Annotated in this window: 268 protein-coding genes, 1 other RNA gene, 3 pseudogenes and 1 riboswitch (1 of these 273 running past the window's edge); of the genes and pseudogenes, 109 read left to right on the forward strand and 163 right to left on the reverse strand. The window is 47.0% G+C overall.

Going from position 1 to position 220,629, the window contains the following annotated elements; translation table 11 throughout:
• Positions 1-111 precede the first annotated feature (111 nt).
• The 4 genes from KNP96_RS16690 to KNP96_RS04990 form a co-directional block, all read right to left on the reverse strand.
• Positions 112-351 carry a DUF2268 domain-containing protein gene (locus KNP96_RS16690; protein WP_251135721.1) on the reverse strand — a complete coding sequence of 80 codons (240 nt, stop codon included), beginning with the start codon at positions 349-351 and terminating at the stop codon, positions 112-114.
• 57 nt (positions 352-408) lie between these two features.
• Positions 409-1,080, reverse strand: a complete 672-nt coding sequence (locus KNP96_RS04980) for a DUF2268 domain-containing putative Zn-dependent protease (protein WP_251135722.1) — start codon at positions 1,078-1,080, stop codon at positions 409-411.
• A 536-nt stretch (positions 1,081-1,616) separates the two neighbouring features.
• Positions 1,617-1,865 (reverse strand): hypothetical protein, encoded by a 249-nt coding sequence (locus KNP96_RS04985; protein ID WP_214769198.1) that lies wholly within the window; start codon positions 1,863-1,865, stop codon positions 1,617-1,619.
• A gap of 639 nt (positions 1,866-2,504) precedes the next feature.
• Complete coding sequence (locus tag KNP96_RS04990; protein WP_214769201.1) at positions 2,505-2,693, reverse strand: PspC domain-containing protein; 189 nt, start codon at positions 2,691-2,693, stop codon at positions 2,505-2,507.
• Between the two features lie 136 nt (positions 2,694-2,829).
• On the opposite strand from KNP96_RS04990, the gene KNP96_RS04995 reads away from it, so the two are divergent.
• The gene (locus KNP96_RS04995; RefSeq protein WP_088837091.1) at positions 2,830-3,045 is read left to right on the forward strand and encodes a hypothetical protein; all 216 of its coding nucleotides are present in this window, start codon (positions 2,830-2,832) and stop codon (positions 3,043-3,045) included.
• 71 nt (positions 3,046-3,116) lie between these two features.
• Here the strand turns inward: KNP96_RS04995 and KNP96_RS05000 are convergent, their stop codons facing one another.
• Positions 3,117-4,427 carry a right-handed parallel beta-helix repeat-containing protein gene (locus KNP96_RS05000; protein ID WP_214769205.1) on the reverse strand — a complete coding sequence of 437 codons (1,311 nt, stop codon included), beginning with the start codon at positions 4,425-4,427 and terminating at the stop codon, positions 3,117-3,119.
• Between the two features lie 94 nt (positions 4,428-4,521).
• On the opposite strand from KNP96_RS05000, the gene KNP96_RS05005 reads away from it, so the two are divergent.
• Positions 4,522-5,124, forward strand: a complete 603-nt coding sequence (locus KNP96_RS05005; protein ID WP_214769209.1) for a hypothetical protein — start codon at positions 4,522-4,524, stop codon at positions 5,122-5,124.
• A 43-nt stretch (positions 5,125-5,167) separates the two neighbouring features.
• Here KNP96_RS05005 and KNP96_RS05010 read toward each other — a convergent pair whose 3' ends face one another.
• The 5 genes from KNP96_RS05010 to KNP96_RS05025 form a co-directional block, all read right to left on the reverse strand.
• Positions 5,168-5,671 carry a DUF1572 family protein gene (locus KNP96_RS05010; RefSeq protein WP_214769212.1) on the reverse strand — a complete coding sequence of 168 codons (504 nt, stop codon included), beginning with the start codon at positions 5,669-5,671 and terminating at the stop codon, positions 5,168-5,170.
• Positions 5,672-5,691: 20 nt separating this feature from the next.
• The gene (locus KNP96_RS16695; RefSeq protein ID WP_251135723.1) at positions 5,692-6,300 is read right to left on the reverse strand and encodes a hypothetical protein; all 609 of its coding nucleotides are present in this window, start codon (positions 6,298-6,300) and stop codon (positions 5,692-5,694) included.
• 87 nt (positions 6,301-6,387) lie between these two features.
• Positions 6,388-6,876 carry a hypothetical protein gene (locus KNP96_RS16700; protein ID WP_251135724.1) on the reverse strand — a complete coding sequence of 163 codons (489 nt, stop codon included), beginning with the start codon at positions 6,874-6,876 and terminating at the stop codon, positions 6,388-6,390.
• Positions 6,877-7,022: 146 nt separating this feature from the next.
• Positions 7,023-7,199 (reverse strand): SDR family oxidoreductase, encoded by a 177-nt coding sequence (locus tag KNP96_RS16705; RefSeq protein WP_251135725.1) that lies wholly within the window; start codon positions 7,197-7,199, stop codon positions 7,023-7,025.
• Positions 7,200-7,267: 68 nt separating this feature from the next.
• Positions 7,268-7,657 (reverse strand): DoxX family protein, encoded by a 390-nt coding sequence (locus tag KNP96_RS05025; protein WP_214769214.1) that lies wholly within the window; start codon positions 7,655-7,657, stop codon positions 7,268-7,270.
• A gap of 236 nt (positions 7,658-7,893) precedes the next feature.
• Between KNP96_RS05025 and KNP96_RS05030 the strand changes: the two genes are divergently transcribed.
• Positions 7,894-8,589 (forward strand): ABC transporter ATP-binding protein, encoded by a 696-nt coding sequence (locus KNP96_RS05030; RefSeq protein WP_214769215.1) that lies wholly within the window; start codon positions 7,894-7,896, stop codon positions 8,587-8,589.
• Between the two features lie 87 nt (positions 8,590-8,676).
• Positions 8,677-11,313, forward strand: a complete 2,637-nt coding sequence (locus tag KNP96_RS05035; protein WP_214769217.1) for an ABC transporter permease — start codon at positions 8,677-8,679, stop codon at positions 11,311-11,313.
• A gap of 58 nt (positions 11,314-11,371) precedes the next feature.
• Here the strand turns inward: KNP96_RS05035 and KNP96_RS05040 are convergent, their stop codons facing one another.
• The 3 genes from KNP96_RS05040 to KNP96_RS05050 form a co-directional block, all read right to left on the reverse strand.
• Positions 11,372-11,695, reverse strand: coding sequence for a hypothetical protein (locus tag KNP96_RS05040; protein WP_088837084.1), 324 nt, complete (start codon positions 11,693-11,695; stop codon positions 11,372-11,374).
• Between the two features lie 147 nt (positions 11,696-11,842).
• On the reverse strand, positions 11,843-13,234 hold the full coding sequence (locus KNP96_RS05045) for a DUF1565 domain-containing protein (protein WP_214769219.1): 1,392 nt from the start codon (positions 13,232-13,234) through the stop codon (positions 11,843-11,845).
• A gap of 127 nt (positions 13,235-13,361) precedes the next feature.
• Positions 13,362-14,273, reverse strand: coding sequence for a methyl-accepting chemotaxis protein (locus KNP96_RS05050; protein WP_088837083.1), 912 nt, complete (start codon positions 14,271-14,273; stop codon positions 13,362-13,364).
• A gap of 356 nt (positions 14,274-14,629) precedes the next feature.
• Here KNP96_RS05050 and KNP96_RS05055 point away from each other — a divergent pair, with 356 nt between their 5' ends.
• Positions 14,630-15,133, forward strand: coding sequence for a peroxiredoxin family protein (locus tag KNP96_RS05055; RefSeq protein ID WP_214769222.1), 504 nt, complete (start codon positions 14,630-14,632; stop codon positions 15,131-15,133).
• 293 nt (positions 15,134-15,426) lie between these two features.
• Here the strand turns inward: KNP96_RS05055 and manA are convergent, their stop codons facing one another.
• The 6 genes from manA to KNP96_RS05085 form a co-directional block, all read right to left on the reverse strand.
• Entirely contained in the window at positions 15,427-16,365 is a 939-nt protein-coding gene (manA, locus tag KNP96_RS05060; protein ID WP_214769224.1) for a mannose-6-phosphate isomerase, class I, read from the reverse strand.
• A gap of 16 nt (positions 16,366-16,381) precedes the next feature.
• On the reverse strand, positions 16,382-17,530 hold the full coding sequence (locus KNP96_RS05065) for a glycerate kinase family protein (protein ID WP_214769227.1): 1,149 nt from the start codon (positions 17,528-17,530) through the stop codon (positions 16,382-16,384).
• 58 nt (positions 17,531-17,588) lie between these two features.
• A complete protein-coding gene (gene mngB, locus KNP96_RS05070; RefSeq protein ID WP_214769231.1) occupies positions 17,589-20,207 on the reverse strand; it encodes a mannosylglycerate hydrolase in 2,619 nt (872 codons plus the stop codon).
• 15 nt (positions 20,208-20,222) lie between these two features.
• The gene (gene mngA, locus KNP96_RS05075; protein ID WP_214769234.1) at positions 20,223-22,151 is read right to left on the reverse strand and encodes a PTS 2-O-a-mannosyl-D-glycerate transporter subunit IIABC; all 1,929 of its coding nucleotides are present in this window, start codon (positions 22,149-22,151) and stop codon (positions 20,223-20,225) included.
• Between the two features lie 132 nt (positions 22,152-22,283).
• Positions 22,284-23,009 carry a MurR/RpiR family transcriptional regulator gene (locus KNP96_RS05080; protein ID WP_088837078.1) on the reverse strand — a complete coding sequence of 242 codons (726 nt, stop codon included), beginning with the start codon at positions 23,007-23,009 and terminating at the stop codon, positions 22,284-22,286.
• 137 nt (positions 23,010-23,146) lie between these two features.
• On the reverse strand, positions 23,147-23,998 hold the full coding sequence (locus tag KNP96_RS05085) for a YitT family protein (protein ID WP_214766007.1): 852 nt from the start codon (positions 23,996-23,998) through the stop codon (positions 23,147-23,149).
• A 179-nt stretch (positions 23,999-24,177) separates the two neighbouring features.
• Here KNP96_RS05085 and KNP96_RS05090 point away from each other — a divergent pair, with 179 nt between their 5' ends.
• Positions 24,178-24,855, forward strand: coding sequence for a GntR family transcriptional regulator (locus KNP96_RS05090; RefSeq protein WP_214766005.1), 678 nt, complete (start codon positions 24,178-24,180; stop codon positions 24,853-24,855).
• Between the two features lie 108 nt (positions 24,856-24,963).
• Here the strand turns inward: KNP96_RS05090 and KNP96_RS05095 are convergent, their stop codons facing one another.
• The gene (locus tag KNP96_RS05095) at positions 24,964-25,392 is read right to left on the reverse strand and encodes an OsmC family protein (RefSeq protein ID WP_088837075.1); all 429 of its coding nucleotides are present in this window, start codon (positions 25,390-25,392) and stop codon (positions 24,964-24,966) included.
• Positions 25,393-25,632: 240 nt separating this feature from the next.
• On the opposite strand from KNP96_RS05095, the gene KNP96_RS05100 reads away from it, so the two are divergent.
• Positions 25,633-26,313 carry a Crp/Fnr family transcriptional regulator gene (locus KNP96_RS05100; RefSeq protein WP_214769238.1) on the forward strand — a complete coding sequence of 227 codons (681 nt, stop codon included), beginning with the start codon at positions 25,633-25,635 and terminating at the stop codon, positions 26,311-26,313.
• A gap of 96 nt (positions 26,314-26,409) precedes the next feature.
• On the opposite strand, the gene KNP96_RS05105 is transcribed toward KNP96_RS05100, so the two are convergent.
• From KNP96_RS05105 to KNP96_RS05115, 3 genes are all read right to left on the reverse strand, one after another.
• Complete coding sequence (locus KNP96_RS05105; protein WP_157898478.1) at positions 26,410-26,793, reverse strand: ACT domain-containing protein; 384 nt, start codon at positions 26,791-26,793, stop codon at positions 26,410-26,412.
• A gap of 84 nt (positions 26,794-26,877) precedes the next feature.
• The gene (locus KNP96_RS05110) at positions 26,878-27,273 is read right to left on the reverse strand and encodes an OsmC family protein (protein WP_088838483.1); all 396 of its coding nucleotides are present in this window, start codon (positions 27,271-27,273) and stop codon (positions 26,878-26,880) included.
• Positions 27,274-27,353: 80 nt separating this feature from the next.
• The gene (locus KNP96_RS05115) at positions 27,354-27,974 is read right to left on the reverse strand and encodes a flavodoxin family protein (protein WP_214769242.1); all 621 of its coding nucleotides are present in this window, start codon (positions 27,972-27,974) and stop codon (positions 27,354-27,356) included.
• 208 nt (positions 27,975-28,182) lie between these two features.
• Between KNP96_RS05115 and KNP96_RS05120 the strand changes: the two genes are divergently transcribed.
• From KNP96_RS05120 to KNP96_RS05140, 5 genes are all read left to right on the forward strand, one after another.
• On the forward strand, positions 28,183-29,925 hold the full coding sequence (locus KNP96_RS05120; protein ID WP_214769244.1) for a methyl-accepting chemotaxis protein: 1,743 nt from the start codon (positions 28,183-28,185) through the stop codon (positions 29,923-29,925).
• Between the two features lie 146 nt (positions 29,926-30,071).
• Entirely contained in the window at positions 30,072-30,815 is a 744-nt protein-coding gene (locus KNP96_RS05125) for an alpha/beta hydrolase (protein WP_251135726.1), read from the forward strand.
• Positions 30,816-31,007: 192 nt separating this feature from the next.
• Positions 31,008-31,442: a MarR family winged helix-turn-helix transcriptional regulator gene (locus KNP96_RS05130; RefSeq protein ID WP_214769247.1), complete on the forward strand. Its 435-nt coding sequence runs from the start codon at positions 31,008-31,010 to the stop codon at positions 31,440-31,442.
• A gap of 52 nt (positions 31,443-31,494) precedes the next feature.
• The gene (locus tag KNP96_RS05135) at positions 31,495-32,478 is read left to right on the forward strand and encodes a ring-cleaving dioxygenase (protein WP_214769251.1); all 984 of its coding nucleotides are present in this window, start codon (positions 31,495-31,497) and stop codon (positions 32,476-32,478) included.
• A 34-nt stretch (positions 32,479-32,512) separates the two neighbouring features.
• Positions 32,513-33,055 carry an NADPH-dependent FMN reductase gene (locus tag KNP96_RS05140; RefSeq protein ID WP_088837069.1) on the forward strand — a complete coding sequence of 181 codons (543 nt, stop codon included), beginning with the start codon at positions 32,513-32,515 and terminating at the stop codon, positions 33,053-33,055.
• Positions 33,056-33,199: 144 nt separating this feature from the next.
• Here KNP96_RS05140 and KNP96_RS05145 read toward each other — a convergent pair whose 3' ends face one another.
• Entirely contained in the window at positions 33,200-34,495 is a 1,296-nt protein-coding gene (locus KNP96_RS05145; protein WP_088837068.1) for a globin-coupled sensor protein, read from the reverse strand.
• Positions 34,496-34,723: 228 nt separating this feature from the next.
• Here KNP96_RS05145 and KNP96_RS05150 point away from each other — a divergent pair, with 228 nt between their 5' ends.
• Positions 34,724-35,377: a homing endonuclease associated repeat-containing protein gene (locus tag KNP96_RS05150; RefSeq protein WP_088837067.1), complete on the forward strand. Its 654-nt coding sequence runs from the start codon at positions 34,724-34,726 to the stop codon at positions 35,375-35,377.
• A 51-nt stretch (positions 35,378-35,428) separates the two neighbouring features.
• On the opposite strand, the gene KNP96_RS05155 is transcribed toward KNP96_RS05150, so the two are convergent.
• Together KNP96_RS05155 and KNP96_RS05160 are read right to left on the reverse strand one after the other, a co-directional pair.
• Entirely contained in the window at positions 35,429-35,944 is a 516-nt protein-coding gene (locus tag KNP96_RS05155) for an SRPBCC family protein (protein ID WP_251131962.1), read from the reverse strand.
• Positions 35,937-36,287, reverse strand: a complete 351-nt coding sequence (locus tag KNP96_RS05160; protein ID WP_088837065.1) for an ArsR/SmtB family transcription factor — start codon at positions 36,285-36,287, stop codon at positions 35,937-35,939. Before KNP96_RS05160 ends, KNP96_RS05155 begins: the two co-directional genes overlap by 8 nt.
• 147 nt (positions 36,288-36,434) lie before the next feature.
• Here KNP96_RS05160 and KNP96_RS05165 point away from each other — a divergent pair, with 147 nt between their 5' ends.
• Positions 36,435-37,292 carry a LysR family transcriptional regulator gene (locus KNP96_RS05165; protein ID WP_214769254.1) on the forward strand — a complete coding sequence of 286 codons (858 nt, stop codon included), beginning with the start codon at positions 36,435-36,437 and terminating at the stop codon, positions 37,290-37,292.
• A gap of 102 nt (positions 37,293-37,394) precedes the next feature.
• On the opposite strand, the gene KNP96_RS05170 is transcribed toward KNP96_RS05165, so the two are convergent.
• The 3 genes from KNP96_RS05170 to KNP96_RS05180 all read right to left on the reverse strand — a co-directional run bounded on the left by KNP96_RS05170 (position 37,395) and on the right by KNP96_RS05180 (position 38,960).
• Positions 37,395-37,766 (reverse strand): YciI family protein, encoded by a 372-nt coding sequence (locus KNP96_RS05170; protein ID WP_214765990.1) that lies wholly within the window; start codon positions 37,764-37,766, stop codon positions 37,395-37,397.
• Between the two features lie 272 nt (positions 37,767-38,038).
• Positions 38,039-38,506, reverse strand: coding sequence for a GNAT family N-acetyltransferase (locus tag KNP96_RS05175; RefSeq protein ID WP_214765988.1), 468 nt, complete (start codon positions 38,504-38,506; stop codon positions 38,039-38,041).
• A gap of 16 nt (positions 38,507-38,522) precedes the next feature.
• Entirely contained in the window at positions 38,523-38,960 is a 438-nt protein-coding gene (locus KNP96_RS05180) for an NUDIX domain-containing protein (RefSeq protein ID WP_214769257.1), read from the reverse strand.
• 286 nt (positions 38,961-39,246) lie between these two features.
• Between KNP96_RS05180 and KNP96_RS05185 the strand changes: the two genes are divergently transcribed.
• From KNP96_RS05185 to KNP96_RS16710, 3 genes are read left to right on the forward strand one after another with little or no spacing between them, the layout of a single operon-like run.
• Entirely contained in the window at positions 39,247-39,930 is a 684-nt protein-coding gene (locus tag KNP96_RS05185) for an ABC transporter permease subunit (RefSeq protein WP_088837060.1), read from the forward strand.
• A gap of 2 nt (positions 39,931-39,932) precedes the next feature.
• A complete protein-coding gene (locus KNP96_RS05190; RefSeq protein ID WP_251135727.1) occupies positions 39,933-40,529 on the forward strand; it encodes an ABC transporter ATP-binding protein in 597 nt (198 codons plus the stop codon).
• A gap of 13 nt (positions 40,530-40,542) precedes the next feature.
• Positions 40,543-40,836, forward strand: a complete 294-nt coding sequence (locus KNP96_RS16710; protein ID WP_251135728.1) for an ATP-binding protein DrrA1-3 family domain-containing protein — start codon at positions 40,543-40,545, stop codon at positions 40,834-40,836.
• Positions 40,837-40,957: 121 nt separating this feature from the next.
• Here the strand turns inward: KNP96_RS16710 and KNP96_RS05195 are convergent.
• A pseudogene (locus tag KNP96_RS05195) lies at positions 40,958-41,071 on the reverse strand (helix-turn-helix domain-containing protein); the annotation flags it as partial.
• 270 nt (positions 41,072-41,341) lie between these two features.
• Between KNP96_RS05195 and KNP96_RS05200 the strand changes: the two are divergent.
• The 3 genes from KNP96_RS05200 to KNP96_RS05210 all read left to right on the forward strand — a co-directional run bounded on the left by KNP96_RS05200 (position 41,342) and on the right by KNP96_RS05210 (position 43,068).
• The gene (locus tag KNP96_RS05200) at positions 41,342-41,548 is read left to right on the forward strand and encodes a helix-turn-helix transcriptional regulator (protein ID WP_088838481.1); all 207 of its coding nucleotides are present in this window, start codon (positions 41,342-41,344) and stop codon (positions 41,546-41,548) included.
• A complete protein-coding gene (locus tag KNP96_RS05205; protein ID WP_214769262.1) occupies positions 41,545-42,240 on the forward strand; it encodes a DUF3169 family protein in 696 nt (231 codons plus the stop codon). The genes KNP96_RS05200 and KNP96_RS05205 overlap by 4 nt, the downstream gene beginning before the upstream one ends.
• A gap of 384 nt (positions 42,241-42,624) precedes the next feature.
• Positions 42,625-43,068, forward strand: a complete 444-nt coding sequence (locus KNP96_RS05210; RefSeq protein WP_088837057.1) for a hypothetical protein — start codon at positions 42,625-42,627, stop codon at positions 43,066-43,068.
• A 33-nt stretch (positions 43,069-43,101) separates the two neighbouring features.
• Here KNP96_RS05210 and KNP96_RS05215 read toward each other — a convergent pair whose 3' ends face one another.
• The 3 genes from KNP96_RS05215 to KNP96_RS05225 all read right to left on the reverse strand — a co-directional run bounded on the left by KNP96_RS05215 (position 43,102) and on the right by KNP96_RS05225 (position 44,311).
• A complete protein-coding gene (locus KNP96_RS05215) occupies positions 43,102-43,608 on the reverse strand; it encodes a GNAT family N-acetyltransferase (protein WP_214769265.1) in 507 nt (168 codons plus the stop codon).
• Between the two features lie 12 nt (positions 43,609-43,620).
• Complete coding sequence (locus tag KNP96_RS05220; protein ID WP_214769268.1) at positions 43,621-43,863, reverse strand: hypothetical protein; 243 nt, start codon at positions 43,861-43,863, stop codon at positions 43,621-43,623.
• Positions 43,864-44,131: 268 nt separating this feature from the next.
• Complete coding sequence (locus tag KNP96_RS05225; protein ID WP_214769271.1) at positions 44,132-44,311, reverse strand: hypothetical protein; 180 nt, start codon at positions 44,309-44,311, stop codon at positions 44,132-44,134.
• Positions 44,312-44,387: 76 nt separating this feature from the next.
• Here KNP96_RS05225 and KNP96_RS05230 point away from each other — a divergent pair, with 76 nt between their 5' ends.
• Positions 44,388-44,918, forward strand: a complete 531-nt coding sequence (locus KNP96_RS05230; protein ID WP_251135729.1) for a hypothetical protein — start codon at positions 44,388-44,390, stop codon at positions 44,916-44,918.
• 17 nt (positions 44,919-44,935) lie between these two features.
• Positions 44,936-45,421 (forward strand): NUDIX hydrolase, encoded by a 486-nt coding sequence (locus tag KNP96_RS05235; RefSeq protein WP_214769276.1) that lies wholly within the window; start codon positions 44,936-44,938, stop codon positions 45,419-45,421.
• Positions 45,422-45,425: 4 nt separating this feature from the next.
• Here KNP96_RS05235 and KNP96_RS05240 read toward each other — a convergent pair whose 3' ends face one another.
• Entirely contained in the window at positions 45,426-46,073 is a 648-nt protein-coding gene (locus KNP96_RS05240; RefSeq protein ID WP_214769279.1) for a hypothetical protein, read from the reverse strand.
• Positions 46,074-46,163: 90 nt separating this feature from the next.
• Between KNP96_RS05240 and KNP96_RS05245 the strand changes: the two genes are divergently transcribed.
• Positions 46,164-46,460, forward strand: a complete 297-nt coding sequence (locus tag KNP96_RS05245) for a hypothetical protein (protein WP_251132564.1) — start codon at positions 46,164-46,166, stop codon at positions 46,458-46,460.
• A gap of 22 nt (positions 46,461-46,482) precedes the next feature.
• Positions 46,483-47,349 carry an NAD-dependent epimerase/dehydratase family protein gene (locus KNP96_RS05250; RefSeq protein WP_214769281.1) on the forward strand — a complete coding sequence of 289 codons (867 nt, stop codon included), beginning with the start codon at positions 46,483-46,485 and terminating at the stop codon, positions 47,347-47,349.
• Here KNP96_RS05250 and KNP96_RS05255 read toward each other — a convergent pair.
• From KNP96_RS05255 to KNP96_RS05265, 3 genes are read right to left on the reverse strand one after another with little or no spacing between them, the layout of a single operon-like run.
• Positions 47,292-48,293 carry a hypothetical protein gene (locus tag KNP96_RS05255; RefSeq protein WP_214769283.1) on the reverse strand — a complete coding sequence of 334 codons (1,002 nt, stop codon included), beginning with the start codon at positions 48,291-48,293 and terminating at the stop codon, positions 47,292-47,294. The two genes, KNP96_RS05250 and KNP96_RS05255, sit on opposite strands and share 58 nt — an antisense overlap.
• 18 nt (positions 48,294-48,311) lie before the next feature.
• Positions 48,312-48,659 carry a DUF3147 family protein gene (locus KNP96_RS05260; RefSeq protein WP_088837048.1) on the reverse strand — a complete coding sequence of 116 codons (348 nt, stop codon included), beginning with the start codon at positions 48,657-48,659 and terminating at the stop codon, positions 48,312-48,314.
• Positions 48,640-49,047: a MarR family winged helix-turn-helix transcriptional regulator gene (locus KNP96_RS05265; protein ID WP_251135730.1), complete on the reverse strand. Its 408-nt coding sequence runs from the start codon at positions 49,045-49,047 to the stop codon at positions 48,640-48,642. The genes KNP96_RS05260 and KNP96_RS05265 overlap by 20 nt, the downstream gene beginning before the upstream one ends.
• A gap of 105 nt (positions 49,048-49,152) precedes the next feature.
• Here KNP96_RS05265 and KNP96_RS05270 point away from each other — a divergent pair, with 105 nt between their 5' ends.
• Positions 49,153-49,521, forward strand: a complete 369-nt coding sequence (locus KNP96_RS05270; protein WP_214769284.1) for a hypothetical protein — start codon at positions 49,153-49,155, stop codon at positions 49,519-49,521.
• A 1-nt stretch (position 49,522) separates the two neighbouring features.
• Here KNP96_RS05270 and KNP96_RS05275 read toward each other — a convergent pair whose 3' ends face one another.
• On the reverse strand, positions 49,523-49,954 hold the full coding sequence (locus KNP96_RS05275) for a DUF4362 domain-containing protein (RefSeq protein ID WP_214769285.1): 432 nt from the start codon (positions 49,952-49,954) through the stop codon (positions 49,523-49,525).
• 49 nt (positions 49,955-50,003) lie between these two features.
• Positions 50,004-50,639 (reverse strand): hypothetical protein, encoded by a 636-nt coding sequence (locus KNP96_RS05280; protein ID WP_214769286.1) that lies wholly within the window; start codon positions 50,637-50,639, stop codon positions 50,004-50,006.
• Between the two features lie 122 nt (positions 50,640-50,761).
• Here KNP96_RS05280 and KNP96_RS05285 point away from each other — a divergent pair, with 122 nt between their 5' ends.
• The 4 genes from KNP96_RS05285 to KNP96_RS05300 all read left to right on the forward strand — a co-directional run bounded on the left by KNP96_RS05285 (position 50,762) and on the right by KNP96_RS05300 (position 55,518).
• Positions 50,762-51,529 (forward strand): SDR family NAD(P)-dependent oxidoreductase, encoded by a 768-nt coding sequence (locus KNP96_RS05285; protein ID WP_214769287.1) that lies wholly within the window; start codon positions 50,762-50,764, stop codon positions 51,527-51,529.
• 79 nt (positions 51,530-51,608) lie between these two features.
• Positions 51,609-52,466 (forward strand): SDR family NAD(P)-dependent oxidoreductase, encoded by an 858-nt coding sequence (locus KNP96_RS05290; protein WP_214769289.1) that lies wholly within the window; start codon positions 51,609-51,611, stop codon positions 52,464-52,466.
• Between the two features lie 6 nt (positions 52,467-52,472).
• A complete protein-coding gene (locus KNP96_RS05295; RefSeq protein ID WP_214769291.1) occupies positions 52,473-53,519 on the forward strand; it encodes a phosphotransferase in 1,047 nt (348 codons plus the stop codon).
• A gap of 583 nt (positions 53,520-54,102) precedes the next feature.
• Complete coding sequence (locus tag KNP96_RS05300; protein ID WP_214769294.1) at positions 54,103-55,518, forward strand: NAD-dependent succinate-semialdehyde dehydrogenase; 1,416 nt, start codon at positions 54,103-54,105, stop codon at positions 55,516-55,518.
• A gap of 46 nt (positions 55,519-55,564) precedes the next feature.
• Here KNP96_RS05300 and KNP96_RS05305 read toward each other — a convergent pair whose 3' ends face one another.
• Both KNP96_RS05305 and KNP96_RS05310 read right to left on the reverse strand, forming a co-directional pair.
• Positions 55,565-57,577: a Na+/H+ antiporter gene (locus KNP96_RS05305; protein WP_214769296.1), complete on the reverse strand. Its 2,013-nt coding sequence runs from the start codon at positions 57,575-57,577 to the stop codon at positions 55,565-55,567.
• 83 nt (positions 57,578-57,660) lie between these two features.
• A complete protein-coding gene (locus KNP96_RS05310; RefSeq protein WP_214765960.1) occupies positions 57,661-58,548 on the reverse strand; it encodes a helix-turn-helix transcriptional regulator in 888 nt (295 codons plus the stop codon).
• 85 nt (positions 58,549-58,633) lie between these two features.
• Between KNP96_RS05310 and KNP96_RS05315 the strand changes: the two genes are divergently transcribed.
• Positions 58,634-59,155, forward strand: coding sequence for a dihydrofolate reductase family protein (locus tag KNP96_RS05315; protein WP_214769297.1), 522 nt, complete (start codon positions 58,634-58,636; stop codon positions 59,153-59,155).
• Between the two features lie 109 nt (positions 59,156-59,264).
• Here the strand turns inward: KNP96_RS05315 and KNP96_RS05320 are convergent, their stop codons facing one another.
• Positions 59,265-60,197 carry an NAD(P)-dependent alcohol dehydrogenase gene (locus KNP96_RS05320; protein ID WP_214769298.1) on the reverse strand — a complete coding sequence of 311 codons (933 nt, stop codon included), beginning with the start codon at positions 60,195-60,197 and terminating at the stop codon, positions 59,265-59,267.
• Positions 60,198-60,340: 143 nt separating this feature from the next.
• Here KNP96_RS05320 and KNP96_RS05325 point away from each other — a divergent pair, with 143 nt between their 5' ends.
• Together KNP96_RS05325 and KNP96_RS05330 are read left to right on the forward strand one after the other, a co-directional pair.
• Positions 60,341-61,552: an MFS transporter gene (locus KNP96_RS05325; RefSeq protein WP_214769299.1), complete on the forward strand. Its 1,212-nt coding sequence runs from the start codon at positions 60,341-60,343 to the stop codon at positions 61,550-61,552.
• 103 nt (positions 61,553-61,655) lie between these two features.
• Entirely contained in the window at positions 61,656-62,315 is a 660-nt protein-coding gene (locus KNP96_RS05330; RefSeq protein ID WP_214769300.1) for a hypothetical protein, read from the forward strand.
• 45 nt (positions 62,316-62,360) lie between these two features.
• Here the strand turns inward: KNP96_RS05330 and KNP96_RS05335 are convergent, their stop codons facing one another.
• From KNP96_RS05335 to KNP96_RS05345, 3 genes are all read right to left on the reverse strand, one after another.
• Entirely contained in the window at positions 62,361-62,966 is a 606-nt protein-coding gene (locus KNP96_RS05335; RefSeq protein ID WP_214769303.1) for a GNAT family N-acetyltransferase, read from the reverse strand.
• A 198-nt stretch (positions 62,967-63,164) separates the two neighbouring features.
• Positions 63,165-64,373: an iron-containing alcohol dehydrogenase gene (locus KNP96_RS05340; RefSeq protein ID WP_214765949.1), complete on the reverse strand. Its 1,209-nt coding sequence runs from the start codon at positions 64,371-64,373 to the stop codon at positions 63,165-63,167.
• 219 nt (positions 64,374-64,592) lie between these two features.
• Positions 64,593-65,267, reverse strand: coding sequence for a bifunctional 4-hydroxy-2-oxoglutarate aldolase/2-dehydro-3-deoxy-phosphogluconate aldolase (locus KNP96_RS05345; protein ID WP_214769306.1), 675 nt, complete (start codon positions 65,265-65,267; stop codon positions 64,593-64,595).
• Positions 65,268-65,456: 189 nt separating this feature from the next.
• On the opposite strand from KNP96_RS05345, the gene KNP96_RS05350 reads away from it, so the two are divergent.
• A complete protein-coding gene (locus tag KNP96_RS05350; RefSeq protein ID WP_214769309.1) occupies positions 65,457-66,224 on the forward strand; it encodes an IclR family transcriptional regulator in 768 nt (255 codons plus the stop codon).
• Positions 66,225-66,288: 64 nt separating this feature from the next.
• On the opposite strand, the gene KNP96_RS05355 is transcribed toward KNP96_RS05350, so the two are convergent.
• The 3 genes from KNP96_RS05355 to kduI form a co-directional block, all read right to left on the reverse strand.
• Positions 66,289-67,245, reverse strand: a complete 957-nt coding sequence (locus KNP96_RS05355) for a sugar kinase (RefSeq protein ID WP_088837030.1) — start codon at positions 67,243-67,245, stop codon at positions 66,289-66,291.
• A gap of 41 nt (positions 67,246-67,286) precedes the next feature.
• Positions 67,287-68,303, reverse strand: a complete 1,017-nt coding sequence (kdgT, locus tag KNP96_RS05360; RefSeq protein ID WP_088837029.1) for a 2-keto-3-deoxygluconate transporter — start codon at positions 68,301-68,303, stop codon at positions 67,287-67,289.
• A gap of 449 nt (positions 68,304-68,752) precedes the next feature.
• On the reverse strand, positions 68,753-69,583 hold the full coding sequence (kduI, locus tag KNP96_RS05365; RefSeq protein WP_214765941.1) for a 5-dehydro-4-deoxy-D-glucuronate isomerase: 831 nt from the start codon (positions 69,581-69,583) through the stop codon (positions 68,753-68,755).
• 790 nt (positions 69,584-70,373) lie between these two features.
• On the opposite strand from kduI, the gene KNP96_RS05370 reads away from it, so the two are divergent.
• Both KNP96_RS05370 and KNP96_RS05375 read left to right on the forward strand, forming a co-directional pair.
• Positions 70,374-70,982: a hypothetical protein gene (locus KNP96_RS05370; RefSeq protein WP_157898476.1), complete on the forward strand. Its 609-nt coding sequence runs from the start codon at positions 70,374-70,376 to the stop codon at positions 70,980-70,982.
• A 101-nt stretch (positions 70,983-71,083) separates the two neighbouring features.
• Positions 71,084-74,314 (forward strand): ABC transporter permease, encoded by a 3,231-nt coding sequence (locus KNP96_RS05375; RefSeq protein WP_214769312.1) that lies wholly within the window; start codon positions 71,084-71,086, stop codon positions 74,312-74,314.
• A 48-nt stretch (positions 74,315-74,362) separates the two neighbouring features.
• Here KNP96_RS05375 and KNP96_RS05380 read toward each other — a convergent pair whose 3' ends face one another.
• From KNP96_RS05380 to KNP96_RS05390, 3 genes are all read right to left on the reverse strand, one after another.
• Positions 74,363-74,824, reverse strand: coding sequence for a hypothetical protein (locus KNP96_RS05380; protein ID WP_214769315.1), 462 nt, complete (start codon positions 74,822-74,824; stop codon positions 74,363-74,365).
• A gap of 22 nt (positions 74,825-74,846) precedes the next feature.
• Entirely contained in the window at positions 74,847-75,314 is a 468-nt protein-coding gene (locus KNP96_RS05385; RefSeq protein WP_088837024.1) for a hypothetical protein, read from the reverse strand.
• An 89-nt stretch (positions 75,315-75,403) separates the two neighbouring features.
• Positions 75,404-75,703, reverse strand: a complete 300-nt coding sequence (locus KNP96_RS05390) for a putative quinol monooxygenase (protein WP_214769317.1) — start codon at positions 75,701-75,703, stop codon at positions 75,404-75,406.
• Positions 75,704-75,819: 116 nt separating this feature from the next.
• Here KNP96_RS05390 and KNP96_RS05395 point away from each other — a divergent pair, with 116 nt between their 5' ends.
• The 3 genes from KNP96_RS05395 to KNP96_RS05405 all read left to right on the forward strand — a co-directional run bounded on the left by KNP96_RS05395 (position 75,820) and on the right by KNP96_RS05405 (position 76,690).
• A complete protein-coding gene (locus KNP96_RS05395) occupies positions 75,820-76,212 on the forward strand; it encodes a hypothetical protein (protein WP_214769318.1) in 393 nt (130 codons plus the stop codon).
• Complete coding sequence (locus KNP96_RS05400) at positions 76,205-76,381, forward strand: hypothetical protein (RefSeq protein WP_157898475.1); 177 nt, start codon at positions 76,205-76,207, stop codon at positions 76,379-76,381. The genes KNP96_RS05395 and KNP96_RS05400 overlap by 8 nt, the downstream gene beginning before the upstream one ends.
• A gap of 105 nt (positions 76,382-76,486) precedes the next feature.
• Positions 76,487-76,690 (forward strand): nucleic acid-binding protein, encoded by a 204-nt coding sequence (locus tag KNP96_RS05405; protein ID WP_214769320.1) that lies wholly within the window; start codon positions 76,487-76,489, stop codon positions 76,688-76,690.
• A 174-nt stretch (positions 76,691-76,864) separates the two neighbouring features.
• On the opposite strand, the gene KNP96_RS05410 is transcribed toward KNP96_RS05405, so the two are convergent.
• The 3 genes from KNP96_RS05410 to bglA all read right to left on the reverse strand — a co-directional run bounded on the left by KNP96_RS05410 (position 76,865) and on the right by bglA (position 79,321).
• A complete protein-coding gene (locus KNP96_RS05410; protein WP_214769322.1) occupies positions 76,865-77,029 on the reverse strand; it encodes a hypothetical protein in 165 nt (54 codons plus the stop codon).
• A 20-nt stretch (positions 77,030-77,049) separates the two neighbouring features.
• Positions 77,050-77,721, reverse strand: a complete 672-nt coding sequence (locus KNP96_RS05415) for a 5'-methylthioadenosine/S-adenosylhomocysteine nucleosidase family protein (RefSeq protein WP_214769324.1) — start codon at positions 77,719-77,721, stop codon at positions 77,050-77,052.
• A gap of 139 nt (positions 77,722-77,860) precedes the next feature.
• Positions 77,861-79,321 (reverse strand): 6-phospho-beta-glucosidase BglA, encoded by a 1,461-nt coding sequence (bglA, locus tag KNP96_RS05420; protein WP_214769326.1) that lies wholly within the window; start codon positions 79,319-79,321, stop codon positions 77,861-77,863.
• A 167-nt stretch (positions 79,322-79,488) separates the two neighbouring features.
• Between bglA and KNP96_RS05425 the strand changes: the two genes are divergently transcribed.
• Both KNP96_RS05425 and KNP96_RS05430 read left to right on the forward strand, forming a co-directional pair.
• Entirely contained in the window at positions 79,489-80,199 is a 711-nt protein-coding gene (locus tag KNP96_RS05425; RefSeq protein WP_214769328.1) for a GntR family transcriptional regulator, read from the forward strand.
• Positions 80,200-80,212: 13 nt separating this feature from the next.
• Complete coding sequence (locus KNP96_RS05430) at positions 80,213-80,659, forward strand: hypothetical protein (protein WP_214769330.1); 447 nt, start codon at positions 80,213-80,215, stop codon at positions 80,657-80,659.
• Positions 80,660-80,855: 196 nt separating this feature from the next.
• Here the strand turns inward: KNP96_RS05430 and KNP96_RS05435 are convergent, their stop codons facing one another.
• The 3 genes from KNP96_RS05435 to KNP96_RS05445 form a co-directional block, all read right to left on the reverse strand.
• Entirely contained in the window at positions 80,856-82,058 is a 1,203-nt protein-coding gene (locus KNP96_RS05435; RefSeq protein ID WP_251135731.1) for a cation:proton antiporter, read from the reverse strand.
• Between the two features lie 203 nt (positions 82,059-82,261).
• Positions 82,262-83,350, reverse strand: a complete 1,089-nt coding sequence (locus tag KNP96_RS05440) for a flavin monoamine oxidase family protein (protein WP_214769332.1) — start codon at positions 83,348-83,350, stop codon at positions 82,262-82,264.
• A gap of 75 nt (positions 83,351-83,425) precedes the next feature.
• Positions 83,426-83,713 carry a hypothetical protein gene (locus tag KNP96_RS05445; RefSeq protein WP_214765914.1) on the reverse strand — a complete coding sequence of 96 codons (288 nt, stop codon included), beginning with the start codon at positions 83,711-83,713 and terminating at the stop codon, positions 83,426-83,428.
• A gap of 276 nt (positions 83,714-83,989) precedes the next feature.
• On the opposite strand from KNP96_RS05445, the gene KNP96_RS05450 reads away from it, so the two are divergent.
• Together KNP96_RS05450 and KNP96_RS05455 are read left to right on the forward strand one after the other, a co-directional pair.
• Positions 83,990-84,577 carry a TetR/AcrR family transcriptional regulator gene (locus tag KNP96_RS05450; RefSeq protein ID WP_353048310.1) on the forward strand — a complete coding sequence of 196 codons (588 nt, stop codon included), beginning with the start codon at positions 83,990-83,992 and terminating at the stop codon, positions 84,575-84,577.
• Between the two features lie 30 nt (positions 84,578-84,607).
• Positions 84,608-85,795, forward strand: a complete 1,188-nt coding sequence (locus KNP96_RS05455) for an MFS transporter (protein ID WP_214769333.1) — start codon at positions 84,608-84,610, stop codon at positions 85,793-85,795.
• Between the two features lie 50 nt (positions 85,796-85,845).
• Here KNP96_RS05455 and KNP96_RS05460 read toward each other — a convergent pair whose 3' ends face one another.
• A complete protein-coding gene (locus KNP96_RS05460) occupies positions 85,846-86,025 on the reverse strand; it encodes a DUF2171 domain-containing protein (RefSeq protein WP_214765909.1) in 180 nt (59 codons plus the stop codon).
• A 196-nt stretch (positions 86,026-86,221) separates the two neighbouring features.
• Here KNP96_RS05460 and KNP96_RS05465 point away from each other — a divergent pair, with 196 nt between their 5' ends.
• Positions 86,222-86,431 (forward strand): helix-turn-helix transcriptional regulator, encoded by a 210-nt coding sequence (locus KNP96_RS05465; protein ID WP_214769335.1) that lies wholly within the window; start codon positions 86,222-86,224, stop codon positions 86,429-86,431.
• Positions 86,428-86,904: a DUF2178 domain-containing protein gene (locus KNP96_RS05470; protein WP_088837008.1), complete on the forward strand. Its 477-nt coding sequence runs from the start codon at positions 86,428-86,430 to the stop codon at positions 86,902-86,904. Before KNP96_RS05465 ends, KNP96_RS05470 begins: the two co-directional genes overlap by 4 nt.
• A gap of 12 nt (positions 86,905-86,916) precedes the next feature.
• Here the strand turns inward: KNP96_RS05470 and KNP96_RS05475 are convergent, their stop codons facing one another.
• Positions 86,917-87,333, reverse strand: a complete 417-nt coding sequence (locus KNP96_RS05475) for a GNAT family N-acetyltransferase (RefSeq protein WP_214769337.1) — start codon at positions 87,331-87,333, stop codon at positions 86,917-86,919.
• A 152-nt stretch (positions 87,334-87,485) separates the two neighbouring features.
• On the opposite strand from KNP96_RS05475, the gene KNP96_RS05480 reads away from it, so the two are divergent.
• The 3 genes from KNP96_RS05480 (at position 87,486) to KNP96_RS05490 (ending at position 90,249) form a co-directional block, all read left to right on the forward strand.
• Complete coding sequence (locus tag KNP96_RS05480) at positions 87,486-88,022, forward strand: GNAT family N-acetyltransferase (RefSeq protein ID WP_251135732.1); 537 nt, start codon at positions 87,486-87,488, stop codon at positions 88,020-88,022.
• Positions 88,023-88,231: 209 nt separating this feature from the next.
• Positions 88,232-89,590 carry an alkaline phosphatase gene (locus tag KNP96_RS05485; RefSeq protein ID WP_214769343.1) on the forward strand — a complete coding sequence of 453 codons (1,359 nt, stop codon included), beginning with the start codon at positions 88,232-88,234 and terminating at the stop codon, positions 89,588-89,590.
• An 11-nt stretch (positions 89,591-89,601) separates the two neighbouring features.
• The gene (locus tag KNP96_RS05490) at positions 89,602-90,249 is read left to right on the forward strand and encodes a DUF4352 domain-containing protein (protein WP_214769345.1); all 648 of its coding nucleotides are present in this window, start codon (positions 89,602-89,604) and stop codon (positions 90,247-90,249) included.
• 375 nt (positions 90,250-90,624) lie between these two features.
• Here KNP96_RS05490 and KNP96_RS05495 read toward each other — a convergent pair whose 3' ends face one another.
• From KNP96_RS05495 to KNP96_RS05515, 5 genes are all read right to left on the reverse strand, one after another.
• Complete coding sequence (locus tag KNP96_RS05495; protein ID WP_214769347.1) at positions 90,625-92,289, reverse strand: FAD-dependent oxidoreductase; 1,665 nt, start codon at positions 92,287-92,289, stop codon at positions 90,625-90,627.
• Positions 92,290-92,301: 12 nt separating this feature from the next.
• On the reverse strand, positions 92,302-93,606 hold the full coding sequence (locus KNP96_RS05500; protein WP_088838476.1) for an arsenic transporter: 1,305 nt from the start codon (positions 93,604-93,606) through the stop codon (positions 92,302-92,304).
• A 94-nt stretch (positions 93,607-93,700) separates the two neighbouring features.
• Positions 93,701-94,009 (reverse strand): ArsR/SmtB family transcription factor, encoded by a 309-nt coding sequence (locus tag KNP96_RS05505; protein ID WP_214765897.1) that lies wholly within the window; start codon positions 94,007-94,009, stop codon positions 93,701-93,703.
• A gap of 94 nt (positions 94,010-94,103) precedes the next feature.
• Positions 94,104-94,346: a hypothetical protein gene (locus KNP96_RS05510; RefSeq protein ID WP_214769349.1), complete on the reverse strand. Its 243-nt coding sequence runs from the start codon at positions 94,344-94,346 to the stop codon at positions 94,104-94,106.
• Complete coding sequence (locus tag KNP96_RS05515; protein ID WP_214769351.1) at positions 94,343-94,891, reverse strand: GNAT family N-acetyltransferase; 549 nt, start codon at positions 94,889-94,891, stop codon at positions 94,343-94,345. The genes KNP96_RS05510 and KNP96_RS05515 overlap by 4 nt, the downstream gene beginning before the upstream one ends.
• A gap of 192 nt (positions 94,892-95,083) precedes the next feature.
• On the opposite strand from KNP96_RS05515, the gene KNP96_RS05520 reads away from it, so the two are divergent.
• Positions 95,084-95,263 carry a hypothetical protein gene (locus KNP96_RS05520; RefSeq protein ID WP_214769353.1) on the forward strand — a complete coding sequence of 60 codons (180 nt, stop codon included), beginning with the start codon at positions 95,084-95,086 and terminating at the stop codon, positions 95,261-95,263.
• 33 nt (positions 95,264-95,296) lie between these two features.
• On the forward strand, positions 95,297-95,881 hold the full coding sequence (locus KNP96_RS05525; protein ID WP_214769356.1) for a VanZ family protein: 585 nt from the start codon (positions 95,297-95,299) through the stop codon (positions 95,879-95,881).
• Positions 95,882-95,968: 87 nt separating this feature from the next.
• Here KNP96_RS05525 and KNP96_RS05530 read toward each other — a convergent pair whose 3' ends face one another.
• Positions 95,969-97,675, reverse strand: coding sequence for a methyl-accepting chemotaxis protein (locus tag KNP96_RS05530; RefSeq protein WP_214769359.1), 1,707 nt, complete (start codon positions 97,673-97,675; stop codon positions 95,969-95,971).
• Positions 97,676-97,840: 165 nt separating this feature from the next.
• Between KNP96_RS05530 and KNP96_RS05535 the strand changes: the two genes are divergently transcribed.
• A complete protein-coding gene (locus KNP96_RS05535) occupies positions 97,841-98,893 on the forward strand; it encodes a C45 family autoproteolytic acyltransferase/hydrolase (protein ID WP_214765891.1) in 1,053 nt (350 codons plus the stop codon).
• A gap of 59 nt (positions 98,894-98,952) precedes the next feature.
• Here KNP96_RS05535 and KNP96_RS05540 read toward each other — a convergent pair whose 3' ends face one another.
• Genes KNP96_RS05540 through KNP96_RS05550 form a run of 3 tightly spaced genes read right to left on the reverse strand, consistent with a single transcriptional unit; the run spans position 98,953 to position 100,212 of the window.
• Positions 98,953-99,432, reverse strand: coding sequence for a GNAT family N-acetyltransferase (locus KNP96_RS05540; RefSeq protein ID WP_214765889.1), 480 nt, complete (start codon positions 99,430-99,432; stop codon positions 98,953-98,955).
• Positions 99,429-100,016 (reverse strand): GNAT family N-acetyltransferase, encoded by a 588-nt coding sequence (locus tag KNP96_RS05545; RefSeq protein ID WP_214769361.1) that lies wholly within the window; start codon positions 100,014-100,016, stop codon positions 99,429-99,431. Before KNP96_RS05545 ends, KNP96_RS05540 begins: the two co-directional genes overlap by 4 nt.
• Before the next feature lie 37 nt (positions 100,017-100,053).
• Positions 100,054-100,212 (reverse strand): hypothetical protein, encoded by a 159-nt coding sequence (locus tag KNP96_RS05550; RefSeq protein WP_214769362.1) that lies wholly within the window; start codon positions 100,210-100,212, stop codon positions 100,054-100,056.
• Between the two features lie 241 nt (positions 100,213-100,453).
• Between KNP96_RS05550 and KNP96_RS05555 the strand changes: the two genes are divergently transcribed.
• From KNP96_RS05555 to KNP96_RS05570, 4 genes are read left to right on the forward strand one after another with little or no spacing between them, the layout of a single operon-like run.
• The gene (locus tag KNP96_RS05555) at positions 100,454-101,497 is read left to right on the forward strand and encodes a Fic family protein (protein ID WP_353048311.1); all 1,044 of its coding nucleotides are present in this window, start codon (positions 100,454-100,456) and stop codon (positions 101,495-101,497) included.
• A gap of 54 nt (positions 101,498-101,551) precedes the next feature.
• A complete protein-coding gene (locus KNP96_RS05560) occupies positions 101,552-102,511 on the forward strand; it encodes a DUF4062 domain-containing protein (RefSeq protein ID WP_214769364.1) in 960 nt (319 codons plus the stop codon).
• A 37-nt stretch (positions 102,512-102,548) separates the two neighbouring features.
• Positions 102,549-103,094 (forward strand): HAD-IIIA family hydrolase, encoded by a 546-nt coding sequence (locus tag KNP96_RS05565; protein WP_214769366.1) that lies wholly within the window; start codon positions 102,549-102,551, stop codon positions 103,092-103,094.
• A gap of 54 nt (positions 103,095-103,148) precedes the next feature.
• On the forward strand, positions 103,149-103,553 hold the full coding sequence (locus KNP96_RS05570) for an NUDIX hydrolase (RefSeq protein WP_214769370.1): 405 nt from the start codon (positions 103,149-103,151) through the stop codon (positions 103,551-103,553).
• Between the two features lie 145 nt (positions 103,554-103,698).
• On the opposite strand, the gene KNP96_RS05575 is transcribed toward KNP96_RS05570, so the two are convergent.
• On the reverse strand, positions 103,699-104,157 hold the full coding sequence (locus KNP96_RS05575; RefSeq protein ID WP_214769372.1) for an NUDIX domain-containing protein: 459 nt from the start codon (positions 104,155-104,157) through the stop codon (positions 103,699-103,701).
• 105 nt (positions 104,158-104,262) lie between these two features.
• Here KNP96_RS05575 and KNP96_RS05580 point away from each other — a divergent pair, with 105 nt between their 5' ends.
• From KNP96_RS05580 to KNP96_RS05590, 3 genes are all read left to right on the forward strand, one after another.
• The gene (locus tag KNP96_RS05580; protein WP_214769374.1) at positions 104,263-104,769 is read left to right on the forward strand and encodes a MepB family protein; all 507 of its coding nucleotides are present in this window, start codon (positions 104,263-104,265) and stop codon (positions 104,767-104,769) included.
• Positions 104,770-104,901: 132 nt separating this feature from the next.
• Positions 104,902-105,663 (forward strand): arylamine N-acetyltransferase family protein, encoded by a 762-nt coding sequence (locus tag KNP96_RS05585; protein WP_251135733.1) that lies wholly within the window; start codon positions 104,902-104,904, stop codon positions 105,661-105,663.
• 2 nt (positions 105,664-105,665) lie between these two features.
• A complete protein-coding gene (locus tag KNP96_RS05590) occupies positions 105,666-106,166 on the forward strand; it encodes an NUDIX hydrolase (RefSeq protein ID WP_214769376.1) in 501 nt (166 codons plus the stop codon).
• Positions 106,167-106,226: 60 nt separating this feature from the next.
• Here KNP96_RS05590 and KNP96_RS05595 read toward each other — a convergent pair whose 3' ends face one another.
• From KNP96_RS05595 to KNP96_RS05605, 3 genes are read right to left on the reverse strand one after another with little or no spacing between them, the layout of a single operon-like run.
• Complete coding sequence (locus KNP96_RS05595; RefSeq protein ID WP_088836990.1) at positions 106,227-106,937, reverse strand: DUF554 domain-containing protein; 711 nt, start codon at positions 106,935-106,937, stop codon at positions 106,227-106,229.
• 53 nt (positions 106,938-106,990) lie between these two features.
• A complete protein-coding gene (locus tag KNP96_RS05600; RefSeq protein WP_214769378.1) occupies positions 106,991-107,905 on the reverse strand; it encodes a DMT family transporter in 915 nt (304 codons plus the stop codon).
• A 2-nt stretch (positions 107,906-107,907) separates the two neighbouring features.
• A complete protein-coding gene (locus tag KNP96_RS05605; RefSeq protein ID WP_353048319.1) occupies positions 107,908-108,591 on the reverse strand; it encodes a GntR family transcriptional regulator in 684 nt (227 codons plus the stop codon).
• A 127-nt stretch (positions 108,592-108,718) separates the two neighbouring features.
• Here KNP96_RS05605 and KNP96_RS05610 point away from each other — a divergent pair, with 127 nt between their 5' ends.
• The 6 genes from KNP96_RS05610 (at position 108,719) to KNP96_RS05635 (ending at position 111,555) form a co-directional block, all read left to right on the forward strand.
• A complete protein-coding gene (locus tag KNP96_RS05610) occupies positions 108,719-109,039 on the forward strand; it encodes a PadR family transcriptional regulator (protein WP_214769383.1) in 321 nt (106 codons plus the stop codon).
• Between the two features lie 3 nt (positions 109,040-109,042).
• Positions 109,043-109,801, forward strand: a complete 759-nt coding sequence (locus KNP96_RS05615) for a hypothetical protein (protein ID WP_214769386.1) — start codon at positions 109,043-109,045, stop codon at positions 109,799-109,801.
• Positions 109,802-109,879: 78 nt separating this feature from the next.
• Positions 109,880-110,698, forward strand: a complete 819-nt coding sequence (locus tag KNP96_RS05620) for an SMI1/KNR4 family protein (protein WP_214769388.1) — start codon at positions 109,880-109,882, stop codon at positions 110,696-110,698.
• A gap of 24 nt (positions 110,699-110,722) precedes the next feature.
• Positions 110,723-110,896 carry a hypothetical protein gene (locus tag KNP96_RS05625; protein WP_214769391.1) on the forward strand — a complete coding sequence of 58 codons (174 nt, stop codon included), beginning with the start codon at positions 110,723-110,725 and terminating at the stop codon, positions 110,894-110,896.
• A 26-nt stretch (positions 110,897-110,922) separates the two neighbouring features.
• Positions 110,923-111,156 (forward strand): hypothetical protein, encoded by a 234-nt coding sequence (locus KNP96_RS05630; protein WP_214769393.1) that lies wholly within the window; start codon positions 110,923-110,925, stop codon positions 111,154-111,156.
• Between the two features lie 33 nt (positions 111,157-111,189).
• Positions 111,190-111,555 carry a cupin domain-containing protein gene (locus tag KNP96_RS05635; protein WP_214769395.1) on the forward strand — a complete coding sequence of 122 codons (366 nt, stop codon included), beginning with the start codon at positions 111,190-111,192 and terminating at the stop codon, positions 111,553-111,555.
• A 120-nt stretch (positions 111,556-111,675) separates the two neighbouring features.
• Here the strand turns inward: KNP96_RS05635 and KNP96_RS05640 are convergent, their stop codons facing one another.
• The 3 genes from KNP96_RS05640 to KNP96_RS05650 are packed head-to-tail and all read right to left on the reverse strand — an operon-like array spanning position 111,676 to position 114,135.
• Positions 111,676-112,311: a histidine phosphatase family protein gene (locus KNP96_RS05640; protein ID WP_214769397.1), complete on the reverse strand. Its 636-nt coding sequence runs from the start codon at positions 112,309-112,311 to the stop codon at positions 111,676-111,678.
• The gene (locus tag KNP96_RS05645; RefSeq protein WP_214769399.1) at positions 112,305-112,880 is read right to left on the reverse strand and encodes a GNAT family N-acetyltransferase; all 576 of its coding nucleotides are present in this window, start codon (positions 112,878-112,880) and stop codon (positions 112,305-112,307) included. The genes KNP96_RS05640 and KNP96_RS05645 overlap by 7 nt, the downstream gene beginning before the upstream one ends.
• Before the next feature lie 19 nt (positions 112,881-112,899).
• Entirely contained in the window at positions 112,900-114,135 is a 1,236-nt protein-coding gene (locus KNP96_RS05650; protein WP_214769402.1) for an MDR family MFS transporter, read from the reverse strand.
• Positions 114,136-114,238: 103 nt separating this feature from the next.
• Between KNP96_RS05650 and KNP96_RS05655 the strand changes: the two genes are divergently transcribed.
• The 4 genes from KNP96_RS05655 (at position 114,239) to KNP96_RS05670 (ending at position 118,156) form a co-directional block, all read left to right on the forward strand.
• Positions 114,239-115,864 (forward strand): ABC transporter substrate-binding protein, encoded by a 1,626-nt coding sequence (locus KNP96_RS05655; RefSeq protein ID WP_214769405.1) that lies wholly within the window; start codon positions 114,239-114,241, stop codon positions 115,862-115,864.
• Between the two features lie 159 nt (positions 115,865-116,023).
• On the forward strand, positions 116,024-117,184 hold the full coding sequence (locus KNP96_RS05660) for a globin domain-containing protein (protein WP_214769408.1): 1,161 nt from the start codon (positions 116,024-116,026) through the stop codon (positions 117,182-117,184).
• Positions 117,185-117,357: 173 nt separating this feature from the next.
• Positions 117,358-117,531: a DUF6440 family protein gene (locus tag KNP96_RS05665; protein ID WP_214769410.1), complete on the forward strand. Its 174-nt coding sequence runs from the start codon at positions 117,358-117,360 to the stop codon at positions 117,529-117,531.
• Between the two features lie 61 nt (positions 117,532-117,592).
• Positions 117,593-118,156, forward strand: coding sequence for a GNAT family N-acetyltransferase (locus tag KNP96_RS05670; RefSeq protein ID WP_214769412.1), 564 nt, complete (start codon positions 117,593-117,595; stop codon positions 118,154-118,156).
• Here KNP96_RS05670 and KNP96_RS05675 read toward each other — a convergent pair.
• Positions 118,142-118,645, reverse strand: coding sequence for a DNA topology modulation protein (locus KNP96_RS05675; RefSeq protein WP_214769414.1), 504 nt, complete (start codon positions 118,643-118,645; stop codon positions 118,142-118,144). The two genes, KNP96_RS05670 and KNP96_RS05675, sit on opposite strands and share 15 nt — an antisense overlap.
• A 249-nt stretch (positions 118,646-118,894) precedes the next feature.
• Complete coding sequence (locus KNP96_RS05680) at positions 118,895-120,094, reverse strand: MFS transporter (RefSeq protein ID WP_214769416.1); 1,200 nt, start codon at positions 120,092-120,094, stop codon at positions 118,895-118,897.
• A 209-nt stretch (positions 120,095-120,303) separates the two neighbouring features.
• On the opposite strand from KNP96_RS05680, the gene KNP96_RS05685 reads away from it, so the two are divergent.
• Together KNP96_RS05685 and KNP96_RS05690 are read left to right on the forward strand one after the other, a co-directional pair.
• Entirely contained in the window at positions 120,304-120,606 is a 303-nt protein-coding gene (locus tag KNP96_RS05685) for a hypothetical protein (protein ID WP_088836975.1), read from the forward strand.
• A 337-nt stretch (positions 120,607-120,943) separates the two neighbouring features.
• Positions 120,944-121,465 (forward strand): hypothetical protein, encoded by a 522-nt coding sequence (locus KNP96_RS05690; protein ID WP_214769418.1) that lies wholly within the window; start codon positions 120,944-120,946, stop codon positions 121,463-121,465.
• A 104-nt stretch (positions 121,466-121,569) separates the two neighbouring features.
• Here KNP96_RS05690 and KNP96_RS05695 read toward each other — a convergent pair whose 3' ends face one another.
• Positions 121,570-122,334, reverse strand: coding sequence for an SDR family NAD(P)-dependent oxidoreductase (locus KNP96_RS05695; protein WP_214769420.1), 765 nt, complete (start codon positions 122,332-122,334; stop codon positions 121,570-121,572).
• Between the two features lie 82 nt (positions 122,335-122,416).
• On the opposite strand from KNP96_RS05695, the gene KNP96_RS05700 reads away from it, so the two are divergent.
• Complete coding sequence (locus tag KNP96_RS05700) at positions 122,417-122,812, forward strand: MerR family transcriptional regulator (RefSeq protein ID WP_214769422.1); 396 nt, start codon at positions 122,417-122,419, stop codon at positions 122,810-122,812.
• Here KNP96_RS05700 and KNP96_RS05705 read toward each other — a convergent pair.
• The gene (locus KNP96_RS05705) at positions 122,809-123,885 is read right to left on the reverse strand and encodes a threonine aldolase family protein (protein WP_353048312.1); all 1,077 of its coding nucleotides are present in this window, start codon (positions 123,883-123,885) and stop codon (positions 122,809-122,811) included. The genes KNP96_RS05700 and KNP96_RS05705 overlap by 4 nt on opposite strands.
• A gap of 127 nt (positions 123,886-124,012) precedes the next feature.
• On the opposite strand from KNP96_RS05705, the gene KNP96_RS05710 reads away from it, so the two are divergent.
• Together KNP96_RS05710 and KNP96_RS05715 are read left to right on the forward strand one after the other, a co-directional pair.
• Positions 124,013-124,684, forward strand: coding sequence for a hypothetical protein (locus KNP96_RS05710; protein ID WP_088836970.1), 672 nt, complete (start codon positions 124,013-124,015; stop codon positions 124,682-124,684).
• Between the two features lie 200 nt (positions 124,685-124,884).
• On the forward strand, positions 124,885-125,181 hold the full coding sequence (locus KNP96_RS05715; RefSeq protein WP_088836969.1) for a hypothetical protein: 297 nt from the start codon (positions 124,885-124,887) through the stop codon (positions 125,179-125,181).
• A gap of 63 nt (positions 125,182-125,244) precedes the next feature.
• On the opposite strand, the gene KNP96_RS05720 is transcribed toward KNP96_RS05715, so the two are convergent.
• From KNP96_RS05720 to KNP96_RS05745, 6 genes are all read right to left on the reverse strand, one after another.
• Positions 125,245-126,387, reverse strand: a complete 1,143-nt coding sequence (locus KNP96_RS05720; RefSeq protein ID WP_214769425.1) for a GGDEF domain-containing protein — start codon at positions 126,385-126,387, stop codon at positions 125,245-125,247.
• 109 nt (positions 126,388-126,496) lie between these two features.
• Positions 126,497-126,775: an SPP1 phage holin family protein gene (locus KNP96_RS05725; RefSeq protein WP_251135735.1), complete on the reverse strand. Its 279-nt coding sequence runs from the start codon at positions 126,773-126,775 to the stop codon at positions 126,497-126,499.
• On the reverse strand, positions 126,712-127,404 hold the full coding sequence (locus tag KNP96_RS05730; RefSeq protein WP_214769427.1) for a M15 family metallopeptidase: 693 nt from the start codon (positions 127,402-127,404) through the stop codon (positions 126,712-126,714). The genes KNP96_RS05725 and KNP96_RS05730 overlap by 64 nt, the downstream gene beginning before the upstream one ends.
• Positions 127,405-127,425: 21 nt before the next feature.
• The gene (locus KNP96_RS05735) at positions 127,426-128,229 is read right to left on the reverse strand and encodes a helix-turn-helix domain-containing protein (protein ID WP_214769429.1); all 804 of its coding nucleotides are present in this window, start codon (positions 128,227-128,229) and stop codon (positions 127,426-127,428) included.
• 144 nt (positions 128,230-128,373) lie between these two features.
• Positions 128,374-128,574: a hypothetical protein gene (locus tag KNP96_RS05740; protein ID WP_088836965.1), complete on the reverse strand. Its 201-nt coding sequence runs from the start codon at positions 128,572-128,574 to the stop codon at positions 128,374-128,376.
• Between the two features lie 15 nt (positions 128,575-128,589).
• The gene (locus KNP96_RS05745; protein ID WP_088836964.1) at positions 128,590-128,769 is read right to left on the reverse strand and encodes a hypothetical protein; all 180 of its coding nucleotides are present in this window, start codon (positions 128,767-128,769) and stop codon (positions 128,590-128,592) included.
• A 179-nt stretch (positions 128,770-128,948) separates the two neighbouring features.
• Between KNP96_RS05745 and KNP96_RS05750 the strand changes: the two genes are divergently transcribed.
• The gene (locus KNP96_RS05750) at positions 128,949-130,061 is read left to right on the forward strand and encodes a GGDEF domain-containing protein (protein ID WP_088836963.1); all 1,113 of its coding nucleotides are present in this window, start codon (positions 128,949-128,951) and stop codon (positions 130,059-130,061) included.
• A gap of 13 nt (positions 130,062-130,074) precedes the next feature.
• Positions 130,075-130,332, forward strand: coding sequence for a hypothetical protein (locus KNP96_RS05755; protein WP_088836962.1), 258 nt, complete (start codon positions 130,075-130,077; stop codon positions 130,330-130,332).
• 77 nt (positions 130,333-130,409) lie between these two features.
• Here the strand turns inward: KNP96_RS05755 and KNP96_RS05760 are convergent, their stop codons facing one another.
• The 3 genes from KNP96_RS05760 to KNP96_RS05770 form a co-directional block, all read right to left on the reverse strand.
• A complete protein-coding gene (locus KNP96_RS05760; protein WP_214769431.1) occupies positions 130,410-130,601 on the reverse strand; it encodes a hypothetical protein in 192 nt (63 codons plus the stop codon).
• Between the two features lie 141 nt (positions 130,602-130,742).
• Positions 130,743-131,537 carry a cytochrome c oxidase assembly protein gene (locus KNP96_RS05765; RefSeq protein ID WP_214769815.1) on the reverse strand — a complete coding sequence of 265 codons (795 nt, stop codon included), beginning with the start codon at positions 131,535-131,537 and terminating at the stop codon, positions 130,743-130,745.
• Positions 131,538-131,540: 3 nt separating this feature from the next.
• On the reverse strand, positions 131,541-132,011 hold the full coding sequence (locus tag KNP96_RS05770) for a DUF2243 domain-containing protein (protein ID WP_088836960.1): 471 nt from the start codon (positions 132,009-132,011) through the stop codon (positions 131,541-131,543).
• Between the two features lie 227 nt (positions 132,012-132,238).
• On the opposite strand from KNP96_RS05770, the gene KNP96_RS05775 reads away from it, so the two are divergent.
• From KNP96_RS05775 to KNP96_RS05795, 5 genes are all read left to right on the forward strand, one after another.
• On the forward strand, positions 132,239-132,781 hold the full coding sequence (locus KNP96_RS05775; protein WP_088836959.1) for a hypothetical protein: 543 nt from the start codon (positions 132,239-132,241) through the stop codon (positions 132,779-132,781).
• Positions 132,782-132,830: 49 nt separating this feature from the next.
• Positions 132,831-133,049, forward strand: coding sequence for a PLD nuclease N-terminal domain-containing protein (locus tag KNP96_RS05780; RefSeq protein ID WP_088836958.1), 219 nt, complete (start codon positions 132,831-132,833; stop codon positions 133,047-133,049).
• 153 nt (positions 133,050-133,202) lie between these two features.
• Complete coding sequence (locus KNP96_RS05785; RefSeq protein WP_088836957.1) at positions 133,203-133,646, forward strand: MarR family winged helix-turn-helix transcriptional regulator; 444 nt, start codon at positions 133,203-133,205, stop codon at positions 133,644-133,646.
• Positions 133,643-134,068 (forward strand): MarR family winged helix-turn-helix transcriptional regulator, encoded by a 426-nt coding sequence (locus KNP96_RS05790; RefSeq protein ID WP_088836956.1) that lies wholly within the window; start codon positions 133,643-133,645, stop codon positions 134,066-134,068. Before KNP96_RS05785 ends, KNP96_RS05790 begins: the two co-directional genes overlap by 4 nt.
• 22 nt (positions 134,069-134,090) lie before the next feature.
• Positions 134,091-134,474: a hypothetical protein gene (locus tag KNP96_RS05795; protein ID WP_214769434.1), complete on the forward strand. Its 384-nt coding sequence runs from the start codon at positions 134,091-134,093 to the stop codon at positions 134,472-134,474.
• A 246-nt stretch (positions 134,475-134,720) separates the two neighbouring features.
• Here KNP96_RS05795 and KNP96_RS05800 read toward each other — a convergent pair whose 3' ends face one another.
• The 3 genes from KNP96_RS05800 to KNP96_RS05810 all read right to left on the reverse strand — a co-directional run bounded on the left by KNP96_RS05800 (position 134,721) and on the right by KNP96_RS05810 (position 136,132).
• Complete coding sequence (locus KNP96_RS05800; protein ID WP_214769437.1) at positions 134,721-134,885, reverse strand: hypothetical protein; 165 nt, start codon at positions 134,883-134,885, stop codon at positions 134,721-134,723.
• 145 nt (positions 134,886-135,030) lie between these two features.
• Positions 135,031-135,390, reverse strand: a complete 360-nt coding sequence (locus KNP96_RS05805) for a DUF2178 domain-containing protein (RefSeq protein WP_214769439.1) — start codon at positions 135,388-135,390, stop codon at positions 135,031-135,033.
• A gap of 64 nt (positions 135,391-135,454) precedes the next feature.
• Positions 135,455-136,132 (reverse strand): glyoxalase, encoded by a 678-nt coding sequence (locus KNP96_RS05810; protein ID WP_214769442.1) that lies wholly within the window; start codon positions 136,130-136,132, stop codon positions 135,455-135,457.
• 113 nt (positions 136,133-136,245) lie between these two features.
• Here KNP96_RS05810 and KNP96_RS05815 point away from each other — a divergent pair, with 113 nt between their 5' ends.
• The gene (locus KNP96_RS05815) at positions 136,246-137,112 is read left to right on the forward strand and encodes an alpha/beta fold hydrolase (protein ID WP_214769445.1); all 867 of its coding nucleotides are present in this window, start codon (positions 136,246-136,248) and stop codon (positions 137,110-137,112) included.
• A 115-nt stretch (positions 137,113-137,227) separates the two neighbouring features.
• Here KNP96_RS05815 and KNP96_RS05820 read toward each other — a convergent pair whose 3' ends face one another.
• Positions 137,228-138,277: a DUF871 domain-containing protein gene (locus KNP96_RS05820; protein ID WP_214769448.1), complete on the reverse strand. Its 1,050-nt coding sequence runs from the start codon at positions 138,275-138,277 to the stop codon at positions 137,228-137,230.
• 136 nt (positions 138,278-138,413) lie between these two features.
• Between KNP96_RS05820 and KNP96_RS05825 the strand changes: the two genes are divergently transcribed.
• Positions 138,414-138,902 carry a DUF4825 domain-containing protein gene (locus tag KNP96_RS05825; RefSeq protein WP_214769451.1) on the forward strand — a complete coding sequence of 163 codons (489 nt, stop codon included), beginning with the start codon at positions 138,414-138,416 and terminating at the stop codon, positions 138,900-138,902.
• Positions 138,903-138,993: 91 nt separating this feature from the next.
• On the opposite strand, the gene KNP96_RS05830 is transcribed toward KNP96_RS05825, so the two are convergent.
• The 4 genes from KNP96_RS05830 to KNP96_RS05845 all read right to left on the reverse strand — a co-directional run bounded on the left by KNP96_RS05830 (position 138,994) and on the right by KNP96_RS05845 (position 144,956).
• Complete coding sequence (locus KNP96_RS05830; protein WP_214765770.1) at positions 138,994-140,367, reverse strand: PTS transporter subunit EIIC; 1,374 nt, start codon at positions 140,365-140,367, stop codon at positions 138,994-138,996.
• A 13-nt stretch (positions 140,368-140,380) separates the two neighbouring features.
• Positions 140,381-141,265, reverse strand: coding sequence for an N-acetylmuramic acid 6-phosphate etherase (gene murQ / locus KNP96_RS05835; RefSeq protein WP_214765767.1), 885 nt, complete (start codon positions 141,263-141,265; stop codon positions 140,381-140,383).
• Positions 141,266-141,407: 142 nt separating this feature from the next.
• On the reverse strand, positions 141,408-143,348 hold the full coding sequence (locus tag KNP96_RS05840) for a glycoside hydrolase family 3 protein (RefSeq protein ID WP_214769453.1): 1,941 nt from the start codon (positions 143,346-143,348) through the stop codon (positions 141,408-141,410).
• A gap of 504 nt (positions 143,349-143,852) precedes the next feature.
• On the reverse strand, positions 143,853-144,956 hold the full coding sequence (locus KNP96_RS05845; protein ID WP_214769455.1) for a type I restriction endonuclease: 1,104 nt from the start codon (positions 144,954-144,956) through the stop codon (positions 143,853-143,855).
• A 213-nt stretch (positions 144,957-145,169) separates the two neighbouring features.
• Between KNP96_RS05845 and KNP96_RS16715 the strand changes: the two genes are divergently transcribed.
• Together KNP96_RS16715 and KNP96_RS16720 are read left to right on the forward strand one after the other, a co-directional pair.
• Positions 145,170-145,343, forward strand: coding sequence for a hypothetical protein (locus KNP96_RS16715; RefSeq protein ID WP_251135736.1), 174 nt, complete (start codon positions 145,170-145,172; stop codon positions 145,341-145,343).
• Between the two features lie 15 nt (positions 145,344-145,358).
• Positions 145,359-145,679, forward strand: coding sequence for a hypothetical protein (locus tag KNP96_RS16720; RefSeq protein WP_251135737.1), 321 nt, complete (start codon positions 145,359-145,361; stop codon positions 145,677-145,679).
• A gap of 56 nt (positions 145,680-145,735) precedes the next feature.
• Here KNP96_RS16720 and KNP96_RS05855 read toward each other — a convergent pair whose 3' ends face one another.
• Together KNP96_RS05855 and KNP96_RS05860 are read right to left on the reverse strand one after the other, a co-directional pair.
• A complete protein-coding gene (locus KNP96_RS05855; protein ID WP_214769457.1) occupies positions 145,736-146,020 on the reverse strand; it encodes a hypothetical protein in 285 nt (94 codons plus the stop codon).
• Between the two features lie 158 nt (positions 146,021-146,178).
• Positions 146,179-146,508: a winged helix-turn-helix transcriptional regulator gene (locus KNP96_RS05860; protein ID WP_012370213.1), complete on the reverse strand. Its 330-nt coding sequence runs from the start codon at positions 146,506-146,508 to the stop codon at positions 146,179-146,181.
• A 329-nt stretch (positions 146,509-146,837) separates the two neighbouring features.
• Between KNP96_RS05860 and KNP96_RS05865 the strand changes: the two genes are divergently transcribed.
• From KNP96_RS05865 to KNP96_RS05875, 3 genes are read left to right on the forward strand one after another with little or no spacing between them, the layout of a single operon-like run.
• Complete coding sequence (locus KNP96_RS05865; protein WP_214769459.1) at positions 146,838-148,040, forward strand: MFS transporter; 1,203 nt, start codon at positions 146,838-146,840, stop codon at positions 148,038-148,040.
• Between the two features lie 12 nt (positions 148,041-148,052).
• Positions 148,053-149,003: a TIGR03571 family LLM class oxidoreductase gene (locus tag KNP96_RS05870; RefSeq protein ID WP_214769461.1), complete on the forward strand. Its 951-nt coding sequence runs from the start codon at positions 148,053-148,055 to the stop codon at positions 149,001-149,003.
• 13 nt (positions 149,004-149,016) lie between these two features.
• Positions 149,017-149,295 (forward strand): winged helix-turn-helix transcriptional regulator, encoded by a 279-nt coding sequence (locus tag KNP96_RS05875; protein WP_214769462.1) that lies wholly within the window; start codon positions 149,017-149,019, stop codon positions 149,293-149,295.
• Between the two features lie 14 nt (positions 149,296-149,309).
• Here the strand turns inward: KNP96_RS05875 and KNP96_RS05880 are convergent, their stop codons facing one another.
• The gene (locus KNP96_RS05880) at positions 149,310-150,053 is read right to left on the reverse strand and encodes a class I SAM-dependent methyltransferase (protein WP_214769464.1); all 744 of its coding nucleotides are present in this window, start codon (positions 150,051-150,053) and stop codon (positions 149,310-149,312) included.
• A gap of 145 nt (positions 150,054-150,198) precedes the next feature.
• On the opposite strand from KNP96_RS05880, the gene KNP96_RS05885 reads away from it, so the two are divergent.
• Positions 150,199-151,104, forward strand: a complete 906-nt coding sequence (locus KNP96_RS05885; RefSeq protein WP_214769467.1) for a TerC family protein — start codon at positions 150,199-150,201, stop codon at positions 151,102-151,104.
• 83 nt (positions 151,105-151,187) lie between these two features.
• On the opposite strand, the gene KNP96_RS05890 is transcribed toward KNP96_RS05885, so the two are convergent.
• The 22 genes from KNP96_RS05890 to KNP96_RS05995 all read right to left on the reverse strand — a co-directional run bounded on the left by KNP96_RS05890 (position 151,188) and on the right by KNP96_RS05995 (position 165,970).
• A complete protein-coding gene (locus KNP96_RS05890; RefSeq protein ID WP_214769471.1) occupies positions 151,188-152,042 on the reverse strand; it encodes a hypothetical protein in 855 nt (284 codons plus the stop codon).
• 105 nt (positions 152,043-152,147) lie between these two features.
• Entirely contained in the window at positions 152,148-152,378 is a 231-nt protein-coding gene (locus KNP96_RS05895; protein WP_251135162.1) for a hypothetical protein, read from the reverse strand.
• A gap of 32 nt (positions 152,379-152,410) precedes the next feature.
• Positions 152,411-153,175, reverse strand: coding sequence for an ankyrin repeat domain-containing protein (locus tag KNP96_RS05900; RefSeq protein ID WP_214769474.1), 765 nt, complete (start codon positions 153,173-153,175; stop codon positions 152,411-152,413).
• Positions 153,176-153,216: 41 nt separating this feature from the next.
• Positions 153,217-153,873 (reverse strand): hypothetical protein, encoded by a 657-nt coding sequence (locus KNP96_RS05905; protein WP_214769477.1) that lies wholly within the window; start codon positions 153,871-153,873, stop codon positions 153,217-153,219.
• Between the two features lie 17 nt (positions 153,874-153,890).
• Complete coding sequence (locus tag KNP96_RS05910) at positions 153,891-154,505, reverse strand: hypothetical protein (RefSeq protein ID WP_214769480.1); 615 nt, start codon at positions 154,503-154,505, stop codon at positions 153,891-153,893.
• Positions 154,506-154,571: 66 nt separating this feature from the next.
• The gene (locus tag KNP96_RS05915; RefSeq protein WP_214769483.1) at positions 154,572-154,829 is read right to left on the reverse strand and encodes a hypothetical protein; all 258 of its coding nucleotides are present in this window, start codon (positions 154,827-154,829) and stop codon (positions 154,572-154,574) included.
• Between the two features lie 50 nt (positions 154,830-154,879).
• Positions 154,880-155,314 carry a hypothetical protein gene (locus KNP96_RS05920; RefSeq protein WP_214769486.1) on the reverse strand — a complete coding sequence of 145 codons (435 nt, stop codon included), beginning with the start codon at positions 155,312-155,314 and terminating at the stop codon, positions 154,880-154,882.
• Between the two features lie 55 nt (positions 155,315-155,369).
• Complete coding sequence (locus tag KNP96_RS05925) at positions 155,370-155,588, reverse strand: hypothetical protein (RefSeq protein ID WP_214769488.1); 219 nt, start codon at positions 155,586-155,588, stop codon at positions 155,370-155,372.
• A gap of 198 nt (positions 155,589-155,786) precedes the next feature.
• The gene (locus KNP96_RS05930) at positions 155,787-156,287 is read right to left on the reverse strand and encodes a DUF2691 family protein (protein WP_214769490.1); all 501 of its coding nucleotides are present in this window, start codon (positions 156,285-156,287) and stop codon (positions 155,787-155,789) included.
• Positions 156,288-156,475: 188 nt separating this feature from the next.
• On the reverse strand, positions 156,476-156,760 hold the full coding sequence (locus KNP96_RS05935; RefSeq protein WP_214769492.1) for a hypothetical protein: 285 nt from the start codon (positions 156,758-156,760) through the stop codon (positions 156,476-156,478).
• Positions 156,761-156,775: 15 nt separating this feature from the next.
• Entirely contained in the window at positions 156,776-157,255 is a 480-nt protein-coding gene (locus KNP96_RS05940) for a hypothetical protein (RefSeq protein WP_214769494.1), read from the reverse strand.
• Between the two features lie 116 nt (positions 157,256-157,371).
• On the reverse strand, positions 157,372-157,800 hold the full coding sequence (locus KNP96_RS05945; protein ID WP_214769498.1) for a hypothetical protein: 429 nt from the start codon (positions 157,798-157,800) through the stop codon (positions 157,372-157,374).
• Position 157,801: 1 nt separating this feature from the next.
• Positions 157,802-158,524, reverse strand: coding sequence for a DUF2750 domain-containing protein (locus tag KNP96_RS05950; protein ID WP_214769501.1), 723 nt, complete (start codon positions 158,522-158,524; stop codon positions 157,802-157,804).
• Positions 158,525-158,553: 29 nt separating this feature from the next.
• The gene (locus tag KNP96_RS05955) at positions 158,554-159,210 is read right to left on the reverse strand and encodes a hypothetical protein (protein WP_214769504.1); all 657 of its coding nucleotides are present in this window, start codon (positions 159,208-159,210) and stop codon (positions 158,554-158,556) included.
• 29 nt (positions 159,211-159,239) lie between these two features.
• Positions 159,240-159,779, reverse strand: a complete 540-nt coding sequence (locus KNP96_RS05960; RefSeq protein WP_214769507.1) for a hypothetical protein — start codon at positions 159,777-159,779, stop codon at positions 159,240-159,242.
• A gap of 16 nt (positions 159,780-159,795) precedes the next feature.
• The gene (locus KNP96_RS05965) at positions 159,796-161,097 is read right to left on the reverse strand and encodes a suppressor of fused domain protein (RefSeq protein ID WP_214769510.1); all 1,302 of its coding nucleotides are present in this window, start codon (positions 161,095-161,097) and stop codon (positions 159,796-159,798) included.
• A gap of 343 nt (positions 161,098-161,440) precedes the next feature.
• The gene (sstT, locus tag KNP96_RS05970) at positions 161,441-162,712 is read right to left on the reverse strand and encodes a serine/threonine transporter SstT (RefSeq protein WP_088836909.1); all 1,272 of its coding nucleotides are present in this window, start codon (positions 162,710-162,712) and stop codon (positions 161,441-161,443) included.
• A 327-nt stretch (positions 162,713-163,039) separates the two neighbouring features.
• The gene (locus KNP96_RS05975) at positions 163,040-163,909 is read right to left on the reverse strand and encodes an SMI1/KNR4 family protein (protein ID WP_214769512.1); all 870 of its coding nucleotides are present in this window, start codon (positions 163,907-163,909) and stop codon (positions 163,040-163,042) included.
• Between the two features lie 26 nt (positions 163,910-163,935).
• Positions 163,936-164,211 carry a hypothetical protein gene (locus tag KNP96_RS05980; protein ID WP_214769515.1) on the reverse strand — a complete coding sequence of 92 codons (276 nt, stop codon included), beginning with the start codon at positions 164,209-164,211 and terminating at the stop codon, positions 163,936-163,938.
• Positions 164,212-164,257: 46 nt separating this feature from the next.
• The gene (locus KNP96_RS05985; protein ID WP_214769518.1) at positions 164,258-164,578 is read right to left on the reverse strand and encodes a hypothetical protein; all 321 of its coding nucleotides are present in this window, start codon (positions 164,576-164,578) and stop codon (positions 164,258-164,260) included.
• Between the two features lie 48 nt (positions 164,579-164,626).
• Positions 164,627-165,307 carry a hypothetical protein gene (locus KNP96_RS05990; protein ID WP_214769520.1) on the reverse strand — a complete coding sequence of 227 codons (681 nt, stop codon included), beginning with the start codon at positions 165,305-165,307 and terminating at the stop codon, positions 164,627-164,629.
• A gap of 66 nt (positions 165,308-165,373) precedes the next feature.
• Positions 165,374-165,970: a hypothetical protein gene (locus tag KNP96_RS05995; protein ID WP_214769522.1), complete on the reverse strand. Its 597-nt coding sequence runs from the start codon at positions 165,968-165,970 to the stop codon at positions 165,374-165,376.
• Between the two features lie 231 nt (positions 165,971-166,201).
• Here KNP96_RS05995 and KNP96_RS06000 point away from each other — a divergent pair, with 231 nt between their 5' ends.
• Entirely contained in the window at positions 166,202-166,423 is a 222-nt protein-coding gene (locus KNP96_RS06000) for a hypothetical protein (protein WP_214765713.1), read from the forward strand.
• 189 nt (positions 166,424-166,612) lie between these two features.
• On the opposite strand, the gene KNP96_RS06005 is transcribed toward KNP96_RS06000, so the two are convergent.
• The 3 genes from KNP96_RS06005 to KNP96_RS06015 form a co-directional block, all read right to left on the reverse strand.
• On the reverse strand, positions 166,613-166,972 hold the full coding sequence (locus KNP96_RS06005) for a cupin (RefSeq protein WP_214765710.1): 360 nt from the start codon (positions 166,970-166,972) through the stop codon (positions 166,613-166,615).
• An 87-nt stretch (positions 166,973-167,059) separates the two neighbouring features.
• A complete protein-coding gene (locus tag KNP96_RS06010) occupies positions 167,060-168,031 on the reverse strand; it encodes a LacI family DNA-binding transcriptional regulator (protein WP_214769524.1) in 972 nt (323 codons plus the stop codon).
• Complete coding sequence (locus KNP96_RS06015; protein WP_214769526.1) at positions 168,015-168,908, reverse strand: Cof-type HAD-IIB family hydrolase; 894 nt, start codon at positions 168,906-168,908, stop codon at positions 168,015-168,017. The genes KNP96_RS06010 and KNP96_RS06015 overlap by 17 nt, the downstream gene beginning before the upstream one ends.
• A 231-nt stretch (positions 168,909-169,139) precedes the next feature.
• Here KNP96_RS06015 and KNP96_RS06020 point away from each other — a divergent pair, with 231 nt between their 5' ends.
• On the forward strand, positions 169,140-169,718 hold the full coding sequence (locus KNP96_RS06020; protein ID WP_214769527.1) for a histidine phosphatase family protein: 579 nt from the start codon (positions 169,140-169,142) through the stop codon (positions 169,716-169,718).
• 110 nt (positions 169,719-169,828) lie between these two features.
• Here the strand turns inward: KNP96_RS06020 and KNP96_RS06025 are convergent, their stop codons facing one another.
• From KNP96_RS06025 to KNP96_RS06035, 3 genes are read right to left on the reverse strand one after another with little or no spacing between them, the layout of a single operon-like run.
• Positions 169,829-170,455: a hypothetical protein gene (locus KNP96_RS06025; RefSeq protein WP_214769529.1), complete on the reverse strand. Its 627-nt coding sequence runs from the start codon at positions 170,453-170,455 to the stop codon at positions 169,829-169,831.
• Positions 170,452-171,312, reverse strand: coding sequence for an ATP-binding cassette domain-containing protein (locus KNP96_RS06030; RefSeq protein WP_214765695.1), 861 nt, complete (start codon positions 171,310-171,312; stop codon positions 170,452-170,454). The genes KNP96_RS06025 and KNP96_RS06030 overlap by 4 nt, the downstream gene beginning before the upstream one ends.
• Complete coding sequence (locus tag KNP96_RS06035) at positions 171,305-173,296, reverse strand: hypothetical protein (protein ID WP_214769532.1); 1,992 nt, start codon at positions 173,294-173,296, stop codon at positions 171,305-171,307. The genes KNP96_RS06030 and KNP96_RS06035 overlap by 8 nt, the downstream gene beginning before the upstream one ends.
• 170 nt (positions 173,297-173,466) lie before the next feature.
• Here KNP96_RS06035 and KNP96_RS06040 point away from each other — a divergent pair, with 170 nt between their 5' ends.
• Positions 173,467-173,820 carry a hypothetical protein gene (locus KNP96_RS06040; protein WP_214765689.1) on the forward strand — a complete coding sequence of 118 codons (354 nt, stop codon included), beginning with the start codon at positions 173,467-173,469 and terminating at the stop codon, positions 173,818-173,820.
• Positions 173,821-173,843: 23 nt separating this feature from the next.
• Entirely contained in the window at positions 173,844-174,428 is a 585-nt protein-coding gene (locus tag KNP96_RS06045; protein ID WP_214765686.1) for a GNAT family N-acetyltransferase, read from the forward strand.
• 16 nt (positions 174,429-174,444) lie between these two features.
• On the opposite strand, the gene KNP96_RS06050 is transcribed toward KNP96_RS06045, so the two are convergent.
• Positions 174,445-174,666, reverse strand: a complete 222-nt coding sequence (locus KNP96_RS06050) for a DUF2188 domain-containing protein (RefSeq protein WP_214765683.1) — start codon at positions 174,664-174,666, stop codon at positions 174,445-174,447.
• A 137-nt stretch (positions 174,667-174,803) separates the two neighbouring features.
• Here KNP96_RS06050 and KNP96_RS06055 point away from each other — a divergent pair, with 137 nt between their 5' ends.
• Complete coding sequence (locus tag KNP96_RS06055; RefSeq protein ID WP_214765680.1) at positions 174,804-175,451, forward strand: DUF3885 domain-containing protein; 648 nt, start codon at positions 174,804-174,806, stop codon at positions 175,449-175,451.
• Between the two features lie 49 nt (positions 175,452-175,500).
• Here the strand turns inward: KNP96_RS06055 and KNP96_RS16990 are convergent, their stop codons facing one another.
• The 7 genes and pseudogenes from KNP96_RS16990 to KNP96_RS06085 form a co-directional block, all read right to left on the reverse strand.
• Positions 175,501-175,740 carry a zinc ribbon domain-containing protein gene (locus tag KNP96_RS16990; protein ID WP_034801303.1) on the reverse strand — a complete coding sequence of 80 codons (240 nt, stop codon included), beginning with the start codon at positions 175,738-175,740 and terminating at the stop codon, positions 175,501-175,503.
• Between the two features lie 51 nt (positions 175,741-175,791).
• Positions 175,792-175,944: pseudogene (locus KNP96_RS16995) on the reverse strand (helix-turn-helix domain-containing protein); the annotation flags it as partial.
• Positions 175,945-176,016: 72 nt separating this feature from the next.
• Positions 176,017-176,541: a DUF421 domain-containing protein gene (locus tag KNP96_RS06065; protein ID WP_214769536.1), complete on the reverse strand. Its 525-nt coding sequence runs from the start codon at positions 176,539-176,541 to the stop codon at positions 176,017-176,019.
• 127 nt (positions 176,542-176,668) lie between these two features.
• A pseudogene (locus KNP96_RS06070) lies at positions 176,669-177,236 on the reverse strand (helix-turn-helix domain-containing protein); the annotation flags it as partial.
• Positions 177,237-177,794: 558 nt separating this feature from the next.
• Complete coding sequence (locus tag KNP96_RS06075; RefSeq protein WP_088836900.1) at positions 177,795-178,022, reverse strand: DUF2188 domain-containing protein; 228 nt, start codon at positions 178,020-178,022, stop codon at positions 177,795-177,797.
• A 67-nt stretch (positions 178,023-178,089) separates the two neighbouring features.
• Complete coding sequence (locus tag KNP96_RS06080; RefSeq protein ID WP_214769539.1) at positions 178,090-178,947, reverse strand: SDR family oxidoreductase; 858 nt, start codon at positions 178,945-178,947, stop codon at positions 178,090-178,092.
• A 219-nt stretch (positions 178,948-179,166) separates the two neighbouring features.
• Positions 179,167-179,610, reverse strand: coding sequence for an SMI1/KNR4 family protein (locus tag KNP96_RS06085; RefSeq protein ID WP_214769542.1), 444 nt, complete (start codon positions 179,608-179,610; stop codon positions 179,167-179,169).
• Positions 179,611-179,780: 170 nt separating this feature from the next.
• Between KNP96_RS06085 and KNP96_RS06090 the strand changes: the two genes are divergently transcribed.
• Both KNP96_RS06090 and KNP96_RS06095 read left to right on the forward strand, forming a co-directional pair.
• Entirely contained in the window at positions 179,781-180,686 is a 906-nt protein-coding gene (locus KNP96_RS06090; RefSeq protein ID WP_214769545.1) for an EamA family transporter, read from the forward strand.
• 12 nt (positions 180,687-180,698) lie between these two features.
• Complete coding sequence (locus tag KNP96_RS06095; protein WP_214769548.1) at positions 180,699-181,163, forward strand: hypothetical protein; 465 nt, start codon at positions 180,699-180,701, stop codon at positions 181,161-181,163.
• Between the two features lie 83 nt (positions 181,164-181,246).
• Here the strand turns inward: KNP96_RS06095 and KNP96_RS06100 are convergent, their stop codons facing one another.
• The gene (locus KNP96_RS06100) at positions 181,247-181,723 is read right to left on the reverse strand and encodes a glutathione peroxidase (protein ID WP_214769551.1); all 477 of its coding nucleotides are present in this window, start codon (positions 181,721-181,723) and stop codon (positions 181,247-181,249) included.
• 74 nt (positions 181,724-181,797) lie between these two features.
• Positions 181,798-182,016, reverse strand: coding sequence for a hypothetical protein (locus tag KNP96_RS06105; RefSeq protein WP_214769554.1), 219 nt, complete (start codon positions 182,014-182,016; stop codon positions 181,798-181,800).
• Positions 182,017-182,268: 252 nt separating this feature from the next.
• Here KNP96_RS06105 and KNP96_RS06110 point away from each other — a divergent pair, with 252 nt between their 5' ends.
• The gene (locus KNP96_RS06110) at positions 182,269-183,240 is read left to right on the forward strand and encodes a DUF2268 domain-containing putative Zn-dependent protease (RefSeq protein WP_088836893.1); all 972 of its coding nucleotides are present in this window, start codon (positions 182,269-182,271) and stop codon (positions 183,238-183,240) included.
• A 108-nt stretch (positions 183,241-183,348) separates the two neighbouring features.
• Here KNP96_RS06110 and KNP96_RS06115 read toward each other — a convergent pair whose 3' ends face one another.
• The gene (locus tag KNP96_RS06115) at positions 183,349-183,966 is read right to left on the reverse strand and encodes a hypothetical protein (RefSeq protein WP_088836892.1); all 618 of its coding nucleotides are present in this window, start codon (positions 183,964-183,966) and stop codon (positions 183,349-183,351) included.
• A gap of 887 nt (positions 183,967-184,853) precedes the next feature.
• Between KNP96_RS06115 and relB the strand changes: the two genes are divergently transcribed.
• The 3 genes from relB (at position 184,854) to KNP96_RS06130 (ending at position 185,853) form a co-directional block, all read left to right on the forward strand.
• Positions 184,854-185,078 carry a type II toxin-antitoxin system RelB family antitoxin gene (gene relB / locus KNP96_RS06120; protein WP_214769557.1) on the forward strand — a complete coding sequence of 75 codons (225 nt, stop codon included), beginning with the start codon at positions 184,854-184,856 and terminating at the stop codon, positions 185,076-185,078.
• Positions 185,075-185,344: a type II toxin-antitoxin system RelE family toxin gene (locus tag KNP96_RS06125; protein ID WP_214769560.1), complete on the forward strand. Its 270-nt coding sequence runs from the start codon at positions 185,075-185,077 to the stop codon at positions 185,342-185,344. The genes relB and KNP96_RS06125 overlap by 4 nt, the downstream gene beginning before the upstream one ends.
• 269 nt (positions 185,345-185,613) lie before the next feature.
• A complete protein-coding gene (locus tag KNP96_RS06130; RefSeq protein WP_214769562.1) occupies positions 185,614-185,853 on the forward strand; it encodes a hypothetical protein in 240 nt (79 codons plus the stop codon).
• A gap of 337 nt (positions 185,854-186,190) precedes the next feature.
• On the opposite strand, the gene KNP96_RS06135 is transcribed toward KNP96_RS06130, so the two are convergent.
• From KNP96_RS06135 to KNP96_RS06150, 4 genes are all read right to left on the reverse strand, one after another.
• Positions 186,191-186,592: a cytidine deaminase gene (locus tag KNP96_RS06135; protein WP_214769564.1), complete on the reverse strand. Its 402-nt coding sequence runs from the start codon at positions 186,590-186,592 to the stop codon at positions 186,191-186,193.
• A complete protein-coding gene (locus KNP96_RS06140) occupies positions 186,589-187,062 on the reverse strand; it encodes a GNAT family N-acetyltransferase (protein ID WP_214769567.1) in 474 nt (157 codons plus the stop codon). Before KNP96_RS06140 ends, KNP96_RS06135 begins: the two co-directional genes overlap by 4 nt.
• A gap of 38 nt (positions 187,063-187,100) precedes the next feature.
• Positions 187,101-187,388: a hypothetical protein gene (locus KNP96_RS06145; RefSeq protein WP_214769569.1), complete on the reverse strand. Its 288-nt coding sequence runs from the start codon at positions 187,386-187,388 to the stop codon at positions 187,101-187,103.
• Between the two features lie 66 nt (positions 187,389-187,454).
• On the reverse strand, positions 187,455-188,069 hold the full coding sequence (locus KNP96_RS06150) for an SMI1/KNR4 family protein (protein WP_214769571.1): 615 nt from the start codon (positions 188,067-188,069) through the stop codon (positions 187,455-187,457).
• Positions 188,070-188,236: 167 nt separating this feature from the next.
• Here KNP96_RS06150 and KNP96_RS06155 point away from each other — a divergent pair, with 167 nt between their 5' ends.
• Positions 188,237-188,566 (forward strand): ABC transporter permease, encoded by a 330-nt coding sequence (locus KNP96_RS06155; RefSeq protein WP_214769574.1) that lies wholly within the window; start codon positions 188,237-188,239, stop codon positions 188,564-188,566.
• A gap of 51 nt (positions 188,567-188,617) precedes the next feature.
• Here the strand turns inward: KNP96_RS06155 and KNP96_RS06160 are convergent, their stop codons facing one another.
• Positions 188,618-188,902 carry a hypothetical protein gene (locus KNP96_RS06160; RefSeq protein ID WP_214769576.1) on the reverse strand — a complete coding sequence of 95 codons (285 nt, stop codon included), beginning with the start codon at positions 188,900-188,902 and terminating at the stop codon, positions 188,618-188,620.
• A gap of 367 nt (positions 188,903-189,269) precedes the next feature.
• Here KNP96_RS06160 and KNP96_RS06165 point away from each other — a divergent pair, with 367 nt between their 5' ends.
• The gene (locus tag KNP96_RS06165; RefSeq protein WP_214769578.1) at positions 189,270-189,515 is read left to right on the forward strand and encodes a hypothetical protein; all 246 of its coding nucleotides are present in this window, start codon (positions 189,270-189,272) and stop codon (positions 189,513-189,515) included.
• Positions 189,516-189,868: 353 nt separating this feature from the next.
• On the opposite strand, the gene KNP96_RS06170 is transcribed toward KNP96_RS06165, so the two are convergent.
• Both KNP96_RS06170 and rnpB read right to left on the reverse strand, forming a co-directional pair.
• Positions 189,869-191,014, reverse strand: a complete 1,146-nt coding sequence (locus tag KNP96_RS06170; protein ID WP_088836883.1) for a THUMP domain-containing class I SAM-dependent RNA methyltransferase — start codon at positions 191,012-191,014, stop codon at positions 189,869-189,871.
• 109 nt (positions 191,015-191,123) lie between these two features.
• An RNA gene (rnpB, locus tag KNP96_RS06175) (RNase P RNA component class B) lies at positions 191,124-191,497 on the reverse strand.
• A 135-nt stretch (positions 191,498-191,632) separates the two neighbouring features.
• On the opposite strand from rnpB, the gene KNP96_RS06180 reads away from it, so the two are divergent.
• The gene (locus KNP96_RS06180) at positions 191,633-192,085 is read left to right on the forward strand and encodes a hypothetical protein (protein WP_235195231.1); all 453 of its coding nucleotides are present in this window, start codon (positions 191,633-191,635) and stop codon (positions 192,083-192,085) included.
• A gap of 52 nt (positions 192,086-192,137) precedes the next feature.
• Here KNP96_RS06180 and KNP96_RS06185 read toward each other — a convergent pair whose 3' ends face one another.
• From KNP96_RS06185 to KNP96_RS06200, 4 genes are all read right to left on the reverse strand, one after another.
• Complete coding sequence (locus KNP96_RS06185) at positions 192,138-193,481, reverse strand: S8 family peptidase (RefSeq protein WP_088836882.1); 1,344 nt, start codon at positions 193,479-193,481, stop codon at positions 192,138-192,140.
• A 59-nt stretch (positions 193,482-193,540) separates the two neighbouring features.
• Positions 193,541-193,954: a hypothetical protein gene (locus KNP96_RS06190; protein WP_088836881.1), complete on the reverse strand. Its 414-nt coding sequence runs from the start codon at positions 193,952-193,954 to the stop codon at positions 193,541-193,543.
• Between the two features lie 59 nt (positions 193,955-194,013).
• Positions 194,014-194,706 (reverse strand): hypothetical protein, encoded by a 693-nt coding sequence (locus KNP96_RS06195; protein ID WP_159172631.1) that lies wholly within the window; start codon positions 194,704-194,706, stop codon positions 194,014-194,016.
• Between the two features lie 68 nt (positions 194,707-194,774).
• Positions 194,775-195,770 carry a potassium channel family protein gene (locus KNP96_RS06200; protein ID WP_214765629.1) on the reverse strand — a complete coding sequence of 332 codons (996 nt, stop codon included), beginning with the start codon at positions 195,768-195,770 and terminating at the stop codon, positions 194,775-194,777.
• Positions 195,771-195,839: 69 nt separating this feature from the next.
• Here KNP96_RS06200 and KNP96_RS06205 point away from each other — a divergent pair, with 69 nt between their 5' ends.
• The 3 genes from KNP96_RS06205 to KNP96_RS06215 all read left to right on the forward strand — a co-directional run bounded on the left by KNP96_RS06205 (position 195,840) and on the right by KNP96_RS06215 (position 197,284).
• A complete protein-coding gene (locus KNP96_RS06205; protein ID WP_214769580.1) occupies positions 195,840-196,067 on the forward strand; it encodes a DUF1659 domain-containing protein in 228 nt (75 codons plus the stop codon).
• A gap of 18 nt (positions 196,068-196,085) precedes the next feature.
• The gene (locus KNP96_RS06210) at positions 196,086-196,292 is read left to right on the forward strand and encodes a DUF2922 domain-containing protein (protein WP_029333475.1); all 207 of its coding nucleotides are present in this window, start codon (positions 196,086-196,088) and stop codon (positions 196,290-196,292) included.
• A 92-nt stretch (positions 196,293-196,384) separates the two neighbouring features.
• Positions 196,385-197,284, forward strand: a complete 900-nt coding sequence (locus tag KNP96_RS06215; RefSeq protein ID WP_159172632.1) for a hypothetical protein — start codon at positions 196,385-196,387, stop codon at positions 197,282-197,284.
• 109 nt (positions 197,285-197,393) lie between these two features.
• Here the strand turns inward: KNP96_RS06215 and KNP96_RS06220 are convergent, their stop codons facing one another.
• On the reverse strand, positions 197,394-197,816 hold the full coding sequence (locus KNP96_RS06220) for a hypothetical protein (protein ID WP_088836877.1): 423 nt from the start codon (positions 197,814-197,816) through the stop codon (positions 197,394-197,396).
• Positions 197,817-198,131: 315 nt separating this feature from the next.
• On the opposite strand from KNP96_RS06220, the gene KNP96_RS06225 reads away from it, so the two are divergent.
• Together KNP96_RS06225 and KNP96_RS06230 are read left to right on the forward strand one after the other, a co-directional pair.
• Positions 198,132-198,815 (forward strand): lytic transglycosylase domain-containing protein, encoded by a 684-nt coding sequence (locus tag KNP96_RS06225; protein WP_029333472.1) that lies wholly within the window; start codon positions 198,132-198,134, stop codon positions 198,813-198,815.
• A 13-nt stretch (positions 198,816-198,828) separates the two neighbouring features.
• Positions 198,829-199,410 (forward strand): DUF1643 domain-containing protein, encoded by a 582-nt coding sequence (locus KNP96_RS06230; protein WP_029333471.1) that lies wholly within the window; start codon positions 198,829-198,831, stop codon positions 199,408-199,410.
• A gap of 117 nt (positions 199,411-199,527) precedes the next feature.
• Here KNP96_RS06230 and KNP96_RS06235 read toward each other — a convergent pair whose 3' ends face one another.
• The 13 genes from KNP96_RS06235 to adhE form a co-directional block, all read right to left on the reverse strand.
• Positions 199,528-199,788, reverse strand: coding sequence for a hypothetical protein (locus KNP96_RS06235; protein ID WP_029333470.1), 261 nt, complete (start codon positions 199,786-199,788; stop codon positions 199,528-199,530).
• A gap of 13 nt (positions 199,789-199,801) precedes the next feature.
• A complete protein-coding gene (locus tag KNP96_RS06240) occupies positions 199,802-200,704 on the reverse strand; it encodes an acyl-ACP desaturase (protein ID WP_088836876.1) in 903 nt (300 codons plus the stop codon).
• Positions 200,705-200,981: 277 nt separating this feature from the next.
• A complete protein-coding gene (locus KNP96_RS06245; RefSeq protein WP_251135738.1) occupies positions 200,982-203,318 on the reverse strand; it encodes a glycoside hydrolase family 31 protein in 2,337 nt (778 codons plus the stop codon).
• 213 nt (positions 203,319-203,531) lie between these two features.
• On the reverse strand, positions 203,532-205,055 hold the full coding sequence (locus tag KNP96_RS06250; protein WP_088836874.1) for a cardiolipin synthase: 1,524 nt from the start codon (positions 205,053-205,055) through the stop codon (positions 203,532-203,534).
• A gap of 112 nt (positions 205,056-205,167) precedes the next feature.
• The gene (locus KNP96_RS06255) at positions 205,168-206,286 is read right to left on the reverse strand and encodes a GTP-binding protein (protein ID WP_214765614.1); all 1,119 of its coding nucleotides are present in this window, start codon (positions 206,284-206,286) and stop codon (positions 205,168-205,170) included.
• Between the two features lie 110 nt (positions 206,287-206,396).
• A complete protein-coding gene (locus KNP96_RS06260; protein ID WP_214769584.1) occupies positions 206,397-207,266 on the reverse strand; it encodes an alpha/beta fold hydrolase in 870 nt (289 codons plus the stop codon).
• A gap of 13 nt (positions 207,267-207,279) precedes the next feature.
• Entirely contained in the window at positions 207,280-207,726 is a 447-nt protein-coding gene (locus KNP96_RS06265; protein WP_214769587.1) for a DinB family protein, read from the reverse strand.
• On the reverse strand, positions 207,719-208,234 hold the full coding sequence (locus KNP96_RS06270; RefSeq protein ID WP_214769590.1) for a GrpB family protein: 516 nt from the start codon (positions 208,232-208,234) through the stop codon (positions 207,719-207,721). The genes KNP96_RS06265 and KNP96_RS06270 overlap by 8 nt, the downstream gene beginning before the upstream one ends.
• Positions 208,235-208,319: 85 nt before the next feature.
• The gene (locus KNP96_RS06275) at positions 208,320-211,037 is read right to left on the reverse strand and encodes a bifunctional 2',3'-cyclic-nucleotide 2'-phosphodiesterase/3'-nucleotidase (RefSeq protein ID WP_214769592.1); all 2,718 of its coding nucleotides are present in this window, start codon (positions 211,035-211,037) and stop codon (positions 208,320-208,322) included.
• Between the two features lie 211 nt (positions 211,038-211,248).
• Positions 211,249-212,664 (reverse strand): hypothetical protein, encoded by a 1,416-nt coding sequence (locus KNP96_RS06280; protein ID WP_214769594.1) that lies wholly within the window; start codon positions 212,662-212,664, stop codon positions 211,249-211,251.
• A gap of 148 nt (positions 212,665-212,812) precedes the next feature.
• Positions 212,813-214,150, reverse strand: a complete 1,338-nt coding sequence (locus tag KNP96_RS06285; protein ID WP_214769596.1) for an LLM class flavin-dependent oxidoreductase — start codon at positions 214,148-214,150, stop codon at positions 212,813-212,815.
• 37 nt (positions 214,151-214,187) lie between these two features.
• A complete protein-coding gene (locus KNP96_RS06290) occupies positions 214,188-214,940 on the reverse strand; it encodes a 3-oxoacyl-ACP reductase (RefSeq protein WP_214769598.1) in 753 nt (250 codons plus the stop codon).
• Between the two features lie 137 nt (positions 214,941-215,077).
• Positions 215,078-215,178: riboswitch (TPP riboswitch) on the reverse strand.
• Between the two features lie 149 nt (positions 215,179-215,327).
• Positions 215,328-217,922: a bifunctional acetaldehyde-CoA/alcohol dehydrogenase gene (gene adhE, locus KNP96_RS06295; protein WP_214769600.1), complete on the reverse strand. Its 2,595-nt coding sequence runs from the start codon at positions 217,920-217,922 to the stop codon at positions 215,328-215,330.
• Between the two features lie 332 nt (positions 217,923-218,254).
• Between adhE and KNP96_RS06300 the strand changes: the two genes are divergently transcribed.
• The 3 genes from KNP96_RS06300 to uptA all read left to right on the forward strand — a co-directional run.
• Positions 218,255-218,806 carry a beta-class carbonic anhydrase gene (locus KNP96_RS06300; protein ID WP_088836864.1) on the forward strand — a complete coding sequence of 184 codons (552 nt, stop codon included), beginning with the start codon at positions 218,255-218,257 and terminating at the stop codon, positions 218,804-218,806.
• A 142-nt stretch (positions 218,807-218,948) separates the two neighbouring features.
• Complete coding sequence (locus KNP96_RS06305; RefSeq protein ID WP_088836863.1) at positions 218,949-220,271, forward strand: Na+/H+ antiporter family protein; 1,323 nt, start codon at positions 218,949-218,951, stop codon at positions 220,269-220,271.
• 104 nt (positions 220,272-220,375) lie between these two features.
• Positions 220,376-220,629: the 5' end (the start) of an undecaprenyl phosphate transporter UptA gene (gene uptA, locus KNP96_RS06310; protein ID WP_088836862.1), read on the forward strand. It continues 340 nt past the right edge of the window; 254 of the gene's 594 nt are visible here — the first part of the coding sequence; it begins with the start codon at positions 220,376-220,378; its stop codon lies beyond the right edge, outside the window.

The raw sequence follows: 220,629 nt of genomic DNA on the forward strand, positions 1-220,629 counted from the left end.
CACGAGGCCGTTATGGTTTTTTTGTGTTTTCAGTTAGGTGTTGTACTTAATATTACAATTCGTCCTTTTAATAAGAAAAATCTCTCTTACTCTACTAAAAATGTCTCATTATTATTGCAGAAGCTTTTGATATTCATAGCCGTCTAATATTTCATCGTTTTCTTTAATTGTCCATTCTGCAATTGAAACGCCAGGATTCGATTTTAAGTAGTTATTGAGGATATCGCGTCCTAAAATATAGTTACTCCAGCGAGGAATACCTTTTTGTTCATTACCAATTACAAAATCGTTAAAAGTAGATTCATAATTATTTACAAGGCTCGCTACATGTTCCTTCGTTTTTTCATCCATCGATTCATTCCAAGGAGGTGAGACGTCTTTGACAACTCGATCTGCAAAAGCATCTGCTTAACCTTCAGTAATGACAGACTTTAAAATCGAACTAATTGTAAAGTCGGGTTTATCGTAAAGAATTAAATGATGATATTCATGTGCAGTTGAATAAGCAAGAACTTTCTTGTCGAAATTTTCATCTAGATAAAGAGCGTAGGTATCTTTATACGCTGCTCCAGAAACTCCACCCATTGACTCAGCGACAGATAAAAATTCTGAGTTAACCGGTATAAGGAAAATCGTACTTTTCTTTTTAGGAAGGATCTTATTGGAAGCTATGTAGTTTTTTGTAATAGTTTCTGTAACTTCATCATGTCTTTGAACTAACCCATCGATTCGATCTAGGAGTTCCTCCTCATAAGCTGTCGAGTTTAGCAAAAAGTTACCTTTCAAATCTGCTGTTCCCAAATTCTCCTTTTCTCCAATCGTATCTATGTAGTCAAGAACAAATTTTTTATAATTTTCTTTTTTCTCCTCCATATCATCGGTTGCAAGAGATGCCTTTAAATACTTTTGATACTGAGTGTAAAGTGGCACAATTCGTAGTTCGCTATCAGCGTTAATTTTTACGGTCTCTGGTTGCATGTCAACATTTTCTTTTGTAGTTTCTGCATTTTCCTTTTCACCAATACATGCTGATAAAAGTAACAAAGAAATGCAGAATAAAGTTATAGATAATTTTTTCAAATTATTTACCTCCGTTTTTTGAATATTCTTATTTATAATAGAAATATTTATTCTATTGTAAACAAAGATACTTTTAATAATTTAATGTTAGATTACACCATTTATTTAAGATGGTTAATAACAGTTAACTGATTAATAAAAGGAGTGAACTATATTCAACAACAAGCGATCTTGATTCTCGAACAGAATGAACAACTTAAAGTCATCAGTGATCCGAGGTGGAAATGTATTGAAGTTGCATTAGGCCGTCGCCCGCGGATTCATCCCGGCTGATCATCTCCTAAATCTTGTCGAGACGAAACAAGCGACACGCCAGTCTTACGAGGTGCTAGACCGGGAAAACACGTGACTTGACGACTCCTGACCGCTCGTTCGCACCCCATTCCTCTGACGTAGAGGACTAGGAAAACCTGTCGTTCCAACAAGAACTCCAACTTTCACCCGAACAATTTTTGCCGTTTACGAAACAGTTCCGTGAACTGTTGCAGGACATCGAACAGGATCCGTCATTTCACGCAAACTGATGGTTTTCTGGATCAGATCCAGTACAAGCCAAGAAAAAGAAAAAACAAAATCGCACCTGTCATTAGCCAAATATTTTGGCGACTTGTCCAAAGAAATAGAAGTAACATTCCAAATAAAAAAACGAACGCGGCAATCAAAAGTCCTCTGGCTCTACCAGTACCATCTTCTCGATCAAGGTAAAAAAGAAATAAAAATAGCGAGATGTCGAACAAAATAAAATAGACTGTTTCTCGAAGCCGGACATCCTCAATCCATTTCATGTGACCACCTCTTGTACCGTTTCATTATTTTTGCCTTCTTGCGTAATCTCGCAGCACACTTTCAACCAATTCATACAATTTCACGTCATTCTCGAGCACAATATATATCAAATGTTTCCGCCTGATTGAGATAGCTTACACAATCCGAAAAAAACCGTTTCTTCACCGAGACGAGATATGCCGCCTGTCCGATCCCTAACTTCGGCATTTTTACCAGACTCATAAGCCCCGATTGTTCTTCCGTAAGCGTCGTCTTGTATGTTCCGGACGACCTCATCTCCCCAAGTGTTGTTTATGATTGCCCGTTCGGATTGACATATTGACGCTCGCCCCTACAAACCGGACAGATTTCGTCTGATGTCGTGCTTGCGTCCATCTGAACACCACATGTTGTACATATCAAGTAAGTCGTCATAGTTCCCCCTTAGCTGTTCAAGATTTTCTGACGCGCACGCAAATGATGTTGATCAGAGCGAAAATAGCGGCACCGGCACGAATCCTAGCAGGATACTGACGTCAAAGATTCATTTCGCTTCGTAAACAATAAGTAAGCCGACGATTGCGCCAATCAAAATGCCTAACACACGAAGTGCAATCTTTCCGTTTGTCATCGACATAACCTCCTTTTGTTCATTTGTTTTACAACGTTCTTGGTGCATCCGCCATAGCATTAGCGAGAATCATGTAAATGATTAAATTAATCGGAAGCGGAATGACAATGAAAATCAGGCGGACGGCCAATGATGAAATACAGAAGTGTTCCGCGAGTCCGCCGCACACCCCTTGAATCGATCGATCTGTTGCTGATCTGCGTAATGATTGTGCCAATCGTCTCCCCTTCTTTCTTCGATCCCATTTTGGATTATTAATCCATATGTTACAATAATTAGTATAACGTAACAGAGTCCGATTTTGCAGAGTACAGCCCATTTGAATCGAAATCTGACAGAAAGGACGTGAGACGTTGGATATTTTTTATTTGATCCAGGAACGGACGTTACCGTTCTCGATTTTAGCTTTACTGATGATGGCCAGTGCCGTCGTCGTGTATGTCGTCTGGAAAAGACAGGTCAGCTTACCGTTGCCGTTGCGCATTTTTACGACCGTCATCTGCCTGACCTGTATCACCGGTTCGACCGGTTTGATGCTTTTCACACTATTCGTCGGTTACAATACGTGAAACAAATGTGATTCCGTTAATCAAACAGACGTCATTCTCTCCCTTTAGGGAAAATGACGTCTGTTGTTCATTCATTGAGCGACTGCCCGATCAAAAGCGGACTGAGTGCGGTACTCGTAATCCAACCAAATCCACCGTTTCGCTGTTCCTTTTTTTAATTGATAAGTATTGTGGTCAAACTGATTGCCGGAACTCGTTTTGAAGAAGTTCGCGACAAACAGGTTATCCCGCCCTGTCGTAAATGCATTATGGTCAATCCGATTATCGCGGACATCATGTTGGACGAGCAGCTGACCGCCTTCAAGTCCTTTCGTATCATTACCGGTGACCTGATTGTCCGTAATCCGAACCCGTTTCGTTCCACCGCGCTTTTTATCGTATCCGCCGATCGAAATGCCGGTAAACCGGTTTTGTTGGACGAGATTGCCGCGGACCGTAATGTCTTCTGCATACTTCTTCGCATGTTCACTTGTTACTTCAATCCCGATATCATTTCGCTCGACGGTATTGTGTTCGATTGTCAGCTGTTTCCCGCCGTCGACGTAAATCCCCGCTGCATTGTAGTCCTTGCCGTAGACCGGATTGCCGTAACTCGAACTGTCGGAGACGTGATTCCCGGAAATGACTCCATTACGGACATAATCCTCCGAGTTGTTTGTCGCGACTCCCTCATAACCAATCAAGTCGATGCCGATATTATCGTTACGACGGACGATGTTGTCCGTGACGGAAAACCCGTCGATGTTGCCGTTTAAGACAAGTGCTTCGCTCGCCCCGAGCCGGTTGTCTTCGACACGATTCCCGCGTACGGTGATTTGCTTCAAGCGACCCGTTCCGTAAATCGCGATTCCATGGGCATTGCCGTCTTTCGCATTCGTTTGGATGCGGCGGACCTGATTATCGATCAGTTGAATGTTCCGTCCTGTCCCGGTGATACATATCCCAATCGGTGTCTCATCGTTTCGTGTCGTCTTGATGTCTGCGACAACCAGTCCTTGAATCGTCACGTACTGCAGGTTTTCGATTCGGATGAGCGTCGTCTCCCCGTCCTGTTTCTTCAACGCCTTCCCACTTAAGACGACTTTTTCCGTTTGGTAATTCCGGAAGACGACCGGTGCCTGTTTCGTTCCGCTGTACCGGACTGTCAATGCTTCCGTGTACGTTCCTTGACGGAGATAGACCGTCGTCCCGGCTTTCGCAAGCTGACTGGCCCGTTTCAGTGTTTTGAGCGGTCGTTTCAACGAACCGGAATTCGTATCTTTGCCGGCTGGCGCGACATACATGACTTTTTTGGAAGCGGTCGCCTCTGCCTGTTCCTGGTTCCATGTCGCTAAACAACCGAACAGTCCAAGCGACAGGAAAAGAATAAATCGTTTTTTCACGCAAATCCCCCCTTTCCGTGAACACTTTTCTGATTGTAAATAACATCCAATCCTTTTATACTTACTTTATTTACATACGAAGGACGTGAAGTGGATGTTGAAACAAATGCTCGTCTGTTCATTATCGGCACTTTTACTTACCGGTTGCAGTTCGGAAGAGACCGTGCCGAAAAAAGTCGTCAAACCGATGGAATTACCGTTAACGTTAAAGATGGATGAGTCTAAAGAACATAAGAATCCTAATAAATTTGAATTCACCTATACCATTTCTGGTCAGTCCAATCAGCCCCTTTATCTGACCGGAACTGAATATTTCCATTCTGGTGAACAAAAAATCTGGTTTACGAAAGTAATTCAACCTGGCCAATATGAGGGAAAGAAACTGAAACTAGGAGAACAGTTCGATACCGCGAAAGGTTACCGATCGTTCATGTATGATTTGGATGGTACGATGCAAACGTGGTCTGAGCAATCCGAAGAACTGAAAGACTTTCTGTACAGTAGTGTCTCGTTCCGTGAAAAAACACTCCTTCGCTCTGACTATCAAGTGTTGATGTTAGAACAATCAAGCATTCATCAATCAAAGCGCGGAAATCAAATGGATCAACTCGATGCACCCCAAGACGTTAAACTTAGTAAAGGGGAACGAATCTTTATCATTTCATTATCGACGAAACCAGTCCGCGATATCTCATAAAAACAGACCTGCCCCCTGTGTAAAAGAGGCAGGTCTGTTTTATTCATGTACGTTGATGCGGCAAGGGAATCGTCAACGGCTTGAAGTCCGGTCCGAGCAGGATCTTCATCAAAAAAATCAGCTGTCCGGTGTGATAGGCATAATGCGCGAGTTGCCGTTCGATTGCGTCAACGACAAGATGCGGTTCCTCGCGAATCAAAACGGTCCGTTCCAAATCGTCCGGTGTCAGGGACGCGAGCGTCGCTTCGACAAGCCGCCAGCCGTCATCCCACAGTTTCAGTAACGTCGCTTTGTCATGTCCCTGGTCGATGAACTCAGCGTCCCGGTCGCGGTCCGGCTTTTCGCCGTCCGTCGTCAAAAAATCGGTCCAGCGTGACGTCATGTTGTTCGTCATATGCTGAATCAACAGGGCGACGCTGTTCGTGTCCGGCGCCAGTTTCTGATGAAACTGTTCCTCGTTCAGCCAACCGAGTGCCTGCTCTGCCGGTTCCCGGACCGCGCGGAAGCGTGCTTGAATTGCCGTCAAATACACCTCTTCAAAAGCCATTTCCCTCACTCCTTCTGCTGTTAATCAATCACAAAGTCCACACCTTTTTCTCCATCAATCGGTATCGTCCATAACGTTTTTAACCGGTCGTCCGTGACGATCAACCGATTTTTACCGGAAGAGAACGTGTCCGTTTCCGTGAAGTAGGAAGTCTTATTATACGGATTCCGGTACAAGTAACGGTAATAGTTACCCGGCTTCCAAAAATCAGGTCGGACCGGTTCAACCCGGAACGCTTGTCCGAACGTCCACTTAACGAACCGTTGATCCGTATCGTTTTCACCGGTGCCGATGATTTGATAACCCGTCTGTTTGTTAATCATCCGCATCGGTGTCGTCGACGAGTAACTAGCACCGTCTAATACTGAAAATGACTTTTGCTGCATCGTTCCGTCCGTCTTTAGCTTGATCATCATGCCGTCGGTCGTTGCAAAATACGCTGTGTCCTTAGCGCCGTATAAAGCAGTATAAGCATATGGTTCAACCGCTTTTCGAATGACGTGTGATTTTCCGGTCGTCTGGTCGAGCAGGACCATTCCGGCCGCCCCTTCTTGATCATCCTCGGTACCGTTGTTGGCGTAAGCAATCGCCTGATTCAGTTCAAGGATTGGTGAATCAACGACTGGCATCAACCGGTCTTCAATCGGATACCGTTTGTCCGTCCGGACGTTGATTAATTGAATCTTTTCCGACGGCTTTGCAGCGTTTGATGTGACCTAGGCATCTTTCCCGTAATGGGCAACGGATGTGATCGATGTATTCGGCACCTCGTGTTTCTTGAACGTCCCTCGTTTTAAGTCATACCTAAAAAAGTGGTCCGCTTCGATACCGTCCGGGTGATGGATATAAATATGCCGCGGGTCCGTTCCTTTTTGTGAAAATGCCATCCGATACAAATCTGGATCAGCAATCGCCTCCGTCTTTAATGCTGTTCCCGTTTTTGATAATGTCGTCATCAATGCCGGCTCTTGCGGATCATCCTGTGTTTCTTTAGAACGGTTGATGTCGCTTCCGGACAGCAGGATGATCTGACCGTCGTTCGGCTTAAAGGTCATCGTCGTGACATCTTTTGATATGACCGGGTAAGAACTGGCTTTGGGTTTTTCAGGATGCGCGCCGATATAGAATGCACTCGCACATCCAGCTGCTGCTAGTCCAGCCGTTCCGTAAATCAATCGTTTTTTCCATGATTGAAGCAAAATCATTCACTCATTTCATTTGTCATTTCGTCCTTCCATTATACCGCTTTTTTGTAAAAAAATTCTTTTGATCACAACCTCTATTACTTATTGACCAAATATTTCATAAAAAAAGACACTGTCGCATTAACAGTGCCTTGATGTATCCTCAGTTATCTTGCCGTGACGCCACTGTCGACCGGAAGACCGACGCCTGAGATATGGCTCGCTTCATCCGACGCGAGGAACAGGACAGCATGCGCGATCTCTTCCGCATTCCCGACATGACCAGGCGGAACCACCTGTTGCATCTCGCGAAACACACTGTTGACGTTATTGAACGTCAACATAGTTTCTTGTTATTTCTCACTAAACAAATAGAGAGTGCACGGTGCTAGCCGTGTCACTCTCCTATACTTTATGAAATTTGTTCAGCCGATTGATTCGCCCCGTTATTGACTTTCTTTTGACCGACGAATACAAATGCTGCCAAGACGAGCAAAATCAACGGTGTCATTGCGACTGCCATGCCTTGTCCGGCATTTAAGTGTGTCAAAACGGCGCCTGCCATGACGAGTACGAGTAGCCCGCTGAAGACTGGAATAAGTTTCTTTTTCCAGTAACCAATCAATAAGCCGATGGCTGCTACCACTTCAATTGTTCCAACAAAATACATGAACCCTGTTCCATAGCCGTACACGTTTTCAAACGAGTCGACCATTGTCGGATCTGCACTCAGTTTCATAAATCCAAATAATAAAAAGCCAACTACTAACACTCCTTGAATAATTCGTACACTCCACTTCATTTTTACAACCTCCTGTTTTTTCTGTCTCTTACTCTCTTATCATAAAGTCCTGTTTGTGAACTGAGAAGTAGGCACATTAATGTGGTTAAGTATCAAAAAGGATACTACGCATAATCAGCAGGCACTGACGAGACAACGCTGTCTCAGTTCTTAACCTGATAATAAAAAGAACAATAGACAAAATTTTCAAATAATTTTATAGTTGAGTTACCTTATTTTGTAAAAGGAGCGTTCGAATGGATATTTCCGTTAATCACCTCTCCCATGCGTTTCAATTAGCCGGGAGTCCATCACTCGTCTTAAACGACCTCACGTGCCAGTTCTCAGCCACCGAAGTGACGGCAATCGTCGGTGCCTCGGGTTCCGGCAAGTCGACCTTTCTCAGTATGATCGGTTCACTCGACCGTCCGACGTCCGGACAAATCGAATACGACGGCCAAGACATCAGCCGTTGGAAAAATCGCCGCCTCTCCGCCTTCCGGGCACAGGAAATCGGCTTCGTCTTTCAACAATTTCACCTTCTGCCTGCGTTGACGGTCAAAGAAAACGTGCTCGTCCCGCTCTTAAAACAAAAAACGGACTTCAATAAAGAAGAGCGGATTGCCCAGATCCTCGAGAAAGTCGGCTTACTTGAAAAACAACACGCGTTACCGGCCCAACTGTCCGGGGGTCAACAGCAACGGGTCGCAATCGCACGGGCGCTGATCAGTCGCCCGCGCTGGATCCTTGCCGATGAACCGACCGGAAATCTTGATTCCGTCACCGGCGAGACAATTTTTCAATTGTTGCTTGACCTGCACAGGGAAGAGCAGTGCGGCATTTTGTTCGTCCCCCATAGCGTGGCACTTGCTGAACGGGCGGACCGGATTCTGTTCATGCAGGACGGACAAATCATTGAAGATCGTCGTAAGAAGACCATCCAAAGCGGGTAAACGAGACATCACAGCTCTTCTTATCGGCCTTTACCAAATGCTCCACGGCTCACCTCGCTACTCATTACAACATCAAGGAGGATCCAGATGCTACGTTTCGTTTTGAACCACTGGCGCCGGCAACGCTTTAAATTCATCTTGACGCTTGTCGGTGCCCTGATTATCAGTGCCGGACTCAGTTTGATGTTCAACCTGACCGATTCAAGTCAAGGAACGGTCGAACAGACATTACAGAAAAAATGGTCGTCCGCTTACGACATCGTCGTCCGACCGAAAGGCAGCCAGATGGCGACCGAAGCGAGTGACCTGCTTGAGCCGAACTATTTGAACGGCATCAACGGCGGGATTTCCTTTCAACAGTATGAGGACATCAAACAGATGAAGGAAGTTGATATTGCCGCACCGATTGCTGTGATCGGATATGCCAATACAACCGTAAGTTTTAAGAATGCACTTACTTTTCCGAAAGATTCCGGTATTTATCGTCTAACATCAACTAGCTATATCGAAACAGGATTTGGCAGAGAACGGCAGTTTCAAGAATCTATTCACATTGCTCAAGGCAGTAAAGTTAAAGTCCCTGAAAATATATCGTTTTCAACCCGTTCAACTAAAGATTTTCGTAATGCCAATGCGAGTAACCCCGCTCTTATCGTTGCCATCGATCCGTCGGAGGAAGCACGACTCGTTGGGCTCGATCAAAGTGTCAGCAAAAAAAACCAATCGCGATATTTTTCAAGCCTCGATCACTTCGAGAACGATAAAAATCGCGGGGACGTCATTCCTGTGCTCATCAATCCGAATTCCTATAATCAAGGAAATTATGAATATACAATTGAAAAGTTAGACGTCCCTTATGACACGGAACAAGATCAAAAAAAGCTAATCGATACCTTAATCGAAAAACAACCAGACGGTGATATTGTCCGTTCAATTCTCTCGACCTATCCTGCAAAAGTTGTCAAGCAGTTGGACATTCCAACCTCTAAAGTTGAGGAAACCTATTTACAGACATTGATTGATAAAATAGGAATGATTCCTTCTTCAGATCCTGTTGGAAATGAGGGTGCTCAATTGCTGTATCAATCAGGTCCATTACAATTCGAGGAGACGAAAAGTCCGTATCCAAGCCGATGGACGAATGCCTACGAAATTCATTCGTCTACGATTAAGCTTAAGAACTGGTATTATTCAAAGTCTTCGTACCCCGCAGTTGGATATCGTTCGCTAACTTCGACTGGTAAGAAAAATCCTAATTCAGAACCTGATATGATTCCAATTGTACATCCATATTTAACTTTCAAGGTTGTCGGTTTATACGACCCGAATAAAATCAACGTCTCAAAAGATCCACTCAACGAATTACCGATGGAAACATATCGTCCGTCGTCCGCTGATCTCGTCCTTGACGCCGAAGGAAAACCAATCAATCCGGCTAAACCGATTGATACGTCAGGAAACCCGGTTGGTCTATTGACCAGTTCACCGAATATCCTGACGACGCTTGACAGCGCCTTAGCAGTTAACGGGAAACAAGCGATTTCATCGATTCGACTCAAAGTCAAAGGAGCAGCGACCGTCAGCGAACAGTCTGAACAACTGCTACAAGACGTGAAGAAACAAATTGAACAAGAGACCGGTCTCGTCGCGACGATCACGAAAGGCTCCTCCCCGCAACCGGTCGTGACGAAAGTCGTTGATGACGGGAAGACACTCGGCTGGATTGAACAACCGTGGATCCACATCGGTGCCGCGATGACGATTTTCCGTGAGACGAGCGTCGGCTTCTCCGGTGTCATCTTCGCGATGCTTGCCGTCGCCATCGTGTATGTCCTCGCGACGAGCTACGTCTCGATGCTTGCCCGCCGGAAAGAGTTCGCTGTCTTGCTCGCACTCGGCTGGCGGACGAAGGACCTTTACCGGATCGTCATGATTGAAGCCGTACTGCTCGCAGGTTTCGTCTCGCTCGTCGCCCTGATCGTTGAAAGTATTTTCTCGTATGTCCGCAATGAGACGATGAACGTACTGAGTCTCGTCTTGATCGCCGGATTCAGCTTACTCATCTACTTGACCGGTGCTGCCTGGTCCGCCTGGACGATTCGTCAGATTTCGCCGTACGAAGCAATCAAGACCGGTGAATACGCCGCATCCTCACACATCAAACTGGGTCTGCGTTCGACCTTTACACTGGCGTTAAAGGAAATCTTCGGTAAATGGAAACGCAATGCCCTGTCGATTCTGTCGATTGCGTTACCGACAGCACTGTTGACGTTCTTCCTATTCGTGACGTTCCACTTGCAAGGTGTCCTCTATACGTCCTGGCTCGGTCAGTTCGTTGCGCTTCAAGTCGGTCCGATGCATTACGTGACGATGGGTGTCGCGATCACGATTTCCATCTTGACGACCGGTGAAGTCATGTGGCAAAACGTCACCGACCGCCGCGCCTCCCTCGCCATCCTGAAAGCTGTCGGTTGGACGAATCGTTCGATCCGCCAATTGATTCTGCTCGAAGGGATGCTGATCGGATTCGTCGCAGGGCTGGTCGGTCTCAGCATTTCCTACCTGACGATTTACGTCCTGTATGATTTAGTTCCATGGGACGAACCGCTCTTGATCGGTGTCTCGCTTGCTTTACCAATCCTGTTCGGGACAATCGCTTCACTCTTGCCGGCGCAAATCGCGGCACGGGTCAATCCGTATCAAGAGTTGAAAGATGCAGGCTAACCGCATCCATACACAAAACAGGCATGATGGCTCGCGGCCATCATGCCTGTTTTGTGATTCATTGCTTTGGAATCGGCAACGTCTCTGTCAGTCCGAGTTCAATCACTTTATTTTTCTTTAAGCGGTACAACATGTATTGATCCTGCTTGTATGCCTTCAGCTTGACGGCGATTTGGTGGCGCCGCTCCTTACTTTCGTCCGTATCAGCATATGCCGGACGGACCTCGACGATTTGTGCTTTTCCATATTGTTTTTGGACATATTGCGTCACTTTTGCTTGAACCATTTTTTCATAGGCGACGTCCGGTCCCCGGTTGAGGACGACATAGCCGACGCAACCAATCAGTGTCAGTAAAAAGAATGCTAAGATGGACTTTTTCACAATGTTCCTCCTCGGCCAAGCGATTCGTCTTTCCTGTGAAACGTACTTCTTATCGCAAATAGTTGACCGTTCACTTCTTTCTATTTATACACAATCGCTTCGTTTCCTTCTTCCGCATCGATTTAAGTGATTAAATGATGGATGCGATCATTTACGGAGTTTCAAGACGGGTGAATTTTCTTTTAACCGGAAGTCATAATCCGCGGCATTGACATATAACGGAGCTGTATACAGTGACGTCGCATCACTGACTTGTTTATTAAATGCAGCAAACGACAAGGCGTCCTCTTCCCAAATCCAGTCACTCGTCTTGCCGGGCTCTTTTTCATAGACGTTGCGTGCGAACTGATTCGTCGAACCGCTCGACACGTAATTGGCGATCATGATGCGGGACGGACCCGCCGTCACAGTATTTTCCTCGAAGCGTGTCGTTTCCACATAGTGCTGGACCAATAGTTGTCCGCCGTCTTCGCCCTTCGTATCGTTCCGGTAAAGGACATTTCGTTGAATCACCGTCTGTCGTGTCCCGCCCCGCTTGCTGTCGTAGCCGCCAATCGCGATGCCCGTGTAGTTGTTTTCATACACTGTATTCCCGACGACGTTAATCTGTTCAGCATATTTTCCGCGATGCTCGGATGTCACTTCGATTCCGATATCACTTCGATAGACGGTATTGTTGATGATGTCGATATTTTTCCCGCCGTCGACGTATATCCCGCCGGCAGCATACGCGTCCCCGTAAGCCGGGTTCCCGTAGGACGAGATGTCGTGGACGATATTGCCGGTGACGATTCCGTCCCGAACGTAATCTGTTCCGCTCGTCGCGACGCCCTCGTGCCCGATCAAATCGATTCCGATGTTATCATTTCGGCTGACCCGGTTCTCTTTGACGGTGAAGCGTCGGATGTCCCCGTTTAAGACAATTGATTCACTCGAACCGAGCCGGCAATCTTCGACACGATTTTTCGTAAGCGTGATGTCATGCATTGGTTCCGTCCCGTAGACGGCAATCCCGTGCCCGTTTCCGTCCTTCGACGACGTTTCGATCCGGCGGACGGTGTTTTGCTCGAGCGTCACGTCGTGGCTCGGTCCCGTCAGGTAAATACCGATGATCGTTTCATCGGCACGCTTCGTTTTGATGTCCTCGATGATGAAGCCGCGAATCGTCACGTAGGCCTTCCCGTCCATCGTGATGAGCGCCGTTGTTCCATCTTGCGACTTGAGTTTTTTCCCGCTTAAGATGACTTCATCATTCCGGTACGGTCGAAAGACGACCGGTTTCGCCTTCGTCCCGCTGTTTTTGACGACGAGCGGTTCCGTGTAGACGCCGGCATGGACATATACGGTCGTCCCTGGTTTCGCTAACGCAGCTGCCTGTTTTAGCGTCCGGACCGGGTTTTTCCGGGATCCGTCTTGTACATCGTCACCGTCCAGTGCGACATGAATTTCATTCGCCCTGAGACTCGGATTGATCCAGACGGTATAAAGAAAAGCCCCTCCTAGCAAGAGAAACAAGAGGAGGATGTAACGATTTTTCACAAGCTTCACGTCCTTTAAAAAACGATCTGACGTGCAATCGTTTCGTCTCTTCTTTTCATTATACTTGATTTTCAGAACGGTCTCCTAAAAAAAATCAGAAGCCGCTTCCTCGCTCCTGACGAATCGTTTAGATAACGGTCGTGAATTTTTTCGAAGTTTGATTCAAGGTCTCGGCCGCATGACTGACTGTATCAAACCGGCTTAACGTCTCTTCCATGACGCGGACGCTTGACGAGGCATCTTCGTTCGCCCGGGTAATCCCGGTTTCAATCCGGCTTAATTCCTTGTTCATGTCATCGGTCGTCGTCCGGACGTTGACGACGGCGAGTTCGACGAGTTTCGAAAGATTTCTGACTTCCATCGCAACGACGTTAAATCCACTCCCGTGTTCACCCGCGCGTGCTGCTTCAATCGAGGCGTTCAAAGACAACAAGTTCGTTTGGGCGGCAATCTCTTTAATCGTCCCCGCGATTTTTGTGATTTCCGACGATTGTGCCTGTAAGTTCGCTAACGTCTGCAAATTGTTTTTGGCATCCGTCGCCATTTTTTCAATCGTTCGCTTCAATTCTTCACTTTCCTGCTTTCCTTGAAGCGAACGCTCATCGAGATGTGTCGCAATTTCTTCGAAGGATGTCGCATATTCTGCAATCGTTTCCTGTCGCGCCGTAATGTCTGACGCAATCTTGACGACGCCGACGACCTGATCATTTTCGTAAATCGGCATATACGTCGCTTCGAGCCAAATCGCATTGCCCCGCGAATCAATCCGCTTGATTTTGTCGGCGGCACTGAAACCGCTCAGTAACTTATTCCAAAGTTCCTGGTAAGCAGGGCTGTTGACGAATTCCGGTGGACAAAACAGATGATGGTGCATCCCAATCATTTCGTCGCGTCGGTATTTCATCGTCTTCGCGAACAGATCATTGACGTCGACGACACGGCGTTGTACGTCGAACCGGATCATGGCGACATTTGTTTTTAAGGCTTCCAGGACATGGGTGGATGAGAGTGTTTTTTCGTTTGAAAGAAATGTAGTCAAGTGGGTGGTCTCCTTAGCTTAAATCTTCTCCCGTGTACAACCGTCTGTTTTATACATGGAGAAGTTTTTTAATAATGTAGATAATGGAATGATTGACAATTAATTCTAAATATTAATAGTAAGAATTAAAGATAAATGGTAAAAAAAAGATTTGGGTCATTTTTACGTAAAATTCTTTATCCTCATATACTATACGTATTAAGTAATTATATCCTGATTTATCAGGTTTTAAACTTTTTTCCGAATTAAATCATGATTTAAATTTAAAAGACGTTTTGTAAGCAGAGTTACAGCCTTTCTGCTACAGATGGTGTAAGGTAATAAGTAGATTTAACATTAAGGAGGAATAGAATACAATGAGTACATTTCAACTAGGTACACATATTCCATCATTTACGCTCCCTTCTACAACCGGTGAAGATTATCACTATCCTTCATCGAAAAAACAAGACAACAATTGGCAGCTAATCATCTTCTTTAGAGGGGCATGGTGTCCTGTTTGTGTCGCAGATTTAAAGGAACTTGAAGAAAATAAAGGCTTTTTTGATAAACATGGCGTCGATCTCATTACGATTGCGACGGATCAATTAAAAAATTTGTCGGAAATGACTTCAAAAGAGCAACTGTCCTTCCCTGTGCTCTCCGATGAAGAGCTGAAGGTCCTTAAAGACTTTGACGTCTATTACCACGGTGAAGATTCACCTTATGAGGATCATGGATTACATGGTGAGCCGGCTTATTTCCTTGTTGATGAAACAGGATCTCTTCTTTATCAGCAACGGCAAACTAGCCCGTTTGGTCGTCCTACTGCTACTGAACTTCGTAAAATCATTACGTATATTAAGAAGAACTTAAAATGATAAAAAAATAAATAGGTGAACGCTTATTTCATTCACTCCAATGAAGAATGTATCCAACAAGTTAATCAGGCTGCCCTTACACGGATAAAATACTGTGTAAGGGCAGCCTGATTAACTTGTTGATTTCTAAAACTCCTACTAGCTGGACTCCGAAATTAAACTCACGTTCATCCTCCCCCTAAGGAGTGGACTTTCTCGTTCACAAATCCTGTAATGTGTGAAACTAACCGACATTAAAGTCTGAATATTCAGTCAATTATTCACGTTATTATCTTGAAAGACTCCAGTTATATTCATCGAACTTCCACATCACTCATGATGAATTCAAATGTTCCCATACAATTGCGGGGAGCTTGTCCCTGCGGAATAATGAAATGATCTCCCGCTTGAACCGGTACATTTTCAATCTCTCCGTGCCCGTTTAAAATTGTGATCGTACGGAAACGTTCAAGTGGCTTAAGGACAAACCCGTCTTTTACTTTGACGTGATATACGTTGAATTCCGGAACTTTAATAAGCGTCGTGATCTCTGCGTTTGTCACTTGCTTCGTCTCTGTTCGTCCGTAAAACGTAACATCGGGTGTTGTAATGACATTAAACGCTTGTTCAAGGTGCAAAACTCTTTTTTCTCCAACATCATCAATACGGTCGAAATCATACAGCCGGTAGGTCGTATCAGAAGATTGTTGTGTCTCGAGAACCACAATGCCTTTTCCAATCGCATGAATCGTTCCGCTCGGTACAAAAATAAAATCGCCCGCTTTGACACGTTGTGTCCGCAACAAGGTACTCCACTCAGCTTGTGCGATTGACTCTCGCAACGCTTCTTTCGTTCGGGCAGTATGACCTAAAATGATTTCCGCATCTTTTTCTGCTTCGATGACATACCAGCATTCCGTTTTTCCGTATGCTTCACCCTCCAGCTCAAAAGCTTGTTCATCACTCGGATGGACCTGAACCGACAGATCTTTTTCTGCATCGAGAATCTTTACTAATAGTGGGAATTTTGCTAATGTGTAGTCGCCGAACAATTCCCGTTCCTCAGACCATAACCGTTCTATTGAGTAGCCGGAATAGTGTCCTGTTTCAATGATGCTCATTCCATTGGGATGACCCGAAATCCCCCAACATTCGCCGATTGGACCGTCAGGAATTTCATAGTTAAAACGTGAGGCGAGCTTTCGTCCCCCCCATAGCCGTTCTTGAAATACAGGTGTACATTTTAAAATCATTTTCGGCTTCATCCTTTCATCTCATCGTCATCCATAGTCCATATAGATTGGCCGCCGTGTACTTCAGAGTGTCATATGCTTTTTCAGGCTGCATCATCTCCTCTAGCGCGACCGGTTGTTGTGTGATCGAAAACGCAGCTGTGATCCCTGCTGTCCTTATGTGTTCAATCGATGCGTCGACACTTCCGCCTAATAAAATAACGGGGATGCCGAACCGGTGTCCGAATTGCCCGATTGCTTGCGGCAATTTCCCTTGAAACGTCTGTCCGTCAATTTTTCCTTCACCTGAAAAAATAAACGCATAGTCCGCTACTTGCGCCATGACCCCTGTTTCCTCCAAAATCAGTTCAGCACCGCGTTTTAATTCAGCCTGTAAGAGCGACGAACAAGCACCTCCTAATCCACCGGCGGCACCTGCTCCTTGAATAGATTGAACATCTATTCCAGTATGTTCCGTAATTACTTTTGCTACATGGATGAGACGATCATTCAGCTCGACAACATCACGCTCGGATGCCCCTTTTTGGGGACCGTATACATATGCAGCTCCAGTTGGACCGTAGAAAACATTATCGACATCACAAATGATTGTGAATTGACAATCTTCGAGAGCAGGGTGAACCCGTGTCTCATCGATGGACGCCAAAGAAGTAAGTTCTTGCATCTCTGTAATTTCCGTCCCGTCCTGTGCCAGAAATCGGTACCCCAATGCCTGAAGCATGCCGACCCCTGCATCAGTCGTCGCCGAACCGCCGAGTCCTAAGTAAATTCGCCGTGCTCCTGACGACAGGGCATCTGTAATTAATTGTCCGACCCCGAACGATGTCGCAGTTAGCGGATTCCGTTCTTCCTTTTTCAGTTGTGGTAATCCACAAGCAGATGCGACTTCGATCACGGCACGTTTTGTCTTTTTGTTATGACCATATACGGCTTCAGTCGGACGGCCGTTTGCATCATGCACAGTAACTTTCCGTCTCGTTAAATTAAAGGGGCCAGTCAAGGCAGCGACCGTTCCTTCGCCGCCATCTGCCACCTCGATCGATTGTATGGATTGATTCGGATTGATTTGACGAATTCCTTCCATGACCGCCCCGTTTGCCTGAGCTGAACTTAAACTTCCTTTAAAAGAGTCCATTGCGACTAAAATGGTTTGTCGTTCTTGCATTCGTCAGCCCTCCTGTCGTTTTACAGACCTTCAAATCCGACCATGGTCTGACGGTTAATTATCTTTTAATAAGAATTGTTTTTACCTGGTTCGGTGCGACCTCATAAGATTTGTCTTGTACCGCTGACGTGATTTCAACTGGATGTGCTTCGTTTAAATTGACTTCATGAAACGTTCCCGTTTGGTTTGATTTAAATCGAACAGATCGGCTGGTCGTCGTCGGATTGAAGACACGAAGAATGAGTCCTTCCCCTTGCTCTGCTTTTTTCAACGTACTCATGATAATCCCCGTCGATTCGAGTTCGAATAACGAATACGATACCGGCAAATGGAGTCCGGTCGGATTTAAACGCATCGCATCGTGCGGGATTTTATTGTAAGCAACAGTCGGTGATAAGTGACGCTTAGCGCAAACGGCCAGTTCTTCTTCTTTGCGGAGTGAAACGAGACCGAAATCAAAGCTGTATGTTCCGATCATCTGCGAATCCGGTGTCGCTAATTTGATTCCTGACGGACGACCCGGGCGGCGGACGAGCTCTTCTTTTCCGAGTACACCTACGCTACGGAACAGCGTAACTGCAAGCGTTGGTCGAGCTCCTGCAATGACCTCATATTCCCGTGAGCTGTTCGTGATTAAACCGAGTCCGTTCTCTGTCTCATCATCCTTTAGCCCAACATACGATAACATCGGGAAGATACCGTCTGGTCGTTCATTCCATTGTTCCTCTTCCCACACACGGAGCGCATCATCGACGAAGGGGCGGTTTATTACACCAAACTGATTATCTGAAAATGTTTGCCGGGTGTTTACTTCTGCCGGAATCAACAAACGTAAACGGTGGTCCTTCGCGTTGTTCGTAATCGTCACATTAAAGGCAATAACAGGATCGTCATGCTTTAAGACGATTTCAAGCGCGACCGTCATCTCTTTCGTCCGTTTGCCTTGCTTCCGCTCTTCTAAATCTGCCGGTACAGCGAAGCGGTGATCAATTCGGATCATTACCCGATAATTTGTTTGTGTGACTTCGATTGTCGGGCGATCCGTTTCTGTCGTAATACTCACATCATGAAGCAGGGGCGAATAATCATATTCATCTCCATCGTCCCCACTGTCCTCAAGCAGGAAGAGATCGCGGTACGTCCGATTCGACTGTTTATCCGTCACATCAAGTGTACCGTTCGACTGAATTACTACGTGATACCGCGCTGTGTCACATTCCGTTATACCTGTTTCCGCCTGCGGCAACGCGTCCGGAGTCGCACTCTCTTCAACAACGAAAAGTGTTTCATAACTCAAGGCCGGAAGTGTGATATCAAGTTCAATTGTGTAACGATAAAACGGATCATAGTTTCCATAGTGGACGATTTGGCGGTCAATCAGCCCCGGGTCGATGACTGCTTTTTTCATCAACTGATAAGGAACAGGCTGCCCTGCTTCCGTTTCCAGACGGATATTTTCAAATTTACTGATGATTTCCGTCGTCGTTGTGGTCGTTTCCTGACTCGCATTCAAATTAAAGAAGGTTAACCGGTCTTCCGTTCGCTCCGTCGCAATCGAATCGACAATCTTTCTTTTATAGAATGAAATCAATTGATCGGTTTTTTCGTTTGCAATGAAAAAACGGTTGTAAATTTCTTGATGGACTTTATCGGAGCAGCAACATCCGATGCTATCATGGGCATGATTTTTCATGATTTCTTTCCAAATCAATTCGACTAGCCCGTGATGGTATTCAATCCCAAGTGAATAGGCAAGGCTCATTAACGGTTCTAATGTATTCGTCAGCTTGTTTTCGATTTGAGTATTCATCGCTTTGATGTCCATCCGTGTCGAATAGATGCTACGGTGAACACGCATATATTTCCCATCTAAAAACTCTCCTGAAATGGTCGGCAGATTAAGTTGTTGCTCCAGTTGATCAAATAAATCTTCGTATCGACTCAAGAAAAACTCGCGTTCCGGATACAGACGATGTAGTTGTTCGATGACTTCCGTAATGTTTTGCTGGAGCGGCATTTGATCATGACCATTCGGTAACAGCAGATGATCTCCGGTCGCACCCTTATCGAGGACAGGCAAATATTTATCCATTCGCTTTCTTAGTGCCGTTTCTTCAGTCGGTAAATATTTACCGATCGCATAGCCGAGCGGCATCAGCTGGACGAGTACATTGGAACCGTCCGCTGAATTCCAGTTGAATTCAGTTTTGTTCGTTCCATGCCGTTCCGACGTTCCTCGCCAGAAAATCGAGCGCTCGATATCGAATCCGTTCAAAATCATCGGCATTTGTGCCGACTGCCCGAACGAATCCGGTAAATAACCAATCTTCATATGGGGACCAAATTCACCTGAATCTTTAATGCCGTACAATAAGTTTCTGACAATCGACTCCCCGCCTACAATCATTTCGTCTGTTTGGGTATACCAAGGTCCAATAATCAATTTTCCTGATTGAACTAGCTGTTTTATCCGTGACCGGTTCTCCGGCTTTACCGCAAGATAATCTTCGAGGATTGATGTTTGTCCATCTAAAACGTAATATGGATAATTTTTATCCGTTTCAAGCCTTTCCATGATTTCTTCTAAATTATTGACTAATAAGATGCGTGATTCTTCGGTCGAGAAGTACCATTCCCGATCCCAGTGCATATGTGGTACGACATGAACATTTTTCATTGTTTCCAGCTCCCTTTAAGCAACATTTTTCAGTGCATCCTGATGCTTTTTATTTTTATGTTTTCGAGTGAGAAGGAGAAGGACCATCGAAATGAACGCTCCAACCAATGCCGCACCAAGCCATACTGATGCCGCAAGTACGAGGGGTTGTCCCTGAAGTAATGCCAACGAAAAGATACCTGCTCCCGGTACGTTCAGACCGATTCCGAAATAGGCCACAATCGCTCCCGTCACGGCGGATCCTGCGACTAATGAGGGAATGACACGGAGCGGATCATTAATCATGAAAGGAATCGCCCCTTCCGTAATCCCTGCTAAACCGAGTAACCAGGTTTGTTTTCCAATTTCCCGTTCTTCTTTAGTGAACGCCTCTTTGCCTAGGCGGGTTGCACCGGTTACGGCAAACGCTGATACCATCTTGACTGAAGCAAATGTGGCATACGGGATTAAATTTCCGCTCGCCATCGCTCCGATACAAAATGTATACGCCGCTTTATTGATTGGTCCACCGAGATCAAACGAAACCATCGCACCAATGATTGCCCCGAGTAATAAAGCATTAGCCCCCTCTAATCCATCCAGCCAAGAAATCAGTCCTGTATTTAAATACGCTAACGGACGACCGACGACAAATAACATGATTGACCCGACGACAAGTGTTCCGACGACCGGATAAAACCAAAAACTGATAAACCCGGCAAATGTACCCTTCGGTTTAACTTTTTGCTTTAAGAATTTGAGGAAATATCCGGCAAGTAAGCCTCCGAGCATTCCACCTAAGAAGCCACTACCGATTAAGTTGGCTGCGACTCCGGCAGCAAATCCAGGTCCTAGAGCAGGTTTATCAGCAATCGAATACGCCATGTATGCAGCTAAAATCGGAATCATTAACTGACCGAGCAGGGATCCCCCTAATTGACGCAGTAACCATAACCACGAACCTTCTTCCGCATAGAGCGCCTGTAAATCAAACAGTTGGGAGATGAAGACGGCGACGGCAAGCGTCATCCCTCCGGCAACGATAACCGGAATGATATGCGAGATACCTGTCAGCAATGACGCTTTCACTTCGCTTTTCCAATTCGTCGGCTCCTCATCCGCTTCATCCGCCATCCGGTCAGCATCAGACTTCACATTTTCACTTTTCGTCAAAGCTTTTTCCAGGAGATCCTTTGCACTACGAAGCGGGGCAGCGACTGATGTTTTTATAGACGGAATGCCTTTAAAACGTGCTTCGTCCTTTACCGCGACGTCAACTGCAAAGATGACGGCATCTGCCTGCTGTAAATCTTTGGCTGCATGTCGGTCTTCGATTCCGTTTGCGCCTTGTTTTTCAACCTTCACTTCGATGCCAAGATCGCGACCGGCCTTAATCAATGCTTCGGCTGCCATGTACGTATGCGCAATCCCTGCCGGACATGCTGTAACTGCCAGTACTAACTTTCCAGACGAAGGAACTTCTGCTGTTGAGTCCATCTTTTCATCGACAGAGGCGTCTAAGGCTGCCAGTAAGTCTTCTGCTGAACGCGATTGAAGGAGGCGGTTTTTGTAGTCTTCGTTTGAAAGACGGGTTACAAATTCAGCCAATAGTGTCAAATGGGTTGATCCCGCTTCCGCTGAAGGAATCGCCAGCAGGATGACCAGCTCCACCTTGTTTGCCGGATCAATGCTTTCCCAGTCCGTTATCGGTTTTGTCAACGTCGCAATCGCAAATGATGCTTCTCTGACACTATCTGACTTACCATGGGGAATCGCAAGCCCCCCTTCAAATCCTGTCGGTGACAGTCCCTCCCGAGCGATGACTGCTTCATAAAATGCTTCTTCCGATGAAATTTTACCGGCTTCGGCGAGTTCGTGAATTAAAAAGCGGATCGCTTGATCTTTTGAATCAAATGCCTGTTGAACATGTAAAAGTGAGGTTGATGTATTCGCTTGCAACAACATGTTTGTAACCCCTTTCATTTTTACTTTTAATGAATTACCTGTAGTGTATCAACAAAAAAAGAAGAAGCTTGATTCTTCTTCTTCTTTCACATCCTTTTCTTTTGTAAGGGTTTTCATGTGTATAAATACACATCACTTGTGATTTTTCCAATACTGTTCTAACAGATGACGCAACAAGTAAAAAATCGGAGTCGGGTTTGTAATGTTGTGATGTAATAAGCGTTCAGGGGGCGAATAAAAATAGAGGCGGTAATCGGCATAGTTCACGAGGCTGTTATGCGTAAAGTGGGTGATACTGACAATCGGAATGTTTTTCTCTTTTGCCCGCCCTGCCAGTTCAATGACGGCTTCACTCTCGCCAGAAACGGATATCAAAAGAAGTAAGTCCTTCGGTGTCATCGCTTCTAGTTCCGTGATTGTCGTATGACGGTGAAGATAAAACTCACATTTTTTATTAACGACTCGATACCCTTGCACCAAGTATTCGCAATAGGTGACAGAGTCTCCAATACCGTATACGAGTACGCGACGGGCTTGTTCGAGTAAATGATGAACTTGCTCGACATGTACTTCATCGATGAGTTCTTTCGTCTTTTTTAATACGTCACCCGGCACATCTTCTTCATTTGCTTCAAGTTCATGCTTGATTGCATTTTTCATGTGCGAAAAACCGTCATAGCCTAATTTTTTAGCTAACCGGACGATTGTATTCGGGACTGTAAAAGATTCTTCCGCAATCGCCTGAATCGACATGCGTGTTACGTTCGTAAAATGATCGTTGATATATGAAATAATCTGATCGTCTGTATCGTTCAGGTGATATTCATACTTTTGAATCCGTTCCTTAAAAGTCAACATATACCCCACTCCTGCCGCAACGTTTAACCGTTTAATTGTCTACCAATTAAACAGTATACAAAAGCTCGAGTCAAAACAACAGTCACTTCAAGGACAGACCCTTTAACCGGTTTCAGCGAATTCCTTTTAATGAACGTTCACGCACGCTGGAATGCCTTCTCTTCATGACTTCCGTATATTTCCTTGGTCTGCGTAATCGTTAAATAGGCAGTGGAGTCCGTTGCCAACACAAAACGCTTTAATTTCGTGACATCCGGTGACATCAAATGCACCGTGATTACGTGTTGCTTCGCCTTCGAAGAACTAGTATTAACGACATGAACCGTTGCCGGTGCCTTTAATTCCTGTAGAATAAAGGACTGGATATGTTCAAATTGATGACTGATGATGACAACTTCACTATGCTGCTTTAATTTTTGTAGCAAAGTATCGATCAGGACCCCATTGAGAAATACACCAAATACAGCATACATTCCCTTCTCAATTCCAAATAGCATACTCGACACAAGCGCAATGCTTAAATCAAATAAAAGTACGGCTACTCCGATTCGTACACCACTCCATTTATTCAATATCATCGCTAAAATATCTGTTCCGCCGGTCGAAGCATTATGACTAAAAATCAATGCCATCCCGTATGCATTAATCGAAAAACCAAATACTAGCTGGATGAATAAATCATTTCCTACCGGTTGACGGATTGGTGCATACAAATCGAGCATATACACAAACAAAGATAATACCAGACTTGCATAGACTGTTTTAAAACCGAAAGTAAACCCTAAGAAAGCAAAACCGATACAAAAAATAAAAACGTTCAATCCTATCATGAGCACACCTAACGACAAGTTCGGCAGAAATTCGTGGATGATAACGGAAAGCCCTGAAATCCCGCCGGCCGCGACCGAATTTGGTACTAGGATAAAGTGAATATTAAAGGCCACCATCAAAAGCCCGGCATGTAATTGCAGTACATGTTTTTTTTGCATTTTTTTGCTCTCCTTTGTAGTAGAACTAAATTGTAGTACAATTTAGTTCTACTACATAAAACCTGTTTTGTCTATTGCTTTTTTCAGTTATAAAAACCATTCGATTTTTCAGAAAGAATCGACCGGGAAAAATGCTAAAATAAAATAAGAGACAATTCAATGGACGGAGGAACGTTTTCATGAAAACTGTAAAACCCATCGAAACGATTATTATTGAAAAAATTAAACGAGCTATCCTCAATCGGGAATTTGCTCCCGGTATGCAACTTACTGAATCCGTCATCGCCGAGAAACTTGAGACAAGCAGGACGCCCGTCCGGAACGCTTTTAAGAAACTCGAACTTGATGGATACGTCGTCCTGAAACCGAATCGCGGAGCTTATGTGATTCAACCGACCGTAAATGACATCATTCAGGCGTTTGAACTCCGGATTGAATTAGAAGGTGTCGCCGTAAAATTTGGTCTCGCGAATGTCGAACAGAAGGATCTTGACTATTTAAAGCAACTCATCGAAAAAGAACTGGACGCCTACACTCATGAAGATTTAACTGAATATACGAGCATCAACAAAAAATTTCATATGCTACTCGCCGAAAAAAGTCAGAACCGGTATGTCATTGAATTTTTAAGTCGGATCATTGATCAAATCGATGTCTATTTAATGATGTACAATGTCATTGATTATAAAAGTAAAAGAAATAACAAGAGCCTTAAGGAGCATCTCGAGATCATCACAGCGATTGAATCCCGTCAGGTTGATCTTGTTACCGATGCCCTGCAACGCCATTTACACCAGACATTAGACTCTATTAAGTCAATAACGGAACCTTACCAGTCGCTTGAAGATATGTTCTAAAAAAAAACGCAACGCATCCATTTCCCGACGACTCGGAAGTGAACGCGTTGCGTGTGACAGATTACATATTATATTGATGCTGCAGTTAAGAATAGTTCATTTATTCGTTTACGCTTTTGTCCAGTTTGGCACCATTTCAACATTTGCAGCGACCATAGTCGTGTAGACTGGGCAACGTGAATCCACAATGTGTTGCAGTTCTTGTACACGTTCTTCGGATTCGCTTGTTAAGACTTTTGCATTGACTGTGATGCGTTCGAAATAGGGACGAACTGATGCATCCCCCATCATACCGCGTGGATCCAGCGTGCCTTCCACTTCAAATTCAATTCCTTGCAGATCGAAGTTGATTTCTTTTGCGACGAAGTTAGCAATCGCATTTTCGCAACCTGTCAAAGCAACAAGCAGTGTTGCAAGTGGATTTGCACCTTCATCTGTTCCGCCCATTTTCGCCGGCTCATCGATGATGACTTTATGACCGTGTGAAACGCCTTCTGTATACATACCTTTTGATACTGCTGTAATTTTTTCAACCATTTGTAATCTCTCCTCATACACTTTTTTGTTGGTTTCTTTACCACACGCATACCGTACCACGCAGTCTTTTCTCTCTCCAAGACGAATGCTTACGCGTGTAAGCCAGCTTACACTTTCGGCGATTACCTGTTCATGTTTGCTGCTGATTCGAAACTATCTGTTTAGAAAATCTATGAAAACCAGTTATAGTGAAAAGACAATCCTCATCTTGATGAAGAGATGACCAAAAGGAGTAATAACATGGATAAACTTAAGCTTTTGTCGCAAATCAGCTTGTTTGAAGAACTTCCGACGAACGAATTGCAACTTATTAATGACGCAAGTGAAATGGTCCAGTTGAAACGGGGCGACGTTATCCTCTCGCCGCATCAACGGCAAGACGCACTATTTTTTCTAAAAGAAGGACAAGTTCGTTTGTATCGGATGAATAAACAAGGCAAGCAATTCACAGTTGATGTTTTAGTTGGTGGCAACACGTTCGGAGAAACGGCAACACTATCGTTGACGGACGACGACATGTATGCAGAAGCCATGACAGATACGTGCCTCTGTATCATGCCAACTGATCAGTTCGAAACATTCATCGAAAGTAATCCAAAAATTGCGATGAAATTGATTCAAGTCTTGTCACATCGACTAAAGGATGTCTACTCCTTCAGTGAGCACCTCGCGCTAAATGATGTGAAATACCGAATCGTTTATTTGTTGCTGAAGCTGAGTGAAAAATCGGGCACGCGACACAAACAGTGGCAATCAATCGATTTGAAACTTACCCACACTGACATCGCACAAATGATCGGTTCCACAAGAGAGACAACGAGCCTCATTCTGAATCAGTTAAAAAAAGAGGAAGTGCTCAAAAAAGAGCTCTACTTCGCGATTGATGCCAATCGTGCAAGTGAGCTTCTCAATCAATTTTAATTTTTTAAGTACGGCCTACTAATTACGCCAACTAAAAACGGTCATTGCCCGAATCTTTTTTCGAGAAATGACCGTTTTTTAGGTTTAAGCACAAGTTCAAACAATCTGATGGCCATCTGCCCGGAACAGTTCAACCGTTCGCTCGAGCGTGACATCTTTTACGAGAATATAGTCCGTATCATATGTGGATAAAGCAAAGATACTGATTTCATGTGCTGCAAGTGGACGAATCAGCTTGGATAAAATACCCGTCAATGCAAAATCAAGTGGACCTTCGACCTTGATTGCCCGAAATCCGGACTCGATTTTTAAGTATGTCTCGTCTGTCGGAATACTGGATGTCTCGCAGACGACCGATAGCTCATCACGTGTTTTCATGATGTTCCAAAATGATCCACTCTGAAAGATCCATTCTGGTAGTGTGGCTTCAACCGCATAGCGAACGACCGATAATTCTTCTGGTAAGACTGTTAAGTTCAATTGTTTATCCCCCTCTTATCTTAGATGTCATAAGAATACCCCCGAATCTTAGCCTTGTACAGGTCTAGATTTCGGAGGTGTTTTTTACGCTTTCGTCCAATTCGCGACAAGTGTGACGTCCGCTGCGACGAGTGTCGTCGAAATCGGACAACGGGCATCGACGATTTTTTGCAATTCCTGGACCCGTTCTTCCGTTTCCGATGTCGTGACCTTCGCATGGACCGTGACCCGCTTGAATTGTGTCCGGACAGACGGGTCACCCATCATGCCGCGCGGGTCAATCGAACCTTCGACTTCAAAGTCGATTCCTTGTAAATCAAACTCAATCTCTTTTGCGACGAAATTCGCGACCGCATTTTCACAACCGACGAGGGCGACGAGTAGCGTCGCAAGAGGATTCGCGCCTTGATCTCCACCACCCATGCTTTCGGGTTCATCAATCCGGATCGTATGAATCCCTGCCTGACCTTCCGTGTGCATCCCTTTTGAGACTGCTGTCACTTTTTCGATCACAATCAACCGCTCCTTTTAATCGTTTAGTTTTTCAATATGAAAGTAGATTATTCAACGACGTTGCCTTCAGCCGGAATCGGGTGAGCTTGCAGCAGCTTCGCGAAATGCATCAAGTTGTAGGCCATGACTTTCGCATGCCCTTGCGTGAACGCGTTGTTTTTTCCATTTGCTTCAATGAAGGACGGACCCGGTCCCGCTTCGCCAACCCAGTACGTATCGACGTTCGGCGGAATCGTAAAGCCGATATGTGATAATCCGTAAAGAATCGACGCCGATGCATGCTTCGCCCCGTCCTCGTTCCCCGTGACGATGACTCCCCCGACTTTGTTGTAATACATGTATTGCCCTTTCTCATTTGTTAACCCGCTGCCGCCATACAACCGTTCAATGACTTGCGTCGCGATGCTGCTCTTCTCACCGAGCCAAAGTGGTGTCCCGATGACGACGATGTCAGCAGCCTTTACCTTTTCAAAAATTACCGGCCACTCGTCCCCGTCTCCCTCGTCAGTCGTCACGCCATAGGCGACGTTATAATCGACGACGCGAACGATTTCCGACGCGATGTCAAAGTCTTGATAATAAGCAATCACTTCGTTGATTAAGGCTTCCGTATTCGATAATTCATCTGACGATTTTAATGAACAATTTAAAAATAAAGCTTTTGTCATAAGTCTCAACTCCCTTATTGTCTAGCATTCATGTACTTTTTTATAATTCCTTTGTTTTTGATTTGTCAAACCTGACCGTCCTGCATTTTAAACCGTCACAACTTCTCCATTCAAAAAAATTGAACTTTTATTTTAAAACATCGAAAAAATAATTTTCAGACCGATAGTATATATATCACCAACTAGAAATCCACCAGGAGGTCCATCTATGACTGAAGCAAGAACCCATTCCATTCGTACACGTTTGTTACTGATCATCAGCTCCATCCTCATCATTTTTTTCCTCTTTAGTAGTGCCGCCCTTTATTACAACACGAACCAAACAGCGGTTTCGACGCTTAAAAAAACAGCGGAACAAGACGCTCTTCGCATCGCAAAAACATTCGACACGGCTGCCTACGCTGAATTTTTGAGCAATCCGACCGCTTCCGAGAATTATGAAACGCTTCGTGAATCACTTGATACGTTACGTCAGCAAAACGGTTTACTGTATGCCTATACGGCAACGATCGACCAAAATAAAGTCAATTTGTTGATTGACGGTCTACCGAAAGCAGAAGCCGCAGCCATTAATGACCCGGCGACAGGTGCCGTCGCGCAGGACATGAAACACGTTTTGAACGGTGAGACCCATACGACGGACGTGATTGATGATCCGGAATACGGACAATACGTCAGCGTCTATGTACCGCTGAAAGATGCCTCGAACACAATCATCGGCATATTAGGTGTCGATATCGCTGCAAAAGACGTCGATGCGCTGTCGACAACTTTACTCAAACAAAACTTACCGCTCTTCATCGGTTTATTACTGATTTTACTTGCACTCACCTTAGCTGCCTTGTACTATATGCTCGGACGGAAGCTGAAACCGCTCGAGACGCTCCAAGCCGTCTCGGAAAACATCGCGGCCGGGCAACTTCGGCAGGCGGATACACAACTGACCCAGCTCGAAATCAAATCGCATGATGAGATTTATTCGCTCGCCCACTCGATTAAACAGATGAACGACATGTTACGGACGATGATCACCGACATCTCGCAGACGTCACTTCTCGTCCATGAGACGAGTCAATCGATCGACGACAGTACAACGGAAGTCCTCGACGGTTCAACACAAATCGCACAGACGATGACCGAAATCGCGACCGGGACCGAAAGTCAGACCCACGTCACGTTATCATTGACGGATGAAATGGATGCATTCTCGCGATTAATCGGGGCGACTTCGACGGAAGGTGAACAGGTCCAGATGACGGTAGCTGAGATGCGTGACATGACAGACGCCGGACGTTCCCAAATGGAACGGTCGGTCAGTCGGATGGAAACGATCCATCAACAAGTTCACGCTTCAACAGACCAAATCCAGCACCTGAAACGACAATCGACGGAAGTCCAAGCGCTCGTCACAATCATTCGCGACATCGCCGCGCAGACGAATCTGCTTGCACTGAACGCCGCGATTGAGGCAGCACGTGCCGGAGAACAAGGAAAAGGCTTTGCTGTCGTCGCGTCCGAAGTCAAAAAACTGTCGAACCATGTCGCAAGCAGTGTTAACGAAATCGCGGCAATCGTCCAAAGCGTCCAGGAAAACACGCAGCAGATGGAAAGCAGTTTTGCTTTGACGCTGCAGGAAACAGTGTCCGGACAAACGGATATTAAAGAGACGGATGCTTCGTTCCGCCACCTCGCTGAACATGTCACAAGTGTCGCCTCGTCGATGGCACAAATGACCGATCAGATGACACAAGTCACCCGGTCGGAACAAACCATCCGCAGTGCCTTGCACGAAATCGCGACGGTCGCAGAGGGACATACGGCAAGCAATGAGGAAGTCGCAGCCGCTTCTGAACAAATGATTGCGACGATTACGGGCCTGCATACGCTTGTCGCGACCTTGAACACAACATCCCGTCACCTGGAAGATCAAACGAACAAATTTTCCTTATAATGAAAACCGCGCAGAGCCCAAATGGGATACACTTGAAAAAGTGAACTGTTTGGGTTTTTCTATTGTTAGACGCCACTCGCCGGTACTGCGCAATCATGATTGGATTACCGTAAAATCAAATCGACACCTAGAAAGTGAGGCATCTTATGGTCATCAAACTATCACCGCTCAAACCCGTCTATTATGAAGGAGGTGAACGCGCCGTTCTCCTCTTACACTCGTTTACAAGTAGTCCGAACGACATGAAACTGCTCGGACGTTATTTGCAGCAAAATCAGTATTCGTGTTACACCCCGGTACTTAGTGGTCATAGTCTGCCGGCAGAAGACCTTCTGACCTATGGACCAGCCGACTGGTGGCAGGATGCACTCGACGCTTATCAACTGTTGCAGGACAAAGGATTTGAAAAAATCGCCGTCGTCGGTATTTCACTTGGCGGTGTCCTTGCGTTAAAACTGGGACAGGAATTGCAGGTCAACGGTGTTGTAACACTGTCTGTGCCGATGTACAAGAAAGCCGGTTCCTTGCAAAAACGGCTGCTATATTATGCCCGACGCTATAAACAGATTGAAGGGAAAGAGGAGCAGCAAATCGAGTCAGAAATGGAAGCGCTCCGGCATCTCCCCGTTGATTCATTAGTCGATTTTGAACAGCTCGTCAACCAAACACGGGACAACTTGGTGCAAATCGATTCGCCGATTCGCATCCTGTACGGAGAATTAGACACGCCCCTGTACAAAGAAAGTGCCGAGGAGATTTTTAACCGCGTGGCGTCAGATCAAAAATCAATTAAGGGGTTTGCCCAATCAAAACACTTGATGACGTTAGGTCAGGACAGAAACGACATCAATGAAGAGATTCTTACCTTCTTAAACGAGCTGACGTGGTAGAAGACAGGCACGGAAAAGCAAGTTCAAATTGTTTTAAGGCACCCTGTACGCTACAGGATGCCTCTTTTTATATCGTCAGCATGCAGAGAATCAAACTAATTGACGACGTAATCAATAGATGTTATATTTATCTCGAATTAAAGATATTAGAATTACAGATATTCGAATTAAAGATAAATGGAGGTGAACGACATGGAACAGCCGAATCCGAACTTAAAAGCATTGACCGTCATGGTTCGGGCCGTCGATGCGCTTCATGAAGTCATCAAAAAGGATGTAGCCAAGTCTGGCTTGAATCCGACCGATTTTTCCGTACTCGAGTTGCTGTACCATAAAGGAAGGCAACCGATTCAACTGATCGGTAAAAAAGTCTTGATTACGAGCAGCAGCATCACCTATGTCATCAATAAGCTTGAAAAAAAGAATTACGTCGTCCGACAGGCGTGTCCAACTGATCGGCGCGTGACATTTGTCGAACTGACACCTGAAGGTCAGACATTAATGGCTACGATTTTTCCGGAACATGAAAAAACAATCAATCAGGTGTTCGAAGGAATTGAACCGTCTGACATCGAAGCGTTGATTAACACCGCTAAAAAAGTCGGCTATCAGGCACAAAACCATTAATTTTTTTAATAGATATCTCGAATTCGAGATAATAATCAAAGGAGCGATTTTCATGAATGAATTAAAAGGAATCCACCACGTCACGGCGATCACAAGCAGTGCCGAGAAAAACTATGCGTTCTTCACAAATGTCTTAGGGATGCGTCTCGTCAAGAAGACCGTCAACCAGGATGACATTCAGACCTATCATCTATTTTTTGCTGACGATAAAGGGTCAGCCGGGACGGATATGACATTCTTTGATTTCCCCGGCATTGCAAAAGGAACACACGGTACAAATGAAATCTTTAAAACTGCTTTTCGCGTCCCGACGGATGCAGCGCTTGACTACTGGATTAAACGGTTTGATAAATATGACGTCAAGCATCGCGGCATCAAGGAACAGTTCGGGAAACAGACGCTCTCGTTCGTCGATTTTGATGACCAGCAGTATATGCTGATTTCAGACGAGTTGAACGAAGGCATCGCCTCCGGAACACCTTGGCAAAACGGTCCCGTTCCATTAGAATTCGCGATTACCGGTTTAGGTCCGATTCACATCCGGATCGCGGAATTCGACCGGTTAAAAGACGTCTTGGAAAAAGCGATGCTGATGCGGGAAATCGATCAAGCCGGTTCCCTGCATCTGTTTGAGATGGGTCAAGGCGGAAACGGTGCCCAGGTCATCGTCGAGCATAACCTGCTACTGCCGAGTGGACGTCAAGGGTTCGGCACCGTCCACCACGTCGCGTTCCGCGTCGAAGACACGGCTGCCTTAACTGAATGGATTGAGCGGATGCACCAGTTACAATTCAACACATCGGGCTACGTCGACCGGTTCTTCTTCGAATCGCTTTATGCGCGGGTCGCCCGCGGTGTCTTGTTCGAATGGGCGACAGACGGTCCCGGCTTCCTAGGCGATGAGCCGTACGAAACGGTCGGAGAAAAGTTATCCTTGCCACCATTCCTCGAATCCCAACGGCAACAGATTGAACAAATGGTCCGTCCGATCGATACCGTCCGAAGCACACGGACGATTGAAAAAGAATATCTTTAAGAAGGAAACACTACTTCAAGAGGAGGAAACGATCATGACAAAATTAAACATCGGCATCATCTTAGGCTCAACACGGGAAGGCCGTTTAAGTCCGCAGGTAGGCAGCTGGGTCAAACAACTGGCCGACCAACGCGGCGACGCCAACTATACGATCATCGACATCGCCGAGTACAAATTACCGCTGCTTGGTGAAAAGGACGGCGACGCAACAGGAGCAGCCGCCTGGTCTGAAGCAATTGCGGCGCAGGATGGGTTTGTCTTCATCACCCAGGAGTACAACCACTCAATCTCCGCTTCCTTAAAAAATGCCCTTGATTACCTCCGGGTCGAGTGGCATAACAAAGCGGCAGGGATCGTCTCCTACGGCTCAGTCGGCGGTGCGCGTGCGGCAGAACATTTGCGCGGCATCTTAGGTGAATTGATGGTTGCCGACGTCCGGGTCCACCCGGCTTTATCGTTGTTCACGGATTTTGAAAATGGAGCTGTGTTAAAGGCGGCATCCGTCCAGGAAACTTCCGTGAACCAGATGCTTGACCAGGTCATCCCGTGGGCGACGGCCTTAAAAACGATTCGCTGAGCACCGCATCGTGGTGAAACACCTATGCAAGCGCACTAAAAAAGCGACTCCGGCACGATACCGAAGTCACCTGATTGCTACTCTTTTATAGACGTAAGGCGTAGTTCCGAAGCGGGAGCTACGCCTTTTAGTTCGCAACTTCCGTCATAACGTCGTTGCGACTTCCTGCAGGTCATCCGCCGTCTCGGCAATTGATTCTGCGACGGTCCGCATTCCTTCGATTGTGCCGGCGACATCCTGGGTATCGCTCGACAAGTCGACGAGTTGTTTTGAGACATGGATCGTCTGATTCGAAATCATCGTGAAGGCCGAGACGACACGCGCCATTTCATTCGTCGTCTGCGTGACTGACTGTTCCGTTCCCGCCATCTGACTCGAGACCGTCATCATTTTCGACGTGATTTCCTGCGCGATATCGGACGCTTCCGCGGCTGACCGTTTGCTTTCTTCCGCTAACTTGCGGATTTCCTGGGCAACGACGGTAAAACCGCGCCCCATCTCGCCGGCGCGTGCCGCTTCGATGGAAGCATTCAGACTCAATAAATTCGTCTGATCGGAAATTGCTGTTACCATCGCGGCGATCCGCTCGATTTCTTGCGACAAGAAGGCGAGCTGGGCGACCTGTTCCGTCGTCGCCTTCATGTCTGTGACGACGGCTTCGAAGCGTTGTGTCTCTGCTTCGACCAACTTGACACCATCTTCCGCCTCTTTGACGGCTTCTGCCAACTGACTTGAGATTTTCTCCGTCGTCATCGAAACGTTGTTCGCATGCCGCTCCATCTCCTGGAAACTCGCTGACGATTCTTCACTCATCGCCGCCAGTTCCTCGGTTGATTTTTGGACGGCGGCACCGACACGTTGTTTCGTCTCCAGCACACCTTGACGTTCCTCGTCGACAGTCGCTTCATACATCGTCAAAACGATTTGTTGTTCGAGATTGAATAACTTCCCGACAGAACGCAACATTTTCATCTTTTCGAGCTCCGGCCAAGTACTTCGTTCGACGTGTCCGCTAAAGACGTTTAATACATTCTGAAAAGCGGCGATGTACCACTTATTATGTAGGCCGATCTGAACATGACGCATGGCAATCCGTTGCCGTACCGCAATATAATCTGTCGTCACTTTACCTTCGAACATTTGTAAAATGTGCGTCGCGAGCGTCCCTTTTAACCGCTCAAGTGTCGAGTGCCGTTCAATCAGTTGCTTGAGTTCCGGCACACGGACGAGTTCTGCATAAAAGGCATCGACCATCTGTGGCATCCAGTCTTTAACGTCATCACGGATGACCCGGACGTTTTGTAAATCCTCGACCGTTAAATCAATCAATCGGAGTTGTTTCACTAAATCTGTCCCGAGTTCGAGCTCGACTTCGCTTGCGACCGACGCACGTGCTTTCTCAAAGTCGTTTCCTTGTCGGTTCGCTGACCACCATTTCATCATCCATTCCCCCAGTCATTCGTTCCCTCCCTAGTATCGGTTCATTTTCCAGATATTAAACGCTTTCAACACACTTTTTTCTTTTCTAGAACAAAATCATATGGATGATCGGCTTATCGTAGTCGTTGATTAATTATTTCCTTATCTTACGGTTTTGTTAGTTAACGAACCCGTGACGAACTGCTACACTAGATTTAAGTTTTTCACCACTTTAAGGGAGACTCCGCTATGCGAAAGACCACTCACGCACTTCAACCCGATTTGACGGACTATCAAAAAATTATCCGCTTGATTCAAGGACTCCATCATATTCACCCAGAGCCGATGAGAGCAGCACATTATCAAAAGCTCGCTGCCTATCTTCCCTACCCGCCACTCGAAGAACTCGAACAGCGTTTTGACTCCTGGACGAATTTATTGCAGGAAGCGGGTGTCATCACGGAAGGACAACTGACACCGGCAGAACTGTCGACATTGAACCGACCAAAACCAGGAACAGGACCAAAAAAGCGCTGGACGGTGGAACAAAGCATCGCTCATTACGTCGAGACATACGGGACGCGCGTGACGATTAAACGCTATTCCGACTTACGCGAGACCGAGCGTCGCATGGTCAGCAGCAATACGATCATCCGCCATTACGGGACGTGGAAAAATGCGTTGGAACAGTTTGCCTTGTCCTCAAACGGCTGTTTTACGAACGAAGACTGTCTCAATGGATTACGGCAAGCCGCGGACGAATTAGGTGATCGTTTGACGAGTCAGACGTATGCACGGTGGGCGCGCGAACACCATGCGCCTTCATTAACATTATTGATTGAACGGTTTTCGAGTTGGCGGGAAGCCGTCCGGTATTATGAAGCTCATGATTTCGAAGCGTGACGACCGTAAAAAAAGGACCATCCCGCTCGAGGATCGTCCTTCTTCGACTTATCATGTGTTTACGTTGACAGCTAACCAGTGGTCAAGCCGTTCTAATTGTGACGTGAACCCTTCTTTCATTCCCATCTCAAGAACTTGACGGACGGCTTCCGCTGACCCGAAGTCAGACCGGAAGATGACCCGCGTCTTTCCGTCAAGCGCTTCGAATGTCGTCTCATTTTCGCTTCCTGGTAAGGTTTCAGAAATTGTTCCTGCCTCGTCCGAAAAATAGTCGGCATGGGCATAACGGACCGGGGCGTCGATACTCCGGAAGATTGCTTTCCCCCATGACTCCATCCCGTAAAAGTCTCCTTGTGCCGGATCCAGACACCGCATGCAGTAATGCCAAATGCCGTTCGGGACGAACTCGAACTGTTTGATTTCCGTCTCCCAGCCGGCTGGTCCCCACCATGCCTCGAGGTGATCTTTTTCTGTGAAAGCAGAAAAGACTAGGTCACGCGGTGCATCAAACGTCCACTCCATGATTAAGGTTGATCCGTCAAGCGTCGTTTTCAACTTTTCAGTCATCATCCGTCACTCCTTCAGTTGGTTTTTCCTGCAGCTCTAAAAGATACGATTCAAGGCGTAACATCCGTTCCTCGACTTGTTGTTCGAATGATTGGCTCCACGCCGTCAGCTTAAAAAAAGTTTCCGGACGCAAATGATAGATCCGCCGATTACCGAGCGGTTTTACCTGAACGATCTCAGCATCATGTAGCGTCCGCAAGTGCTTCGAGACTTGCGGTTGATTTAAACTCAATCGCTCCGCAATCTCTCCGACCGTCAACGGTCCCCGTTTCAACAAGTCGACGATCGCAAGACGGTTTGCGTCTGCTAAGGCGACGATGATCTGTAACATCGGTTCTGTCATGGCTGTCACCTCTTCTATATCTTCTATATACCCAAAAAGGAATATTCCAAAAGAGGAATATATAAATTTGAGCGAATTGATTGTCGCCACGAGCGGTTCTGCTGTATCGTCAATCACAGTGAACGACGAAGAAAGCGTGGGATTTCAATGAAAACGGAATGGTTGGAAGCATTTCAGATGACGGCTGAAACAAAAAGTTTGACGAAAGCGAGTGAGCTGTTACATCTGACACAACCGGCACTCAGTAAACAGATTAAGAATTTAGAACACGATCTCGGTACAAACGTCTTTCACCGCTCGGCGACGGGGGTCGCTTTGACGCCAGCCGGCGAAATCGTTTATGCTCAAGCCTTACAGATTTTGTCGCAACTGAGCGACATGCAATGGCAAATCGACCAATTGCAGGGTCAGGTTACGTTCACACTCGGGTCATGGCCGAGTGTCGCGATGTCCTACTTGCCGCAACACTTGGCGCTCCATCCGTCGGCAAACGGTCCGGAACTCAAAATCAAGACGGCCCATACGTATGTCGAATTGATGGCAGGACTCGAGCAACACCATTACGACGGTGTCCTGCTCGACGACCGGAAAATCGACCATCCGTATCCGTCGACGCATCTTTATACGGAACAGTTTTTACTCTATTTCCACCGTGAAGATGAACGGTTTACGGGGTGCGACGACGTCCGGTTCGACCAGATTGAGGCTGCTTCGTTTCTGTCGTTACCGACCGACTGCGACTCGACGAACATCTTAAAGGCGGCGTTCCAGGAGCGCGGTGCCACTTATACGGCTGCTTCCGAAATGGAGTTCGGGTCAAGCGTGCTCGGTTTCATCCGTGCTAAGCTCGGGATTGCCATCTTACCGGAGATTTTCCAGGACGGGCTTCCCCCGGAAATCCGGACATTGCCGATTACAGGGTTCGATGTCAAACGTGAATTATCGCTTCTGACGCGTGACGCGACGCATCACAAGACATTGCTCGGTTTGATTGGTCATGACTAAAACGGATGATCCACTATACGAAAACAAAGCTCGAGTTCCCGTTGTGCTTCGGGAAGTCGAGCTTTGTTTTTACATATAACCCGGCAAGTGGCTAATTTGACCTTAAGCATCCTTGACATCAAGCAGCGGCCGCACTTCCATCCGCCAGCCGTACTGTTCCGCTTCCGCAAGTTGCGTCGTCGGATGGAGCAGCGCCAAGTCGACGGCCTGCTCCAAATCATCCGCTTCAAAAAGGATCAGGCTGCCGATTTGCTCCGCTTTACGCGTATCCGGTCCATCCTGCCGTTCAATCTGTCCATCAAGGAGCCGGGCATGTTTCGTCTCTTCCCCCGGACGCCATTCATACAAGACATTCGTCTTTTCAAAAAAATCTTCAAGTGGTGGATTACAGCGTTCCATGACGGCATCGAGCTCTTCTTGCGAGGACTGATTCATCTTTTCTGCATCGTAATAGCCGATGAATAGAAATATCATCTAACCCCTCCTAGTTCCAAAGCTTTCCTGACACGTCGCTCTTTAAAAAAATACCCTGATTTGAGTTGACTTACTCGCTTAAATCCCCTATTTAACAGAAAAACCCCTTGTCTCCCTGACGAAAACAAAGGGTTTCTTATTTATTTGCAATCTTGCGTAACAGATACAGCGCGTACACCATTGACGGAATCGCCATGACGAGTACCGCAATACGCAACAATCCAAAAATAAAATTCAATTCTATATTATCCGTTCCTAGATCCTTCTTCCTATTAGTAATCAAGCGATTTCGCGACGACCTGCCGCGTTTTTTCAAAACCGATTCGCTCGTAGAAGACCTCGACCCCGTCGTTGCTCATCCAGTAATCCAGTTCAACCTTATGTATTCCCTGCTCACGTGCCCGCCGTTCAATGTCTTCGAGCAACAGGCGACCGTAGCCGTTCTGCTGTTTCGTATCCATGATACAGAGGTGATGGACACGGACTTTCGCCTCAGCAAACTTAAACGCACTCTCAGCACGTCTGACGTACTCAATCCACGCGTAACCGATTGCTTCATCCTCCACTTCAAGGACCAGGAACTGATACAGCGCTTCCCCGGCGATTTTCGTAAAAAAGGCACGGACGGCGTCAACGTCGTACGGCTTAAAATGATGCGGTTGCTGACGCACATGCGGCTCATGGACGTACCGGTTGAGTCGTGCCAGGACGTCGACGTCCGTTGTTTCGATGATTCGCATCGAGTACACTCCCGTCTTAATGTGTAATTTGTCCATTGAAGATATACGGCACCGTTCGTTGTTTCGTCAAGATGTGTTCATACTCCGGCTCGAGTTGCATGTAGCGGACGGCATCCGGAATCGCAACCCATGTGATGTCTTCGATTTCATCCGGGAAGACGGTCCCGATGACACCACCGACGATTTCCGATGTGAAAAAGAAGAACAGGCAGTGTTCGTCGACTTGCGGGAAAAACGCTTCACTGACGTGTAACAGGTCTCCGACTTCGACGTCAAAACCGGTCTCTTCCTTCGCTTCGCGAATCGCTGCTTCCGGTAAGGTTTCACCTGCTTCGACCGTCCCGCCCGGTAGCGTGTAGTACGAATACGACGGGCCGATGTTTTTGACCATCAACAGCTGATCCCGCGTCTCATTGAATAAGACATTATAGACGATATTTTTCCGTACAGTCATTCCTTACTCCCCCCCCCATGGACAGATGGTATTTTTTAACTTACTTACTATAACATATTCCATTTCAAATACAGCAAGGAGTTATCACAAAACGATAAAAGGTAAATTATCCCTAATACATAATGCTTATGGTACACTTATTCCATCTAAAATCAGGGTGTTGCCTTACCTGATAATACACTGGTGCAAACTTCCTGTTTTATTACGGACGACTAATAAGGTGAGCTGATTTTTAATTTTTTATCACATCCTGCACCCACTAACTCTTACTTAGAAGGAGCAAGCTATGATTCCAATCATTCGAAATGAATTTTTCCAGACGTTTAAAAGTTTTAAGTCCGTCGCAATCGTCCTATTTTTTACGTTAACCTCCTTTTTGACTGCCACTTATCTCGCGAACCATCCAGAACTGTTAGGAGATGGAGGCAATGACTCGGCTTATACATCAAGCATCAAGTTTTCAATTTTCTTTTTAGGTTTTCTGTTCGTCTTCGCTGTCTCGCATGACATCGTGAATCGTGAGCTCGATGATCAAACGGTTCGCCTGCTTGTCAGCAAAACGTCCCGTTTCAACATCATCGCCGGTAAGTTTCTAGGATCATTTTTGTTTTGGGTTTGTTCGATTTCCATCAGTTTTTTTGTTGTAACACTCTATGCCAAGTCCACATTTTTTCTTGATTACCTGACTGTCATCACAGTCCTGTTCTTCATCACTTGCTTAAACGTCTTGTTGTCGACAGTTCTTACTCGGCCAGGCATGACGATGTTCGTCGGTATTCTATTGGGTGTTCTCTGTCCCGTCCTCGGGTTTTGGGCCGCTTTTTCGAACACCTGGTATTTGCTGTCCTTCAAGTATCTCTTACCGTATTATTATGTCGTCGCATCCGGCGGGTATCTCGTTGTTCCGTTTTTACTTGGTTTACTGTTTCTCGCAGCGTCATATTTCATGTTTAACAGAAGGGATTTGTAACGATGGTAGCAATTGAAGTGCGTGACTTACATAAGCAGTATGCGACAAAGGATGTCTTGAAAGGAATTCAACTCCGCGTCAAGCAAGGGGAAATCTTTGGTTTTTTAGGACGAAATGGCGCCGGCAAGTCGACGTTCATTCATATCTTGACCGGTATCACCCAGCCGACGCGTGGTTCGTTTACGATTTTAGGGGAAACGAATCACCACATGGATGCGATTAAACAGAAAATCGGTGTCATGCCGGATACGTCCAACCTCTACCAACACATGAAGGCACTTGATTTTTTGAAGTACATGGCGGCACTCAAAGGTGATAGAAGAAATACGACCAAGTTAAAAAAATTACTTGAACAAGTCGGGTTGCAGAATGTTGCCAAACAAAAAATTAAATCGTTTTCATTCGGAATGAAAAAGAAAATCAGCATTGCCCAAGCTCTACTCGGCAACCCGGAACTCCTTTTCCTCGATGAACCGACGTCTGGTCTTGATCCAGAATCCGCCATCGAAATTCAGCAGCTGATTGTCTCGTTAAAGGACCAAGGCAAGACAATTTTTCTGACATCGCATAATTTAACGGAAATCGAAAAGATTTGTTGATACCGTCGCCATCATGACAAATGGTTTGATTGCAAAAATCGGGACAATCGCACAACTAAAACGCGTGGCGAACGAGACGATTCGTGTCCACCTTCGGACCAGTCCGTCACTTGACACGTCGATTTTACAGCATTGCAAAATAAACGACATCCGGTTCATCAAACATGAACAAGATTTTGCCGTTGTAGAAGTGAAAGAGGAAGAAGGTATTCCACTCTTGATTGAACAGTTGACGGCAGCGCGTATTAAAGTCTACGAAGTCAACATCGAAGCTATGTCTTTAGAAGATGTCTTCATGACGGTCTAGGAAACCCTCAACTTCTTACATGAAGGTGAGGGTTTGTTTTTGTAATGATCTGTCTTTCTAATATCCTACGTCTTCATATTTATCCAATCCTTGATAGATTGTTGAACTACCTCCACCTACGCTTCGCTAAGAAGTGGTTGAAGACGAAGCGCGAACAACCGACGGTCTTCGCGATCAGGATTTCCTGCTCTTTTGTCGGGTATGTTCTGAATTTGCAGGCCTTGTGTGTCAACATGATGTTCACATCCTTACAAAGGATATACCCGAAAGAGAGGGTGGCGATTCATCTCCCACTTTCACTAGGGCTTCACCCGGATCGTTTAGAAGTGGGCGTATTCTCGCCTAATTTTGATAAAGATCACGCTTCAAGTAATCATGCATGATGGCTTTTCCAAGCATATAGTTGCTCTAGAAGGAATAAAAAACGACTAATCCCTTTGTCTTTTTGACTAATATCATTGTCATCAAGACGAGTATTGGTTATAATTCAAGTGAGGTGAAGGAAATGAAATCAAGATTAAAGGAACTACGGGCACGCCATGGATGGAATCAAACAGAATTGGCAAAACGCGCCAACATCTCACGTCAGACTGTTAGTTTGATTGAACGGGAGGAATTCATGCCGTCGCTCTTGATCGCTACTAAAATTGCCCTAGTTTTCGAGACGACAATCGAGAATATTTTTCAATTCGACGAGGAGGAATTACTGTGAAAAAAACTCTACAAATGATCGTACGGATACTTGTTGGTGGCACCATTGGATTTTTCGTAATGTATTGGATTATGAATAGTCCGCTTGAAGGACTCGCCTTCTCACACTACAGTTTCATCGTAAACGGTCTACTGCTTGTGATACTGGTAGGATTACTTCTGTTTTCGCTGATTCGTTATCGTCAAATTCAACGTCTTCTCAACCAGTCACTGACGGGTGATGCTGAAGATGTGGCAGACCAACAAATGTATCGCTGGTTCAGCGATGGTACGCTGAGTTTAAACTTAACCCTCCCAATCAGTCTTGCTCTAGTCAGCGTAAATTTAGTACTCCATCAACAACTCCCACTAGTTGTGATTGGAATCACTTTGATTGTTGTCGGATTGGTCGGTTCAATCCATTTTCAAACGCTTGTTCAGCAGATGTATCCGGAACGGAACCTTCCTGACGTCAGTGAAACGGATTACGGAATGAAACTCCTAGCGGCATCTGATGATGGTGAGAAACATATCATGCTCGAAGGACTTTATAAAACACATTCTGTTGTTAACATGATGTTGATTGTCGGAATCATCTTACTGCTCTTTTATTCCTTGTTGACGTCGACCTCTCAGTTATTCAGTATTTTCGTGATCACCTTGATCTTAATCGTCAGCAATACAAAATATTATTTTTCGATTCGAAATCGTTAAAAGGAAAGGAAAATCATCATGCCAAAAAATTATTGCTGTCGTTCTGACATCAATTTTTGTTTCTAGCGTCTTGACATATTGGTCCTATACACCGATGTCGGAACGAGCAGACGATACGTTGTATACATCAGCAAGCGAATTATTCATCTTTCAACGGATTTAAAGGTTTTTCTTCTGTCCGATTTACATTTATCTTACAAATATTTTATATGTACTATCAGGTGCCGTCATCGGAATAATTCTGACTTTACAGTTCACGAAAGGTGATTTTGATATTCCGAGTTCTCTGACGATTGCTGGATCATCAGCTATGCTCTACTTCATCGTATCTTGGATAATCGAACGAACTGGGCGGCGTTCTACATAAGAAAAGGATGTTTTCGTATGTTCAACAAACTGATTGCCGCCGGACTGACGTCAATCGTAACATCGGGTCTGTTGACTCTGATTTTGTCCATCTACGCATTTTTCCAAGATTTCGGCGAAGATGTCTATTTTTCAGCCGTTGATCTTTTTTTAATCTACACCGTTTATTCGTTTCCAATAATTTTAATTTCAGGACTTATGGTTGACTTACTTATGAAACGAATCCTTTTGTTCTTTCCGACTAGTCGGAACACTTTTTTCATATCAGCTGTTCTCTATGGTTTGTCCGGCAGTCTAATTGCCCTAGCCCTCCTGCTGTTCAACCATGAGGGCAACTATGTATTCAGCGACCTCTATTTTTTGTTGCTCGCCATTTTGCTCGCCGGGTCATCGGCTTTCTGTTATTTTTGGACATCTTATCAGTTGCAACGAAAGCGACCGCTTACTCCCCCTAAAAAATGACTCCGCTCAACGGGAAAATTCGCTAAAAACACCTTACCGTCTCCAGCTGTAATGCATCAATTGTATCCGTTGACCGTCTAACACCGCTTCTTCTTTCTTGTCTATCGGCTCAAATCCGTTGTGCGCCAAGATTTTTTGTGAAGCGATGTTTGCATCCGTCGTTTTGGCCTGGACTTCATCAGTGTCGTGTTCCCGACATTGTTCGAGTAGCAAGCGGACGGCTTCTTTGGCGATTCCTTTTCCCGCATGTATTTGTCCGATCCGGTAGCCGAGTTGAGCAGTTTTTTCGATTTGGTTCCGGTCGACCAGATTGATCCGACCGAGAATTGTTCCGGCTTCGTCCTTGATCAGGTAAAAGAACGAACTGCCGTCTTGCTGTTCCTGCAGGAGCGCCGCGTGCCGTTCCTTGAACGTCTCCGGCAAGTAATAGGCGTCGCCCCGTGAAGGAATCGATTGTTCGAAGTAGAGACGGTTTTCGGTTTCAAAGGCATATAGTGCTTCTGTGTCTTTCGCGGTACAGCTCGTCAGTAGTATGTTCATGTTATCCCTTCTTCATCTCAAGAATTGTTGCAACAAAAACACGAGCAGCCATAATAACAGGAGGCCCATTGTATTGACAGCGATGGTTTTAGACAACGGATTTTTCGACGTGTCCCGGAAACTGAACACGTACAGGACGAACATTGTCACGTACAGGACAAAAAACCACTGCGTGACTATAAAAAGGAGCATTCCGGTAATCGTTACGTTTGTCGCCAGGCGATCTTGTTGTTGATTTTTGATTCTCGCAAACATCTGGTGTCCTCCGTTCTGCATCATCTCGCTTTTTCTTTTAGTACATTATCCCTCGTTAAAAAATCCAATTATTCCTTCCTTTTCCTATATTTTATAATTATAATCATATAGAATACCGTTCTGCATCATCACTCAAGTCAGGAACATTCATGTTTATCAAACGAAAAGCAATTGATTTAGCTAGCAATCATGCCGGTTGCTGTTGTGAGATCCGTTCCATGACTGATTGAAACATCCCGTCTGCTAAAAAAAGACACAACGCTAGAAATTACTGTGTCTTCGGTCCCTTTTGCTTTTTTCCGAGAAATAATAGTGCACACAGCAGGAAGAGGGTTCCTAAACCAGTACCGACGAACATCGCGGAGTCAAACAGGTTACTCAGTCCAAGTCCCCCCGTGATGGCGGCAGCATACAGCAGGAGAAACATGACTGTATAATTTTTCTTCAATTTGCATCAACCTCCTATATCGCTAGTATACTCGGACATTCATTCATTTGAATACACATAGCCTCAAGGAATGGACGTGATTCTAGTCTTTTACCGCAAAATCATTGCCGGATCGCTTACAGGCTCACTATATGCAATCGTACTCGGGCTGTTCGTTCCTTATCCGAGTGCTGATATCGGTTATTCAATCCTGCGCTACCTCTCGACCGTGATCATCAGTACTCCTGCCTATTTGATGTACAGCTTTCCGGTCATCTTCCTTTATGGTGGGACGACATCGATTTTGAGTGAGACACTCAGTCGATTCATCTACCGTAATCAAACAAAGAATGCAAAAGAAGTCGTTCTTTCCGGCATACTCCATGTGTCGTTTGGTCTCGTTTTTCTTATCATCAACCCACTTATCGCTTTCCTCAGCGTGATCGCTGCCGTCCTGTTCTTTACGGTTGATTGTTATTTACGAAGAAGACAAGCGACGTACCGATGGACGCAGGCATTGATGAGTCTTGAAATACCGCTTGCCGTCTGGATCCTGTTCTCGGGAACCGACTATCTTATAGGTCTGTTCCAATCCCTAATCACCCTCTTGCAGCACACTATCAACTGAAAAAGGAGTCGTTACATATGTCAATAACCACCTGGCATCGCGCGTTTGGCGTCTATGGCCTGCTCGTAAAAGACCATCAATTATTAGTCATCAACAAAAATGGCGGTCCGTATATCAATCGCTATGACCTCCCGGGAGGCAGCCTCGAAGACGGTGAAGTGTTAGCCGATGCGATGCGCCGCGAGTTCCGCGAAGAAACGGGTCTCGAAATCGAACTCCTCCAAAACATCGGCGTGATTGACTTCAAACTTCCGTGGCTCTGGCGAAATTTCACCGACGTCCACCACATCGCCGTCTACTACACCGTCAAGGCAATCGGCGGTGCCATCACGGTCCCGGAACAGTTCGACGGACAAGATTCGCTCGGGGCTGTCTGGGTCTCGGAACAGGACGTGACGCCTGACAATGCATCACCGCTCGTCCTCAAAGCCTTTGACTGGATCCGGTCGGCACAGTTAGGGATTGAGGCAGAAACGTATGATGCCTGGACTGTTTTGAAGTAACATTTTAAAACACTGCTTTCAATTCTTCCCCGCCTTCAAATACCTCACCATCTTCATCCACATATTCGACTTGAATCGTGCCATGCGGGAGGTGGTTGTTTGACTGCAGTGTTGTACTCAAGTTGTTTAAACGCTTTTTGTCAGTCGTTTGTTGCTTGCGGTGAAGGGTGATACTGATGGTCGGTGAAAGTTTCGTATCACGATAATCCACCTCGGCACCCGGCTGAAGATTTAACGCTATCACGCTTTCTTCAGCAAAATGGACAAGATAATCCGCATCGTTCCCGAACACCTCTCCAACTGACGGCTGGATGACCGCGACCACGTCGGCTGTCCACTGTTCTACGTAATAGGTATCCACAACTTTGTTTGTCGACTGATCGAGATAGACTAAAAACTCAATGCCTGTTTTCCGATCGATGACTTGCGCCGCGTAATCAAATGCTACATGGTTGCCCATGTTATCAAAGTAGACGTCTACAACTTCGGCCTCTTTATAATGTTGTTCCAGATAAGCTTCTGCTTGGCGTTTGACGATTTTTTCTTGCTCCTCGTCTGGTTGCATCGACCGGATGAAGAGGACTCCGAGTATTATAGTAGTTCCGAGAATTAATCCAAAACCGAATAACATACCTTTTACGAATCGACTCATCTGTCTCCTCCTGTAGTGAGCGTCCTATGCATACGGAGCAAAATTTAACGTGATGCCATTTCTTAGCTAAAGATAGTGTAGGTGGAATCCTTGAGATACAAAATCCAGTTCTTGTTGGTTAGTTGCCTGACGTCATTCGTTCTATGTGCCTGTTCGGCAGACGACGCCTACGTCATCGTCGACATACAAGGAGACCAGATCTTTTTAGGACCGGACGAACAGGACCCGGACGCCTCCTATGCGTTGACAGAAGTCACGGTTGACCGGAAAACACGGATTTATGGCAAGCGGGACAACCGATCCGTTTTAAAGAAACATGACGTCATCCGTTTTGACTATCGGACGGATCAGGAGCCGCTTGTCGAAACGATTGAGCACGGCAATTAACGATAGAAAGAAGGTCATCCTTATGGAGATTACAGGAAAACGGATTCTCGTCACCGGGATCAGCGGAACACTTGGCCCACGGGTCGCCCGCCGTTTTATAGAAGAAGCAACCGAAGTCCGGGGGCTCGTCCGGAGCGAAGGACAAGCCGACCGTTGCAAACAACTTGGGATTACGCCCGCGTTCGGTGACTTGACGGACGCCGCGTCGCTTGAAACAGCGATGCAGGACATCGACATCGTCGTCCACTGTGCCGCTTACCTCGGCGACGACATCGAACTTGCCGTAGCAGCGAACGTCACCGGAGTCGAATATCTCGCGGCTGCCACGCTTGACGCGCGCGCCTTATTCCTCCACATCTCGACGACTTCCGTTTACGGCGAACCGGCGGGCGGTCTCATAACGGAAGCGACGCCACTGAGCGACGATCATCCGGCACCGTACATCTTGACGAAAGTGCGGTCCGAACGGATTTTACAGCAGTATGCGGCTGACGGGCTTGACGTCATCATCCTGCGTCCCGGTGCGATCTGCGCCGAAGAAAACTCTTACTGGGGCGACCGTCAAGTCCAACGGATGCAGGAAACAAAAGTTGTCACGTGGGTCCATCCGGATGATGTGGTCAACTGGGTCCACGCCGATAATCTGGCGGAAATGGTTCACCTTGCCGTCCGGCGCGCAACACCGGGAGATATCTTTCATGCGGTTGACGCCAACATCCCGGAGACCGAATTTCGGATGCAACTGATAAAGGCGTCCGGTAAACTCTATCAGATGCCGGACCGACCGGTTGAATGCCCTCTCTACACAACGGATAAAATTAGGACGCTCGGCTACACACCTGTTCGTTCGTTTTCGGAGACGATGCAGCGATTGATTGAGTTGTTTTGAACGTATCTTTGACAGCAATACCGAAAGACGCTATGACGCGAATTAATCAGGCGTGACGGCGCTTGAGTTCCGCTCTTTGCATCTGCACACAGTAACGCCTGCTCGAACTCGACGCGCATGTTGTTGAAGAACAGCAAAACACGCCGACCCGCGACCGTTTTCTTGAAATGACACAGCTCCTGAAAAAACGGCGACTCAATCAAATGAAGAAAATCAGAAATCATCTGCTCTGACGCGTCACAAAGATTGATTTCCATATCGTGATGCTTCAACTTGTATCCTTTTCGAAACCAACGTTTGGTCGGACGCGGAATGAGTGTATAGGACACGCCGTAACTTTGGACGAACTGTTCATACTGACGCTGATTCGCTTTGCTGCACGAGATGACGAATTCCTGCATCGCCAGTTCCTTCACCAATTGCGGTAAGGCGGACGGCACACCATCGACGGAATATGGCAAATCAATCGTCACCCAGTTTGCCTCCGGATCGATTCCGTATGTTTCTTCCACTTGTAAATCAATCGCATCGGGACTCAGGAATTCTGCACCTTGATCGAAATAAAAGTCCCCGGTCACAGTCTTGTTATTTCCCATCGCTTCTTCAAACAGTTCGCCCGCCGGCTCCGTCGTCCAATACGAACGCATGTAAGGATTGTAGAGAAATTGCAGTCCGTCTTCCGTGTAACAGCCGAGTGGCAACATCGACTGATGAAGCGTATGTAAGTCAGGCAACGCATCCGACGTAATTTCCTGTTCAAACGTCGTGTAATCGGTCATGAACACAGAACCGCTGAAGCGGGTAAACAGTTGTGTCCGAAGAATCCGCTCCAGTTGCCGGGCAGTCAGATTTTCAAACGTGACGCGTTTTAACGGCAATTCTTGCATGCGGATGTGACTGAATTTATAGCGCGGGATAAAAAAAGCATCTTCTTTTTGAGACATCGTTCTGCTACGTTTATTTTACAGCCGGCTAATAAAAAGTCCGACTTGCTGCTGAATCGTCCAAAAAATCCACCAACATCCACCAGCCAGTAACACGCTGATGAATATGGACACCCCTTGATTGAGTAATATGTATAAGATCAGCACCAGAAAAAATGTTGCCGGCAATCCATAGAGTACACTTTTAACGAACATCGTCACTTCCGTTTTAGACTGTCCTTGTTGAACCAACCAAATCAGACTGAGCAGGCTGACGAGTGGAAGTGCTGCGATCACACCACCATATGTCACCGAACGGCGTGCCACTTCTGTCACGATCCCGATGACGACTGCGCTTGAAAGCACCTTAATCAGAAAAGCAGTCATCTGCCGTCTCCCGAAGTAACCGAAATGACTGCTGAATCGACTGTTGTTCGTCAGCCGATAACTGACGGAGTACGTGCGCGACACGATCGACGTCGAGTTCTGTATGTGACCGAACTGCGCGTAACCCTTCATTCGTTAGACTCACATGAACCACCCGTTGATCGTCTGAAGCACGATTTTTTTCGATATAACCGAGTTGTTCCAGCTTTTTAATATGTTCCGACGCCGTATTCGGTGAAAGGGCAAATTTTTCAGCGACCTGTTTAACCGTAATCGGTGCCGTCATCTGAATCATCTGCAAAATACGCACGCTTTGATGTGACAAATTTTCTTTCCATTGCGGATGAAGATGGTAATAGAGTCTAGCAAAATCTTCATGAATCGTCATCAATATCCCCCTTATATATATCGCATGAGGCGATTATATCGTAATTAACGACATATATAAAGTATTTTACCAATCACCTACACTAAAGAAACGAGGTATCACTTTATGAAACGTATTCTCTCACTTGCCCTCGCAGTCAGTCTCATCCCGTTAAGCGGCTGTTCCGACGATACGACACGTGTTTCGACGACTGATACAATCGCCGCAGAAGCCCGTCAAAACAAAGATGCCGACTTAATCCGAATCAACGATCGTGTTTACCAGCTATCCGATGCACCCGTGACGCTTACACAGGCAGACGTCAAATCGTTTGCGACCGTCACGAAACAATTGACCGCAAACGAGCCCTTAGCGGAAGGGATGGCGACAGACTGGCCGGCAGGAACGAAACTGTACCGGGGCGACACGACGGGTGTCATCTACATTTTCAAAAAAAATCAAGCGTACTTGTATGAAGCGATTCCGGAAGGCTGATTTACTTTCCGAGTTCTGCTGCCGTCGCTTCGAGTAACGGATGATCTTCTCCTTCCGCACAATCCGTCAACAGATAGACGTGCGTTTCACCTGTTTGGTCTTTTTTCAACGCTTGACAGCTTTCCCCGTCCCGGTCGTCCGCTTGGCTGCCGAACTCATCTCGCGACGAATCGAGTGAATAACTGAACTGTTTTCCGTCATACGTGACGTCTTGAAAAATCGGGTCACCTTCTGTCGTGTAGGAAGTAATTCGGATGCTGTCCTTGCCTTTTTGATCGACTTGGTTCAAAAATGTCTGGAACCGTTCCACATTCTCACGACTTGGCATCGTTACAATATCACCATTTTCGATTGCTTGTTCAATCGGATAACTTTTTCCACATCCGACAAGAACGACTACCAAAACAAGACCTACCCATCGTTGCTTCACCATTTGTCTGCCTCCTACCATAATAAGCTGTCACCATGCACAGTACCGTGCGTTAATTTCCTGGATGACGCCGCAACTGTTGCCGTAGTATATCGACGTCTGCCTGTTTAAATAATGTCTCATCCTGTTCCCCGTACCGTACGAGATGATAGAGCACCGAATCAACTGTCAGCCCGATCCGCTCTAACCATTCCTTCATCGTCTCTTCCGGTCGACGCCTAGATGAAGCGGGAAGGCGCTGGTCAAATATCTGAATCAATCGACGGACTTCAGAGACATTGTTTGATTGGTAAGAATGTGTATCATTACTCGGCGACGTTGACGGTTTTTGTAAGATGTTCAGCTCCTCTTCAAAAGAGGTATCACCACTTTGTTTTACCGTTCGTTTGTTCCGTTTCCTCTTCAACATAGACGCCAGTAAAATCAACAGCCCGATCGTCACGATGGCGCCGACTGAAGCGAGTGCTTTCGGAAATGTCACATCAACAAAATGAGGCATCGGACCAGCGGGAAAAGGTTGCCCCCTCAAATCTGGTGAGCCGAGTGGCTTACGTGGTTTGATGTCGTACTTAAACGCATAGTCAGCCGGTTCATGAATATATGTCGTGTAGAGATACTGCCCGAAGACTTGAAAAGAGGCTGCTAAAAAACAAACGACCAAAATAGCTATCCCTACTTTCCGTTTCATCTCACCCCTCCTTTTTTCCCAAATAATAACATTAAAATTAAGTACTTACAGCATTTTTCTTTCTTTTCAGTCAATTTAGACGTACAGTAAAGACAGACTTTTTTAAGATAGGATGTGGCTAGATGTACTTACCGACGTTTCGACTTGATCAAACAACAGCCCTCGTGACCGGAGCCGGACGCGGCATCGGACGGGCGCTTGCCATCGCGATGGCAGAAGCTGGTGCTGACGTCATTCTCGTCGCCCGGACGGAAGCTGATTTACGGGAGACGGCAAGCCGGATTGAAGCACTCGGACGACAGGCGTTCGTCCTGACGTGTGACGTGACCGACCGGACGCAAGTCGTCGCGACGATCGAAAAAGCCTATACGCTCGTCGACCGGATCGATACGCTCGTCAACAATGCCGGGATGAACATCCGCTCGAAAGCGCTCGACGTCACGGAAGACGAATGGGAGACGATTCAACAGACGAACTTAAAGTCGGCCTTCCTGTTTTCGCAGGAAGTCGGACGCCGGATGCAGGACACGGGTGGCAACATCATTAACATCGCCTCGGTCGCAGGTCACGTCGCTTTGCGGACCGGTGTCGTCTATGCGACGACGAAGGCGGCCTTGATTCAGATGACGAAAGTTCTCGCCCTCGAATGGGGTCCGAAAAATATCCGCGTCAACGCGATTGGTCCGTGGTATTTCAAGACGCCGCTGACGGAGCCGTTACTGGCCGATCCCGCGTACTTAAAAGACATCGTCGACGTGACACCGCTCGGTCGGGTCGGTGAACTGACGGAACTCGTCGGTCCGACGGTCTTCCTCGCGTCCGATGCCGGATCGTACATCACCGGTCAGACACTGTTCGTCGACGGCGGGATGACGATTAAAGGGTTTTAAGTACAACGAAGCAACAGGGACTTCCGAGCGTCATGGAAAGTCCCTGTTTGATGTATTACATATTTGATCGGAGGACTTCATGACAGCATGGATTGGAAAAATCGCAGTCGTCACCGGTGCGTCACGCGGCGCCGGACGCGGGATTGCTTACGAACTCGGGCAAACCGGGGCAACAGTTTATGTGACCGGGCGCAGTACACAGAACGGGACGACCGACAATCGTCCGGAAACGATTGAAGAGACGGCCGCCGGTGTCACGGCTCGCGGTGGCCACGGAATTGCGGTCCGCTGTGACCATACGGATCCGGATGATGTTGCCCGATTGTTTCAACATATCCAAGCGCGACACGGACGGATTGATTTGCTCGTCAACAGTGTGTTCGGCGGTTCGGAAGCTTCGCTTCCTCCCGGAGAGGGCAAACGGTTTTGGGAACGTCCGCCGGAACACTGGGACGCGATGATGGTCGCTGGACCAAAAGCCTATTTGCTGACGACGCGGGCCGCTGTTCCGTTGCTTCAGCAAAGTCCGGCAGCATTGATTGTCAACTTGACGTCGTTCAGTCCGAATCAAGCCGCCGGCAACCTGTATTATGATTTGGCGATGCAGTCGATCAACCGAATGACGTGTGTCATGGGGCAGGAACTTCGGGAGAGTCACATCGCTGCTATTGCACTGTGTCCCGGTTTCATGCGGACGGAACGGGTCGTGGACGCAGGATTCGGCAACGATGCAACCGAGACCACCACGTACGTCGGCCGGGCCGTCGCCGCACTCATGAGTGATTCGACCTTGATGCACCGGACCGAGCAAGCCTTGTTCGTGTCTGACCTCGCCCGTGACTACGGCTTTACGGATCGGGATGGAACGCAACCGGCATCGTTTCAGCTTTCAGATGAACATTCCACATCTGCACCAACTGTCCGCAGAAAGGACTAAGCATGTATGTATCCAAGAAACGATTACCCCTTGATCGAACAAGCAGTCAAAAGTTTCGGTCTCGTTTTTCACTCACTGGAAGTCCACCCTAACACATTAACGACACACGGCAAACATGGCGATAAACACTACAAAATCTTGATTGATGGTCAATCCTATTCGATTCGTCTGTTACCAGAACAGCGTTATGCCGAATCTGCCCTGTCCCACTCTACACCGGATTTACTTACAGAACAGTTGCGATATACCGATTATTTGCGGGCAAATGGCATCCCGTTCATGAAACGCGTGCAACCAATACATGAGGGACTTTTCACGACAATCCGCGATTCAACCGGAAAGGAGTGGACATGTTGCCTATTTCACTGGCTTGACGGTCATCACGTGACTGTCAATACGATGCATTCCGCTGCTCAAATTGGAACATTAGCCCGTCAAGTGCATGATTTGTCACGCAACTATCAAGGGTTTCACTTTCCATTCGTCGACCATACGGTGGCCTATCAGCGTTGGTTCCATGATTTGCAAGAGCTTTCGTTTTCATCGATGCCGGAATCGGTCCGGGATTCGTTTCAGGAGTATCTGAGTCTTGTCCAACAAAAGATCGATACCGCGAGACCTACCAATCATTCTTCTTCTCAATCGGTCATCTCGACCGACTTGAATTCGCTCAACGTCTTATGGGACACCACTCAACAAATCGTCGGAATTGTCGACCATGAACATATCGGCGCAACGGACCGCGTGCAAAATTTGGCCTGGCTGATCAAATGGTATACCCGGACAGAAGGCATCGCGTCGCATGATGTGTCCGGTCATTTAGCGAAAAGTTTACTTTCCCACTACAACTCCCAGACCGTTCTCGTGCCGGAAGATGATCCGCGACTGGCTTCCTTGCTTTGGCTCTCGGGCTGCTTCAATTTACATTTCGTCGAACAGACGACACATTTGTTGCAAGAAGCCGGGCAACATTCAGAACAATATAATCCGCTGCAGCTTCACTTGGAGACATATCTTCTTCGGGGTGAGCGACTGACCGGTCTGCTAAGCTAAAAAGAAACAAGTCACAGGACTTGTTTCTTCAGTGTGTAAACAAACTTTGAACATGCAATATCGAGAGGCAATCCGTTCGCGCTTCCCTATCTCACCTCGTCTTTAAAGCGATGCAAGACAGATTGCGCGCTAAACCGCCTGCATGCCTGGATTTCATTCACGGCATGCCCTAAGGAGCGTCACGTTTCGTTGACTCCTACGGGAAAAAGTGCGTGTTTAGCGCACTTTTCAGAGGCAGGCAAGACCCTGCTCCTTGTACGTGAGGACAAAGGAGCAACGGCTTGCGCCTCGCCCGAGGAAAGCAACGAAAACAGACGCTTGATCTCCCAGGTAGCACGTTGTCTTCAGACCACACGGAACGGGCTGACAATATTGGATTTTTCAGGCGGTATTCGGCAATCGGCTTAAAGTGAATGTTCAGTGTCTTCTCACGAAATCTGACTTGAATCAATCCATTATTGAAAATCGTAGTTTTCCCAGGTCATTCCATTCCGTTATGTCCCCCCTCCAAAGCGGAAGTACACAAATGCGCCTTCCGGGTGTTTAATTAAGGACGTAATGAAAACACATGGAGGTGCAACACATGATTGAAAAAAATGTAGTGAACGGACAATGGTACGAAACAGAACAAACGATTCCGGTCTTTAACCCGGCAACAAAAGAATTACTCGGGCACGTCCCAAGCAGTTCGGCAGATGACGCTCTACGGGCAGTCGACGCGGCGAGCGATGCTTTCGTCACCTGGTCAAGCTTAACGGCGGATGCGCGTGCCGATAAAATCGATGCCTGGTACCGCTTGATCAACGAACACCGTGACGAAGTCGCTGACATCATGACACGCGAACAAGGGAAACCGTTTGTCGAAGCACTCGGTGAAGTCGATTACGGCAATCAATATGTCCGCTGGTATGCAGAAGAAGCACGCCGGATTTACGGGGAAACGATTCCGGCATCGGTTCCGGGTAAACGCCTGTTCGTCGAAAAAGAACCGGTCGGCGTCGTCGCCGCGATCACGCCGTGGAACTTCCCCGCTGCGATGATCACACGAAAACTCGCCCCGGCTCTTGCAGCCGGTTGTACGGTCGTCTTAAAACCGTCGGAAGAAACACCTTTCACAGCCCTTCGCCTCGTCGAACTTGCTGAAGAAGCAGGCATCCCGGCTGGTGTCATCAACGTCTTGACAGGTGACGCCGCAACAATCAGCGGTGTCTGGCAAGCCGAACGCCGTGTTCGCAAAATCACGTTCACCGGCTCTACTGCCGTCGGTAAATTGATCATGCGCCAGGCAGCCGATACGATGAAAAAACTATCACTTGAACTCGGGGGTCATGCACCGTTCATCGTCACGGAAAACGCGGACATCGACAAAGCCGTCACACAAGCAATCCGCTCGAAATTCCGCAACGGTGGCCAAGCCTGCGTCGCAACGAACCGCTTTTACGTCCAATCCTCTGTGCTCGACGCGTTCACGGAGAAGTTCGTCGCGGAAGTGAACAAACTAAAAGTCGGGAACGGTCTTGACGCCGATTCAACGATCGGACCCTTGATTAACGCAAAAGCCGTCGAGAAAGTCAAAGCACACATCGACGACGCGGTTGCGAAAGGTGCAACGATCTTAACAGGCGGTACGATCGACGACTCGGTCGGTTACTTCGTCACACCGACAGTTCTCGCGAACGTCACGGAAGACATGATTTGTATGCAGGAAGAAACGTTTGGTCCGCTCGCACCGATCTCGGTCTTCGAGACACTTGACGAAGTCATCGAACGGGCGAACAACACACCCTACGGTCTTGCGGCGTATGCATTTTCTGAACGAATCGACGAAGCGCTCCTGCTCGGTAAAAAACTCGAGTACGGCATCGTCGGCTTGAACGACGGCGCACCGTCTGCTGCCCAAGCACCATTCGGCGGCTACAAAGAAAGTGGACTCGGCCGCGAAGGCGGCGTCTACGGTATCGAGGATTACCTCGAAGTCAAATACTTGTCACTCGGTTAAACCAAAAAATCCCGCTTCTGAATCATCAGAGGCGGGACTTTTTTAATTAATCGACATATTCATAGAGCACGACGCTTTCGATGTAGTGGATGAAACGGCGCAACTCTTTTTCTTTTTCCGAAGAAAGGTCCCCTTCCTTCGACATTTCGGCAATTTCTTGACGCTGGACTTCGATCGCCCGTAAGCACAGTTCTTCTTTTTGCTGTTCGACGTCGCCCTTACTGCCGACCGGTGACGCCCACTGCGTATGTTTACCGCGGAGGCGGAAGTAATGTCCTTTGACGCTTTGGACGACTTCCGTCGGATACTTGTCACGGCACGTCTCGAGCCGGTCGATGATGTCGCCGATGACATGTTCATAGAGGGCATGTTCCATCTCCGTCAGACGAATCAATTCATCCGGTGACAACGTGAACCGTTTACGTTTTCGCATCAGCTTCCGTAACGGCTGATAGAGCCGGACCGTCGATTCGGAATGAATCGCCCGGCGTCGGTGTTCAATCGAGGCAACCGTTTCTTTTTTCAATAAATCCGGCACGTCATGGTTCTTAAAGAACGCTTTGACGAATTCCGTTTCCCACGCGACGGCTTCAAGGCGCAGTTCCTTCAACTGTTCGTTGTAGACGTTGAGTTCCTGTTCGCTCTTCTCTTCGGCACGCAGCAACCGCAACATGACATGGTATTCGTTCAGCAGGTCAAACGCGACCGGTGAATTATCGGAATTCGTCGCCTGTTTGACTTCCTGAATCGCCCGTAACATCATCCGTTGTTTTTGGGCATTCAATCCGAAGTCCGTTTGACTGACCGTCTCTTTTTGACTCAGCAACGGTAAGGCAATCGTCGCGAGCACTAACGTAAAGATGATGACGCCCGCCGCGAGGAAGATGATCAACGACCGTTCCAGGAACGCAACACCAGCATCCGTCAAAAACGGCAGCGATAACACACCGACCATCGTGATTGTCCCGCGCACGCCGACGAGCGTCGTGATTAAGTCGCGCTTGAACGAAGGTGGCCGTTGCTCCTCTTTACGAAGAAAGCGATGATCAAACCAATTAAAGAACAGTGTCCAGACTAAGCGGATCCCGAGGATGACAAGACCGATTAAGCTGACGTACCCGAGTAAGCGCCAGTTGTTGATGGCGTCATCAATGAAGATGGCCTGCGTCGCTCCGGGCAACGTCAAACCAAGCAATAAGAAAATGACCCCGTTCAAGATATAGGCAATCATCGTCCAAATGTTATCCGTCAAGACTTGTTCCTGGGCAAAGAACGTCTCTGTCCGTTCCTTAATCAAGGCATGAAGTAAGCCACCGGCGACGACGGCGATGACGCCCGACGCATGAAGCAGTTCTTCCGAGACGAAAAAGATGATGAACGGCGTCAAGATTTGCAGGAGGGCATAAAAGACGACGTCATCAATTCCTGACCGGCGGAGCCGAATCTTCAGCCAGTTCATCACGACGATGATGACAAGGCCGACGACGGCACCGACAGCAAACATATAAACGAATTCAAACGAAGCTTCACGTAATGAGAAATAGCCTGTCATGACGGCCGTGACGGCATAACTAAAGGCGACGAGTCCCGACGCATCGTTAATCAACGATTCTCCCCGGACAAGATTTAAAATCGGTTCCGGAAGCCGGACACGTTTTGCGATCCCGTTGACCGCGACCGGGTCAGTCGGTGATAAAATCGCGGCTAACGCAAAGGCGGCAGCGAGCGGAATGACCGGCAACATCCAGTGGATGAAGTATCCGCCGATCACGGTCGTCAATAAGACGAGCACGATGGCGTTGCCGAGGATCGCCCCGCGCATCTTCCACAGTTGTTCCCGCGGAAAATGCGAGCTGTCGTTGTACAGTAAGGGAGCGATGAACAACAGTAAAAACCATTCCGATTCGACTTCAATCGACAGTTCTTTGATTGATAAAGCAACGAGCGTACCGACAATGATTTGAATCAGGGCCGTCGGAATAAAACGGATGTAATGTCCGATGACGTTCGTCAACAAAATTAAGGCCAGTAACAATAAAATCAATGATAACGTTTCCATAGTAAATCACTTCCATTCTTTCACTTTTCTCTAGTTTTATCGTACCATAATTTCTTGCTGGCATAGGAGAATCACTCCTTTTTTCAGGCATCATAGGACGCGAGCAGGTCCCTTGCCTGTTTCAGGATTTCTTCCTTTAGTGTTGACGGTTCAAGGACTTTTACGTTTTCGCCCAGTCCAAACAACTGTCGTCCGAGAAACGGTAACTCGGTAACCGGAACAGACCACGTCCGCTGTGCGTTCAGCGGTAAAATCCCTTCAAGCAACCGTTCCCCGAGTGACGTCATTTCCAGTCGGATCGTCACCTGTTCACCTGACTTCACCTGACATTCTGCCTCCTCGAACGTCAGCTGTTCGGACGAAATGGTCGTCGGTAAGACCTGCTCCATCCGGTCGACCCGGTACTGCCGCAGTCCCCGGTCAGTCTGGGCGAGCAGATACCAGCGATTGCGTTCAAACGTTAAACCGATCGGATCCATCAAAATCGTCCGTCGTCCGCTTGTCGTCCGGTAAGTGATTTCCCCTTTGACTTCCGCTTCCAACAATCGCAACACGTCTCGCGTCAACGGAGACGGCGGCGTATCGGGTCGAGCAAAACGGACCCGTCCTTTCAGGCGGTCCATCTTCGCTTCAAGGTCCGGCGGCAGTTCCTGGAGATACCATTCAGCAAGATCCCCCCGTAACGGACCGAATGGCAGATCGGGAATTTGACCAACCCAGTCGAGCATTAAAAATAAAGTGATCGCTTCCTGTTCCCGTAAAGCAAGTGGCGGCAGCAAACGGTTCGGCAGGACCCGGTATCCGCCCCCTGCTCCCCGCTCGCTGTAAATCGGATATCCGTTTGCTTCAAGTTCGAGTACGTCCCGTTGAATTGTCCGTAACGAGACGCCGCACGCTTCCGCCAGTTCCCGCGCCGTCAACAGCTGTTGCCGATTAAGCAGACGCATCAGTTTCAGATGGCGACCTTTCATACAAAATCCCCTCTCTAATTACGACATCTTTTGTCATAATTATAGCGTAGACTAGAGATAGCTCGAACAAAAGGAGGAGTTATTGATGACTAAAACCGTTTTATATATCGCCTGTAGTCTCGATGGAAAGATTGCCCGATCAAATGATTCGCTCGATTGGCTGTTCGCTGTCGAAGGGGACGGTGATAATGGGTACGCGGCGTTCATGGAAGACGTCGATGCCGTCATCATGGGTCGAAAAACCTTTGACGAAGTCTTGGTCCTCAGTGACGACTATCCGTACAGTGGACTCGAGAACTACGTGTTGACCCGTCAGAACGATCAACAGTCCGAATACGCGATCTACACGAATGAGCCACTCGATGTGTTGATTGACCGGATTAGTCCGACCATCAACGGCAAGATTTGGCTCGTCGGCGGCGGCGAGTTGATTCAAGAAGCCTTACGTTTACAATTGATTGATCAGCTTGAACTGGCGATCGCGCCGGTCGTCCTCGGCAGCGGGATTCCACTGTTTCCGGAAGGGACGCTTGAGACACGGTTCCGGCTGACCAGCTGTCGTCCGTCCGGTCAGTTCATCATGGCGACGTATGATGTCTTGAAGTGACGTTCCACGCAGATAAAAAACACCTTTGAAACGCTGCAGGCAAAGGTGTTTTTTGTTCTACTTTGTTTTTTGCGTCAGTCTGACGGTGTCCGTCCTGACGAAGTGGCATCTAATCCGTTTTACCGGAATCCTCCACGACCGACACGATGACATTGCCGTATTTCCGCCCGGAATCGACGTAACGGTGGGCAGCGACGATCTCTTCGAGCGAATATACCGTATCGATGACCGCTTTGATCTTCCCAGTTTCAAACCACTCATTCAGTAGTATCAAATCTTTTTTCAGCGCCCGCGCCACGCCTTGTCCGGCGACTGAACGAAACGCCCCTTTCGCTCCGACGTGCTTACGTACCGTTCGTTTGTCAATTTTTCCGGACGCGTCAAATACTGCGTCATACGTCGTCAGGTGCGCATCATATCCTTCTGCTGTATAGTCGACGACACCATCCGCGCCAAGACCTTCCACCAACTCAACGTGCCGTCCGCTGCAGACCGCCGTCACATGAAGTCCGTATTGTTTGGCGATTTGGACTGCAAGCGAACCGACGGCGCCCGAGGCTCCGTAAATCAAGATCGTTTTCGCCTGCTTAAGGTTCAGCTTCCGGAAAAAATGGAGGACGGTCGTTCCGCCAAACGGAAGACTGGCTGCTTCCGCGAAGCTTGCATTGCGCGGCATCTGCCCGACACAGCTCGTTTCCTTGATACAGGCATATTCAGCGTAACCACCAAAGCGCATCCCGGTCAGGGCATAGACACGGTCGCCGACTTTAAAATTCTGGACACGATTGCCTGTCGCGACGACTTCGCCGGCTAAGACAAACCCTAAAATTGGCTGTCTCGGTGTTTTAAACCCGATGACGACACGCATCGGAAGTTTCCCTGCTGCCGGTACATCGAGTGCCCGCAGACGACGATCACCTGAATGCACGGCGGAGGCATAGACTTTTATCAGTAGCTCAGATGCTTTCGGGACAGGCTGTTTCACTTCTCGCAGCTTCAGTACATCCGGCGGACCATATGCAGTACAAATGACGGCTCTCATCGTACCCCTCCTCAAGCTTATTTGTTACTTAAGTAATACGACAGATCTGTACAAACAACCTGCACGGTTCAGGCATTGTGAACCCTGGAATCATCCGATATACTATTGGTAATATATGTCTACAGAAAGCGGGTGGATTCCCCTTGTCTCGTGCTACGACGCTCCTGGCTTCATTCGGCATTTCGCAATTCGGCGACTTCATTTACCTTGTTGCAATCAATGTCTATCTCTATCAATTGACCGGCTCCGCCACCGCGGTCGCCGGACTCTGGATCATCGGTCCGTTTGCTGCCCTGTTCACGAAATTTTGGGCCGGCAGTCTGATTGACCGGGTCGATGTACGCAGGTGGTTGATCGGGACGGACTTCATCCGGGCGTTGCTCGTCGCGCTGATTCCGCTCCTGTCGACACTGCCGTTGATTTACCTGACACTGTTTGCGCTCGCCCTTGTCAAAGCGTTTTTTGAACCTGCTGCGACGACCTACCTGACACAACTCGTACCGGACACCGGTCGGAAAACGTTTAATGCCTATCGTGGTCTGATCACGTCGAGTGCTTTTTTGATCGGTCCGGCGTTAGCCGGTCTGCTGTTACTCGTCGCGACAGCCGATGTCGCGATTTGGATCAATGCCGGCTCGTTTGTCGTTTCCGGGATATTACTAGCTTTCCTGCCTTCCGTCCCTCGTCCGCCCGCTGTCGAGAAATTACGATTCTCCGACGTCGCAGCGGACTGGCGCACCGTCGCCCGATTCAGTCGGTCGAACCGGTTTATCATCGCGGTTTATGTCATCGGATTGTTGACGATGAGCCTTGCGCTTGCGATGGACGCCCAGGAAGTCGTCTTTCTGCAGACCGTCGTCGGACTGTCGGCAACCGATTATGGACTGTTGATCAGCTTAACGGGCATCGGTTCCGTGCTCGGCGGACTGACCGTCGCCCGATTCTCGCGTCACCTGTCGCTCAAAACGTTGCTCGTCAGCGGATACCTGTTCGTCGCACTCGGCTACTTGATCTATGCGACGGCCACTTCTTTTTTACTCGTCGCGACCGGCTTCATCTTGCTCGGCTTTTTTAACGCCTTTTCCGGGACCGGCTTTATGACGTTTTATCAAAACAATGTGCCCGATGAATTGATGGGTCGGGTTACGAGCCTTTATGGACTTGGGCAAAGCATGCTCCACATCGTATTGATTTTATTAGTTGGTTTTACGGGTGACCTGTTCCCGCTCCGCTTCACCGTTTTGACGGCCGCCTGTCTGTTGGTCGGACTGAGTCTCCTTCAAAGCATCGCTGTCCTCCTGCCGGGTAAACAACTATATTTTAAAGAAGATCTGCCGGCGAAACACATTTCCTAAATCAGACGGCGTGACGTTCTCCTTTTGAAATTGACAAATTATGCTAAAATCAAGTCAGCTACATAGATTTATTAGACCATGATACGAACGGAGCGAATGCCACATGCACATTTTGATTGGACAACCGAAACAAGAAACAGACTTACAACAGTTACGACGAGACATTACCGCCTACCCTGACATTGACATCGTGTTGTATCCGGAAGGCTACTGCCGGCAGACCGATCTCGCGACGCTCTGTCAACTTGCAAAACAGTACACGACGATGATCGTCACCGGGTACCGGGACGCCGATCGGTTGGATCGGGCCTTGATCATTAACGAACACGGGGAAGTCGTCCTCGACCGGGCAAAAACGCCGGAAGCTGGTCCGCTCTATCAACCGTCGACCGTCGACGATGATGGACAACGGTACGGGTACCTGCTTTGTCGCGAAATCTTCTTAGGACTGGACGGGCTGAAAAACGATACCGTTGAGTTAATTTTCAATCCGATCGGCGTCGGAATGTTCAGTCCGGAACAATATGCCGAGTGGTCAGGCGAAGCAGCACGCATCAGCCGCCAGCAATCCGCCATCGTGATCGGGACGAGTCATGCCGACGGGTCTTACCGCAACTGCGGCTTTTCGATTCCGACGGCGTTTGCGTATGACGCGACCGGCGAAGCGATTTTCCTGTCAAAAGACGATCGACGGACACGGATTCTAGATACGGTCACGAACACGGTTACCGTCATCGATTCGTTGATTGAGAACAGAACATAATCAAAAAGCCCTCGACCGCTCAAAGTGGTCGGGGGCTTCATTCGCTCATTGATGTTGTTTTTCGTTCTGTTCCGCTGCCTGACGTTGCGTCACGTACTCCTCCCGTAAAATGGAGTACATTTTGACATCATGAAACGTCCCTTTGACGAAAATCAAACGGCGTAACGTGCCTTCGTACGTCATCCCGACCTTTTCCATCACCCGTGCTGAACCGACGTTCGGTTCCATGCACCGCGCCTGAATCCGCTCCAGCTGTAACGCCTCAAAACCGAAGTCCAGCACCCGTTCCACGGCTTCTGTGACGATGCCTTTGCCCCAGAATTGCCGCGATAAGGCGTATCCAAGTTCCGCTTGTTTGTTCTCATCAAGCAGCAGATGAATGAAATCGATCGTGCCGATCATCTGTCCCGTCGCCTTCCATTCAATTGCCCACGGTGCCTGTTTTCCCTGTTCGTAGTTCGACAGGACGTGCGTCAGGAACTGCTGCGCCTGACCAATCGTCTGATTTGCATTCCACGTCACGTAACGCGCCGTCTCCTCGTCCTGGGTATAGGCGAACAAATCGTCTACGTCCTCTTGGCGCATCGGCCGCAAGAGCAAGCGGTCCGTCTCAAGTGTTGGTAACGTCTTGTAAAATTGTTCAGTAGTCATCCAGGATTCTCCGTTTCTTTTTTTACATTATATACAAAAAAACGAGACAGTACAATTATTGGATAAAAACCGTTTAATCCTTGCACTGTATGTGTACTTCTACTCGCTTGATCGCCGTCGCGTATAATGAAGACATTCAAAAACCCCCGAATCGGAACTTGTATCAAGTGTCCGTCATTCGGGGGTTCCGTACATTATTCAACTATATGTCAAATGACTATTTTGAGACATCTCGTAAATTTTGATGATTTCCTCTTTCGTAATCGGTCGTGGTCCAGTTGTCGTACTCGGTTCACTTCCCGGGAACATTCGTACTACATCTTCGGCCATTCTTTCGAATTGGTCAGACGGGATGTCAACATCTTCAAGCGTCAGATAAGATTCTGTATCTTTCAACCATTCCACGACTTTAACTGAAAGTAACTTAGCTGCTTTCAAATCATCTTCTTCCGTTACACCGAAACATCTTCTAGCTAATTTTGCCCATCTAGCAGGCATCGCTTCTGCCATCACTTTAAGATATGGTGGAATAATGATTGTCATCCCTCTTGCATGCGGTAAATCATAAACAGCACTTAAAGGCATTTCAATTGAGTGCATCGGAATTGATCCCATTCTCCCTAGCGCCTGGAAACCAGACCATCCAAAGATTGAACATAACGCGATTTGCCCTCTGACATCGATATCGGTCGGATCTTTAATGATTTTATCAAAATTTTCTTTTAGTGTTAAAATCATTCCTTCTGTTGCCCGATCTGCAAATTCCGATTCTGCCTGGCTTGATAAATAATGTTCGATCAGATGAGAGAAAATGTCGACACAGCTGTCTTTAGTGATCGAAAGTGGTACAGACGTCAATAACCCTGGATCTACGATGGCAACTTTCGGGTAACGATATGCTGATCTAGAAAAGCTTTTCTCATTCGTTTCAGCATTTGTTAAAACACCACCAGCATTACACTCTGAACCCGATGCCGACATCGTCGGAATCGCAATGATTGGATAAGCGCCTGTGTACTCACGCGGAACTCTGTCCCCTAAGACAACATAGTCCCATGACTTACCGCCAGAAAAACCTGTAGCAGCGATATATTTTGAACCATCGATTACACTTCCACCGCCTAGTGCAATGACGAAGTCACACTGCTCCGACTTAAATATCTCAATCGCTTTATCGATTGTCTGCGCTCGTGGATTTGGTTCGATTCCAGTAAACGTCACAAATTCAATTCCCGCTTCTCTTAACAGGGATTCCACGTTATCAATGATCGGGTCTAAAAATCCACCTCTTTTATACGTCGCGATCATTGCCTTTTTTCCATACGACTTAGCGATTTTACCGATTTCATTGACTCTACCTTCACCATAAACGATTTCTGTAGGGAAATTCCAATTAAAATTATCCATTTTCAATCTCCTTTATTTAAAAGATTTTTAACGTAACAATTTCTTTTTGTTTCACAATACGGAACGGCGTTCCATAAATTAATTATAACGTTTCTTAAAATAAAAATCTACATAAATCCCTTGTATTTCGCGGAATTTCAAAAGCTTTATTACGATATTTAGTTTAAAAACCGCATCTTTTTCTTATAAACTGCCCTTTACTATTTGACCGGCTTCCCTTTACACTCTTACCTTTTCAACTTCTTCGCCATCCCGTCGCGCACTTCTGACTTTTTCTACATATTGTGCGGCGTATTCACTAATCAGGTTATAATCCCCGCTCTTCGCCGGGGTTATAAGATTCCCCCCCACCCCTACGGCTACACATCCGTTTTTTATCCATTGATCTACATTGTCTAAACTAACACCGCCGGTCGGCATTATATTTACTTGGGGCAGTGGTGCATGGACCCCTTTAATGAATTCCGGTCCAAAATTGTTCCCTGGAAACAGCTTTATAATATCGACTCCTGCCTCTAGGGCCTGTTTCATCTCTGTAATTGTCATGCAACCTGGCATATACGGTACCTGATACAGATTGCACAACTTTGCCGTAGCTTCGTCAAAACAAGGACTTACGACGAACTGTGCACCTGCTAAAATAGCAATCCTTGCCGTAGTAGAATCCAGAACAGTCCCTGCTCCAATCACCACCGAATCATCGCCAGTAAAGAGTGATCTTAATTTTGAAATGACACTATCTGCTCCATCAACTGTAAATGTTATCTCAATGCCTTTAATCCCTCCCTCCACGCAGGCTTCTGAAATTTTAATAGCTTCTTCTTCACTGTCTGCTCTTATTACCGCTACTACACCACAGTTCGTAATGCTGTTTAAAATCTTTAGTTTATTCATTAAGTTCCCTCACTTTTCAATAATTTTTCATACCACTTAAGAATTTTCAAATTTAGTTTCATTTCCTGTTATTTAGTAAGCCAAATTTTCATCAATCTTTGGTATACTTGAGAAACTAAACAAGTCTTGAAGAGACTGATTTTAAACAGTCCCTAAAACAAAAATACTAAAATAAAGAGGTTGAAGATTTTGTCTAACGTTCAATCATTAGAAAGAGCACTTACTATTTTAAACAAACTGTCAGAATATCCTGATGGCCTTAAAATTTCCCAATTAACTGAACAACTGGACTTATCTAAAAGTACTATTCACCGGTTGTTAACTACGCTGGGAAGCATGAATTATATCGCTAAGGATGCCGAAACAAACAAATACAAACTGGGGTTACAAATTCTTTTCCTCTCTAGAAATATTTCGGACAGCAACGAAATAATACGTGCTGCAAAACCTTTCATCGAAAAACTGTCCAAAGACATAAATGAAACGGTTCATTTATGCATAGAAGATCGTGGTGAAATTGTTTATATTGATAAAATCGAAAGTAACCACACAGTCCGAATGTTTTCACGGATTGGTACACGCGGCCAAATGTACTGTACAGCCGTAGGTAAAATCCTGCTTTCCGGAGTAACTCCAAGTTATTTTGAGGAAGTTGTTGAAAAAATTGATTTTGCTCCACGAACTCCAAACACGATTACATCACAAGGAGAATTCCGGCTAGAAATCGAAAAAGTAAAACAGCAGCAATATGCACTGGATAATATTGAAAACGAAGAAGGTATTCGTTGCATCGCTGCCCCGATCTACAACCATAAAGGTGAAATCATTGCTAGCTTTAGCGTATCTGGTCCTAGTAACCGGGTAACGATGGATATGATCGAAGATACTTTGATTGATAAAATGAAAGATACGAGTTTAAACATTTCGCAAACACTTGGTTTTACGAATGTTAACTAGTTTTCAATGATTCATACGATAAAAGTAAAGAAAACCGTTGAACACGGTCATCTTTACTTTTTTTCTACATTGTCAAATCAATTGCATTGCCTGCCATAAATTCTCCTAAACGTCTACGATCAGGCAATCCGTCATTGTCCCCAGGTGACATTACCGCCAACGCACCGATAGCAGTTCCCCGTCTTACTGACTCTTCCAGTGATAATCCTTCCAAGATTCCGCTTATCACACCTACTGCAAAACCATCCCCGGCACCGACAGTGTCCACCACTCGATCAACCGGATAGCCATCTGTATAAAATTGATTTCCTTCCGAGCTAGTGTAGGCTCCATCAGCTCCAAGCTTCATCACGACTGTTTTAACCCCGAGATTATGATAAAATCTTGCAATGGCTTCAATTGACTTTTGTCCTGTCAATATTTCCCCTTCGCCAACACCGGGTAGTACGATATCCGCCAAAGAAGCTAACTCATTGACGACTTCAACCATCTCTTCTTTACTGGACCAAAGACCGGGCCGTAAGTTTGGATCATAAGAAACTTGAATACCTTTCATTCGTGCTTTTTGCATCAAGGTGTAGACCATTTCTCTGCAGTCTTTAGATAACGCAGGTAAAATCCCTGTCACATGAACGTGATCAATTGCTTCCAAATCCAAGTGTCGGATGGTTTCCGCATTCATATGTGATGCTGCAGAGTTTTTTCTCGCTGAGAACACTTCTGGATCAAATTTGCTTACCTTTTGTTTCCACTGCATTCCTGTTTTATAGGTTTCGTCATACGTTATATGACTCGTATCAATTCCATTCTCGAGTAAAAAATTCTCAATCGTTCTTCCGAACGGGTCTTGACCTAGTTTCGTGACGTATGTCATCTCATGTTCAAGACGAGACATCCCGATTGAAAAGTTAACTTCCGCCCCAGCCACAAAGCGGCTAAAGTTTTCAACATTTTCAAGTGGACCTTCTTGTTCGGCAACAAACAATGCCATAGGTTCTCCAATAGTTACAATTCTACTCATCATAATCTCTCCTTATTATTTAAAAGGTTTTTCTCTGAATTTTACGATTGTAAGACTTCTTTCATCTCTTCCGGATGATTTTGAGGGTCTTGGTGATCCTGATTTTTGTTTTTATTTTTCATATACTTGGCCCAATAGGCAGTTAAAATCGGTACTAAAATCGAAGTTACGATAACTGAAGCTGCAACTAATGCTGTAGCAGATTGTGCAATAGGAAGGAACTCCGGCTTCATCGTCGCGATAATCATCGGGTTTGCAACTGCAGCTCCCGCAGTACTAGAAGCTGCCAATCCTGCAGTACCGTTACCTCCCCCAATGAATTTGTCTGCCAGCATCAATGGAATACCAGTCACAATGATGACTAAAACCCCTAATATCACTCCACCCAGTCCTGTCTGCAGAATTACTTTTAAATCGATTGCATTACCTAATGCGAATCCAAAGAAAGGAATCATTACGTGTGATGCTCTACTGAAGAAGTCTCGCACATCACTATCCAGATTCCCCAGTATAAAACCAACCAGGAAAGGCAATACTGCGCCTACAAAAACATGCGGTTCAAAAGCAGCTACTCCTGTAGATCCTAAAATTAGCATGGTCACTAATGGACCCGACTCGATTGACATTAAAACAAATGCACCGGCTTCTTCTTTAGAACCGTATTGTTGCATGATTGATGCGTACAGTCCTCCGTTTGTCATATCCATCGCCGCAATTAAAGCTAAAACCGAAAAACCTGCAAAAATGCCTGTTTGGATACCATCAACTGGAATAAAGGACGATGCAATAACAGCAACTACCCACGCTACGGCAATTTTAGTTAGTACAAGAGTTCCAGATTTTCTTAATACTGTACCGGTCGCTTTAATATTTATTCCTGTTCCCATACAGAAGAACCAAACCGCTAAGATTGGAACGGTCCCCGTCATTAAGCCGTTCGTAAAGGAACCAAAATATTCACCGGATCCCGGGGCAAACGTGTGAATAAGTGCTCCGAGGAACAACGGAACTAACATTAAACCACCGGGAATTTTATTAAGTGTCTTCATAATTTTCATTTTTTACACACCTTTCATAATTGATTTAAATGCTAAATTTCATTGAAAAGATTATTTGGTTACTCCAATGCAGATTACCGCCAATATTGATAACGCTTTCAAAAATATGTTTTTTAAAATTTCAGCCGCGAGTGACCACCCATGATCTATCCGGTGTATGTGACTCCTTCTCTACAACAACGTTTTTAACTTTAAGAACGAAATAACTACCTAGGTATTTTTGATCTGCTTCCAAAAATTCTTCTACATTCATCAATTCAGATTTATTTAAATAGAAAAGCGTATCTTCTTCATCATAACGACCAACTGAATACGGAGAAAAACCTGTTATTTCTAAATCGGCTAAGACTGTTTTTAATTCCTCTTCTAGAATATCCGTACTTTTAAGTTTGTTAATTTCCAGTAATCAAGTTAGCATCGTCTCACATGAACCTTTAGCGTTCAGACACTCATCGCATTTCCTCTAATTTTACTGGAATCGCGTCACTGATTGTTTTATTGTCGCCTGCCATCCCCCAAACAAATGCATAATTACTAGTTGCCGTACCGCAATGAATTGACCATGGAGGTGAAATCACTGCTTGCTCATTTTTCAGAATGACATGTTTTGTATTACGCGATTCCCCCATGAAATGAAATAACCGTGCATCCTCGTCCAAATCAATATACAGATACACCTCAGTTCTCCGATCATGTGTGTGTGTAGGAACGGAATTCCATACACTTCCTTTATCGAGTTGAGTCATGCCCATGACAATCTGGCAACTTTGAATGCCTTCCTCGTGAATAAAGCGACGAATCACACGTTGATTGGCATTATTTACAGTGCCCAACCGATCTCCCTCAATTGAACGAAAAGATACATGTTGAACGGGGTATTCTTTATGCGCCGGTGCTGAAAAAATGTAATACTTTGCTGCGTGTCCAGAAGATTCGCTTGAAAATACTAGTTCTTTTTTTCCTAACCCTACATAAAGGCAGTCCTTGTTTTCCATATCGAAAGTTTCACCATCGACGACAATCTTTCCTTTGCCCCCAACATTAAATATTCCGACTTCTCTCCGATCTAAAAAATATTCTGATTGCATCTGATCCGTACCTTCTAATAAAATCTGAGCATCCTTCGGTGTAATGCCTCCAATGATTATACGATCATCCATTGAATAAACTAGTTTAGTTTCATTTGATACAAATAACTCCTCGATCAAATAATTTTCCCGTAACTCCGCTGTACTAAAATCTTTAACTTGGTTTGGATGAGTCGAATATCTTGTTTCCATAAAAAAATACATCTCCTTTAGTTTCTGAATTTTAAACGCGAAAAGACAAATCTAATTTAAAATGAAGGCGTTTACAAAAAAGATTAAAAAAATAGTTTTTGTTCCGTATTGTGAAACGCCGTTCTACATAATGATTATATAATGCTGTTTTAAAAAAAGCTAGCGAATTAATATTGTCAAAATTATGAATGTAACTTGTGTATTTTTTCACTAATACGTAATTAATTATCCATATATAGGTTTTAAAAGGTGAGCTACGTCCTCATCAAACCTCTCTTGAATGCAAAAAAACAGCAAATCTTTTTTAACGGATGATTGGTCGGTAGGAGATTGTTTTACTTAATCGTTACTTTTTTAAACAAGCATATTTGCTTGCTGTTAATAGTAGAACTATTTCGATGTAAGTAAAAATCCGGTTGGAAGTGATCATATAACTCTTGAGTACATAAAACTATTTTTTACAATGCGTGCTAATTCAAACTAAAATGAACGGGGGCTTCTGTATGTTTTATGTAAATAGAACGCTGTTTTGTTTTTTTTATTGTTAAGCAATAAAAAAATAGGAAATACACATTCAAGTGAACCTCTAGATTAATTATTTTTTAATTTTTTTACCTTTCATGAATAAAAACGTGAATCATAATTTGTACTTTTCTAATTTCTTGTTTTCTTATTTCTCATTTCCCATCTATAAAAAATCCGTTTGCGTTTGGAAATAATAAACAGTATATTTAGACTGAGTATTCTGATAATTATTTCCAAATTAAACAGGAGAAGGAGTGTTTCTATGATGACGACTCAAAAACGCTTGCTTTCACTCGCTACAATCACCGTCCTTACCGGAGGAGCTGTCTTTGCTTTTACGAATACAGATGGATTCAATACGCAGGACGAAACGGTATCCGATGTTGCAACGACTGACACTACCGTCACAAAAGTCAGCACTTCCCGAGTATCGGGTACCCCGTCAATCCAAAAATTAATGAGTGCCGGGATGGTCCAGACGTATCCGGGCGATCCTGCACTAAAGAAAAACTCTTTCCGTGTTGATCCGATCGTTTTATCTGCCCCAAAAGAATTGAAGCTGAAAGAAAAAGACGGGTACCGCTACATTACGGTTCCGCTCATTTTACACAATAAAGAAGGTACGTCAGACGGCTATAGCGTCTATCGTCCGAATGCTTTCTCGATTAACGACGGTCACGGGCATGACTATGCTCCGGTCGACTACATCAGTCATAACAAGAAAGCCTGGAAGTACGAACATCAATACATCGCTCCGAACCGTCTCGTGATGGATGTCGTCTACCACGTCCCGAAAAATGCCAATACGTTCGTTATGTTTGCGTCAAGCGATGCTTTCCCGAAGACGTATACCGTCAAAATCAGCATCGATTAACATGCTGATCTTTTCTACCCTGATCGGTTAAAACGACGGCCGGTTCCTTCATGGAATAGGCCGTCTTTCATATCGCTACACGTAAAAGGAGGTGGACGCCTATGATGTCCTTCATTTGGAACTCATGGTGGCGAAACAAGGAGCGGTTCATCCTGTTACTCGTCGGTGTCCTGATTGTCAGTACAGGACTCAGCTATTTAATCGGGACGACCCAAGCGAACAATGGGACCGTCGTTGACGAACTGCAAAAACGCTGGAACTCGTCATATGATATCGTCGTCCGGCCGCCGGGAAGCCGGAGCGTGACGGAAGACTTACATTTACTCGAGCCGAATTATATGAGCGGTCTCGACGGCGGCATCACGATGAAACAATACAAGACGATCAAAGACATCACGGACGTCGAAGTCGCAGCCCCAATCGCGATGATCGGAAATAACTCGACACGCTCATCCGTCGGGACGCACACGTTTGATGACCCCGGCGTCTATAAGCTGACGATCACCGATTATCAAAATACCGGTCTGCAAGTCGACAAGTCGACGACGGTCCGTTATTTAGCCGCCGGCTGGGACGCGAGCGGCGATACAAGACAATCCGGCGTCTCACCGGTCGGTCTCGGAAAACAACCGCTCGACGAGTATGGCAGTGATACGATGATTGCCGGGATTGATCCGGAAGCGGAAGCACGCCTCGTCGGGCTTGATCAAGCGACGAAAAAGTCGGACCACAGCCGTTATTTCACGGATGAAGACGTCGTGACGGCGCTCGAGAACGTCGATATGATTCCGGTTTTGATGAACGAACGGGATTACATCGATGCGTCCCGGACCTATAAATATGAAAAACTCGATTTACCGCTGATTGATGATTCGATGGTACCGACGATTCAAGAAGTCACGAAAAAGGGCGGCAAAACATACTTAGACAAGCTCCCTAGCGTCGATGAAAAGGCACAGACGTATAAAGTCACGACGGCGCAAGTCCAAAAACAATTCATTCATGATATTTTGAACAATTCATTACCTGAAAAATACAGCGGCTACTCGGAATGGCTGATTCTCAAGCCTTCACCAATCACCTATCAATCCGTCGAGAGTCCCTATCCGTCACGCTGGCCGTTCACCTATCAGGTCGAACCGAAGCTGATCAACCCGGATTCTTTGCTTGCGAAACGCAGCATGTACCGGGCAGCACGCGAGTTCGGGACGTCGAGTGATGACTGGCCGCGGATCAACCCCTATTACATCGGAGTATTTGATCCGAAGAAATTGAATTTATCGAAAGATCCATTGACGGAACTGCCGATGGAAACCTATTTCCCGGCGAAGGCACAGTGGGTCATGGATAAAAATGAGACACCGGTCAACCCGCCGCGTGACGTCAAACCAACAAACGACCCGTACGACTTCATGACGAAACCGCCTTCGATGTTGACGACGCTAGACGCTGCTTTCAAGATTCGCGGCAAAAAAGCCATCTCCGTCATCCGGGTCAATGTCAAAGGCATCGATACGATGAATGAACAAAGCGAGAAAAAATTACAGGCCGTCGCGCAGGAAATCGAAGACAAGACCGGACTGATCACGGATGTGACGCTCGGTTCGTCACCGCAGCTGGCGTTGACGTATCTGCCCGGACTTAAAGACCAGTCAGCACTCGGGTGGGTCCAGCAGCCCTGGATTAAACTCGGTTCCTCGATGGCGATCTTCCAGGAAGCGAAAGTCGGGATGAGCGGGGTCATCGCGAGCGTCATTTTGGTGGCGCTCGTCTATGTCTTCAGCTCAAATATCATCCTGCTTTACGCCCGGAAAAAAGAATTTGCGATTTTACTGGCCCTCGGCTGGCGCCCGCGCCAGCTGTCGAAGATGCTGTTCCTCGAAGCGACGTTACTCGGTTCACTCGTCGCCTTGATTGCCTGGACGATTCTCGGGACGTTTTGGCTGACGACGGACCATCCGATCGCCCTTGCCCGGATCGTTCTGATCGGTCTCGCCGGACTGTTGATTTACTGGGGCGGCACGTTCGTCCCGATGCTGTTGATCCGGAAGATTCAACCGTACGAAAGCATCCAGGCGGGAGAAGTCTCGCGGGGACGTCGTTTCGTCCGTTCGCAGTCCGTCCTCGGCATGAGCGTCAATCAATTGGTGACGTACTGGCAACGGACGCTGCTGTCGCTTGTCGCAATCGCCTTACCGACCAGTTTGTTCATCTTCTTCCTGTTCGTCACGTTCCGGCTCAAGGGGGTCTTGTATGCGTCCTGGCTCGGCGAATTCGTTGCCCTTGAAGTCGGCATGATGCATTATGTCGCGATGGGGGTTGCCCTGCTGATCGCCATCTTGACGACGACGGAAATCATGTGGCAGAACGTCAACGAACGGAAATCACAGCTCGCCGTGCTGAAAGCGACCGGCTGGCGCGACGGGATGATCCGTCAACTCGTCTTGCTTGAGGGGGTCATGACCGGTCTGATTGCCGGATTGATCGGTCTTGCCGTCTCGCTCGGGTTGATTTACAAGATGTACAATCAATTCCCGACGGCCGAGCTCGGATTCCTGAGCCTGACGCTGTTGATTCCGATTACGACCGGGATCATCGGTGCCTTATTACCCGCCTACCGCGCGGTTAAAATTACACCGAATGCAGCCATCGGGAGCGTCGCCGTCAATGCCAAGGCGACGGAACGCCGCTTCAAAGTCGCGCTTGGAACAGTCGGGACCGCACTCGTCGTGGGTGTCGCCGGACTATTCTTCTTTGCGACGACGAGTGAAGTCGAGCAACCGGCGGCCGAGCCGACAAGTCAAACAACTGAAACGACGACAGGGACGAAGCTCGCCGATTTGACCGCCAAAAAATCGACCGCCATACAACCGTCGAAACAGGAAACGGCAAAAATCGAAAAGCTGATGAATCAGGGGCTGCTCAAAACGTATCCCGGTGACCCGAAATTAAAGGATGCCACCTTCCGTGTCGGGAAACTGTTAGACCGCCCGCCGGCTGAACTCAAACTGACACAGCAAGCCGGTAAACGCTACATCACGCTCCCGTTGTTTTTGCATGACCCGGATATTACAGAAGATGTACTCGGCTCCTACAGTCAATATAAACCGGACCGGTTCACGCTTCAGGATGGGAATGGGCATGTCTACGAGACGGTCGATTACGTCAACCGCAATGAGAAGGCCTGGAAAAACAGTTACCAGTACTTTGCTCCTTATCAATCAAGGGTCGATCTCGTCTACGAAGTACCGGAAACGGAAAATGTCTTCGTCATGTTTGCGTCAAGTGACGCGTTCGCAAAACCGACTACTGTCAAAATCGAACTCAACTAAAAAACAGTACTTCTACCCGTTGCTTGATGCGCGAGTAGAAGTACTGTTTTAGTTTGCCATCCGTGTTTTTTTGCGTAGATCGTCGTTCGTCGGGTGACTCGGATCCGTCCGCATGATGCGCAATTCCAGGTATTGCTTTAAAAAGGCAATCAACAGCAGAGCCAGCAGAAGAACGATTAAAACAGATATACCCCAATAATTAGGGATCCATGCCTGAAGCGCAATCAATAAAGGAACGGGAACGAAACCGAACTCGACCGCGTAACGGAAACGAATCAGCCGCCGTGCTGCTTTGATGCTTGATAGGGCACTAATCCGTCTTGCCTCGCCGAGCAGTAACAGTCCATGGATGAGGACGAGGATGACGAGCAGTGGAACAATCCATTCGTCGGCACCTGTTTGAACCAAGCCGTACAAACAAAGTGCGACGACTCCTACCAATGCCAATCGTTTAAAAAGATTCCGCTTGCTTTCCTGCTGCATGATTAGAATTTTCGTTTGTTTTTCCATTTTGTTCATCCCCTACTCAAAGTCATCTGGCTTTCAGGACAGGTGTTTTACTTCGTAATTCTTTTTTCGTCGGATGGGCTGGGTCAAGCACCGTCTGCGTTCGCTCGAGATAGATGTCACCGATAACGAAGGCTGCAAGTCCGATAAAGTAGCCGATAAAACTTGGCAAAGGCGGTAGTTCGAACCGGATTAATAGCGGGAAGAAAAAAGCAATCAGTCCGATTAGAGCAAAATCAACCGCGTAACGGAGTCGGATGATGTTGCGTGCTGGTCGGCTGTCTGAAAATACACTGATTCGTTTCGCTTCAATCCAGTGCAAAACACCGTGTGCCAGGAAGCTCACCCCGACGAGGATTTTCGGCCAAATTGCTGTCTCATATTGAAGAAGTGCAAAGATACTAAAACCAAGCATTACAGCAAAAATAATGCGAACGAACGCGATGCGTTCCTTTTCTTCCCGGATACGTTGAATTCTTCGTCGTTTTTCCATCATACTCACCTCATGTATACTCTACGTCAATCGGCAAAAAAAGTTCTAATTTTTTACAAACTTTCGGCTGGGACATCAAAAATTACCCTTTATAACCCTTTTCCACCTTGCGGGTCGAACGTCAACAAGCGTTCCATTCCCGTGATAAACGGGCGTGCCTGCTCAATCAGGCGCCGCGTCGCCGGAAGTTCGAGTGACGCCTTGTGCGACGCTTGATTCGTCCAAATTTCGTGGACGATGACCGTGTCCGCTTCTTCTGATACGCTGACGATATAATGGAGACATGACGGCTCGTCTTCGAACAAGGCTGCTGCTTCAAGTAACAGCTCCACCAATTTTTCTTGCTGTCCCGCCGTCGTCGTAAATTTCCCAAAAATCCCGTAACTCATCCTGATTCCTCCTCATTGTTTCTTAAGTTCCTTTTGTATGCATTCATAGCTTGAAACATTTTCCTTGCCGTGCCGTAGAACAGAGTAGCATCGACTGACTTTCAGGAGGACTTACTTTGACTACACGTACGAAACGAATCGTATCAGCACTCTACTTACTTTTGTTCGGAATGACTCTGTTTGGTATCTTCTTTGAACAGACAGGCGCTACCTTCTTTTCGGTCGTCCAACTCGGCGTCCTCAGTTATTTTTATTTTGAATTACTGAGTCAAAATACTCACCACTCCAGTCGAACAAAAGAACAGGACATTATTAACCGAAGTACGCAGCTCCGTTTTCGAATCATTCAGATTTTGTTATTTCTGTTGATCGGCATCGATTATTTCTTTTTCGGGCAGACCGATTTGTTGCTCGTTAGCGCTTTTTCGATTTCGATTGCGGTACCAGCCATCATCCGATATGTCCGTTTGCGGAAGAATAACCACTTAAAGGAGGAGAACGATGTCTAACCGCAGTTCGCTCGTCAGCTTGACGACCATTTTGACCATCATCCTGCTCAGTTTGTTTTTATTGGATGCCATAACGACACTATCGTTTTTAGTATTCTTCATACCACTTTCGCTTTGTATGCTGATCCTTGGCGTCAGCGAACTCCGACACGTATTAAAGGACAGTTGAAGAATATTTATCAAAATCAGGCGAGAATACTCCCACCTCTAAGTGTCTCAGGGCGAAGCCCAGCGCAGGTGGAGGTAGTTCAAGCTAAATAGGAGGACAAGTTACATGAACCGAACCTGTACCCAATGCGACACCCGACTAGTCGAAGACTGTGAAGTCCATGTCAAAGGTGCCATGTACGGCTTAAAGATTAAAAAACCGGGTCGTTTTTTCAGCAAGGCATCTGCTGAAGCGAAAGCTGCCGTTTGTCCGAAGTGCGGACTGGTCCAACTTTATGTCGATCAACCAAACGACTTTCTAAAAACATAACAATACATTGAAAGGAAGGAACGTTTTAAGTGAGTACATACCACATATCTAGTATCCGCCTCCTTCTAATCATGATTGTTTTTACGATTTTCTGGTATTATTTTTTAGGATTGCCGCTTGGGTATGGAATTGTCATTCTTCCTGTCACTGTCGGTTATACGATTTATCGCAACTTCAAAGCGGCTCAGTCAGAAAAACATGAGTCTGAACAAAATTAGCAGCCGATGCACTAAGCATAAATAAGACGCAGTTCCGGGATTTCATCCGAGACTGCGTCTTTTGTGTCATTAAGCTTTTAGCGTTGACGGTCAGCAGACAACCAACCACTAATGTTTTCATGCGTTGCCCCTCCTGATGTTCTAAATGAATCGTGCCAGATAGTCACTGAATATTTTGTGCATCACTTTTGGCGTATTCGCTATGTAGACGTTGATTTGTTCCTCGTTCGACTGGACTGGATCGCGGTCCGTTTCGTCCGCCGGAAAATCGGAGATGCCTTTAATGATGATACATTCGACTTTGTTTTTCTGACAGATATAGGCGATTGCGCCGGCTTCCGTATCGGCGACCGTGACGGCATTGTCTTTCAGCTCCAAGTAATCGTTCCACATCACGACGGCCCGGTCTGCCGTACCGATCGTTCCGGTGTGACACTCCGCCTGATAGTCCGCGACGTCGAGTTCAACGATGAAGGACGGCTTGATCAACGGCTCGACTTCTTTCACCGTACAATCATATTGGACCGCGCGGTTTGGCACGATGATGTCGAGTACGGCAAACGACTCGTCGATGCCGGCACAGGTCCCGGCAACGATGATTTTCGTAAGCGGGAACTGCGCCATCATGTACTGGTTGGCCCCGACCCCGTTTACTTTCCGAACACCGGTGCTGTAAAACAACACACGTTTACCGGCAATCGTCCGGAAAAAATATTCACCGTATGGGTACTTAGTACGTTCTGATTCTTCTACATCGAAATACGCGAGTGTCGCTTCGAACTCCCATATCGTCGCAATACTGACACCAATCATTCATTCATCCCCTTAAACGTCCCTCGTCACTTTTGGATAATATATACATTCTCATCATCGCTTGTTTTCCTATTTCAAGCAAGCGTGATTTGACAGACAACAAACAACCTCCACCCGGTATAGGTGGAGGCTTATCGATTTACTGTTGTGTCGCTTTGTCGTACGACAACTCCTGTCCGTTCGTCGCAATGACCTGTTTGTACCAGTCGAATGAGTCTTTTTTCATCCGTTCCATCGAGCCGTTGCCTTCATTGTCGCGGTCGACGTAAATCATCCCGTAGCGTTTTTTCATCTCACCCGTCGTAAACGAGACGATGTCGATGATGCCCCATGGCGTGTAGCCCATCAGTTCGACGCCGTCTTCCGTGACCGCTTCCGTCAACGCTTCGATGTGAGTCTTCAAGTAATCAATCCGCGCTGCATCGTGAATCTTGCCGTCCTCAATCGTATCGACAGCCCCAAAGCCGTTTTCGACGATGAAGAGCGGGAGTTGGTAGCGGTCATACAACCTGTTCAGGACGTAACGGAGTCCGACCGGATCAATCGCCCAGCCCCAGTCGCTCGACTGGATGTACGGATTCTCGACGCCGTTCGCGAGACCGCCGTTGACGATGTTCCCCGTATTGTTGACCGTCGCATCATGCTTGACCGTTGTCGACATGTAATAACTGAAGCCGATGTAGTCGACCGTCCCGTTTTTCAGAATCTCGTCATCGCCGTCGAGGATCGGAATCTGATAGCCTTCCCGTTCGAACTCTTTTAAGGCATAGTTCGGATAATAACCGCGTGCCTGAACATCCGGGAAGAAGTAACGTTGACGCATCGATTTTTCCGCCAGCATGACGTCTTTCGGATGTGAGGAATACGGATAGACCGGGACGTGGGAAATCATCGCTCCGATTTGGAAATCGGGATTGATTGCTTTCCCTTTCGCGACAGCAAGGGCGCTGGCAATCAGTTCGTGGTGACCGGTCTGGTACATGACTTCCATCGCATTTTCGCCCGGTTCGACTTTGACACCGGAGTTCGTCCAGAGGAACAACGGATTCTCGACATCCATCTTGTTGTTGATTTCATTAAACGTCATCCAGTACATGACTTTATCTTTGTAGCGTGTGAAGCAGACTTCAGCAAAGCGTTCGAAGAACTCAGCAACTTTCCGGTTGCGGAACCCGCCGTATTCGCGCGCGAGGTGGAGCGGCATTTCAAAGTGCGATAACGTGATGATCGGCTCGATGCCGTGTTTAATCAACTCGTCAATGACATCATCATAAAACTGCAGTCCCGCTTCGTTCGGTTCCGTTTCGTCCCCGTTCGGGAAAATCCGGCTCCAGCCGATCGATGTCCGGAGACACTTCAATCCCATCTCGGCGAATAAGGCAATGTCTTCTTGATAGCGGTGATAAAAATCGATCGCCTCATGGTTCGGGTAAAACGTCCCCTCTTCAATCGTATCGGTAATTCGGCGGGCGACGCCATGCGCGCCTGCCGTCATGACATCGACGACACTCGGCCCTTTGCCGCCGGCGTTCCAGCCACCTTCAAATTGATGCGCAGCCAGTGCGCCGCCCCATAAAAAGTCGTTTGGTAATGCTTTCATCTTCAAGTCCTCCCTAATAATCGAGATGTATACCTTTATTATCATCATAATTGTACATGCACAATTAATCAATACACATTTAATCTTAAAAAACATGTTTACAAATATCGTCTTTTTATTATGATATAGTTGCGATATAACAATTTTTATGTAAATGAGGGTGAACCATGCTGAAATATGAACAAACGGCGACGGAAATCGAAGCCTACATCGAACAGAATGCGTTACAGCAAGGCGATAAATTACCGGTTCTCGATCAATTGATCCGACAATTTGAGGTCAGTAAAACGACGATGACGAAAGCGCTCGAACTGCTGGAACGAAAAGGAATCATCTTTCAAGTTCGCGGCAGCGGCATTTTTGTCCGCAAAAGTAATCGGAAAGGGTATTTTAATCTCTTCTCGACACAAGGCTTCAAGCAAAACTTAATCGATTATGATATCACGTCGCGTTTACTCGAACTTGAAGTCATTGCCTGTCCGGAGAATCTCGCTCATAACCTTGCCATTACACCTGGGACAGACATCTATTTCGTCAAACGGATCCGCTACATTGACGGACGGCTTCTCTGCCTCGAAGAATCCTATTACGTAAAAGCACTCGTCCCATACTTGAACCGGGAAATCGTCGAACAATCGATTTTCGAGTATCTTGAGACGGCACTCGGACTGAACATCGGCTTTTCCGACATGTACATGCACGTCGGCAAATTGCCGGAGACGATTGCGGAACATTTGGAACTTGAAGCCGGTGATCCGGCATTGACGGTCGAGACGATCTTCCACTTGTCGAACGGTCGTCCGTTCGATTATTCCGTCATCACCTATCATTACGAACACTCGCAATTCGTCGTTCAGGCGAACGGGTTGTATTTATGAGGGTGATGATCGCATGAATGAAGAAGTGCTTTTCTATTACGCGCTTTTCGCAGGTGGTATCGTCTGTATAGTGCTGAGTGTGTTGTTATATTTTTGGCTCCGTGAGGATACCGGCATCGAATTTTCCACGTTCGGCCGACTCGTTTTAATGTGTTTATTCGGTGTGGGACTGGTTTGGTATACGGCTCCAAGCCTGAAGTACGTCTTTTATCATGACTATGCGACAACTAAAGGAATGTGTACGGTGGAATACGATGATCAATCCAGCCCGCGGACGATTGATCTTTATTATGATGAAACAGGTGACTATTTCAGTTTCTTTGATCGGGCCGATCTCGGCGCTTACGGACCGGACGTCCCGTATACCTGCCACGTGACAACGACAAAAGATCATGAATTTGAAATTTTTTACCGGATTTACGATTTCAAAACGGGCAAGTTATTATATTCGTCTGAATGACTGGTCATGTTAGAGAAAACTGCATGATTGCGGATTTGATGATTTCCGTTTTTGGAACAACTTAAGATCATCCGTTTTTCTTGTCTTTATGAACACTCAAAATGTTGAGGCGAACGGCTTGTATCTGTAAACGCAAAAAAGCAGACACGATCCAAGTACTTTTTGGACAGTGTCTGCTTTTTGATTTTCTTTTTTATTATCGTTTATGCCGCTTACTCAAGAAAATCGTCAGCGGATAAATACCGATACTTTGGACAATCAACGACAGGACGATGACAGCAAACGATAAGGAAATCAACACATCATATTGCGCTGAGACCGTTTTTTCGAGCCATAGTAACAACGCGACAGACATCGAACCTTTAATCCCGGCTGCCGTAATGATTGAGATCGTCGAAAAGTCGTCGCGAAATTCACCTTTCCAGGCCGGTACCGCATAAATGAAGCCGCTGACCATGATGAACCGTGCCAACAAGGTCAGACCAAAAATGATCAACGCCAGTCCCCATTGTGAAAAAACTAAGTATCCAGCTGCTTGAATCCCAATCAGTAAGAATAAAATCGATAAAAATGTTGGTTTGATGATGTTCCAAAATCCATCTAATGATGCTTTAATTCCCTTCTCCTCATCCGCTTTTTCGATTTCGTAAGACAAGAAAATCCCCAAAATGACCGTGGTGAGAACACCTGAGACACCAAGCGCTTCCGCAAGATAAAATCCACCGTACGACATGACGATACTCAACATCACTTGATATTCTTTTTGCTTCGTCAAGTGAATGATTTTACTTAAAATCCATCCGAGCAGTAAACCAATCAGAATTCCGCCAAACGAAACAAGCATAAATTGTTCGATGAAGGTCGTGAAATTAAAACGTTCCCCCGTTTGAAACATCGATAATAAGATCGTAAACAAAACGATACTCGTCCCGTCATTGACCATCGATTCTCCTTCCACGATATCGGCGAGTTGTTCATCCCCTGTACTTTTTTTGATGATGGACGTCACCGAGACCGGATCGGTCGGAATCAAGATGGCGGCAAGGAGCAGCGAAGCCGTCAGCGAAAGTGAAATGAACAGATTCGAGATCCAGTAAATTGAGACACCGAGCAATAAGGCCGTCACAATCAACCCAATCGTGCTGAACGCCGTAATGATACCCCAATTATTTTTCAACTGTTTAATCGGAAACTGATACGCTGCCGTAAACAGGAGCGCTGGCAAAAACACTTCAAATACGATTTCCTTTGATAGATGAAGCGAAGAAAAATAGGGGATAAATGAAAGACCCAGTCCAATCACGACGAGCACCATCGGAACAGGAATCATTTTTTGTTTTAAATCGATTGTGTAAATTACGTAGCCGATCAATAAGAGAACTAATATCTGTTGCGTCATCACGTCGCCCTCCCTGCATGCTGAACCCAAAAAATAATATATTTCCCTATACCTTTGCACTAATTAAATAAAACAAGTAACACATCATACCAGTTTGTAATGAAAATCGTGAAATGACTTTTTCTCTACAATAATTACTTAGCAAAAAAACGCCCCCGATTGTCGAGGACGCCCATGACAATATTTAAGAGCATTACAACAAATCACCCATGCCGCATCGTCCATTCAGCGACGACCCGCTTCGCCGACCGGAGCGCCCCTTCGACATGGCCACCAAACGCACTATCCGTTTCCGTTCCGGCAAGATAAAGCCGGCCTTGCCAGTTTGCGTCGACTGCGATGGGCCGATACTGCGGAAATTCCGTTAACGGACGGGCATCTGCAGGCGTCGCCGTATCAAGGTCTTGCGCCCAGTCATAATAGAACACTTCCCGCGGATGACGGGCTGCTTCGCCGTACATCGTGATAAGTTGCTCGAGTATGCAGGCTTTAACCGCTTCCGTCCCGAGTGACTGACGCTCTTCTGCCGTCAGCCGTAGGAAACCGAACAAGGCACCCGGTCCGCGCTGCGGTGATGCATCATGAATTTCCTGCATGGCGCCGACCCAGCTCATCCCAAACCCGGACAGACCCGCTTCGCGCCAAAACGGCGTGTCATAGACGACAAGTGCTTTTGCTTGTCCGGCCATCCAGGTCGGGGTCGTTTGCAGTTTCTCCCGCGTCGTCTCGGAAAACGGCGGTTCGATTGCGACTCGCTCGACAAGACGGGGTGGAAGGGCAACCACGACACTATCATACGTTTCTGAAGTCGTCCGTCCGTCTTTGATTGACGTAACGATTACTTGCTGTCCCGTCCGCTCAAGTTTCGTGACGCGTGTCTGTAAGCGGAGCGATGCCGCCGGGAGTTGTGACGCAATCGCTGTCACGAGTGCTTCCATTCCTCCCGCTAACCGCTTCGACGGGACGATACTGTCCGGTGCCAGCAGATGATGTTCGATGGCTCCTGCTTGCCGTTCGAGTACCATCGCGCCCGTCGTGTGTTGGGCGAATGCCGTCAGGCCGAGTTCGGCGACAAGATCCGTGATGACCGTTTCCGTATCCGGCCAGTACCATGTCGGTCCGAGGTCAAAGCGGTCTGCCTCGTCTCCATGCGTACCCGCCACGCTTACAATACGTCCGCCGATCCGGTCCCGTGCTTCATAGACGGTGACCGCTTGCCCCATCTGTTGTAAAAGCGATGCTGTATAAAGCCCGCTGACGCCTGCTCCGATGATTGCGATGGATTGTGTCATCTTGATTCTCCTTTGCTACGAACGGACGAATTGCTCCTGTCCTTACTTATTGTAGCAAGTGTACCTTGTTCCGACTCAATCCTCCAAACGCTCGAACTCGACTAAACGGACAGGCTTAACATATACTTCCTCGTCGAACGTCGTCAGCGAAACGAATGTCTCGCCTTTGCGATAGAGAATTTTAGCTCCTTCTTGATTCACTTTCTTCCAGCCGTCACGATTCAAGCGTGCTGCATACAGGAGTCCCGGTCCGTCTGTTTCTGAAGCAAGTTGCGTCGCGTAGTGTTGCCCGTTCGCACCCGTTTGCTCCGTCGCAAAGCGCGGAATCGGGAACGAACTGACAGATGTACCTTCTTTGAACAATAGGGATATCACCCCGTAATACGTTCCACCTAGCAAAAAGGCCAGCAAGATGATAGATATTATTCTGTTATTTATACGATCAGCCCCCTGATTGCTCGTTTAACATGACATCCATCATTTCAGATGTCTCTACAAATCAAATCACAAGAATATTCCTAATAATATCCATTGTTGCACCCCCTTTAGTTTTACTCAAGTTATTCTTTGAGGCATTTTCCTGTTCAAGTAGCAAACCAGATGCTACAGTATTTTTATAAACTAACGACCGTTAGGAAGGTGAATGATTTGAAAGCTGCACAATTAATCCCGACCGCTTTGCGCCACTTCGCGAGTCACGGCTACGAAGGGGCCTCCTTAAACGACATCGCCCAGGAAGTCGGTATCAAGAAACCATCCATCTATGCCCACTATTCCGGAAAAGACGATCTCTTTTTGAAGACGATGGCGTACGCGCTCGGTGAACAGAAAAAACACCTCGCGTCCTACTTCGTCGAGACACGGCAGTTGCCGCTCGAAGCATCGCTAAAAGGATTTTTCGACTGGTTCATCGAGGAAAGCAACCAAAACGACCAAATGAAGTTCATCCTTCGCATCGCGTACTTCCCGCCCGTCAAACTGGAGCATGAAGTGACGGCGTTGATCAATCCGTTTTTCGATTCGATCCATCGTCACCTTGCACGCTTATTTCGCGAACGCGACCGGACGGAGCAGATTCTCTACTCCGAAGACTATACGAGCGGCGCACTCGCCTATTTGACGGTTGCGGAAGGAACGATGACAGAACTCGTCTATAACGGGATTGACGCCTACCAACAACGACTCACTGCCGTCTGGCCGATTTTTTGGCGCGGACTCGTCCGTTAAGAAGTCAAATCAGAAACTGAGGTTCAAATCATGCAAAACAACAAACTCATTTTAGGTACACTTTTACTCAATCTGTTCATCGCCTTTTTAGGGATCGGACTCGTCATTCCCGTCACCCCGACGATCATGAATGAATTGAACATCTCCGGCTCGACGGTCGGCTATATGGTGTCGGCGTTCGCCTTTGCCCAACTGATTCTCTCGCCGCTTGCCGGACGCGCCGTCGACAAGTATGGACGAAAGCCGATGATCATCATCGGCTTGTTCATCTTCAGCATGTCGGAACTGTTATTCGGTCTCGGACAGACGGTCGAAGTCCTGTTCGCTTCGCGCATCCTAGGGGGAGTCAGTGCCGCCTTCATCATGCCGGCCGTGACGGCGTTCATCGCCGACATCACGACGAATGAGACGCGTCCGAAGGCGCTCGGCTATATGTCGGCCGCCATTTCGACCGGCTTCATAATCGGACCGGGGATCGGCGGCTTTCTCGCTGACATCGGGACACGGGTTCCGTTTTTCTTTGCCGCGACGTTCGGGATGATTGCGATGATTTTGTCTGTCTTCACGTTACGTGAACCGGAACGTCATTATGCCGATGCGCCGACTGTCAAACAAGCGGCCGGCTTCTCAAAAGTCTTTTCCCCCCTCTATTTCGTCGCTTTTTTGGTCCTGTTGATTTCGTCATTCGGTCTCGCCTCGTTCGAATCGCTGTTCGCCCTGTTCGTCGACCGGAAGTTCGGCTTCACGGCGAAGGACATCGCTCTCGCGATTTCCCTCGGAGCGATTGTCGGTGTCATCGTCCAAGTCGGCCTGTTCGACCGCTTGACGCGGTGGTTCGGTGAAATTCGCCTGATCCGTTACAGCTTAATCGTCTCGACCGCCCTCGTCCTCGTCATGACGTACGTGACGAGTTACTTCGCAATCATCCTTGTGACGATGGTCGTCTTCGTCGGATTCGACTTGATGCGTCCTGCCGTCACGACCTATCTGTCGAAGATTGCCGGCGATGAACAAGGTTTCGTCGGCGGAATGAACTCGATGTTTACGAGTGTCGGGAACATCCTCGGACCGATTGCGGGTGGACTCCTGTTTGATGTCAATCTCAACTACCCGTTTTATTTCGCGACGATCGTCCTGACGGTCGGCATCATCTTGACGTTCTTTTGGCGTCAACCGAAACTGTCGGTCGACTCGGGCGCAACGAAACTGTCATCGTGAACATGAAGAAGCGTTCCCCTGAACTAAGGGAGACGCTTCTTTTTAATGCATTAAGATGATTGCTGATAACTAGTATTCGATAAATTATCTTCGACTGATCTGACCCACTCGACCGGGACATATAATGATTTTGCAATGGCTTCATCCGTTTTTCCAAGCTTCCGTAACGTTTTGACGATGCGCATGCGGCGTGCGAGCTCCCTTTGATCCGGAATACATTCAGGCAACATTTAATTCCCCCCCTTTTTCTGTCCCGATGCCGTCGAAGTGATAAAGTACATATTACCCGAATTTTGTCAGACTATTCTGTTTTAGTCAGACTCCGCGAATTTTCGATAAATGAGACGAAAAAATAAAAAGTATAGTTCACTTTACAAAATGTAAAACGAACTATACAATATGTTCATGAAAGAAAGGAGTGTCCCGATGAAACTTTCGAATCGCGTCAAAGCATTACGGCGCCAAACGGACTGGACGCAAGAACAATTCGCTGACTTGATCGGCGTCACGCGCCAGACCGTCATCTCACTCGAAAAAGGAAGCTATACCCCGTCCTTGTTACTGGCGATGCACATCGCCCGGATCTTTGACCGACCAATCGAAGACATCTTTTATTTGGAGGAGGAATCACTTTGAAACGTGTCATCATTCAATCGAGCTTAAACATTTGTCTGTTCTATCTGTTAGCTGCTTTCGTCAGTTCTGTACACGATCAACTTGAAGTGTTTAACGATGATCCCGTCCGCGGTACCGGATTCAACATCACATTGGAACTTCCGCTTGTTCTTCCGATGATACTCATCGCTGTTTTACTAACCGTTATGGGGTATCTGACTCGGACCAACAAAAAAAGTACGTTTTCCGAATGGTCCGTCGGGATGACTGAATTTTCCGATCAGGACGAGCGCGAGGAAGTCATCACAGGTAAGGCGACACGTGTTGCCTATTCAACATTTTTGTCCACACTCCCTGTCCTGATGATTCCGTTTTTATTTTACGTCCAACTCGTTGAAGGTTTTCCGAACTTTCCCTTCTACGCCATCGCGACCGTCTTATCGCTCGGCACACTGTCCTATCTGATTGCTTGGATTTATTATTACAAGAAATAAGGATCAACTCATTTAAAGTAATTTTTTATAGAAGTATTGTGTCATCCCTTCGACCGGATGATCGTCCAAGCGACCATATTCGACGTACCCGTTTTTTTCGTAAAAGCCGGGTGCCTGAAAGCTGAACGTGTCGAGGATGACTTTGCTGCAGGCACGTTCGTTGGCATAGGCTTCGACCATACTCAATAATTTGCTGCCGTATCCGCCGCCTTTGACGGACTCGTCGAGCCATAAGAAGGAGACGTGAACGTGGTTCCAGCCGTATTCACCTGTCAATCCGCCTTTAATCTCGCCATCTTCTTTTAAAAGAAAGCAGATTTGTTCCGTCTCGTGTTGAACCGACAAAGGGACTTTCGTTTTGTTGAAGCTGATTAATTGTTCGCGAATGTATTCGCGGTCCTCCGTTGAACCCTGTTGTATCTCTAACATCTCTATCCATCCTTTCCAATCTGTTTCTAGTCTATCATGTGTCGATCTAGACAATCTTCGTTTGTCTTAATGGAAATACTTTACATTTTTAAATTATTTATGGCATTCTTAAGAGGGACGATTTTGATTTTACTAGTTTAGAGGCGAATATGATGGATCCAATTGACGCGAACATTCAATCTGTAACGTACACGATTCGTCCGGCCGAACGCACGGATGCACGACAGCTTGCTTTACTGCGCGTAAGACTCGATGCGGAAACGGACCACTTTGACCGATTCCCGGGCGAAGACGTGCTGGATGAAAAGGGATTTCTGCAATTGATTCAGCATGAGACCGGTATTCCCCACTCCCTGCTCGTCGCTGAAGTGGATCGTCAACTCGTCGGTTATGCCCGCTGTGTCGGTTTCTCCTTGCGTCGGTTCGCACATAAAGCCGACTTCGGCGTCGGGGTCGTCCGTGACTGTTGGGGGCAAGGCATCGGGCGGGCTCTCTTACAGACGACACTTGACTGGGCACGGACGGTCGAACTGCAAAAGATTCAATTGACCGTCGTCGAGACGAATCAAGGGGCCGTTCGTTTATATCAGACAACCGGGTTTCAAGTCGAAGGACGACTCAAGCACGACCGACTGCTTGCGGACGGCTTGTATTATGATACGATTTTGATGGGCTTACTCCTCGTTTAACACGCTTCACACTAACTAGCCGGCGACTTCGCTGACTAGTTTTTTCATATTTTTGTTTCGTAAGACATGCCAACTCCTTTTTCATAGCTCCTTGTCATTACTTCTTCATAATTGTTTACATTTTTCTCATATTCCGTTCATATTCCTTCAGTAGGATGATGAATGTAGGCAATACATACTGTTCTTTAAATGACCAAGGAGGAATTATCATGAAACTGAAACGACTGATCCCGATTCTCGCCCTATCGACCTTATCGCTCAGCACGATGGTATCGACACCGGATGCCGATGCCAAAAGCAAATACAAGAAGACGCCGGAAATCCGCAACGTCATCTTTTTAATCGGTGACGGGATGGGTGTTTCCTATACGTCGGCGCACCGCTACTTAAAAAATGATCCGACGACGACCGTCGCCGAAAAAACTGCCTTCGACCAGTATCTCGTCGGTCAGCAAATGACCTATCCGGAAGATCCGGCACAAAACATCACCGACTCTGCCTCTGCCGCAACCGCAATGTCTTCCGGCGTCAAGACGTACAACGCAGCGATTGCCGTCGACAATGATAAGTCTGAAGTCAAGACCGTCCTTGAAGCGGCGAAAGAACGCGGTAAGTCGACGGGACTCGTCGCGACGTCAGAAATCACCCATGCGACACCGGCTTCGTTCGGCGCTCATGACGAAAATCGGAAAAACATGAACGCGATCGCAGATGATTACTTTAAGGAACGGATTAACGGGAAACATAAGATTGATGTTTTACTCGGCGGCGGCAAATCCAACTTCATCCGTCCGGATGTCGATTTGACGAAAGCATTCAAAAAAGACGGTTACGGATACGTGACGGATCTTGACGAATTAAATGCCGACCGCAACAAACAAGTCCTCGGTCTGTTTGCCGATGGCGGTTTAGCAAAACGGATCGACCGTGAAAATAGCGTTCCCTCATTGGAGCAAATGACGAATGCGGCGATTAAACGACTCGATACGAACAAAAAAGGCTTCTTCCTGATGGTCGAAGGGAGTCAAATCGACTGGGCCGGACATGATAATGACATCGTCAGCGCGATGAGTGAAATGGAAGATTTCGAACGGGCGTTTAAAGCGGCAATCGCCTTCGCGAAAAAGGACAAGCATACGCTCGTCGTCGCGACGGCCGATCATTCGACGGGTGGCTATTCAATCGGGGCAGACGGGATTTATAACTGGTTCGCCGAGCCGATTAAAGCAGCAAAGAAAACACCCGACTTCATGGCTGAAAAAATCGTTTCCGGCGCCGATGTCCGCAAGACCTTGACGACGTACATCGATCAACAAAAATTGGCTTTGACGGAAGAGGAATTCACTTCGGTCGAACGAGCTGCTGCCTCTAAGAACGTGACAGACGTCGATAACGCGATTGAAGAAATCTTCAATCAACGGTCGCACACGGGTTGGACGACGGGCGGACATACGGGAGAAGACGTTCCCGTCTATGCCTATGGACCGGCTAAAGACCGGTTTGCCGGACAAGTCGACAATACGGATCACGCCAAAATCATTTTTGATCTCTTGAAAAAGAATAAATAAGGAGGTCCATCATGAAGCGACTCCTGCTCTCGATCACGCTTGGAACCATCCTCGCCGGATGTAGTGATTCTTCAGCTGATCAACAAGCCGTGCCGGCACCACCCGTCACACACACCTCCGTCGCACTTGAAAAGACGGACGTCTATGTGCCGAACCCGCAATTGCCGGACGAACGGATGTTGACGAAACGGAATCAGACGGTTCGTGACGATAAAGGTGAATTGACGTTACAACAGATCCAGTCCGTCAAACAAACTCACTCGATTGGACCGATTGACATGACAATCGAGGAAGTAAAAGTTATTCAGACCCGTCCGAGTTACGCGATGATTGATTTCTTTCACGGCTTCACCCATGAAGAAGCATTCGATATGGTGAAGATCCGCGTCACGGTTACGAATACGAGCAAGCAACCGGTCACGTTCAATCCGGTTGCTCATGTAAAAATCAATCAATCGACAGAAAAAACAATTGATGATGACCTGTACCTCGAAGCATTGGCCGGGACATATGAGCCATCGGAACAGCGCAGCGGCAACCTTGGTTTTATCACGGAACGTCCCGTTGAAAAACTGGAGTTTTTGACGAGTGACGTCCTTGATGCGCAGCAGCAGGTCATTAAAAAAGGTCAACCTTTCACAGTGACGCTACACGATTAATTCAACAGACAAGACAAAGAACCACGTTCCGACTGGCGGAGCGTGGTTCTTGTACGTTAAACAAATTTTATGGAGAATAAAAACGCTACATCGGATAGTGCTCTAAACTATCTGTATGCCTGCTCTCCTCAATCATCACATAAATCGCGTCGTGTTTCGGTGACTCCTGCGGGAAAAAGCGCGTGATCAACGCGCTGCTAAGAGGCAGGCAAGACCCTGCTCCTTGTCCGTGAGGATCAAGGAGCAACGGCTTGCGCCTCACCCGAGGAAAGCAACGAAAAACAACGACGCGTATTACCGAACATGACTTTTCCTATACATTGAAAGCCACGCCCCGACTAGCGGAGCGTGATTCTTATTTATCCGGTTCTCCGCTTATTTCTTAGAAAAACAATGCTTCAGGTGCTGATAGTTCGTATTTCCACCGGACAAGTTACAGACATCCGTAAACCCGAGATTCTTGAGCACGTTTTGCGCTGCATTGCCGGTGACGCCTTTATTACAATAGACGACCGTCGGGATGGATGGATCGAGTTCCGCAGCCCGCGTCCGCAGTTCGCCGAGTGGGATATGAACCGCGCCGTCGACATGATTCTTCTCGAACTGTTTTTTCGACCGCGTATCGATGATTTGAATCGTCTCTTCCGCCGCCGTCTGCTCGATTAACGTTTCCGGCGTCATTAAACGGGCCGTCTTCTTAATCGCGTTATCAAGCGCCATCCCTGTGTAGAGGACAGGATCTTTTGTTGTCGAGAACGGCGGGGCATAGGCAAGATCGAGATGGAACAAGTCTTCCGCCTTCGCCTTGAACGTGATTGCCGTCGCGAGGACATCAATCCGTTTGTCGACGCCTTGCGGTCCAACGATCTGTGCGCCGAGGACCCGTCCTGTTTTTCGGTCAGCAATCGCTTTGATGACCATATCCTTTCCGCCCATATACTCGGGACGGTCCGGTTTAATGTTGTGTAAAATCTCAATATCGAATCCGGCGGCAAGGGCTTCTTTTTCCGTCAAGCCGGTTTGGGCGACCGTCAAATCGAATGCCTTGAAAATCCCCGTCCCGAGAATGCCGCGATGTGCCGCCTCTTCCCCGGTGATGACCATCCCGGCAATCCGACCCATCTTGTTCGCTGTAGAACCGAGCGGCCGATAAATCGCTTCGCCCGTAATGACGGAAAAGCTCTCTGCGACGTCACCGACGGCATAGACGTCTTTCACGTTCGTCTGCATTTGCGGATTGACGGCAATCGCCCCCGTCTGACCGAGTGTGACGCCGATTTGTGTCGCCAGTTCCGTGTTCGGTTTGACGCCGACCGAGAGGATGACGAAATCCGTCGCAATTGATTTTCCGCTCGCGAGTTCGACTTGCTCTACTTTGCCTTCGCCCGTCAATGCCGTGACCGATTCATTTAACAACAGCCGGACCCCTTTACTTTCAAGATGATCGCCGACACGTGACGCCATATCAAAATCAAGCGGCGGCATGACTTGCGGTAGTCGTTCGACGAGCGTGACGGCAATGCCGCGGTACGTCAACTGTTCCGCCATCTCAAGTCCGATGAATCCGCCACCGACAATCGTGACCGTCTTCGGATCGTGTTGCTCGATGTACGTACGGATCGCTCCCGCGTTCTGGACGTTCCGGACGGAAAAGACGTTTGGTGCATCAACACCGGGAAATGGAGGAATGATGCTTGACGCACCTGTCGCGAGGACCAGCGTATCGTACGTATCCTCGAAGCGTTCACCCGTTACGCCATTTAAGATGGTCGCCGTCTTCGTCTGATGATTAATTGATTCGACTTCATGTCGGGTCTTGACGTCGATATTGTAACGTTTTTTAAAGAATGCCGCGTCCCGTGGTGTCAAGGTATCGATGTCTTCGATCTCGCCACCGACGAAGTACGGGATGCCGCAACCCGAGTACGAGATGTCTTGATCGCGGTCATAAATCGTAATTTGTAATGATTCGTCGTTCCGACGGGCTTTTGCGCCGACCGATGTTCCGGCAGCAACTGAACCGATGATGAGTAGTTTCATGAATAATCCCCCTTAGTAAAGTAACAAGCTGATGTAAAGACCGAGTAAGGTGATCGCAAGCGTCGGAACCGTTAAAATCGTTCCAATCTTAACGTATTGTCCCCACCCAATTTTAACACCTTTTGTCCGTAAGACGTGTAACCAAAGTAACGTCGCAAGACTCCCGATCGGCGTGATTTTCGGACCTAAGTCGGAGCCGATGACATTGGCATAAATCAAGGCCTCCCGGATCGATCCTGTTGCCTGACTGAGATCGATCGCGAGTGCATCAATCATCACGGTCGGCATGTTGTTCATGATCGATGACAAAATGGCAGCGAGGAAGCCCATCCCGAACGTCGCAGCGGCGAGATTTGTCGCAAACCCATCGATGATGTCCGCTAAAAATTGAGTCAGACCGGCATTTTGCAGACCGTAAACGACGATGTACATCCCGAGTGAGAAGAAGACGATTGCCCATGGTGCACCGGCAATGACTTGTTTCGTCGGGACACTTGGTGAACGGCGGGCCATCAGTAAGAAAAACAAGGCGATGACGCCGGCAACGAGACTGACGGGAATCCCGATAAGATCACTCGTGAAGTAACCGACGACAAGCAGCACGAGGACCACCCATGATAATTTGAACATTCGCTGATCTTTGATTGCCGCGCGTGGTGCGACGAGTTGTGTCACGTCATAAGTCTTCGGAATACTCTTACGGAAGTAAAGATAAAGTACGAGTAAACTCCCGGAAACTGCAAAGACGTTGACGAACACCATCCGCGCCGCATAGTCCGTAAAGCCGATGTCAAAGAAGTCGGCCGAGACGATGTTGACGAGGTTCGAAACGACGAACGGCAGACTTGCCGTATCGGCGATGAAGCCGGACGCGAAGACATACGCGAGGACGACATAATCCGGTAACTTTAAGTGCCGGACCATCGCGAGGACGATTGGTGTCAAAATCAACGCGGCGCCGTCATTTGCGAACAAGGCAGCGACCCCTGCACCAAGCAGCGTCATGTAAATGAACAATTTCAATCCGCCGCCTTTGGCGATTCGTGCCATATGTAAGGCGGCCCATTCAAAGAATCCGATTTCGTCTAAAATCAGCGAGATGATGATCAGCGCGATAAAGGTAAAGGTCGCGTTCCAGATGATGCCCCAAACGGTCGCGACATCGTCAAGATTGACGACGCCGGTCAGCAAGGCGATGATGGCCATCCCGATCGCCGAATAACCGATCCCGAGACCTTTTGGTTGTTTGATGATTAAAAATAACGTGATTAAAAAGATTCCAATCGCAAGTACGTGTGTTCCAGTCAAAATCGTCACTTCATTTCTATAAAAAATTTTAATTTCAGCAACTTCACATAACAACCTTGTTATATAAGGACGCTGTCGACCAACCGAAAAGTGACCTTTCCGGTCAGCACATATTTCCTTCCGTCAAGGACGGTCGTTCAAGTGTTGCTAAAATCGTCACGAGCAATGCATAGTGTGAATGGTCCGGATTAAGCCGAAAATGAATCCACTGACGATCGCGTCGTTCTAAGATGATGTGCGCTTGCCGTAATAATTTCAAATGCCGGCTGATTGCCGGCTGGGATATGCCATACACATCGACGAAATCACAGACACAGTGTTCACGCTCTTGCAGGCGATTCAACATATCAAGCCGGATTCCGTCACTCAGCAATTTCAAATAGGCACTGACTGTTTCGACGTCTGTGTTCAATGGCCCCTCGCCTCCTCCTCTTTTCCTATGCCACGTGTTCTAACATAAACAGTCTATTATATAACTAACTCGTTATTCAATGATTTTTAAAAGATTATTTTTTGTTCTGTGTAAAGGATGTGAACGCCGGTAGATTGACGACCAAAAAATAAAGCGTGAATGCAATCAAAAAGAATACGGTGAAGGACAACAATTTTTCATCATGTAAAAACAATGTCCGGTCGATGTGCAGGTGCCCGGTTTTATCAATCGCGACCGGCATCGTCACCAGTGTTAAAAAAATACCGCCCATCAGGAAAAGTCCAAGTATGTTGAAATACCGTTGTGGTGTTTTCATGATTGCACCACCCAGTCCGGTTGAATTATCGAAAACAAACACCCATCATGCGAACGTCCACCTTGATAGAGATAACCCCGCAGTTTGCCTTCTTGAACGAACCCTTGTTTTTCGAGGAGATGGATTGACGCGACATTATCCGGGAAGGTGACGGCTCCGACACGGAATAAATCAAGTTCTTCAAACGCATACCGCAAAATTACCCGGACCGCTTCCGATGTATAGCCTTTCCCCCAATAAGTGGGACTTAATTCGAAACCGATTTCTGTTTTCTTGCTGTATTCACTCAAGTGATTAAAGCCGATCGTCCCGATGAACGCTCTGGTTTCCTTGTCGACCATCCCCCAGCGGATGCCGCGTCTTGTTTTATAAGTGTTGTCAAACGACTTGACGATCATGGTTCCCTGTTCGGCGGACGTCAACGGGTCCATCCCGTAAAAGCGCGTCACTGCCTCGTCCGATAAGATTTCAAATAATGCTTCCGCATGGTCGGGTGTTACTTCGACGAGCTGTAATCGCTCCGTTTGTAAAACGGGAAAAGTCATATTCATTCCTCCGATTTTTCATTTACTGTCCTTAAAAGCATATTACGGCACTCCCATTCAAAATCCCTGATTTTTCCACAAAAACAATGTTAATTCCTAATAATGAAAGACGAACGGGTTTTTGTTGTGTTATCCTATTTTTGGTCTTTTATTCCCATTTCACAAATTCAATAGTCTAGGAGGTAGATGTGTTTGAATATAAAACTAGCATTCATCTTATGCCTCATGCTTGTAGCTGGATTTCGCGTCATCCATCTGTTTGATTTGCCTTATTGGATGCAGCAATTCTATGGTGTGTTTTATCTTATCACGACAGGAATCATCGCATTCATGTTATGGAAACAAAAAAAAGCGAAACGCGTCCAACCTTAAGGGCGACAATTTATCTATGTAAAGGAGCATCATATGCCATCCATCTCATTTCCCGTTTTCACCCTGCTCGGACTACTCGGATTATTGATGTATGCCGGATTTGATTTCAGAAGACAGGCATTTAATCACTTAGGCAAACGAAGTATCATGTACAGCTTTCTCGTGTACGCGATTGTCGTCGTCCACTTGACAATCGGTTTCGTTTATTTCCCTCCGCAAGCAGGATCAATCGATATTCAGTTGCGCCCTTTCCACTTTATTAACGATTGGATGCTTGCAGGACAGCAAGGCAATTGGTTCTTTTGGAATTCAGTAAAGTTGACTGCTTATAACTTCCTTTTGTTCCTGCCGCTCGGCGTCTATCTTGTCTTCCTTTTCAAAATACGGTTCACAACAGGGTTGCTGTTCCTTTTTCTGACGAGCTTTGTGATTGAAACGCTGCAATTTGTCTTCAGTTATGCCGGTCTGCTGTTCCGCCGTACCTTCAACGTTGATGATTTATTGCTCAATACACTCGGTGGACTGCTTGGTATGTTCGTCGCTTACATGGTTGTCCGATTCATTCTGACGAAGCCAAACCAGTTCCCGAAGCAAACGGATAAAACTAAAATTTCGTAACCAATAAAAACGACGGATGCCTTTCGCTGTAACAGCGTCGCATCCGTCGTTTTTCTATGTTCTTATCTTTCACGATCTGAAATCGATTCAAACCTGAAACCGATCCGCTAGTCCTTTTAAATCCTCTGCCATCGTCGCAAGCGACTGGGAGGCCGATGAAATTTCCTGCATCGATGCCATCTGCTCTTCCGTCGACGCTGAAATATTCTCCGTTCCGGCAGCAGCACTTTCCGTGACGCCCTGGATTTCCCGCATGACAGCCGCGATTTGTTCGCTGCCCGCTGCCATTTCCTGAACGGCACCGGATACTTCTTCGACTTGATCGGTCACGTCGACGATCGAGCGCTCGATTTCCTTGAACGAATCACTCGCTGCTGCGACAACGTGAATCCCGCTCGTCATCTCGCCTGATACCTTCTCCATCGAGACGACGGAATGTTCCGTCTCCCGCTGAATGACTTGAATCAATCCTTCGATTTGCTTCGCCGCAACCGCCGATTGTTCGGCGAGCGCCTTGACTTCTGCTGCGACGACGGCGAATCCGCGCCCTTGCTCCCCGGCACGTGCCGCTTCAATCGCTGCATTTAAGGCAAGTAAGTTCGTTTGCGCGGCGATGCCCGTGATCGACGCCGTAATCTGCCCGATTTCTTTTGAGCGACCACCGAGTCCGACGATGACGTGTCCAAGTTCCGTGACGTCCGTATTGATTTGTTCCATTTGTCGGCCGAGTTTGTCGACGACTTGACTGCCTTGCTCGACTTTCCCCATCGCGTCGCCGGTCACGTCAGACATCTGTTGCGCATTCCGCGCGACTTGGCGGATGCCGGACGTCAATTCCTCGACCGTTCGTGACGCGCCCGAGACTTGACCCAGTTGTCGTGTCGATCCGCTCGCGATTTCTTCCATTGTCACGGCGACGAGTTCCGTCGCTTTCGTCGTCGCTTCCGCGTTCGCACTCAGTTCGTCCGATGCTTTCGCGACGTGGTTCGACGTGCCCGTCATCTCGACGATGACATGATGCAACTGTTCCGTCATCGTATTGAACGATGCCGTCAATTGTCCAAGTTCATCTTTTGAATTGTAATCACCACGTACCGTCAAATCACCATCACCCGACTGTTCCATCCAGCCTTGGAGTGAACGGATCGGTCGCGTGATTAAGCGAATGATGTAAATCGCTAAAATCGCAAACAAAAGCAACGATCCGATGAAAATTGCCGCCATTAAGTAAAAGGCTGTCTGTTCCTCTGCCTGATTTTGTTCGTTGATCGACTTCGCTTGATTCGTCATCGATTTCATCAAGCTTGCTGCCGTATCAGCGACTTGATCACGAACTTGTTCGAGACCTGTCGCGTATGTTTCGTAAGCCTCTTCTTTACTCCCTTCAATCGCTAAACTTTGAATCGTACTGAGTCCATTGTCGTAGGCGATGACAAGATCATTCAATTCCACGAGTTGTTTTCTTTCACGGGCACCAATGTTCGCCGTCCGCTCAAATTTAGTAATCGATGTCCGGATTTGTGCTTGACGTTGATCGATTTGTCCCTCCAGTTCTTCGAGACGTGCCGGATCTTTCGTCAACATCATCTCGGCGAGGAACGAATCGAGCGCCCGGGTATCAATCCGAATCTGTCCGACTTCTTGAACCGGGATTAAGTTTTCTTCGTACATCGCTTCAGATGCATTGGCCATGTGATTTAAAAAGTAGATACTTGCACTCGTAATCAGGACCATCGCGACGATTGCCGTCGCAATCAACATTTGAATCTTTCTTCGTACCGTCAAATTTTTCATCCATCTTCCCCCTCCCTTTTCTATATCGGTAAAATGAAGCGATGTTTGACTCTTTTTACGGAATTTTTCCAATCCATGATGTGTTACCGCCAATGCGTCGGCTACGACTTTTGTGGAGTCGTTCGGTATAATCGACAGTACGAGAAGCAGAAAGGATGAGTCGTCATGCAACAGGTCGCTAATGAAATCACCCAGTTTCGCGGCACCCACTACGAGTTCGGTCGCGAACAAGGACGGTACGTCAAACAAAATGAATTACTCCATAACCGGGAAGACAACTGGAAGATTCGGGTTCCACGCTTTCAGGTCGACCCGGGCGAAACAAAAGAAATGTTCTTACGGTATGTCCCGCACATGTGGGATGAAATCCTCGGACTCCAAGATGAACTTGAACTGTCGCTTGCGGACACATTGCTTCACTTTGGTCATTACCGCGTCGAAGGTCCGAAAAGCGGCTGTTCGATCATGACGGGCGATAATTTTTTAGTCCGCAATTATGATTATCATCCGATGACCTACGACGGACGGTTTTCCGTTTTCCAACCGACGGACGGCGGTTCTGCCATCATCGGTCCCGCGTCACGCGTGACCGGTCGGATGGACGGGATGAACGAACACGGTCTTGCGATGGGCTACAACTTCATCAACCGGCGACGTCCCGGAGACGGATTCGTCAGTTTCATGATTGGCCGGATCATCCTCGAAACGTGTACATCGGTCGAAGACGCGATTTCGCTCGTCAAGGAATTGCCGCACCGCGGTTCTTTCACCTACGTCGTTCACGATAAGTCGGCGCGCTCGTTCGTCATCGAAGCGACGGCACGCGACATCGAGGTCCGGGAGACGAATCTCTGTACGAATCATTTTGATTTACTGCAACACGAAAACCGGTTCCATCTCGATGACTCGAAACGACGGATGATGGAAATGAAGTCGCACCAGCACTTGATTCAAGATGCGGAGTCTGCCTTCCGTCTGCTCAACGATACCGATAAAGGGGTCTTTTCCGAGCTTTACTCCCACTGGGCCGGAACGATTCATACGTCGGCGTACTTTCCGGAGGACTTGAAGGTCTGGTTTGCGCTCGGTGGTGACCAAGAGCCGGTCGAGTTCGATTTCCGCGACTGGTTGGCCGGGAACGACTTTGCTCTGAAACGCATCGAAGGAGAACTTGAGACCGACATCCAGTTCGCGAACACGTTACAGACGTGGCGCTGAACGAATTCAACTAACAAAAAGCACGAAAGCAGCTGGTACAGTTGCTTTCGTGCTTTCATTTAATCCAACCGTTTTTCCATATGGAGATCCGTCGGCGCGTACCCTGACGATTCATACAGCTTGATCGCCCGCGTATTGTGGGCAAAGACATGAAGTCCGATGATTTTGATGTTCATCCGCCGTGCGACCTGTTCAAGCGCCACCATCGCCTGTCGCCCGTAGCCTTTTCCTTGGTGATGTGCATCAACCGAAAAATCATAGATGAATGCCGTCCGTCCCTGTTTTTTTTCCACGACATGAAACCACATCATGCCGACCGCCTCAGTCGTCGCCTCATCGACTAGCGAGAAAAGATAATTGTCTTTTGACGCGCGTCCGTCCGGTAAGAGTTGACGAAACTCTTCCGTCGACCGGTCGATGGCTTCCGCTTCCACCCACGTTCCGGCTTTCACCTTTTCCGCGGCGTACTCTTCAATTGCCGTCGGTAAATACGTCTGATACATCGTTTCCGTCATCGGTTCAAAGCGGATATTTATCATCGGCTGTGCCCTACTTCCGTTTGTTCGACCTGTGTCATTTTCGATTGCCAGTCCTGTGCAAGCATCGCGTAGACGATGATATCATGGAATTCTCCGTAAAGCCGTTCTGCCGACCGTAATGTTCCTTCTTTGACGAACCCGAGCCGCTCGGGAATTCGTTGACTCCGTGTATTGCCGGCCGCACATTCAATGACGACTCGGTTCAAGCCGAGTGTCGTGAAGCAGTATGCTGTGACGAAGTGAACGACTTCCGTCATCAAGTCTTTTCCGCGTCCATCCCCCGTTACGTAATAACCAATCGATGTCTGCCGTAACGTTTGATTGATTTCGTGCAGGGCGACCGTTCCGACCAGTGCTCCGTCATAATAAATCCCACAAGCGAAACCGTCCCCGTCCGCATATTGCTTCAGCCAGATCGGAATCACTTCCTCACGGTAGACTTCAGCTCCCGTCGCCCCGTCGACCCAGCCGAGCCATTCCCGTAAGTGGTCCCGGTTGGCGTCGACAAGCGCATATAACGCGTCCGCATCCTGGCGTTCAATCAACTTCAAACTCAATCGTTCTGTAATCTGGTGCATGAACATCTTTCTTCACTCCCCTATGTACGTCTAAAGCTATAATTTAGACGTTAAACGTTAAAATACCTGCTTGCTCATTTGTTTTCAACCAAACAAACGATTCATCTTTTTCGACTTCGATGACCGGGCTACAGTAAAAACGATCAACTTGTTTTGCTACATGATTTTGATATTCGTCGCTTTGTGTTGGACTGCAAATCAAAAACTAACTCATTTATGGTTAAACATACTCATTTCGATTGTTTTTGACTATATTTAATCGTTTTAAATCCATATCAATTAGTTCATTTTTGAATAAACATACTCATTTCGTCTTAAAATGAGTATGTTAATTCTTCTTGAACACGCTTAAATACGTTATAGTTTAATTAAACATACTCATTTCTCTAGTAAATGAACATGTTTAGCTATCAATGAGTCTATTAATGAAAGAGGCGCTACTTGTGAGAAATTATACGTATAGTTATTTAAATACCATTGCACTGCCGATGGAAACGGTTCGCTTAATCAGTAGAATCAATGAATATAAAGGGAAACAAGATTTGTATAAACAACAAGCTCCTCAAATCCTCAATATGTTACGAGACGTCGCTGTCATTCAGTCGACAAAAGCATCGAACGCGATTGAAGGAATTGTCGTTACAGAAAGCCGCCTCCACACCATCATGTCAAAATCAGCAGACCCTGCCGACCGTTCCGAGGCAGAGATCGCCGGTTATCGCGATGTCTTGAATTTGATACATGCTTCGGCACAAGATATTCCAATCAATGCAAACGTGTTGTTACAACTTCATAAGGAACTTTATAAATTCGTTCCCGTCGAAGGTGGTCGTTGGAAAAACGTCGATAACGAAATCAGCGAGACGTTTCCTGACGGGACACGACGGACACGTTTCGTTCCGGTGCCGGCATTCGAGACACCTGCCTCAGTTCAAGCATTATGCGATAGTCTGCGTGACAGGCGGCAACAAGAAGACGTCGATTCACTTATCTTGACGAGCCTCTTTGTACTAGATTTCTTGTCGATTCATCCATTCAATGATGGAAATGGTCGGATGTCACGCTTATTAACACTATTAATGCTTTACCAGGAAGGTTTCGAGGTTGGACGGTACATCAGTCTGGAAAAGATTGTCGAGTCGCGTAAGGAAGACTACTATGAGTCGCTTCGACTGTCTTCTATTCACTGGCATCAGAATCAGCAGGATCCTTTCCCATGGATCAACTACCTGTTGAGTACAATCCTTGCCGCTTATAAGGAACTGGAGGACCGGGTCGGACTGATTACGACCGGCAATCAAAACAAGGCAGGACGAATTCGTCAATTTGTCGAAAGCCGTATTACACCGTTCACTAAAGCGGATGTCCGGAACGCCTGCCCGGATGTCAGCGAAGCAACGATTAATCGAATTCTGCGTGAACTTCGGGATGAAGGACTCATCAAACCCTCAGGACGTGGACGAGGAGCAAAATGGATCAAAAGATAAAGAGATGTCACAAGCAATCAAATTAAACTTTAGCCTATAGGAGTGAGTTATTAAATGGAACGTAAATTACAAATTTTTATTTCTTCAACATATCAAGATTTAATCGAAGAACGCGAACGAGCAATAAAAGTCATATTGAAATATGGACACATACCAGCAGGAATGGAATTATTTCAACCAGGTAATGAACCTTCAAAAGAAGTAATTAGAAAATGGATAGATGAATCGGATGCTTATATTTTAATCTTAGGCTATCGATATGGAAGTATTGAAAAAGAGAGCGGTCTTAGTTTTACACATTGGGAATACTCGTATGCAGTCGAGACTGGTAAAGAGCTTTTTTGTGTATTACTTAATGATAATGATGAAACAAGAAAGATGCGGTTAGAAAAAGATAATTATTCAAAAATCATGGAAACTAAATCTCAAAAAGAATATAGCGACTTTAGAAATGAAATTAGAGAAAAACACCAGACAGAACTATTTAGTAATTTATCAGAATTAGAAAATGCTTTAGCAGTTGGAATCCATTCTCTTAACAATAGAATAACTTCGGGTGGATGGTATCGTTTTAAGAATAATACTTCAAATATCCATGTTAAAAATGAAGGAGTAAAATCTAATGATTTTAGAGAGATGATACAAAAAAGACGACTTACCCCAAAAGAATTATTATTTCTGTTATACGCTAAAGAACAGGAAGTATATGATTTTGAATACGGAATAAGTACAAAAAGTCGCCTAAGATCTATAAGCAATTGGGAATCTAAAAATATGCTAAAAACTGATTTGTCAGATAACTATTTCAGCCTAATAGAGCTTTTATCTGACCGTAATATTCTTGAACCTCGTGACTTAACAATTGATGAATTACCAAGAAGCTACCGCTTTAATATAAATATTTATACCGACCTTATTAATAGCGAGGATTATTCCAACGAACTCAACCTCGCTAAAACAAAATTCAAAATTGTATTACCACTTGAAATCGATCCAGATGAACTTCCTTTTTAAATCAATTCTTTATAATTTTTTTACAGGAGATGACAAGATGAGGGACATAGAGGCCGTATTTTTAGATCGTGATGGCACAATTGGAGGTAGCTCTACAATTCACTATCCGGGAGAATTTGAACTGTTTCCGTATACGGCTTTGGCAATCAATCGATTAAAAAAAGACCGGATTCCATTATTTTCATTCACAAATCAGCCCGGTATTTCTAAAGGGTTAGCAACAATCGAAGACTTTCAACAGGAATTGACTGGATTTGGTTTTGATGAGGTATACATATGTCCACACAATCCTCAAGAAGGTTGCACGTGCCGGAAGCCTAGTATCGGCATGTTATCGAAGGCGCAAAAAACTCATAATTTAACTCTAGAAAATTGTGTCGTCATCGGGGATCGTTGGACCGACATGCTCGCGGCTTCAACAGCAGGATCCCTTAAAATTTTAGTACGAACAGGTGCGGGGGAAATGTCGTTACGCGACCATCGTGACGAATTAAATAACATCCATATTGACTACATTGCAAGTGATTTAAAGGATGCCATCAGCTGGTTGTACAGCCAGTATTCGTTGACTGGCAGAGCATAAAACAAGATATAGTGACTGTTACAAGTCTTATATTTAAATAAAGGTGGAGATTAGATGATGCCAAAACATTCACTCTCAGCAGGTGCCGTCGTCCTTGATGAACACGGAAAAATCCTGCTTATCAAAGGACCAGAGCGAGGTTGGGAATTTCCGGGTGGGGTCATTGAACTAGGAGAAACCATCGAGGACGGAATCATCCGTGAAGTGAAAGAAGAATCTGGAATCGATATTGAGGTGACTCGCTTTTGCAGCATCTATCAAAACATAAGCCAACATGTTTGCGCGACCTGTTGGCTGGCAAAAGCAGTCGGTGGGACACCGCAAACGAGCAACGAAAGTCTGGAAGTCGGCTTTTTCAGTTTAGAAGAAGTTTTAGACATGGTGACCTGGTCAAATTTCAGTGAACGGATTCTTAAAATATTAAACGAAGCGGAACAACCCTTTTATGTCGCTTTTTGAGGCCCCCTTCACTTCACCGTTCCGAGAAGACAGCATATAGACAATGAAGTGCTCCGAATTAGAGCATCCATCGCCCCAAATCTTTTGGCCAGATGGGTGTCCTTTGTTTACGGAACCAGCATTTGCTTTTAATTCGATGATTTTATTAATCGACGGCTTCCCTGACCGCCCATCTCTGATGCGCATGAAATAACTTATCCGTATCTTGAAGACTAAGCCACGCCGGATGATGATCCATTTCGACTGCCGCTTGTGTCAACTCGAGTAACGTCACTTTGTAAAATAACGCATCGTTGAGGATGGTTTGCCCGTTTTGTGCTATCAAATACTGTTTGGCCCGTCCAATCGGTGCTTTGATACGAATCGTATAACCCGTCTCTTCTAACAGTTCTCTGTGAAGTGCTTGCTCAGGTGTTTCACCGACTTCCATCCCACCCCCGGGAAGGAAGAAATGTTGTGAATTGGTCCGAACGCTTAGGTATTTTTGTTGCTCCTTATCAACGACAACAGCATAGACGCTCGCCTTGTGTTGATAATGCATCCCTTCCTGCTTCAGTCCGAAAATCGGAATCTCTTTTTCAATATTCGTTTTAGACTGTCTCATTGATGATCTCCTTTATACGCGTAATGTCATTTCAAATAGAATTCGTGATATACAGCTTTATACTAACTATAGACGATTTAAATCCGTTGAGAGGTGAACTGAAACGTGCATGATTTTTTCGAAGTACTGAATTATGTAAATAAAATCATTTATGAACCCAATCGTTTACCATTAGAGAGGGTTCAAGAAGAACCACAAAATGCGAACTATGGTGCTGGGACTTTTAAAATATTTTCCAAAACCGTTCGTTTTCGGATAGGACATGTAACGCCTACAAAACTAGGGCAGTTTGTGGTCCTTTGGGAAAAAGACGACAATAAGAATCAGCCCTATCGATATGACGAAGCCCCTGATTTATTAGTCATCACGACTTTTAAAAATGAGACAGCATTCGGACAATTCATCTTTCCGAAAGAAGTACTTCTTCAACAAAATGTTCTTTCATCTGATGCAACAAAAGGAAAGATGGCGATGCGTGTTTATCCGATTTGGGATACACCAACAAGTAAACAAGCCATCGCAACTCAAAAATGGCAGGCACCATACTTTATCGATATGTGCGATGCTAGTGATTCGTTAAATGAGGAACTAGTTGAACGTTATTCGCTTTAATTTCCCGAAAACCCCTTTTTCATCGATTCATTTCATTTTAAAAAATCAATTGATTCGGTACTATCCAGACTGTTTAATTAAATTTCAGACATTTTGTGCCATACTAAGGAGATTGAAAAAGGAGGAATTCAATTGTCATCTTTTATGAAAACAATCGCATCCCGGATACAGTTTCCACTTGACCGGCCGATTACGTTTGACGATTTACCATCTCTATTAGAAGCATTCGCCTACCACCTGCCGTTTGATAATCAGGCCGTCCTCTCAAAACGGACGTTACCTTTTAACGAAGCACGCCTTGAGCAGACGTTTGTCACCAATCAAGCAGGCGGTGTCTGTTACGATTTAAATCATCTGCTCTATGAAATTTTGCGGATCAAAGGATTTGATGTCGCGCTCGTCAAAGCGACCGTCTATGACAATGAACACGAAGTCTGGTCGGCGACTGGTCCGACCCATGTCGCGATTCTCCTCCAGCATGCAGGCGCGACGTACCTCGTCGACAGTGGGTTCGGAATCAATCTCGCCTTACGCCCTGTTCCATTGACAGGTGAGACCGTCCTTTCACCAAGCGGCAGCTTCCGGATTGCCCCGAACGGTGCCGGGTACCAGCTTGAAATGCAACGGATAGGACTCGACGACACGTTCATCATCGGCTACCATTTTTATACCCAACAGACGCTTTTGCCGGAGCAGCTCGCAGCAATCGAACAAATCATCCAGCAGCATGCCGCCTCCCCGTTCAATAAACGGAGTTTACTTGCCGTCCGGACGGAAACCGGCCACCGGATTTTGACGGAACAAGCCTTGACGACTTGGACGGATGGAAAGAAAACGATCCAACCCGTCCCGTCAGACGAACAGTATGCGAGTTGGAAAAAGGAGCTGTTCTGATCGTGCAGGACGTACCCTACCCGTATACGCTTTGTCTGGTCCGCCAAGGCGAACAGTTCCTCTTGCTCAACCGGCAAAAGCAGCCGGCGATGGGAATGTGGAACGGTGTCGGCGGTAAAATCGAGCCTGGTGAAACTCCGTCTGCCGCTGTCATCCGGGAGACGTTCGAAGAGACGGGAATCATGCTGTCACAAGTCCAGTTCGCCGGTACCGCCGTCCTACGCGCTGAACAGGCAGTCGGCATCTACCTCTACCTCGCCGATTTACCGGATGGTCAAACACTTCCGACACCGCTCGTGACGCGCGAAGGGATTCTCGACTGGAAATCGCTAAACTGGATTCTTGATCCGGACAATATCGGGATCATCAGTAACTTAAAACATTATTTACCGAACATCTTAAGCGGTCCACCGCGTCAACACACATTCACCTATAAGCAGCATCAGTTACTCGATTATTCGACGACCGTCTTACCTGCGGACGCGTTGCACCTCACATACTAAAAAAACTGCGTCCTTCATCCCGGAGACAATCGTTGTCAACGGAATGAAGGACGCAGTTTTTTAATTGAACCCGAACAGTTGAAGCCCCGTCACGATCACGGCCACCATCACGATACCGGGCAGGAGATTTGCGACCCGGATTTTTGTGATGCCGGCAAGATTCAACCCGATCGCTAAAATCATCACTCCGCCGGTCGCCGTCATCTCGACGATGAACTGTTGCAGGATCGCATCGGGAATGAACTGTGTAATCGCGACGGCACCGAGCGCAATCGCCCCTTGATACAGAAGTACGGGAATGGCGGAGAAGATGACGCCGATGCCGAGCGTCGAACTGAGGACGAGCGCCGTAAAGCCGTCAATCAGTCCTTTCGTATATAATACGTCGTGATCCTGACGCAATCCGCCGTCAAGCGCCCCGAGCACGCCCATCGCGCCGATGACGAAGATCAGCGTCGCCGTGACGAATCCTTCAGCGATGTTTGACGGGCGTCCCCGGCCGATTCTCAGTTCGAGCCATTCGCCGAGCCGGTTGAGCTTTTCATCGATCCGCAACCATTCGCCAAGCGCCCCACCGATGACGAGACTGCCGATGACGATTAAAAAGTTCTCACTTTTCAATCCCATCTGGACACCGAGCACGACGACGGCGAGACCGATTGCCTGGACGACCGTTTCTTTCGTCCGCTCGGGAATTCTGTGAAACAGGAGGCCGAGTAACGTCCCGACGATGATCAGTCCTGTGTTGACAAGTGTTCCTGTAAGTACCATCCTTGTTCCCTCGTTTGCTAAGTTATTTTTAAATTAAGGTAGTTGAAATAAAGTCAATCCGAGATGACGGTCGGACTGGCTTGCCGAAAACTGTGGAGTGTCATCCCAAGCATGACGAGGATGATACCGAGCAGTCCGAGACCTGACGGAAATGCCGCGTGTAAAAAGACGGCTTCTCCGAGGACGGTGAACAAAATTTCGAACGATTGTGTCGCCTCGATTGTCGCGAGCCGGACGGGATCACGATGGACGAGCGATGTCGCGTAAAAGAACAAGGACGTCGCGACGACGCCGGAAAAGATTGCGACGAGTGCCGACTGTGATACTTGTGCCATCGAAGGGAAGCCACTCGAACGGTATGCAAATGCCGTCAAGATGAACCAAAACGGAAGACTCGCGAGCGTCATCCCGAGAATCCGGTCGAACACGTCGAGTTGGTCCCCGTACCGCATGAGCATCTTCCGGTTCCCGAGCGGATAGGCGACCGCTGCAATCAGGACCGGGACGACACCGTACAGCATCGATGACAGGCTGACGTTTTCCGCGACGGCAAGTTGCATGACGATGACGCCGGCGACGATGACAAGGGAAAACCGTAACGCCGTCCAGGGAATCTTCTGGTGAAACAACGGCGCAAGCAACGGACCAGCAAGGATTGTCAGTTGCCACGTCCCGGCGATCAACCAACCGGGCGCATGATCGGCAGCAAAACAAATCCCGCTGTAAAAAATGCCGAAGCCGATCGTCCCGTAGATGAGCCAAAATTTCAGGTCTTCGCGGAGCGCCCGGTAGACGTGTCCGACCCGCCGGCGAAAAGCGACGATTATAAACAACAACGGCAGCATAAAATAAAACCGGAGTGCCGCACTGTAAATCCAGTGCCCCCCACTTCCTTGCATCGATTGGTTCAGGATGAAGGTGACGGCAAAAAACAATGCCGCCAAGGTACCGAGTACGAGCGGACGCATTTTCACTCCTCCTTCAGTGCTGCAATGATATGGCGACCGAGCCCATTCCAGTTCTGCCTCGTCAAGCGGACGAGTAAATCGACATCCCGCTGTTCGCACGCTTGAATGATCGCATCGTGGTCATCTGCCGACGAACTGCCGATCCGGCTGAACTGGGCGAACTCCAGCCGGCGGACGAGCGGCGTCAAGCGACTCAACGTTTCAGTCAGTTGCTGATTCTGACTTGCCTGTAAGAAGACATGATGAAACGCATCATCACATTGCATCGCCTCGAGGGCATCCTCCTGACCGATCGCCGTCCGAAATTCGCTATTCAGCTTGCGTAACGTCTCTAACGTCTCCGGCGTAATGTGCGGAAACGCCAGTTGACTCGCGAGTCCATGGAGCGTCGCGACGATCGGAAACGTCTCGCGTGCCTGCACCACATCCAGTGCCGTCACGTTCGTCCGTGAACCGGGTTTAAAGACGACGAGTCCCTCCTCTTCCAGTTTTTTCAGTGCTTCCCGGACCGGCGTCCGGCTGACACCGAATTGTTCCGCCAGTTCCAAATCGTTCAATTTTTCACCAGGCGCCAGCTCCAAGGTGATGATTTGTTGCTGCAAGTGCTGATACACTTCCTGACTCAAGGAAGTCCGCTTGATTTTAAGAGCCTTTTTTGAGTTATCCATAAAACTAATATATTGCATATCAATGTCGATTGCACTTGTTTTTTTCAATTATCAGGAAAATTTCATTCACTACCTTGTATTACAAGTTATTGAGTGATAAACTATATTTACCTTGCAATACAAGATAGTGAAACGAGGAATTCATATGTCATCTACTCAAATGTTAAAGGGCATTCTTGACGGTTGTTTACTAGCGTTGATCGCAGAAGAAGAAGTCTACGGTTATGAACTGGCAACGAAGCTTGCGACCTATGGCTTTGCTGACGTCAGCGAAGGAACGATTTATCCGTTATTGATGCGGATGCAAAAATTGGGTTGGATTGAAGCAACGCAACGGGTCTCACCGAGCGGACCGAAACGAAAGTATTATGCCATCACTTCGGCAGGACGCGACGAACTGACCGCTTTCTCGGCACGTTGGGAGAGACTCTCGACAAGCGTCAACCAGATTTTAAAGGAGGAATGATGGATGCATCCCTTATCCACTGAATCAACTCGTTTTTTAGAGGACTTAAAAATCTATTTGTTAGCTTCCGGAAAAAATGAACAGGCGACGCAAGACATCGTCAGCGAACTCGCGGATCACTTGCGCGACGCTGAGACGGACGGCAAATCGGTCAAATCCATTACCGGCGATAGTCCGGCTGCTTACATCCAGTCGATTTCGAACGAACTGGCCTTTGATTGGAAAGGATTGCTGCAAATCTTCGGGCTTGTGTTAGTAGGTGGATCCAGTTTTTCGTTTTTTCAACAGCTCTTTACGGGTGCCGTCTCCTACAGCGCCATTCTGTTATTGAGTTTTGCGAGCGCAGTTGCATTACTCATCGTCTGCCTCGCGTTGATCTTGCGGTACCTTTCGACGCATCCGGTCAGTCCTGTCCGTCAAAAGGTGCTGTCCGGACTGTTCGGCGGCTTATTTTCAGTCAGTATCTTGGTGACCGTTTTTGCCGACCGCTTCATCGATTCACCGACCGTGACGTTTTCGCTCCCTGTCAGTTATGCGATCGGGTTGCTTTATCTCGTCGTCATCATATGGTTATCCATCTCGTCAGGGACATGGGTCATCGCCATCGGACTCGCCGCCTATTTTTTACCACAATTTGTTTTACATCAGACTGGAGTCAATGGAATCATCGTCATTTTGAGCAGTTATCTCATTTCGATGATCAGTATGAATCTTTACTTTTTCTTACCGATGCTGCTTACGAAACGACAGATGCAGAAGTGATTTTGTTCACAAAAAAATGGATTTTATTAAAAAGGAACCCTTCATTCTTTTACATACTTTTTTGATTGGAGATGAAAAATGAACATAATGAACATTTGGGATAAAGAAGACGATTATGGTATTCTCGCACCTTTATCGGAAAATGAGGTCCATCAAATTGAAACTGAACTACAGGTGACATTCCCGGAAATTTTTCTCACCTTGTTAAGAGATCAAAACGGAGGTACCATCCTGTATAACACTGTTTCGGTAGATTTTGAAAACACATGGTCTGAGCCTGGAGATGCGAGTTATTTACCAATCCGTTATCTCGAAGGGCTCAGCTACGAATCGTTCGTCAAATCGACGAAGCATATATTACCGGAATGGGATGTCGTAGGCAAACATGTCATTATTGGTGACGGCGAAGGGATTTATTTTTACTACTTAAACTTTGATCATGATGATAAAAATCCATCCATCTGGTACCTAGACATTTCAGATGCATCCACACGCGAAGTCGCTCCAACCTTTCAAGATTTTCTATCCCGCTGGCTGATCCAAGAACCAGACTTAGAACCACTAGATCTTGATGCGTTTTATGCGAGTTATCCTTCAGTTGAAGAAATTAATCAATATATTCAAAGTGAGGATACTGACACCGTTTTGGATGCATTCGCTTCTTGGATGACCATTGGTCTAGAACAAGAACAATTAGTTCATGAACTGATGAAACATATTGATAAAACGAAAGATTCCGACATCCTTGACTCTCTTTCCCAATACTTGACGCATTTAGTTTTGAATACAAGTGCAAGCTTTTACATTTCAAAAGAACAAGTTGCACGACTATTAGAATCAAAAGGGGTTAATACTAATTTAAATATCTATATTAGCTGGTTACGATCTGAAGATTAAAGTGAATTGAAGGAGGACTGACTGATGCCTGAAGATTTTTTATTTTTAGTGATCATCGTTTCTTTAGTCATTTGGATGACACTTTCAAAAGAAGTATTTAAACCTTCACAAGAAATCAATCGCCCGAAGATGTTGATCTTATTGTCTGCTGGATCTTTTTCTACTTTTATCCTGATCATTGTACTTTTGCAGTCATAAATACATCGCGATAGAGGTGAGTTAGCTTGAAAATCAAAACGTTTCTACTTTCCTTCATCATTGTCTATCTAGTACTTAGCCTGCCGGCACTGTTCGGGATCGGATTTGTCATCGACTGGGTCCCTGAAGCGACCTTACTTCAAAAAATCAACGGTTACGTCCTCATTGGATTAACGGATAACTACTTGTTCAAATTTGTCATAGCAGGCCTGATTAGCATCGTCCTGCAACTGGTTATTTCTAAACGTCAGCGAAATTAAATCAGGTAGCAAACAATGCATCGGGGGAATTATATGAAACTTTATCGATTCACAAAAGAGACCGGGAAAAAAATCACAAAATTCGACTCTGATTTTGTAATGTCGCGGATCACGCAGACAGAGAAGCCCGTTCATATAGGGTGTGTCCATTTAGATGTCGCCGGGTTAATTGGTTATCATCAAGCGGTTGTTCCCCAGTTGCTTTTACTTGTGAGCGGGGAAGGCTGGGTTAGAAGTGAAGACGATACATCCGTTAAAGTCCAGAGCGGTGATGCCGTGTTTTGGGATAGCGGCGAATGGCACGAAACCAGAACTGACAGCGGATTGACTGCAATCGTTATCGAAAGCGAAGAGTTGATCACGTCTTCCTTGACACCGTTAGAGCGATTACAGGTATGAAACAAACATGAGCATTGATTAAAAGAAGGCTGTCTGACAGGGAGAAAAAAGTTCCACTTCCCCTCCGTCAAACAGCCCTCTTCATTAAAAATTACTTTCTCTAATGTCGATCTTTTAGAATTAACGTTCCATAACCTGTTCCTGCTGTTGGATATGGCTTATGTCTGCTTCTAGCACAATTTTAAGCTGATCCTCAACGCATTCAATAATCGTCAAGGATGTATCCTTTATGAATGGAGGTGTTGACCATAATTTTTCAAGCGGTTGCTTTTTTAAAGTGGCCAACAATATTTTAATAACGACTGTGTGCGTGACAATTAGAACCTCTCCTGTTTGATGTCGACTTTTCAGTTTCTCAAAAAATGCAAGAACACGTCGTTTCAGCTCAAAGAAGTTTTCACCTGTTTCTGATATATACAGATGTGGCGCATTCCAAAAGTTGAAATAGGCTTGCGGATAGTTCTCACTTAACACCTGTCTGTTTTGCCCTTCCCAGTCCCCAAAATGTATCTCTTTTAAATCCTCCTCGATCACAAACGGACACGTCCGTCCCTGCATCATCAATCGAGCCGTACATAAACTTCTTTCACTCGGACTGGAATAGACCGTTTGAAATGCGATAGACTTCAGCCTTTCACCTAACTGACAGGCATTTCTTTTTCCTTTTTCAGTTAACGGTGAATCCGACCAGCCTTGCAGCTTCTGTTCTATGTTCCATTCGGTTTCGCCATGCCGCGTCAGATAAATCGTCAGCATGTTAGATCCTCCGGTACGTTTCGCTTGCGTTCCGCTTCATACCGCTCCCGCGTCCATTGATACAACCGGCTCGTCACCGTCCGCCCGTCAATCCGCTCCATGACGAACGGTCGGTCGAGCACGTGGCGGAAGCCCATTTTTTCGATGACGCGTTGCGATTGTCCGTTAAAATCAAAATGGGCAGACCAGACGATCTCCATCTCAAGCTCCACAAAAGCGACAGCAAGTGCCGCGTCGACAATCTCAGGCATCCGTCCCTGTCCCCAGTAATCAGGGTGCAGGACGAATCCGAACTCGACTTGTTTTTTGCCAGCCAGTGCCTCGACCGGTCGGCGCGTATGCATCCCGAAGCTGCCGATGACCTGGTCCGTCGCTCGGTCGACGATTGCATAACCATCATTCGCTTCTTGAAACATCGTAATGACGGCGCGGCTTTCGTCGATGGACGCGTGCGGTGCCCAGCCCGCGTTCGGTCCGACACGCGGATCTTTCGCATAGGCATATAAATCTTCAGCGTCACTCATGCGCCAGCGTCGTAAACGGTGCCGCTCCGTTGTCAATTCCTCCATTTTATCCACTCCTTTTGGATTACGAGACGTTTCGTTTCGTCTCGACGACTTCTTTCATGTAAAGACCCGAATACGCTAAGACTAATCCGAGGAAGACGATCAATCCGATATAGACACTCATCATGAACGGGGCTAGGACCGCTCCGAGGATGATCGTCGAGCGTGAAATCAAGTCGGCCCCGGCGTGGGACGTCCCGGCGAACGCCGAGTAGGCGCCGCGTTTATCTTCCGGCATCATATTCGCTTTTTCAGCGTTTAACGTCGGGGAATACAACAATTCCCCGATCGTCGCGATGAAGATGAACGTCAACAGGACGGTCATCGAATTCGCACTCGTGACGGTCATGTAGCCGACCAGGTATAACGCCAGTCCCGCGACAAGCGTCTTCCGGTTAGAAAATCGGTTCGCAAGCCGTTGGATGAAAAACGTCAAACAGACGACGAGAATCGTATTCTCGATATTGATCAGACTGACCATCCGGACACCGTTGACGAGGAGACCACCGACTTCGACGGTCTTGAACTCGTCCGCCAGCCGGACGGCGACGTAACTGCCCATCGAAAACTCGGCGGCGAGGATACACATCGAACCGAGCACGACCTTGACGAACGGGCGGTCGCGCCAGGCGATCCGGTAACTGTTCGTGATGTCGGTCAGGACGGACCGGAACGGCTGCTTCCGCCAGACGTGTTTCGATTCGTCGAGCAGGAAGTGATACGCGACCGGTAAGAGAAGCGACGTACACGTCAATAAGCTGAACAGGAACAGTTTGTTGCTGACGTAGAGCCAGCCTCCGAGTGCCGTCCCGAGTGCAATCGAGAGATTGATCAACCAGTAATCGATCGCATAGACCGCCCGCCGATTGTCCGGCGTCGTCGCGTCAATGATGATCGCCCCCATCGCCGGTCGCCCGATGTTACTCGTGACGGTAAAGATGGCGTAGGCAATCGTGAAGGCAATCATCTGATTGACGGCAAGACTGATCGTCATCGCAAGGAACATCAAGCCGGTCGCTGTCGTCGAGAGGACGAGCAACCGTTTTCTCGGGAAACGATCGGCGAGGTACCCGCCGATCAATCCGATGAAGAAACTTAAGAAGACGGTACTGATTAAAAACAATCCGGCAATGACTTTATTAAAGGCATCGACGAACAATAAGGCCATGAACGGCATGATGGCGAATGACACCGTCCGGTTAAAAAAGGATGTTACGAGTCTGACTTTAATTGGTTTAGGTATATCTTTCCATTTCATATTGTCACCTTCCATTCTCTACCTGTATGATAAACAAGACAGATTGATTGAAAAATGGACATCTTCATAAATTAATGTCCCCTTTTAAAGGAAGGAGCAACTGATGGAAACGTATCTCTTTACGTTATGGAAAACCTGTCGCGACGGACACTATACGATCCAGCAACTCGCCGATACGGTTCATTTGAGTCCGAAACAATTCAAACGTTATTTGAAGCGCTGGCAAGACGACGGTTGGCTTGATTATACGAGTGGTCAAGGGCGGGGACATTTGTCGGAGCTCGTCTGGTTGCGGCACGTCGAGCGCGAACTGGCCCGTCAGCTGCTCGAGCGGATCGACCGGGAATCGATTGACGCCGTGACGGAACAGCTCAGTTGGGACTGGTCCCCTGCTCAGACCGGGCGGTTCATGCGGCGGCTCGAACAAAAATTTGGTTATGTCCAAACGGCATCCGACGCTTTACTCATTCCGCGGAAACGGCCCTTCTTGACGGCTCATCCGCTCGAAGCAGCCGATATCCATAGTGCCCACCTCGTCCAAAATGTCTTTAACCGCTTGTTTTGGATTGATGAAGACTGTCTGCTTAAAGGGGAACTTGCCCATCACTATGCTTGGCAAGGCAACACCTTGTCGCTTTATTTACGAAAAGACGTCCGCTTCCACGACGGTTCACTGATGACGAGTAAAGATGTCACAAAAAGTTTACGGGAACTGATCGCCTTTCCTGCTTACGCCTGGTCGTATCGCCACGTCGAACAGATTAAATCGAACGGACCGTACCGGGTCGACCTGATCCTTGATCAGCAACGGAACTCGATTTTACCGAAGCTTGCGACACTTCACACGAGCATTCATAAAGAAGGAATCGGGACCGGTCCGTTTCAACTGACGCAACAGGATGATAAAAAAACCGTCTTACAGGCGTTCGCGAATTTTTACGGCGTCCGGGCGTTACTCGACCGGATCGAGTTCATCCAGATGCCGGACGCCTACGATCCGGTTTACCGGACGTCGTTATCGGAATCGAGCGCAACCGGGACGATTGCCACCCAGTCCGGATTCGGCTTGATTTTCTTGAATCCCCGTCCGGGCGGCGCCTTCGAAAGTGAGGAGGCGCGGCACTACATCCACCGTCTGATTGCTTCCGTCCGCCCCTTTATCACCGAGTTCAACGAGCGCGGTACACCGAACGTCCGCGGCTTTCTCGGTGAGTTTAGTCAAGAATACGTCGTTCCCGATGGACCACCCGTCACGTTCGACCGGCCGATCCGGATTAAACTGACGGACTTTACGGAAAACGTGACGTACTGGTTATGTGAAATGTTCGACCGCCAACGCATTCCTTATGAATTCGTTCCGGTCGGATTCAAAGAAAGTATCACCGACCTGCACGCTTTCGCCGACATCGATCTCGCGATCCACGCGGAAGTGTTCGAGCGCAACTTGACGGTCGCGTTCCATCAGTTCTTAACGAATGAATATTCTCCGCCGGCCAAGCTGTACCGTCAGATGCCGGAGATGGAACGGCGTATCCAACTATATGACGACACACCGTTTGAAGACTGGATGCTGCTCCACCAGTCGTTCGAGCGCTACGTCATCGACGCCTCCTATTTCATCCCGCTGTTTGATGATACGCGACTCATTCCTTATCCGATCGAACTGCAGAACCTCGTCATCGATTCGTTCGGTTACCTTGATTTCTCAAAACTTTGGATTCCGACTTGACCGCTGACACTAGTCAGTGGTTTTTGTCCGTTTCTTGACGAATCGATGGCACGTTTGTGACAAAATTCACTTTCATTTTTAATCTAGTATTTTATATGTTGTATTTTCGGACGAAAGCTCTAATACTGTGGGAGAACGAACTGAAAAGGAAGTGGTCATATGTTAAACGCAACAACGATTCAACTCATCAAGTCGACCGTCCCTGTTCTTGCAGAACACGGACCAGCGATCACCCGTGTCTTTTATCAACGCCTGTTTGAACGGCACCCGGAGATGACGCACATCTTTAATCAGACGAACCAAAAAACAAACCGTCAGTCGCAAGCCCTCGCTCACGCCGTCTATGCGGCAGCTGCGAACATCGATCAACTCGACGTCTTAAAACCAACGCTCCTGCCCGTCCTACATAAACACCGGAGCCTGCAAATCAAACCGGAGATGTATCCAATCGTCGGGACAGAACTGTTGCGCGCGATTGAAGAAGTTTTAGGCGACGCAGCAACTCCGGCAATCATCGACGCGTGGGGACTCGCCTATCAGGAAATCGCTGATTTGTTCATGACGCTTGAAGCCGAACTTTATGCACAAGACGAACAGGCAAAAGGCTTCACTGGATATCAGACCTTCACGGTGACTGCAATCACTGAAGAAGCGTCGGATATCAAATCGTTTACCTTGCAGCCAACACATGCCTTGACGTTACCGGCCTTTACACCCGGACAATACGTGACGCTCCGAATCAAAACGCCGGCAGGACTGTGGCAAAACCGGCAGTACAGCTTAATCAATCGCCCTGGTGATGCGTTTTACACGATTGCCGTCAAACGCGACGGAAGCGTGTCGAAGCAATTGCATGACGCAACAAACATCGGCGATACGGTCCTGCTCAGTGCACCTGCCGGTACTTTTGCGTTACCAACCGGTCAAGCACCCGTCGTCCTGTTCGCTGGCGGGATTGGTCTGACACCCTTGCTCGCGATTGCCGATGCAGCACTTGCGGCAAGTCGGTCCGTCACGCTCTACGTCGCGATTCAAGATGACCGCGACCGCGCCTTTTCGACGCGTCTCGCAAGCCTGGAAACAGCCGGTGCAACGGTCATCCGTTATGCGGAACGGCATGCACAAACAGGGACAACTTCCGGTCGATTGACGGAAGAAGTCATTCAAAACGTCGACAAGTCTGCAATCGCCTTCGTCTGCGGACCGGAAGCGATGATTCGGTTCGTCGCGTCGAACTGGCAAGGAGCGACGGAGCAACTGCATTACGAAGTATTCGGACCAGTGCTTGCGTTTGAGGCGGAAGCCGTCGGAGCAAACTAATCGAATAATCGACTGAAAAAAGACCGTTTCGACTGTGATTTTCGCAGTCAAAACGGTCTTTTTCCTTTCAAATTCAGTTATCTTAATAGTAATAGCGCTATGTCCGCTGAAGAATTTAATTTTTATGTTTGTTTCTGGCTACGCAGCTAAAATAAGAAGGAGACGAGTACAGTATGCGTGATAAACGGTTCGTGTTGAAATCAAAACAACACCTCAGTGGAGGGATTATCAAAATCGTCGTCGATACGCAGACCGGCGTAAATTATTTGATGACAAGCGGTCTCGGGGTGAGCGGAATGACACCCCTTTTAGATCAGGATGGTAAGGTAGTCGTCGATAAACGTTAAGCTTCTTTATTTTTATTTTGCATGTGTGTTAATAAAAAAACTGACCATAGGAGGATTTAACATGCAACTACATCAGGAACGCATTCACTTACGTCCATTAACAATAAAAGACGCACCTCTACTGCTAGCAGCATCTCAAGACGACGAAATCCGATATGTGACGGCAACTAAAGCAATCTTTACATTAGAGCAAATTCAACAGCACATAAAAATTATAAACAGCGATTCAACACGATATGATTTTGCAATCTGTCTCAACAGTAACAATAAAATGATAGGAGAATTGTCTGTTTTTGAGATAGATCAAGAAAATAAGCGAGCAGGATTTCGAATTTCCATGAGTTCATTGAAATTAACAGGAAAAGGTTATGGTTCGGAAGCTTTACAATTAACGTTGCACTTCGTATTTAACAAACTACGATTGAATCGACTTCAACTTGAAGTATATAGTCATAATGCAAATGGGATAGCAGCTTATAAAAAAGCAGGGTTTGTAACGGAAGGTATACTCCGTGAATCGATAAATTATAATGGGGTTTATTTTGACGAACTGATTATGTCCATGCTCAAAAGTGATTATGAAAAACTGACTAACGCAAACCAAATTGCATCAAAGCTGATTTAAAAACGCCTGTACGTCACGCTTCGATGACAAAATGACGACGTTTTTCTCATGTCGCACTTCGTCAAGCTGGCGTAAGACACCCGGTCGCCGCGCTTTCGGGTACTGCCAGACCCACTTCAGGAACTGCCAGCTGAATTGTTCGATGCAGCCTTCCCCCATGTCCGGCCGTGTCCGGTTGCGGTACTTCAGATTACGTTTGATGACCCGGTACGCACAAACGGTCCGCGGCATGTCGAGAAAGATGACCGTATCGGCGGCGTCAAGCCGCATCCCGAGTGTTCCGCCGTAGTTTCCGTCAAGGATCCATTCCGGTTGTTCCATCAACTGCCGTTGCACCTCTATTTGCTCGTCCCGCGGGACGGCAACCCAATTCGGTTTCCAGAACAACGCATCGAGATGTGACACCTTAATCCCGGTTTGTTCATGCAATTGACGTCCGAACGTCGATTTCCCCGAACCGCCGGAACCGATGATGATGATTTTCTTCATGATTCTCCCCCTAAAATTTCGCAATAAAAACAGACTGCCGGCTTACGGCAGTCCGTTCATTTCTTCATATTATTCTACTTCAATTCGTCGCCATAACAGATTCAACAACACCGTCATCCCACTAATCGGAATTAAAAATAACAATGCTATCATCATCAGACCATCCATCGTCGCTATCCCCTTTTGTTCTTCTTTTATTAAGTGTACTGCGAAAGAAAGCGCTTGCCCTCCACCTTAAGACCGATTTCCTTATCCTGCCTTGTCCTGACTGATATTACTAGCTGCGTGACGTGATGTAAGCATCAAGAATACGGCACCGACCAGTCCTGAACCGCCGAAAAACAGAAAAACGTGTTCGATTGACAGGAAGGTCGTCATATAACCGGATAAGACGTAACAGACCGCAGAACAAAGTGTCGAGACGGCGACCATCGCCGAGCGGACCCGTCCGAGCAGTAAATCCGGCGTCGTTTGCTGGAGCAGCGTCGAAAACGGAATTCCGAATAAACTGAGGGCAGCACCCAGTAAAAAGAGCGCGGTGAAAGCGAGCGACACGGTATCCGTCCAGCTGAGGATGATGATAAAGAGGCCTTGTAACAACACGGACAGCCGGAACAGTCGACTGTGGGCGACTTGTTTCGCGAACCGGGCATAGAGCAGCGACATGAGAATGCCACCGATGACGAGGGCGAGTTCCAGTACCGAAAAGGTTTTTGCTCCGCCAGCGACGACGTCTTTCGCGAACGGCGCGAGTAACGTATTCGCGGGTGTAATCATCCAGTTGGCGATGACGGCGAATCCTAAGATTTGCATCAGTTGCCGGTCTTGTTTTAAGTACGTCAGTCCTTCCGTCAACGCGTCGATGTACCGGTTCTGTTTCCCTTCTCCCCCGGGTGCAGCAGGCTTGATGGACAGGAGCAACAGCCACGCTGCGCCATGCAGGACGGCTTCCATCAGTAAAATCGTCTCGATGGAAAAGCTCGCAATCAGCACGCCGCCAATCAAGAGTCCGCTTAACGTCCCGATTCGGTCGAGTGTACTCAAGTAGGCATTCGCGACCGGTAGACGGTCTGCTTCGACAAGTCGGACCACGACTTTGAATGCCGTATTTCCGCCAATCGTCTGTAAAACCGTCTGAGCAATCAATAATGCAATCAATAGTCCGGTCGAGCCGGAAAACAGTTGCAAGCCGATTGCTGTCAAAACTAATAATCCCGTCCGGACGGCAACCGTCCCCTTGAGTAAGCGGACCGGGTCGACACGATCAATCAACGGACCACTAAAGGTCGCGACGACGAACCGTGTCAAAAAGACGGCGCCAATCAACAGGGCAAGCTGAAATGCCGTCAACCGTTCTGCACTCGTCCAGTAGATGGCGATATAGGAAATGCTCGCACCGACGACGGCCAACAAATCAGACAGATAAAAATAGCGAAACACCTTAGGCACGTCGTTCCCTCCTTGATGAGATGTAACTCGATGCTTCATTTTACACTTATTTACATATCCTGTCGAAATGTTTTTTGACTTTTACAAATTCAAGACGGGGCGACATCTGGATGTCATCTAGAAGTCAAATTGTTATGTAGTTCTTACGGGACTGTAACGAGGTTTCACCATCCCTTCCTTTATACTGAAATAGAAGGAGGTGACGATCCATGAAAATGTACACACGTATCGATCCGAACGACGAAGCAACTGAAGTTCCATCAGAAACACGGCTTGGTTTCTATTTTTTACTGATTGTTTTACCGCTTGGTTTAGCCCACTTGGTTCAATCGCTCGTTCCTTCAACGGATCAACACCACTTGTTGTCGTTATCACTACTTACGTTTTTAGCAGTTCTGTTGTTTGCGATTCTCGGACATAAACATGATCGAAACGCAAAAGCGACGTTTTTCAGCTATGCCTTATTCTTAGGTGTCAGCTTACTTTCGACGCTTGCGATTCCAATCATTTAACTTTAAAAAAACGCCATTCCTAGTTTTAGGAATGGCGTTTTCAGACTGTGGAAAACGAGGAATTTATACGGGGAAACCAACGAAAAAAAGACGCTTTTTAGGAGGTATTGTCTAATATCATTTTGTCTTCATAGTCAAACACTGCTCCTCGTTTTGGGGATGGCGTTTAATCTGTTCATTAAGACATCATGGTTGCAACCGTTCATCGCTTTGAAAGCAGCGTAGCTCTATCTAAAAAAATCGCTACAGCGACGAAAATACACTTTGATTTTGTTCAAATTGAGATATTACAATTAGTGGGATATTGATACATTCATAAGAAAGGATGCGCATCCCGTTGCATGAAAGTACTCTAAAAGAACTTAGGCCAAAAAAAATCGATTATGTCGACAAGATGATGGTCAAGCGGTTTCAGACCATTCCCATCGATAAAGACGACGAAAAAATTGTCAATGTAATGGACGACCCTTTTATACCGCCTTATGAGACGATTTGTGGCGTTTACTGCATCTATCGGCGATCCATCCTGGATGTATTGCGTGGGCGTATTATGTCGTTCGAAAGCTACGAATTCAAAACGGCATTTACTGCCGATAAATTAATTGAAGAACAGCATGTGGAAGATGTTCTCGATTTTGCAACATTTGTCGTGATCGCTTCCGCGGATAAGGAAGTGATGTCACATTACTTTATCGGCGGCGACTGCGAAAAACTCAACAGTATCTTAAACGTGTGCTCCGGTTATCCTAAAGGAACGAATATAAAAACCTTCTCTCATGCGATTCAACGCTTCAAGAAGGATATTACGATAGTCGAAAACATGGGGTATCTGGAAAATATAGTGCACGAAAAGGCATAGGCATTTGACTGACTGTCAAATGTGAGTGTAAAACGAACCCGCTTCAACAATTAAACGCAAAAACCAAGCCTCCGCATTAAAAGCGAAGGCTTGGTTTTTTACAATTAGTTCGAGTTCGCGCCACCGACGTACGTAAAGAGTGGTCCGCGTAGCTGGAAGGAATAATCTTCCGCATTGACGATTCCGACGATTGCATCACTTTCGAGCAATTGATCGAGGAACGTCGCCATTTCTGCCGCTGTATGATACTGCGGGACGTTTTTGCTGTAGTCGAATCCTGCCTCCCCGCGTGAGCGATCCGCGAATTCGGTTTCCGTCGCTGCCGGTGCAAGAACTTTCGCCCGCAACTTCGCACCGGATTGTTGCAATTCCTGCGCGAGACCTTCTGTGTAGGCACTGACATAGAACTTCGTCGCACAATATGTGACCGCATTCGGAACGATCCGGTAGCCGCCGCCTGACGAGACGTTGAGGACGGTTGTCCCTTCGACGTTATGATGGTCACGGACGTAGAGACTCGTCAGGACCGTCAACGCTTCGATGTTCAAACGAAGCATCTTCTCGATTTTTCCGATTTCGATGTCTTTGACGTTGTCGAAGTCTCCGAATCCGGCGTTGTTGATCCACGTCTCGATTTCAAGGTGCTTGACGTCGTCATACAACTGATGCACGTTCGCCATCTCCGTCAAGTCGACTGAATGAAGGATGATATCAAGTTCCGGATAGGTCTTCAGTAAATCGTCCCGTAACGCTTCGAGCTGATCGCTCCGCCGGGCGACGAGGACAAGCGACTTTCCTTTTGCAGCGAGAACTTTCGCCGTCTCAAACCCAATCCCTGAACTTGCTCCTGTAATGACCGTATACTTCATCTGTTTTTCCCCATTTCGTTTTGGTATAGTGAGAGTCTACTCCTTCGAGTGAACTCTAAGTCAAGCAGAAAAGGTGATGTTGATGTATTCCATCTCAGAAGTCAGTCGATTGACTGATACGAGTGCCCACACGATTCGTTATTACGAAAAGGAAGGACTGCTGTTTCCGGACCGGACGGCAAGCGGCGTCCGGCAGTACGATGACAAGCGCATCGACTGGCTCCGGTTCGTCCTCCGCCTGCGGGCGACACACATGCCGATTGACCAAATCCGGCAGTATGTCGTGTTGTTCCGCGCTTCTTCAGACGATCACGATACGACGCTTGATCGGCTCGCCCTGCTCGAACAGCACCAAGCCCTTGTCCGGGCGCAGCTTGCCGAATTACAACTGACGGAACAAATGATCACTGAAAAAATCAGCAGCTACCATCGCCTACATCCGTCCATTCCCGGGAAACAGCCTACTCAATCCCGTTAAGCTGAAAATTCTGCCGTCAAGCGGGTGATCAACTGTTCGAACGCCTCGTTTGAGACGGCGTCGAAGGCGTCACCGAAACTGATTTCCGTCGAACAGTATCCGTCGTGTTCGACGAGGTATCCGACGAGTCCAAGTCCAAGTTGATCCTGGATGTGCGCCAATCGTGCAGCGACGTCTGCCATTTCACCATTAAAGTGGAGGTGGAACATGTTTAAGACCGGAACGCGCGGTGTCGTGAAAATGTTGTCGATCGTGTTCAACCGCTCGGCGGCGTACTTTGCCTGCTCATAATAGTGCCCCATCCGGTCCTTGCGTTGCTCATAATAATAGTCGGACGAAATGACATAGGGATAGAGACTGATCAAGTCGCCGCCATAACGTCGTTTCCAAATCCGTGCTTCTGTCGTAAACGCCTTCGGGCCGGCAAGGATCGCACCAGCAATCCCGCCGAGCCCTTTATAAAATGATAAGTAGACGCTGTCGAACAAGCTCGCGACGTCGCTTGCCGGTTTGTCATAATACGGCAACAGTTCCAGCAAACGGGCACCGTCAAGATGAAGACGGATTCCCTGCTCCCGGCAGTAGGCGACAATCGCTTCTAACGCGCTGAATGATGGCGCGACACCACCGAGTTCGCGGTTCGGCAGTTCGAGTAGTAGGCAGGCGATTTCCGGTAAGGCTTTGATGTCGTCTAGCGTCATCATCTTGTCCCGTTCACCGACGAGGATCGGCTCGATCGGATGAAGCTGCCGTAAGCCATCCTGTTCATGCAGCTCTAAGTGACAAAGCGGGTGGTAGGCGACGTGCCGGTTGTCCCGGTCATCGGACCAAATCCGTAACGCGATTTGCTGCGCCATCGTCCCGCTCGGGAAAAAGACGGCCGATTCATGCCCGAGCAACGCCGCGATTTTTTGTTCGAAGTCGTTGATGACCGCCCCGTTCCCGTAAATGTCACTTCCCGTATCGTCAGCGACGTTCAGCAAGGCTTCTTTTAGGACACCGACGTTCCGCTTGCCGTGTCCACTGACCTGCTGCCGCGCTGCTTGAAAACTTCTTCGTAATTCTTCCATCACAAAAAGCCCCCTATTATTTTTGTAAATAATGACTATATTTTGAAAAAACAAATAACAGACTGTACTTCTTTTGCTATACTCTTCCTAAAGATTCATCCCATTCAGGTTGAGAGAAAGGAGTAAACCGGTGCCACAGTCATTTCGTTTAAAAGTTTTTTTGTACATCAGTCTGACGTGTTTCCTTGTTTTATTTGCCCAATCCGTCCTCCCGTCCGTATATTTTTCGGCCTTATCACTTTTACATAAAACAGCTGATTCTTCGTGCGTAGCGCGTTGCGGCAATCAAGGCGATTCGTCCATCATTTCCAGTATCGAATCGTTCAACGTCGACCGTGGTGCCGTCGTCGACATCGAATCGATCACGCCGGAAAAACCGCTCTTTCGGACGAGTTTCGACTCTTCCATTTCGGCTCCACCTTATATTCTCATCTTAATCGTTCTAAGCTTCGCGACGCTCGCCTTTTTTTATTATTATATCAAGATTTACCGACCAAACCGGTTCCAACTCGCGGGGTTCGATTATGAGCATCACGTCACCGTCATCATCCAGCCGGATCATGATGTATCTTCCGAGCTGATTCGCGAACATATTCAATTTTTTAATTTTCGGCTACCGAAACATTTACAACGTTATGGTCATGAAACAATCACGGAATGGTTCAAACGAATCGGTTTCCCTTCCCCCGTCGATCCAGGTTATTTCGAGGTCCGTTACGGCAACAAATGCCAACTCAAAGTTCATCAATTTACGTTTTTCAAGCAAGCGACCGATGATTTTTTACGTAAACAACACCTCTAAACATTAACATTAACGAAGCAGGGCGTGAGCACGACTTCCGCCGCTTCGTTTTTTATTTTTCGACTGATCATCAAATTTCATTTTCTGTCGCTTTTCTGATATTTTCCGATAAAACTGGGTAATAACTACTATATAAGGCAAGCCGATTTTTTTATCCAGGTTTGGACAGGTTTTTTCGCAAGAGAGCGAGGTGAAACGGGATGATTTCAGCACAGGAAGCATACTTTATTAAAAATGGGTTGAATGAGCAATTTGAGGACCCCCGAATCGACTGCGATTTTTCTATTTTCTCGCTCGAACCATTTCAACTCCTGTTACACGTACATGATGCAGACATGGATGAACTGAGTACCGAGATCCGTTATGGGCTAAGTCGTAAAATCCGTTCACAGCTCCATCAACTCGATGCTAAACTGGGTGGAACACCGATCAACGTCGTGTTTGTGGTTTCTGCACCGTTAATCTCCGACAATTCGTACTGTGTGATTTTACATTGAATTTATTCAAAAAAGGCAACAGCTTCCGCAGAAGCTGTTGCCTTTTACGATTACGATCCATATTCAACTCGCATCGTGACGGACGAGCTGATTTTTCCCCGCTGCTTTTGCCGCATACAGTGCCATGTCGGCGCGATCAATTAAATGAATCTCCGTTAGCGCATCATCCGGCTGAACGGTCGCCATCCCTAAACTGACACTGACTTGGCACAGGGGCGCATACCGTTCATGGGGTAACTTCAAGTCGAGAATCCCTGTCCGGATCCGCTCGGCGACAAGCTCACCTTGTGCCGATTGATCCGAGAGAATGACTGCAAACTCTTCACCGCCGTACCGGGCGACGTGTCCGAATGGTCCAGCCTGCTTCTTCAGGACACTCGCGACCTGTTTCAGACAGGCATCCCCTTGTAAGTGCCCATACGTATCGTTATAGAGTTTAAAGGCATCGACGTCGAGCAGGATGAGCGTCACTTCTGATGCGGAAAGCCGTGCCTCTTCAAAGACACGCTCGAGGTGTTCGTCGAACGCCCGCCGGTTCGGGATCCCCGTCAAACTATCGTGCAGCGACCGGCGAATCAACGCACGTTTACTGCGTTCGAGCCGAAACGTCTGCAAAAAGGCGAACAAAATCAAGACGGCGACACTTAACACGATGACGATGACCCATTTCGCAGAGGAGGAGGCCGCTTTTGACCGGTTCGTCGCTGCCATGACAATCTGTTCGATTTCAGCCCGGATTTTAATGTCGATCTGGCGAAATTGATTGATGTACGCCATGCCGTCATAACGATTCCGCTCGGCTTCGATCAGATTGTCTTGTTGAATATACATAAGCTGCCGTTGATAAAAGGCATCGGTCTGTTGCAGGAGCGGCACCGCCTCCTCTTGTAAAATCCGGCGCATCGTCAGGTCAAGATCGTCGAGCTGCTCTAACGCTTCAAGCGACGCCTGCAGGTTCGCGCGCGTCGTCTGGAATTGTTCGAAGTCTTGCTGACGTCGTTCCAGGTAATAGCTCCGCACCGTTAATTCTTGATCGAGCAGTAAAGGAAACAATTGGGATGCTGTATTCGAAATCGGAATCGCTTCTGCAAGAATCCGGTCGTTCTCCCGCTCGATATTAGAAAACGCAGTGTAACTCCAAATACTTGTAAACATCAATGAAAACAAAGCCGTCATTAAGAACCATTGCAATGCGGAAAATTTCACGTCCAGTCAGACCTCTCTCTTTATACGCTCTCGCAAGAATCGAGAACGATTCAATTCATCACCTCTTTATCGGCATCTCGACTTCAAAGTATTAGTGTTCATCGCACATTCAGTCCGTCGGAACACTGCGCTTGAGTTCGTCAAGCAACGCTTGCGCCTCTTTTGCGGCCCGGGTGACGTTATTGTTTTTCCACCAAGCGACGAGTGTACCCAAAATGCCGACGAGCGTCGTCACTGCAAGATCGACGGCTGTCTCTGCAAATGGTAGCGGATCATACCCGCTCGCAAGAAGCGTCAAATTGACAATCGAATAGAGGGGGACGATCAGTCGCAGGGCTGCTGCATATCGCTTCGTAATCCGCGTCCCTCCTGAAACAAATGACGCCATGTTACAGGGCCAACGATTCCGTCGACTGTGATTTTCACCTGTCGCTGAAAGTCTTTGACGGCACGCGTCAGACCGTCATCAAACCGGCCGCTCGCCGGAAGACGTAACTTCATTTGAATCAAGCGAATCGTCTCCTTGTCCTGACTCCCTTTCGCTAGAGCACGTCCTAGATAAAGCGGGGCAAGGTGCGGCTTCTTCTTCCCGTTGACGGCGTCGAACAGTTGAAAGTGCGGATAATCCCGAAATGGTGTCCAGTCCCCGCCCCATTCCATCTGTCGCTGCTTCATCGCCGCGACAATCCGTGACAACCGTTTGTCCGGTGGTGCTAAAAATTCAGCGCGTGTTCCGTCAGATGAATAACAAAAGAGATCGACGGCGACACCGAAGTTATGATTCGACTGTCCCCCGCGCGCGTAGGTGACGATTTTTCCGGGGCGTGTCCGTCCTACAGCATACAAGGCATCCTGTTCCTGTTTCGTCCGGTAGCTTTGCGCGACGCCGACGTAAATCTGTTGTTGTGCGAGTTCTTTGATGACGCTCCGCGTAATCGTGACGACATCCGCGTCCATTCCCTTGACGGATAATTTCCGATCGGCGCGTTCGAGTAACCATGCTGTGCTGATAGTCATCTGTGTATCCTCCTTTATTTTTTAAATCAATTGGGCGAGCAAGTCCGTCAGTTCGGCTTCTTCCGGGACTGACGCCGTCCAAGCCGCTCGTCGCTTTTCTTCGAACAGCCGCTGCTCTGTCCGCTCCATTTCGACCCAAGCCGGTAATACGGCTGACGAACGGTGCTTCGTCGGCTTCGTCCGTGCCGGTCGTTCCGCCCGTCTCGATTCATGACGGTTGATTTGTTCACCTGACGTGATCTGACGCGCGTGTAACTGATCGATGACGGCTTTGACGTATTGCCACTTGCGGACATTCGCCGCTGCCGCTTGCTCAATTGCATGGACGACGACGTCATGACTCGTCTTTATCACGGCTTGCGCCAGTTGCTGCTTGATCCAAGGGGAGGTGCAGCCAATTTCTGCTTCGAACAACGTGAAGACCGATGACGCCGTTGAGGATGGTTCTTTTTTTAAAGACTGTTTCTTCAAGACAGGTTCTTCGTCGTCACCTCGCGCCGCCCCGGTAGTCGGCTCCTGCTCCCCCGGTAGTCGTACCGCGTCCGGAACCGGTCGGACGTGATATTCATTTGATGTTTGTCCACCGTGTTGATTGAAGCGTTCCTCCTTTTCAATCAACCCTTTTTCAAGTAACGATGCAAGACACGCTTTGACGGTCGTCTTGCCGCACGGGACGGCGTCCGCAATCGTCTGGTGCGACGGAAAGGCACTCCCGGATGCTCCGGCATAACTCGCCAAAATCAAATAAATCATTTTTTCATGAACCGATGAAAACTGTTGTCCGTCGCGCAGGACACGGTGCTCGACTTGTACATAAGGGTGCATCGCTCGTTCCTCCTTTGATATGCAAAGGAGGTTCGCCTCCTTTCTCTTAAGGATTAACAGGACCGTTTCGACAATTGTTCGAAAAAAAATAAAAAAACGTGCGTCAGCTGATTAAAAAATCAGTGACACACGTTTCGTTAGTCTTCACTCGAACCAGAGACTAAACAATAAGGGCAGCAGTCCCGCGAGTAACACGGCCCCGATCGACGATGAGACGGTCGCGAACACGAACAGTCCTTTTGAGATTTGTTGCCGGCGGTAAGCGATTGATCCCGCCCGGATGATCGTAAAGAGCATCCCACCCGCAATTAAAAATGAACCGATAAGAATGATGAGTTGTTCCAAGATACTACCTCCATGTTACTTAAATATCGTTAAGATAAACGGTAAAGCGAGCAGCACAATCGCTGTCGTGAAAACGATTTTGTAAGTCGCTTCCTGATCCGTGTTCCGCTTCTTTTTTTGTATGTAGACGACACCATAAATAATTGTGACGAGCATAATCAATATGGCGAGTAGTGAACCAAGTGTTGTACTCATCTGTCTCCCCCCTTTTTCAACTAATATTACGAAAAGGAGGAAGAAAAGGTTTCAGGTTGAATTATATTGAATAAAATTATCTGGTGTATGAAAAATGTACATATCCAATGGTTATCTTTTATTGACAACTTTTGTCAAAGTGGTAATGTGAAAGTATCATGTGCAAGGATGTGAAAACCATGTTCATCGTCGAACTGCTCGTGAATGCCTGCATTGCCTTCACAGGGTTTTATATCATCTCGAAAATTATCCATTCCACCCATTTTGAATCTTATGTCGTCAAGTCAATCATCGTCGGCCTTTTGACTGGGGCACTGGGTGTTTTATTGATGTTCAAGGGAATCGCCGTCAATGAGACGCTTCGGATGGATTTGCGTCACCTCCCACTCGTCTTGCTCGCGTTTTACGGGGGGCGCTTCCCGCTCGTTATCGCAACACTGATCATTGCCTGTTCCCGCTTCTTGTTCGGGGTGACGGAACAAGCTATCGTCGGCTTCACCGCCGTCCTTTGCATCAGTTTCGGGATGCTTGCGCTTCACCGGAAACTGCTCAATCGGCCGTTTTTTCAAAATGTCTCGATGAACGTCTGGGCATTATCAATGATCACCATCGCCGTCTTGATTAATTTAGGTTGGGGTCAACCTGCCCTCACCCTCCTGCTATCGACATGGACAATCGGTTTGGTAGTCGGTATTCTGTCCAGTCTGCTGACGCTCGATTTTCAACTGTTGAACCGGCAAGTCGACATTTATAAAAAGTCAGCCGAAGTCGATCATTTGACCGGTCTCTACAATCGCCGGGTTTGGGATACTCGGACGGCAGGACTTGAACAGGAAGGTCGGATTTACAATATTCTCGCGCTCGATATCGACCACTTTAAGCACGTCAATGATACATACGGGCATGGCAATGGTGACCTCGTCCTACAACAGTTCGCGAACATTCTGAAAGAAGAAACGCGTCCGCATGATTTTACGGCGCGGATTGGCGGCGAGGAGTTCATGGTCTTAATCTATGATTTAGCACCGGAAAAAGCGACCAAAGTCGCAAACCGGATTCGTCAACGAATTGCTGCTGAGCACTTCCAAATCGATGGATTCCCGGCAATCGATGTGACGACATCGATCGGTGTCGCCCACGGGAAGAACATTCATATTCAGCGGATGAGTGTCATCGCCGACGAAGCGTTGTATACCGCTAAGCAGCAAGGGCGTAACCGGACGATTTTGTTGGATAGCGAAAGTGAACAACATGTCGCAGCAACTGCGAGCCGGGAGACGGTTCGCTCTTGATCGGAGGTAAAGTATGCAAGAGAAAAAACTTGATTTCATTACGACGGCAGAAGCGATTCTATTCGTCAGTTCACTGTTCATGTGGATTTACGTCGCCCATACCTTTGTTTTTATCGATTCCTTTGCCTCGTTGTTTTTCATGCAATCGTGGTGGCTTCTGTTACCAGTCATGACATTCCTGATGTTTTTGACATCGTTCATCAGTCGCCGGACAGCGTGGCGCTGGAGTAATCCGGAAACGGAAGAGTTGAACGAAAAAAGAAAAGCCTGACTGAGACAGAACAGGAGCACGAGCATGTCCGATTACTTTGGACGACGCTTGTGCTCCTTTTCGCATGCCCCGACGGACTAGTCGCGGGATTTATGTACTTTTCGATTAAAGAAATATTCAATCGTAATCAAGACGAAAGCAACACCGGTTAAGAGGACGAACGCCAGCAAGGAATGGAGCAGCTTTTTATCGACAGTAACGTACATTGACAAATAATAATTGATCGTGACAATCAATCCGAAGTAAATCAGGTAACGCATGTATTTCATAGTGGTTCCTCCATCTAGATTACGACATAAACCGAAGAAAGAATTCGCTTATTGCAAATTTCTTCTCCAGTTTTCGTTACGGCTGGTGTTGCCGTTGATTCTTATTATGATGTGGATGTTCGAACGAATATAGCATCTTCTTCATTCCTGCCTCATTTCCAATGTTTCTGACGCTTGTAAACGCGGCGCCGTCGCCTCGTACCAGTGATAACAAAGAATAATGATGAGCGCGAGATCAACGACATCTCCCCCGTAATACATCAGCATGGCCCCTTGTTCCGCTTCCGCCTTCCCCACTCCACCGGGTGGATGAGCGTAGAGATATTTCGAAAGAATCTTATGCCCCGCCAACGCCAGTATTAAAATACCCGCCCGGTAGACGTGACTGTAGCGGTGCGGCGTCAAATCGATATAGATCAGGGCACTTGTAAACAAGTAACCGGCCAGGAAGACGTGGAGATGAATCAGGGCATAGAGTGCAGTCGACTGATGCATCATCGGATAGAGTCCTGTCGTATAAAGCAGGTACAAGCCGCCGATGTTTAAAACCGTTGCCGTCATCGGGTGCGTCAAGAGACCAAGCGGCTGACTGTTCAAGACGCCCGTCACCCGTCTTGCCGCCTGCACGGGTAGCGTCCGTAACAATAACGTCACCGGCTTCGCAAACACGAGCAGGAGTGGTGCGAGCATCCCGAGTAAGAGATGCCCCGTCATATGTCCCGCGAAGTTCATGTGTGTCCAGTCTGCAACCGGACCGACGAGCGCAGCACCGGCACTCAGTATCCCGCTTCCCCAAAACACGTACCGATGGATTGGCCAGCGCCGGTAGTGATTGTTCGTTTTCCAGGCGGCAACCGGATAAACGAGAAGTAAGGCGAGCACGAGGAGCGTCACACTCGTTTCAAAACCGTTTCCCATGCCTTCATGCGTATGCATCACTTATTTCACCTCCTCTGTCGTCCGCAGTTGTTTCCCGGTCTGCAGGAATAACACAATCCCTCCCGCTAAAATAAGCGCAGCGATTGCATTCCAAGCGATATCATACGGAAGAAGTTCCACACCGTAACGAATTTGATGAATTGCGAAGACTTTATGATTGATCAGACCATCGTACAATTGGAAAAAACCTCCGCCGATCATCACACCACTGATCCACCGCTTCATCCAAAAGGCGGATCGTCTCCGTAAGTCCGCAACTAGAAACAGGGCTGCCACTGTCGCGAACCAACTGAATGCGTGAAACAGACCATCGGAAAACAGTCCGACCGCGGTCGTTGATTTGTCATAAAAATGATGCCAGCCTAACAATTGGTGAAAAATGACTTCGTCTAAAAATGCGACGAGACCCAGACCGAATAAAAAACCGGACCCGAGGTTGCGCAACGCATAACGCTGTTGATTTTTCTGCATGAACGGACACTTCCTTTTTTTAGATATACACTTCAACACGAATTTTCCCTCTTACAGGTGTGATAAACGTATATCTTCCAGGAAAATGACCGCCTGGAATGAAAAGATGCTTTCCCCCTGTCCATTTTTTTGATTTTGGTTAAATAATATTAATACCGTTCCTTTTATAATTTTTCCAAAAAGTGTATATTCAAAGTACTAGTCAAAAAGGAGGTTCCACGCATATTATGAAATTCATCAGGACACCCCGGAGGCCTGCACTAAAATGGATTCCCGAAAATGAATGGCCGGATGTATGCAGGAGCCGCTCCCTTACGATTCAGGATCATCCACAGGAATCTTTAATAGGACTGGCTTACAACAACGAAAATCAAGTCGTCCAAGTTACTCGCAATGTACACAAGTTAGATTTTATCTATTACGTCACGCTATTAGAGAATCCGCAAACGACCAAGTCGCTAATCTCATCCCGGTCACACATGACGATTGAATATACTAAAACGTATCATTGTAATCATAAAGAGGTTGCAACCTTTACGTTACTTGACGTCCACGTCCGCAAAGAAGGACTCGGCGAACGTAACCTTCTGTTAGAAGCTTTGATTAATGATGTACAAAAACGTCATCTTTATTATCGAATCAGCGGTGACTTTGAAATCGTCACGCATCATGGCCAAGTATCGACAGATTGTTTTACCCGGTACGGTTTTCAATTACATCAAAATGCATTGATCCTTCAAAATTTCAATGCCGAACTTTTTGTGACGTAACGATCTGATGATCAACGTCAATTATTTTTGGAGAGTGCGGTGACACACTATGAATCATATTCAATCATTTTTACAAAAAACGATTTATTTGACGGGGTTTTGTTTACTCGCCGTCGCTTGTATCGATTTGTTTAAGCGTCAGCAGACACGTGGACCGAAGTGGGTTTGGGGTCTCACCATTTTCAGTGTCAATTACATCGGCCCTCTCCTTTATTTAGCTTGGGGCCGTCACCCGGCAGACAATGTAAACAAGCAAAGCGCCGATTAAAAACACATCGCTATACAACGCCTGTCCTGCTACTGGAACAAGTATTGTACAGCGATGTGTTTTTTCCAAAAATAAGAGCTAGTCCCGCCCCCTTTTTTGTGTTATTTTGTATCTAATCAAATCGTACTATCACTTTAAAACAAGAGGTTACATATGCAACCCAATACAGAGACATTATCGATCGCATGCTGGAACACGATTACGACGTACCACAATCATCAAACGAAACAAGTCAATGCCTTCTTAAAGACGTGGGACCTCTCGCACACGATGTTCGAGGTCTTGCGCTGCTTAAAGTCGACGACGTGTACAAGTCAAAAAGAAATCGCCCGCCTGATTCATGTCACGGACGGGACGATCTCTCAAGGGATTAAAAAGCTGTTCGCCAAGCGACTGATCGAAAAACAACGTCACCGCAAGGTCAACTATTTCCATCTGACACCGGCTGGAGAACGGTTTTTAAACGAAGTCTTACCGAAGTACGAACGTTTTCAAGCGAATCAATTTCATGCCTTGACCACATCGCAACAACACGCGTTACATCAACTTGTAATGCAGCTCCATAGTACACAACAACAGGAAGGGGAAGTTCGATGAATCCACATGCTGCCTTTTCATCGATTGGACACTGGCAATCGATCCAACGCATCCACAATCGTTACGTCAAAGAAGTCAATGATACGTTAAAACAATGGGAACTCTCACGTTCTCAATTCGATATGCTCTATACGTTGTACCAACTAGAGAGCGCGACACAAAAGTCGCTTGAGACGACACTCGAGCTCTCGAGCGGATCGATTTCACAGACGCTTAAAAAACTGATGCAAAACCGACTCTTAACCCGTAAACGGATTGACCGTGAAAAACGGATCGTTCTGACGGCGGACGGGGAAACACTCGTCCAGGCATCCGCGCCGGTCATCGAAGTCATCGACGAGCGTTACTTTCAGTCCTTTACGAAAAACGATCATCAAACGTTTGATCAATTGTTGAACAAAATGCAAAACAGTCAATTTTGATAGCAAAAGGAGGCCGGCCGGCATGATTCTCAGACACTACACCCATCGTCAGTTTTTACCGGCAATCGTTGCCCGGGGCGGCATCTCTACAAACCTTCACACGGAAAGTCCGCATAGCGGTTATTTACTGTTTGAGCTGAACCCTATAACAAATCAACTCGCACAGACCGTCCATCAGTTCTATTCGAACTCAGAACCCCCTTGGGACGAGACGGATACGGTCGTCCTCGACTTTGACTTCGTCAAACTGCAGGCTGCCGGCATCGAGGTGCACAAGACACCGCATCACTTCGCTGACGACCTGGCGCCGAATCAACCTGCGGATTCTTTCCGCTTCGTTCAAAGCTTCTTGTCGCTCGGTTATTTAACGGAAGCGTCACGAGAGCAGCTGTCGGAATACTATTAGAATGCGATATGACTAGCTGACTTAGAATGGAAAGAAGGAATTGCCATCGTCATAGATGCGCAATTCCTTCTTTTTTCGTTCTATATTATCAGATTGGCCCTCAGGCAATAGTCTGAATGGGCCACTTTCTCAGGTTTGCCACTACAAGAGTGAAGCCTAGTTTACGTTTCATCTTCGGTTTTCCTCATAGAAAAATACCCTCGAAACCGTGCTCTGTTCCAGCCTCAATTCAAATTATTTTAAGACTTATTTTTTAGCAGTCGACAATACACCATCTGCAGTAAATTTTACAAATGCACCTACACAAATGGCTAGCATTACTGCACCTGCTTTTGTCTCATATGTACTCGTAAAGAATAATACAGCCGATATGATGATCGCTACGATGGCAGCCATATAGTATTTATTCAAAACCATCTTCTCCTTTCAATGTACCTTCACTAAATACATTACAAATACGTTGTCAATCAGTAAACGTCCGTCCGTCGCTAACGGTCGCCAAGCGTTCGGGCATTAGGAGCTTGCTAGCGTCGTTTTTAACAATTTTTAATCTTTACTACATAACGCGTTTATACAAGAACAGCATTGCCGTGTACGTAAGCATTTGCAAGCTAAACATGATCAATAACGCCGTCATGACATGTTGAATGAGATTAAAGTGAACGAGCGCTAAGAGAGAGAACGCATACACAATACTTAAAGCATAAGATGTACTGCCACTTTTCGACTGGACGGACCGTTGCCGCTCATCAACCGAATCGTTCTTCGGAAAAACTAAATCAACCGTTAACTGGGTAATGCCCGCTAAAATTAAAGCGATGCTGAGCGTGTCCGGTCCTTCAAATACAGCTAAGTATCCTCCATACAACAGAAAAGCAGCAGCTAGAAAACGCCTGAACACATTGACTCTTTTCATGATTCACTCTCCTCTTTTAGACGTCATTAACATATTTTTAATCGCGTAGACACCGTTCTACCTCTTATTTACGATGCAGCACACCCTCCCGATCAAGTCGGACATGCATCTGATTATCGATCTCTAACTCGAGCGGACTCGTCAGCGCTATTTTCGGTGAAAATAACCACGGCCGTCCGGCGCGCCCGAGCAACAGATGGGTTCCGTCTTCCGCTTCTCCGAGGAAGTTCAGGACATCCGGTTTGATCGGCTGAAGATCCCGCCGAACGATACCCAGTTCAGCAAATCTTGCCCCGACACCGGCGACGTCCGGCGTCGTCACGTTCATTTCACCGATATCGAGTATATCCTGTACGCTAAACGTTGAAAGCGACTTATCCGGATTGACATCACGCCGGGCAATCAATTCGACGACGTTCTCGTCCGGATCGTAAAAGTAGACGGAATGGGCATCGATGTTTTCGAAATAGATTTCGTCCGCACCGTCCTCGATCAATAACGGTACGTGCTGCTGCAACCAATTCTTCGCCAGCTGAAACGCATCTCCCGGAATATTGAACGCAAAGTGATATTGTTTCTCTTCCTGCATCGTGTCCTGTTCAAACCGAAGCTGACTCGTTCCGATTTGGACCGCAAAGGATGTTTCCGTTTCCTCGACGAGCGGAAAACTAAGTGTCCCAGTGTAAAAGTCCTGCATCGGTTTTACCTGATCCGTCCAAAGTGTCGCAACTGTAATTTTCATTCCGCATTCCCTCCATAGTGTTTCCCTTCAATTTCTTAGCTTCAGTATACAGTAAATGATGTATAATAATGGTTAAAAAGTAAGAACTCACCTATCGAAACGGAGGAAGTCAAATGAAACGGTATAACATTGAATGCGCAGGTACCTCTACACAGGTCACCGAATGGGGCGAACCGGACCGTCCGGTGATTTTTTGCCTGCACGGCCTCGGCGGAACAAGCCTCAGCTTCATTGAACTGGCTGATTCCTTGAAACATGACTACCGGATTGTTTCGATTGACGCCCCGGGTCACGGGAAAACGGCACCGTTCACGGACGAACGTGATTATCAGTTCGCGCGCTTTTCTAACTGGTTGAACCAACTGTTTGAACTTCTACAAATCCAAGATTTCTATTTTCTCTCGCACTCCTGGGGCAGTTTCATCGCGCTCTTTTATCAGAAGGAACAGCCGGAGCGGGTCCGCGGATCGATTTTGATTGACGGCGGGTATCAGAGTAAACGGTTGCGTGGCACACTCCTCGAGCAGGAAGCTGCCTTTTACGAGACCGACTTCGAAGAATCGGTCGCAACACTCGAAGCGTTTTTAGACGTCGCTGTCTATGGACCGAAGATGCGCCGGTCGCCGTTACTTGACTTGGCCGGACAAGATTTCGTCAGGATGCAGGACGGACGGTATTACTGGCATGCCCGTGCGAAAACGGCGCGTGCGATCCTGGCGGCAATGTATCAGGACGAAATTCTCGACTTCCTTGACGACGTCCCGGGAGACAACGTACTGTTGCTGCGGGCGACGTTACCCGTCTCGGATGAACCGTTCCGCCAAGAAGCGATTGCCATCTGGCAGGAGAAAACCGGTGGGACGGTAATATCTGCTCCGTCGACTTCCCACATCTTGCACTGGGATGATCCGGAGGTTGTCCTTGAAGCGATTCGGAAAAACTGGTCAACGGATGATGTTTCCGCCCCCTTCACGAGATAGATGACATGGAGCTAATCATGATAGCTTGCACAAAAACAACAAGAGACGTCCCACGCCGAGCATATGCAAGGCATGGACGTCTCTTCTTACGTGACCTGCTGTTAGGCCACTACGATCAGCACCATTCGATTTGAAACCGTCCCCCGGGTCCAATCTGTTGCAGCAACGGCCGATCCGCCTCGATCACGCGACCGATGACATTGACCCGTTCGTCGCCCGCAAGATTCCGTTTCGTGACTTGCAATTCGCCGGCGTACCGTCCGTACTTAAGATTGTCGATCGTGATCGAGCCGACAGGCCGGTCTGATACGGTCGCGGGTTCAAGCCATCCATTGCCCGGCCGACCGGAGCTACGCGACTCGACGGACCGGATGACGTCGCGTGCCGGATCCAACCGGTTCGTCTGTACGCGCGTCAACAACGGATCACCGCTTGGACCCGTCGCCCGGAGGACAATGATTCCCTCCTGATAGGCAGCAAACTGGTTCATCGTGCTCGCCGACAAACCGGGGTCTCCGATCAGAATCCGGTCGACGGATGCTTGAAGCTCGAGGTAACAGGCAAACGGTGCTCTCCTGCGGTGGTCTTCGAGCGTCGGTAACGTGGCATGAAGCGGACCACGCCGTTGTCCGTCTCCCGGAATGAACGCTTGGACACGGATTCCCTGCCCACGGAGCCATTCATTTTTATCATTGAACCAGCCCAGATCGAGTCCTGTTTCCGGTCGCGGATAATAGTTGTGCCACGCCTCGACCTGCTCAAGGACAAGCCCCTCCGCTTTCATCGCAGCGAGCTCCTCTGCCGTCAGCGTGCTGGCGTTTAAGGCGACCATCATCTGTTTTGACAAGTCCGCGACCTGCTTCGGCGTGATGCCATAATCGACCCGCAGACCGGTCACGCCCCATTCGATTAAGGTAGCAGCATCGTCCCACGTCTTGCCTAGTGCGGCAAGCGAACTTGGTGCGATATCCGCGACGAGTTCCATCTCGAGCTCCCGAGCGAGCGCCCCGAGGTCCCGCAAGCGCTTCGTATACAGCGTCGGGTCGTCTTCCGGAATATGTAATGAGGTAAAGATTGAGGTAAAACCAATTGTCCGCATCTGTCGGATGTTGTCTTTCGCCTCATCAGTCAACGGTTCACTTAAATAAACGGCGAGTCCTTTCATCTGCTTCACTCCTCTTGATTGACTAGATGTTCACTCTTGACGAATTGTTACTAAAGTCCCAATATAAGAATTTTTTAGGAGGTATTCTACAAATTATGATACCATGAGGAGGAGATACTTAAAGGAGCGATTATCGATGAAACGAATTTTAATCCCATTGCTGTCGATTGCCTGCCTCGTACTGATTTGGAACGGCTACAGCCAACGTGCTGATTCAAAGATAGACCTGTTCCACTACAAACATACTTATGTCGGCGATAACAGTGCTGTCGGAACGATCGTCAAGCAATTGGCACACCATCAAGAGTTGCGACAAATCGCTCTTGAAACCAGACAAACACCGTACGGAATCACTTTAGACTATAAAGAAATTGAGACAGAAGAAGTCGAACAAGAAATCAAAGAAACGGTCTTGTATAATGCAACCTATCTCTTTGCACTTGTCGACAATGTCGACCACATCACCTTTTCGTTCCCGGACTATACCTTCAAGGTGACGCGGGAACAGCTTGACGGGTGGTACAACACGCAACTCAGCACAATCGAACAGGAAAAAGACTTGAAAAAGCTGATCCGGAATCAGCTGAAGTCCGATAAATCAGTGAATCAGTTTTTTGCTCATTGATTTTGAATGGGCCGGGAGTCAAAAAAAGATGGAACATCACCTCAAACGTGATCTTCCATCTTTTTATTTCTTCTGAAATCCTCTATCCCCGTTAAATCCCGTCTGCCATTTCCTCCTTAAAGCCAAACCAATACGTAAACAGGAATCCTGCCGCGTACGAGATGATAAGACCGGCGATATACGTCAAGTACATCCCGTTATCAATCAACGGTGTCAATGATAGACCGGATACACCGATTCCAAGCGCCGTCGTCTTCATCGTCGCCTGGAACGCGCCACCGACGGCCGCTCCCATACAAGCCGTCAAGAATGGACGACCGAGCGGCAACGTGACCCCGTACAATAGCGGTTCACCGATTCCGAGGAAACCGACCGGAATCGCCCCCTTGATGATGTTACGTAAACGCTGATTCCGCGTCTTGACGAAAATCGCCAGTGCCGCCCCGACTTGTCCGGCACCTGCCATCGCGAGAATCGGTAAGAGTGGCGTATCGCCAATCGTGTTCAGGAGCTCCAAATGAATCGGTGTCAAGCCATGATGGAGACCGACCATGACGAGCGGCAGGAAGAATCCGGCGAGCACGGCACCGGCGAGTGGTCCACCGACTTCAAGCGTTGCATTGATGCCTAACATGATGCCGTCGGACAAGATGCCGGCGACCGGCATGATTGCATAAAGTGCCGTAAAGCCGACAATCAAGACCGTAAACAGCGGTGTAAAGATGATATCGATCGAGACCGGCATGAAGCGGCGGATGTGTTTTTCAAGATAGGTCATCAGCCAGGCGGCAAAGATGACACCAAACAACCCACCCCGACCGACGACGAGCGGTTCCCCGTATATAACGATGTCGACGAGTAACGGATTAAATAGAATCCCGCCGGCAATCGCTCCGAGGACAGGTGTGCCGCCAAACTCCTTCGCCGTGTTCCAGCCGACGAGGATCGCTAAGTAGGCAAAGACGGTACTTCCGAGTAACAATAGAATCTGCATCCAGGTCACTGTTGCATCGACTCCGGCATTCTTCGCGAAGTTCGCTCCGCCGTTGATGATTCCGGATGCGACCAGTCCCGGGATGAGCGGGATGAAGATGTTCCCGATCCGGCGCAAGAAGCGCTTGAACGGGGATTTTTGTTTCTCTTTAACTTTTTGCCGTTCGATCGCGGCCCGTTCCTCGAACGTCAAGTTTTCGTCGACCGATTCCTCACCGATTGCAAGTCCTGTCGTGCGGCTGAGATGATCCGCGACCCGGTTGACCGTCCCCGGTCCGACGACGAGTTGCAACGTCTCGTCATCGATGACACCCATGACACCGTCGATTTGTTTAAGTGCCTCGATGTCTGCTTTCGTCGGGTCTTTCAGCGACAATCGGACCCGTGTCATGCAGTGGGCGAGTTGCCGAATGTTATCCGTTCCCCCGACCTGTGCGAGGATGGCTTCCGCCAAGATTTCTTCTTTTTTCATCTTTTATCCCCCCTTAAAGTGCATCACGGACGAATCCGTTTGCGCGGTGCAAGCGTTCGACTGCTTCATCATACGATATGTCGGCTAAAATCATCACGATCGCCGTCTTGACGTGACCGTTCGCCGAAGTGAAAGTACGCGCTGCCGTCTCTCCGTCAACCCCGGTCGCTTCGACGATCATCCGTTTCGCACGGACTTCTAACTTTTCGTTCGTCGACTGGACGTCGACCATCAAGTTTTGATAGACCTTTCCGACGCCGATCATCGCCGCCGTCGAAATCATGTTCAGGACAAGTTTTTGTGCCGTGCCTGCTTTGAGTCGAGTTGAACCGGTCAAGACTTCCGGTCCGGTTTCGACTTCAATCTTGTACTGCGCGTGCTTACTGATGACCGCTTGTTTGTTACAGGACAGGGCAGCCGTCGTCGCACCGACTTCGTGTGCATAATCCAGTCCGCCGATGACATACGGCGTCCGTCCGCTCGCCGCGATGCCGATGACGGTGTCGTTTACGTTTACTTTAAGTGCCTGTAAATCTTCGACGGCAAGCGTCTGACTGTCTTCCGCCCCTTCGACGGCTTGAATCAGTGCCCGTTCCCCACCCGCAATCAGTCCGACGACCATGTCCGGCGAGACACCGAACGTCGGCACACATTCCGCCGCGTCGAGGACACCGAGTCGTCCGCTCGTCCCGGCTCCAATGTAGATCAGGCGCCCACCGGCCTGAAACGACGTAATGATCTGTTTGACGACTTCTGCAATCACCGGAATTTCTTGTCGGATGATGCTCGCAACCGACGCATCTTCTTCATTCATGACACGCAGAACCTCTTCGACCGCCATGTCATCCAGGTGCATCGTTCGTTCGTTTCGTCGTTCTGTCGCTAATTTATCTAACATCGTCAACACCCTCTCTACTCACTATGTAACCCTTAAAAAACTTTAGTTTACTCCACTTAACAAATCATTAAAATTTTATTGCAAAAAAAGTCAATAGCGAAAGCCCAATCCGATTGATTGAGCTCACCTATTCCCTTCACACTTACCGGTTCCAGTTCCGGAACCCGTCTCCAAACTCGAGATGAAGCGCCTCTTTAAACAGACCGTCCTCAAATTTCGGGACATCGACCGGTAGTTTTCCCTGTGGTTTCACTTCACCAAAGATGGCACGGATTCCTGCCGGTAAATTCGGTCCGGCCGATTTCGTGTTCCCGGCTTCCGAGTCGGGTCCGTTCGGATCGCCCTTGAAACCGTAGACAAGCAGTTGCGCTTTCGCGTCCGGTTGCACGGCGACATCATACGGATTCCGGAGACTGAGCAGGACGGACGGTGTGTTGGTCCGTTTTGCCTGACGGAAGACTTCCGCCGGTACATAATGATCCGCCGCCGTCGCTTTCAGCTTGTCACTGTTGTTGACGTTTGAGCCGATGATGATGTAGTCCGCCGCATCCAGCTTTTCCTGCAGATTCGGATTTTGATCCAGGTGCGGTGTCGACGCTGTATAATTTTCCGTCAAGATGTTGACGCGTTTCAGGTTACCGGCGTTTTTTTCAAGCGACCGGATCGTCTTGACCATACTGTCCGTCTGATCTTTTGCCGGTGACAGGACAAGGATCGTCTCGCCTTTTTTCGGTTTGAACGGCAATGTCTTCCGATCATTTTTGACGAGCGTGACCGCCGCTTCCGTCATCTGCCGCTCAAGCGCTTTATGTTCCGGACTACCGACGATTGTATTCGCTTGGGCCAGTTTTTCATCGAGCGTGACTGGTTTGTCCGTTTCCTTCCAAATGCCGCGTGTCGCTTTGAGCGTCAGAATCCGCTCGACGGAACGATTGATGTCCGCTTCTTTTAAGTCACCACTTTCGACGGCTTCAATCACGTCGTCAAAAATCGACTCCAGTTTCGTCACGTCGCTCGCGGATCTTAAAATCGTCGGCATCAAGGCGATATCGACGCCTGCTTTAAACGTCTTGATGACGGCTTCCGACTCCGTGAAGTTGTCGGCAATCGCCTGCATGTTCAAGGCATCGGTGACGACAAGTCCGTCATAGCCGAGTTCTTCGCGCAGGACACCGGTGATGACGTCATCCGACAACGTCGCCGGTAACGGGAACGTCCCTTGTTTGGACTCGACGACTTCATCTTCAATTTGCGGCATGCCGATATGTGCCGTCATGATCATGTCGATGCCTTCCGCAATCGCCCGTTTAAACGGAATCAGTTCAAGCTGTTGTAATGCTTCAAGTGATTTATCGACGACCGGCAGACCGTAATGCGAATCGACCGCCGTATCGCCGTGTCCCGGGAAGTGTTTCGCCGTCGCAACGACACCTTGCTCCTGGATGCCGCGTGTCATTGCCGAACCGAGTTCCCCAACCAGGTTCGGATCACTCGAAAACGAGCGGACGCCGATGACCGGATTGCCCGGGTTGTTGTTGACGTCTAGGACCGGACCAAAGTTGACGTTGATGCCGAGGGCCTTCAACTCGGACCCGATGATGCTTCCTGCCGCTTCCGCGTAAACCGGACTGCGGGTCGCCCCGAGTGCCATGTTGCCCGGTAAATTCGTCCCCGTCCCGAGGCGTGTGACGATGCCACCTTCCTGGTCAATCGTCACGAACAGTGGAATGTCGTTACTCGCGTCACTTTTGATGACTTCCTGCAAGTCATGGACCAGTTTCGTCGTCTGTTCCGTTGCACTGACATTTTCCGCAAACAAGATGACGCCGCCTAAATCAAACCGGTCGATGACCCGTCCGACTTCCGGTGCCAGCTGCGTATGGTCGCCCCCGTCCCACAGCCGGAAATCCGGCATGATCATTTGTCCGATTTTCTGTTCGAGCGTCATCTGATCGAGTTGTGCGTCGACCCGCTCCGTGACGGAGGTTGCCGTTTCCGCCGCGACCGGTTGCATCGGTAGCGACGCAGCGAGTAGCGCCGTCGTCAATCCGAGTGTTGCCGTCCAGTTGAGTTTCTGTCCCATGTGCTCAGCTCCCCTTTAATGAAATCATTGACCGTTATAAGACAATGTAATATAAAACATCGTTTTGACTGTACATCGCTCGTTGATCCGTAATTCGTGCGCAAGTTCCCCGTGTTCACCAACAGTATAGCAAGTCCTCATTTAAGAAACAATGTTTTAATTGAAAGCGTAAACAAATTAAAATAAAATTACTGAAATGAAATAAAAAAACCTACCTCGCTAAAGGTAGGCATGTTGTAGAACAATTAAAAATCTGGTGTTCATGAATGTTTAGCCGCTCATTTCATTCTTTTCTCAAATCGCCTCTTAGCGCCAATCTTTTACGCCGCTACGCTACGATGCAGGGCTGGTTTTGGTTACCCTTTCCCTTAAAAGCGATTCATGTCGGAAATCACGTCAATGCCCTCGCTATCAAAAGTAAGAATTGGAACTGACATTCCAACCACTGAAGCAGCGGGCTTCCTAGCCATAAATTCTGTGAAGACAGACATCTAAATAAGGAAATTAAGTTGAAGCAATGATTTCGTTGACGATATCTGATAAGCGCTCTTTATATTGTTCGATTTCATATACTTCATTAATTTTATGTCGCACATTCGGTTCATCACGGAAAGTTATATATTTATTTGTTAATGAATTAAGGTGCAAACGACAGACCCATTTCCGATTACTATCATCAATGAGAATGTTAAAGTAGCTCGCGTTATCCCGATAAAAAATTCGATTTTTATCGACTGTCGATCCAAGTAACACCTTTACGGTCGCATAACCCTCAATTTCTTCTTGTGTGGTTTCAATCGAAGGCTGTGATGGAATATCTATAGCCGGTTCATCGATGGTATTTTCTGCTTCTAACTCTGATGAGGAAGGAACAGAGACCGTCGATGATTCCGAGTCTCCTGAAATCACATGTTTGATTCGTTCATTCATATTCTCATTCATGAACTGCGTAAACGCTTTTGAAACGATAGGTCTAAACTTATCAACCACAGTTTGCGTTTTAATCCCTTGATAGCAGTCTTGAATCAGTAATCTAATAAACTCGTCGCTCGGTAACTGTGATTGTGTTTTTAACTGTTCTTTAATCGCACTTAAATATTTTAGTTCCTCTGCTGTAGAGAGAATCGTGTTGACGTTAAATTCTTGTTTTTTAAATTTGTACAGCTCTTTGATTTCATTATCCTTAATGGTAGACAGTGTAATTTCAAAGAATGGAACAGTATCCATTACGTTGGGTGTTTCTAAATCCGTGTAGAATCGATAAGTGTCGCCATTCGTTAAAATAGCAAACTTAGCTTGTGTCGTTCCATAGTACCTAAACAGTTGCGAATCATGTTTCGTGAGAGGTTCTCGAATTGATTTAGCTTCAATAAGAATAGTCGGCTGTCCCTGATCCATGATTGCATAATCAACCTTTTCACCCTTTTTTATTCCGACGTCAGCAATATACTCCGGAGTGAACTCTGCCGGATTAAATACGTCATAACCCAACGTTTGAAAAAACGGCATAATTAAAGCGGTTTTAGTAGCTTCTTCGGTAGAAATCGAATGTTGAATTTGCTGAATCCTTTGAGAGACCAAACGAATATCTGAAGAAAATTTTTCCAATGTAAAAACCTCCTCATTTCATAGTTCATTAAAGATGTATTTAAAGTGAACTAATGTTAATTCACATTATACAGGAATTTCCATTTACCACCAAGTAAAAACAGAAATTAACGATATTTAATCAGAAATTATCCGATTCGCTTTATTTAACTTAGTTTGACGTGTAAAAATGATAATTACATAACTCGATTCACGTAAAGGAGTACTAAAGACATGAAAAAATTCAGAGGCAAACGGCGCTACTTCCGAAATCTTCAAAAAGAACAACAACTCAGCGCCCATCCGCTCGATTTCAGTCCTGACAGCTGGTTCGATTTTTGGCACGTCCACCTCGATTTTGACGGACACGGAAACGGTCATCTTAAAATGCGAACAGCACATGTCTAGGCAGTGTTTCATCTGATGGATGAGTTAAACGCCGCCCTTCAAACGTGGGGACAACCGTACCAGCTCTGGATCGAACTGTCCCAGCTGGATGCAGGATTGGACGCCGTTTTTATCCATACAAATAATCCGAACGACGATAATTTTCCGATTACCGATTCAATTTTAACGGAACCGACCGAAAGATTGCCGGACTATTTGCAAACCATCGAGGGTTTGGAGCAATACGAAATCCGGTTGTCCGAACGAATCACGTATGATCCGTTCGACGACGAACCGGAAGAGATCACGGATCACATGCTCGTCATCGAACGACGAGGGAGTCGTTACCCTCTTTAACCACGTACATACGGACGGTCCTATGAAAGAAACCGTCCGTCGATTGCAACTGACCTTTATATTCTTTTGAACATCATTTTCGAACCGGCAAGGAACATGATCAGAAGTACGCCGCTGAATATGAGATTGATCAGCCAAGGTAATGTTCCCATGAACACTTCTTTAGCCGCACCGTTGAACCAGTAAGCTAGAGCCGCAAACAACACCACGCTCATCAGCAGGATAAACGAAAAGCCGCTGTCCTGCTTTTGTGTTTTCTTGGCAATCCCGCAACCGATGAGAAAAACAACCACTGCTCCAATTGCAAAATAAATGTAAAACCATGCATCGACAGACAGCATAAACGGACCAACTCCTATTAAGAAATGAATTTCCTTAATAAGGAATTTTCCGTTTTAATCTCTAATCCTTTCGCACGGTCAAACACTTCAATCGTACTAACAAAAACGACCGCCTGAAATCAGGACGGTCGTTTTGCTGTGCAGTATGATGGTCCGCTTTAAGAAGAAACGACTTCCTCACCCGTCAAATCGATATGTCCTTCACCCCACGCACACATGGCGTCGAGAATCGGACGCAATGACCAACCGTAGTCGGATAAGGAATAGATGACTTTCGGTGGGACTTGTTCGTAGACGGTCCGGATGATGACACCGTCCTGTTCAAGCTCGCGCAATTGCTGCGTCAACATTTTTTGCGTGATGTTCGGCATCAGCTTTTTCAACTCACTCGTGCGGCGTTCCCCTTTGATGAGATGGCACATGATGACGACTTTCCATTTGCCTCCGATGACTTGCAGCGTCGCTTCGACCGGAATGTTATAGGCCATGCTGATTCTTCCTTTCGATTCTTGGAGTACAGCGGGACAGGTACTTTTTAGTGCCTATCGTACTTAAAAGTGCGTACTTCTCAAGTGCATTTGATGGGTTTATGATAACAACTGTCAACAGAAAGTACAAGTTGCTTTCGTCCATTGATTTGATAAAAGTAGGTAAGGTACTTTTTAGTGCCTATGGTACTTGAAAGTGCGTACTTCCTTAATTCAACTTGCCACTCTATGATGGGATGCAGAAGCTTCTCCTTTTCATCAAGCAGACTGGGCCCGGTCTGCCGGCAACAAACTGTTTTTTATTCATTTCAACCTTAGGAGGAATTATCATGAATCAATTAAACCCCCGTTCCGAACAGGAACAGGTTCCTAAAAACGGTCGCCTCGCCCTGCTTGCCCTTGCAATCAGCGCTTTCGGCATCGGAACAACAGAATTCGTCCCGGTCGGATTGCTTGCTGCCATCGCCGGTGACTTAAATATCGGCATCACTCTTGCCGGGTTGATCATTTCCGGTTACGCGATTGGCGTCGCCGTCGGTGCCCCGATTCTGACTGCTTTAACGAACCGGATGAACCGGAAAACGTTACTGATGGCATTGATGGTCGTCTTTATCGCCGGTAATCTCGTTTCTGCCGTCGCTCCCAGTTTTGAACTGTTGATCGTCGCCCGTTTTATCACCGCATTCTCGCACGGTGTCTTCTTCTCGATTGGTGCGACGATTGCCGTTCAGCTCGTACCGGCAGATAAAAAAGCCAGTGCCATCGCCTTGATGTTCACCGGACTGACGGTCGCAACGGTTACCGGCGTCCCGCTTGGTACGTTCATCGGTCAAGCGTTCGGTTGGCGCGCGACGTTCTTCGCAGTAGCCGCATTAGGTCTTGTCTCAATCATCGCCAGTTTCTTCTTAATTCCAAAAGACTTGAAACAATCTCCACCAGCGAAGTTTTCCGACATGTTTAAATTGTTGACGAACGGGCGTCTGCTGCTCGGTTTCTTAATCACTGCGCTTGGTTACGGTGGAACGTTTGTCGCCTTCACCTACTTGACGCCGATCATGCAGGACGTCACGAAAATCAGTCCGAGCCTGATCAGCATCATCCTGCTCGTCTACGGCATTGCCGTCGCGATCGGCAACGCAGCAGGTGGAAAACTCGCCAACGGCAATCCGATTAAAGCATTGTTCTATATGTTCATTTTGCACGCCATCGTCATGATCGCCTTGTCATTTATGATTCCGTTTAAAGTCGCCGGTATCATCGGCATTATTCTAATGGGATTGCTCGCCTTCATGAATGTCCCGGGACTGCAACTCTATATCGTTCAGCTCGCTGAAAAATATGTCCCGGCTGCCGTTGATGTCGCGTCTGCGTTAAACATCTCCGCCTTTAACATCGGGATCGCCCTTGGTGCAACGATCGGCGGACTTGTCGCCGACACGATTGGACTCGTTCACACACCGTGGGTCGGTGGCATCATGGTCATTCTCGCCGTCATTTTGACTGCCGTCTCCCGTCGTCTCGAACACCAGTAAGGAGGAAATTTCATGCTTGACAATCATGCCAGTTACCGGCGGATGTACCGGGAAGGTGAGCTGACGCTCGGTCTCCACATTCCACTGGAGAATTTTAAGATGCAGACACCGACCCTCGCGAAACAAATCGAGCTGGCACAAAAAGCCGATCAGTTTGGTTTTACAACCCTTTGGTTACGCGACGTGCTGTTGAAAGATCCTTATTTTCTTGATCCTGCCGTCGGTCAAATTTATGACATGTTGATTTATGGTACTCACCTACTCAGTCAGACGAAACAGATTGCCCTCGGAACATCTGCTTTGGTCCTGCCGCTCCGTCACCCGTTACGGGCTGCCAAAGAACTCGCGACGATTGACGCATTGTTCCCGGAACGGCTGATACTCAGTGTTTCGTCCGGCGACCGGCAAGCGGATTTTCATGGTCTCGGGATTGATCATCCGAGTCGGGGTGTCCAGTTTAAAGAAGCGTTACGCGTGATGGAACAAGCATTGTATACGGACTATCCGACGATTCAGTCTGAGTACGGCGACGTCACCGGTGCGACACTCGTGCCGCGACCACAGAAGCGGATTCCGACGATGATTACCGGGTTTGCCCAACAAAACATGGACTGGCTTGCAACCAACGGGGACGGCTGGATGTATTATCCGCAAGGACCTTTGGAACAGGCAAAAGCGATTGAGGATTGGCGCCAGACGAGTCAAGACGCCGGAATAACCCGGTTCCGCCCGTTTTCGATGCCAATGCATCTCGATTTATCTGCTGATCCGGATGAAGAACCGACACCGATCCGACTTGGATTCCGAATCGGACGCAATCGTTTGATTGAACTGCTCCATCTCTACCGTGACCTAGGTGTCAACCACCTTTTCTTCGCCCTGTTCGACAGTGAACGACCGGCGGAAGAGGTCATTGATGAACTCGGAACCTATGTTTTGCCGCACTTCCCGCCGTTACGTTGAGGAGGTGCATCACATGACATCTGATATACGCGCACTTGACCATACGGTCCGGATCCTCGGGACCAAGTTCGAGATGCAGATTATTCGGGTGCTGTTGCAAGCTCCCTGTTCCTTCGAAAAACTGACAGCAGTCGGATCAGCACATTCCACACCTGAGTTGACCGTTTGTCTCGCGCAACTCGAACAACGCGGAGTCATCGAACGACCGGCATCCATCTATCGTCTGGCACCAATCGGCGAGAGTTTGCAGCCCATCTTTCACGCCATCGAAAAACAAACCCGGCATCCGTAAATGGATGCCGGGTTTTATGTCGTCGCGACGAGCGTGAATTCCCACGGGATGTTTTCGCCGTTCCAGCCCCGGTGCTCGTCCAATTGTGCGAGGGTGAAGCCGTTCCGGATGACCGTGTTTACGATCTCACTCATCGTATAGTGCCGCAGCATCACTTTCGGAAACTCCGTTTGCTCAGCGGGATCAAAATGTGATTGATAGGCGATTTTGTCTTCGTACACATCCTGATCGAAATAACGCGGGATGTACGTGTCTTCATCAATACAATGTTTGATCGGGTGATAGTCGCTTAAAATCAGCTTCCCGCCCGGCTTGAGCAAGGCAAACAAAATCGCCGCGAACGCCTCCAGATCATGAAAATAATGTAATGTCCCGCCTTCAAGATACAGGACATCAAACTGATGCCGGTACGTCTTCAAATTAATTTCATAGATATCTCCAACGATATACTCGAGGTGCGTCCCGGCACAGGCGGCAAGCTCAAGCGCATAACGGCGGTTTTCTTCCGAGATGTCGAAGACCGTGACGTCAGCACCGAGTAACGCCAGCGGAACCGCTTTGCGCCCGTTCGATCCGCAGAGATTGGCAATTTTTTTGCCGGTAACCTCTTTAAACAAGTGCTGATGTTTCTTCAGACTCGCTTTCGGGTCGTTCCTGATTGCTTTCGCCTTGTCCGCCGGCGTCCCATCGCGTTGATTCCAAAATTCATAGGCGCGGTATTCCCAGGCGGTTTTGTTGATGGCACTTGTTTTTTCCATACCAATCTCCCCTTTTGATTTTAAGACGAAAAAGTGTCTGATTGATTTTATAAACAAAAGCAGCACACTTCCTTCTTTACTTTAAGTTCATTTGAACCTATAATTTAAATATGAACAGAACACCACTTAAAAGGAGGAAGCGCTGTTGACACTATTGATTGTATTTTTAGCGATCGTCTTCATCATGCTCGCATTGGACCTTGGCGTATTTCACAGGAAAGCCCATGAGGTTTCGCTCCGCGAAGCCTGGACGTGGACGTTCGTCTGGATCGGACTCGCCGTTGCCTTTGGCGGTTGGTTATTTTATGCGCAAGGAAGCGACGCTGCCATTGAGTACACGAGCGTCTATTTCATCGAAAAGGCACTTGCGATTGATAACGTCTTCGTCTTCTCACTCGTCTTTGCGTACTTTGCGATTCCGTTGAAGTATCAGCACAAAGTCTTGTTCTGGGGCATTCTCGGTGCCATCCTCTTCCGCGTCATCTTCATCGTCGCTGGGGTGTCGCTCCTTGAGAACTTCGCCTGGGTCTACTACATCTTCGGTGCGTTCCTCGTCTACACCGGTTACATGATGTTTAAGAACATCGGGCAGGAAACGTCGCTTGAAGAGAACAAGACGGTCCGTTGGCTTGAAAAACGTTTGCCGATCACACAGGACATCTCGTCCGGTAAGTTTACGCAGCGGATCAACGGCAAATTGTTCTTCACACCGCTGTTGATCGCGTTGATCTTTATCGAAATCTCGGATATCGTCTTCGCCGTCGACTCGGTCGCAGCAAGCTTTGCCTATTCGCGTGACCCGTTCATCATCTTCTATGCGAACATCATGGCAATCCTCGGCCTTCGCAGTCTCTACTTCGTCCTCGCGAACCTGATCGACCGCTTCTACTACCTGAAGCACGGACTCAGCTTCATGCTCGTCTTCATCGGGGCGAAGATGATTCTCGGTGATGTCTACAAAATGCCACTCTGGATGTCGCTCGGTACGATCGTCCTCGTCATCCTGATCAGCGTCTTCTACAGCTTCTACAAGACGAAGCCAGGAAAATAACCGATGACAGGAAAGGGAGAATGATTCTTCCTTTCCTGTTTGTTTACGTAAAAACAGCATCCCGGCAGGATGCTGTTTTATATTTACTTCTTCATATACCGTTCAATGATTTTCGTGTACAACGCGTCTAATCGGGCGTTTTCCTCGACGACGATTGTGTCTTTCGCATACGTAAAGAGTTCGTTCGCTTCTTCGAATTTACCGGCGTAAATTAACAGGAACATCTTGCCACGCGTGTCCCCTAACCGTTCTGACGATTCTTCCCGTGCGTTTAACATCCGTTCACTGTTAAGGTCGATAATAGCCGCTTTTGCATCCTTGCTGTAATGGTTTTCCGTTAAATAGTTGTCCAAGCGCGTGAGATAGTCCCGGTAGCTGATCAGCGTCAACGCTTCGCTGATTGAACCGTACCGGCTTTCAAACGAGAGAACTTGTTGTTGCTCATAGTTTGTGATGACTTTGTACAAAGCTTGGCCCTGTTTTAACAACGCTTGTGATTTCGTCTTCAAGCGCGCCGTTTCTTTCTTCAAGGCCGCGACACGTCGATCCGTTATCTTTTTCTCCTTCGCCGTGTTCACTTCAGGAATGAATTTTTTTAGTGTTTTGACTTCTTTGACAGCAGCTGCACGGTCTTTTTTAAACGCCTCGACTTTTTTATTATACCGTTCGACTTGTGCACGGTAGACAGGATCAGTCACATAGTCCGGCACCTTGATGCCACCAAATCGATCCATGTGAAAGAGGGTGCTATCGTATGAAGCAACAACTTTCAATTGTTTCGCGCGATACTTTTTATAGTCCGTCTTCTTCTTCGCGACTTGGGTCGTCTTTGTTTTTGTCGCTGCATCGGCGACTCCCCCCTGAAAGGAAGCCCCTGTCAATACAAGCGCTGTCACGACACCGCTTGCTAACACATTCCGAAATGTTATTTTTTTCATACGAACCCACCCTCTTAAATAAAATTAAGTCAATATCAGGAGAAATCTCCCATCTTTTATTTTATCACCAGACATTTGAATCGACCTACAACTTTTTAACCGTTCTCACTTTAATTTTTCTTCCGGGATGAGGAGATAGATGCCGACAATGATCAAGATGCCAAATAAGACATAATCCATTACCGGAAGGCCGCCTCCCCAAGCAAGACTACCGTCATTCGTAGCGATATATGCTCCTGCTTCCGCAATCGTATCTGTCATCTTGTCGAGTTGAATAATCAGCATGCCAAACAAGATCGTTTGTACAAGAATGATGAGACCAATCCATTTTTTCATCTTATTTCCTCCTATGTATGGTTTGTAACAGCTTAATGATTTCCGGATACCGGTGTTTCAATGCAAAGGCGAGCGCTGTTCGCCCTTTTGCATCCTGACTGATGATCCCGCTCTGCACCGTGTGCCAGCAACACTTTCGTGATGTCCGTCAGACCATACTGACTGGCAAGCATCAGGGCTGTATTGTTATTATCTAACGTATTTTCGATTTCGATGTCTGCTCCTGCCGCCAGTAACGCTTCCACCGCTTTGACATGCCCTTCTCCCGCTGCGAGGTGCAATGGTGTGAATCCGTTCATTTCGATGCGATTGACATCAGCTCCCGCCGCTGCCAACATGACAATCTTCTTTACTTTTCCTTCCTGCGCCGCATAATGCAGAGGTGTATATCCTGCTCCGTCGTCCGTCTGCCAGTCAACACGTGCCTGATCTTCAAGTAAGCGACGCAAGACTCGTTTGTTGCCAGAGCGCGCGGCGATGAAGTGCAACGCCGTGAATCCGTGTCCGTCAAAATCAAGAGCGGCACCACGGTCAATTAGTTGCATCGCGATAGCGGACCGGTTTTCATACAACGCAAGGTGCAACGGCATTAACCCGTCCCGGCTCCGTCGGTTGATGTCTGCCCGGTGGTCAAGTAACAGCGTGACGATGTCGTCATTCCCTTCCTCGATTGCCCAGTGCAATGCCGAATTTCCTTCTTCATCCAGTGCATCCAGATCGTCCCCGCGGTCGATGCACTTTTTTACCTTTTTGATGTTTCCGTAAAAAGCATGGTCCTGCAGTGATTTTTTAGGCAAGCTGATTTCCCCTTTTTAGATATTGTAAAAATTGAATGCAATCACCAATCTTCTTCTGAATACTCTTGCAACGGACTGGTTTCAATCGTCGGTGCACCTTCATTTGCTTTCTTTGAAGGGTACAAGTAATGCTTTACAACTAGTAAAAGAAGAACAATTGACGACAGAATGCAGCTAGTCGCATAAACCGGTTGCAGGACATTTTCCAGTCCGAAGACTGACAGAACTTGTAACAGTGTCAGGATAAAAAGCGTCAGGTGGAAATACTTGCGCACAATTTTCGGAATACCGGTTTTCCCATAAATCCCCCACCAGACATATAAACTTAAGCTGAATGCCACGACGTTCGGAATCGTATAGGGACTGACGATCAGTAAAATACCCATTAAAAGCATCAACCAGGCATAACGAATCGCCTGCTTAAGAAAGGTTGAATCGATTCCTTCGTCACCGTTGACGATTGCTGCTTCCTCTTCCGCTGTCAACGACCGAAAGCCAAGTGCTTTCTTTTCTTCCGCCAAGTGCCGCATTCTTTTTTGTATGCCGATGTACAGCGGATACCGTTCTTTCGTCATTTCGCCGTCATTCGATTGACCGCTTTCGTTCTCCTGGATAAAACCCTGATGCAGCGTCCGACCAATTCGGTAACAGACCCAGTGGTCAACCTGCCGACCGTTTTCCCGTTTCAAATAAATCATTTGTTTCGCCTCGTCCTTCATAGAGTAACTTTCTTCGTCTCTTCTTCTTTTAGCGTTTGAATCACATGCAACAGTAAGAGAAAACCGGAGACAAGGCACACCGTACCGCTGATCGAAAGATTAATCGGGTTTAAGTAGTCTTTTGACGTGCCGCCCAAGGGAATCAGCATGATGGCTCCGTACCAGCGATAGAAATGGGCATGCCTCGATTTCCCTTCATCCATCGGCCAAACCCACGGGAGATAAAATAACGGAATATAGCCTGGGACGGGCAACACTCCCGTTAGTGATGACAGTCCACAAAGCATCGTGAACAGTGCGACAAATACTTTCCGTTTTTTACTGCGACGTTCAATCCATTTGTCCATCGTTTTTGACGAAGGGAAATCTGACTTGAAGTAGCCATCCGCTTTCTTTAGGCGAATCCATTCTTTCTTTTGCCGATATGCTGCTATTACGTGCCGACATTTGACTACCACGGTCGCTGCTTCAACATTGACCTGGACTAGTTCGTCACTTCCCTCTTGCTTCTCCTTACTGGCAATCCCTTCCCGGTAAAACAACGTTCGTCCTTCCTGGTGATAGACGATGTGGTGCACTTGATCGTCGATTTGTTTTAATAATTGAATCATCGTGCTCTCCCTTTACTCTGCTTTATGTACTACTTCCAAGATGAGTCAATTCCTCATCTCGATCGTTTACCAGACAGAATTGACATAGTACAGTACGAACAGTCCTCCTGCGATACATATATAACCATACTGTCTGACGGTCAACGAACAAAAAATGATCGTTCCGATTGAGAGTAGGATGCCAAGAACGAATGAATCGATGTTGTCGACGTAACTCCCATGTCCCTCTAACGGCGTCTGCTTCGCATGCTTCGACCGGATGAAGTACGTTCCTACTATCAATAAGAAGAGACCGACAACAAGACCGATGAATGGTAAAATCACAAGCGCTCCCTCCAAGATATGTAACGAAGCCGCTGTGGATCAGCGGCTTTTTAGCTTTTACTCTGTTTCGTGATCAAAATATAGGTTCTTTCAGGAATCTCAATGTCTTCCAACTGATTAAGTTCTAAAGACAGTGTCATGCTTTTCTCTTTTGGATATGACTCTTCCCCAATCCAACATGTATACAGTTCAAACGATTCACCCTCGTCTAAGAAGTCGTTCATGAGCGTAAACAGATAGCGCAGCTTTTCCTTTGACTCATTTGAAACCCTGGAATCAAAAGGTTCGACGATCTCGATTCCCCAATCACTTGAAATCTCATATACATACCATTTATGAAAATGTCTCGTTTTTACTTCATACAGACAGTCTTTATCCGCAAAACTGGGTCCTATATATAAGGGAAGTGTTTCATCTTCTTCATCCAAATTGAGATACTGATCAGGAATTTGTCTCTCCATACAGATATATGATGCTAAGCTCATTGTGCTTCCTCCTTATGTTTGATGTTGCCATCGTTACTTGAAAGACGTCTCTACCTCATCTATTTTTCCAAAATGCGCAATTTTTCCATTCATACAAAAAGTGATCAAGCATTCCAAATACATGGGAAACGGTATCGATGATCGTCTGTTCAATCATCTGTCTCATCCGTTTTTGATCCGCTTCGCTCGACTGCTGGTAAAACGCGATGCAGGCCGTATAGTCATTGACGTTTGGATTGACTTCTTCTTCGTAGATGTCCTTATAGTCTGCCATACCCTCTCTAACAACCGTTCGATAAACCGCTTGAACGAATTCTTACATCTCTTGATTCATGATTTTTCTCTACTCCATTAACACTCAGTAGTTCATATCTCTCATCTTGAACGCTTAGCGTTTACATCTGTTAGTCAGGACTACTTCTTATTCTGACCAGACCGACAAACGGGTGCGAGGATCATTGTCATCGGTCACCTACTCGATTCCGGTATATCCACGTCTCACAGCGTTCTCATAAAACGCTTCGGATACGCGCTGCTCCTTACAATAGATCTCGACGTACGTGCAATCATAAATCAAAATCGCGATTTGGCAAGTGCTTTCTTGAAACCATTCATAGGTCATTCCCACTTCTTCAGTCTGACCACTTTGAAATGCAAACAATTCAGCGAAGATCAGGTAATTACTAGGTCCCCTTAGCCATTTCGCTAATTCATGTCCTGTCGCTTTCTGATTGGTTGAAAACTCTTCTAAACTGTCATACCATTCCCCGTCCATGGTTTGAATCGGAAAATCAAAATTGCGAAGAAACCAATCATACGCTTTCATCTCAATCGCACTTAATATGTCGATCAAGACACGCCCCGGTTCATTCGGGATTTCAAACGATACACCACGCAGACTCATTGAATCCCCTCTTTCTACCTTGTCATAAGAAGGCTGCAGTAAGAAAACACTGAAGTTCCTGTTCTTCACTCGAACTCCCCCACGTACAAACAGCGTAACCTCGTGCGGTGAATGTCCTAACTATCTCGGTGACTGGTAAACTTTCGCTTTCTGTTAAGCCGATGTCATGTACCTGCGCAAGTAGCTCCTGACAATATGATGGTCGATCATGATTCGTACAAATAATGGTATACATAGATGGAGAATCACTAATCATCTCAATGGCTATCGAGACCAAATTCAGCGATACCGACGTAAATTCTTTTAGACTGGAACTCATTTCCGACAAGTATTACTACATAAAAGCGATAGGTGCCCAGCGCATGCTTTTGCGTTAGCTCGTCATGGAACATCTCACTACTGATTTGTTTGAATTGGATGATATCTTCTGGAAACAAAAGCATCTCACCGACTACACATAAACAACGAATCGATGAACTCGCATCCGCAAGCCATGGGAAGATGCGTGTCGCATCGCTATGCTCTTCGACATACGTTTTCATGAAGAATCTCCTTTTTTAATCCCACTGACACGTCACGCTTTGATTCGTTTCAAACTGTAGATACACGAGTTGATTCGTACCAAGATGAGTGAGTACGAGTGATTGTTGTGATGCTTGCGTATAAGGCAATTCGAATCTGACACCTTCAATTTTTTTCAGTAAAAAATATGCCCAGTGCTGATTGTATTCACTCTCGGACAGGACTTCCCATAACGCATCCTCACAATGATTTGCCTCGCAGATATACAATTTCATGACCGTATTCTCTGCTATCATGGGTAACGCCGCGAATACGGGAGGGTTCGGAATTCGCGGTTTCTGAATGACCAAGGTATAGCCATCTTTCAGAAGACGATCCAATTGTTCTCGGCTATCCGGAATCTCTTCTTCGATGACAGAAGCCGGAAGTTCTCCGATTCGGATCGGCAGCCCCACTTCATATTCAAATGGATCTTCGAGTGCTAACAATTCTTCGTGAGAATAGGTTACTTTCATACTGTCATTTTCCCCTACCTTTGTGCAGTGCTTTGAAGTTTTAGTCATATCAGAAATTGATTCTTTAAAAGGATTCGTAATCTCTTTGTTTCATTCATATGTAGCGATCTCCACATTCAGGAGATTGTTTCGATTTTACGTTTGTGCTTGCTTCGAAGATATAATAAGAGTGCCGTTCCTGTACCAATCGAAAGGATTGGGAATAGAGAGAACGGTGTCACGAACTGAAACAGACCGAGTCCAACAAGAAGATAAGCGAGCCATTTCGTCCGGCGTCGAAACGTCTCGCGTTCTTTCCGTCCGGGTTGCATCCCGTAAATATCATCCTGCTTGTATCCTTCCGCTTGCTTCTCTGTAATCAATTCCTCCATCCGTCGTTTTGCTTGGCGCCGAAATGTATATTTTTCTTCAATTGAATCACTGACATCTTGATCGAGTTTCCATTGCTCCGTGACTCCGTGATACATCTGAATCGTTCGACCATCGCGGTACAAGAACCAGACATAGGTGATGCCACCCACTTGTTTACTGAGTGTCTGAATCATGTTAACCCTCCAGATCTGCCAGAACATCTTCCGAATCAAGCTCAAGTCCGACGAGCTCCGGTCCCCAGTTCAAGCCACAATAGAGTCCGTCGTCGATCATGTTCGGTAACCAGCCATTCATGAACAAATTCAGGTCTAAGCGAATCAGGTGATAGTTCGCCCATTCCTTCGTCTGTAAAGCCTTCGCTGCTGCTTCCGTCGAAAAGAATAACAGCACATCCGTTTCCTCTTGGTTCGACGGACAATACGCCCAGCCCGACTGCTCAAACTTCGATAGCCCATAAACAACGCCTGTCTCAAGAACTGTCTGTACGAAGAGTTCTGTTTGTTCCGCACTCCGTTCCATTTGTTGTTCCTTTTCAATGAACGCCTTCAACGTCGGTGCTACCGGAAACAACTCTTGTTCTTCATGATCCCATAAGACGATCGTCTCCGTGTCCGGAAGCTGATACCCGAGTTCGTCACCTGTTCCGTCACTAGCAATCCGCAAGAACCCGGATGGATAGTCCTCTGCATCCGTCGTGTTAACACGAACGAGATCGTCCCATGTCCGTTTGATATATTGCTCGTCCTTGATCGGATGAAATTCCCATTCGCCGACGCTGAACTTGTTTTCGCGCTTGTACCTGTTTCGTAGTTCTTTCGGAAGCTCGAAGCCGAGTTCTACTTCTACCTCTTGTAGTCTCTCTTCTGTGATACCTGGTAAGCCGATTGGGTATTCCATCAATATGACTCCTTTTATCTTAAAATAAATTATTTGTAGGTATTTAAAACGTGATCAATCTGATAATCCGGTGGTAGGATCGCTTTTAGCTGATCGACGCTTTGAAAAGCATCTCCATTCGAAAACCACATGAAACCGAGCGCATCATGCGATGGAAGAATAAACGGTAATCCATCACGTGCATCAATCACATGGGTATATTTCGCTTCTTTAAAGATCCATCTCCCAGAAATCTTCAACTCAAACGTAGGTCGCGCGAACGTGATGAGGAACGTTTCACTATAAGCAGCTCGAAAAAAGGACTCTTCTAAGATGAAACGCAGAGCATTCGCATCCAACACTTCGATACAACAGTAAAAACTGGTACGCCGATGATCGCCTTCGTACCGTGGATGTTCGTGGCATACGAATAGTCTCGATTTTAAACGGTCTAAGAGGTTCATCTCATCTTCTCTAATCTCATCAAAATTAGTCGTGATATATAAAGGAAAATGATTGTAGCGAACTAGCGTGTCATACAATACCCCCTCCGTCAATTCACTTGTAAAGCTACCTACTGTATGGTCATAACACATGATTTCGTAGATAGTTTGTAATGGACCAAGCACGTTGATTTCGGATGTCTGAAGCATACGTTGTATACTCTTCGACTGAAAAGAGTATTCGTCGATCATCAGCTCGTTCATACTGTACCTCCTACCTGTATCGTCATCGTTCAATTTTTCCGGTTAAAATTCTTGCCTGCGGGATAAAGTCCGGTCAAGCGTCTGCCGTAATGAACCTCTGCCTGCCCCACCCGGATCTTCGTCACGCCATACTGTGCCTTAAAATATTCAATGACGGGTTCGACGATCTGAGACGGTTCGAGAACATAGAGGACGAATTCGATTGCTTCCGGACCATAATCATCCTCAAAAAAATAACCGTTTCCCGACGAAAAAAGAAATTCATTGAGTTCCTCTTCGATGTTCGCGCGATGCTCCGAGATGACGTCATATTCTTTCTCCTGACAAAAGATTTCGATGACAATTTCGTAGTAATCCGCTTCTTGAACGACGTAGTATCCGTCTTTTTCTTTCTCTACTACAAGTTCCCGGATGTAGGCATCCAGATTAAAAAAACGCGAGAATTTTTGCTCGCTCATTGGTTCTTCTAACCGCTCTCCCATGATGCCGTGAAACGTGTAGAGCGTCCGACCATCCTTTTCGAACAGCCAAAAATGATTCTGACCGTTAATCTGTTTGATGACTTGCATGCCTTTCCTCCCGTTCTTATAAATCCGCGAACCATTCTCCATTCAGCTGCCGAATCACCGTATCGCTTGGTAACTGTTGACGCAATCGTTTCGCCCAGTCCGTCCGAAGATCATAAGCGAAGTGTTCTTCGTTCGAGAGCAGATAAAGCATTGCACCATCATGACCGACGATCACGACCGTCGAATCCTCCGGATAAACGAATCGATCTTCTAACACACGTGTTTTCCGGTAGATGGTTTCGATCTCTGTTTGAATCGCCAGATGGTCGGAATACGAAAACATGAACAGTTCGTTCATCAATGCGACTCCGTACGCGTGTTCAAGGATGAGTTCGAGTCTCTTAGCATCTTCAATCTTGACCGTGAAGTAATGCGTCTCAGTCGTCGACGATCGTTTTCCGAGTAACCATCCGTTCGTTTGTTTTTGTCTAGACAAGACATGTGAGGTGAACGACATATGATGTTGCGCGAAGAACGACCTGTTTTCTTTGGCTTCCTCTTGAAACGCAAAAAAGGTCGCGTATACCGGAAAACGATTTTGATGAATCAAAAAATCATACAGGAAGGCTTGGTTTAGGACAGAATTACCTCGTTCTTCCGATTCTACGCTGATGTCATACGCCTTCCCTAAGGGTCCGTCCAGTACTAACGGCCGTTGGATGTCGTCTTCAAAAAGGTCATCCGTGATCTCACATTCGAGAACGAAGACCTGTCTGTCAGGCCTTGATTCATCAATCATTTCATCGTCCCCGACGAGTGGATGCCGCTTTAAATTGAGCAATTGCATCTCTGTTTCATACAGCATGTCATTAAATTCATCAATGCCGTACTGCTCGATGTATGCGACTTCCGAAGCAAAAATCGGCACGAACCAGACCGGTAAAACCGTCTCCGGTTCTCCGGACGCCGCATCTCCGTGATGGACTTGAAACGATTCCTCGAAGTAGAACGGTGTCGTCACATACAGAGCAGCGAAGCCGTACTTCGATAACAATCCATCCGGCATCGGTAAGTACTCGCCTAAATCATAAGCGTGTCCAGTTTTCAATGCTTCTAGCGTCAAGCGATAGACCAATTCAACCAGGTCCGATTCGGCATCTTGTTGCATGACGGACAGCATCACTTCTTGATGGACAATAGCGCTATTATCGAATCGCAACGGGTTGCGCAACAGTCCGAGTGATGTCACTGTACTCGCATTCGCAAACGGTGCATTTTGAAACTGCACCAATTGAATCGCCTCTTTTTGTAATTCTTCAATCTCGAGATGACCCATCATCTTGCCACAATGTTTTTCCAAATGCTCGATATAATTCATATGTACCTCCACTATGTTGCCTTTGATTAAATTTGCTATTCTAACGTAATCAATTTCCATTTCTCATATTTATTATATAATCAGAAAACATTTTTGGAAATTTTTATTTAGTGGAGTCGATTGATACACAAACAAAGATAATTTCTTTCACTCAGTGAAAATACTGATTCCATTAGTACATCACACGCTAACGTTGAGCGGCCCTGTCAGCACCCATTCTTGGAATACGACATCCATGTCACTCAAGGCTTGGAAATCCGTCAAGACAAAAAAGGTTAAAACACATCCCATCCGGGTGGTTTTAACCTTTTTTGTAGCATCACCGATACTAATTACAATCGAGTCAGCTATTGACGACTTTTTCAGCTGTTTCTGCAGCCATGACCGATCGGTTGATTGACAGTTGTTCCCCTTCTCTTAAACGTTTTTTGAATTCAGCTGTCGCCGTAAACAGAACGTCTGTCGAAGAGTTAAGACCTGTCTCAAACGAATCTTGCAAGACTCCGATAATGAAACCGACCGCTACAACCTGCATCGCTATATCATTTGAAATACCGAATAGACTACATGCGAGCGGAATCAGGAGGAGTGATCCGCCTGCGACACCGGAAGCTCCGCACGCACAGACCGCAGCCAGGACGCTTAAGATGATCGCTGTCGGAAGATCGACTTGGATGCCTAACGTATTTACCGCTGCGAGCGTTAAGACGGAAATCGTAATTGCCGCGCCGCCCATGTTAATTGTCGCACCGAGCGGAATGGAAATCCCGTATGTTTCTTTATCAAGGCCAAGCTTCTTACAGAGTTCCATGTTGACCGGAATGTTTGCTGCCGAGCTCCGTGTGAAGAAAGCCGTAATGCCGCTCTCACGAAGACATTTGAAGACAAGCGGATAAGGATTTTGACGAACATTGATGAATACAATCAGCGGATTGATGATCAGTGCAACAGCGAGCATCGAACCAATCAAGACGAGTAATAAATTGAGATAACTAAGCAAAGAGCTGAGACCATTTTCCGTGATCGCTCCGATGACAAGCCCCATGATACCGAGCGGAGCGAGCTTGATGATCCATCCGACCACTTTAGCGATCGCGTCCGAGAAATTCGAGATGAACGTCTTCGTCGTATCCGAAGCATTTTTAAGCGCTAACCCTAAGACGATGGCCCATGCTAGAATACCGATGTAGTTCGCATTGATTAACGCGTTGACTGGATTGTCGACCACATTCAAGACGAGCGTCCGGAGAACTTCGACGGCATTCCCTGGAGCAGTCAGTTCTTCTGTATTTTGAGTCAGAGTAATATCTACCGGGAACAGGAAGCTAAACACGACTGCCACGATTGCTGCTAAGAACGTACCGAGAAGATACAAAAAGACGATTGACTTCATGTTCGTCTGCTGTCCTTTTTTATGCTGGGCAATCGACGCCATGACGAGGAAGAAGACCAGGACCGGTGCAACTCCCTTCAACGCGGAAACAAACAGTGTCCCAAAAATCGTTAAGGATTTTGCGGCTTCAGGAATCGATACAGCTAAAATAATACCAAGAATCAAGCCGATTGCAATTTGTTTCACTAAACTGATTTGGTTCCACATCTTCAACACTTTCATACTTTCCCCTCCAGGCTTAAAGCAAATAAATTATTTAGAATTTGAAAAACGACGATTTTCTCTTTTATCCAAAAAATTAGATAATCTATTCGTTCATTTTTCTAAAAATTCTCTCAGTTTGTTGTCCTCTATTTTTACACAAAACCTAAGAAATAAAAACTAGTTTTTTGCAAGAGAAACGATTCATTTAATCTGCTGCTTTAATCGAATACGGATGCAATCGTTTGCATAAATACAAAAGGAAGACACCCTCGTTGCGAGACGTCCTCCTTTGACTTTTCTTCTTTTCTGTTAGGTATTGCATTCATTTTCCAATCCACCAGACGTTCATTCGTCCTCTGCGAAGTTGACCCGTACTCCGACGATTTGCCACGAGACATCATACTGGATGTCAACATCATACAGCCCGTCTCCAAAACCTGACGTTGAGACAGCACCAAATGAGACGACACCGGCCTGATCATCGGCAGAAACAACTGTCTCAAACTCCATCGCTTGATTCTGACGATAAGCTGTCCAATCAAAAATGCCGGCCAGTGCCGAGTCGACGCCGACCAGTTTTTCCTGCCGGTGCCATTTGCCGCTTCGCTTTTTATTCCCTTCAAAAACAAGCAGCTGTTTGACCCAGTCGTCCTCCGTGTAAACGACAGCTGCGGTCCAGCTGCCTGACTTCACATTCGACAAAATCAGCTGTAAATCAGTGCCTTCTTCTAGTCCGTAATAAGGATCCGTCACGATTAGCTCGTTGCCTTCTACCGTGAAACGACCAATTCGGTTAGCTTGATTCGTTTTTCGTTTCGAGACATGCCAATCGACGAACTCTCCCAAAGAAGACGACGGGTATTTTGCGATTCCCGACTGTTCATTCCATCTAAAGACGAGCTCCTGCAGAAAACGTTTTCGAATCCGGTAACACAGCTTGTCTCCGGTCAGATTTTCACCGATACAAATCAAATCGTCCGGTAAGCCGGCGGGACGATTCTCATTTTGACGAACGATATCCAGTGAAAACGTTTGACCAGTTGGTACAGGGTACAAGGTCCATTCGCCAAACTGTGCACCGTTCGTCTGTAAGAACAGGTCTTTGTATTCATCCGGAAACAACACACCTAAGGCACGCTCTGCTTTTTTCAGGTCAACAGCTGATACCCCAGACACCCTTGCATCGGGATGGAGGCGTTTAATGAGTTTGCTCACGATAGCATCGCTCCTATCCATGTTGTTTAGACGGCGTAAGGCAACCAAATAATTAATACAAGTGACAGCACCGTTTTCGAAAATTGTTTTTTCTCCAGAAACCATGGCAGTAACACCAGTCCGACTATCGTCATCGCAAGCAACACCAGTCCTAGATTAAAGTAATGCGCTCCCGCTGCAATCGGAATACTCAAAATCTGAAAATCTGCATTCGGAAAATAACCGAGTCGATCGAATAAAATATTTCCAAATACGCCGCCTACCATCAGCAGGATGGAAAGAGTCAACATTTTTTTCTTCAATATGAATAGCTCCTTTTTAACGTCTATGTATGATTTCAATCATATTTCATCCTAAAACCGTTCCGAACACCAACACGATCAGGGCCAGGGTCAGTGACCAAACGATTGTTTTTTTATTGTTCCCTTCAATTCGTACATACCAGAGCGCAAAGATATTCATGACTAAAAAATAAAATGACCGATCCAGCTTTTTCTCTGCAGCATCCCACCCAAGCAACGCAGTCACACTCACCAGGACAAACAACAAGCCGGTCAGACTGATACTGATCGCCCGGACACGACTGCCAGGTTGCAACCGATTAAACAGAAAAGCCACGACCGTTCCGATACAGGTAGCTATACACAGATAATACAAAACGTGCTCCACTCTCATTCCTCCATGTTCAGTTTCAACCTTCTTTTACGTGTACCAGGATTAATCGGTTTCGTCATCTAGTAACCAGTCATTAATTTGCGAAATGACGGTCCCTTTCGGAAACCGGGGCATCAGGTGTTCGATTGGTATATAGCTTTCATCGTTTGACAGCAGGTAAAAACCGTTGCCATCGTGGGCAATCTTAAAACAGGTCATGTTTGGATGCATGGTCAGCACACCAATCGGACGAATCAGTTTTAATCGCCACCATTTTGTCTCCCCTAATTTAAATGACAAGTTATCCGAGTACGAGATCGTATAAAACAGATTTTCCGATGCCAGCCAGTAGGTTTTGTTCAGGACAAGACGCAGTTCTTCTGCATTTTGAACAGTAATCGTATAACACGGATGGTATTCCTTATAACGCACTTTCACCTCTCCACTTCGAAACTGTGTATCTAAATCCAATACGACATATGAAAGCTTATTTTGCTTGAAAAACGCGTCATGTTCTTCATGTAGTCCATACTCATCCACGAAACTGATATAGAGTGGAAACACCTGTTGATGGATTAAGAATTCGATTAAAAACTCTTTGTTTTCATCTGCTTCGTCTTTTTCAATTCGGCTTACATCAATGAAATAAGCTGTCTTCAACTCTCTACTCATTTCAAACGGGTATCCTAAGTTCATCGCATCCTTTTCGATAATCTTTTCTTCCGTAATCATGATTTCTGCCATTTTGTTCTCCTTACTGAGACACAGCTTTTTTATTCTCTAAAGTGCAAATGATGCAGAAGACGAAATTTAAATGTCTTTTTCTTGATCCTCCGTATGTAATATCTCATCTTCTATTATTTCATCGTTGACTTGCGTAACGACCATCTGGTCCGGCAAACTGGCGATCATGCCAGCAAGAGAAGCATACTGCGTATCCCGGCTGAGTATACAAAATCCTACCCCGTCATAATCAGTGGTGATGTAGGTCTTTGAAGCATTAAAATCAAATACAGCGATGGATCGTCTTCTTTTGACTCCCCATTCTAAGAAATCTCCCCATTCAAACATTAAAGAATCTGAATGACTGATGCAGTAGAATACATTTTCAGATGCGAGCCAGTACGTTTTGTTTAATACAAGCCGCAAGTCAGCAATATTTTGGATTTTTGCCGTAATACAAGAATAATAGTTGTACCGTTTATACCCGTAAGATTTCAAGTTGCCGCCACAGTCGTCAACCGTATAGTCAATTTGATGTTGTTGAAAAAAGGTCGTAAAGTCTTCAGACAGTTCATACTCGTCGACAAAATGCACATACAACGGAAAGACCGCTTGATGCGTTAAGAATGCCATTAAAAAATCTCCACCTTCTTCGACGTGTCCTTCTCCGCTTAAACGATGCACAAAAGGTAAACCTCCATCAAACCGATGGGGATGCACTAAATCTTCTATGAAATTTGTGGTAACAGGTTCTTCTATAATCAGGACTTCTGTCATTTTATGCTCCTTACCGGAAAATAATGTTGTGCTACCTATAAAGAATAACGGAACATGTCTAAGGTTTCCATTTTTTCTAATATAAAGTCTATTCTTTGATATACTACATTATAGATTCACCCTGAAAGGATGAGCTTGATGTGGAAAGCACTATTATTCTTTTCTGTATGGATCGGCATTACCATTCCGATTCTTCTGTCTATCGTGTTCACGATCTTTAAACCGCTTGTTTTAGCAGATGATACCGGTATCAGTATGATTGTCATCGCAGCTATCGTTTCAGTATGTAATATTTATATCGCAACACGTATTTGGAATCGAATCGAAGAGAAAATGTACAAACGAAGGACTTTCATGTGAAAAACGCAGATCCTCCTGTTTACGGAAGAACAGAGCATCTGCGTTTTTTCATTCACACCTGAAAGCGGGCTATCTATATCAAATCTGGCAAGACAAAGAAATCCTCTTCACAATCATTGCACCGAATGAATAAGCTGTAACGGCAGCTTATTCAGGATATTTTTTTAGTTTCTCACATGTATTTAGCACTTAAAATTTTTCCAAAGATATTAATGATGAAGTGGTCAGCTCTTCGCTTTCTATAACGATTGCAGTCAACCCCGTATCTGTTTTGGTTTCATGCCATTCATCTTTATCCCAGAATACGGCTTCCCCACTATGAACTTTGATATATTCATCCGTCTCACCTTTGACCCAGCCTTCTCCGTTTACAACTACAAGAAGCTGAGAAACAACAGCCTGATGATAACCGATTAATCCATCCTCATCTAAATGCACACATCCGATATGTGCTACTTTGTCTGTCTGTGTAATACGTGACATCACAAAATCAGAGTCGAACTTTGTAATTTTCTTACCCACTTCTTTTTTAAATTGATAGATTTCCATATAATTCTCTCCTGACCAACCGCTTTTGAATATGACCGCTTTGAGAAGATAAACCGCTACGTTTACAAGCTTTACAACTTTCAAGTATCATGTCGTTTCACGCACAATCAGCTCGAGTGGAATCGGCTGACAGATGGGAGGCTCTTTTCCCGCAGCCAATCGATCGAGCAGTTGGACCGCTTCTTTTCCGAGTCGTTCAATCGGTTGGGCAACGGTGGTCATCCCCATTGCCTCCGCAATCGCCTGATTGTCAAAACCGGTCACAGCAAGCATCTCCGGAATTTTAATCCCTTCTCGTTTCGCCTGATGAATGATGCCGGCAGCGACATAATCGTTGCCGACAATCATCGCCGTTGGTCGGTCTGTGAGCGTCAACAACTGATTCATGACCTTTTGTCCATCGGCAAAGGAATAGTTCTCCTCAAAATACCAATCCGGCGAAACGAGTAGTCCGTGTTCCTGAACGAACGCTTCGAAAGCATGACGGCGAATCAAACCAACTCCGCTCGCCGGATTTCCGAGACACAGTCCGAGAGAAGAATGCCCCCGTTCCACTAGATGAGATAACACTGCTAAGACTCCGCTTTGATGATCAACAGCGACCTGCGCGAGACTTTCTTCCCGCTGTTCGCAGATTACGACCGGACCATCGCGTCGAACACGCTCAAGTGCTTCCGGCGGACTGACTGACGATCCGATGATCAGCCCGTCGATTTGTTTATGCCGCAGTTGTGTAAACGACAGCTGTTCCTGTTCCCTGTCACTAAACGTTTGATGAATCAGCATCGAAATGTTCTGTTCGGCACAGGCAATACCGATGCCCTCGATCAGTTGACTGAAAAACGGATGGTTGATTTGCGGAACCATCACACCGATGACATTTGTTTTGCCACGCGACAAATGAACCGCATTTTGATTCGGCCGATAATCCAGTTGCTTCATTGCCCGTAAGACGGCCTCCCGTTTCTCAGCAATGACATACGGCTGATTGTTCAACACACGGGAGACCGTCGAGCGGGAAACGCCGGCTTCCTTTGCGATTTCAGTAATATTTGCCATCCTGTACTCCTTTATGTCCGACTTGAATCGAACGGAACGTTTCTAACGCCATGGCAACTCCATCGTCATCATGATGTCCTGTCTTGTAAGTCGCCAGTCGTTTAACGGTGTCTTCCGCATTCCCCATCGCAATACTTGTCCCGGCCACCCGAAACATCGGCAAGTCATTGTGATGATCGCCGATCGCTACGGTTGCTGTCAGTAGAATTCCCATCCGTTCAGCAAATTGTTGCAACGCCATTCCTTTATCACTTCCGCTCGCAGTCACCTCAAGGTTAAATGGGCCAGAGCTTGTAACGGTGCAGTTTCGTGACGACAAGTCATTTTGAATCTGTTTAAGTACGACTGCTTTCGGACTGACAATCATGAATTTCATGACTTGCGTGAAATTGACATCAGAGAAATCCGTTACTTCCCGGACGCCATACTGCGTCAATTGAGGGTGCACGGATTTAAGAAATTTGTCAGCTTGAAACGACGGATTGGTTCCTTGTTCTTCTTTGATTTTTTTCATCAACTGATCCGTCGCGTCATACGTCATCAGAATTTCATCTTCCAAGTAAATTTGAAGATATACGTTCTGCTTCAGCAAACAGTTTAAGATGGCTTCACTCTCATCAAAGGGAACATAAGTATTTTTCCGTATCGTTGTTCCTTCATATTCTGCCCGGAGTTCTGCTCCGTTTGAACCGATGATTGGACAATTGAGTTCATGGAACCGTAACAGGTGCGCTGCGTCAAACGCGGCACGTCCTGTCGCAATCACGACGATGTCTCCATTCTTCTGGCATTGCTTGACCGCTGAGACATTTCGTTCTGAAATTATATGAGTTGAGTCTAACAACGTGCCGTCTAAATCAATGGCAAATAAGCGCATGGTGTTCCTCCTTGCGGGATAATGTACTGTTCGTCTTCAGTATAGATTCTGAAACGCATCCCAGAGCAACCTCTTTGTTCCCATTCCACATAGGTTAAAATGAATGTCTCTTTTTTGTGAAATGGCTCATAATTAATCAAGTAGGGCTTTAATCTGCTTTGTCAGCTGTATCCTTTAATTTTTACCTCACCAATCACTTTACTCCATCACAGAAAGGCGGGTTCCGCTTCTATGACAACTGTTTACTTTGTAAGGCACGCTGAATCTCCGAAAACCGATTTGGATGAACGAACACGAGGTTTAACTGATGGCGGACAAATGGCTGCACAACACGTCACAACCTACTTAAAGGATAAAAAGATTGATCTGTTTTTCTCCAGTCCCTATCAGCGTTCGTTGTTGACGATTGAAGCGGCAGCGCATTATTTCGGGAAAGACATCTTGATTGAAGAAAACTTACGGGAATGTGCCTTTTCCGGACAACACCAGACGATGCCGCAAGCTGACGTCTATCCGCTCGTCCAACAGATGTTTACTGATCACGATTTTTCTCGCGACGGCTCGGAAACATTTCAATCCTGTCAGCACCGTGGAATTCAGGCATTGATGTTGATTTTGCAAAAGAACGCTGGAAAACGGCTCGTCATCGGCACGCACGCTTTCATCATGACTGCGATTTTTCACCACTTTGATGCTATGTACGATTTTAATTTTCTTCGCCAAACGACAAAGCCGGATATCTATCAACTTACCTTTAAAGGAACAGAGCTCGTAAACATGTCACGCATCACGTTATCTCTTTACGATTGATGAGACGTGATGAACTCGAGCAAAATCGGTTGTTCCGGCGGATTGATTCTGTCTGGTAAATTGTCGAGACGGAAGAACTTTAAGAGCAAGAATTGGTAGTCGGTTTTCGTTTAAGATCGTTGCCATAATCGAATACCCGACAATCCGGCAAAAAGGATTGTCAGAACACCAACCCGTTGAACTTTGGATTGGTAAAGAGGATCGGTCAGATTAACATCGAGCTGAAAAACGTGTGGCCATGGCATGAACTGTCCTTTTGTGACGATTTCTAATAAGGTGTACATCAAGATTAAGGCGAGCGCGTATTCAAACTTCTGAGTCCACAACATCAGACTCATCCCGACAAATAAAAATAACAACAGCAACAAGATATGATGAACATATACAAGAAATGGCAAGGCGCTAAAATCTAATTCGAGAATTGTCGCCATCAACACGATGTATCCACCAAAATAAACGAGGAAAAACCTGCCTGCGTCTATCCAAATCCACTTTCGATACTGCAAAACTAACGTGTGATACGCTCCTTCTTCAAATAGAGGGTGGAGGTGTAACATAATGGTCCACGCCACACACGGAATAAACACGGTATGAACGATTTGAATTCCGGACGTCAGGCAATCCGATAACGCAGACACCTCCAACACAAGGAAGACCAGCACCGGAAGTAATGCAGCGACGCCGTGCAGTTTCCAATCGAACATAAATAAGTGATGGAGAATCTGCCTTTTCTTCATATAGCACGTCGCATGACTATCAAGTAGCCATCCATTAACTTCGGTTCGATTGTAGAAATGCCAGTCGCCTCGTCTTCTAAAAAACGTACTTCCACGACGTCCCCTTTTTCATTTAAATGTACGACACGCTCATCCTGCATCCACCTTCCAAGATCCTCTGCCATGACGTCAACTTGTCCGAGGTAGCCAACCGCTTGTGCTTTTAACTCGGTCGGAGTACCTTCAAACTGGACGGAGCCACCTTTGATAATCCCAATCTTTGTACAGAGGAACTCGATGTCCTCGACGAGATGCGAGGAGATGACAATCGTGTGGTCTACCCCCAACTCATGTAACAGATTACGAAAACGAATCCGTTCTTCGATATCTAAACCAGCTGTCGGCTCATCAAAAATTAAAATCTCCGGTTTCCGTAACAACAGTTGCGCAATACCGACCCGACGCCGCATCCCTCCGGACAACTCATTCATCCGTGTTTGTGCTTTGTCTTGCAGATTGACGCGTCTCAATGCTTCCTCCACCCGTTCCTGCCGCTGGTTCATCTCCATGATTCCTTGCAATAAAGCAAAATGAAGAAGTACTTCTTCCACTTTTAAAGTCGGATAGACATTAAAATCTTGCGGTAGGAAACCGACTCGATCGGAAACATCGGCATACTTTCTCCGGACAACGGATTGACCGTCAATCACAATCTGTCCGCCGGTAATCGACGTCAATCCACAGAGCATTTTCATTAATGTTGTTTTCCCGGCTCCGTTTGGACCAAGCAATCCATAGATACCTTCGATTTCTAGCGAGACTTGATGCAGAATGTGTTTTTTGCGGTAAGACTTGGACAGATGTTGCACTTCAATCATCCCTGTTCCCTCCCTTCTGCTTGGCATTCAACTCACGGTACCATTTCTGTAACAGCACCAACTGCTGGTCATGACTGCGATCAGAAAACATTTTGATCCAACCGTTAAGTTGCTTCATATCCCGTCCGGTTTGTTGAAGATAAAATGAATCAATCTCAATCGGTTCGAGTTTCAGTTCGATTTGCAACCAGTAGGCAAGTGCGGCATTAAACAGCTTCCACTTTGGATCTATTTTGACGTGGCTTGATGTCTCAGACCACATCAAGCCCGGTACATAGGCCGCAATCACTTCATTTAAACTTTGATCCAGTCTGAGGTTAGTCCCCACTTGCAACAACAAATGATGACTATCACAGAAACTGTTTCGCTCAAGGTTCGGCGAAATAAGCACCACCTTATCCGGAAAAATCACTTTTTTCCCAAACGTGCGCCGAATAACTGTATTTGTATGTTTCAGTACCTGTTCGACCGGCAACCAATAAGTCGAAGGATTGGACCAGGAAGAATCCGTTACGATCTGGATCCCTCTAGCTTCATAGGTCGACAGGTTCCCACGAAGCAACGTCACACCTGATACTCGTCCTATGTACGTATTTTCATCCTGTCTTGTTAAATTCGATACGAGATCATTCGGCAACTCACCTGTGATTCGCACATTCATCAGATTAGATCGGTCAACAATCAGATCAAGCGTCTCCACGCCTAAACGATTGATGGGCTCAACTTGGCGGGCCGGGTACCAATTTGTCGTCGCCGGCAGATACCATTCTTCCTCTGTCACCGGAAAATGAGGACTGTTGTGGAGTTGATAACGGATCGTCACGGTGTGCGTTCGTGCCTGCGGAGGAAGCGACATGCTAATAAAGTCGCCGTACTGTTTATACTGCAACTTTTTTTGTCCGGCTGATACGGATGTGATGTGGTACTCGTGCCATAAAGACAAGACAATATGCGCCTGATCTGACTGGATTTTCAGTTCCGCCTCCGTCTCTATCTGATTTTCGACAGGATTTAAAGTTAAATTCATCTTTTGAATCGTATAGTCCAAATTTTTATGATTCGGCTGAAACCGATAAGGTGTTTTATAATGTTGGGCTAGCTCAGCATCGTGACTCCGGTCAAAGGTCTGTTGGTTGTTCGCCAGCGCATAAGGTGAGATTATGATCAGCAGGCAAAGCACGAGTAATGAAATGACTACTGTCATCCATTGTCGTGACAATCTGAGGTGCCACTGACCAATTAACAGAAACAGAATGATACTTTGAAGCACGATGTGAATGAAGATTTTCAACAGTAATGCTTGGTTTCCAAGATATCCAACGAGCGGCACATATACACTACCAGGTTGCAAAGGACCGATAAACAGAAAACTGCGGTCTCCTTCCAATCCACCTTCATAAAAATAAGCAGAAAAGAACTCGGTATTCAGAGGTCCGAGGAACACCCAGATGAGAACCAATACAAGCATTCCAATTTTTTGTTTCCCGAAAATCATCGCACAATTTATTCCCCATAAGGCTGCGAGGACAAGTGGAAGAAAATAAAAAATCAAGATGTGCCGTAATATGTCCAGTTGGAAGCTAGACCACGGAACTTGTTCCTGATGAAAATAGACAAACATTCCTGTGGCACCAAACAAAAGAGCCATACCGGTAAACAGAGCATGATTCATGAGTATTGCTATCACGCGTTGATACTGAATCCGGACGATGTCTGGAAAAAGAATGCTTTGTCGGTACTGGATTTCATCCGCGACAAGTCGGTACATATAGACGGCAACCAATAACATGATTCCCTGCATCGGGATGACGAGCCCATCCAGTAAACTAGCAAAGTCCATATAGGTATAGGTTTCACGAATATCGGCAACAACTTTCATGAGAACACTAAAAGGAAACACCAGTAATGCCCCTATGTAAAACAGGCTCGTCCCCATCTGTTTTCCATAAAATTTTAGCAGTTCGCCTAAGATAATTTTTTTCATGATTGCCCCCCTCTTATTACATAAAAACCATGGTAAAGAGTAGGATTTTTCTTTTTGTCTCTTATCTATTTTACCACTATATGGTTTTAATCTTAATCAAATGTTAAAATGATGGAAATGTATTTTGGTCGCAAAATCAATACATGTTTTCAGAACAGGAGTCGAGACAAGTGATTGATCATAAAAAACAAATTGAAGTCCTGCTGTACGGAAATCCATTACAGTTCGCCTGTGAAACACTTGGTGTCCCGAATATGCGAAATCATTCCTACGCAGACGTTTTTACTGTCAGTCGAGCGGAAGTCTTGGCTTATACGGCGGTACACGGTATACCTGAACCATCTTCGACCGAATCCAATCGTTTGCTGGACGGATTTCATTATTATGAAGAATACGGTACGTGGTACACGTTTTTTCGGGAACGTGGCATGACGTTTGACCAAAAGAAGTTCAGCGACGAAACAATCGCCAAAGAATACATTGTATCGATGCTTCTGAAGCTGACCATGACCGGATTATATTAAATCCATGGAAGGAAGGGATTACTTTGACTACTTCTCCATTCCCCATCCTGCAAACCACAAGACTGACGCTCCGCGAGGTGACACCGCTCGACGCTCCGAGTCTACTGACGTATCTCGCTGATGAACGTGTCGTTAAACCGATAGGGCTCGCTCCCTTCCAAACGGAAGCCGATGCGTTGGACGAAATCAACTGGTATCACGCCATCCGAACAGAACAGACCGGTCTCCGCTGGGGCATCACTGAACATGCGACTCCTGACATCATCGGCAGTTGCGGTTTCTTGAACCGTTCTTCCCGGCATCAGCGGGCGGAACTCGGCTTTGAACTGAGTCCTGCTCACTGGGGTAAAGGACTGGCACAAGAAGCCGTTCGAGCCGTACTCGCACACGGTTTTAATGAATGGAACTTAAACCGGATCGAAGCGCTTGTTCTGCCGGACAATACGGCCACTCAACGGTTGCTCGAACGGCTTGGTTTCAAGCGGGAAGGACTGTTGCGTCAATACGAGAAGACACGCGGACAGTTCGATGATTTGTATATGTATTCCTTGTTGAAGACAGAATGGCAGGACGGCTCAATCCACAATAAAAACACGTCCTTATACTAGCGACGTGTTTTTGCGTTTACCCACGCGGCGGGAACGGATCATTGCCGTATGAATCTTTATCGCGGATCTGACCTTCCTTGTTATGAATGATCAGCTCGACCTGTTGTTTTTTCGCAATTTCCCGTCCGGCTGCGATCGCTTCTATTTGTGTCGGAAATCGCTTCGTTGCTCTCGATGCCCCTTCCGCAATGACCTGATAACCGCCATCCGGATGTGGTGTAACATGCTGATTCGCCATGCGTTCACTTCCTTTTGAGTGGATTGTTTTATTTTGATTCTATCTTTGATACCCTTAACTGGAAATCTTCATTCATCCGGAGACGTTCTTAAATATAATAGGAAAGTACACAACAACTGCCAAGGAAGGAACACTTTATGAAACTAAACGATTATTTCCACATTCACTTCGACAATCCAGATGTTTTGGAAGAATCTTTTGCGGAGCGTCCACTGACACTCAGTCTCGACTTGCAAAAAGGACTTTACCAAATACAGGAGGATTCCGATGAACTGAATATGGCCTACTTTGAGAAGGTCTATCAAAAATCCCTCGCCTTGTTTGAAGATCTGTTTCAGGAAGACGACCGTCTGTACCTCATTGTACGTGTCAGAAAAGAAGTCCAGTCTCCTCCGGCGAAAAGTACGGAGATCTTTGAGCGTTATCTTAAAAATAACAAGAATCGATACGCGCTTGAGTTCGAAAAAAAGGCTGTCCGCGATGAGGAAGAAGTCATTTACCAATACGCCCGCTTATTACCGAGCAGACAGTCCATTCGTTATAAAAAGTTGCTTCAAGCAATCTGCAATCAGGACTTTCCTGAATTGTATCCCCGCTTTAAGTCGAGACAGACGTACTATCCTGAAATTTTTTTCGTCAACCCTGCCAAAGACATCATCCTGTATATTTTTGACGACCGGGGTTGTTTCATTCTGCTCAATGAGAAAGAGACCTTTTATCGTCTGCACGAAAAATATAAATCTGACCAATCAGAAGGCTTTCTTAATTGCTTTGACACACAGTAAGTTCATGTATTGCACAACTCAGGAATCCGACCTAATGGTCGAAAATTGATTAGGCTACCCCCGTCGTCCCGACGGTTGAAGAAGCTAAGATGCGTTCAGCTTCTTGTTTGAGGTTCAGTCCTGCGTTCACATCACGGTCGTAGTGGATGCCACAACTCGGGCACGTCCATTCACGCAAGCCAAGATGTTTCACATCTTTGTGTTGATGTCCGCAACTGGAGCACAGTTGACTAGAGGCGAAGGTCTTGAGTCCGACATCGACGCCGACGGACAAGCCCGTCTTCGGCATTTCGTTGATCTCCTGCTTCAACAACGGGAGTTCTTTTGAGCAAGAACCCTAAGACAGTCCCTTACCTGTCGTGTTATACCTCTCATCCCACTTCGCTAAAAAGTGATTGAAGACGAAGCGCGAACAACCAATGGTTTTCGCAATCAGGATTTCATGCTCTTTTGTCGGATAGATTCTGAATTTGTAGGCCTTCTGTGTCAACATGATGTTCACCACCTTACAAAGGATATACCTAAAAGAGAGGGTCGCGATTCATCTCCCACTTTCATTCGGGCTTCATCCGGATCGTTTAGAAGTGGGCATTTTTCCGCCTAATTCTGGTAAAGTATCCTCTAGTTCTCCTTTAATAATTGATAAGCTACCGTCTGTTTCAAGAACAACAGCTTTCACCTCCTCTAATCCCCCGATTCCTTTATTACGCACGGCTTGTAAGATTTCGTTCTTGCTGATTCTTTCTTTTTTCATAGCCCTTTCAAGAAATTCGCCTCTTAAATATAGCAATCGTGGTTCTGACTTAATGAGTTTATTGAATTTTTCAAAACGAACAGCTATGAATGTCATTATGAATTGCATTAAAATTAATAGAGTAAGTGCAGTCAATCCTTCTAATAAACTGACATCCTTACTAAGTAAAATAGTAGATAAAGTAGAACCAAGTGCGACTGTAATCACTAAATCGAAAGCGTTCAACTTAGTTAATGTCCGCTTCCCAGAAATTCGTAAAAAAATTATTAGACTGATATAAGCTAAAAATCCTACAGTGGTAATGCGTATAAAACTCTCTATTGTTATTGAAAACATTTAGTCATCCCCTGTCTTTTCAAAATTTTATGCTACTGAACCGTTAGTTCAGTCTGTCGTGGAAAGGCTCAAATTGAACTACCTCTACCTACGCTTCGCTTAGAGGTTAAGGTCTTGCCGTACCATTCCGCTTTGTATTCGAGCATGCGGAAAGTTTTCCTTTCTTATCCAAGGCCAACCGTTGACGACGAGAAAGCTTGCGTTGCTCACGCGCCAGCTTTTTCTCAAGCTAACGAAAAAAAAAACGGTCATTCTTGTACACCGTGCCGTTCGACAGGATGGCGAAGGTCTTGAGTCCGACATCGACGCCGACGGATGAGCCCGTCTTCGGGAAGTTGAGACTTGCCCTGAATGTTCGTCCTATACGATTGAACAGGGTTGCACTTTGACTTGAAGCGTGGCCGTTCGTTCAGCTTCTTGAAGAAGCGGTCAAAAGCACCGTCAAGATGTTTGACGTTCGTTTGAATAGACGTGCTATCAACTTCTTTCAACCAGTCGAACGCCTGCTTCAACATCGGAATTTCTTCCGAACAAGAACCGTAAGACAGTCCTTTTCCTGTCATTTTGTATGTCTCATCCCACTTCAATAAGAAGTAATTGAAGATGAAGCGCGAACAACCAATGGTCTTCGCTATCAGGATTTCCTGTTCTTTTGTCGGGTATATTCTGAAGTTGTAGGCCTTGTGTGTCAACATGATGTTCCTCTCCTTGCAACGTATATACCCGAAAGAGTGGTTAGCGATTCATCTCCCACTTTTCACTCGGGCTTCACGCGGATCGTTTAAAAGTGGGCGTATTCTCGCCTAATTTTGAAAAACTGTCAGATAGACGTCACCGTGCTCTTCGAATAAAAATTTTTTGGTCAGCTTTCTCTTAACGGAAGAGGCGTTATCTGATAATCCTAATTACATTGCTTATGCTAAGCCTGACGACAAGACGACAATTGTTTTCTCTGATAATAATGGTAAAGAACTTGGTCAAAATACGATCATATTTGGTACAGACCCTGTCGATTTTGAAATCAACGTCAAAGGACTTCGGGTGACGGCTGAAGGACTAGATACAGTGTCGACAGTCATTTCACCCGTGTTAACAAAGTAATTTCCTTTCATACACCATGAACTCTCATCTTTGAAGTATTTCTTAAATTTAAGTGGCGCACTCAAAGGAGATCACACACGAAAAATACTGCACAATAAAGCACGTCCAGTTTGTATGGACGTGCTTTATTGTGCAGTTCTACCAAACTTCGGTCATCCACGTGGCGGAAAAGGATCATTTCCATAAGAATCCCGATCGCGGATTTGACCTTCTTTGTTATGAATTATTAACTCTACCTGTTGCTTCTTCGCAATTTCACGACCTGCGGCAATAGCTTCTTTTTGCGTCGAAAAACGTTTTGTGGCTTTGGAAGCCCCTGCCGCTTTGACTTGATATCCACCATCCGGATGTGGTGTGACATGCTGATTTTGTTTCGTCATGAGTTCACTTCCTATCGTTAAAAATTCTCTTGCAAAAAAATGCTTTTATAGAAAGTACCCTTTAAGTTTAATTTTTATTTTCTTGTCTGAAACTTTTAAAATAATCGTTCCAATATTGATGAGATCTACCTGCCGCTTCAAAGTAGTGACTCGTGTTGTTTGACTTACCTTCTCTGATTCCTTGATAAATTCCAGCCACAACTGTTCCAATAAATTCACCTAACTCGGCAATTCGTTCTTCTTTAAATTTTTCCACACTGATTGACGTGTAAGTTAAATCGACATCAAAAGCATTGCTCAAATAATTTGCAAGTTCGTATTGAGTAATGGCTTCGCCATGAAGATTGTATATTTTAGAATCATGCTTATCTTCTATCATCATTTTTGCATACGCATAAGCCAGTTCAGTTCTTGTCGTATAGCCGCATCTGTTGTCGCCTGCACAATTTCGAATGCCACCTTCTTTAATATAGGAGTCGATGTATTCAACATCGGGTTCAATATATATTCCATTGCGCCCAATAACCCACTCTAACCCGCTTTCGATTACATCTTGTTCAGTCTGTCGATTACTCTTAACAATTGGTGAAAATGCAGTCCCCTCCTCTGCTCCTTGTATACTAGTGTAGACAATTTTCTTGACACCGCTATTTTTAGCAGCTCGAATGACATTGCGGTGTTGAATTACCCTCTTATCAGGTGCATCCATACCGGATACAAGTAACAACACATCAATCCCTTGAAGTGACTTCTCTAATGCTTCCAGATCGTCGTAATCGCCAGGACGTACTTCAATCCCAATATCCATTGCTTTTTCAGGCGTTCGCGCTAGTCCGATCACATCGCTTTTAGGTAATAGCGAGACCGCTTCTTTAATTATTGCTTTTCCCAACTTACCATTCGCAGCCGATATTGCTATTTTCATTTTTTCTCCTCCTTCGCGTTTTTTAACTGTTTCTTAAAATACAGACTAAACGTAGTAAAAATCCCAAAATGAATCGAGTCTCAAATAAGAAACAGAATATCTTTTCACTACTAAACCTATCCGGATGATAGTGAGTATTTCCCTTACACGCCGTGCTTCAATCTGTTTACTTGTTAAATGACTATTTTAAAAAATCACTACTTTTTCGCAAATCATTTCCTACTCCCAGCCCGGCAAAGGGCGTGGCAATTGTTCTGCAAAGGCCCGGTAGCCGTCATACTGTATGATTTGGGTTTGCGGATGTTCGACTCGTTTCGCGATCTGTTCACCGATGATCCAGTAATGACCATAGTCTTCATCAATCAGACCATCTCCCTTGGCCTCAATTGTCTTTTCAATCACTTCCTCGAGCGGATACAAGACCAGCCCCTCGTCGCCTAACATAAACAGTTTTGCTCCGTCATGCAGTTCGAGAAAAGTCTGATATTCACTTGGTAACGGTTGCTCGAACTCGGCTTGGAACGCTTGAAGTGTTTCCGGTCTGATCGGTTTTGGCAGATGGAACGTGGCTTGACCGATTGAATTGTAACTGCGCTGGATGAACGTCGATCCGTGATCAATTTTTTGTTTCAATCCATCCAGTATTGCTGCGATTTGCTTCATGATCTCCACCCTTTATGTATCTCTATCTGAAACTTGCTGATACGTCTTCCTCGATCCTACCATTTTACCAATAATTTGGGTGATTCGTCCTTCCTATTTCTGTGGTATTCTTTTTCTAATCATAACGGTGCCAGTGTCATATCAGTCACCGATTCATTTGGAGGTGAACCATGCAGAAACAATCGTCGATGTTGCTGATTCTACTCGCCGCGATGCTGTGGGGCACGACCGGCACGTCACAAGCCTTTGCGCCGGAAGCGGCTCATCCGATTGCGATCGGCGCCGTCCGATTAGCGGTCGGTGGATTATTTTTACTGTGCCTCGTCTTACTGACGGGAAAGTTGACACTGAAAGCTTGGCCGCTACAGACGATTTCTCTTGCTGCTGTCAGCATGGCCGCCTACCAACCGTTATTTTTTTCTGCCGTCCTCATGACCGGTGTCGCCGTCGGAACGGTCGTCGCGATCGGCAGTGCGCCGATTTTTTCCGGAGTGATTGAATGGTTGGTCCTAAAAAACCGTCCCGGTACGATTTGGTGGCTGTCGACATTACTGTCGATTGCCGGTTGTTTGCTGCTCGTCATAAATCAAGCGGCAGTATCGGTCAATCCGCTCGGCATTTTGCTCGCTCTCGGTGCTGGACTCTCCTTCGCCGCCTACACGTTCGTCAGCCGGGATCTGGTGAAAACCCATACGCCGCTGTCGGTCGTCGCCGTCGTCTTTACGCTCAGCGCCGTCCTGTTGTCGCCGCTCCTGTTCCTGTTCGACCTGTCATGGGTCTTCAGTCTGCGCGGTGCCGGTATCAGTCTGCATCTCGGAGTTTTTGCGACCGGTCTTGCCTACCTCTTGTTCGCAAAAGGGCTCGCGTATGTCTCGTCTTCGACTGCCGTCACGCTGTCGCTTGGTGAACCGTTGACCGCTGCATTACTCGGTGTCTTTGTCCTCGGGGAAACGCTCAGTCTGTTGTCGTGGGTCGGCATTTTACTTTTATTCTGCGGCATCGGATTACTCATTTGGTCGTCACGGCGGGTGCGACAGCCGGATATCCTCGAACTCGCCAAGGAGAAGCACTCTTAAGGAGGAATAGTCATGCACATCACATTTGAGAAACTGTTGTACCGGGAAGACTATCAGATTGCACTTGATCACTTAGTCATAGATGAGAAAAACAGCGATCAGTTAGCACTTTATTTTCGCGGCCATACGGACGAAATCATGGTGCTCATCGGTGACTATTCCTGCAATTATTTTGAACTGTTGTTTGAAGCAGATTGTGTCTTACTCCGGTCGTCGGATTTGCATGAACTGGATGACGGACTGGAGTTCAGTACGGTTCCGCTCACCCTGTATCAGGACTCGGCACTTCTGACCTTTGCGACGGCCTGGATGGGCTTGAAGCGGGATCCGTCGCGAGACTGGACCCACTACGCCATCCGGGCATTCGAACAAGACTTTCATGTCCTGTCCCCGCGTCCGCCGGTCTTTACGGACCTTGGTCATAAGATGAGTGATTTTACCGTCAGACATTCTTTTAATCTGCCAAAGCAGAGTTGACATAAAAAAAGCCCTACCTCGCCAAAGGTAGGGTGATGCGATACGCCTGTCCGACGGCTTGCGCCGGACAGGACGTGGTTTCATTATACATAGCGCGCCAGTGTTTTTTCAATCGTCTGGATTGAATCGACCGGGGCAAACCGCTTAACGACCCGCCCTTGACGGTCGACGAGAAACTTCGTGAAGTTCCATTTGATGGTTGACGAAAGCAGTCCTCCCTGTTGCTGCTTCAAGTACGTATACAATCGGTGTTCCGTCGGTCCGTTGACGTCAATCTTCTGAAACATCGGGAACGTCACGCCGTAGTTCCGCTGACAAAACTGCATCGTTTCCTCTTGATTGGCGAATTCCTGACGGTTGAACTGATCACACGGGAAACCAAGCACCTGAACGCCTTGCTCGGCATACGTGTCGTACAACCGTTGCAAGTCTCCGAGCTGACCGGCGAGCCCGCATTTGCTCGCTGTATTGACAATGAGAAGTACCTCTCCCGCGTAATCTTGTAATGAAACGGTCTGTCCGTCTGCAGCCTGTACCTCAATCTCATAGAGTGATGGCATCCCGTCGCGCCCCCTTTTCCGTCAGTATACGCCGCTAGAAAAACTCCGTCTTTTTTGAACACGCGGCGAGCTGCTTACCAGACAGATTCTTCCTGGTCACTCAGCTTAATGACAAACGGCATGATCAATACAAACAACAGGCTGACGTATCCGAGCGACAGATAATGCTGCGTATCTTTTGAAAGATACTGCTTCTCGCCACAATTCGGGCATGCTTTGCCATGCTTCGCAAAACCGACAGCGAGTACATCTTTCGTCTTCCACTTGTAGTCACAATTTGTACAGCGTACCATCTCATCATCCCCTTTGCTCTCTTCTACTTCTTCTTCTCAAAGCAGGTTTCACGATTTCGGTAATTTCTTATACGATTAGTATTCAAAACAATTTGATACGTGATATTTTTTGTAAATAAAAGGAATTATCGAAACCTTATGCAACGGTCTCCCGTATAAAGTGATGTCGCTTCACTACATTGAACTTACGCTCACTGAAGCATTCATTCCTACATATTGACAAAATAATAAACACTGATGGAGGTCATCCCCTTGAAAAAAGTAATCGTTCCTTTGCTTTGTGTCCCGTTCCTTCTGTTATCGGCATGTTCAGATGAAAAAGAAAAAGCAGTGACTCATGAAGAGTCTGCAGCTTTCAAACCAGAAACTATAAAAATCGGCAAGGACAGCGAACTGACGATCGTACCGCTGTACGCGCCGTATCAAACATATTTGAAGGCATCGCTTAAGAAAGACGACTCAGCGATGGACGTAAAAAATTATGCAGAATATGTCCTCGGCTACATTGACAAGATCGGGGAACAGGAGAACTTCAATACAAACAGCCTAAAGAGCTTTTTCTTGTTGCAATCAACAATCAATGAGCAGGATCTGCTCGATCGTACGAATGAATTGGCGAAACGGAATGACGAAATCAAAGAAATCATTACGAACAGCTACCTCGCTTCCCATAAGGTTCTCCCTAAAAAAAACAGCACGATTTTCATCGCACCGTCCAATCCGGAATTTTGGTCGATGATTGATCCGTTAGGAGGAGTCGGTGGAGCCGCTTTTAAAGATTCCATCCTCTTTAATCTAAATCCCGACTTCGATCAGGACGTGCTTGCCTATACGGTCGCACACGAATACCATCACCTGGTCCTGAATGACACACCCGAGTTAAGTTCAATCGATACGTCCCTCGACTCTGTCATCTTCGAAGGGAAAGCCGATGCCTTTGCCGATCGCATCATTAAAGATGTCAAGCCGCCCTGGGATAAACCAATCGATGAGGCAGCGAAGAAACATGTAGCGCGTCTGATTGGGAACGGCGAAGCCGATTATCAGGAGATTACAATGGGAAACACTGAAAAAGACATCCCTTTATGGAGCCGCTATTCTTTAGGCCGCGATATCTTGACGCATCACCTGAAAGCAAACCCTGATCTCGCCGTCAAAGCATGGACGTATGAAGAGAATGATGACATCTTAAAAGGCTACAAGTATCAGGATCTTCTCAAATGATGAATAAGCAAAATAGTAGTGAAAAGAGCAAAGATTCAATTGAGTCAGGTTCGGTGAATACAAAAAAAATATCGTTGCAGGATGCTTTCTTAATCGTCAAGTCCGTCCTTACATTACGTTTGATAATGGCCGAATTGTCTTTTCGATGATGTCGAGAGAAGCCGGAATCTGAATCCATCTTTCCATCTCCGGGTCAAAATAAAGTCCCTGTTCTCGCATGGTTTCTTTGCTGTTCATTTCATCATATTCTAAAATTTGATCCAGATTTTCATCGGACTCCTCAAAGTCATCGAACGGTCCCGACCCATAATAAAAGAGTAAGCCTTCTTTTGTATATCCCTCTAATTCTTGAACCGTTTCTTCCATTAATTCGAGTGGACGTATGCGGGCTTTCGCGTAATCGATGATTGTCGGATAAACGTCAAATGGTATGTCGTGTTCTAAAAATCGTTTCGAATACCATTGCCAAATCCATTTCCACTTACAGATGAAATACACGATGTATTCGACTTGTGATGTTTCTTCCCGCTCATGCATTTCGTAAGACAACGTGATGGTGTCTTGTTCCAGCTCGAATTCAATAATAAATTCACCATTCCGATCTTCCTCTTTCAGAAGTTCATCGATTCGTAAATCGTTTAGTTCAAGATAGTCCAACAATGGAACTGGTCGTTTCGCTTCTTCGCGAAACAACACCCTTATATTTTTAATTACTTCGATTGTCATTTGGAACCTCCAGAATGAGTCAAGCAAAGAAACCTTGCTTGATTCATTAGTTTTATCAAAACTAGCCACAAATCTGCCTACTTCTAAACATTAAGGACGAAATCCTCATGAAAGTCATCACCGCGATACCTACCTATATACAACACATACAAAAGGAAGGAGCAGGGTTCTATATGTATAGTAAAATCGATAAGCTCGGGTTTCAGATATTACTGTATATCTCACAATATGAAAATAAATGCATCGTCAGTCTAAGTAGTGATATATACAATTGGACGATCTTCGATTTTGAACTATATCATATAGAATCAATCAGAAATGAAAATGAGTGTTTAAAAATCCGAGACAATTCAGGAAAAACGGAAGTTGATATCCGATTTAAGCCACATTTCAGTTTAACTCACATCAGATGATCTGATTAAAAATATGATTGATTTTTTAAAATACTACTTGCGTAGGAGAACAGTTTCAAATGCGTAAATACTTATTGACTGGTTCTGTAATGATCATCTTTGCGTTTTTTTGTTCAATTCGAACCCTTATGTAATGAGCCGCCAAATCCCCGTGTCGAGATAAAGGGACAAAGTATTTTAACGGTCCAAGGTACATTTTGCTGGAGTTGCATGTTTAGAGGTCAATGCGTCGACAAAATCTACGCAGACGGTCTGCACATGACTGAAAAAAGTAACCCGGTTACGTTAAAAAATAAGCAACTCGTAATACCAAAAAAGAGTGGAACGTACGCATATGAACTTCAAGCAGGATGGTCGGAGAATGGTGATGGTCAGTTTGCTCTCTTAATCAAAATAGATTGAAGTGAGAACGAACTCGCATCTATACTAACATCTAAATATGTATTACAATGTATTACAAAGGAGATGATAAGTATGAGTACGATTTCTGTTCGACTCGATGATGAGGATACGCGACTGATCAAAGAATATGCGAAAGCAAAAAACATCACGATTTCTACACTTGTTCGTGATGCCGTCCTCGATCGTATTGAAGATGAGATTGATTTACAACTCTATCATGATTCCATGGCAGCACACCGCAAAAAATCAGAAGCAATCTCGTTTGATGATATGATGAAGGCACTTGATTTAGAATGACAGCATATACAGTCGAGTTTGAGCGCGGAGCTCAAAAGTCCCTTAAGAAAATGGACCCTCAACAAACGCGGATTATCATGTCCTGGATCAAGAAGAACCTGGTCGGGACGGATGATCCACGTCGTCATGGAAAAGGATTGGTTTCGAATCGTTCGGGTGAATGGCGGTATCGCATCGGTGATTATCGTCTGATTGCTGACATCCAAGAGGACAAAGTCGTGATCTTGATTCTTGAGATCGGCCATCGTCGGGATATCTATAAATAAGGAAGCTAAGACCCACGGATAAGTAAACATCTTCGTTTCTCTTTTTAACGACTGTTTTTGCAAACGTCGCTTAACCATTATTCATACGTATGATGAAAAGGAGCAAAGTACCTTCACCTCTAACAAAGAAGGGATTTGGCTCTTTTTATGACTTTAAGTTCGTGGTTTTAAATAGTTACAGGTAAAAACATTTAAGACTCCCTTTCCCAAGTTGGCAATTTTATGTAAAAATGTATAATAATATAATAAACCCAACAGAATGTGATTGGATGCAAAAAACATTACTCTACCTTTCGATACTGAACAGTCTTTACCTCGTAATTAATGTATTTACGTATTCCGACAGTCTCCTTAACGCCCCGCTCGGCTTAACAACACTGTTTGCTGTCGTTTTGATGTTTTTCAATGACAGAGCAAAGAAAACGGGACGATCGTCCTTTACCAAAACAACGGATGTCCTCAGTTTCATCAACATCCTGATTGGATTTTCGCTGATTGTCTTTATTTAAGAAAGGAAAATACCGATGACGATTTTCTACATAGCCGAATCTTATTTAACGGCACATAACGTAACGAAAGAGGAGTGGGAACCTGTTTATGTGTACACTCTTCTTTTTATCAATCAAGCTGATTTTCATTATTAAAGTAGGACTACTCGAAAGTTCAGTTCTTCAAATTCTTCTTTAGGACGTAGACAGCAAGAGCAATCAGACCACATCCGATACCTAGCACTAAGGCTATAAAACTTGATAAATGTAGCAAATTCAACCTCACTTTCTTTACCTGATAACCTATAATCAGTGCCAATTTCATACTAACATTAGTTCTTCTTCTTTCACTTGTTACTCAGCTTCGATAGGCTTTTAACCAATGGTACGGCTGCAACTCATGGAGTGCTTTAAAGACCAGTGCTTGCTCGGGATTCGTGACGGCAGCTTTGACGTCCGCACCAAAGTAAAACAGACGCTCCTGGCAGACACCGCATGGACTCAAAATCTTGAACGGTGCCTGTTCATCGTCCCGCACGACACAAATCGTATGTGTGATCCGACAATTCAACTTGTGTGCTTCGAGGATGGCACCAGTCTCGATGCACAATTCCGTCGACGCATTGACGACTTCCGGTGCGACACTCGTCAAGATCCGCCCGTCATCGGTCGCCATCGCTGCCGCTCCACCCCATCCGTTCGAATACCTCGTTTCGATTAATTCTTTTGCTGCCTCAAATAACTGCTGTTCAATATTCATTTCATCACTCCTGTATGCAGACGCATTTTGACGAATTCAAAGCTTCCACCGTTCGTTTCTTGCTGAAACCGTTCAATCGGCTCAAAACCGCTTTTAGTGTACAACCGGATTGCCCGTTCGTTAAACGTTGCGACGGCTAATTCAATGTGGCGCGGTTGATACTGCTTGATCGCAAAGGCAAGACCGGATTCCAAAAAAGCCGTTCCGTTTCCCCGTCCCGTCAAATCAGGTCGCATCCCTAACGCCAATTCAAGGCTGCCCTGTCCGGGTTCGAACACAAAAAATCCGATCAGTTGCGTACCGTCCATCACCGCATAGTAATGTTCTTTCCGTTTGTCCGGATCCAAAAATTCCGCCAGGTCCTCCTGATCATTCGGCATATCGTAGAACGCAAAGTCACCCTCATATTGCCAGTCATACGCAATCTGTTCCGCCTGATGTTGTGTCAGTGGTAAATAGGTATAGGTCATTGCAAGCGACCTCCCTTCAAAAGGAATTTATGCATCAATCAGGATCGGTTTTTTCTGTATTCGAGTAACAGTGGTGTCAGATTCAGTCCAATCGACACAATCGTTAAGAACCACCAGGCGCGTTCCATTCCGGGAACAACGTCTGCCAAGGCCGCCCAGTCCTCCGCTTCGACCCAGCTCGCCAGTTGACTGTATTCCGTACACAGTGTGAGCGCCGTAAGCGATAACCCGGCAGCCATCGCCAGCTTATAGTCCTTGCCGATGAAGTACAAAATCAGATTCACCGCCGTCGCGAAGATGGCAAGTATCCCAAACAGTAGCCACATGACACAATTCCTCCTCTCCTTGTTGTGTTTCCTATTGTTATTCCTTTCGACAATCAATCAAATATTTTATTTCTTATCTTCGAGATAAAGTGTTTCGTCGATTTCTTCATACGTCGAAACATCACCATACGTTACAGTTAGTTCAGTGTCTTCTGACCACTCCCAAAAGTAGTCGCCTTGCGCGATGATAGCACGTTCTAAAAAACATTCGAAATTTAAATTTAACGCAACTGCAGTGTCCAGACCATCTGATGGATGCACGACCGTGATATATGGTTTTTTAAAGGAGTCTTCTGCATCTGTACATTGATTTTTATCAATTAAAATCCATTTCTCATCTATTTGACCTATGATCCAGTAGTTTCCTTCTGAGAGGATACCGTCTTCTGAATGGTGCTCTTCCGACATTTCGAGCATTTCCTCAAGAGGAAACAATTCTAGGATTAAATCAGATTCTGTTTCAAATAAACCGCATCCATTATGTAACGTTAAAAAATGTTTGTAGTCCCTTGGTAAAGAAAACGTATCTTTCAGGAAGTGTGAATCAATCTCTTTAGAAGTTAACGGTGTATTGAAGGTGCAAGTTGCCCATCCATTTCTCCCGTATCTCCCCATAATAAATCTCGGTTCGTTTTTGAACATTTGTTTGAGCAAAATCAACGTTCTTTCAATCAGTTTCATTTTATCTCCTCCTCATTTTTTTCGAACTATCATCACGCCAAAATATCCTCTTCAGTTTATACCTTTAGTTGGAAATAAAGATACTAGATTACAGACTTTATGATATGATCAACTCAGTGCTTTTATTACATTTATTACCTATTTTATCATTAGAAGGAGGGCTTTAGATGAGTGGTGATGGACTACTTTGGAGTGTATTATTACCAAGCTTAATCGCATTAAATGTATCAGCTATCCTTTTATACAAAAAAGGGAAAATGCCTTTATGGGGATCCGGCTTACTAATTGTCATACTCGGACCAATCATCGCTTTGATAACCGGTTCTGTTTTTTTAAAAATCGACCATAGTACGGGCGGATACGGTTTTGGAGCAGCTTATGCAGCAGCTTTTATTGGGTTCGTGATCGTTGGTAACGGGATCCTCTATCTCATCATCGGTCTCGTATTAGGGATTAAGAACTTCATTAAACGACGGCAAGTAAATCAGTCAAGATGAAATACAGAATAGAAAAGGAACCCTAACTTCGAATCATAATGCACGGTCTGTTCACTTCAAATCCTGTATGCTCATACGATACCATTCTTTTTCCTGATTTGTCCGAAACACTTCTCGACCTCGATCCCACTCTGCAATCAAACAAAGCAGACCAAAACCTGTGATGAGCAGGTAGTGCATTGTACTGACGGACTCCACGTTAACATACCGCCAAGTCATTCCCGCTACAAAAAGCAGCGGAACAACTGCCCCTAAGTACACATTCTTTTGACTCGATAATACATACTGCACTCCGAGTATGCCGGCATAAAGTAAACCCATCCATAGAAAATCCATTCTTCTTCATCCCCTAGTTGAGCATATTTTAAAATCTTCAATCGTCAAACGCCTTTTCATACATCCAGGCTGGTTTCTTCAACCATTCGCCAACATCAATAATTTACCATATTAAAACGAAGAATGATTTGATATTTCTGATGATTACAAAAATGTGAGCGAGCACCTAAATTAAACAAAAGCTAAAAAACGATTCTTCTCGTGTAAGAGAACAATCGTTTTTCGTCTTCAATCTGAAACACTTAATTGGATGCTGTTTTCTATACATGCAAGGACGATGATTTGACTAATTTTAATCAAACCAAGCATAATGATAAACAGCAAAGCGTTACACAACTCGCTCTGCAATGAAAGGATGTTGGTTATTATGTCATCAAAAAAAGTATGGTCAGTAGAAGGTTATGAGGAAAATGGTGTAGAGAAGCATCAAAAAGCAACTATGACGGAAACGTTTACGAATGAAGCCGATGCTCGTAAAGCTGCTAAAAAAATGGCGGATCAGCACGATGACCTCGATGTATATGTCATCTATACGAATACGTCAAGCGGTAAAGCAGAAGAACGCTTCTTCAATTCGGATGGATCTTACAGTGAAGAAGGATATGAATGGTAACAGCTTAGCCGTCGATTTGACGGCTTTTTTTGTATGACGAATTGTATGATTAAACACAATACCTAACTGAATACACAAAAAACGCTCTGTTGAGCAGTTCGCGGGGAAATTCTTGAGGCTGACTCATATGTGGGATATCTATCGATTAAAACGAATCAGTGTTTTTTTCATGCGTGATTCAGTCACAGACTAAAGCGTTATGAACACTACGAATTTGTACCAAAATGGCCGATATTCCCGTGAAAAGTGGGATTATCGGCCATTTGATTGATGGAGGACGGAAACGTCCGTCACAAACATAGTTTTTAGACTGACTTATATCAGTCAAATTTCAATAAAACAACAGGAGCGACTTACGCTTGCGGACGTTTCCGGCGCAATCCGTAGTACTGATAAAACTGAACTTCGATGTTCCCGTTATACAGCTTACGGCGTTTCGTCGCCGGGCGGCCGAACGCTTTTTCGAACTCGACGTATGACGTGATCATATAGACACTGTAATACGGGAATTCCTTAAAGGCGTTACCGACTTTCCGGTACAGCTGATGGACTTCACGTGCATCCTCGAGACGTTCCCCGTACGGCGGGTTGCCGATGATGACACCGAAGTCTTCCTTCGGCTTGAAGTCGGCCGCGTCGCGTTGCATGACGTTGATCGCGTCCCGGACGTCTGCGAGCTCAGCGTTTTGTTTCGCCAGCTTGACCATCTCCGGATCCGTATCGTTGGCATAAATTTTGAGCGGCTTGTCCCACTCGGCTTTTTCGTTTGCTTCCTTGATCGCATCGAACCAGGCTTTTTTCGGAATCGCTGCCCATTCCTGCGAGACGAACTCACGGTTGATCCCGGGTGCGATATTGCGTCCGATCATCGCCGCTTCGATTGCCAGCGTTCCTGAACCCGTAAAGACGTCGTAGAGCGGCATGTCCGGCTTCCAGTTCGTCAGCATCAGCATTGCCGCTGCCATCGTCTCTTTCAGTGGTGCCGCCGAGTGGAACTCGCGGTAGCCGCGTTTATGGAGAGCATCGCCTGACGTATCGATTGTCAGCGTCGCGATGTCTTTTAAGAGCGCGACTTCAATCGGGAAGCTCGCTCCTGTTTTCGGCAGCCACTCGTCGCCTTTGTTGTACGCTTCCTGCATGTGCGAGACGATCGCTTTTTCCGTGATTTTCTGGCAGTCACGAATCGAGAACAACTTCGATTTGACCGAGCGGCCGTTGACGACGTAGTTCGCTTCCCACGGGAGCAGTTCGCTCCACGGAAGGTCTTTGACTTGATCAAATAATTTTTCGAATGATGTCGCTTTGAATTCCGCGACGACGAGTTTGACACGGTCCGCTGTCCGTAACCAGAGGTTGAGACGGGGAATGTCCTCCATCTCACAGTCGATGTATACTTTTCCGTCCTCGACCGTACACTCATATCCTAAATCGCGGACTTCTTTCGCGACCAATGCCTCGATGCCCATTGCCGCCGTCGCGATGACTAAACGTTTTGCCATGATTGTTCACGCTCCTACCTGTTTTTAAGATTTCCAAAATCATTTCAATAAAAAAAGAGCCCAGTTGGACCTGGACTCTCGCTCAAAGTAAAAATAACAGCCTATGTGGTCCTGTAAGCCATGTTCTGTTCCCTAGTGTTGCAAACGGTTTGACCCTCACACGTGGGCGACAATCATCTATCTCCGTATTTACATACGCTCTCCTTCGCGTTCAGTTCCGCTCCGGAAATTCCCCTACCAAATTTGGGTTTCTCGCTCGTGGGGTTTACCTCGTTCCACCCTTACTGTTTCCAGTAAGGCTCCGTCACTGTGGCACTTTCAAGAAGTTTCGGCCCTATCCGAAGACTTAGGCGTTCCTTCTGCCGTCAGCACGACGCTGCCTACACTTATCTTTTCGTGTAGCACGATCACTACAACCATCGCAGGTTGTGCGAGCATGGACTTTCCTCAAAGCACCGAAGTGCCCCGCAATTGTCCGAACCAACATAGTCACTGCTTAACAGTGTAGCGTACTCCCCTGTTTCCCGCAAGGTTTATTTTCAAAAAGGACAATCGAAAAAGTTGCGTTTTCACGTGATTTCGCGGTATAGTACAATGGTTCAGAAGGGGGCATGTACTATGAAAAAACGACGCTCTGGTACGAACCAGCGTACCGTCCGGAAGCTGACGTTCTTGATCGAAATCGATGAAATCAAGGCGCTGCATCTCCGCAACGGCATCTTTGCCTTTTATCGTAAAGGAGAACTCATCCATGCGTTCGAGCCATTTAACGTCAAACAACCGGATGCGTTATCAAAACGAAGCTATCATTTCGACCAACACGATATTCTTTTGATGAACGAACGATTCCCGCAACAAATTCCACTCTATGATGAAGCGATGACATTACGCTCATGGGCGGAACAGGTTGAATTCGGTTTGTATCAACTAATTGATTCGGGACGCCTCTCGTTTGTCCATGAGGATGATACCGGGTATAAAATGGAAGCTAAAATCGAGTGGACAGGTGAAACGCTCACCGTGCCGACTCCCGTTTATAAAAAAGGAAAAGACCCAAAGCAAGATCTTTGAGTCCTTTCTTCGAGCCAGTTCCTCACATGAGGAATTGGCTTTTTTTATTTGATTATTTAACCGTCAAGACACGTTCGACCGTTCGTGTATGGCGGCCGGCAGACGTCGTGAAGACGAGTTTGTACGTCCCTTTGTCCTTTAGCTTGTAGGAAAATTTGTGAAGCCCGTTGCGTAAGTTCGAGTCAGAAAACGTTTTGACGACGGCACCGTCCTTATACAGACGGGTCCGGGTCGACGCACTCGAATACTCATTAAAATAGAACGAAAACGTCTGGTTCGGTTTAATGACGGACGGCAGCGAGATTTTCGAAATCGGAGCCGGTACTTTCGCCAGCATCCCGGCATTCAGGCGGCCTTTCCCGTAATGAAGCGACGTATCGCCTGATTTTTTCGATGCGGCCGCATAAAGCTTACTGCGGAGCGTATGGTTCGAAATGAACGGGTTCTTTGACTTCGCAAGCGCCATGACGCCACTGACGATCGGTGTCGCCATCGACGTTCCGTCGAGGTAGCCGTATTTGTTCCCGACGATCGTCGAGTAGACGCCTTCCCCTGGTGCCATGATGTTCAGTCCACGTCCGTAGTTCGAGAATGTCGATGCCCGACCGAGCGTTCCGACCGAACCGACGGCGACGACTGACGACATCGACGCCGGGAAGAGCAATTTATTGCGACCGTCGTTGCCGGCAGCGCCGACGACGATGATATTATTCGCTTCCGCCTTCTTGATCGCTTTTTCCATGTACGGATCAAATTCATATTGACCGAGCGACAGATTGATGACGTCCGCGCCTTGCGCGATCGCATATAAAATCCCGTCACCGATATCAATCGAACTGGCATAATCACCGTCAAAGACGTCCGCGCCGATCAGCTTGACACCGGAAGCGACACCGACGATGCCTTTTCCGTCTTCTGCAGCTGCGACGATTCCGGCGACATGCGTCCCGTGATCATCCGGTTTACGGATTCCGGAAATCGTCGTCGTCTTATAGATGACGTTCTTGAATTCCGAGTGTTTCGTATCAATCGCGTCATCGATGATTGCGACGCGGATATCTGATTTCCCATGACTGTACTTCCAGTAAGTAGGGATGCGTGATTGATCAAGATATGTTTGTTGCAATTGTGCCGAATCGGTCGCCTTCTCGACATCCGTGACGGGAATCAAGTCAACTTTGACTTCATCCGCATCGAGGTGTGCGAGTGGCTCGACGAGCGAAAATCCGTCCTGTTTCAGCGGACGTACTTCTTTTAGGCCTTGGTCTTTTAACCAGGTTTGTTTTTGTTGGTCAGTGAACGTCGGATCGTACTGGACATATTGGGAACTAGCGAATGCCGTCGTCGGTAGACCGACCGCAAGCGCGACAGTGAGTGATACAAGTTGCTTTTTCATATGGACCCTGCCCTTCTGTTAACACACGCCGATTCGATTGATTTGCTGATTCAACGGACTTAAAAAGGAACAGTGCCACCTGATTCTTCGCTGACTTCAAATGAAGTGATTTTCCCAATCGTGACATACGCATAGTACCGTGCCAGGACGGCGCGCCAACGCGCGGCGTCAATCCCCGTCAAGTCTTCTCCGAGCGGAGAACCGTCAAATGTCTCAAACTGCTGACAAAAAAACGCTTCTTCGTCCTCGTTCCATATTACAGATTCGCCAATGAAACCCGTTGAAAATCTGACGAAATCCGCAATCGAGGGACCGATTACTTCTGCCGGGAGGCGTTCACTCATTCTCCCGACCAGTTCATAGCGGTCGCGCTGAGCTTGATCCGCGTCTTCTAACGTCTGACAAAGTAATACTTCGCGATTGATTTCAACTAGAACGATGTAGTCACCGCTCGGTACATTGACGTGTATCATCACTACACCCCTTGGATTAAATTCGTGTAGTTTCTTGATGTGACTTGCTGTTCACTGCCTTATAATGTCCATTTTCGATCAAACATCAATTCAATCGGTTCGTTGTTCTTAGACTTTAACACATGGACGCGCGTCGTATCAATTTGATCGAGTAAATCAGACTTTTGGAGCGAGCGGATTTCAGTCGCTTCCGACTCGGCGATGCGCGCCCGGTGTGGCTCAAGCAACGCTTGTTGCTGACTTGCGAGGGCATACCAGGCAAGCCGCGCAAACGGCTCGTCTTTCGCCGTCTCAAGAGCGTAACTTTCAAAAATGTCCGGCAAGTAGCTGCTGAATTGATCGAGCGCATCAATACGTTCCGCTAAATCGAGGACCGTCAACCAGCTCGGTAACGATAACAACGATTCACTTGACCACCAGTCGATTAAATCGACGTGCTCTTTAAAGAGTTGTTGTGCTTCCGTCCGGTCGATGAAGTGGTGCATCGTTTGAATCAATTCATTCCAGGCGACCGTCCAATATTCTTCCGACGGGTTCGCCGAGATGAAGAATTGACGATACACCGTCAACAGCTCCGATACGTCACGGAGCGTTTCGACTTCCAGCCGCTGGTTGAGTCGACTGACTGCTTTCGTGAAATAACTTGGTTCTAATGTTAGCGCCATATAAAGTAATTTCGGGACATCTTTCAAATCTCCTTGATCGACAGTCTCAAATAATTCTTGAATCCACTCTGGTTGTTCGTTCGTCATAATAAATTCTCCTCTACATAGTAAATTTATTTACTATACCCGAAAAGAAATAAATGTAATCCTCTTCTTTAAAAAGCACCAATCCGTTTAGCTGTTTCTTCTCCACATAACACGATCAACAATGAGCCGGACGGAATCGTTTCGTCGAGCCTTCGGTTCAGGTCGAGTCGCTTTCCGTCGGACAAAATCGTCACGCCTTCTTCGAGCATCGCATGGAACGCTTCACGGTACGTCGTCCACTCCGGCCGTACCGGAATCGAGAACATTCCGTCCCCGTGTTTCGTCAATAAGTTCGTCACGACTTTCGTCACGCCCGGGTGATGGGAGGCGAGAATCGCCATCCGGGAAATCGTTTCGTCCCCGAGAATGACTTCGTCGACCTTGATTTGTTCAAAGCTGTCGAGATGTTCTTCAAGCATCATCTCGACGATTGTATAGATGTCCGGATTCGCGCGTTCGATACTCGAAGCAATCAGCAGCGTCCGGCCGTCCGCCAGCGCCGGTGGCATTGAATGATCGGCGAGGACGATTGCACGCGCCGCCTGTTTGACGTTCGCCCGTTGTAACGTCGAGGCGAGTGCCGGGTCCCCGTTGACATAGTGGAACCGTTCGTGACTGAATGGTTCCCGCTCCAAATCATCGACGAGGATGACATCCGTCGTCTCGAGCAGTTCTTCGATGACATGTTTCGACCGGCGGCTGTAGCCGAAGACGATCGTATGGCCTGACTCTTTCACTTGCAACAACCCTCTCTCTTTTTGATCGCGGATCACTTGGACTCCGTCGACGAGCTTCGAAATTAAACTCCCGACGATTCCGATCCCGAAAATGAATACAAAAATCGTCATCATCCGCCCGAAATCCGTATTCGGGAAGAAATCACCGTATCCGACCGTGACGACGGTCGTCATCGTCCAGTAGACGGCACGGAAATACGAGCCGAATGTCTCCGGTTCGACGAGATACATCAGTAAGGCGACGCCGAACACAAAGAAAAACGACGCATAGCCTAGCGTCCGCATCTTTAAAAAGGACATCTTTCGTAAAAATCGAAACCAAATCATCCTTTTTTCACTTCCTTTCGAACAATATCTCTTCGCACCCTGTTAATAGGGGCGAAGGAGGTGATACACATGACACAAGCGGAAGAAATCAAAACGAGTCTCGTCGTCGTCTTCGAACGAGCGGATAAAGTTTCACCGAACGGAGATGCCCTCATCGCCCGTCGTCGCTTCAACGGACTCCGTCCAGACTTAGCTCCTGAAGCTGTCGCTGCAATCGGTCAAGCCATCGGCGCAATGATTACAGGAACATACACACACAGTAAAATCAGTCGTGACTACGCCCTACTCAACGCCTAATCTTAAAGGAGGATTCTCATGGAACATACCATTTTATTGACGTTCGACACATCGACGAACAAACCGTTTCGCCTTCGGTTATCCGGTGCGAAAGCAGACACGACGGTCGCTGAAGTCAAAGCCCTCGGCAACTTGATGGTCGCACACGATCCGTTTTATAACGGCATCATCAAACTGCGTGAAGCCGAACTGCAAAACAGCTCGGAATCCGCCTACGTCCTCTAACACGCACCAGTTGTCATCATCACCGATTGAGGTGATGATGACTTTTTTTTGGTATACTAGTGTTATCAACCAGCTGGAAAGGAAGTCAATTTATGGCCAAACGCCCTCTTACCCCTCGCGAATGCGAACTCGTCGTCTGTAGTCTCTATGTAATGGAACTGATTCCATTCGAAGGAATTATGGAACGACTCGAGTCGATCACGCTCCGAGACATCATCGGACCGGTCGCGACCGGTGACGCGACCCGTCAACAAGCAGCGGAGTCGCTTGATCAATACATCAAAGTGCGGCGCCGCCGTTTCCGTAACGTCCCTCCGGAACATTTATGGTCGCTCGACGACCGGATGGAGCAGGAAGCATTACGGATGATCCGTAAACGCTCTCCCCTCTCTGCCGGAGAGAAGCTCCAACCGAAAGCAATCCCGTTCGAGATGGGTGACACGGTCGAGATGAAGGTCACGGAGATTCAGGAACGCAACAGTAAAGTGACCGTCATCGGGAAAGTCGGACAAGTCACGGCAAAACTTCCCGTCGCGAACCGCCAAGCGCTCAAAGGCAGCAAAACGATAGCAGCTTGGGTGACGGGCATCGAGAAAAAACCGGCCTTGATCCACTTGTCGACTTCCGACTACGGAAAACACCAACCGTCGGCTGAAGTCCTCGCGGCATACGTGACGGCCATCCGGGGCTTACGTCAGTTTTTCGAAACGAACGAGCTGCCTTCGACAGAAGAAGTCGATTTAGCGAAATCCCTGTTCCAACGGATGATCCGCCGCGATCAAAATGACTGGTTCACGGTCTATGTCGCAATGGGCCGTCCCCAACTCGACCATGTCCGCCGCTGGGTCAAGGTCATCCAAATGCTCGGCAAGTCACTGCGTGGCGACGAAGATGCGACACGCCAACTGGCTTCACAGGAAGATCGCTTCTTCAAGGACGCGTTACTCCGTGCCTGCCGCTCCGTCGAGAAGAATCTCGATTCGCGTACGTAACCTCTTTCGACTCTCACGCATGAAATACCTATTAAATGAAACCGATTTTCCGAAACAAAAAAATGCCGCTACCGTCGAACACTTACTTCGAGGTAGCGGCATTTTGAAATTAAGTGATGTCGAGCGTCGACTCGAGGGCCCGACACGTTCTGCGGATCGTCGGTAAAAAGTCCGTTCGTTTCGCGACGCCGCCTTTAATATGAACATGATGAATCCCTTTCGTCCGTTGAATCGCCGTCAGGACCGTGACGAGTTCGACGAACCAATTCGAAATCAGTTCTACGACCTGCTCATCAAAAGCAGCCGCTCCATACACATCATACCCGTTCTCGCAGAGATGGTTCGGGAATTGTTGCTTAAACCGAAAAATTAACGTCTCCGTCGTCGGAATCGACCATTGCTGAAAGAGGATGCGTCGCTCATGATCCATCGACGTTTCAATCACTCCGTCCGTCTTTAACTTTGGCTGACTACCGATGTTCAAAATCCAACTCGTTTTCTTTCGTTCGCCAGTAGAAGTGATCGTTCGCATGGTTTCGTCCATCTCCTTTGATGTGTAAGCGTTTACTCTCTTATTCTACAAGCCGATTGACCTTTCGTGCAAGTGACAAACTAATGAAACTGAACGATGCCTTCGTCTGACGTTCAGTCTAACAAACTTTTCCGCTGTTGACGATGGCAGTAATTAACAACATTCCCCGCGTCTTGCTTTTTTTAACCGCCTGGACGCAAATCGGCAAAAAATGATCGAATCCTGCGACACCATCCGTCCCGTAAAGAAATAGCTACTAGCTCCACTAAAAATGTGATACCATTCAGTGGAATCATCGAAAGAGGAGAGAACATTATGCGAAAGTTTTTACGAGTTAGCATCTTGTTCGTACTGTTCGTCCTCATCGCCGGCAGCTTCGTCTACTGGCAGAATCGGGAACGTGTCCAAAATGAATTGTATCGTACCTATTACGGGCAATACGGCGTCCCTGCCGAGAACATCGACATCTACGAACAAGCCGGTGACCGTTATGAAATCGATTGGAAGCTGTTAGCAGCAATCCATCGGGTCGAGACGATTTTTTCGAACTCTTCCGCGATGCAGTCGTCCGTCGGCGCCATCGGTCCATTCCAATTCATGCCGAAAACATGGGTCGGTTGGGGATATGAAGGTGGTACGTCGCTTGGTGACATCGAGCACGACGGGATTGATTTGACGGATCCGGAAGCAATTGAAAAGTATGGCGGTCTTGGGGTCGATGCTGACCAGGACGGCAAAGCCGATCCGACGAACCTGACGGATAGCGCCCATACGGCAGCGAAGTACCTCAACCAGCATGACGTCACGAAAACATCTGAACGCCAGACGCTCGAGTCCGCACTGTTTGAATACAATCGCAGTGAACAATATGTCGTTGACGTCCTCGCACAATACGATAATTATCAACAGCAAGTCGAGACGATTGATGCGAACGACCTCGACTTCAAACAAAAGACACTCGCCCTACTTCTTCGCGTCAGCTCACGTTTACTCAATTAAAGGAGGCACCACCATGACACAACCCGATCTTTCATCACTTCAGATCGAGGAATCGTCGATCCGCGTCAAGACGACATTTGATGCAGACAAGACGAAACGTTATTTGCGAAGCTACATCTTTGACGACATCGAGGAAGGGACGCACGTCGCCGCGATGATTTATACACCGCGGACGACGGACGCCTTCTTGTCCGGGACGACGACACAACGGGCGTATAACTTGATGAAGAAACACGTCAGTGCTCCCGTCAAACAATACGATATCATCAGCTTGATGCCTGATTTACTCGTCAGTGAAGATTTACCGTTCGCCCAGGCGAGCTATGACGAAATCAACTACCAGTTCGTCGAACAGACGTTACAGCAAGTCCGCGCCAAAAATGGAGTTGTCTTATGCGGATGGGGCTCCCCCGGTCGCTTGATGCACCACTTGCCTGCATTCGAAGATTTATTCAACGAATATGCCGACATATTATACTGCTCCGGCATCACGTCTAAAGGCGAACCGAACCACTTGCGTCTGACCGTCGACGACAGTCCGATGATTACGTATCGTGAGATGCAACAAAAAGCGAAAAAACTGCGGCGTAAATAATGCGTCAACAAAAAGGTGTTCTTCCCGGTTCTTACACACGGGAGAACACCTTTTTTTAGGACGATTAAAGCATTTACGTCTGGATGCTGTCTTGTCTCATCGGTAAAGCGGTTCGAATCACTTTTCGACTTCGACTTCCAGAATAGCTTCGATTTCTGCTTCGACTTCTTTATTCACCATCTGCGAACGTTTTTTTCTCAATTCAAGATCCATTTCTTGGTCGATGAACTGGTTCGTATGCTTATCAAAACAGCTGTAACAAACCGCATGAAAGTCTTTTTCATCTGTCTTCAAAGATTTAAATTCCCACGTCTCCAGTTCCAGATAACTGACTTGGTTATTCGTTTCTTTTCCACATATTTCGCACGTCATGTTCATTCCGCTCCCCTTTTCAGACATCTTGCTTACTTTTTCCTAATTGGCGTTCTTTGATTCGTTTTAGACGTCCATGATATTTCATGATGTTCGCTTGTGATTGTTTGGCTTCTTCACTCGTCGGTTCCAAGTTCTCGATATCCCAGTATTTCACGACGACATCTAATACTTGGTCGAAGTATTGGAGTGGTCCGTAATTCGTATCGACGGCGATGGTTTTCATGCGCTCGGTAAAGTCCGGCATGACGGCACCCGGCATCGAGAAGTTAATGATGACATCTTCAAAGAACACGATGAAGTTCGGATCGAGCTCAAGGTGTGCCTTTACCGTATCGCGATAGAACGCATAGTGAAGGGCTTCGTCTTTCGCCAAACGGCGAAGCAGCGTCGCCAAGTCTTTGTCATGCGCCCCTGCCACTCTTGCGACGTTGTTATAGAAAACGAGTGTCGCAAGCTCCTGCAACGACGTATAGGCCATTGTTGCTAAAGGATTCGTAAAGTCCGGGAACCAACCACTTTCAACGACGCGTCTTCTTAATTGATGCAACCGGGTCGGATTGACGTTTCGTGTCACGAGTAAATACGTTTCGAGTAAGCTCGAATGCTGATCTTCCTCCGCCGTCCACGTACGGACGAAATCATTGATGACCTCCATCGAGTTTTTAAAGGTGTAATCCAAATGCGACGTGTACCAAGGTAAATTCACTTCTGTCAGCAAGGCCGTTTCCACCGCAACGATGACACCTTCCGGAAGCGTGACTTGACTTTCCTCCCAAGGAACCCGTTTAAATGACATCGCCTTGTCCCAAGGAATGAATTCGTGATAGCTCCAGTCGATATGTGCAGAGCGTTCCTTATGTAATCGATATAATTCTTGAATGCGCGGTTCTAAACGAATATCTAAATCTGAATTTAACATGATCATGTCTCCTTTAAGATGTTTTTTTAACCTTAACCCATTTAAATGTATTTAACCATTATAATGATTTAAATCAAACTTGTTTATGGCTATAACATTTTAAGGAGCAGGTCGTATTAGCTACTGTAGACATTATAAAGTGAGACGCCGTCCTATCCAAGAAAAAAAACCTGCATTCACAGATTTTTTAAAAATCCATGCATACAGGCTTATGACTCACTTGAGAAAAATCGCTAAAATGATTTGAATACTATTCATCCTGTCGTTCATTTTCGCGTCAGTACAGCATCAATTCAAGTAAACAGTCGACGAGATCCTTCTCAAGATCCAGTGCCTGGAGCTGATGCATCAAATTGATCGGCTCAAGACGTTGCGTCAACAGACGATAGAGACGGTCCTTCAAGTCGTAGCCGATTTCCGCCTGATCGAGGAACTCATATAAGCGTTCCATCCGATTATCGTTCGTTGACATTTCGACTTGGAGCGATAACGTGACCGTTTCCGTCACTTCACCGAGCGAAACCGTCAACGATTGTTTTTTCGGGTCATATTCGCCCGGTAACGTTTCTCCGTCACGGACGATATACCCTTCGTTGACACCACGTAAAATCACGGTGATGACCCGTTTTTCAGGCAACAGTTCCTGTTTTCCGATTGGTGCTGCGATCGTCATCGTCCGGGCGACCCAGTCGAGTTCGAACGATGTCTCGACGTTTTCCCCGTCCCGGTGGGCGACACCGACACTGTCATCCTCAAACAGCGTGAATTGGTTCGAGGCGCCAGGGAATACGTGAACATCGAGGTGTTCCGGATTATGCAAGGCGTTCGAGTGCTCGACGTGTCGACCGAGCGGAATGATCGCGCCTGCTTTCGCGAGAACCGCCTGTTCGTCAAGCTTTCGGAACAGACGCATTTGTTTCCCGCCTGTATAACGGTGACCGGAGAAGAAATCGAACCATTCCCCGTCCGGCAACCACGCCGTCGTCGCCGCGACGTGTAATTTCTGATTCATCGGTTCGACGATCGGTGCGACCATCATTTCCGTTCCGAAATAATACTGGTTCGGGACGGCATAAGCAAGTTCGTCTTCCGGATGCTCATAATACATCGGTGAGACGAGCGGCAATCCGTCAAAATGATTGCGGGCATTCATCGTGTAGATATACGGGACGAGTTGATGACGCAACCGTAAATACCGTTTCATGACTTGTTCCGCCTCGACCGAATACCGCCACGGTTCTTTCCCGTTAAAGATGCTCATCGTACTGTGCAAACGCATGATCGGGCTGAAGACGCCATATTGGAGCCAGCGCGTCGACAATTCATCATCTTTTTCACCGCGCTGGTGTCCGCCGATATCGTGACTCCACCAGCCGTAGCCGATGTTCGACGCCGTCGCCGTGAAGTACGGCTGGAACTTGAGTGATGCCCAGGAGATGATCGTGTCACCGGAGAAACCGACCGGATAACGGTGACTGCCGGGTCCTGCGTAGCGTGAGAAGATTAACGGACGATTGCCGTCACGGGCGATATCGAGCGCATGGTAATGATTGAGCATCCAGAGCGGGTCGAGCCCTTTAATCTTCGAGTTCGCCCCCTGTTGCCAGTCGATCCACCAAAAGTCGACGCCGTCCGCTTCATGCGGGTGATGCAGTTTCGTGAAGTAGTTCTCGATGAACGTCTTGTCGGAGAAGTCGAACGGAATCCGGTCTTCCGTATCCGGATCAAGTCCCATCGCGACAGCCATCGCTTCATAGGCCTCTTCAAACCCGCGAACACCGTCCGCCGGGTGCAGGTTGAGCGTCACCATCCGGTCATCATCCTTCAACCATTTCAGGAAGCCTCGCGGGTCGGGGAACAAGTCGCGGTTCCACGTATAGCCGGTCCAACCGCTCCCGTATTTTTCCGGAATGTCGGTCACGTGCCAATCCATGTCGATGACGCTGACGGAAAACGGGACGTCTTCTTTTTTGAAACGTGTCATCAAGTCTTTGTATTCTTTTTCGTTATAGCGCCAGTAACGGCTCCACCAGTTCCCGAGAACTTGACGCGGCAACATCGGCGTCGGTCCTGTTAAATGATAAAAGTCTTTCAGCGCTTGTTTGTAGTCATGACCATAACCGAAGTAATAAATATCTTTTGCCCCGTCTTGGCGCGGCTCGACGAAATGATCTTCCGTCAGGACGAACGAAGCCGAGTCGTCAATCGCCGCGTACCCTTGGCGGGAGATGATTCCTTCTTCGAGCGGAATCTCCCCGTCCGCATGGTCGAGTGTCCGCGCCGTCCCTTTGAGCGTCCGGAGCGGTCCGCCGAATGTATAGCGGCTGTAGTACGTACTGAAGTTCCCGAGCACGTCGACATATAACGTATTCTCAGCGAACGGACCTTTCGTATAGTGGAGGTGCACATGTTCCGTGATAATTTGCAATTCCGTATCGTCTTCAACAATTCGGAATGACGGGACGGGAAAATCGCGGTTCCAGACCGTTTGCGTCGGCCGGTCCTCAAAGCGACCATCCTCCGCGTATTCCATCCGAATCATCCGACTCGTTAAAATCGTGAAGCGGTAATGATTTCCTTGAATGATCGCTTCCGGTCGTGCCAGTGGTTTCATGTCTCGCGTATAGAAATGGGATTCGTCAATTGTTCGCATACGGGATCAGGACGAAATCGTCCTTTTCACTTCCTTCCAAAAAGTAAGTAGTGCAACCGATGTACACCCTAAGTGTATAAAACTGTTTGTTCCCGTTTCAAGTTCCAACTAATCCATTATTCAAAAAAAGTAGTCCCGCCAATGCATTATCGACGGGACTACGAACTCTGCTTTTTATAATAAGGGCGAAATCAACCGCGAGAATGACTCGAACAGACGGAAACGAAGCGATCGCTTGACATAATCATTGGACGACAACTGAATCGAAACTTCGAAGTCATCGATGAAGTCCCGCTCAAGCTTCGATGCACTTTCTGTATCATAGAGAAACGCCATGATTTCGTAGTTGAGGACGAAACTGCGAATATCCATGTTCGCCGTCCCGACGACGCCGATCTTGCCATCAATCAACACGATTTTCGCATGGATGAAATGACGGTTATACGTATAAATTTTCACTCCGTCTTTGAGCAAGGGTCCGAAATAAGACCGTGTCCCGTAATACGACGTGAAGCTGTCCCCTCGTCCCGGCGTCAAAATCCGGACGTCGAGCCCGGCCCGTGCTGCAAGCCGCAGCAATGTCATCGTTTCATTGTCCGGAATCAAATAGGGCGTCGCAATCCAAATCGAGCGCTGGGCAGAGATGATTGCTGCAATCAGGGCATTACGGATCGCCGGATCTTTTGACGTCGGTCCACTCGTGACGACTTGTACCGCCCCGTCCGTCTCAGCGTCATGTTTCGGGAAGTAGCGTGCTAATCCGTCCTCGCCACCGAACGTCTCCCATGTATCCGTCCCTTCAAGATGCGCATAAATCCAGTCATCCAAAAACGTCGCCTGCAACTCCTTGACGGCACGCCCTTCGAGTCGAAGGTGCGTATCGCGCCAAAATCCAAATTTCTTGTTTTTACCATCGTATTCATCGCCGACGTTCAATCCACCGGTAAAGCCGACTTTGCCGTCGATGACGACGATTTTCCGGTGATTCCGGAAGTTCGCCGTGAAGATGAACAAGGGACTCGAAATCGGATCATACGCGGCGATTTTTGCTCCGGCGTCACGGAGCGGACGTAAAAACCCTTCCCCGAGCATATAACTGCCGAGCCCGTCGTACATGAAGCGGACTTCGACCCCGGCTTCTAGCCGTTCAATCAATGCTTCACGGATCGCCTTCCCCGTCTCATCGTTGCGGTAGATGTAATACTGGATGTGGACGTGATGCTTCGCACTCCGGATCGCCTCAAGAATCGCCGGGAACGTCTCCGTTCCGTTCGTCAAAATTTTACTTGCCGTATGGACATCGACCCCACCGCCACCGAAGTTTCGAATCGTGTTGGCGAGCTTCAGGTGATTTGCCGGCAATTCACTGACGGCGAGCGAACGGACCGGCCGGGTCGCTTGTTTGAGTAACATCCGCTCATCATGCGACCGGCGGTTCCGGCGACGGCGACGCGGGTTCCGACCGAACATCATCCAGATGATGACCCCGAGAATCGGTAAAAAGATTAAGACTAGAAACCAGGCAATCGTCGATTCTGCCGTCCGATTTTCGATGAAGATGATCATGATGACGGCGAGCGGCACGACGACCGCGGAAATCGTTAATACAAAATAGAGGTAATCCAATTGATACAATGTCCAAATGATACCTCCAGCGACTAAAAACACGAGCGCGAACTGTAAAACCCGATTGCGCACTGTACTTCCCCCTCTATGAAACATACTCTCTTATCGTCATTTCCCTGTTCCCTTTAAAAATATAGCAAAAAAAGAAACCACAGATGTGATTTCTTCAAAAGTTGACCTGAATTTAAAAAACGTCATCGTACATCGCGCGACCCGGAAGCGGATCGGCGAGCGAGGCCCAATCAGTTTCATCCCGCTGAACGAGGCAGGCATCGAATTGTGCTTCAAGCCGTTTTTGATCCAAACCGATCCCGATCAGGACGAGTTCCGTCCGGCGATCCGCTTGCGTCTCGAACCGTCCGGCGTATTCCATATTCGACGCATATCCTGCCTGATGAAACAAGAGTGCCACTTCCGGTCGTGTCGCGAGGAACAAAAATCCTTTCGCTCGGACGATTGTTTCCGGCCACGTCTCAATCAACGCAAGCAGGCGCTCCGGATGAAACGGGACCTCCCGCCGATAAACAAAGGATTGAATCCCGTATTCTTCCGTCTCCGGGACATGTTCCTCGGCATTGAGCTCACGGATCCAACCGGCACTTCCTGCCGCCTGCTCAAAATCAAATAAATCGACGTCAAGAATTGCTGCCGGGTCGACTTGTCCGTAGGTCGTCTCGATCAGTTTCGCCACCGGGTTCAGTGCTTTCAAATAACGGATGACTTCGAGACGTTCTTCCGCCGTCAGTCGGTCCACCTTGTTCAAGAGAAGGATATCCGCAAACTCGACCTGGTCGACGAGCAAGTCAACGACTTCCCGGACGTCCTGTTCATCAACTGCCTGTTGCCGTTCAATTAGTGATTCGCCGGACTCAAAATCTTTCAGGAAACTGTACCCGTCGATGACCGTCACCATCGCATTGATTTTCGTCGCGTCCGTCAAATCGATTCGGCTGTCTTCATCGACGTACGTAAACGTTTGGGCAACCGGAATCGGTTCCGAGATCCCGCTTGATTCGATGACGATGCCATCCAGATCACCTTGGTCGACGAGGCGACGGACTTCAACTAATAGATCATCACGAAGCGTACAACAGATGCAACCGTTCGATAACGTCACGAACGACTCCTCCGTCCGTGAAAAGCCGGCCTTTTCAATCAATGCCGCATCGATATTGACTTCACTCATATCGTTGACGATGATGGCGAGCTTCCGCCCTGCCCGATTATGTAATAAGTGATTCAAGACTGTTGTTTTTCCTGCACCGAGATAACCGGACAGGACCGTGATCGGAATGCGTGACATGTAAATCGTCTCCTTTATAAATCGTAATGATTACGTTTTAAATAGTAACGATTCCGATTTAGACTGTCAAGTCCCGAAAAATAAAAAAAGTCAGGACAACGACCGTCCGTTCATTCAAAAAACGTCGTCCGGATCAACTGGACGATTCTTTCGGCAGCCTCTTTTGAAAAACCGGCAATCGTGTAATGGTTCGTATTCGCAATCAGATGGAATCTCGCATCCGGCAAACTATCGGCAAACCGTTCATGAGCTGCATTGATCCGTTTCGTCAAATCTTTGTTCAGCCATTTTTCAGGCATCCCGCCCGCCCAATCGGAAGCTGACAATACAAGAACCGGCGGCGTCACGTGCGGGACGAGCTGCAAAATCTGCTGATTGTTGTGTGCGATGGTGTCCCACTCGTCAAGCGTGCCCCGCCAGTGATGCGTCCGGCTCAACTGTCGCCACAGCGGGACACGGTCCGCTTTCGGAAGGCTTTTGAACATCCGCGCCCCGAGATTGTCCGGAATCAACCAGGCGAGAGGACGGATATGACTGAGGACATACAAAAAACGGTTCCACTTTTCCTGCATCCGCTCATACCAGTCCGGCAGTTCAACATCAACTTCCGGATGTGACGGATCGAGCAAGACGATGCCAACCGTCTCGTCCGGACGACGGCGCCCGAGTTCGAGCGAGATATAGGCACCGAGCGAATGACCGATGAACAGAAACGGTCCGTCGATTGTGAGTACATCCAGGACGCGTCCGAGTTCAGCCGCCTGTTGACTAAAAAATCGTTTCGTTTTGCCGCGCGAGGACTTGCCATACCCGAGCCGTGAATATTCAAAGACGCGTCCGAGCTGCAATAACTCGCCGCGCAACCAGCCCCACTGGTGGTGGTTCGACATCATCCCGTGATCAAGGATGAATGTGACTTCGCCCGTTCCCGTCAAGCGGGTGTCAAACCGTCCGTCAACCGTCTCAACAATCCGTTCCACTTTAAGCCCCCCCTTATTCAAATAACGCCAGCTCGATATCGTACCCGAGCAGATTTAAGTAATCAAACAATTGTGACCGGTGATGATACAAGTGGACGGCTGCTTCCACCAACCAACCGGACGAACTGTCTCTGACGCCCCAGTAGGTCGGTTCCGTCGCAAAATCACCCGCCAGCCGGTCTTGATAATACTGCCATGACTGGTCCAAGCGGTCGACAAGCTGACCGGTCAGCACCGGGATCGCATAAAACTGCGCCATCTCCTCTGCCGTCGCGCCGGTCGCAATCCGCAAATCCGCTTCGAGCAACACGGCAAGATGGGCGGCGACTTCATATACGGACCGCTTCCCCGCAATCGGTCGCTTCTGCCAATCGTCCTGTCGAATCCGTTCCATCAATCGGCTTGTCGTCCGGACACCAACGGCGACGTGCCGTTGTAACGCCTGTTGCCACTCATCCACGGGACCACCACGTGAGCGCCCGGTGTTCCATTTCCTTGACGAACGCATCCTTACCGGCGATGTAGGCACTGATGTCGACCGGATGCTGCTTCGCCAGTTGTTCCTTGATGTCGCTGTAAGCTGTCGCTTCTTGCGGATGCTGCCGTAAGTAATCGCGAAAGACGACATGACGCCTGATTTCCGGACTGCCGTCCGCATAGAGATGGATGTGATGCGTCCGCGCATCGCCGCCCTTGCGGTAGTAACGCCGTCCCGGCATGCCGAACTCGCCCATGACTTCGTAACCGAGTGCTTCCATCGCCGTGTCGAACGACTCAATCTCACCCAGCGTATCGACGACCGGTAAGATGTCGATGATCGGTTTTGCCGACAGTCCCGCGACCGATGTACTGCCGATATGATGGATGCCACGCAACCGTTGCCCGAAAATCGCCCGCAGTTGTGCCGCTTCCGTTTCAAACATTTCTGCCCATACCTCTTGATACGGTGTAACGATGACTTGTCTCATACCAATCCTCTCCTTTGTTATTTAGTATGCCAGTTCTTTAAGCAAAACAAAACGACCTCAAGCGTGCGAGGTCGTTTTCGTTCGGTTATTTTTTCGTGATGAAGTAACGGGATTGATCGAGACGATCCGATGCCGTGTAGACATTCATCTTGTACGAACCTGTCGCAAGACCCGTCCGCATTTTCAGGACGTAGTTGCCGTGGTTGTCGGCGACATCCTGGGCAATCAATCGATAGCCGCTGCTCGTTTTTTCGAACAGACGGACGATTTGACGTTTTTCGACTTTGCCCGTCAACGTCTTTTTACCTGTCCATTTTTTGACCGGGTAGGTGTTTTTAATCGTGAATGATGCTTTTTTCGTGACTTTGTGCGAGATATCCGTCGATTTGACCGTGTATGTCCCTGTCGTCAAACCGTTTTTGACTGGAATCTTAAAGCCGCTCGCTGTCGTTTTTGCTTTGGCAATTTTTGTCGACCCTTTGTACAGCGTGACATCAAGTCCTGCTGTCGCTTTACCCGTCAAGACCGTCGAACCGTAGACGGCTGATTTTTTATCGATCGCCGGTGTCGCGACGAAGCCTGTTCCGACCGTGACGGTTGCTGATTTTTTCATGAATCCGAGTTCCGAGACGACCGTCAGTTTGTCACGGAGCTTGACCGGACGAACCGTTACCGCATACTTTCCTGTTTCGTCAGCAGTCGCCGTTCCGAGAACTGTTGATCCGAGTTTGACGGTAATCTTCGCTCCGGCAACAGCTGTTCCTGTGACGACTTTCGCTCCCGGTTTGACGGTTGCAACGTTAACATTAAAGTTTTTCATCGGCACGTTCATTTCGAACTTCAGGAACGTTCCCGTTTCACCGGCACGTGTCACGCCTGTATTCGTGATACCTTCGTAACGTTTCGTATATGCTGCTGCCGCTTCCGCTGAATCGAAGTTGACCGTCATCGGTTTACTGGCAACAAGCGACCAGTTCGCATCGGCCTTATAGTCGACCGGCTGCTTGGCTTGGATGAAGTCTGAGATGACGTTCCGTGTTTCGTACGCTGACTTGTAGACGATGTTTTTTCCGCCACCAAGACCCGGGAACGACGCACTGCCTGCACGGTAGTTGTTTGTCGCGACGAGGAATTCCTGCTCATCCGTGATTTCCTTGCCTTCGTACTTGATGTCTTGGACACGACTGGCATCCGCGTTGACGACGACGCCGTTGTAGTCATACTTCGCCGGTTTCGTAATGTCGATTTCATACGTCAATCCGTCGAGGATATCGAAGTTGTAGCTGCGGAAATCCTTGTTCAATAAATCGGTTTGTTCGCCTGATACTTCATTGAATTGACCGGCCGACATCTCGAGCCAGTTTTTGACGTCTTTGCCCGTCACCTTGACGACTTCAAGCGTGTTCGGATAGACATATAGATCAGCGACGTTTTTCAGTGCGATCGGGCCTTTTTTAATCAACGTGTAGTCTGCCGCATTGACTTGATTCCGTCCGCCTGTTTTGAAGGGTGCACCGGCAGATAAGAGTGGCAAATCTTTATATTTCGCGAGTTCCGCATTGTCTTTTAACTGTTTTTCGACGTACCATTTTTGAGCGTTCGTGACGAACTGGACGGAATCGTCATCCTGGACGAGTGCAAAGAAACTTTGGATATCGTCGTTGATCGTTCCGACTTCCTGACGGATATAGTCGAGTGTTCCTTGATGCGACTTCTCGATCAGTTTGACCGCACCGGCGTCCGCGACCGTCTCTTTCGTGACGTCAGCGAGCTTCGCAGATGACGTATCGATCGTCCACTTGCCGTCGACTTGTTTTAATTGCAGATCGATGACACCGACATTTTTCCCTTGCGTGTTCGCCATGACGACCGGTTTTCCGTTAATCAGCCCTTTTTCGGCATCGACGTTCGGTAACTTATTGAATGCCGAGTCAGCTGCCGGGAATTTTCCGTGCTGGTGACCGGTCATCAAGACATCGATGTCAGCCAGCTTCGATAACGCATACCCGACGTTCTCATCGCCGTCTTTTTGGTCGATCGTATCCCCGATTCCGGAGTGGGCCAACGCAACGACGACGTCTGCACCAGCGTCTTTTAGTTTTTTCGCCGTCGCTTTAGCGACCGGGATGATGGCTTCCGCCGTCACTTTACCGGTTAAGTTCCCCGCGTCCCACGCCATGATTTGTGGTGTGACGACACCGAAGACGCCGACTTTGATTGTTTTCGGTTGATTGTTTTGATCCATCACTTGCCGTTCAATGATTTGATAGTCTTTTCCGTCTTCATTGTATTCCGCGACGATTGGTTGTTTCGTCACGGCGTCGAGGACGTTTGAGTTGACGAACTTGATTGAACCGCTTGAAGCACTCATCGCTGACTTCAGGAAGTCGAGTCCGAAGTTGAACTCATGGTTACCGAGCGTGACGGCGTCGTAACCGAGGTATTCCATTAATTCATACATCGGGTGTTTGCCTTTGTTGCCTTGATCGTACTGATTTTTGACATAATCCCCGAACGGCGTGCCTTGGAGTGTGTCCCCGTTATCGAACAGGAAGCTGTTCGTTTCGCCGACGACGTTTTGTTGCTGTTTGATGACTGTCGCTGCTTTGACGAGACCGATCGACTCATCTTGCGCGTCTTTGAAGTAATCATAATTCATCGAGTTTGTATGTAAATCTGTTGTTTCTAGAAAACGTAGTTTGACGACACTGTCATCTGCTGCGAGTGTTTTGACTTGGATGACGGGTGCTAACATCGGTGCGATCAACGTGGTAGCGATAATAATTTTTGTAGCCTGTTTCATCTGGTTTCCCCCTAAGATATAAATGACTGCTCAATTAATTTAACACGCTTTGATTGTAGCTTATAGCCTCTTTGAATAGGTCGGACATCCGTCTTATTTAACCTTCTTAACTAATTCCACAAATTGGCTTTACATTAACCTTGAACCTTTACAAATTTACTTGTAAAAAAGAAAACCGCTCCCCGAACTTACGGGAAACAGTTTTCACCCTTCATCTATCACCATGATGCTGTCGTTTGATTGCGTAACCGATGAAACCGGCAATCAGTGCCAGTACCGTCGCATAGAGAATCGTCGTCACCGTCGCCGTCTCTTGACTGAACCGGATGAGAGCATCGTCCTGCCATAAGAGTGCAAACGATGTCCCCGTCAGCGAACAGATGAACCAGCTAATCAAACCGGTCGCAACAGCGAAAACGACGGGATCGTATATTTTCTTAAAGGCCCGGATGCTGACAAGGAGATAGACGACGAACGGGACAATCAGAAACAGCCAAAACGGGAACGGCTTGTCCTGTTCGACTTGATCAGCGGCCGCCGTTTGCCCGGCCGACCGAGCGTCCATCGCAAGGACGACATTTCGTGCCGTCCCGTAATCGACTGCGTCAAGCGTCAAACGCGTATTCGATAAATCGGGACGTTCTCCCCCGATGACAGTCAACAATTGATTCGTGACGCGCTCGGCGTCGATTCGGTTGACGACGTCCTCCATCGATTGTTTCAACCGCGTCACGTCGGTTTCCCCGTTCAAAAACGTCACCGGGACATTTAATCTTGCACCAAGGACATTTGCCTTGTAGGTCACTTGACTGCCGTGCATCAAATCATACCAGCCGTCACTGCCTGCGTTTAAACTCGAAACAGTCAACCAGGTCCGGGTCGAGGCGTCCCCCTCATATTTCGCTTCATCCGTCACCGTAAAGAACAGTTGTGCACTACTTGCGACCATCAGAATAATGATCGCAGCACGGGCGGCGGCTGACATACCGGACAGTTGTCGTGGATAAAACGCGAGATAAAACAGTCCTGTCAAAAAGAGTAAAATGAAGATTCCATTCCAGACGGTCGCTTGATCAATTGTCAGCACATCAATCCCGAGTCCTGTATTGAACGTAAATGCAAACAAGACGAAACTCGCCGCTAAAAAGCTGATTGTTCGAATCGTCCAGGTCACACGCGTTGCACCGATCCGTAAAACTAAGAATAAGATTAGGAATAGACCGATTCCGAAAATCGATAAGAAGGGACTCCCATATTCGGCGCGGAAGGACAGGGGTTCCAAGACTTGATTGAGATCGATTCCGAAAACCGATAAGATGTTCCCCGTATCATTTGCGCCAATCAGTTGATTCGTCAATCCCTCTTTGACGGCTTCCGGCAACGTGACAGCCATTCCGCTGATGAAAAACAGGAGGAACACGAGGGTCAATTCCAGTGTCGTCCACGAGACGTCCGCGTCCTGCATCAGTTCCACGAACGCCTGGTAATCGGCAGATTTCTCGATTTGTTGGACGAGAACGGTCATGACACCGAACAGGACGAGAAAACCAATACAAGCGAGTCCTATACCAAACAAGATATTGCGTAACATATGCGAGCGTTCCTTTCGCTGTTGCCTCCGCTCCATAAAAGCGCCTCCCCTTGACTAGATTGTTTGTATAGTTATTCCTGTTCCGGGTGATTTGAAAACGAATCTTCTGCATTAAATACAAAAAGTAGCTCGTCCATGACGAACGGGCTACTTCCCTGACTCCGACTCTGATTGGCAGGAACGCTTAGTTTACGAATTTTTTCACGTCCGACTCCCCCACCTGAGCTAAACCAAAATGTTCCCGAAGCGTAGTCCCTTGATAGGCTTCTCTAAACAACCCTCTTTTTTGCAGTTCAGGAACGATCAGGTCTACAAAATCCTCTAAGCTTGATGGGAGTGACGGCGGCATCAGATTAAATCCGTCTGCGATACCCATTTCAAACCACAGCTCCATCTGATCGACGATTTCTTCCGGTGTACCTATCAGTGTCAGGTGTCCCCCACCAGCTGCCAGATAACCTAACAGTTCTCTTAGTGTAGGCTTTGTATCATCGATGATTTCAAGAATCGTTTTATAGCGTCCGACCGGTCCTGAAAACGCATCGACAGGCGGTAAGGACGGCACCGCTTTGTCAAGATCCCAATCAGAACAGTCCTGTTGCAAAAAGAAACTCAGTTGCTTCAAGGCATTCGCGACCGGTAATTTTTCATCCAGTTCGGCTTTCTTCGCCAGCGCCTCTTCCCGTGTTCGACCGACGTATGTAACCAATCCTGGAAAGATTTTAATCTGCCGCTCCGGTGACTCACTTTCTTTGATTTGTTTCTGTAGACTTTCCCGGAATGCTTTCGCTTGCTTTACATTCCACGACACCGAATAGACGGCATCCGCGTGCTTCGATGCAAGTGCAATCCCTTGGGCAGATGCACCCGCCTGCATTGCCACCGGCTTCCCTTGAGGACTACGCGGTGTAGACGAAGGACCTTTTACGTTGAAGTAGGTCCCGCTATGATGGAATGGTTGAATCTTTTCAGGATCAATCAACCGGTTGTCCGTCCGGCTCGAAAGGAAATCAGCTCGATCCCAGGATAAAAATAATTTTTCCATTACAGATGCAAATTCATCCGCCTTTTGATACCGTTCGTCCCTTGCAGGGAGCCTATCCATACTATGGTTTAACGCTTCCCAGTCCGTCATCGACGTCACCAGGTTCCAGCCGACACGCCCGTTCGTCACGTGATCAAGGCTTAACAGTTGTCTCGCCGCTGTATACGGATTTGAAAACGTACTCGATATCGTTGAAACTAACCCGATATGATGGGTTACTTGAGAAATAGCGGTTAAATTGATTACAGGATCGAGCCAAAAGGCAGGTAGTTCAGTTGCGTTTGCAGCAGGAAAAGATTGATTGTCAGCAAAAAATACAGCATCCAGGCAACCCGCTTCCGCTAGTTGAGCCAATCGCTGATAATAACCGCTCTCCCCGATTTCTTCAATCGCAGAATCCGGCATTAACCATGCCGCTTGATGATGGCCACAGCCGTACAATAAAACACCGATGTTTAACTGCTTCGTTTTCGTCATCTTTAGGTCCCTGACTCCTTTCTCCTGAACGCTGACATCAGTTCATCGTCAATCCGCCATCTACGGTTAGATTTTGACCGGTAATGCCAGAGGCGGCTTCTGACGCTAAAAAGGCGACCAATTGCGCCACCTCTTCCGGCGTCGTCACTCTTTTTAACGGAGTTGATTGGGCAATTAAATCGAATACTTCAGCGGTCGTCACAGCACTGGCATCTGTCACTTTTAACAAGCCGCCGGAGACGACATTCACGTTTATGCCGTACTGTCCTAGCTCTGATGCAAGATTACGCGTAAAGCCGATCAACCCTGCTTTTGCCGTCGTATATTCGTGATAGGGAACTACCGGGTTTTGATACAGATTCGTGCCGATGCTGATGATGGTGCCGTTATTTCGTTCAATGAACTGCGGCAGGACACTTTGCACGACGTGGAACGCTGCTTTCAACGTGCCATCCAACTGTTTTTGATAATCTTCCCATTCCAAATCGATGAATGATTTTTGAGCGCGCGGATCGAACTTAAAATCGACTAATGCATTATTGATTACGACATCGATTTGTCCGTAATGAGCTGTCGCTGACTGCATCAATGTCTCGACGTCTTCTCGCTTCGTGACATCCGCATACAGGGCAATGGCATGTTCTGCACCGAGCTCATTTACGAGTTCCTCTGCCGCATCCTTGCTCTTATAATAATTAATCACAACTTTAAACCCATTGTTCACCAATACTCTTGCAATCGTCGCGCCAAGTCCCCGACTGCTTCCCGTCACTACTACCGTTCTGTTCACTGTCTTCCACTCCTTCATCGTCTTTTGCAACTTAAATAGCGAAGTCGTAAACAAAAAAAGCGCAACTCTCCAAAAGGAAAGTTGCGCACGTCTAAATAATCACATAACAAAAAACCGACAGACTGGTCTTCGCTGGTTTATTAGAGTCTACACTTCCCTACGCTAGTACGAACTAGTTCAGGTTCAAAGGGTTTGAGTATCTACTCATCTCAGTTTAGCAACACCCCTAGTGATTCTATTCAAGTTACCTTCACTTTAGCGGTCTTAGAAATATCTGTCAATAATGACAAGACAGTTTTATCGGTGTCTCTTCTGATTACGAACGAAAGCCTTGCCTCCGTCGACCGGAAGCAAGGCTCTTTTGAATTGCCATGATTTTTTTCTCTGTTATACGCCTTCGTACGCAAGCTCCATGATGTTCCGAAGTTCCGTCACGAGCGGCATTTTTGGATTCGCTGTCGTACATTGATCTTCGAATGCATCGACGGCCATCTTGTCGAGTTTTGCTTCAAAGTCGGCTTTTTTGATGCCTTGGGCTTTGAATGACATTTTGATGTTCAACTGTTGTCCGAGTTCTGTGATCGCTTGGATTAGTGACTCGACACCTTGTTCCGTCGTCGCTGCCGGTAGTCCGAGATAACGGGCGATTTCTGCGTACCGTTCATCAGCGATGAATGATTCATATTTCGGGAACGAAGCGAGTTTCGTCGGTTTCGCTGCATTGTAGCGGATGACGTGTGGCATCAGAATCGCATTCGTGCGACCGTGTGGCGTGTGGAACTCCCCACCGATTTTGTGCGCGATCGAATGGTTAATCCCGAGGAAGGCATTGGCAAACGCCATTCCGGCCATCGTTGACGCATTGTGAACTTTTTCGCGTGCTTCGGCATCGTCACCATTCGCATAAGCGCGTGGCAAGTAGTCGAAGATCATCTTGATCGCTTTTAGCGCCAGTCCGTCCGTATAGTCGTTCGCGAGGACGGAGACGAAGGCTTCTGTCGCATGTGTCAAGACGTCCATTCCGGTGTCCGCCGTGATTGATGCCGGGACCGTCATGACGAATTCCGGATCGATGATTGCGACGTCTGGTGTTAACGCATAGTCAGCAATTGGATACTTGACGTTTTTCTCTTTGTCCGTGATGACGGTAAACGGTGTGACTTCAGATCCTGTTCCGGACGTCGTCGGAATCGCGACGAACTTCGCTTTGTTACCGAGCGCCGGGAATTTATAGGCCCGTTTCCGGATATCGAGGAACTTTTGACGTAAGTTCGAGAACGTTTCGTTCGGTTGCTCGTAGAAGAGCCACATGCCTTTCGCTGCATCCATCGCTGATCCGCCACCGAGGGCGATGATCAAGTCCGGTTTGAAGTCGCGCATCGCTTGCGCTCCTGTCTGAACCGTTGCAACCGATGGATCCGGTTCGACTTGGTCGAAGATCCGGTAGCTGACGCCTGCCGGTAAGTTGCGGATGACTTTATCCGCGTAGCCGAACTCGACCATCGCTTGATCGGTGACGATCAACGCACGTGAGACATCTTGAATCGATTTCAAGTATTGGACTGAATTTTTTTCAAAGAAAATCTTTTCCGGTACTTTGAACCACTGCATGTTCACGCGTCGTCTCGCCACCTTCTTGACATTGAGTAGATGTTTCGCCGTTACGTTTTCAGAGACGGAGTTTTTCCCGTAAGAGCCGCAACCGAGTGTCAGTGATGGTGTCAATTCGTTATACAGATCACCAATCCCACCGTGTGCTGACGGGCTGTTGACGAGAATCCGGCAGGCTTTCATCCGCATTCCGAATGCCGTCATCAAGTCGTCATTCGTCGTGTGGATGACTGCCGTATGACCGAGGCCACCGATTTCAAGCATCCGTTCGGCGACATGGAACGCATCTTCCGTTGACTGGACGCTATACGCACCAAGGACAGGGCTTAGTTTTTCGTGTGAGAGTGGTTCTTCTGAGCCGACTTTTTCAAGTTCTGCGACGAGCATGACGGTGTTGCTCGGGACGTCGATGCCGGCTTTTGCTGCGATCCATGTTGCCGGTTTCCCGACGATGTCAGCATTGACGGCACATGTATCGGTTTTGATGACGAGCGCTTCGAGACGTTTTTTCTCATCTGCTGTACAGAAGTAGCAACCGAGTGCTTCCATCTCCGCCCGAACTTCCGCGTAGATTTCCTGATCGATGATGACTGCTTGCTCCGATGCACAAATCATTCCGTTATCAAACGTTTTGGAGAGGACAAGGTCACTGACGGCACGTTTGATTTTTGCTGTTTTTTCGATGTAACACGGGACGTTCCCCGGTCCGACACCGAGTGCCGGCTTACCTGTTGAATAGGCTGATTTGACCATGCCGGCTCCGCCGGTCGCAAGGACCATCGCGATATCCGTGTGGTTCATCAAGATTTTTGTTGCTTCGAGTGACGGTTGTTCGACCCACTGGATACAGTCACGCGGTGCGCCCGCTTTGACAGCCGCGTCACGTAACGTTTTCGCTGCTTCGAGTGAGCAGTTTTGCGCTGACGGGTGGAAGGCGAAGATGATCGGGTTACGCGTCTTGATCGCGATCAACGCTTTGAACATCGTCGTTGATGTCGGATTCGTCACAGGTGTGACGCCACAGACGACACCGACCGGTTCTGCGATATATGTTAGTCCGTTTTGAACATCTTCTTCTAAGACGCCGACCGTTTTTTCTTCACGGAGACTGTTATAGATATATTCCGTCGCAAACATATTTTTAATCATTTTATCTTCAAAGACACCACGTCCTGTTTCTTCAACGGCGAGTCGTGCCAGTTCAACGTGACGTTCGAGACCGGCAAGCGCCATGTCACGGACGATCGTATCGATTTTCTCTTGATCAAATGTCAATAATTCCTGTAATGCGGTTTGACCTTTTGCGACGATTTTATTGATCGTTTGTTCGACAGGTGATACGTCTTGTTTAATTTTTTCTTTGACAGCCATGTTAGGTTTCCTCCCTATTTTGGAACGAATCTGAGTCTGCATTTCCCTACTAAATGTTAGGAATGCCAAGCTGATATTCAATAGTTTGTGCTTTCCTTCACAAATCAATCATACCGCCTTTTTGATGATTTGTGCATGACCATCCTGTGAACTATTTCACATCATTGAAAACGTTCTCATTCTTGAAAAGTGTTGTCGGACAAGGCATCCTTTTTGAATTCCTTGCCTGTGACTTTTCTCACAGCACCTGTTTTCTTTGCTTGTCTGACGGACGAAACATCGTGTAATCTATTAAAAGATACATATTTATTTGTTTTGAAGGAGGAAGTTTCATGACAATCGTCAATCAAATGCTTGCGTTCAACGAACAATTCGTCGAAGAAAAACAATACGAACAATTCATCTCGGATAAATTCCCAGATAAAAAGGTCGTGATCTTAACATGTATGGATGCCCGCTTGACGGAACTCCTCCCGCACGCGCTCGGTCTGAAAAACGGCGATGCAAAAATCATTAAAAATGCCGGGGCCGTTCTGTCACACCCATTCGGTTCCGTCATGCGCTCGATCCTCGTCGCCTTATACGCACTCGGGGCGGAAGAAGTCATCGTCATCGGTCACCATGACTGCGGCATGAGTACGATCGACCCGGCAAACATGATTGCCGAGATGGAAGGACGCGGCATCAATCAACAAGTCCTAAAGACACTCGAAGCATCCGGCGTCGACTTGAAACAATGGTTACGCGGGTTCACGTCAGTCGAAGAAAACGTCAGTCATTCCGTCGGTCTGATTAAAAACCATCCATTATTACCACCGGGCACGAACGTCCACGGGCTCGTCATCGACCCGGGAACAGGGAAACTCGACCGCGTCGATTGCTAAACTTGTCCTTATATAGTAGAAAGAAGGTACGACCGACACCGGTCGTGCCTTTTTATGTTTTTTTCTTGACAGCAAAAAGAACGGTCTGTATGATACTTTAGTATAGTACAGTGATACCAAAAGAAAGCGTGGTTTTATAGTTATGTTCAATGCTGTTGTTTTAGCCGTTATCCTTTTATTTGTCTTAGCCATCTTCCGTGTCCACATCGTCCTCGCGATGGTCATCAGCGCTCTCGCCGGTGGTTTACTCGGCGGTCTTGGTTTAACGAAAACGATCGAAAGTTTCTCAGGCGGTCTTGGAGCCGGCGCAGAAATTGCCCTCAGTTATGCCTTGCTTGGTGCGTTCGCCGTCGCCCTGTCGAAAACAGGTTTGCCGGACGCCCTCGCACATAGCTTGATTGCTCGCTCAAAAGGAAGTGCCGATGCGACGTCGGTCAAGAAGTTAAAAGGGTTCATCATGTTCGCGATTTTATTACTCGCAATCAGTTCACAAAACGTCTTGCCGATTCACATCGCCTTCATTCCGATCATCATCCCGCCGTTACTCGGTCTGTTTAATGATTTGAAAATTGACCGGCGCCGGATGGCCATCATCATGACGTTTGGTCTCGTCACACCGTATATGTTTTTACCAATCGGTTTCGGTGATATCTATCTCAATCAGATTCTGTTACCGAACTTACAAGAAAACGGGATGGACACCGCTGGCGCATCAGTCATCAAAGCGATGGCGATTCCGGCGCTCGGGATGTTGTTCGGATTGTTACTCGGTTTATACAATTACCGGAAACCGCGTGAATATGAGATGCGGAACATCGCACCGGACGATTACGAGATTCCTGTCGTCACGAAATCCAAATTATTACTGAGTTCAATTGTCGTCATCGCGACGCTCGTCGTCCAATTGACGACGGAATCGATGATCATCGCCGCGACGACCGGCCTCCTGCTCTTCCTCGTGTTACGACTCGTCCGCTTCAGCGAAGCAGACGATGTCATCACACGCGGTATGCGGATGATGTCGTTCATCGGATTCGTCATGATTTCAGCGAATGGCTTCTCAAACGTTTTACGTGAGACAGGTGATATCGAACCACTCGTTGAAAACTCAAAATCGTTAATGGGCGATTCGCAGCTCGTCGCTGCCTTCGTCATGCTATTGATTGGATTACTTGTCACTGTCGGAATCGGTTCAAGTTTCTCGACGATTCCGGTCATCGCCGCCATCTTCGTGCCGCTTTGCATCCAGTACGGATTCAGTCTCGAGGCGACGATTGCCATCATCGGTACAGCCGGTGCACTCGGTGACGCCGGTAGTCCGGCAAGTGATTCGACACTCGGACCGACGAGCGGATTGAATGCTGACGGACAACACGATCACATGCGTGAAACGGTCATTCCGACATTTTTACACTACAACTTACCATTGCTGATTTTCGGTACGATTGCTGCCGTCATTCTTTAATGAAGAAATCATCTCGTTTTAACGACGGGGTGATTTTTTTCTTTCCATTTTGCGTGGACTTCTCTAAAATGAAGGGATGAAGTGCAATTAAAGGAGTGTGGAACGTGTTATCTAGCGTCGTCAATACCGTCTTACTATATTTAGCCGACTTAGGTTATGTCGGAATCGCGCTTGGCTTGATGATTGAAATCATCCCGAGTGAGATCGTCTTATCCTATGGTGGGTTCATGATTTCTCAAGGGACGATCGGCTGGCCACTCGCTATCGTCGCCGCCGTCATCGGTGGATTGTTCTCGCAATTGTTTTTGTACTGGTTCGCCCGCTACGGCGGTCGTCCCCTCATCTTGAAGTACGGAAA

The sequence above is a fragment of the Exiguobacterium sp. s133 genome (genome assembly GCF_018618595.1).
GTDB lineage: Bacteria > Bacillota > Bacilli > Exiguobacteriales > Exiguobacteriaceae > Exiguobacterium_A > Exiguobacterium_A oxidotolerans.

Excerpts from the sequence above, each read along its gene's own strand:
- KNP96_RS16690 (WP_251135721.1), bottom strand. The coding sequence starts at position 351 with ATGGATGAAAAAACGAAGGAACATGTAGCGAGCCTTGTAAATAATTAT.
- KNP96_RS04985 (WP_214769198.1), bottom strand. The coding sequence starts at position 1,865 with ATGAAATGGATTGAGGATGTCCGGCTTCGAGAAACAGTCTATTTTATT.
- KNP96_RS05005 (WP_214769209.1), top strand. The coding sequence starts at position 4,522 with ATGTTGAAACAAATGCTCGTCTGTTCATTATCGGCACTTTTACTTACC.
- KNP96_RS05010 (WP_214769212.1), bottom strand. The coding sequence starts at position 5,671 with ATGGCTTTTGAAGAGGTGTATTTGACGGCAATTCAAGCACGCTTCCGC.
- KNP96_RS16695 (WP_251135723.1), bottom strand. The coding sequence starts at position 6,300 with ATGCCAGTCGTTGATTCACCAATCCTTGAACTGAATCAGGCGATTGCT.
- KNP96_RS16700 (WP_251135724.1), bottom strand. The coding sequence starts at position 6,876 with ATGATTTTGCTTCAATCATGGAAAAAACGATTGATTTACGGAACGGCT.
- KNP96_RS16705 (WP_251135725.1), bottom strand. The coding sequence starts at position 7,199 with ATGTTGACGTTCAATAACGTCAACAGTGTGTTTCGCGAGATGCAACAG.
- KNP96_RS05025 (WP_214769214.1), bottom strand. The coding sequence starts at position 7,657 with ATGAAGTGGAGTGTACGAATTATTCAAGGAGTGTTAGTAGTTGGCTTT.
- KNP96_RS05030 (WP_214769215.1), top strand. The coding sequence starts at position 7,894 with ATGGATATTTCCGTTAATCACCTCTCCCATGCGTTTCAATTAGCCGGG.
- KNP96_RS05035 (WP_214769217.1), top strand. The coding sequence starts at position 8,677 with ATGCTACGTTTCGTTTTGAACCACTGGCGCCGGCAACGCTTTAAATTC.
- KNP96_RS05055 (WP_214769222.1), top strand. The coding sequence starts at position 14,630 with ATGAGTACATTTCAACTAGGTACACATATTCCATCATTTACGCTCCCT.
- manA (WP_214769224.1), bottom strand. The coding sequence starts at position 16,365 with ATGATTTTAAAATGTACACCTGTATTTCAAGAACGGCTATGGGGGGGA.
- KNP96_RS05065 (WP_214769227.1), bottom strand. The coding sequence starts at position 17,530 with ATGCAAGAACGACAAACCATTTTAGTCGCAATGGACTCTTTTAAAGGA.
- mngB (WP_214769231.1), bottom strand. The coding sequence starts at position 20,207 with ATGAAAAATGTTCATGTCGTACCACATATGCACTGGGATCGGGAATGG.
- mngA (WP_214769234.1), bottom strand. The coding sequence starts at position 22,151 with ATGTTGTTGCAAGCGAATACATCAACCTCACTTTTACATGTTCAACAG.
- KNP96_RS05080 (WP_088837078.1), bottom strand. The coding sequence starts at position 23,009 with ATGTTGACTTTTAAGGAACGGATTCAAAAGTATGAATATCACCTGAAC.
- KNP96_RS05085 (WP_214766007.1), bottom strand. The coding sequence starts at position 23,998 with ATGCAAAAAAAACATGTACTGCAATTACATGCCGGGCTTTTGATGGTG.
- KNP96_RS05090 (WP_214766005.1), top strand. The coding sequence starts at position 24,178 with ATGAAAACTGTAAAACCCATCGAAACGATTATTATTGAAAAAATTAAA.
- KNP96_RS05095 (WP_088837075.1), bottom strand. The coding sequence starts at position 25,392 with ATGGTTGAAAAAATTACAGCAGTATCAAAAGGTATGTATACAGAAGGC.
- KNP96_RS05100 (WP_214769238.1), top strand. The coding sequence starts at position 25,633 with ATGGATAAACTTAAGCTTTTGTCGCAAATCAGCTTGTTTGAAGAACTT.
- KNP96_RS05110 (WP_088838483.1), bottom strand. The coding sequence starts at position 27,273 with ATGCACACGGAAGGTCAGGCAGGGATTCATACGATCCGGATTGATGAA.
- KNP96_RS05115 (WP_214769242.1), bottom strand. The coding sequence starts at position 27,974 with ATGACAAAAGCTTTATTTTTAAATTGTTCATTAAAATCGTCAGATGAA.
- KNP96_RS05120 (WP_214769244.1), top strand. The coding sequence starts at position 28,183 with ATGACTGAAGCAAGAACCCATTCCATTCGTACACGTTTGTTACTGATC.
- KNP96_RS05125 (WP_251135726.1), top strand. The coding sequence starts at position 30,072 with ATGGTCATCAAACTATCACCGCTCAAACCCGTCTATTATGAAGGAGGT.
- KNP96_RS05130 (WP_214769247.1), top strand. The coding sequence starts at position 31,008 with ATGGAACAGCCGAATCCGAACTTAAAAGCATTGACCGTCATGGTTCGG.
- KNP96_RS05135 (WP_214769251.1), top strand. The coding sequence starts at position 31,495 with ATGAATGAATTAAAAGGAATCCACCACGTCACGGCGATCACAAGCAGT.
- KNP96_RS05140 (WP_088837069.1), top strand. The coding sequence starts at position 32,513 with ATGACAAAATTAAACATCGGCATCATCTTAGGCTCAACACGGGAAGGC.
- KNP96_RS05145 (WP_088837068.1), bottom strand. The coding sequence starts at position 34,495 with ATGAAATGGTGGTCAGCGAACCGACAAGGAAACGACTTTGAGAAAGCA.
- KNP96_RS05150 (WP_088837067.1), top strand. The coding sequence starts at position 34,724 with ATGCGAAAGACCACTCACGCACTTCAACCCGATTTGACGGACTATCAA.
- KNP96_RS05155 (WP_251131962.1), bottom strand. The coding sequence starts at position 35,944 with ATGACTGAAAAGTTGAAAACGACGCTTGACGGATCAACCTTAATCATG.
- KNP96_RS05160 (WP_088837065.1), bottom strand. The coding sequence starts at position 36,287 with ATGACAGAACCGATGTTACAGATCATCGTCGCCTTAGCAGACGCAAAC.
- KNP96_RS05165 (WP_214769254.1), top strand. The coding sequence starts at position 36,435 with ATGAAAACGGAATGGTTGGAAGCATTTCAGATGACGGCTGAAACAAAA.
- KNP96_RS05170 (WP_214765990.1), bottom strand. The coding sequence starts at position 37,766 with ATGATATTTCTATTCATCGGCTATTACGATGCAGAAAAGATGAATCAG.
- KNP96_RS05175 (WP_214765988.1), bottom strand. The coding sequence starts at position 38,506 with ATGCGAATCATCGAAACAACGGACGTCGACGTCCTGGCACGACTCAAC.
- KNP96_RS05180 (WP_214769257.1), bottom strand. The coding sequence starts at position 38,960 with ATGACTGTACGGAAAAATATCGTCTATAATGTCTTATTCAATGAGACG.
- KNP96_RS05185 (WP_088837060.1), top strand. The coding sequence starts at position 39,247 with ATGATTCCAATCATTCGAAATGAATTTTTCCAGACGTTTAAAAGTTTT.
- KNP96_RS05190 (WP_251135727.1), top strand. The coding sequence starts at position 39,933 with ATGGTAGCAATTGAAGTGCGTGACTTACATAAGCAGTATGCGACAAAG.
- KNP96_RS16710 (WP_251135728.1), top strand. The coding sequence starts at position 40,543 with ATGACAAATGGTTTGATTGCAAAAATCGGGACAATCGCACAACTAAAA.
- KNP96_RS05200 (WP_088838481.1), top strand. The coding sequence starts at position 41,342 with ATGAAATCAAGATTAAAGGAACTACGGGCACGCCATGGATGGAATCAA.
- KNP96_RS05210 (WP_088837057.1), top strand. The coding sequence starts at position 42,625 with ATGTTCAACAAACTGATTGCCGCCGGACTGACGTCAATCGTAACATCG.
- KNP96_RS05215 (WP_214769265.1), bottom strand. The coding sequence starts at position 43,608 with ATGAACATACTACTGACGAGCTGTACCGCGAAAGACACAGAAGCACTA.
- KNP96_RS05220 (WP_214769268.1), bottom strand. The coding sequence starts at position 43,863 with ATGTTTGCGAGAATCAAAAATCAACAACAAGATCGCCTGGCGACAAAC.
- KNP96_RS05235 (WP_214769276.1), top strand. The coding sequence starts at position 44,936 with ATGTCAATAACCACCTGGCATCGCGCGTTTGGCGTCTATGGCCTGCTC.
- KNP96_RS05240 (WP_214769279.1), bottom strand. The coding sequence starts at position 46,073 with ATGAGTCGATTCGTAAAAGGTATGTTATTCGGTTTTGGATTAATTCTC.
- KNP96_RS05250 (WP_214769281.1), top strand. The coding sequence starts at position 46,483 with ATGGAGATTACAGGAAAACGGATTCTCGTCACCGGGATCAGCGGAACA.
- KNP96_RS05255 (WP_214769283.1), bottom strand. The coding sequence starts at position 48,293 with ATGTCTCAAAAAGAAGATGCTTTTTTTATCCCGCGCTATAAATTCAGT.
- KNP96_RS05260 (WP_088837048.1), bottom strand. The coding sequence starts at position 48,659 with ATGACTGCTTTTCTGATTAAGGTGCTTTCAAGCGCAGTCGTCATCGGG.
- KNP96_RS05265 (WP_251135730.1), bottom strand. The coding sequence starts at position 49,047 with ATGACGATTCATGAAGATTTTGCTAGACTCTATTACCATCTTCATCCG.
- KNP96_RS05270 (WP_214769284.1), top strand. The coding sequence starts at position 49,153 with ATGAAACGTATTCTCTCACTTGCCCTCGCAGTCAGTCTCATCCCGTTA.
- KNP96_RS05275 (WP_214769285.1), bottom strand. The coding sequence starts at position 49,954 with ATGGTGAAGCAACGATGGGTAGGTCTTGTTTTGGTAGTCGTTCTTGTC.
- KNP96_RS05280 (WP_214769286.1), bottom strand. The coding sequence starts at position 50,639 with ATGAAACGGAAAGTAGGGATAGCTATTTTGGTCGTTTGTTTTTTAGCA.
- KNP96_RS05285 (WP_214769287.1), top strand. The coding sequence starts at position 50,762 with ATGTACTTACCGACGTTTCGACTTGATCAAACAACAGCCCTCGTGACC.
- KNP96_RS05290 (WP_214769289.1), top strand. The coding sequence starts at position 51,609 with ATGACAGCATGGATTGGAAAAATCGCAGTCGTCACCGGTGCGTCACGC.
- KNP96_RS05295 (WP_214769291.1), top strand. The coding sequence starts at position 52,473 with ATGTATCCAAGAAACGATTACCCCTTGATCGAACAAGCAGTCAAAAGT.
- KNP96_RS05300 (WP_214769294.1), top strand. The coding sequence starts at position 54,103 with ATGATTGAAAAAAATGTAGTGAACGGACAATGGTACGAAACAGAACAA.
- KNP96_RS05305 (WP_214769296.1), bottom strand. The coding sequence starts at position 57,577 with ATGGAAACGTTATCATTGATTTTATTGTTACTGGCCTTAATTTTGTTG.
- KNP96_RS05310 (WP_214765960.1), bottom strand. The coding sequence starts at position 58,548 with ATGAAAGGTCGCCATCTGAAACTGATGCGTCTGCTTAATCGGCAACAG.
- KNP96_RS05315 (WP_214769297.1), top strand. The coding sequence starts at position 58,634 with ATGACTAAAACCGTTTTATATATCGCCTGTAGTCTCGATGGAAAGATT.
- KNP96_RS05320 (WP_214769298.1), bottom strand. The coding sequence starts at position 60,197 with ATGAGAGCCGTCATTTGTACTGCATATGGTCCGCCGGATGTACTGAAG.
- KNP96_RS05330 (WP_214769300.1), top strand. The coding sequence starts at position 61,656 with ATGCACATTTTGATTGGACAACCGAAACAAGAAACAGACTTACAACAG.
- KNP96_RS05335 (WP_214769303.1), bottom strand. The coding sequence starts at position 62,966 with ATGACTACTGAACAATTTTACAAGACGTTACCAACACTTGAGACGGAC.
- KNP96_RS05340 (WP_214765949.1), bottom strand. The coding sequence starts at position 64,373 with ATGGATAATTTTAATTGGAATTTCCCTACAGAAATCGTTTATGGTGAA.
- KNP96_RS05345 (WP_214769306.1), bottom strand. The coding sequence starts at position 65,267 with ATGAATAAACTAAAGATTTTAAACAGCATTACGAACTGTGGTGTAGTA.
- KNP96_RS05355 (WP_088837030.1), bottom strand. The coding sequence starts at position 67,245 with ATGAGTAGAATTGTAACTATTGGAGAACCTATGGCATTGTTTGTTGCC.
- kdgT (WP_088837029.1), bottom strand. The coding sequence starts at position 68,303 with ATGAAAATTATGAAGACACTTAATAAAATTCCCGGTGGTTTAATGTTA.
- kduI (WP_214765941.1), bottom strand. The coding sequence starts at position 69,583 with ATGGAAACAAGATATTCGACTCATCCAAACCAAGTTAAAGATTTTAGT.
- KNP96_RS05370 (WP_157898476.1), top strand. The coding sequence starts at position 70,374 with ATGACGACTCAAAAACGCTTGCTTTCACTCGCTACAATCACCGTCCTT.
- KNP96_RS05375 (WP_214769312.1), top strand. The coding sequence starts at position 71,084 with ATGATGTCCTTCATTTGGAACTCATGGTGGCGAAACAAGGAGCGGTTC.
- KNP96_RS05380 (WP_214769315.1), bottom strand. The coding sequence starts at position 74,824 with ATGGAAAAACAAACGAAAATTCTAATCATGCAGCAGGAAAGCAAGCGG.
- KNP96_RS05385 (WP_088837024.1), bottom strand. The coding sequence starts at position 75,314 with ATGGAAAAACGACGAAGAATTCAACGTATCCGGGAAGAAAAGGAACGC.
- KNP96_RS05390 (WP_214769317.1), bottom strand. The coding sequence starts at position 75,703 with ATGAGTTACGGGATTTTTGGGAAATTTACGACGACGGCGGGACAGCAA.
- KNP96_RS05400 (WP_157898475.1), top strand. The coding sequence starts at position 76,205 with ATGTCTAACCGCAGTTCGCTCGTCAGCTTGACGACCATTTTGACCATC.
- KNP96_RS05405 (WP_214769320.1), top strand. The coding sequence starts at position 76,487 with ATGAACCGAACCTGTACCCAATGCGACACCCGACTAGTCGAAGACTGT.
- KNP96_RS05410 (WP_214769322.1), bottom strand. The coding sequence starts at position 77,029 with ATGAAAACATTAGTGGTTGGTTGTCTGCTGACCGTCAACGCTAAAAGC.
- KNP96_RS05415 (WP_214769324.1), bottom strand. The coding sequence starts at position 77,721 with ATGATTGGTGTCAGTATTGCGACGATATGGGAGTTCGAAGCGACACTC.
- bglA (WP_214769326.1), bottom strand. The coding sequence starts at position 79,321 with ATGAAAGCATTACCAAACGACTTTTTATGGGGCGGCGCACTGGCTGCG.
- KNP96_RS05425 (WP_214769328.1), top strand. The coding sequence starts at position 79,489 with ATGCTGAAATATGAACAAACGGCGACGGAAATCGAAGCCTACATCGAA.
- KNP96_RS05430 (WP_214769330.1), top strand. The coding sequence starts at position 80,213 with ATGAATGAAGAAGTGCTTTTCTATTACGCGCTTTTCGCAGGTGGTATC.
- KNP96_RS05435 (WP_251135731.1), bottom strand. The coding sequence starts at position 82,058 with ATGACGCAACAGATATTAGTTCTCTTATTGATCGGCTACGTAATTTAC.
- KNP96_RS05440 (WP_214769332.1), bottom strand. The coding sequence starts at position 83,350 with ATGACACAATCCATCGCAATCATCGGAGCAGGCGTCAGCGGGCTTTAT.
- KNP96_RS05455 (WP_214769333.1), top strand. The coding sequence starts at position 84,608 with ATGCAAAACAACAAACTCATTTTAGGTACACTTTTACTCAATCTGTTC.
- KNP96_RS05460 (WP_214765909.1), bottom strand. The coding sequence starts at position 86,025 with ATGTTGCCTGAATGTATTCCGGATCAAAGGGAGCTCGCACGCCGCATG.
- KNP96_RS05465 (WP_214769335.1), top strand. The coding sequence starts at position 86,222 with ATGAAACTTTCGAATCGCGTCAAAGCATTACGGCGCCAAACGGACTGG.
- KNP96_RS05475 (WP_214769337.1), bottom strand. The coding sequence starts at position 87,333 with ATGTTAGAGATACAACAGGGTTCAACGGAGGACCGCGAATACATTCGC.
- KNP96_RS05480 (WP_251135732.1), top strand. The coding sequence starts at position 87,486 with ATGGATCCAATTGACGCGAACATTCAATCTGTAACGTACACGATTCGT.
- KNP96_RS05485 (WP_214769343.1), top strand. The coding sequence starts at position 88,232 with ATGAAACTGAAACGACTGATCCCGATTCTCGCCCTATCGACCTTATCG.
- KNP96_RS05490 (WP_214769345.1), top strand. The coding sequence starts at position 89,602 with ATGAAGCGACTCCTGCTCTCGATCACGCTTGGAACCATCCTCGCCGGA.
- KNP96_RS05495 (WP_214769347.1), bottom strand. The coding sequence starts at position 92,289 with ATGAAACTACTCATCATCGGTTCAGTTGCTGCCGGAACATCGGTCGGC.
- KNP96_RS05510 (WP_214769349.1), bottom strand. The coding sequence starts at position 94,346 with ATGAAAACACCACAACGGTATTTCAACATACTTGGACTTTTCCTGATG.
- KNP96_RS05515 (WP_214769351.1), bottom strand. The coding sequence starts at position 94,891 with ATGACTTTTCCCGTTTTACAAACGGAGCGATTACAGCTCGTCGAAGTA.
- KNP96_RS05525 (WP_214769356.1), top strand. The coding sequence starts at position 95,297 with ATGCCATCCATCTCATTTCCCGTTTTCACCCTGCTCGGACTACTCGGA.
- KNP96_RS05530 (WP_214769359.1), bottom strand. The coding sequence starts at position 97,675 with ATGAAAAATTTGACGGTACGAAGAAAGATTCAAATGTTGATTGCGACG.
- KNP96_RS05535 (WP_214765891.1), top strand. The coding sequence starts at position 97,841 with ATGCAACAGGTCGCTAATGAAATCACCCAGTTTCGCGGCACCCACTAC.
- KNP96_RS05540 (WP_214765889.1), bottom strand. The coding sequence starts at position 99,432 with ATGATAAATATCCGCTTTGAACCGATGACGGAAACGATGTATCAGACG.
- KNP96_RS05545 (WP_214769361.1), bottom strand. The coding sequence starts at position 100,016 with ATGTTCATGCACCAGATTACAGAACGATTGAGTTTGAAGTTGATTGAA.
- KNP96_RS05560 (WP_214769364.1), top strand. The coding sequence starts at position 101,552 with ATGGAACGTAAATTACAAATTTTTATTTCTTCAACATATCAAGATTTA.
- KNP96_RS05565 (WP_214769366.1), top strand. The coding sequence starts at position 102,549 with ATGAGGGACATAGAGGCCGTATTTTTAGATCGTGATGGCACAATTGGA.
- KNP96_RS05570 (WP_214769370.1), top strand. The coding sequence starts at position 103,149 with ATGATGCCAAAACATTCACTCTCAGCAGGTGCCGTCGTCCTTGATGAA.
- KNP96_RS05575 (WP_214769372.1), bottom strand. The coding sequence starts at position 104,157 with ATGAGACAGTCTAAAACGAATATTGAAAAAGAGATTCCGATTTTCGGA.
- KNP96_RS05595 (WP_088836990.1), bottom strand. The coding sequence starts at position 106,937 with ATGGTACTTACAGGAACACTTGTCAACACAGGACTGATCATCGTCGGG.
- KNP96_RS05600 (WP_214769378.1), bottom strand. The coding sequence starts at position 107,905 with ATGCGTCCGCTCGTACTCGGTACCTTGGCGGCATTGTTTTTTGCCGTC.
- KNP96_RS05605 (WP_353048319.1), bottom strand. The coding sequence starts at position 108,591 with ATGCAATATATTAGTTTTATGGATAACTCAAAAAAGGCTCTTAAAATC.
- KNP96_RS05610 (WP_214769383.1), top strand. The coding sequence starts at position 108,719 with ATGTCATCTACTCAAATGTTAAAGGGCATTCTTGACGGTTGTTTACTA.
- KNP96_RS05615 (WP_214769386.1), top strand. The coding sequence starts at position 109,043 with ATGCATCCCTTATCCACTGAATCAACTCGTTTTTTAGAGGACTTAAAA.
- KNP96_RS05620 (WP_214769388.1), top strand. The coding sequence starts at position 109,880 with ATGAACATAATGAACATTTGGGATAAAGAAGACGATTATGGTATTCTC.
- KNP96_RS05625 (WP_214769391.1), top strand. The coding sequence starts at position 110,723 with ATGCCTGAAGATTTTTTATTTTTAGTGATCATCGTTTCTTTAGTCATT.
- KNP96_RS05635 (WP_214769395.1), top strand. The coding sequence starts at position 111,190 with ATGAAACTTTATCGATTCACAAAAGAGACCGGGAAAAAAATCACAAAA.
- KNP96_RS05640 (WP_214769397.1), bottom strand. The coding sequence starts at position 112,311 with ATGCTGACGATTTATCTGACGCGGCATGGCGAAACCGAATGGAACATA.
- KNP96_RS05645 (WP_214769399.1), bottom strand. The coding sequence starts at position 112,880 with ATGGAGGAATTGACAACGGAGCGGCACCGTTTACGACGCTGGCGCATG.
- KNP96_RS05650 (WP_214769402.1), bottom strand. The coding sequence starts at position 114,135 with ATGAAATGGAAAGATATACCTAAACCAATTAAAGTCAGACTCGTAACA.
- KNP96_RS05655 (WP_214769405.1), top strand. The coding sequence starts at position 114,239 with ATGGAAACGTATCTCTTTACGTTATGGAAAACCTGTCGCGACGGACAC.
- KNP96_RS05660 (WP_214769408.1), top strand. The coding sequence starts at position 116,024 with ATGTTAAACGCAACAACGATTCAACTCATCAAGTCGACCGTCCCTGTT.
- KNP96_RS05665 (WP_214769410.1), top strand. The coding sequence starts at position 117,358 with ATGCGTGATAAACGGTTCGTGTTGAAATCAAAACAACACCTCAGTGGA.
- KNP96_RS05670 (WP_214769412.1), top strand. The coding sequence starts at position 117,593 with ATGCAACTACATCAGGAACGCATTCACTTACGTCCATTAACAATAAAA.
- KNP96_RS05675 (WP_214769414.1), bottom strand. The coding sequence starts at position 118,645 with ATGAAGAAAATCATCATCATCGGTTCCGGCGGTTCGGGGAAATCGACG.
- KNP96_RS05685 (WP_088836975.1), top strand. The coding sequence starts at position 120,304 with ATGAAAATGTACACACGTATCGATCCGAACGACGAAGCAACTGAAGTT.
- KNP96_RS05695 (WP_214769420.1), bottom strand. The coding sequence starts at position 122,334 with ATGAAGTATACGGTCATTACAGGAGCAAGTTCAGGGATTGGGTTTGAG.
- KNP96_RS05700 (WP_214769422.1), top strand. The coding sequence starts at position 122,417 with ATGTATTCCATCTCAGAAGTCAGTCGATTGACTGATACGAGTGCCCAC.
- KNP96_RS05715 (WP_088836969.1), top strand. The coding sequence starts at position 124,885 with ATGATTTCAGCACAGGAAGCATACTTTATTAAAAATGGGTTGAATGAG.
- KNP96_RS05725 (WP_251135735.1), bottom strand. The coding sequence starts at position 126,775 with ATGGCGTCATTTGTTTCAGGAGGGACGCGGATTACGAAGCGATATGCA.
- KNP96_RS05730 (WP_214769427.1), bottom strand. The coding sequence starts at position 127,404 with ATGACTATCAGCACAGCATGGTTACTCGAACGCGCCGATCGGAAATTA.
- KNP96_RS05735 (WP_214769429.1), bottom strand. The coding sequence starts at position 128,229 with ATGCACCCTTATGTACAAGTCGAGCACCGTGTCCTGCGCGACGGACAA.
- KNP96_RS05745 (WP_088836964.1), bottom strand. The coding sequence starts at position 128,769 with ATGAGTACAACACTTGGTTCACTACTCGCCATATTGATTATGCTCGTC.
- KNP96_RS05750 (WP_088836963.1), top strand. The coding sequence starts at position 128,949 with ATGTTCATCGTCGAACTGCTCGTGAATGCCTGCATTGCCTTCACAGGG.
- KNP96_RS05755 (WP_088836962.1), top strand. The coding sequence starts at position 130,075 with ATGCAAGAGAAAAAACTTGATTTCATTACGACGGCAGAAGCGATTCTA.
- KNP96_RS05760 (WP_214769431.1), bottom strand. The coding sequence starts at position 130,601 with ATGAAATACATGCGTTACCTGATTTACTTCGGATTGATTGTCACGATC.
- KNP96_RS05765 (WP_214769815.1), bottom strand. The coding sequence starts at position 131,537 with ATGCATACGCATGAAGGCATGGGAAACGGTTTTGAAACGAGTGTGACG.
- KNP96_RS05770 (WP_088836960.1), bottom strand. The coding sequence starts at position 132,011 with ATGCAGAAAAATCAACAGCGTTATGCGTTGCGCAACCTCGGGTCCGGT.
- KNP96_RS05775 (WP_088836959.1), top strand. The coding sequence starts at position 132,239 with ATGAAATTCATCAGGACACCCCGGAGGCCTGCACTAAAATGGATTCCC.
- KNP96_RS05780 (WP_088836958.1), top strand. The coding sequence starts at position 132,831 with ATGAATCATATTCAATCATTTTTACAAAAAACGATTTATTTGACGGGG.
- KNP96_RS05785 (WP_088836957.1), top strand. The coding sequence starts at position 133,203 with ATGCAACCCAATACAGAGACATTATCGATCGCATGCTGGAACACGATT.
- KNP96_RS05790 (WP_088836956.1), top strand. The coding sequence starts at position 133,643 with ATGAATCCACATGCTGCCTTTTCATCGATTGGACACTGGCAATCGATC.
- KNP96_RS05795 (WP_214769434.1), top strand. The coding sequence starts at position 134,091 with ATGATTCTCAGACACTACACCCATCGTCAGTTTTTACCGGCAATCGTT.
- KNP96_RS05805 (WP_214769439.1), bottom strand. The coding sequence starts at position 135,390 with ATGAAAAGAGTCAATGTGTTCAGGCGTTTTCTAGCTGCTGCTTTTCTG.
- KNP96_RS05810 (WP_214769442.1), bottom strand. The coding sequence starts at position 136,132 with ATGAAAATTACAGTTGCGACACTTTGGACGGATCAGGTAAAACCGATG.
- KNP96_RS05815 (WP_214769445.1), top strand. The coding sequence starts at position 136,246 with ATGAAACGGTATAACATTGAATGCGCAGGTACCTCTACACAGGTCACC.
- KNP96_RS05820 (WP_214769448.1), bottom strand. The coding sequence starts at position 138,277 with ATGAAAGGACTCGCCGTTTATTTAAGTGAACCGTTGACTGATGAGGCG.
- KNP96_RS05825 (WP_214769451.1), top strand. The coding sequence starts at position 138,414 with ATGAAACGAATTTTAATCCCATTGCTGTCGATTGCCTGCCTCGTACTG.
- KNP96_RS05830 (WP_214765770.1), bottom strand. The coding sequence starts at position 140,367 with ATGAAAAAAGAAGAAATCTTGGCGGAAGCCATCCTCGCACAGGTCGGG.
- murQ (WP_214765767.1), bottom strand. The coding sequence starts at position 141,265 with ATGTTAGATAAATTAGCGACAGAACGACGAAACGAACGAACGATGCAC.
- KNP96_RS05840 (WP_214769453.1), bottom strand. The coding sequence starts at position 143,348 with ATGGGACAGAAACTCAACTGGACGGCAACACTCGGATTGACGACGGCG.
- KNP96_RS16715 (WP_251135736.1), top strand. The coding sequence starts at position 145,170 with ATGAAAAAATTCAGAGGCAAACGGCGCTACTTCCGAAATCTTCAAAAA.
- KNP96_RS16720 (WP_251135737.1), top strand. The coding sequence starts at position 145,359 with ATGGATGAGTTAAACGCCGCCCTTCAAACGTGGGGACAACCGTACCAG.
- KNP96_RS05855 (WP_214769457.1), bottom strand. The coding sequence starts at position 146,020 with ATGCTGTCTGTCGATGCATGGTTTTACATTTATTTTGCAATTGGAGCA.
- KNP96_RS05860 (WP_012370213.1), bottom strand. The coding sequence starts at position 146,508 with ATGGCCTATAACATTCCGGTCGAAGCGACGCTGCAAGTCATCGGAGGC.
- KNP96_RS05865 (WP_214769459.1), top strand. The coding sequence starts at position 146,838 with ATGAATCAATTAAACCCCCGTTCCGAACAGGAACAGGTTCCTAAAAAC.
- KNP96_RS05870 (WP_214769461.1), top strand. The coding sequence starts at position 148,053 with ATGCTTGACAATCATGCCAGTTACCGGCGGATGTACCGGGAAGGTGAG.
- KNP96_RS05875 (WP_214769462.1), top strand. The coding sequence starts at position 149,017 with ATGACATCTGATATACGCGCACTTGACCATACGGTCCGGATCCTCGGG.
- KNP96_RS05880 (WP_214769464.1), bottom strand. The coding sequence starts at position 150,053 with ATGGAAAAAACAAGTGCCATCAACAAAACCGCCTGGGAATACCGCGCC.
- KNP96_RS05890 (WP_214769471.1), bottom strand. The coding sequence starts at position 152,042 with ATGAAAAAAATAACATTTCGGAATGTGTTAGCAAGCGGTGTCGTGACA.
- KNP96_RS05895 (WP_251135162.1), bottom strand. The coding sequence starts at position 152,378 with ATGAAAAAATGGATTGGTCTCATCATTCTTGTACAAACGATCTTGTTT.
- KNP96_RS05905 (WP_214769477.1), bottom strand. The coding sequence starts at position 153,873 with ATGATTTATTTGAAACGGGAAAACGGTCGGCAGGTTGACCACTGGGTC.
- KNP96_RS05910 (WP_214769480.1), bottom strand. The coding sequence starts at position 154,505 with ATGATTCAATTATTAAAACAAATCGACGATCAAGTGCACCACATCGTC.
- KNP96_RS05920 (WP_214769486.1), bottom strand. The coding sequence starts at position 155,314 with ATGAGCTTAGCATCATATATCTGTATGGAGAGACAAATTCCTGATCAG.
- KNP96_RS05925 (WP_214769488.1), bottom strand. The coding sequence starts at position 155,588 with ATGGCAGACTATAAGGACATCTACGAAGAAGAAGTCAATCCAAACGTC.
- KNP96_RS05935 (WP_214769492.1), bottom strand. The coding sequence starts at position 156,760 with ATGAAAACGTATGTCGAAGAGCATAGCGATGCGACACGCATCTTCCCA.
- KNP96_RS05940 (WP_214769494.1), bottom strand. The coding sequence starts at position 157,255 with ATGAAAGTAACCTATTCTCACGAAGAATTGTTAGCACTCGAAGATCCA.
- KNP96_RS05945 (WP_214769498.1), bottom strand. The coding sequence starts at position 157,800 with ATGATTCAGACACTCAGTAAACAAGTGGGTGGCATCACCTATGTCTGG.
- KNP96_RS05950 (WP_214769501.1), bottom strand. The coding sequence starts at position 158,524 with ATGGAATACCCAATCGGCTTACCAGGTATCACAGAAGAGAGACTACAA.
- KNP96_RS05955 (WP_214769504.1), bottom strand. The coding sequence starts at position 159,210 with ATGAACGAGCTGATGATCGACGAATACTCTTTTCAGTCGAAGAGTATA.
- KNP96_RS05960 (WP_214769507.1), bottom strand. The coding sequence starts at position 159,779 with ATGCAAGTCATCAAACAGATTAACGGTCAGAATCATTTTTGGCTGTTC.
- KNP96_RS05965 (WP_214769510.1), bottom strand. The coding sequence starts at position 161,097 with ATGAATTATATCGAGCATTTGGAAAAACATTGTGGCAAGATGATGGGT.
- sstT (WP_088836909.1), bottom strand. The coding sequence starts at position 162,712 with ATGAAAGTGTTGAAGATGTGGAACCAAATCAGTTTAGTGAAACAAATT.
- KNP96_RS05990 (WP_214769520.1), bottom strand. The coding sequence starts at position 165,307 with ATGGCAGAAATCATGATTACGGAAGAAAAGATTATCGAAAAGGATGCG.
- KNP96_RS06000 (WP_214765713.1), top strand. The coding sequence starts at position 166,202 with ATGTGGAAAGCACTATTATTCTTTTCTGTATGGATCGGCATTACCATT.
- KNP96_RS06005 (WP_214765710.1), bottom strand. The coding sequence starts at position 166,972 with ATGGAAATCTATCAATTTAAAAAAGAAGTGGGTAAGAAAATTACAAAG.
- KNP96_RS06010 (WP_214769524.1), bottom strand. The coding sequence starts at position 168,031 with ATGGCAAATATTACTGAAATCGCAAAGGAAGCCGGCGTTTCCCGCTCG.
- KNP96_RS06015 (WP_214769526.1), bottom strand. The coding sequence starts at position 168,908 with ATGCGCTTATTTGCCATTGATTTAGACGGCACGTTGTTAGACTCAACT.
- KNP96_RS06020 (WP_214769527.1), top strand. The coding sequence starts at position 169,140 with ATGACAACTGTTTACTTTGTAAGGCACGCTGAATCTCCGAAAACCGAT.
- KNP96_RS06025 (WP_214769529.1), bottom strand. The coding sequence starts at position 170,455 with ATGAAGAAAAGGCAGATTCTCCATCACTTATTTATGTTCGATTGGAAA.
- KNP96_RS06030 (WP_214765695.1), bottom strand. The coding sequence starts at position 171,312 with ATGATTGAAGTGCAACATCTGTCCAAGTCTTACCGCAAAAAACACATT.
- KNP96_RS06035 (WP_214769532.1), bottom strand. The coding sequence starts at position 173,296 with ATGAAAAAAATTATCTTAGGCGAACTGCTAAAATTTTATGGAAAACAG.
- KNP96_RS06050 (WP_214765683.1), bottom strand. The coding sequence starts at position 174,666 with ATGGCGAATCAGCATGTTACACCACATCCGGATGGCGGTTATCAGGTC.
- KNP96_RS06055 (WP_214765680.1), top strand. The coding sequence starts at position 174,804 with ATGAAACTAAACGATTATTTCCACATTCACTTCGACAATCCAGATGTT.
- KNP96_RS16990 (WP_034801303.1), bottom strand. The coding sequence starts at position 175,740 with ATGCCGAAGACGGGCTTGTCCGTCGGCGTCGATGTCGGACTCAAGACC.
- KNP96_RS06065 (WP_214769536.1), bottom strand. The coding sequence starts at position 176,541 with ATGTTTTCAATAACAATAGAGAGTTTTATACGCATTACCACTGTAGGA.
- KNP96_RS06075 (WP_088836900.1), bottom strand. The coding sequence starts at position 178,022 with ATGACGAAACAAAATCAGCATGTCACACCACATCCGGATGGTGGATAT.
- KNP96_RS06080 (WP_214769539.1), bottom strand. The coding sequence starts at position 178,947 with ATGAAAATAGCAATATCGGCTGCGAATGGTAAGTTGGGAAAAGCAATA.
- KNP96_RS06085 (WP_214769542.1), bottom strand. The coding sequence starts at position 179,610 with ATGAAGCAAATCGCAGCAATACTGGATGGATTGAAACAAAAAATTGAT.
- KNP96_RS06090 (WP_214769545.1), top strand. The coding sequence starts at position 179,781 with ATGCAGAAACAATCGTCGATGTTGCTGATTCTACTCGCCGCGATGCTG.
- KNP96_RS06095 (WP_214769548.1), top strand. The coding sequence starts at position 180,699 with ATGCACATCACATTTGAGAAACTGTTGTACCGGGAAGACTATCAGATT.
- KNP96_RS06100 (WP_214769551.1), bottom strand. The coding sequence starts at position 181,723 with ATGCCATCACTCTATGAGATTGAGGTACAGGCTGCAGACGGACAGACC.
- KNP96_RS06105 (WP_214769554.1), bottom strand. The coding sequence starts at position 182,016 with ATGGTACGCTGTACAAATTGTGACTACAAGTGGAAGACGAAAGATGTA.
- KNP96_RS06115 (WP_088836892.1), bottom strand. The coding sequence starts at position 183,966 with ATGACAATCGAAGTAATTAAAAATATAAGGGTGTTGTTTCGCGAAGAA.
- relB (WP_214769557.1), top strand. The coding sequence starts at position 184,854 with ATGAGTACGATTTCTGTTCGACTCGATGATGAGGATACGCGACTGATC.
- KNP96_RS06125 (WP_214769560.1), top strand. The coding sequence starts at position 185,075 with ATGACAGCATATACAGTCGAGTTTGAGCGCGGAGCTCAAAAGTCCCTT.
- KNP96_RS06130 (WP_214769562.1), top strand. The coding sequence starts at position 185,614 with ATGCAAAAAACATTACTCTACCTTTCGATACTGAACAGTCTTTACCTC.
- KNP96_RS06135 (WP_214769564.1), bottom strand. The coding sequence starts at position 186,592 with ATGAATATTGAACAGCAGTTATTTGAGGCAGCAAAAGAATTAATCGAA.
- KNP96_RS06140 (WP_214769567.1), bottom strand. The coding sequence starts at position 187,062 with ATGACCTATACCTATTTACCACTGACACAACATCAGGCGGAACAGATT.
- KNP96_RS06145 (WP_214769569.1), bottom strand. The coding sequence starts at position 187,388 with ATGTGGCTACTGTTTGGGATACTTGCCATCTTCGCGACGGCGGTGAAT.
- KNP96_RS06150 (WP_214769571.1), bottom strand. The coding sequence starts at position 188,069 with ATGAAACTGATTGAAAGAACGTTGATTTTGCTCAAACAAATGTTCAAA.
- KNP96_RS06155 (WP_214769574.1), top strand. The coding sequence starts at position 188,237 with ATGAGTGGTGATGGACTACTTTGGAGTGTATTATTACCAAGCTTAATC.
- KNP96_RS06160 (WP_214769576.1), bottom strand. The coding sequence starts at position 188,902 with ATGGATTTTCTATGGATGGGTTTACTTTATGCCGGCATACTCGGAGTG.
- KNP96_RS06165 (WP_214769578.1), top strand. The coding sequence starts at position 189,270 with ATGTCATCAAAAAAAGTATGGTCAGTAGAAGGTTATGAGGAAAATGGT.
- KNP96_RS06170 (WP_088836883.1), bottom strand. The coding sequence starts at position 191,014 with ATGGCAAAACGTTTAGTCATCGCGACGGCGGCAATGGGCATCGAGGCA.
- KNP96_RS06180 (WP_235195231.1), top strand. The coding sequence starts at position 191,633 with ATGAAAAAACGACGCTCTGGTACGAACCAGCGTACCGTCCGGAAGCTG.
- KNP96_RS06185 (WP_088836882.1), bottom strand. The coding sequence starts at position 193,481 with ATGAAAAAGCAACTTGTATCACTCACTGTCGCGCTTGCGGTCGGTCTA.
- KNP96_RS06190 (WP_088836881.1), bottom strand. The coding sequence starts at position 193,954 with ATGATACACGTCAATGTACCGAGCGGTGACTACATCGTTCTAGTTGAA.
- KNP96_RS06195 (WP_159172631.1), bottom strand. The coding sequence starts at position 194,706 with ATGACGAACGAACAACCAGAGTGGATTCAAGAATTATTTGAGACTGTC.
- KNP96_RS06200 (WP_214765629.1), bottom strand. The coding sequence starts at position 195,770 with ATGATTTGGTTTCGATTTTTACGAAAGATGTCCTTTTTAAAGATGCGG.
- KNP96_RS06205 (WP_214769580.1), top strand. The coding sequence starts at position 195,840 with ATGACACAAGCGGAAGAAATCAAAACGAGTCTCGTCGTCGTCTTCGAA.
- KNP96_RS06210 (WP_029333475.1), top strand. The coding sequence starts at position 196,086 with ATGGAACATACCATTTTATTGACGTTCGACACATCGACGAACAAACCG.
- KNP96_RS06215 (WP_159172632.1), top strand. The coding sequence starts at position 196,385 with ATGGCCAAACGCCCTCTTACCCCTCGCGAATGCGAACTCGTCGTCTGT.
- KNP96_RS06220 (WP_088836877.1), bottom strand. The coding sequence starts at position 197,816 with ATGCGAACGATCACTTCTACTGGCGAACGAAAGAAAACGAGTTGGATT.
- KNP96_RS06225 (WP_029333472.1), top strand. The coding sequence starts at position 198,132 with ATGCGAAAGTTTTTACGAGTTAGCATCTTGTTCGTACTGTTCGTCCTC.
- KNP96_RS06230 (WP_029333471.1), top strand. The coding sequence starts at position 198,829 with ATGACACAACCCGATCTTTCATCACTTCAGATCGAGGAATCGTCGATC.
- KNP96_RS06235 (WP_029333470.1), bottom strand. The coding sequence starts at position 199,788 with ATGAACATGACGTGCGAAATATGTGGAAAAGAAACGAATAACCAAGTC.
- KNP96_RS06240 (WP_088836876.1), bottom strand. The coding sequence starts at position 200,704 with ATGTTAAATTCAGATTTAGATATTCGTTTAGAACCGCGCATTCAAGAA.
- KNP96_RS06245 (WP_251135738.1), bottom strand. The coding sequence starts at position 203,318 with ATGAAACCACTGGCACGACCGGAAGCGATCATTCAAGGAAATCATTAC.
- KNP96_RS06255 (WP_214765614.1), bottom strand. The coding sequence starts at position 206,286 with ATGTCACGCATTCCGATCACGGTCCTGTCCGGTTATCTCGGTGCAGGA.
- KNP96_RS06270 (WP_214769590.1), bottom strand. The coding sequence starts at position 208,234 with ATGAGACAAGTCATCGTTACACCGTATCAAGAGGTATGGGCAGAAATG.
- KNP96_RS06275 (WP_214769592.1), bottom strand. The coding sequence starts at position 211,037 with ATGAAACAGGCTACAAAAATTATTATCGCTACCACGTTGATCGCACCG.
- KNP96_RS06280 (WP_214769594.1), bottom strand. The coding sequence starts at position 212,664 with ATGGAGCGGAGGCAACAGCGAAAGGAACGCTCGCATATGTTACGCAAT.
- KNP96_RS06285 (WP_214769596.1), bottom strand. The coding sequence starts at position 214,150 with ATGACGAAAACGAAGCAGTTAAACATCGGTGTTTTATTGTACGGCTGT.
- adhE (WP_214769600.1), bottom strand. The coding sequence starts at position 217,922 with ATGGCTGTCAAAGAAAAAATTAAACAAGACGTATCACCTGTCGAACAA.
- KNP96_RS06300 (WP_088836864.1), top strand. The coding sequence starts at position 218,255 with ATGACAATCGTCAATCAAATGCTTGCGTTCAACGAACAATTCGTCGAA.
- KNP96_RS06305 (WP_088836863.1), top strand. The coding sequence starts at position 218,949 with ATGTTCAATGCTGTTGTTTTAGCCGTTATCCTTTTATTTGTCTTAGCC.